Source organism: Brevundimonas sp. RM1 (genome assembly GCF_052907225.1).
The window spans coordinates 110722-336151 of the sequence record NZ_JBRERY010000001.1 but is presented as its reverse complement, the minus strand read 5'-3'; the positions used below and the strand labels follow the sequence as shown (position 1 = coordinate 336151).

The following is a 225430-nucleotide window of genomic DNA, read 5'->3' as shown; positions in this document are numbered from 1 at the left end:
GCTGTCGATGGCCACGCCCGCCATGCCGACATCGCCCTTCACCCGCGGGTGGTCGCTGTCATAGCCCCGGTGGGTGGCCAGGTCGAAGGCGACCGACAGGCCCTTCTGACCGGCGGCCAGGTTGCGGCGATAGAAGGCGTTGGACTCCTCGGCGGTCGAGAAGCCCGCATACTGGCGGATCGTCCACGGCGCGCCCGCATACATGGTCGGATAGGGCCCGCGCACGAAGGGAGCGAAGCCCGGCAGGCCGTGGATGAAGTCCAGCCCGTCCAGCGCATCCCGCCCATAGGCCGTCTCGACCGTCAGCCCCTCGGGCGTGGTCCATGCGGCGCGGTCCGGCCCGGCGCCGACGGTGCCCAGATCAAGGGCGACCTTGGAGAAGTCAGGGAAACTCATTGAGCGGCCTCCTCGAAGGCGGCGGCGAAGCGGACAGGCGCCAGGGCCTCGAACGTTCCGACAGCGGCAGGCGCGACGGGCGCAGGCGTCACCGGCGCGGGCCGCACGTCCGGGTCGACGAATTTGGTGACGCCGACGATCTGGGCGGCGCCGTCCTTGAAGGCTTTTTCGGCCATGTCGCGGGCGCGGGCGATGCGGGGCTGGATCACCCCGCCTTGCAGACAGGCGATCACGCCGCCTTCCGCCTCATAGACCTGGAACTCGGCCCAGGCGGCCTCGGCCAGTTCGCGGGTGCGGGCGTCCAGATACCAGGAGCCGCTGGCCGGGTCGTCGACGCGGCCCAGGTTGGATTCCTCCATCAAGATCAGCTGGGTGTTGCGCGCCTGACGTTTGGCGAAATCGTCCGGCAGGCCCGCCGCGCGGGTGAAGCCGTCCAGCACCACCGCATCGGCTCCGCCCACGGCCCCGGCGAACCCGGCGGCGGTCAGGCGCAGCATGTTCGGCCACGGATCGCGCGCCGACAGCATCCGCCGCGACGAGCGCGCCTCGATGATCGCTGGAACCTCGGCGCCGAACGCCTTGGAGACGCTGGCCCAAATCAAGCGCAGCGCACGGATCTTGGCCAGGGAGTCGAAATAGGTCTGGTCCACGGCGACGCCCAGCACGACGCCCTTCAGCGCCGCCTTAACCGACAGCCCTGCTTCAAAGGCCGCCTTCACATAGGCCACGGCCGACGACGCGGCGAAGGCCAGTTCCTGGGCGATGGAGCCGCCTGCCTCATGCGCCACGCGGCCCGAGGCCATGAACAGCGTCGCCTCGGGATAGGTCGCGGCGTAGGTCGCCGCCGCCTTGGCCGTCTCGCCCATGATCGCCGCGAAACCGCCCGGCGCCCCGCCTGCCTCGGCATAGGCCGAGATCGGATCGAGGTGGAAGGCCAGCTTGGCGCGGGGCGAACCCTTGGCGGCCGCCGACAGGGCCTCCGCCGCCTTCACGCCCTCGAGCCCGGCGTCCAGCGCCACCGGCGCCAGTTCCAGCGCCACCCCGTCCAGCGCGCGCGCCAGCTTCGCAGCGTCCGACGCCGCCGGCCCGGCGATCAGGACGGAGGCCGCCCCGTTCTCCAGATCGGTCAAGATGGCGCGGTTGAGGGCATCGGCGTCCTCGCCCTCGTTCAGCGCCCGCACGTCCCACGCCCGGCCTTCGGAATCCGAGGGCCGGGGCGCGAACACCGGCTCGCCGCCGTTCGCCGCCCCATACAGAGGCTTCGTCGCCAGATGGTCCGCATCCAGATGGATGAGGCTCTCCAGCGGACGCTCCTTCAGCGCCTTGATAGCGGCTTCACGCCACTCCAGTGGGGTCGGGACGGCGAACTCGGTCATTTACTCGAACTCCACCAGCACGTCGTCGGCGGCGACCGGGTCGCCGGCCTTGGCCTTGACCGCCTTCACCTTGCCGTCGCGCTCGGCCTTGAGGATGTTCTGCATCTTCATGGCCTCGATGATGGCCACGGTCTCGCCGGACTTGACCTCCTGGCCCGGGGTCACGGGGATGTCGACCACCAGCCCCGGCATCGGCGACAGCACAAGCTTGGACGTATCCGCCGCCTGCTTCTCGGGCAGCAGGGCGTAGAGATGCGCCACGTCGGGACGCAGCACGCGCACTCGCGCCCGCGCCGCGCGGTGGCGAATGTCGAAGCCGTCGGCGGCGCGCTTCACCTCGGCGGTGAAGGCGTCGTCGTCCAGCACCGCCTTGAACAGCGACAGGCCCGGACGCCATTCGATCTCGGACAGGGAGACCTCCTCGCCGTCGATGGCGACGATCAGGTCTTCGGCCTCGTCATAGCCGACCTCGACCTCATAGGCCGTCTTGTCGATCAGGACGGTCCAGTCGGTGCGCTCGCTGGGATCGCCGTCCTGTTCGGCGATGACCTCATTCATGGCCACGGCCGAGGCGATCAGGATCTTCACCTGCTCAGGCGTCGGCGCCAAGCCGTGGAAGCCGTCGGGGAATTCGTCCTTGATGTAGCTGGTGGCCAGCTCGCCGGACTGGAAGCGTTCCTGATCCATGACCGCCGCCAGGAAGGGCACATTGTGGCCCAGCCCCGCCAGATGGGTGTCCTCCAGCGCGCGGGCCATGCCGCGCACGGCGTCCTCGCGCGTCTCGCCCCAGGCGCACAGCTTGGCGATCATGGGGTCGTAGAACATGCTGATCTCGTCGCCCTCGCGGACGCCCGAGTCATTGCGGACCGTATAGTCGCCTTGATCGCCCTCTTCCGGCTGCTCATAGCGCACCAGACGGCCGATCGACGGCAGGAAGCCGCGATAGGGATCTTCGGCGTAGATGCGGCTCTCGATGGCCCAACCGTTGATCGACAGGTCGTCCTGCTTGATCGCCAGTTGCTCGCCCCAGGCCGAGCGGATCATCTGCTCGACCAGATCGACGCCGGTGATCAGCTCCGTCACCGGATGCTCGACCTGCAGGCGGGTGTTCATCTCCAGGAAGTAGAAGCTCTTGTCCTGACCGGCGACGAACTCGACCGTGCCGGCCGAGTCATAGTTCACCGCCTTGGCCAGGGCGACGGCCTGCGCCCCCATGGCGGCGCGGGTCGCCTCGTCCAGCAGGGGCGACGGCGCCTCTTCGATGACCTTCTGGTTGCGGCGCTGGATCGAGCATTCGCGCTCGAACAGGTGGATGACGTTGCCGTGCTTATCGCCCAGCACCTGAATCTCGATGTGGCGCGGGTCGACGATGAACTTCTCGAGGAAGACGCGGTCGTCGCCGAAGGCGTTCAGCGCCTCGGCCTTCACGGCGGCGAAACCCTCGGCCATGTCGTCGTCCGAATGGGCGACGCGGATGCCCTTGCCCCCGCCCCCGGCCGAGGCCTTGATCATGACCGGATAGCCGATTTCGCGCGCGATCTTCACCGCCTCGTCCGGCGTTTCGATCAAGCCCATGTGGCCCGGCACGGTCGAGACGCCCGCCTCGGCGGCGAACTTCTTCGACGTGATCTTGTCGCCCATGGCGTCGATCGCCTCGGGGTTCGGCCCGATGAAGGCGATGCCCTCGGCCTTCAGGCGCCGCGCAAACCCGGCGTTTTCAGACAGGAAGCCGAAGCCGGGGTGCACGGCCTGCGCCCCCGTCTGCTTCACGGCGTCCACGATCTTGTCCTGGATCAGATAGGACTGCGCAGCCGGCGACGGGCCGATATGCACCGTCTCATCCGCCATCTCGCAGGCCAGCGACCCGGCGTCAGCGTCGGAGTAGACGACCACCGTCTTGATGCCCATGCGACGGCAGGTCTTGATGACGCGAACAGCAATTTCGCCGCGGTTGGCGATCAGAATTTTATCGAACATTTCTGGGCCTTACAGCGGGATGTTGTCGTGCTTCTTCCAGGGATTTTCCTGGGTCTTGTTCTTCAGCGTCTTCAGCGCCTTGATCAGCCGACGGCGGGTGCCGTGGGGCATGATGACGTCGTCGATATAGCCGAGCCCGGCCGCCACGAAGGGGTTGGCGAAGCGCTCCTTGTATTCGGCCTCCCGCGCCGCCAGGGCCTCGGGGTCGCCGGCCTCCTTGCGGAAGATGATCTCGACCGCGCCCTTGGCGCCCATGACCGCGATCTCGGCGGTGGGCCAGGCGTAGTTGACGTCGCCGCGCAGGTGCTTGGAGCTCATGACATCATAGGCGCCGCCGTAGGCCTTGCGCGTGATGACCGTCAGCTTGGGCACGGTGGCCTCGGCATAGGCGAACAGCAGCTTGGCGCCGTGCTTGATCAGGGCGCCGTATTCCTGCTTGGTGCCCGGCATGAAGCCCGGCACGTCGACAAAGGTCACCAGCGGGATGTGGAAGGCGTCGCAGAAGCGCACGAAGCGCGCGGCCTTGCGGCTGGAGTCGATGTCCAGCACGCCCGCCAGGGTCTGGGGCTGGTTGCCGACGATGCCGACCGGCTGGCCGTCCAGACGGCCGAAACCGCAGATGATGTTCTTGGCGAAGTCGGCGCCGATCTCGAAGAAGTCGGCCTCGTCGACCGTCTTCAGGATCAGCTCCTTCATGTCATAGGGCTGGTTCGGATTGGCCGGGACCAGGGTGTCCAGCGAGGCCTCGTCGCGATCCGGCTCGTCATAGGTGTCGCGGACCGGCGGCGTCTCGCGGTTCGACAGCGGCAGGAAGCCGATCAGGCGGCGCACCTCCGACAGGGCCTCCAGATCGTTCTCGAAGGCGCCGTCGGCGACCCCCGACTTGCCCGCATGGACGCGGGCGCCGCCCAGGTCTTCGTGGCTGACCACCTCGTTGGTGACGGTCTTCACCACGTCGGGGCCGGTCACATACATGTAGGAGGTGTCCTTCACCATGAAGATGAAGTCGGTGATTGCGGGCGAATAGACGTCGCCGCCCGCGCACGGGCCCATGATGACCGAGATCTGCGGGATGACGCCCGAGGCCAGGGTGTTCTGCAGGAAGATGTCGGCGTAACCGGCCAGCGATTCCACCCCTTCCTGAATGCGCGCGCCGCCTGCGTCGAACAGGCCGATGATCGGCGCGCCGGCCGTCAGGGCCATCTTCTGAATCTTGACGATCTTGGCCGCGTGGGCGCCCGACAGCGAACCGCCGAACACGGTGAAGTCCTTGGAGAAGACATAGACCAGACGGCCGTTGATCGTGCCCCGCCCGGTGACGACGCCGTCGCCGGGGATGCGCTGCTCGGCCATGCCGAAGTCGTGGCTGCGATGCTCCACGAACATGTCGGTCTCTTCGAAGGAGCCTTCGTCCAGCAGGACACCGATGCGTTCGCGGGCGGTCAGCTTGCCCTTGGCGTGCTGGCTGGCGATGCGCTTCTCGCCCCCGCCCAGCTTGGCGGCGGCTCGACGGCGCTCGAGTTCCTCGAGGATGGCCTGGCTCATGGTTGGAGCGACTCCCTGACTTCGTTCAGGGTCCAACAAGCCGCTTCATCGCAAAAAGGCAATCGCAACTTTGCAAAAGGCCTTCAAGTGCGTAAGCCTGCCAAGGCAGACAGGCGTTTTTGCAAAGTTGCAATGCCCGACCATCATGGCTGAAAAACTCTACCTCGGGACCAAGGTCCGCAAGCTGCGCGAGGCGCGCGGCTGGACGCTGGAACAGTGCGCCGGGCGGCTGGCGCTATCGCCCTCCTACCTGTCGCAGATCGAGACCAACCAGCGCCCGGCCACGGCGCGGGTGCTGATCGCCCTGACGCGCGCCTTCGACGTGGACGCCAGCCTGTTCGATCTGGACGGCGACGCCCGCCTGATCGCCGACCTGCGCGAGGCGACCACCGACGTCGCGGGCCACGCCGAGGCGCCCACGGCGGGCGAGCTCAAACAGGCGGCCATGAACGCGCCCCGGCTGGCGCGGCAGTTCCTGGCCCTGCATCAGGACTATCGCCGTCTGGACGAGCGGCTGAAGACGCTGAACGAGACGCTGGGCCGCGACGAACACGCCGCCGACGCCGCCCCCGCCCTGCCCTATGAGGCGGTGCGCGACTTCTTCCACTATCGCGACAACTACATCGACGCCCTGGACCGGGCGGCGGAGGATCTGGCCGCGCGGCTGAACCTGGGCGACGGCGCCCATCCGGAGCGCGAGCTGGAGGCCGCCCTCAACGACCTGTGCGGCGTGCGCGTCGCCACCGGTCAGGGACGCGGCGCCATGCGGCGCTTCGATCCAGGCGCGCGCATCCTCTATGTCGACGCCAGCCTGCCGGGCGCCACCCGCGCCTTCCAGATGGCGCATCAGTTGGTTCGCTTACGGTTCGAAGACCTGATCGAGCACGAACTGGACCGCGCCGCCTTCGACATTCCCGCCGCGCGCGACGTGTGCCGGGTCGGTCTGGCCAACTATGCAGCGGGTGCGCTGCTGCTGCCCTATCGCGCGTTTCTGGAGGCGGCGCGGGAGCTGCGGCACGACGTGGACCGCCTGCGCAACCGCTTCCACGTCAGCTTCGAACAGGCCTGCCACCGGTTGAGCACGCTACAGAGGCCCGGCTGGCGCGGCGTGGCCTTCTATTTCGCGCGGGTGGACATGGCCGGGAACATCACCAAGCGGCACAGCGCCACGCGCTTCCAGTTCGCCCGCTTCGGCGGCGCCTGCCCGTTATGGAACGTCCATGAGGCGTTCAGCGCACCGGACCGCATTCTGGTCAATCTGTCGGAGATGCCCGACGGCGCCCGCTACGTCTGTATCGCCAAGAGCGTGTCCAAGCCGGGCGGCTCGTTCCTGGAGCCGGATCGCCGCTATGCGCTGGGACTGGGGTGCGAGATCGAGCACGCGGCCCAGTTGGTCTATGCGGACGGGCTGGACCTGAACGGCCCGCCGACGCGCATGGGGGTGAACTGCCGCATCTGCGAACGGACGGACTGCACGCAAAGGGCGTTTCCGCCGATCGACCGGACCCTGGCCGTGCCGAAGAATGAGCGGGGGGTGATCCCCTATACGCTCTCATAATTATTCCTTCTCCCGATGGGAGAAGGTGCCCCGAAGGGGCGGATGAGGGTTCCCGGCCTCAGTCGACGTAAGCCGCCGCAAAACGGCTGACTTCGGAACCCTCACCCTTTGGCTGCTTCGCGCCGCCCTTGGGGTCGCCTATTCCAATCGCCTTCGGCTCTTGGAGGCTCAAGCCCTCTCCCATCGGGAGAGGGGCAGAGTTACCCCATCGTCGGGATGACGAAGCTCGAGTCCGCATGCTCCAGATCGCTGTCCGGCCAGCGGGCCGTCACGGTCTTGGTCTTGGTCCAGAAGCGGACGCCTTCCATGCCGTGCTGGTTGATGTCGCCGAAGGCCGAACGCTTCCAGCCGCCGAACGAGTGATAGGCCACCGGCACCGGGATCGGCACGTTGATGCCGACCATGCCGACGTTGACGCGGGCGGCGAAGTCGCGGGCCGCGCGGCCGTTCTGGGTGAAGATGGCGACGCCGTTGCCGTACTGGTGCTTGCTCGGCAGGCTCAGCGCCTCCTCAAAGCTGGCGGCGCGCATGATCTGCAGCACCGGGCCGAAGATCTCTTCCTTGTAGGATTCCATCTCGGGCTTCACGTGGTCGAACAGAGACGGGCCGATGAAGAAGCCCTTCTCGTGGCCCTGCAGGCTGAACTCGCGGCCGTCGACGACCAGTTCAGCGCCTTCTTCCACGCCCTTGTTGATCCAGCCCAGAACCTTGTCCTTGTGGGTCTGGGTGACGACCGGGCCATAGTGGGCCTCGGCGTCGGTAGAGACGCCGACGCGCAGGTTCGGGATTTCCGAGACCAGACGCTCGCGCAGTTCATCGGCGGTGCGCTGACCGACCGGCACCACGACCGGCAGGGCCATGCAGCGCTCGCCGGCCGAGCCGTAGGCCGCGCCGGTCAGATCCTTGATGACCTGATCCATGTCGGCGTCGGGCAGGACGATGCCGTGGTTCTTGGCGCCGCCCATGGCCTGAACGCGCTTGCCGTGGGCCGCGCCCTTCTGGAAGACATAGTGGGCGATGTCCGACGAGCCGACGAAGCTGACGGCGTGGATCAGCGGGTGTTCGAGGATGGAGTCGACCGCCACCTTGTCGCCGTGGACGACGTTCAGCACGCCCTTGGGCGCGCCCGCCTCCATCATCAGTTCGCCCAGACGCACCGGCAGGGACGGGTCACGCTCGGACGGCTTCAGGATGAAGGTGTTGCCCGCGGCGATGGCCACGCCGAACATCCACATCGGGATCATGCCGGGGAAGTTGAACGGAGTGATGCCCGCCACCACGCCCAGCGGCTGGCGCATGGAATAGACGTCGATGCCCGGACCGGCGCCATAGGTGTATTCGCCCTTCGAGGCGTGCGGGATGCCGCAGGCGAACTCGATCACTTCCAGACCGCGCTGGATGTCACCCTTGGAGTCGGCGATGACCTTGCCGTGCTCGCTGGACAGCAGTTCGGCCAGTTCGTTCATGTTCGCCTCGACCAGGCGCTTGAACTCGAACATGACGCGGGCGCGACGCTGCGGGTTGGTCGAGGACCAGCCTTCAAAGGCGGCCTGCGCCGACTGGACCGCGCGATCCAGTTCCGACGGCGTCGCCAGTTGGACGCGGGCCTGAACCTCGCCGGTGTTGGGGTTGAAGACGTCGCCGAAGCGACCCGACGCTCCCTCGAAAGCCGCACCGTCGATGAAGTGGCGAATATCGCGCATTGAACGTCTCTCCCGATGATTATGGTTCTTCGTGAGCCTGCCCTAGCAGAGCGGGTCGATCAGGCCCATTGCAATCTTGCAGGTGATGATGTGCATCTCTGCATATGTTCGACTGGGATGATCTGAGGGTGTTTCTGGCCGCCGCGCGCGCCGGGTCGCTGGCCACGGCGGCGCAGCGGCTGGGCGTGGACGCGGCCACCGTCGGGCGGCGCGTCGCACGGCTGGAGACGGCGCTGAAGTCGACCCTTCTGGTGCGCTCGGCCGCCGGGCTGCACCTGACGGCCACCGGCGCCCAGCTGCTGGAGCGAGCGCTGGACGCCGAAAGCGCGATGGAGGCCGCGGGGCGCGTCACCCAGCCCGACCTGATCGCGGGAGCCGTGCGGATCAGCGCCTCGGAAGGCTTCGGCGGCGCGGTGCTGGCCCCCGCCCTGCCCGGCCTGCTGGCGGCGCACCCGGGGCTGAACGTCGAACTGGCGGCCAGTTCCGGCTTTCTGTCGCCCAGCCGCCGCGAGGTGGACATGGCCATCACCCTCAGCCCCGCCGACAGCCCGCGTCTGATCGTCGAGCCGCTGACCACCTATCAACTGGCGCTCTACGCCGCGCCGGAATACCTGGAACGCCTCGGCGCGCCCGACACCATCGACGACCTGAACCGCGTCGACATGATCGGCTATGTCGACGACCTGATCTATGCGCCCGAGTTGCATTATCTGGACGAGATCCGCCCGCACCTGCGTCCCCGCCTGGCTTCATCCTCCATCCGCGCCCAACGGGACATGGTGGCGGCGGGCGGCGGCATCGGCGTTCTGCCCTGCTTTTTGGCGGAGGGGCTGACGCGCGTTCTGGCGGACGCTGTGCTGATCGAGCGGCGCTTCTGGCTCAGCACCCACCGCGAGGTCCACGGCACGGCGCGGCTGAAAACGGTCCGGCGCTGGATCAAGGCCCTGTGTCAGGATCAGGTCAGCCGCCTCGCCCCCTTGCCCGCGACCACGCCGAGACGCGCCGAAGGGTGACTATATTTTACATTTTACATTGCTCTAAAGGCCAGCATCCGGGGCTATGACTCCAGCGTTCTCCTCGGAGCTGCGTAACAAGTATGAAGATCGCGATATTAGATGACGATCCCGTCCAATTGGAGTTCGTCTCCGAGGTCGTCCAGGACGCCGGGTATCGCGCCACTCTGTTTTCGCGCGGCCAGGCGCTGATCTCTGCCCTGCGCAAGGACACCTTCGACATGCTGATCGTCGACTGGAACCTGCCGGACCGTTCGGGCCTGGAGGTGCTGGCCTGGGCGCGCACCAATCTGAAGCCCGCCCCGCCCATGCTGCTGGTCACCAGCCGCGCCGAGGATGAAGACGTGGTCGCAGGCCTGGACGCCGGGGCCGACGACTACCTGCCCAAGCCCCTGTCCAAACCGGTGCTGGCGGCGCGGATCAACGCCCTGATTCGTCGCGCCTACGCCCAGCCGACGACGCCGGGCGTCGAGGTCTATGACGGCTTGTCCTTCCACGAGTCCGCCGGGTCCGTGACCCGCGACGGCCAGCCAGTCGCCCTGACGGCCAAGGAATACGCCCTGGCCCTGCTGCTGTTCCGCAACCTGCACCGGGCGCTGTCGCGGACCTATATCCTGGAGACGGTCTGGGGCAATGAGCCGGACCTGAACAGCCGTTCGCTGGACATGCACATCTCGCGCATCCGCAACAAGCTGGAGTTGCGACCCGAGCGAGGCTTCCGCCTGACCCCCATTTACAGCTACGGATACCGTCTTGAGCGCGTCGCGGGGGCCGAGCCCGGCCCTGACGCCTGAATAAGGACGCAGGTGGCGGAATGAAGACGGATTGGTCTGCGGCTCTGGCGGTTGCGGCGATGCTGGCCGCAGGAAGCGCCGCCGCACAGACTTCGGCCGCCCCGCCCGCTGCCCGGACGGCCGCCTCCGTCGAGACCCTCGACTATGTCGTCCAACGCGGCGACACCCTGATCGACCTGGCGACCGCCTACATGCACCGGCCGCTCGACTATCGCCGAGTTCAGCGCGAGAACCGGGTCGCCAATCCGCGTCGCCTCGCCATCGGTCGCACCCTGGCCCTGCCCGTCGATCTGCTGCGCGCCGATCCGGACGAGGCGCGCATCGCCGGCTTTCGCGGCGCCGCGACCCTGAACCAGGACGGCCGCTCCGCCGCCCCCGCACCCGGCCAGACCGTGCGCGAAGGCGCCGTTCTCAGCACCGGGGCCAACGCCTTCGTCCGCCTGGCGCTGTCCGACGGCAGCCATGTGGTCGTGCCCTCCAACAGCCGCGTGCGGGTCAGCCGCCTGCGCCGCTACGCCATCAACGGCGCCGTCGATCACGCCCTGACGGTCGAGGCGGGCCGCGCCGAGTCGAGCGTCACGCCCCGGCGCCGCCCGGGCGGCTTCGCCATCCGCACCCCGGTCTCGGTCTCGGCCGTGCGCGGCACCGACTTCCGCGTCTCCTTCGACGATGACGCCGACCGCTCGAGCACCGAAGTGCTGGAAGGCGCCGTCGCCATCGCCTCGGGCCGGGCCGAAACCCTGGCCGCCGCAGATCAGGGCGTCAGCGCCGCCGCCGGCGCTGTTCGCCTGCTGCCCCTGCTGCCCGCGCCCGCCCTGGTTCGCCCCGACGCGCCGCAGACCCAGGCCCAGGTCGCCTTCGACATCCAGCCCCTGCCCGGCGCCGAACGCTATCGCGGCCGCGTCGCCCAGGACGCCGGCATGATCGAGGCCTTCGCCGAGGCCGACAGCGCGCCCGGCGGCCCCCTGGTCTTCGGCGAGATGGAGGAAGGCGCCTTCTTCCTGCGCCTGACCGCCCTGTCGCCCGAGGGGCTGGAGGGCAAGCCCACCACCTACAGCTTCATCCGCGCCCGCAACGGCGTCGGCGGTCTGGCCTCGGCCCTGGACCAGCGCGACCGCCGCCGCTTCTACCGCTTTCGCTGGGAGGCCGAGGGCGTCGGCGCGGCGACTTTCCGCTTCCAGCTGTGGCGCGAGGCCGAGGACGGAACCGTCGATGGCCCCCTGCTGGTCGACCAGCCCGGCCTGACCGACGAGGCCTTCACCCTCAGCGACCTGCCGCCGGGCGTCTACAGCTGGCGGGTGCAGGGCGCGCGCCATCGCTTCGGCCGTCTGCTGGAAGCCTGGTCCGAACCGCAACAGCTCCGCATCGGACGATAGCGCCGTGCCCGCGCCCTCAGGGCCGAAAGGCGGCTGGAGAGGCTGGCTCGGCGCCCGCTTGACCGGCCGTCGCGCCCTGGTCGAATGGGGGCTGGTGGCGACGCTGTCCGCCCTGCTGGTCGGCTGGATGGCGCTGACGCCCGCCGCCGACGGCGCCGACCACCTGATCTATGACGCCCTGATGCGGGCCGAGGCGGGACCGGCCGACGAAGACATCGTCATCATCGCCATCGACGACCGCAGCCTGGAAGCCCTGGGCCAATGGCCCTGGCCGCGCGACCTGCACGCCCGGCTGATCGACCGCCTGACCCAGGCGGGCGCGGGGCCTGTCGCCTACGACGTCCTGTTCACCGAAGCCTCTCCGCAGGACGACGCCCTTGCCGCCGCCCTGGCCCGCAACGGCAAGGTCCGCCTGCCCGTGGTGCTGGACGCCCCCGGCCTGAACGGCGCCGCCTTTCGCGAAGACGCTCCCGCGCCCGGCCTGACCGAGGCGTCGGCGGGCCTGGGCCACGTCAACCTGACGGTCGACGACGACGGCGCCGTGCGTCGCCTGCCCCTCTATCTTCAGGCGGGCGAGCGGACCTGGCCGCACCTGATCTTGCCCCTGGCCGCCGCCAAGGGCGCCGTTCCTGCGCCGCCCGCGCCGCATGACGGCGGCGACCTGTTCGCCGCCTCGCCGGAAGCCCTGATCTATCGCGGCCCGCCCGGCGCCTTCCGCACCCTGTCCTTCGCCGACGTGCTCAGCGGCGAGACGCCCGCCGCCTTCCTGAAGGACAGGCTGGTGCTGGTCGGGGCGACGGCGCCGGGCCTAGGCGACCGTTACGCCACCCCGGCCACGCCTCACGGCGAACTGCGTCCCGGCGTCGAGGTGCAGGCCGCCCTGCTCCAGACCCTGATCGAGGGCGGCGGCCCGCGCAGCCTGTCGCCCGCCTGGGTGCTGATCCTGTCCCTGCTGCCGCTCGGCCTGCTGGTCGCCGGCTTCCTGGTGCTGCGCCCGGCCGCCAACATGGCCCTGGGCGCCGGGCTGATCGTCGTGACGTTGATCGCCGCCGCGACCGCCTTCCTCGCGGGCGGCCTGTGGCTCCCGCCCTCGGCCGCCGTGGCTGGCTTGGCCCTGGCCTATCCCCTGTGGAGTTGGCGCCGCCTGGCCGCAGCCTCGGCCTATATGCAGAGCGAGGTCGAGGCCTTCGAGCGCGACGGCGTGCGTCTGACCGGCCGCGCCCAGGGCGGCGATGTCGTGGCCCGTCAGGTGGACGCCCTGCGCGCCGCCGTGCGTCAGGTGCGCGACCTGGAGCGCTTCATCTCCGACGCCCTGCGAAGCCTGCCCGACGCCACCGTCGTCGCCGACCCTCACGCCCGCATCATCCTGTCCAACGACCGGGCCGAAGCCCTGTTCGGCGCGCGTCTGAAGGACGACGCCGACCTGCCCCTGCTGTTCCAGTCCCTGGGCGAACCGGCCTGGCGCCGCTTCCTCGATACCGAGGGCGATCCCGGCGACATCACCACGCCCGACGGCCGCATCCTGAAGGCCGCCGCCTCTGTCTTGACCGACGCCGAGGGCCATCCGGTCGGCCATATCGTGCGCTTCGCCGACATGACCCGTTTCCGCGCCGCCGAGCGTCAGCGCGCCGAGGCCCTGCAACTGCTCAGCCACGACATGCGCGCGCCTCAGGTGTCGATCCTGACCCTGCTGGACGGCCCCGCCCCGCGCCTGGACCCCATGGTCGAGCGCCGCATCGCCGACTACGCCCGCCAGACCCTCGACCTCGCCGAAGGCTATGTTCAACTGGCCCGCGCCGAGAGCCAACCCTATCGCTCCGAGCTGCTGGACCTGGGCCAGATCGCCATGGATGCGGCCGACATCCTGTGGCCCCAGGCGTCGAAGAAGGGCGTCCGCATCCTCACGCCCGACGGCGAGGAAGAGTTCCTGGTCCAGGGCGACCCCGCCCTGTTGCGCCGCCTGACCACCAACCTTCTCGACAACGCCCTGAAATACGGCCCGGCGGGCGGCGCCATCCAGGTCAGGCTGACCGGGGCCGAGGAAGACGGCCGCCCGGTCTGCGTCCTCAGCGTCAGCGATCAGGGCCCTGGTCTGTCGGAAGAGGCCGGGCGTCGTTTGTTCCAGCCCTTCGGCCACGGCGGTGCCGATCATCGCGGCGCGGGTCTGGGCCTCGCCTTCGTCCGCACCGTCGCCGAACGCCACGGCGGAACCATCCGCCACCAGCCCGGATCGCCGGGCGCGACCTTCATCCTGACCCTGCCCAGGATCACGGAAGAGGAATGAAGCTGCGGGCGGTCGGCCCTAGTCCGCCGCGTCCAACTGCGCTGCGGCCGCCTTGGCCAGCAGGCCCGGCGCGGTTTCGGCCTGACGCCGTCCCAGGATCGCCACCGCCGAGGCGCGGTAGGCACCCGCCTCATTCCCCGGCCCGGTCAGGATCACCGTCAGGCTGTGCGTCTGGCGGCCCTGGCTCCACCATTGCGGCAGGCGCGGCGCATCGGTCCACTCGCCCTGGCGCGCATCGACGTCCGTGAAGACGCCGGTCTTCTGAGGCCGCACCGCATAGGCCGTCTCGATCCGCCAGGCGGCCTTGTCGTCCACCTCGCGCCAGCCGCGCGCGCTCAGCGCCTGACGCACGGCCTCGGCCGCCGCGCGGTCGGCCTCGCTCGGCGCCTCGGCCTCCAACAGGCGGTAGGCGGTCACGTTCGCAGGCACGGCGGCCGACAACTGCGTCTCGACGCGCGGCGCAGAAACGCAGCCCGCCAGGACGGCCGCGCTAACCAGGGGAAGAGCCAGACGAGAGATCATGGCTGCGATACCTGCCCCGCCGCGCCCTCCAAGTCCACAACGGACGATTCCAACGGGCCGAAAAGCGCGCCCGCCTAGCCGCCGGACGCCAGCGCGCCCGTCACGCCCAGCGTCCCGTCCGCGTTCTCGACCACACCCAGTTCCTCGATGCGCGCCCCGCCCTGCTCCAGCACGGCCAGCCAGCCGAAGGCCTGGGCCGTCGTCACGCGGTCCAACCGAAAGCCCAGCCGCCCGCCCTCGGACATGCCCAGCGTCGGCTGCACTCCCGCCGCCGGGGCGGTGGAGGCGACCAGAGCCTGCAGATCGACCGCCTCAGCCGGTCGCGCGCCGCGCTGGATCACGGCCGTCTCGACCTGCGTCAGTCGCCGCTCGGCGGCGACGCGGGCGCGCGCCTGATCGGCCTGCCAGCCGTCCAGCGGCCGCACCACGCCCAGCCAGCCGACGACGCCCAGCACCAGCGCCCCCATGACCGCCAGCATCCGCCGCTCGCGCAGCGACCGGCCGTCCCACCAGGCGGCGACGGAAGAGAGGGCCTTCATCGGGCGCCTCCGATCGTAAGGGTGCTGACCATGCGCCCGCCTTCCTCGGCCGAGGTTTCGTCGACCACCGCCAGACCGGCCTCGGCCAGATCGGCGCGCACGGCGTCCAGATCATTGAACGTCGGATGGGCCAGGGTGACCCGCAGCCCCTCGCCGCCCAGGGTCGCGTCGTCCAGTTCCGCGCCCGGCACGCGCTCGACGGCGGCGAAGACGGCGGCCATCGCCCGCGCGGTCCCGCCCGGCGGCGGCCCGGCGTCGAGGCGGCGCAGAGCCTCCGGCGCCGGATCGTCCGCCGTCACCAGCTCAGGATAGAGCTTCACCGCCCCCGCCCGAGCGCCCGCCTCGGCGCGATCGGCCGCCGTGCGATCGCGCAACCCTTCGGCCGCCATCAGGATCAGGGGCGAGGCCAACAGCGCCGCCGCCAGACCCGCCGCCAGCCGCCAACCCTTGGCCGTCTGTCCCCGCTCGCGCCGGTCGTGGACCTGCAACAGATCGACCGGCGCCGCCATCGCCCCCGCCGCCAGGGCCGCGTCCAAAGTCTCGCCTTCCAGCCAGGTCAAAGAACGCCCGGCCGCAACCGCCTCCGCCAAATCCGGCTGAACCGTCACGGCGAAGACCGGGCCGCGCAGCACCACGTCGGCCCCCGCCTGTGCGGCGGTCAGCGTCTCCGCCTCCAGCGGCGCGGGCAGGCACAGATTGTCCGGCACGACCGCCTCGGGCCGGATGTCGAAGGCCTCCATCCAGCGCAGCCAGGCCTGCAACAGCTTGGCCGAAACCGCCGCCGTCAGGCGCGGGCCGCCATCGACCGGCGCAACGCCCAGAGCCACGTCCAGCCCCTCGACCTCGCCCGCCGCCTGATCGCGCAAGGCCCAGCGCGCGGCGGCTCTGGCCTGCGCCATATTGCCCGGCGGCAGGTCCAGCCAGCGCGTCATGACGTCCGCGCCGGGGGCCACGGCGATGGTGCGCATCGACGGCGGCGCTTCGGCCTGATGCGGGTCCAACTCGCCGCGTCCGACGACACGGCCCTCGCGATCGACCAGCAGGAAACGCGCCGCCAGGGTCGCGTGGGTCGGGATGAACAGGATGCGGGCGTGGCTCATTCTTCCATGCTCATTCTTCAGGCGTCCAGCGACGGATGACGGTGCGCGCCGCGCCGTCGGGCGCGACGTGGATCAGGGCGGTGCGGACGGCGCGGGCGTCGCCATGCTCGATCTCGACCCTCAGGTCGAAGTAACGGGTGGCCAGGGTGATCTGGCCCTTGGCCTCTTCGTCGACGACCACGCCCGACAGGGCGGGTTGGGCCCAGAAGGCGTCCGGGCTGCTCCAACCCGTCGCAGGACGCGCGGCGATGGCCGCCTTGGCCGCGTTCAACCCCACCACGCCCCGGCTGATCGCGACCAGCAGAACGGCGTCCTGCGGCTCCAGCGTATTCACATTCAGGGGCGACAGCCGCGCTTCCGGCAGGGCGCATAGATACGGCCTCAACCGGCGATAGAGGGCGTCGTCCACCCCCGCCACAGCACGCAGCTCGCTGACCTCGGCCAGCATGACCCCGCCGGTGCGATACGGCGTCGGGCGGCTGGCGTAGGCGGCGTCCTCCGCCCCCTGCGCCGAAACCTCGTCGTCGCCGTCCATCCAGTCGGTCAGGGCCGCCGCGACCGCCGCCATCCGCCCGCGCGGCAGGCCCAACGCTTCGCCCAAGGCGATGAACTGCGCCGCTCCTTCGGGCCGCGCCATCAGATCCTCGCCCTGCCCCAGCACCAAGCTGTTCAGGTTGAAACAGGACTGTCCGTCGCGGATCACCGCCCGCCCCTCGCCGTCTTCCAGCGGTAAGCCGAAGACGCGACCGTTCCACTGCGGCTGAAGCGGCGTGCGCGCGGGATCAACGCGAACCAGGTCGGACAGGCGCCGCCGCGCCAGAGCCTCCGCCCCCGCCGCAAAGGCTTGCGCCTGCGCCTGGCTCTCGGCGTTGGTCGTGCGACGCACGGAAAAGCGCACATCATCCAGCAGCACCACGCACAGCGCCGCCATCACCGCCACCAGCAACAGGACGGTCAACAGGGCCATGCCCCGGCGATCGCGCGCGCGGGGCCTCATGCGGCGGCGACCAGAAACAGCTGCTCGACCGGGCCGAAACCGTCGAGCGTCAGCGTCACCCGCACGGCGTCCGGCAGGGGCCGGTCGCTGCTGGCGGAAAAGGCGGGCGCCTCGGACCCGTTCTGGATGAAGGCGACGCGCGCCTCCATCACGCCGCGATACAGCACCTGCGGCGGCCCGGCCCGCGCGCCGTCCAGATGGGGGGCCACCCGGCGCTCCAGCCGATCCTCGACCAACCGGTATTCTACGCGTTGCAGCGAGGCGCGCGGCGCGCCGTCCGGATTGCTCCAGCCGCTGCGGGCCAGCACCAGCAGCGGATCGCCCGGCGACTGCGGCCCCATGATCGCCTGCGGCGCCGGACGCCCCGTCGGCCCGCGCACCCGCCGCCCCGTCGCCTGCGCCAGATCGGCGCGCAGCAGGGCGCGGGTGCGTTGCAGAGCGGCTATTCGGTCCGCGTTCGCCTTCACCGCGAACCGCGTCTCGATCGATTGCCCCAGCACCAGCGCGCCCGCCCCCGCCAGCAAGGCGAAGATCAGCAGGGCGATCATCACCTCGACAAGGGTGAACCCGGCTCTCTTTCTTCCGCTATCGCTCGCCGCGCGGCGGCTCGCTGCTTGAGCGGGTTTTCGCCACGCCTTCATGCGCCTCCCGCCCGGAACAGCACGCGCTCCGCGGCCTGTTCCTCATCGGCGAAGACGCGCACGTCGATGCGGCCGACGCCCGGCATGTCGGTCGCGCTGACCACCCGCACCCAACGCCATTCGCGCCCGCCCAACATCGCCTGCCCCGACGTGCTGCCGCTAGGCAGATCGCGCGCGGTCATCGCCTCGGCGGCCACATTGTCGGCGACGACGCCGCCCAGCGTCCGCGTCTCGACCCGCGCCGCCGAGCGGGTGCTTTCGCCCGACAGGTTCAGCAACGCCATCGCCGCCAGACCGAACACGGCCAGCGCCACCAGACACTCGATCAGGGTGAAGCCCGCGCGGGACGAACCCTCACTCATGGATCGTCACCTCGCCCGCGCCATCGATGGCGACGGTGACGGCCTGGCCCTCGCGCTCCAGCCGCACGCTGGCGGCGTCGGCGCCGCCGGTGGGGTCGAACACGGCGCGGGCGGGCGCGGCGACGGCGACGCCCTCCCCCCATGCCTTGGGCGCCAGAACGCCCGTCAGGGGCGTCCAGACGGCGCCGTCGAAACTCTCGAAACCATAGCCCGCCGCATCGGCGCGCAGGGCCACCGGACGGTTGGTCATCACCACCTCTTCGCGCGCCAGCGTCAGACGCGCGGCGAACCGCTCGGCCTCGACCGCCAGCGTCGGGCGCGGGTCCGGCATGGACAGCACCACCGCCCCCGCCGCCACGCCGATGATGGCGATGACGACCATTAACTCGACAAGGGTGAAGCCCATTTTTTGTCCGCTACAGCGCGCGCCTCGGGCGCGCGCTGCTTGAGCGAGTTGTCGTGCGCTACCGCTCGCTGCTTGAGCGCATTGGAGCGCGCGCATCGACCGGGCGCGATCAGCCCTGCCAGTTGCCGATGTCGGCGTCATTCCCCTCGCCCCCTTCCTGGCCGTCGGCGCCGAAGGACCAGATGTCGAACTGGCCGCCATGGGCGCTCCGACGGCGGTACTGATAGGGATTGCCCCACGGGTCTTCCGGCAGGCGGCGGACATAGCCGCCTTGGCGATAGCGTTCCGGCCGCGCCAGATCGGCGGGCGGCGCAGTCAGGGCCTTCAGCCCCTGCTGGTCCGTCGGGAAGGTCAGGTTGTCGAGGCGATAGGTCTCCACCGCCTGCTCCAGCACCGAGATGTCGGCCCGCGCCTTGCCGACCATGGCCTTGTCCTGACTGGGCAGGACGTTGATCGCCACAACCGTCGCCAGAAGCCCAATGATGACGATCACGACCATCAGTTCGACAAGGGTGAAACCCTGACGTTTTTGACGTTTATCCTGAGTATCTTCGCTGCGCATGGAGGGCCTCTCTCACCCCAGAGCCAGGGTATTGATCTGAAGGATGGGAAGCAGAATCGACAGCACGATCACGGCGACGATCCCGCCCATGACCACGATGATCGCCGGCTCCAGCAGGCTGAGCATCACGGCGGTGAAGTTGGAGAATTCGCGCTCCAGATAGTCGGCCGCGCGCTCCAGCATGGGCTCCAGCCGACCGCTGCTTTCGCCGGACGCGGTCATGTAGACGAGGATCGGCGGGAACACCTCGGCGCGGCGCATGGCGGCCGACAGCCCCCCGCCCTCGCGCACCGCCTCGGCCATCTGTTCGGTGGCGCGGCGCAGGGCGCGGTTGGAGACGGTGCGGGCGGTGATGGTCAGCCCCTCCAGCACCGGCAGGCCCGCCGCGATCATGGTCGACAGGGTGCGGGCCATGCGCGCCCCGTGCAGGTCGCGCGTCAGCCGCCCGACCAGCGGCAGCCTGAGCACCCAGGCGTCCAGCTTCAGCCGCACCGCCTCGCGCCGCCGCGCGATGAGCCCTGCGGCGACCACGGCGGCGATGACCAGCGCCATCAGCCAGCCCCAGTCGCGCATCAGGTCCGACAGGCCTATGACCAGCCGCGTCAGCAGCGGCAGGGTCTGGCCCATGCTGTCGAACTGATCGACCACCTTGGGCACGATGTAAGTCATCATGGCGACGACGACGCCCAGCGCCACCACCGCCAGCACGCACGGATAGACCAGCGCCGTCAGCACCTTGCCGCGCACCACCTCGTCCCGCTCCAGCCCGTCGGCCAGCCGTTCGAGGATGGGCTGAAGCGCGCCCGACTGCTCGCCCGCCGCCGTCATGGCGCGGTACAGCGGCGGAAAGGCCGCGCCCTGCTGGCCCATGGCGTCGGACAGGCGCCGCCCCTCGATCACCCCGGCGTGGACGCCTTCCAGCACGCGGCGGACATTGGGCCGGTCCGCCTGAAGCATTAGGTTGCGCAGCGCCTCCTCCAGCGGAGAGACGGAAATCAGCGTCGCCAGCTGCCGCGTCGTCAGCGCAAGCGCCTTGGGCGACAACCGTCCGACCCTGCCGGATGTCGATGCCGCGACCGCGCCCGCACGACCGGGCGACAGCTGCAAGGGCGCCAGTTGGCGCTTCGCCAGCGCCTTGCGCGCAGCGGCCTCGTCGACGGCGCTCAGCGAGCCCCTGACCGTCCGCCCGGCCGCATCGGCGGCGATGTAGTCGAAGGCCGCCATCAGGCCGCGACCTCTTCGGCGGCGGTTTCCTGACGCGCCACGCGCAGGGCCTCCTCGACCGAAGTGACGCCTTCCAGCACCAGCGTCCGCGCCCGGTCGGCCAGAGTCCCGCCGCGCGCGAAGGCGGCGTCGAACACCACGTCCTCGTCGGCGCCCGAGGCGATCAGGCGACGCACCTTCTCGTCCACCGTCAGCGTCTCATAAAGCCCGATGCGGCCGACATAGCCGGTCGAGCCGCAATCGGCGCAGCCGTGCGGCCGCCAGACGCGCACGCCTTCCTCAGCCCCGATCAGCCGCGCCGTCGCCTTGTCCGCCGTCTCCTCGATCCGGCAGTGCGGGCACAGGCGGCGCACCAGGCGTTGCGCCACCACCAGCCGCAGGGTCGAGGCCAGCAGGAAGGGCTCCACCCCCATGTCGCGCAGGCGCGTCACGGCGCCGGCCGCGTCGTTGGTGTGAACCGTCGACAGCACCAGATGGCCGGTCAGGGAGGCCTGGACGGCGATGGCCGCCGTCTCCGTGTCGCGGATTTCGCCGACCATGACCACGTCTGGGTCTTGCCGCAGGATGGCGCGCAGACCGGCGGCGAAGGTCATGCCGACCTTGGGGTTCACCTGCGTCTGGCCCACGCCCTCCATGGCGTATTCGACTGGATCTTCCACCGTCAGGATGTTGCGCGATCCGTCATTCAGCAGCGCCAGCCCGGCATAGAGGCTGGTCGTCTTGCCCGAGCCGGTCGGCCCGGTGACCAGGATGACGCCGTTCGGCTCGGCCAGCGCATGGCGGAAGGCCTCCAGCGCGGCCGAGTCCATGCCCAGCCGGTCCAGCGTCAGCCCGGCCTGATCCTTGTCCAGAATCCGCAGCACCACCCGCTCGCCCGCCCGCGACGGCAGGGTCGAGACGCGCACGTCCAGCGACTTGCCGCCCAGCGTCAGGGGAATGCGTCCGTCCTGGGGCTTGCGCTTCTCGGCGATGTCGAGCCGCGCCATGACCTTGATGCGCGACACCAGCAGCGGCGCCACGCGCGGGTTCAGGCTCAGCGCCTCGCGCAGCACCCCGTCCACCCGCATCCGCACCAGCAGCCGCGTCTCATAGCTTTCCAGATGCACGTCCGACGCGCCGATGCGGGCGGCCTCGGCGATGACACCGTTGATCAGGCGGATGACCGGCGCGTCGTCCGTGGCGTCCAGCAAATCCGCCGCCGCCGGAATGTCGTCCACCAGACTGTCCAGCCCCACCGGCAGGGACAGGTCGTCGCCGTCGGCGGCCGTCAGTTGCTCGCCCGCATAGACTTCCGACAGCTTGCGGTCGAAGGCGGCGGCGCTCAGCGGCGTCGCCTCCAGCGGACGGCCCAGCGCGCGGCGCGCCTCGACCAGGGCCAGAGGGTCGGCGCCCTCGCGCACCCCGACCGCCATCACCTCGCCCGCCGCCAGCAGCAGGACGCCATGGGTCTTGGCGAAGCCGTAGGGGAGGCGCGGATCGACGACGGTAATCACCGGGCGCCCCCCGTCACCGGCGGTAACGGCTGGGCCGAAACGGGCGCCACGGGGGCGATGACCAGCGGCTCGCCTGCTGCCGGCGCCGCGGGCGGCTGCGCCTGCATATAGTCGCGCAACAGGGCGTCCAGGCTCGGCTCGCGGTCGGGGTGAACGCGCTGCTGCTCGCCGCGCATATAACCCCAGCGGTCCGCCGCCAGCCCCTGCGCATCCGCCGTGGTGCGCAATATGGTCGGGCGCAGGAAGACCATCAGATTGGTCCGCCCCCGCTCGCGGCTGGTCGAGCGGAACAGGACGCCGACGCCCGGAATGTCGCCCAACCCCGGCACCTTGCTGGTTTCCAGTCGGTCGTTCTGATCCAGCAGGCCCCCCGCCACGGCGATGTCGCCGTCGTCGACCACCAGCGTCGTCTCCAGCTCGCGCTTGTCCAGGATCAGGTCATTGGCGCCGCTGGTCAGCAGGCCGTTGATGCTCGACACCTCCTGCCTCAGCGTCAGGGTGATCGAGCCGCCGGCGTTGATCTGGGGCCGCACAGTCAGGCGCACCCCGATGTCCTTGCGCTCGGTCGTGGTGAAGGGGTTGGAGTTGCCGTCCAGAATGGTCTGGCCAGTGGTGATCGGCACCTCCTGCCCGACCAGGAAAGTGGCCTCTTCGTTATCCAGCGTCATGATCGACGGGGTCTGCAACAGGTTCGAGCCCGCGTCCGTCTTGGCGGCGTTGATGATGAAGCCGAACAGGCCGTCGCCCCATTTGCCGCCCGCCCCACCGACGAAGCCGTTGGCGCCCAGCAGGCTGTTCAGGGCCAGGTTCTGCAGCCGTTCGCGCAAGGGATCGTCCTTGTCGAGCTGTCCCGCCGCCGCCCCGCCCGCGAGGGGAACCAGCGGCGCCGCGCGGTCGGAATAGTTGGTCAGGCCAACGCCCTGCTCGCCCGCCATCAGCCACTGGACGCCCAGATCGCGCACGGCCTTGTCGCTCAGCTCGACGACGATGGCCTCGATCAGCACCTGCTGACGGCGCACGTCCAGTTGGCGGATCACCTCGGTCAGGGTGCGCTGCAGGTCCGCCGGGCCGGAGATGACCAGGGCGTTGGCGCCGGGGAAGCGGGCGATGGCGGCGCGCTGGCCGGTGGCGGTCACGGTGGTCGAGCCGATCGGCCCGCTGTCGGCCTCGCCCGTCGTGGTCAGCCCGCCCTGCCCCATGCCGCTGGTCGTCTGGTTCGCCCCGGCGCGGGCGGTGCGCAGGCGCGGCGAAGACGTCGCCGCAGCATCCGCAGGCTGCCCCACGATCTGTTGCAGGACCGGCAGCAGCTGCTCGGCGTCGGCGTGCTCCAGGAAGACGACGTTGACGTCCTGACTGGCCCGCGCCCGGCCGTCCAGATCGGCGATCAGGCCGCGCACCCGCGCCAGCGCCTGCCCGTCCCCGCGCAGCACCAGGGCGTTGGAGCTTTCGACCGGGGTGATCGTCACCAGACCCGGACCGCCGGGACCGCCCGTCACCTGTTGCAGCACGCCCGCGATCTCGCGCGCCGAGGCGTTCTCCAGCGCCACCACCTCATAGGCCGAACGGTCCACGTCGATGCGGCCGACCAGCGCCCGGATACGCGCCAGATTGTCGGCGAAGTCGGCCACCACCACGCTGTTGGCGCCGGGATTAGCCAGCACCTGCCCCTGCGCCCCGACCAGAGGCCGGATCGTCTCGGCGGCCGAGGCGGCGTCGATGTGGCGAAGGGTGAAGACCTCGGTCGAGAACCGCTCGGCGCCGACCGTGGCCGGGCCCTGCGCCGCGCCCTGCGCCGGGCTGATGCGATAGGCGCCCGACGACGTCGGCGTCACCACCAGACCATTGGCCCGCAACGTCGACAGGAAGACCTCGAACAGCTGAGCCCGGGTCAGGGCGCGCGGGCTGGACACCGTCACCGTGCCCGTCACCGCCGGATCGACGATGAAGGTACGCCCCGTCGTGCGCGCCACATCCTGCACGAAGGCGCGGATGTCGGCGTTCTGGACATTCAGCGTCTGGCGCGATTCCTGCGCCATCACCGGAGCGGCGGCCAGCGGCTGCACCGCCAGAACAGCGGCCAGAACGCCGGTCAACAGGGAGCGGCTGCGGGCCTTCATGGGCGCGTCCTTACGGTGGTGGAGCGGACCTGACCGTCGCGCTCGAACTGGATCTGGGCCGAGGGGGCGTCGGCCAACTGGCCGCGCAGGGCGGCGAGCGCCTGCGGGCTGTTCAGGGCCGTGCCGTTAACCGACAGGATGACGTCGCCCGAACGCAGGCCTGCATTGCGCAACTCGCCCCCGTCGCCCGAGGCGGACACGGTCAGCCCCTTGATCCCAAGGCCCTGGATGCGCGGCCGCAGCCCCGCCTGGGCGATCAGACGTTGAGGATCGACCACCACGCCTTCGGCCGGGGCCGGTTCAGGCGCAGAGACGGCGGGTTGCGCCGTCGTCGCGAGCGCAACAGAGGCTGCGCCGGACGTCATGTCGGGAAAATCGAGACGGAACGGCGCGCCGCCGCGCGACAGCATGACGTGGTCGGGGGCGACGGCGCTCAGGGTCAGCCCCGGCTCCACATCCTCGCCCGCACCGACCGAGACCTGGCGTCCGTCCGACAGGCCGATGATGGCCGAGCCGCCGCCCGCGCCGTCCGCGCGTACGCCGAACAGGCTCAGGCCGCCGCCGTCCGACGGCGCCGCCTCGGCCCCGCCTCCGCCGTTGCGGAAGAAGGCGTCGAAGCGTGACAGCACGCCCAGGTCGACCTCCGGCAGAGGCCGCGCCTCCACGGCCTGCGGTGTCGGCGCCGCGAACAGCCAGACCAACCGCCCGGCCTGCACCAGAAGAAGCAGGATCAGCACCGCCTCGACCACGCGCCGCAACGGCGGACGACGAAGGGATAGGCGGCGAAGGGACAGGCCGCCCTTGCCCCACGAAACGGCGCTCAGTTTGAGAAGGCCAGCGAGCAAGGAAGACATCCCCCACGGCCACTCGCGGCCGCAACGCCTCCCTAGGCGGATGCTCCGTACCCGGCTCGCTCCGAACCATGACAGCGCCGAGAAGTTGTCACGACAGATGCGGCGGGTTCAGACGATATGACGCGAAACATTCACCCTCCCCCGATGGAAGAGGGACAAAAAAAGCCGGGAGGCCGCTAGACCTCCCGGCTCAAATGTCAGGCTCAGTCTGCGCTTAGAAACGCGCCGTCAGGCTGACCGAGGCGCTCTGGCCCAGATCGTACTGGTTGATGCGGATCTTGTTGCCCTTCTCCTGGTACTCCTCGAAGTCCGTCCCGAGCAGGTTGCGCAGCTCCAGGGCGAAGCCCAGGTCGCGGCCTTTCACGGTGAAGTCCTTGCGATAGACGAAGTCGAGGAAGGCGCCCGGCTCCTGCACATAGTCCGGCTCGCGCGCCGTGCCGACGCCCGCGCCGCGCGCGGTGGTCCGCTCCGAGACGTAGTTCAGGATGAAGGTCGCCTGCGAGCGGGCCGTGTCGTCTTCCCAACCCAGTTGCAGGTTGGCGACGTGCTCGGACTGCCCCTGCATGCGGCTGCCGTCCTGGATGAAGAAGGACGCCTGTTCGGGACGGCCGCCGCCGCCCAGGGTGATGACGGTGTCGCCCTCGCCGACCGAAACCTCGGAGTCCGACCAGGTGTAGTTGGCCTGCACAAGCCAGCGCTTGTTCGAAATGAAGGCCGCCTGATCGGCGAACTCGAAGTATTTCTTCACCTCGGCCTCGACGCCCATGACGGTCGCTTCCGGCGCGTTCAGGAAGGTCTGCTGGCGCTGGTTGCCGACATCGACGATCACGGCTTCGACCGGCTTGTCCAGCTTCTTGTAGAAGACGCCCGCCGTGACGAACTGCTGGCGGCCGAAATACCATTCCCAGCGCGCGTCCAGGTTCAGGATCTCGGTGTCCGTCAGATACGGGTTGCCGATGAAGACGCGGTCGCTTTCCGGGTCGGTGTAGGCCTGGGGCGCCAGTTCGCGGAACTGCGGACGACCGATGGTCTTGGACGCGCCGAAACGCAGTTGCTGATCCTCGGTGAAGTTCCACGTCGCGGTGAACGACGGCAACCAGTACTGCTCTTCGATCTCCGTCGCCTCATAGGCGGGTGTTCCGCCGAACAGGTCGCGCGGGGTCACGCTCTGCTGGCCGTCCTCGAAGCGGACGCCGAAGGTGGTGCGTACGGTCGGCACGAACTCGGCGTCGACCATGGCGTAGACGGCGTTGACCTTCATCTCGGCGTCATAGGCGTTGGCGCCGTTCGAACCGGCGATCTCGCGCAGCTGCAGGGTCCACGGATTGATGTTGTAGTCCGAGAACAGATAGTCGATCCGCGCCCGACGCTGGCTGTCGGTCAGGCCGTTGACGGCCTCGAACTGCAGGTCGTGACGCTCGGCCGAGCGGGTGTTGTCCAGGGTCGAGGCGCCGACGCTGATGGTCGCCTCGCGGCCCGCCGCCATCGGCAGCTTATAGGCCAGGTCCACGCCGCCGGACCAGATTTCGTCGTCCAGCTCGCTGAACGAGATCTGGTTGCCCTGAACGTTGTGGATCAAGCGGTCCTGGGCGTCGACGCCGTACTGAAAGCGCGATTCATAGGGGGCGTCGCGCGAGGTCTTGGCGTAGGCCGCGCGCCAGTCCAGCTTCCACTCGCCGTCCGCGCCGAAGTAGTGCTCGCCCACCAGTTGGCTGGTGAACAGCTGACGCACGAACCACTCGGTGTAGTCGTTGCGGATCACGCTGCCGCCGGCGTCGAAGTCCGGCCCGGCCGAGGTGCGGGCGCGCTTGGTCGTGGTGCGGACGTAGAGGTTGGTCCACTTCACCTCATGATCGTCGTTCGTCAGCGACAGGCCGCCGAGGAAGTTCAGGCGCACGTCGTTCTGGTTGGACTCGACGTCGAAGGTCGAGACCGGCACCAGGTCATCGCCCTGGAACTGGCCCTCTTCCTGGATCGCCTGACGGGTGCGCCAAGAGTTGTCGTAACCGGCCACGGCGATGACGCCCAGGTCGCCGACTTCGGTCGGGGTGCGGAAGCCGCCCGCCAGCTCCAGGCTGCCGTCGACCGGCGTCTGCTGACGCTGCATCAGACGCAGCGGTGCATTGACCATCGAGCGGCCCATACGCTGCAGCTCGGCGGCCGAGAAGTTGGCCATGTTGATCTGCTTGCCGGTGCGGAAGGCCAGGTCGATCGGCCCCGGAATCTTGCGGGTCTCGTCGTCGAAGCCGGTCCAGTCGGTGTCCGAGCCGTAATAGACCAGGTTGTCGCGGCCCGTCGTCTCGGTGTTTCCGCCGACGCCCGCCTTGAACGTCAGGAAGGGCTTGGCCGGGGCGTCCACGGTGCGCAGGTCGATGACCCCGCCGCCGAACTCGCCCGGATAGTTGGGGGAATAGGACTTCTGAACCGTCACGCCCGCCAGCACGCTGGAAGGGAAAAGGTCCAGCGGCACCACGCGCTGCAACGGCTCGGGGCTGGGCAGCGGCGAACCGTTCAGCAGGGCCGAGGAATAGCGCTCGCCCAGGCCGCGCACATAGACGAAGCGGCCTTCGACGATCGACAGGCCGGTCACGCGGGTCAGGGCGGCGGCGGCGGTGGAGTCGCCGGTGCGTTGCAGGTCTTCCGACGTCAGGAAAGCGGCCACCTCGGCGCTCTGACGGTTCGGCTGCGGGATGTTGCGGCCCAGGACGACGATGTCGCCCAGTTGGGTGGCCGGGGTCTGCGACACCTGATCCGGGCTTTCCGGATCAGCGGGCAGTTCATTGCTCAGAGCCACGGCGGCGACGGGAGCGGACGCCTGGGCGAGCGCGAGGCTGGGCGCGCCGAAAGCGGCGACCAGGGCGCTGCTGGCCAGCAGCAGCCTGTTACGGGTCAGGGTCTTGTTCTTCATGTTCGGCTGCCTTGCGTAGGTCGAGAGAGGCTGGACGCTCAAAGGGTCGGCGACGGCCCTTTCGGACCGCCGCCTCGCCAGAGGGTTCATCAGCACTTCGCGTTGGCGGTCAGGCCGCAGGTCCAGCCCTGCCACCAGGTGTCCGAGGCGTTCTTCACGGCGCCGATGTAGTCGGTGTCGACGAAGGCGGCGTGGACGCTGGAAGCCTTGAACGGGGTCACGGCGGCTTCGTTGGCGCCGTTGATGAAGGTCAGCGACTGGTTGGCGATGGTCACGCCTGCGGTCGGCGCCGTCAGGGTCGACGTCCCATTGGCCGTGTTGTTCGTACCGGCCTTGAAGACCGTTTCCGAACGCGTCGCATTGTTCGGGCGGTAGGAAATCCCGCACGACATGAAGACCGAGTTGAACACCGGGTTCACGCTGGCGGTGTCGGCGTCGGCGATATCCAGGCAACCGGCCTTGGAGCCGGCCACGCTGGTGAAGACCGAGTTGACCACGGTCGCCTTGGTGCCCGTGTCGAAGTGGGCGACGGTGTGGGCGTCGGTCGGCGAGTTGCGGCCCACCATCGTCCAGTTGGCGATCTTGGGTTGCGAGTTGTAGCGCTGGGCCAGCGGCGTCGAGGCCGGGGCGGCCGAGAACTCGAAACCGGCCGAGCGGCTGGTCGCGTTCGGGGCGCGCTGGGTCACGATGCCGAACTGGGCGCCGCCGCGCCAGCCGGTGTCGGTGTCGAAGGCGTCGTCGTCGGCGCCGTTGATGACGATGCGCTTCAGGTTGACGTTGCCGCCGAAGATTTCGATGCCGTCGTCCGACGAGTTGTAGGACTGGACGTATTCGATGGTCGTGCCCGCGCCGACGCCGGCCAGGGTCAGGGCCTGCAGCTCGTTGCCGGTCGAAATCTCAAAGCCCGAGTAGCGGATCTGGACGTAGCGCAGACGGCCCGAGTTGTCGTTGACGTTGCCGCCGCCGTAGAAGGCGTTGGTGCCTTCCACCTGGCCGGTGCAGGTGACAGGCGCAGTCAGCTGGCAGTTGGCCTGCGGCGCGCGGCCGGCGATGACGATGCCGCCCCACTGGCCGTGCGAGTTCTCGGTCGTCGCGCCTTCGACGTTCTGGCGGCTGGTGAAGACGATCGGCTGCGAGGCCGTGCCTTCGGCGTAGATCTGCGAGCCGCGGTTGACTAGCAGGTAGTCGCCGCCGCCCGAGGCGAAGATGGTCACGCCCGCTTCGACCGTCAGGATGCCCTGCGTGCCCGTGCTGGCCGAGGCGTCGACGCCGCCGTCGGTGCCGACGGCCGTGCGGCCCGAGATGGAGTAGATGGTGCCGGCGCGCAGCGGCACGGTCAGCGCGCCGTTGATCTGTTGCGGCAGCTGGCAGTTGCGCAGCGTGCCGTTGGCCATAGTGCCGACGTTGGCGAATCCGGCCGGGCAGTCAGCTGCGGCCTGGCCGTTGCCGCCATTGCCGTTCCCATTGCCGTTGCCGTTGCCGTTCCCATTGCCGAAGTCGCCTTCGCCGGGCGAGGCCACCTCGGCGGAGCCGCCGCAGGCCGCCAGGGCGAGCGCGCTGGCCGCCACGGCGAGCATGGTCTTGAAGCTGCTGTTCATCGTCATCCACCGGTCTGGTCAAAAGATGCGACAGTGGGCGGCCTGTCCGTCACGGACGGCCCTGCTTCCCTCCTGCCTCAGCGGCATGGATAGCGGCTGCGGTTTCCGAAGCTTGCGCGCTTCAGTGACGGATCGGCTTAGGTTTCTTGCCGTTTTGTCGCCGCTTGAGTGACAAAATGTCCGGCGACGGAGGTAGCGCCTCGCCCTCCCGCGTCTCAAAGCCGCGGCCGAGGTCCGTGTGACGCTTGTATCCAGGACGCGTCTGGCGCAACACAGCGCGCCGGTCTTCCCGCCGGTCCCGACACACAAGAAGACGAGACACCGAATGGGCGGCTGGAACGTGCGTAAGCGCATCACTGTCAACGCGCAGGAACGCAGCCTGACCCGCAGTCTCAGCTGGCCGCACCTGATGGCCATGGGCGTGGGCGCCATCGTCGGCACCGGCATCCTGACCCTGATCGGCATCGGCGCGGACAAGGCCGGCCCGGCCGTCCTGCTGTCCTTCCTGATCGCAGGTTTCGTCTGCGCCTGCGCCGCCCTGGCCTATGCCGAAATGGCCTCGACCATCCCCGCCTCGGGCAGCGCCTACACTTACAACTACGTCGTCCTGGGCGAGGTCGTCGCCTGGATCATCGGCTGGAGCCTGATCCTGGAATACAGCCTGGTGGTCAGCGCCGTGGCCGTCAGCTGGTCCGGCTATGCCGCGCCCCTGCTGCACGGCTGGCTGGGCCTGCCCATGGCCTTGATGCAGGGACCGCACGCGGGCGGCGTCGCCAACGTCCCGGCCCTGTTCATCATCCTGATCATCGCCGGAATGCTGGTCATCGGCACCCGCAAGAGCGCCACGCTGAACCTGGCCCTGGTGGTCGTGAAGCTGTCGGCCCTGGTGCTGTTCGTCTGGTTCGCCCTGCCCCACTTCAACGCCGCCAATCTGGAGCCGTTCAATCCCTACGGCTTCGGCCGCACCATGGGCGAGGACGGGGTCGAGCGCGGCATCATGGCCGCCGCGGCCATCATCTTCTCGGCCTTCTACGGCTTCGACGCCATCGCCACGGCGGCCGAGGAAACCCGCAATCCCAAGCGCGACCTGGCCATCGGCATCATCGGCTCCATGCTGGTCTGCGCGGCCATCTACACCGTCATCGCCACGGCGGCCCTGGGCGCCGCGCCCTTCACCCTGTTCGCCAACAGCCCCGAGCCGCTGGCCCTGATCCTGCGCGAGATCGGCCAGCCGGGCGCCGCTCACTTCCTGGCGGTGACGGCCGTGCTCACCCTGCCCACCGTCATCCTGGCCTTCTTCTACGGCCAGAGCCGCATCTTCTTCGTCATGGCGCGCGACGGCCTGCTGCCGCGCGGCCTGTCGCAACTGTCGGCCAAGGGCGCGCCCCTGCGCATCACCGCCTTCACCACCGCCGTCGTCGGGACCATCGCCCTGTTCTTCCCCCTGGGCGAGATCGTCGCGCTGGCCAACGCCGGGACGCTGGTGGCCTTCAGCTCCGTGGCCCTGTGCATGCTGATCCTGCGTCGTCGCTCGCCCGAGCTGCCGCGCGGCTTCCGCACGCCCCTGGCCTGGGTCATCGGCCCCGTGGCCATCGCCGGCTGCCTGTATCTGCTGGCCAGCCTGCCGCAGAAAACGCAGCTGTGGTTCCTGATCTGGAACGTGATCGGCGTCGGCGCCTATCTGCTCTACGGCCGTCGTTTCAGCGTCGCCCGCCGCGAGGCCAGGGAAGCCGAACAGGCCGCCGCCGACTGATCCCTATAGAGGGGGCGCTGCAACCGGCGCCCCCGCTAATCCGCAACCGGCCCAGGCGGCCCCCGGCGCCGCCTGCTATCCAGACGCCTCGCCCCGATGGCCGGATGGCGGAGCGGTTACGCGGCGGAGTGCATATCCGTCCAGCCTGGTTCGATTCCAGGTCCGGCCTCCATCGGGGCGCCCTGCCTTTCAGGAGCCGTCTCCATGCACCGTCTCGCCCCCCCGATCGACGCCGTGGAATGGCTGAACACCCCTGAGCCGGTGCGTCTGGAAGATCTGCGCGGCAAGGTCGTCTGCATCGCCTTCCTGCAACGCCTCTGCCCCGGCTGCTCCCACTACGCCCTGCCCCAAGCCCGGCGCGTGGCCGAGACCTTCACCTCCGGCGAGGTCGCCGTCCTGGGCGTCCACAGCGTGTTCGAGCATCACGACCAGCAGTCGGACCGCGCAGGCCTGACAAAATGGCTGGCCGAGCACGGCTGCCGTTTCCCGGTCGCCGTCGACGCGCCGTCGGCCGATACGACGGCGCCGCGCACCATGACCGCCTTCAATCTTCAGGGCACGCCCAGTCTGGTGCTGGTCGACCGGCTGGGCCGGATGCGGATGCGCCGTTTCGGCCCCGTCTCGGACATGATGCTGGGCGCCGAGATCATGGCCCTGCTGCTGGAGCCCGCAACCCCCGCGTGAAAAGCCGCCCGCGCCTGCTTGCCCCAGCGTCAAACGCTCATTTTATTGAGCACTCAGAACACAAAATCAGTGACTTAGGCCAAAACCATAAAGGGCTTGGCGCCTGATCCGTTATCGTGCCCACTATCCTGGACGGCGAACCAGAGGGGGATCGCCCTCACAGTGAGCCTAACGACATGGTCGCGCCCTTCCCCACGGATAAGGTCTTCATCGGCGGCGTCTGGCGCCCCGCAGACGGCGACGCGACCCTGCCGATCGAGAACCCGTCGACGGGCGAGGTCATGGGCCGGCTGGCCGCCGGAACCGCCGCCGACGTGGACGACGCCGTCCGCGCCGCCAGCACGGCTTTCCACGGAGGCTGGGGCCGCACCACCGCCGTCGAGCGCGGCCGCATCCTGGCCCGCATGGGTCGCGAGGTCGAAGCCCGCATCGACCTGCTAAGCGAACTGGAAGCGCTGGATGTCGGCAAGCCGCTGAAGCAGGCCCGCAACGACGTGATCGCCCTAGCCCGCTATCTCGAATTCTACGCGGGCGCGGCGGACAAGCTGCACGGCGAGACCATTCCCTTCCAGGACGGCTACACCGTCTACACCCTGCGCGAGCCGCATGGGGTGACGGGCCACATCATCCCGTGGAACTATCCGATGCAGATCATCGGCCGCTCTATCGTGGCGGCCCTGTGCGTCGGCAACGCCGTGGTGTTGAAGCCCGCCGAGCAAGCCTCGCTGACCGCTCTCGCCTTCGCCCATATCGCCGCCGATTGCGGCCTGCCCGCAGGCGTCTTGAACGTCGTGACCGGCACGGGCGCCGAAGCGGGCGCGGCGCTGGCGGCGCATCCGGGGATCAACCACCTGTCCTTCACCGGCTCGACCGGGGTGGGCGTGGCCATCCAGCAGGCGGCGGCGCTCAACGCCGTTCCGGTGACGCTGGAGCTGGGCGGCAAGTCGCCCCAGTTGGTCTTCGACGACGCTGATCTGGACAAGGCCCTGCCCTTCCTCGTCAACGCGGGCGTCCAGAACGCAGGCCAGACCTGCTCAGCCGGATCGCGCGTCCTGGTCCAGCGCGGCGTCTATGACGAGGTCGTGCGCCGCATGGCCGAACGCTTCGCCGCCCTGACCGTCGGCCCCGCAATGGACGACCGCGATGTCGGCCCGCTGGTGTCGAAGAAGCAGCAGGCCATGGTCGACAGCTTCATCGAAAAGGGCCGCGCCGACGGCCTGATCGTGGCGCAGGCGACCCTGGCCGACCTGCCGTCCGGCGGCGCCTATGTCGCACCCACCCTGTTCGCCAATGTCGCGCCCGACCACCCGCTGGCGCAGCAGGAAATCTTCGGCCCCGCCGTCGTCGTCATCCCCTTCGACACCGAGGAGGACGCCGTCGCCATCGCCAACGGCACCGATTACGGCCTCGTCGCAGGCGTCTGGACCGCCGATGGCGGACGGCAGATGCGCCTGGCGAAACGGCTGCGCGCCGGACAGGTCTTCATCAACAACTACGGCGCGGCGGGCGGGGTCGAGCTGCCCTTCGGCGGCGTCGGCAAGTCGGGCCACGGTCGCGAGAAGGGGTTCGAGGCGCTCTACGCCTTCACCACCCTGAAGACCGTCGCGGCCCATCACGGATAGCGCAAGGGAGTAGCGTCTTGGAGTGGAACAGATCGAAGCAGCTGGAGGGCAAGCGAGCGATCGTCACGGGCGGAGCCTCCGGCTTCGGCGCCGGAATCGCGCGCCGCTTCGCCGAGGAAGGCGCCCGCGTCATCGTCGCCGACCTGAACGGCGAGAACGCCCGCACGCTGGCCGCTGAACTGGGCGACGCCGATCTGGGCGTAAAGGTCGACGTGTCCAGCGCCGCTGACGTCGTCGCTCTGGCCGAGACCGCCAACCGCCTGCTGGGCGGCGTCGACATCGTGGTCAACAACGCGGGCGTCGGCCACACGCCCCAACCGCTGGACGAACTGTCGGACGAAGCCTTCGACCGCATCGCCGCCGTCAACATGCGCTCCATCTATCTGATGTCGAAGGCCTTCGTCCCCGCGATGAAGGCGCAAGGGTCCGGCGCCATTCTGAACATCGCCTCGACCGGCGGGGTCAGCCCCCGGCCGAACCTGACCTGGTACAACGCCTCCAAGGGCTGGGTCATCACGGCCACGCGGGCCATGGCGGTCGAGCTGGCGCCCTTCCAGGTGCGGGTGAACGCCCTGAACCCGGTGGCGGGCGACACCCCCCTGCTGAAGACCTTTATGGGCGACGACACGCCCGAGGTGCGGGCGAAGTTCCTGGCCTCTATCCCCATCGGCCGCTTCTCGACGCCCGAGGATATGGGCGCCGCCGCCGCCTTCCTCTGTTCGGACGACGCCTCGATGATCACGGGCGTGGCGCTGGAGGTCGACGGTGGCCGCTGCATCTGACCGTGTGTTCAAACTGCTGGTCCTGCCGGGCGACGGCATCGGGCCGGAGATCATCCGCGAGACCCTGCGCGTCGTCGACTGGGCCCGGACCGCCGGGCTGCGGATTGAACTGAGCGAGGGATTGGCGGGCGGCGCCAGCATCGACATCGTCGGCGCGCCCATCGCCGAGGATGTGGTGGATCAGGCGCTGGCGTCCGACGCCGTGCTTTTCGGCGCCGTCGGCGGGCCGAAGTGGGACCACCTGCCCCGTGCCCAGCGGCCAGAGATGGGCATACTGCGCCTGCGTCAGGCGCTGGATCTCTACGCCAACCTGCGCCCCGCCGTCTGTTTCGACGAACTATTGGACGCCTCGGCGCTGAAGCCCGAGCTGATCCGGGGCCTCGACATCCTGATCGTGCGCGAGGCGACGGCGGGCGTCTATTTCAGCCTGCCCCGCGCCAATGAGGTCGCCCCCGACGGCCAGCGCCGCGCCTATGACACCCAGGCCTATACCGAAGCGGAAATCGCCCGCGTCTGCCGCACGGCCTTTGAACTGGCCCGCACGCGCCAGCGCCGCGTCTGCTCCGTCGACAAGGCCAACGTCATGGAGACGGGCGCCCTGTGGCGCGCCGTCGCGACCGAGGTCGCCGCCGACTATCCCGACGTGGAGCTGTCGCACATGTACGCCGACAACTGCGCCATGCAGTTGGTCCGGCGGCCGGACCAGTTCGACGTCATCGTCACCGACAACCTGTTCGGCGACATCCTGTCCGACGCGGCGGCGGCCCTGACCGGGTCGCTGGGCCTGCTGCCCTCGGCCTCCCTATCCGGCCTTGGACAAGGCGGGCGCAGCCGGGGCCTGTATGAGCCGATCCACGGCTCGGCGCCCGACATCGCGGGACAGGGCGTCGCCAATCCCATCGCGACCATCCTGTCCTTCGCCCTGTGCCTGCGCTGGTCGTTCGACCGCGCCGATCTGGCCGACCGGCTTGAGCGCGCCGTTCGGCACGTCGTGTCCAGCGGCGTCCGCACCCCGGATATCGCCCACCCCGGCGTGGCCGCTGTTTCCATCATTGAGATGACCGACGCGGTTCTGGCCGCCTTGGCCGCCGAGTGAGGTTCCACCGATGAGCGCCCCGACCCTGCAGACCGTCATGGACCTGATCGACGGCCGCACCGACGAACTGGTCGCCCTGACCCAGGATCTGATCCGCTTCCCCACCATCAACCCGCCGGGCGAGGCCTATCGCCCCTGCGCCGAGTACATCGGCGAGCGGCTGAAGAAGCGCGGCTTCACCGTCGAATATGTGCGCGGCGAAGGCTCGCCGGGCGACAGCGACCAATACCCGCGCACCAACGTCATCGCCCGCTGGACCGGCTCTGAACCGGGGCCTTGCGTCCACTTCAACAGCCACATCGACGTGGTCGAGGTCGGCGCCGGCTGGACCGTCGATCCCTTCGGCGGCGAGGTGAAGGACGGCCGCGTCTACGGCCGCGGCGCCTGCGACATGAAGGGCGGGCTGGCCGCCTCCATCATCGCGGTCGAGGCCCTGATCGATTCCGGCCTGCCCCTGCCCGGCGCGCTGGAGATCTCCGGCACGGTGGACGAGGAGTCCGGCGGCTACGGCGGCGTCGCCTATCTGGCCGAGCGTGGCTGGTTCTCGGAGCCGCGCGTCAACCACGTCATCATCCCCGAACCCCTGAACGTGGACCGGGTCTGCATCGGCCATCGCGGCGTCTGGTGGGCCGAGATCGAGACCAAGGGCCGCATCGCCCACGGCTCCATGCCCTTCCTGGGCGATTCCGCCATCCGCCACATGGGCGCGGTGATGGAAGAGTTCGAGAGCAAGCTCTACCCCGCCATGGCCGCCCGCCATTCCGACATGCCGGTCGTGCCCGAAGGCGCCCGTCAGTCGACGATGAACATCAACTCCATCCACGGCGGCCAGGCCGAGGGCTTCGACGGCCTGCCCGCGCCCTGCGTCGCCGATTCCAGCCGCATGGTCATCGACCGCCGCTTCCTGATCGAGGAGACGCTGGAGGATGTGAAGGGCGAGGTGAAGGCCATCCTCGAAGGGCTGGCGGCCCAGCGCCACGGCTTCCGCTACGAGATGCGCGACCTGTTCCAGGTGGCGCCCAGCATGGCCGACCGCGACGGCCCCGTCGCCAGCACGACCGCCGCCGCCATCGAGACGGTGCTGGGCAAGAAGGCCCAGTTCGTCTGCTCGCCCGGCACCTATGACCAGAAGCACATCGACCGTATCGGCAAGCTGAAGGACTGCATCGCCTACGGCCCCGGCGTGCTGGATTTGGCGCACCAACCGGACGAATGGGTGGGCATCGACGACATGACCAACTCAGCCAAGGTCATGGCTAGGGCGGCCTATGATCTGCTGACCCGCAAGCGGAGCTGACAGGATGGCGCGTGGCGACATGGAAGAAGAGAACATCATCGGCCCGCGCCTGCGCGCCCTTCGGGATCGCCTGGGCCTGTCGCAGCGCGCCCTGGCGCGCAAGGCCGGCGTGCCGTCCAGCACCGTCAGCCTGGTCGAGAGCGGCCGCACCAGCCCCTCGGTCGGCTCGCTGAAACGCCTTCTGGACGCGGCGGGCATATCGCTGGGCGACTTCTTCAGCTCGGAGTTCGAGACCCCGACCAAATACTTCTATCGCCACGACGAACTGACCGACATTTCACGCGGCGAAGTCTCCTACCGCCAGCTGGGCTCCAGCCAGGATTCCAGCCTGCAGATCCTGTACGAGACCTATCAGCCCGGCTCGGACAGCGGCCGGGTCATGCTGTCCCACGAGGGAGAGGAAGGCGGCATGATCATCTCCGGCCGCTTGGAAGTCACCGTCGACGGCCAGTCGCGGGTGCTGAAGGCGGGCGAAGGCTATCTGTTTCCCAGCGTCCTGCCGCACCGCTTCCGCAACATCGGCGACGCGCCTTGCGTGGTCATCAGCGCCTGCACGCCGCCGACCTTCTAACGGCGCCGTTGCGAACGATCAGTATTCCGATCATTAGATTATTTTATCCTTACGCGACAGGAAGATAGGCACCCAAAGAAACAGTCTTGCTCCAAATCGACCCAAGGCAGCTACTGATTGCCGAGGAAAGAAAGATTTCCGTCGCCGACAGAGCAGCCGCACAAATGTGCTGCATTGCACAAGACGTCGACTACGGAGATAGTTCGGCGACCGGGCAGTCCCGGCCGCGACGGCTGAACGCGACCATAGACCGCGACGGCCTCATGGGGAGGAAGACGATGAATCGTCTGATGGTCAGCGTTTCCGCCGGGGCCTTGTTCGTCCTGTCCGCCACCTCCGTCGCCGCGCAGCGCGCGCCCGACGAGCCGGCCGCCACCACGGTCGACGAGGTCATCGTCACCGCCCAGCGCCGTGAACAGGCGGCCCAGGACGTGGGCATCGCCCTCAGCGTCCTCAGCGGTGAAAGCCTGACGCAGCAGGGCGTCACCAACGTCAACCAGCTTCAGAACGCCACGCCCAACCTGGAGGTCGAACCGGCCTTCGGCGGCGGCGCGGCCCAGTTCCGCATGCGCGGCGTCGGCTTTCAGGACTACGCCTCCAACAACTCGCCCACGGTCGGCGTCTATGTGAACGAGGTCGCCTATCCGGTCCCCGTCATGACGCAGGGACTGATCTTCGACATCGACCGGGTCGAGGTGCTGCGCGGGCCGCAAGGCACCCTCTACGGCCGCAACACCACCGGCGGCGCCATCAGCTTCGTCACCAAACGCCCGACCGAGGAGCTGTCCGCAGGCCTGATGACCGAATGGGGCAGCCATAACCTGTTCCGGGGCGAGGGCTATGTCTCAGGCCCGCTGGCCGACACCCTGCGCGGCCGTCTGGCCGTCTCGACCGAACAGGGCGGCGCCTGGCAGCGCAACCGCGACACGGGCGAAAGCCTGGGCGACGCCGACCGCACCGGCGCCCGCGCCCTGCTGGAATGGACGCCCAATGAGACCTTCACGGCCCTGCTCGACGTCCACGGCGGCGTCGACAAATCGGAAAATCAGGGCTTGTATTTGATCAGCGACCTGCACACCCGGCTAGGAACCGGCCCGGTCATCCCCGCCGACAAGGACCGCTCCAAGACCGGCTGGGGCCTGTCGCAGCGCTTCGCCGACGCCATCGGCCGCGACGTGAACGCCAAGCCCGGTCGGGACAACTCATCCTGGGGCGCCTCGCTGAACGCCAATCTGGCGCTGAAGGGCATGAGCCTGTCCAGCATCACCAGCTATGAAACCCTGGACCGCAGCGAATACGGCGACTGGGACTCCAGCGCCTCGGTCGAGGCCGACACCTTCTTCGGCAGCGACGTGAAGGTTCTATCGCAGGAACTGCGCCTGGCCTCGGACAACGACAGCCCCCTGACCTGGGTGGCCGGGTTCTACTATTCCAAACAGGATCTCAACGAGCGCTACTTCTCGGACTTCATCGACATCTACAACACCTACGCCCAGGTCACCTATGACCAGAAGGTCGAGTCGTGGAGCCTGTTCGGTCAGGCCGAATACGCCTTCTCCGAGCGGTGGAAAGCCATCCTGGGCCTGCGCTACGAAGAAGAAACGCGCGAGCTTGAAGGCTTCGGCTCGGCCTTCGGCGGCGCCACCGCCCTGCCCCCGACCAGCGTCGACACCAAGATGACGCCTTTGACCGGCAAGGCGGCGCTGGAGTTCAAGCCCGCCGACCACGTCCTGATCTACGGTTCGGCCAGCCGGGGCGCCAAGTCGGGCGGCTTCACCACCTACAACACCGGCGACAGCAGCGGCATCGAGCCCTTCGATCCGGAAATCCTCTGGGCCTATGAGCTGGGCTTCAAGGCTGACCCGTCGCGTGCGGTGCAGATCAACGGCGCGGCCTACTACTACGACTACAACGGCCAGCAGGTGCTGTCGGCCGTCTGCGGCGCCAACGGCCCGGTCGGCCGCTTCACCAACGCCGATTCCGAGATCTACGGCGCGGAGCTGGAGGGCGTCTTCCGCCCCGCCGCCGGTCTGCGGATCAGCCAGAACCTCAGCTACAAGAAGGGCGAGTACACCGACTTCGTCGACCTGGACATCGGCGCCTGCCAGCAGATTCCCCGCGCCACCGTCTACATCGACAAGTCAGGCCAAAAGATCCCCTTCCCCGCTTGGTCGTACGGCGGCTCGGTCAGCTACGACTGGACGGTCGGCGGCTTCGCGGTCACGGCCGAGGCCAACTACAGCTATCGTGACGAGTACCCGTCCTGGCTGGGCGCCAAATACGATGTCGAGGCCTATTGGCTGGCCAACGCCAGCGTCACCATCGGCCCCGAGGACGCCGCCTGGTCCGTGGCCTTCTGGGCACGAAACCTGTTCGATCAGGACTACGACCTGACCCGCAACTTCTTCACCAGCGCCGACATCGCCCAACCCGGAACGCCGCGCACCATCGGCGCGCGGCTGACCCTGCGCTACTGATCGATCACGCCGCTCAGTAAATCGAGCATGCAGGTAAAATGTCTTTTTTTTATCTGCATGTTGTGCCCGACAAGTAACAGTCTTCCCTTTCGTCGCGGTTCGTCCGCTACTGGCGAAAGACAGAGGATGACCGCATGACCGCTGCAAGCGCCGGCAAGGCCGCCAACGACCTTGATCCATTCTGGATGCCGTTCACGGCGAACCGCGCCTTCAAGGCGCAGCCTCGCCTGTTCGCCTCGGCCAGGGACATGCACTACTTCACGCCGGACGGCCGGGCGGTGCTGGACGGCACCGCCGGCCTGTGGTGCGTCAACGCCGGTCACGCCCGCCGGCCGATCGTAGAGGCCATCCAGCGTCAGGCCGAGATTCTGGACTACGCCCCGACCTTCCAACTGGGCCATCCGCTGGCGTTCGAGTTGGCCTCGCGTCTGGGCATGCTGCTGCCCGGCGACCTGAACCACGTCTTCTTCGCCGGTTCGGGGTCAGAGGCGGTCGACACCGCCCTGAAGATCGCCCTCGCCTATCAATCGGCCAGGGGGTTCGAGAACCGCACCCGCCTGATCGGCCGCCAGAAGGGCTATCACGGCGTCGGCTTCGGCGGCATTTCCGTCGGCGGGCTGGAGAACAACAAGCGCGGCTTCCCCACCCTGCCCGGCGTCGACCACCTGTCGCACACGCTGAACCTAGACGAGGCCGCCTTCACGCGCGGCCAGCCCGCCTGGGGCCTGCATCTGGCCGATGAGCTGGAGGCCCTGATCGAGACCCACGGCGCCGAGACCATCGCCGCCGTCATCGTCGAGCCCATGTCCGGCTCGGCCGGGGTGATCGTGCCGCCGCTCGGCTATCTGGAGCGCCTGCGCGAGATCACCGCGCAGCACGGCATCCTGCTGATCTTCGACGAGGTCATCACCGGCTTCGGCCGCCTGGGCGCCCTGACGGCGGCCGAGGCGCTGGGCGTCACGCCCGACCTGATGACCTGCGCCAAGGGGCTGACCAACGGCGCCGTGCCGATGGGCGCCGTGGGCGTCAGCAGCGCCGTCTATCAGGCGGTGGTCGAGCGCGCGGCCGGGCCGGGCATCGAATTCTTCCACGGCTACACCTATTCCGGCCACCCGCTGGCGGCGGCGGCCGGTCTGGCGACGCTCGACGTCTATGAGAGCGAAGGCTTGTTCCAGCGCGCGATTGAACTGACGCCCTACTGGCAGGACGCCGTGCACAGTCTGAGGGGGCTGCGCCACGTCATCGACATCCGCGATCTGGGTCTGGTTGCCGGAATCGAACTGGAGCCGCGCCCCGGCGCGCCCGGCGCCCGCGCGACCGAGGTCTTCCACCAGGCGTTCGACGAAGGGCTGCTGATCCGGGTGACGGCGGATGTCATCGCCCTGTCGCCCCCGCTGATTATCAGCCGGGAACAGATCGACGAACTGATCGGCCGCCTGTCAGGGATCATAGAAAAAACACCCTGATCAGGGGTGTCGAGGAGGGGGAATAGAATGAGAAAACACCTACTGGCGTCGTCGGTCAGCCTGCTGACCCTGGCCGCCTTCTCCAACGCGAACGCTCAGAGCGACGCCCGATCGGGGGATCAGGCCACGCGCGTCGACGAGATCATCGTCACCGCCCAGCGCCGCGAGCAGGCCAGCCAGGACGTGGGCGTCTCGCTCAGCGTCATCGGCGGCGAACAACTGGACGAGAAGGGCATATCGGTCGTCAACGACCTGGAGAACGCCGTCCCCAACATGGAGGTCGACAGCCAGTTCGGCGGCGGCCAGCCCCAGTTCCGCATCCGCGGCATCGGCGCGCGCGAATACTCCTCGAACAACGCCTCGACGGTCGGCATCTATGTCGATGAAGTGGCCCATCCCTATACGGTGACGACCCAGGGCGCCCTGTTCGACGTGGCGCGCATGGAAGTCCTGCGCGGCCCGCAAGGCACCCTCTACGGCCGCAACACCACCGGCGGCGCCGTCAACATCATCACCAATGCGCCCACGGCCGACTTCCGCGCCGGCTTCAACGCCGAATACGGCACGTTCGATCGCTTCAAGGTCGAGGGCTATGTCTCGGGTCAGATCGCGCCCAACCTGCTAGGCCGCCTGGCCGCCGTCACCGAACAGGGCGGCGCCTGGCAATACCACCGCGACACCGGCGAAAAGCTGGGCGACCTCGACAAGAGCGCCATCCGCGGCCGCCTGACCTGGGACGCCAGCGAGGCCGTCACCGTCGACCTGGCCGCCACCTATTCGATCGACAAGTCGGACGGCCGCGGCTTCCGCCTGCTGGGGCCGTACACGGTTTCGGGCGGCGCCGTGACCTATCCCAAGGACACGGCCTGGAGGATCACGGGCTGGGGCATATCGCCGGAAATGGCGGCCGTGGCCGGGGTCGGCCTGAACGCCAAGCCGTTCCGCGACAACGACGGCTTCGACGTCAGCGCCCGCATCAAGGCTGACCTGGGCTGGGCCGACCTGACCTCGATCACCGCCTACCAGACCTTTTCGCGCAGCGAGTTCAACGACTGGGACAGCACCCGCTTCAACGAGTCGAACGTCTTCTTCTACAACGACATCGACGTCTTCGCTCAGGAGCTGCGCCTGAGCTCCAACGGCGACGGGCCCCTCAGCTGGATGATCGGCGCCCACTATGCTGACGAAAGCATCGACGGCGGCTTCTACACCAACTTCCGGGGGCAGCCGAACCTGATCAACACCGCCTATGGCCAGTCAGTGTCAGCCTTCGGCGTCTTCACCCACAACTCCTATCAGGTGAACGAGCGCCTGAACTTGATCGCCGGCCTGCGTTGGGAGACGGAAGAGCGGACCCTCGACAGCGGCGGCACCTCGGTCGCGCCGAATCCGCCGCCGCCGACCACCAGCTACGACACCGATCTGAACGAGGTCTCCGGCCGCCTGGGTCTGGAATACAAGCTGACGGACGACGCCCTCTTCTACGCCAGCGTGGCGCGCGGGGTGAAATCGGGCGGCTTCACCACCTACAACGCCACCTCGGCGACCCCGTTCAAGCCGGAAATCGTCATCGCCTATGAGACCGGGATCAAGTCGGACCTGTTCGACCGCCGCCTGCGTCTGAACGGCGCCCTGTTCTACTATGATTACAAGGACCAGCAGGTTCAGGGGCTGGAATACGACCGGATCACCGGCCGCCTGGGCAAGATCACCAATGTGCCCAAGTCGCACATCTGGGGCGGCGAGATCGAGCTGACCTGGGTGCCGGTCGACGGCCTGACCATCAGCCAGAACATCGGCTACAAGACCGGCGAGTATGACGAGTACTTCGCCATCGACGGCGCCAAGACCGACGCCGCCAATCCCAAGGACGGTCCCTGGGACGTCATCATCACCAACGACCGCTCCGGCGAACGCCTGTCCTTCCCCAAGATGAACTACGGCGGCTCGGTCGCCTATGACTGGGAAGCGGCCGGGTGGGAGCTGCGCGTCGAGACCAACTACAACTATCGGGACGAGCTGTATTCCGTCAGCTCCTCATCGATCATCGACGCCTACTGGCTGTGGAACGCCAACTTCAGCGTCAGCCCGGCCGGCGCCAACTGGCGCGCGGGCCTGTGGGTGCGGAACATGTTCAACACCTACTACGAAGAGACCCGCAACGGCTTCAACGGCTCGGCGCGCCCGACCACCTCGCCCAGCCAGGGCCGCACCTACGGCGTGCGCCTGTCGATGGACTTCTAAGGCTTCCTCCCGAGTGAGGCGGGCCGGTTCCGGCCGGTCCGCCTTGCGCCTTTTCCTGATGGTATGATGGCTTACTCCGCTTCCCGCCTTGATCGCCGCACCCTGCTGACGGGTCTGGTCGTCGCGCCCGCCGTGCTGAGTTTCGGTCGCGCCCAGGCGGGCGGCGCCTATCTGTTTCCGCTGGGCGTCGCCAGCGGCGATCCCGCGCCGGACGGCTTCGTCATCTGGACCCGACTGGCGGCCGATCCTCTGACCGCCGACGGTCTGGGCGGCCTCGACGCCGCCATTCCCGTGCGCTGGGAAGTGGCCGCCGACGACCAGTTCCGCCGCATCGTCGCCGCCGGCAACGCGACCGCCGCCCGCGACGCCGCCCACAGCCTGCACGTCGAGGTCGCGGGCCTCGCCCCCCACCGCCCCTACTGGTATCGCTTCACCGCCCAGGGCCAGCAGAGCCCGACCGGCCGCGCCCTGACCACGCCCGCCCCGAACGCCAGCGCCGACCGGCTGCGCCTCGCCGTCGCCTCCTGCTCGCACTGGGAGCGCGGCTATTTCAGCGCCTACGGCCACATGGCCGACGAACAGCCGGACCTGACCCTGTTCCTGGGCGACTACATCTATGAATACAGCCTGGGGCCGGACCGCGCCGACCATGTGGTGCGCCCCTACAACCTCGAAGAAGCGACATCGCTGGCGGGCTATCGCAACCGCTACGCCCTGCACCGCACCGACGCCAACCTGCAGCGCCTGCACGCCGTCGCCCCCTGCATCGCCGTCTGGGACGACCATGAGGTTCAGGACGACTATTCCGGCGTCTGGTCCAAGATTTCGGGCGTTGCGCCCAATGACTTCCTGCAACGCCGCGCCGCCGCCTATCAGGCCTTCTATGAGGCCATGCCGATCCGTCGCACGCGCTTGAGCGCCAGCCTCCAGATGCCGATCTATCGCCGCGTCCGCTATGGCCAGCTGGCCGAGTTCTTCATGCTGGACGGCCGCCAGTACCGCTCGAAACAGCCGTGCAGCGACGGCGCCAACGGCGGCAAGGGCCAGATCGTCACCGATGCGACCTGCACCGACCGGCTGGACCCGTCGCGCACCTTCCTCGGCTTCGAGCAGGAGCGCTGGCTCTACGACGGCCTGGCCCGCGCCGAGGCGCGCTGGAACATCCTGGGCCAGAATCTGGTCATGGCGGGCCTGCGCCTGGCGCGCAGCCCGGCCGATGAAAACCGCTACTGGACCGACACCTGGGACGGCTTCCCCGCCGCCCGCGACCGTCTGACCTCGGCCCTGTCGGAACTGAAGCCGTCCAACCCCGTGGTCCTCAGCGGCGACTACCACTCCTTCTGGACCAACGACGTGAAGCTGGACAGCCGCGACCCGTCGTCGGTCACCGTGGCGACCGAGTTCGTCGGCACCTCCATCACCTCGACCGGCCCCAGCTACGACGGGCTGATGGCCGTCATGCCCAATAATCCGCAGGTGAAATTCTTCGACAGTCGCCCGCGCGGCTATATGTCGATCGACGTGCGCCCCGACCGCATGGATACGCGCTATCAGGTCATCAGCGACGTGCGCGATCCGAAGGCCAGCCTGTCGACCCTGAAATCCTGGACCGTTGAAACGGGCCGCCCCGGCGCCGTCGCCGCATGATCCCTTCTACCCGGAGTTTTCCCATGACCACCTCGCGCCGCTCTTCTTCCCTCATCGCGATGAGCCTGGCTCTCGCGCTCGGCGGAGCGTTGAGCGGCTGCGCCGGGGCGGTGTCGACGCAGACGGCGGCGACTGCGCCCGTGACCTTCTGGGAAGGCTTCCGCGATCATCCGCACGGCTATCTGACCGCCGAGAACACGCCCAACGCCGCCAACTTCCTGCCGCCTCCGCCCGAAGAAGGCTCGCTGCGCGAACAGGCCGACATCGCCGCCTATCGCGCCATGCGGTCGCTGGAAGGCTCCGAACGCTGGGCCATCGCCCGCGCCGACAATGAGATCGAGACGCCCGGCGCCCCGCGCGCCTTCGACTGCGCCCTCGGCTTCAAGTTCGAGCCGGAACAGATGCCGACCCTGACGCTGTTGATGGGCAAGATGCTGGGCGATCTGGAGATGATCCAGACCCCGGCCAAGAAGGGCTATTTCCGCAAACGCCCCTTCGTGGTCGAGCCCCTGCCGACCTGCATCGCGCCCGAGACCTGGCTGGCGGCCAGCGGCTCCTATCCGTCGGGCCACTCGGCGCTGGGTTGGGCCTGGTCGCTGGTGCTGGCCGAACTGGCGCCCGACCGCGCCGACGCCATCCTGCGACGCGGACTGGCCTATGGCGAAAGCCGCGCAGTGTGCGGCGTCCACTATCCCAGCGACGTCGAGGCGGGCCGCATCGTCGGCGCGACCATCGTCACCCGGCTGAAGGCCGATCCGGCGTTCCAGGCCGATTTCACCAAGGCCAAGGAAGAGTTCGACGCCGCCCGCGCCGCCGCGACCGAGGCTACGGCCGCCTGCCCCGCCTCGCTGGCGCGCCAGCCGTGGTGAGGCGCGCTTAATCCATGGCGTGAAAGCAAATCCATGACGTAGGCTGACGAAGATCGGCCACGTCGCAAGGGGGAGACCGAGGGACGGTGACGAAGACAGGGGCGACACGCGTCGCGACAGCATCCCGACGGCGCGGCCGGAACGGCGGGCTTCGGCCCGGCCTGATCACGCTTATGCTGTCGCTGGCCCTGTGCCTCGTCTGGGGCCTGACCGCGCCGCAGGTTCAGGCGCAGGCGCCGCGTGACCGGCTGATCCTCGGCCTGCCGCTGGAGCCGCCGAACCTCGACCCGACCTCGGGCGCGGCGGCGGCGGTGGATGAAGTCGTCTACGCCAACGTCTTCGAAGGCCTGACTCGGCTGACCCAGAACGGCGCCGTCGCCCCGTCGCTGGCCGAGTCGTGGGAGGCCGCCCCCGACGGCCTGACCTGGACCTTCCACCTGAGACGCGGCGTCACCTTCTCGGACGGCTCGCCGTTCGACGCCTCGGTCGCCAAATTCTCCCTGGACCGCATCAAGGCAGAAGGCTCGACCAACGCCCAGAAGGCCCTGTTCGCGCCGATCCAGAGCGTCGAGGTCGTCGACCCGGCGACCATCCGCATCCGCCTGTCGCGGCCGATGGCCACCCTGCCCTATGTCCTGGCCTGGGGCGACGCGGTCATGGTCTCGCCCAAGAGCGCCGCGACCAACGCCGTCACGCCGGTCGGCACCGGCCCGTTCAAGCTGCAGAGCTGGCAGCGCGGCAGCCAGCTGACCCTGATCCGCCGCGACGGTTACTGGGGCCCGACGCCGCGCCTGAACACCGTCGTCTTCCGCTTCATCAGCGACCCGACCGCCGCCTTCGCCGCCGTCAGCGCTGGCGACGTGGACGCCTTCCCCAACTATCCCGCGCCCGAGAATGTCGCCCAGTTCCAACGCGACCCGCGCTTCCGCGTCGTCGTCGGCGCGTCCGAAGGCAAGGTCATCCTGGGCATCAACAACACCAAGGCGCCGTTCAACGACGTGCGGGTGCGCCGCGCCCTTTCCTACGCCATCGACCGCGACGCCCTGATTCAAGGGGCCATGTTCGGCTTCGGCCAGCCCATCGGCAGCCATTATTCGCGTCAGGCGCCGGGCTATGTCGACCTGACCGGCCTCTATCCCCACGATCCCGCCAAGGCGCGCGCCCTGTTGGCCGAGGCGGGCTATCCCAACGGCATCGACGTGACGCTTCGCCTGCCGCCGCGACCCTACGCCCGACGCAGCGGCGAGGTGCTGATCTCGCAACTGGCCCAGGCGGGCATCCGCGCCAAGATCGAGAACCTCGAATGGGCCCAGTGGCTGGACCAGGTGTTCAAACGCCGCCAGTTCGACCTGACCATCGTCGAGCACGTCGAGCCGATGGACTATGACATCTACGGCCGCAAGGACTACTACTTCGGCTACGACAGCCCGGCCTTCGACGCCCTGCTGGCGCAGGTCAACGCCGCCCCGGACGAGCCGACGCGCAACCGCCTGCTGGGCGACCTGCAACGCCGCATCGCAGACGACGCGGTCAACGGCTTCCTGTTCCAGTCCTCGCGCATCGGCGTGTGGAAGGCGGACGTGAACGGCCTGTGGATCAACGGCCCCATCGCCGCCAACGACGTCACCGGCGCCTACTGGACCGGCGCGGGCGCGGCTACGACCTCCAACGCCGAGCGTACCGGCGGCGCCCTGCCCTGGGGCTGGATCAGCGTGATCGCGGGCGCGGCCCTGCTGGCCTTCGTCGCCTGGCGCTTCGGCGCGGCCTGGCTGCTGAAGAAACTGGGCGGCCACGCCCTGACCCTGCTGGCGGCCACCGTCGTCATCTTCCTGCTGCTGCAGGTCGTGCCCGGCGATCCGGCCAGCTATATGATGGGGCTGAACGCCAGCCCGGAATCCATCGCCGCCCTGCGTCAGCAGATGGGCCTCGAAGGCTCCGGCCTTGAGCGTTATTTCGCCTGGCTCGGCGACCTGCTGACCGGCAAGTTCGGCACCAGCTACACCTATCAGGTGCCGGTCGGCGGGCTGATCGCGGAACGTCTGGCCGTGTCCGCGCCACTGGCCCTGATGGCCACCGTCCTGTCGCTGCTGGTCGCCCTGCCCATCGGCGTCACCGCCGCCAGCCGCCGAGGCACCGCCGTCGACACCGGCCTGATCGGCGTCACGCAGGTCGGCGTCGCCCTGCCCAATTTCTGGATCGCCATGCTGCTGATCCTGCTGTTCTCGGTGAACCTGGGCTGGTTCTCGGCGGGCGGCTTCCCCGGCTGGAGCGCCGGTTTTTGGCCCGCCTTCAAGGCCCTGATCCTGCCCGCCGTGGCGCTGGCCGCACCTCAGGCCGCCATCCTCGCCCGCGTGCTGAGGACCGCCCTGCTCGACACCATGAACGAGGACTATGTCCGCACCGCCCGCGCCAAGGGTCTGTCGGTCAACCAAGCCCTGTGGCGGCACGCCCTGCGCAACGCCTGGATCCCCGTCCTGACTATTCTGGGACTGCAGTTCCCCTTCCTGCTGGCGGGCGGCATCATCATCGAAAACGTCTTCTCCCTGCCCGGCCTCGGCCGGCTGGTCTTCCAGGCCATCACCCAGCGCGACCTGATCGTGGTGCAGAGCGTGGTCGTGGTGCTCGTCTTCGCCGTGGTTCTGGTCAGCTTCCTGATCGACCTCGCCTACCTGTTCGCTGATCCGCGCCTGAGGGGTCGCCGCGCATGACCGACGCCCCCGCCATTATCGCCCCCGCCAAGCCCCGCATGCGCTGGCCGCTGTCGCTGATCGTCGGCGCCACGCTGACCGCCGTCGTGCTCGCGACCGCCCTCCTCGCCCTCGTCTGGACGCCCTATGACGTCGAGGCGGTCAACATCGCCGCCAAGCTGACCGCCCCCTCGACCGCCCACTGGATGGGCACCGACCACTTCGGCCGCGACGTGCTGTCGATGATCATGGCGGGCGCGCAGAACTCCCTCATCGTCGCCTTCGTCGCCGTCGGCATCGGCGTCGCAATCGGCACGCCGCTGGGCCTGACGGCGGCGGCGCGCGGCGGGTGGATCGACGAACTGGTCATGCGCGGCAACGACTTGGTCTTCGCCTTCCCCGCCCTGCTGCTGGCCGTGATGATCACCGCCGTCATGGGACCGGGCGCGATCAACGCCGTCATCGCCATCGGCGTCTTCAACATCCCCGTCTTCACCCGCGTCGCGCGCGGCGCGGCGCAGGGGCTGTGGACCCGCGAATACGTTCTGGCCGCCCGCACGGCGGGCAAGTCCAAGGCCCTGATCTCGATCCAGCACATCCTGCCCAATCTGATGAGCCTGCTGGTCGTCCAGGCCGCGATCCAGTTCGCCGTCGGCATCGTCGCCGAGGCGGGCCTGTCCTATGTCGGTCTGGGCGCCCAGCCGCCCGCGCCCAGCTGGGGCCGGATGCTGGCCGAGGCCCAGACCATGATCGGCTTCGCGCCGTGGCTGGCGATCATGCCGGGGCTGGCCATCTTCGTGACCGTGCTGGGCCTCAGCCTGACCGGCGACGGCCTGCGCGACCTGTTCGACCCGCGTGTGCGGCGGGAGCGTTGACCATGACCGTCCTCGACATCCGCGACCTCAGCCTGTCGATCGGCCAGACGCCGATCCTGAAGAACGTCAGCCTGTCCGTCGCCCCCGGCGAAATCCTCGGCCTTGTCGGCGAGAGCGGCTCGGGCAAGTCCATGACCTCGCTGGCCGTGCTGGGTCTGACGCCGCCGCGCGCGACGATGACGGGCGAGATCCGTCTGAACGGTCAGGTCGTCTCGAACGCCCCCGACGCCGTGATGCAGCAGGTGCGCGGCCGAGACGTGGGCATCATCTTTCAGGAGCCGATGACGGCCCTGAACCCCGTCATGACCATCGGCGATCAGGTCGCCGAGACGGTGCGCCTGCACAAGAAATCCTCGCGCAAGGAAGCCCTCGCCGTCGCCCGCGCCGTGCTCGACCGCGTCGGCCTGCCCGCAGAGCGCTTCCCCCTGACCCGCTATCCGCACGAGCTATCGGGCGGCCAGAGACAGCGCGTCGCCATCGCCATCGCCATCGCATTGACGCCGAAACTGCTGATCGCGGATGAGGCGACGACGGCGCTGGACGTGACGACGCAGGCCCAGGTGCTGGACCTGCTGAAACGGCTGGTGCGCGAGGACGGCATGGGCCTGATCCTCATCACCCACGACCTCGCCGTCGTGGCCGAGACCGCCGACCGCGTGGCGGTGATGAAGGACGGCGAACTGGTCGAGGAAGCCCCCGTCTCGTGCATCCGCACCGGCATGGCGCATACCTATTCCCGTCGCCTTCTGGCCAACGCCACCCACGCCCCGACGCGCCGCAGCCGCCCGCAGGCCGACGCCGCCCCTGTGCTTCAGGTCGAGGGTCTGGTGCGCGAATACGGCGGCGCCCCCGCGCTGTTCGGCAAATCGAAGACCTTCCGCGCCGTCGATCAGGTCAGCTTGTCGATCCAGCCCGGCGAGAGCGTCGGCCTCGTAGGCGAAAGCGGCTGCGGCAAGTCCACCCTGCTGCGCGCCATCCTCGCGCTGGAGACGCCGCAGGCGGGCCGTGTCCGGGTCAAGGGCCGCGACATCACCGCCGCGCGCGGCTCCGCGCTGAAGTCCATCCGCTGCGACATTCAGGTCGTGTTCCAGGATCCCTACGGCAGCTTCGATTCGCGCTGGAAGGTCAGCGATCTGGTCGCCGAAAACTTCCATCTGCTGGACGCCAAACCCACCCCCGCCGAGGCCCGCCGCCGCGTCGATGAAATGCTGGAGCGCGTCGGCCTGGCAAGCAACGCCGCCGACCGCTATCCGCACGAGTTCTCGGGCGGCCAGCGCCAGCGCATCGCCATCGCCCGCGCCCTGATCACCGAGCCCTCGGTCATCTGTCTGGACGAGGCGGTGTCGGCCCTGGACGTGTCCGTGCGGGCGCAGGTGCTGGACCTGCTGGCCGACCTGTCGGACCGGCTCGGCCTGTCCTACCTCTTCGTCACTCATGACCTCAGCGTCGTGCGCACGGTGACGGATCGCCTGCTGGTCATGCAGGCCGGAAAGATCGTCGAACAGGGCGAGACGACCGCCGTCTTCGCTGCGCCTTCGCACCCCTATACGCAGAAACTTCTGGCGGCGACGCCGGATCTGGTCCGCAATCAAGCTCTGGAAAAGGAAACCGCCGGATGAACCGCAGAACCGTCCTCGGCTCAGCCCTGATCGGCGCCGCAGCCTCCGCAGCAGGCGCCGCCAGCGCCAAGCCCGCCGCCCAGAGCGCCGCCCGCGCCTCGGGCCGCACCGGCCCGCTGAACCTGATCACCGACGTCGAGGGCCTCAAGGTCGGTCAGGCCCATGACGCGAGCGTCCGCACCGGCGTCACCGTCATCCTGGCCGAAAAGCCCGCTGTGGCCGCCGTGGACGTGCGTGGCGGCGGCCCCGCCGGGCGCGAGACCGACGTGCTGCGCCCCGAAAACCTGGTGCAGGAGGTGGACGCCATCATCCTGTCGGGCGGGTCGGTCTATGGTCTCGGCTCGGCCGACAGCGTCGCCGCCTGGATGGGCATGCGCGGGCGCGGCTACGGCATGGGCGGGGCGCCGGGCGTGCCGCCCTCGCCCATCATCCCGACCGCCTGTCTCTACGACCTGGCCAATGGCGGGAACAAGGCGTGGGAGATGGAGCCCCCCTATCGCCGCCTGTCGGTTCAGGCGCTGGAGGCCGCGAGCGACCGCTTCGACCTCGGCACCGCAGGCGCGGGCTATGGCGCCGAGGCGGGCGCGCTGAAGGGCGGCATCGGCTCGGCCTCGGCGGTCATGGCGGCGGGCTGGACGGTCGGCGCCATCGTGGCGGTCAACAGCGTCGGCTCGGTCGTCGCGCCGGGCGGCAAGAGCTTCTGGGCCGCCCCCTATGAGATCGGCGACGAGTTCGGCGGTCTGGGATCATCGGGCCTGCACGCCTCGGCCGAGGACTGGGGGCCGTCCAAGTTCCGGCCCCAGCCGCGCGAGAACACCACCATCGCCTGCATCGCCACCGACGTGGCCCTGACGCGGGTCGAGCTTCAGCGCGTGGCCATCATGGCCCAGGACGGCATGGCGCGCGCCATCCGCCCCGCCCACGCGCCGTTCGACGGCGACACCCTGTTCAGCCTGTCCACGGGCAAGAAGGTCATCGCTGACCCGGCCCTGCGTCAGGTCGTGGTCGCCCAGCTCGGCAACGTCGCCGCCGACGTCCTGGCCCGCGCCGTGGCGCGCGGCGTCTATCACGCGACCAACTATGAGGGCATGACCGGCAAGACCTGGCGGGAGCTGTAACCCCACGTCCTTCTCCCCACCGGGGGAGAAGGTGGGCGTCGGAGGCGCTCGGATGAGGGGGACGCCTCAACGCTCTCGACGCCCGCGTTTGCGGACACAGCCCCTCATCCGTCATGCTTCGCCTGACACCTTCTCCCCCGGTGGGGAGAAGGGCCTTTAGATCGGCGCGCCCGGCGGCACCGCCTGCGCGACCGGCAGCGTCTCGCTCAGCGCCTTCAGCCCCTCGACCGGGCCGGTCAGAGCCTCCGCCAGATAGGCGCACTGGGCCGTCTCCAGCCGGTCGCCGCGGCAGCGTTTCAACTGCTCCCCGAACCGCCGCGCGCTGTCGCGCACCGCACCCTGCGCCGTCGAGGACAGATCCTTGCTCTGAATCAGCGCGGCCAGATGGGCCGCATAGCGGGCGCGGGCAACGCGGCGCAGCTCGGCCTGACGCGGGCTCAACGCCGCGCCCGGCCCGACGGCGACCGCCACCCGATCCAGCGTCTCGACCAGGCCCAACTGCCCCGGATCGCGGCGCTCCTGCTCGACCAGGCGGTTCAGCCGCTCCGACGCCAGCAGGGTTTCAAACACCACCTCGGTCGCCGCCGCCGCCGCCGAGGACGGATCGAACACGGCGTCGGTCTTGCCCTCGAACAGCTCGATCTGGGTCTGGCGATCCGAATTGCCCGACTGGGCCGAGGACAGCAGGTCGATCAGATCGTCGCGCAGGTCCAGTTCGGCCGGAGACAGGGCCAGCATCAGGGCCTCCAGCGCCGCGCGCTGTTTGTCCGCAGGCACGACCTCGGCCCGCTCACGCCCTTCGCCGCTGACGGCGTAGCTGTAGTCCAGGCCCCCGATCTGACGCCCCACCGCCGTCGTCTGATAGCGGTGATAGAGATAGATCGGCACGATGACCCGGCGCAGGTCCGCCGCCGGCGCGCCCGCGGGCAGATTGGCCAGGCCGAAGCGCGACAGGGCGATGCGCCGCACCGCCAGGGTGTTGGCGAACTCGGCGGTCGGGTCGGTTCCGTTGTCCCACATGGCGCCGTAAGGCTGCAGGCTGCCCAGCGGACGGGTGTCGGTGTCGTTGACGAAGCGGTAGCCCTTTGCTTGCGCCTCGGCGGCCAAGGCCGCTCGCCGCGCGATCGGATCACGTCCCGGCGCGTCGCCATAGAGCCAGTCGACGACATAGCGGTCCCAGGCGCCGACGCCGGTCGTATAGGCCTGGCTGAAGTCCAGCCGGTCCCCATCCGCGATCACCCACGGCGCCGGATAGTCCATGACTGAGGCCCGCCCCTCGAAGGTGGAGGCGGCGAAGTTGTGAGCAATGCCCAGAGCGTGGCCGATCTCGTGCGCCGACAGGTGGCGCAGGCGGTGATAGGCCAGACGGTCCGGGTCGTCCTCGGCGCCCGTGCCGCTGCGGGCGGCGCCGATCAGCCCTTCGATGATCATCTTGTCCTGACGGTCGCGCAGGGAGCCCAGTTGCACCACGCCGCGCACGATCTCGCCGGTGCGGGGGTCGTTGACGCTGGTCCCGGTCGACCAGCCGCGCGTCTCGCGGTGAACCCATGAGATGATGTTGTAGCGAGCGTCCATCGGATGCGCCCCCTCGGGCAGGAGCTCGACACGGAAGGCGTTAAGATAGCCCGCCTGTTCAAAGGCCTGCGCCCACCAGTTGCCGCCCTCGATCAGGGCTTCGCGGATAGCGGGCGGGGCGGCGCGATCGACGTAGAAGACGATGGGCTTCTTCACCGTCGAGCGCGCGGCGGTCGGATCCGTCTTCTCCAGCCGGAACCGGCGGGCCAGCCGACTGACCACCGGCTGATCCAGGTCGGCGGCGAAATCCGTCACCGTCACCTGAGCCGAGGTGCCCGACCGAGGATCATGCAGCACAGGCAGGAAGCCCTCGTCCGGCAATCGGATGAACGAATGGCGCACCGCCAGGGTGACGGAACGGGTTTCCGGCGAAACGCGCGACAGCTCACCGCCCGGCTCGTCGCTGGTGAAGGTCTGGACCGTCTGGAACTCCACATTGTCGGGGAAGACCAGGGTCTGGGCCGTATCGACGTAGCCGAGGCTGGCGGCCGGCTTGAACGTCCCCAGCCGCGCACGCTTCAGACGGGAAACCACATTGACCGCGTCGCGCTCGAGAAAGCCCGAAAGGTCCACCGTGACCGAACCGTCGGCCCCGGCGTCCGTCGCCTCAGCCGACCAGACGATCGGCGAGACGAAGGAGGCGGCGACGGCGTTGACCTGATCCGGGTCGGCGTCCACGGCGCGGAAGCGATGGTTCTCGAAGGCGGCGAAGACCCGGTTCCCGACCTTGCGGAAGACCACGATCTGCGTCTGCCCCAGGCCCGAACGATCCAGCCCCGCTCCGTCCATGCCCAGGCCCGCCGACAGACCCGGCTGATACAGATAACGGCCCAGAACCCCGTCCGCGTCCGGCGCGGGCAGGCGCACCGAGACCTTGCCCTTGTCGCTGTCCTGTCGCACGCCGAACAGGCCGTCCCGCCAGGCGGCCGACGCCGCCGCCGAGGCGGGCGCGGACTGCGCCGCTACGGGAGCCGCCGCTCCAGCCAGAACCAGACCCGCGGCGCCCGCCAACAGAACCTTGCGCAACATCGGCTTCCCCCTCCGATTGATTCAACAACGGTCGTTCAGACCATCGAACGGCCGAAACAGCAAGCGGCGGCTCAGCGTACGCCCAGGGCCAGAGCATCCGGACGCCGAGTGTCGGCCGCGCCCAGGAAACGGTCGCCATCGACCATGATGGACTGGGTGCTCCCCATGGTCATCGACGGACGCACGGCGTGCCCCCGCTCGCGCAGCAGGCGCTCGACGTCGGGCGAAAAACCGCCTTCCAGCTCCAGCGGGCTGTCGCCTCCCGCCTGGTTCAGACGCGGACGCATGGCCGCCTCGGCCACGTTCAGATCGTGGTCGATCACGTTGGAGATCAGCTGGACCATGGTGGCGATGATGTAGCCGCCGCCGGGCGTGCCTGTGACCAGCCAGGGCTTGTCGTCCTTGAACACCACCATCGGCGTGATGGTCGAACCCAGGCGCTTGCCCGGCGCGGGCGAGTTCGGCTCCCCGCGCGTGCCCCACGAGAAGTTGTCCAGGTGGTTGTTCAGCAGGATGCCCGTCCCCACCGGGGCGACGTGCGCGCCGTAGGAGTTGGACAGGGTGTAGGTGTTCGACACCGCATTGCCGAAAGCGTCCGCGACCGAATAGTGGGTCGTGTCCTGGCTCTCATAGGGATAGGGGTTGCCCTCGGGGATATCGGCCGCTTTCAGGGTGCGGTCCAAGGCGATCAGTCGAACGCGTTCGGCGGCGAATTCCTTGCTCGCCAGCCCATGCGCCGGGGTGGTCCACTGCGGCGCCCCGCCGATCAGGCGACGGTCCGACGAGGTGATCTTCATCGCCTCGGAGATCAGGTGCAGGCTGTCGACGCTGCCCCACCTCATCGCGCGCAGGTCGAAATGCTCCAACAGGTTCAGCGCCTGGGCGACGCTGACGCCCGAGGCCGTCGGCGGCATATAGGCGATGCGATGGTCGCGATAGCTGCCCCAGATCGGCTCTGACACGTCGGCGCGGTAGGCGGACATGTCGGCCATGGTGATCACCCCGCCCTGGGCCTGGACGCCCGCGACGATCTGGCGGGCCAACTCGCCCTTGTAGAACTCATCGGCGCCGCCGCGCGCCACCTTGCGCAGGCTTTCGGCCAACAGAGGCTGGCGGAAGATCTCGCCCGCGCGATAGGGGGTTCCGTCCGTCTTCAGATAGGCTTCGCGCGCGCCCGGATCGGTCGCCAGCACCCGCGCCCGCCCGGCCGTGGCGTCGGCCTCGCCGTCCGACAGGACATAGCCTTCCTCGGCCAGCTTGATCGCCGGCGCGATCAGATCGGCCCAGGGCATGGAGCCGAAGCGCGCGTGCGCCTCCCACATGCCCATGACCGTGCCCGGCACCGAGACGTTGATGAAGCCCGACGGCTTGCTGCGGTCAAAGCGGCCGCTGTCGTCCAGCAGCAGGTCCGGCGTCGTCGCCGCCGGCGCCGTGCCGTAGTAGTTGACGGCGATGGTCTGGGCCGGCCGCTCGGCCGTGGCCGCCATATGGACGATCATGTAGCCGCTGCCGCCGATGTTGCCCGCACGCGGCAGGGTCACGGCTTCCGCGAAAGCCACGGCGACGGCCGAATCCACCGCATTGCCGCCCTGACGCAGGATTTCGACGCCCACGCGGGTGGCCGGGTCGCTCTGGCTGACCACCATGCCGCCGCGCCCCACCACGGGGCTGTGGATCTGGCCGTAGTTGACGATGTCTCCGCCGCTGCCTGCGGCGGGCCGGACCGGCGCGGCCTGTTTGGCCAGGACCGGCCCGCCCATCAGCATCAGGGCCGTCGTCAAGGCGACCAGGGTTCTGGGTTTGGTGATGTGCATGCAGCCCCCGTCACAATCCATCGCCGCCCCGCCTCGAACAGCGACGAGCGGACCGCGACGACTGACCTCAAATCCGATGAGCGAGCGATAGCATTGCTAAAAAGTCGACTTCAAGGGCATTTCTTAGTGATTATTGCGCTCATTATTTTGAATATCGGCAATATTTAACCCAAAAAGGTTGACGTCGCTAACTATGGCGTCTTTTAGTCTGAAATGCGGCGCATCGTCCGCCATCGATAAAAACTCAGGCGACGGCGCGCTGCGCGACGGTCGCCGGCCATCAAACGACGCTCAATCGGAGGGGATGCCGAGGCGATGATCAAACACGGGGATGCCAAGCTCATGCGTTCAGTCCATGCACGTCGAAACATAAAGGCCGCCATGCTGGCCTCCACCGCCCTGCTCGCCGCCGGAACGGCGCACGCCCAGCAGACGCCGGCCAACGAACAGGCCACCCAGGTCGAAGACATCGTCGTCGTCGGCTCCCAGATTCGGGGCGCGAAGGTCACCGCCGCCCTGCCCGTCACGGTCGTGGGCGAGGAATTGATCCAGGCGACCGCCGCCACCTCGGGCGACGAACTGCTGCGCTCCATCCCCCAGATGGGCGATGTGACGTTCAACTCGGGGTATCTGCCGGCCTCGTCCAACTCGGCGCGCGGCGACACCGGCTCGGTGAACCTGCGCAACCTCGGCATCGGCAACACCCTGGTCCTGCTGAACGGCCGCAGGGTCGTGGGGCACCCGACGTCCCAGGCGAACGAGCACCTGGTCCCCGTCCTGACCTACAACACCAACGCCATTCCGGTGTCGGGCCTGAAGCGGCTTGAAGTCCTGCGCGACGGCGCGGCGGCCATCTACGGCGCCGATGCGGTGGCGGGCGTGGTCAACACGGTCCTGCGCGACGACATGAACGACTGGACCGTCTCCGCCCAGTACGGCGCCGCCGAGGGCACCGACATGTGGGAGAGCAATTTCTCCTTCTACGGCGGCAAGGACATCGCCGACGGACGCGGCAACCTGTCCCTGTTCTTCAACTACGACCACCGCGACGAGCTTTCGACGCTGGATCAGGACTACACCGCCTCCGTGGACATCCGTTCTCTGTTCGCCGGAACGGGCTTCGAGAACGACACCACGCTGAACGGCGTCTCGTCGCTGACGCCCTGGGGCTATTTCCGCGTCGCGGACGGCGCCACCTCGATCGGCGGCGCGAACCGCTCGGCCTTCACCATCCAGCCCAACACCCTGTCCGGCTGCATCCGGCAGTTGGGCGACGGCTTGTGCATCAAGAACGGCACCACGGTTGACGCTGCCTTGCGCGCCGATACGGCCCAGGAAGACCTGACGGTCATTCCCCAGGTCGATCGTTTCAACCTGTTCCTGACCGGCCGCTACGAGATCAACGACAACGTCGAATTCTTCGGCGAGCTGGGCGGCTACTACGCCAAGTCCAAGGCGCGGCAGGCGCCGATCAACACCCTGTCGTCCGTGGTCATGACCATTCCGGGCACGAATTTCTACAATCCGACCGGCGAGGATCTGCTGCTCAGCGGCTATCGCTTCAACGACTTCGGTCCGATCGGCGTCGAGGTCACGAACAAGCAGTTCCGCGCCCTGGGCGGACTGCGCGGCGAATGGCGCGGCTGGAACTGGGAAACCGCCCTGGTTTGGTCCGAAGCGACGGCCGAGGACGTGTCGGACAACATCTCGACCACGCGCCTGTTCGAGTGGGCGTCCAAGTCCACGCCCGACGCCTACAACTTCTTCAACGGCGGCGACCCGACGCACCCCCGCTACGGCGACTCCACCCCGTCGAGCCAGGCGGCGCTGGACGCCATCGGCGTCGACATGGTCCGCAAGACCAAGACCGAACTGGGCATGTGGGACTTCAAGATCTCGCGGCCTGACCTCTTCACTCTGCCCGCCGGCCCGGTCGGCATGGCCGCCGGCGTCGAGGCCCGTACGGAGACCCAGCTGGACGACCGCGACAGCCGCATCGACGGCACGATCACCTATACCGACCGATCGGGCGCGACCTACAGCGACCTGATCAACTCATCGATGAACCCCGACACCTACGGCGAACGGGACGTGCTGTCGGCCTATATCGAGTTCGCCGCCCCGCTGGTCTCGCCGGAGATGGGCGTGCCCCTGGTCCATAACCTGGAGGTCCAGATCGCCGGCCGCTTCGAGAATTATTCCGACTTCGGCGACGTGGCCAAGCCCAAGTTCGCGGCGGCCTGGGACATCGTCGACGGGTTCCGCGTTCGCGGTTCGTGGGCCCAGGGTTTCCGCGCCCCGAACCTGGAACAGATCAACGCCACGATCATCACCCGCTCCAACACCAGCACCGACTGGGCCTATTGCGAGGCCCTGCTGCGTCGCGGCGCGCTGAGCAACATGAACCTGTGCGGCGGCAGCTTCACCCCGCCCTCCACCTTCCCCGACGCCGACGCCGTCAGCACCGCCCGGATCGCGCGCCTGACCGCCGAGCAACGCTCGGGCAATCCGGACCTGCAGCCCGAGGAGTCCGAGACCCTGTCCTTCGGCCTGGTGGTGCAGCCGCGCTTCATCCCAGCGGACTATGGCGACTTTACCTTCACCGCCGACTGGTGGCGGGTCGAGCAGACCGGCATGGTCGGCATCTTCCGCGGCCAGAACGCCATCACCCTGGACTATCTGCTGCGCAAGAGCGGCGGCTCGAACCCCAACGTGGTGCGCGCCGCACCGACGCCCGAGGACATCCGCCTGTTCGCGGGCACCGGCCTCGCCCCCGCGGGCGAGATTCTCTACATCAAGGACGCCTACACCAATCAGCAGCCCCAGACCGTCGAGGGACTGGACCTGGGCGCCATGTGGAGCCTGCGCGGCACCCGCTACGGCGACTTCAACCTGAACCTGAACGTCTCGCACTTCCTGAAATACTATCTGGAGCCGTCACCGGGCGTTCAGGAGCTGATGGACGCGATGGACTCCGGGGACATCGATCCCGCAATCAACTTCTCGGGCAGCGCAGGCGATCTGCTTCGCGACTTCGGCCGCCCGGAATGGAAGTGGTCGCTGTCGGGAACCTGGCGCTATCAGAACATCACCGTCGGCGCCTTCACCCAGTACATCTCGTCGCTCTACGACGACTCCGTCACCAATGCGGCGAACGAGCCCTGGACCGTCGACGCCACCCTGACGGGTAATCTGTACGGCGAATATCAGTTCGAGGACGGCGGCCTTCTATCCGGCACGGCGGTCCGCGTCGGCGTGCGCAACATCACCGACGAACAACCGCCCCTGTCCAGCGGCGGCTATGTCGGCACCGTCTATCAGCCCTACGGTCGCTACTGGTACGCTAGCATCCGCAAGACCTTCTGACCGATCTCTGATCGTCCGGGGACGGCAGGCGGCGACGCCTTCCGTCCTCCCTTCTTTTTGTTCCCGGAGTACTCCATGAAGCCCGTTTCGATGCGCGCCCTCGCCCTCGCCGCCGCCCTGGCCGGCGTCGGCGTCCCCGCCCTGGCCGGCGAGCTGTCGCCCCAGGCCCAGCAGCAGATCGTCTCGACCGTCGACCGCAATCAGGCCGCCCTCGACCACGCCGCGCTCGAAATCTGGAAGTTCGCCGAGTTGGGCTATCAGGAGACCCAGAGCTCGGCCCTGCTGCAGGGCCAGTTGCGCGACGCCGGCTTCACCGTCACGCCCGGCATCGCCAATGAGCCGACCGCCTTCCTGGCCAGCTTCAAGAACGGTTCCGGTCCGGTCATCGCGGTCCTGGCCGAATACGACGCCCTGCCCGGCCTGTCGCAGACCCTCAGCCCGATCCAGGAATCCGCGGGCGGCCATGCGGGCCACGGCTGCGGCCACAACCTGTTCGGCGCCGCCTCCATTCACGCCGCCATCGCGGTGAAGGACTGGATGGTCGCCAACAACATCAAGGGCGAGCTGCGCGTCTACGGCACCCCGGCCGAAGAAGGCGGTTCGGGCAAGGTCTACATGGTCCGCGACGGCCTGTTCGACGACGTGGACGTGTCGCTGCACTGGCACCCCGGCAATGTGAACTCGGCCCGCCAGGGCGACACCATGGCCAACGTCTCGGGCAAGTTCCGCTTCTACGGCACGGCGTCCCACGCCGCCGCCGCGCCGGACAAGGGCCGCTCGGCCCTGGACGGCGTCGAGGCCATGAACGCCATGGTCAACCTGATGCGCGAACACGTGCCCGACCGCACGCGCATCCACTACGCCATCACCGACGGCGGCAAGGCGCCGAACGTCGTCCCGGCCTACGCCGAGGCCTATTACTACGTGCGTCACAACAACCCGGAAATCGTCCGCGACGTGCTGGAGCGGGTGAAGCTGGCGGCCGACGGCGCGGCCTTGGGCACCGGCACCCGCGTCGAGTTCGAGGCCATCGGCGGCGTCTACTCCATGCTGCCGAACGAGGCCCTGATGCACGTCATGGACCGCAACCTGCGCCATGTCGGCGGCATCACCTGGACGACCGAGGAAACCGCCCTGGCGTCGGAAATCCAGAAGACCCTGACCACCAAGCCCGACCTGGCGTCCGTCGGCCAGATCGAGGACGCCGTGATCGGCGGCGACTTCGGCGGCTCGACCGACGTCTCAGACGTGTCCTGGGTCACGCCGACGGTCGGCCTGTCGACGGCGACCTTCGTGCCGGGTTCGGCCGGTCACTCGTGGCAGAACGTGGTGGCGGCAGGCTCGACCATCGGCCTGAAGGGCGCCCATCTGGCGGCCAAGACCCTGGCCCTGACCACCGCCGAACTGTTCCAGAGCCCTGAGACGATCCAGGCCGCCAAGGCCGAATTCGAGCGCCGCCGCGGCCCTGACTTCCAATACCGCGCCCTGCTGGGCGACCGCGCCCCGGCGCTGAACTACCGCGATTAAGGCCGCTCCCTGCGCGATCCCTCCACGTCTTGCTGCGGAGGGGTCGCGCAGCCCGCCTATCGCGTCGCTCTAATCCCGGCAAAACACGGCGATTGCGCGTGGCTTACTGCGATCAGCCCGCCGCCTCCCGTCCGTCCGCCATCATGAGCGCTCCACCGACGTCGCGGAGCGATTTCAGACGATTCAGACGAATTGGACTCTGTTTTTTCGGCGGGGCCGATCAGGCCTCCGCGCGTGACACCGGACGGCTCCTGACCGCCCGCGCGGGCTGCCCGGCGTGGATGTCGCGCCCGCGCCGCTCGACCTCCCGCAGGATCGCCGCCAGCTCCTTGTCGGTCAGATGCTCGATGCCGATGAAGGCCGCGTCGGCCTTCTTCACAGCATAGATCAGCTCATCCATCTTGGCGTGCATGGCGGCGGCGTCGCGGTTCTGGGTGTTCTGGATCAGGAAGACCATCAGGAAGGTGACGATGGTCGTGCCGGTGTTGATCACCAGTTGCCAGGTCTCGCTGTACCTGAACACCGGTCCCGTCACGGCCCAGATCAGCACCACCGCCAGGCAGACGATGAAGGTCCACGGCCGCCCCGCAAGCTTGGCCGTCGCGTTCGCCAGATGATTGAACAGCTTTTCCATTCCGGCGGAACGACGGCCGCAGGGCCAGGTTCCGCCGGATCAGAGTTCGCCTCAGTCCGCCTTCTGCGGCGCCCGCGTTCCGATGGTGCGGTCCAGGAAGTCCAGATAGGTCCGCCACTGATGCAACTGACGATCATTGCCCCGGATGCCGTGGCGCTGGCCCGGATAGAGCATGGTCTCGAAGGGGATGCTCTTTTCCTGAAGGGCGTTCAGAACCCGCGTGGTGTTCTCGAAGATGACGTTGTCGTCGGCCATGCCGTGCATCAGCAGCAGACGCCCGGTCAGATTGTCGAGCCGGTTCACCACGTCCGAGGCGGCGTAGCCGTCCACGTTCGCCTGCGGCGTCGACATATAACGCTCGGTATAGGCGGTGTCGTACAGGCTCCACTCCGTCGGCGGAGCGCCCGCCAGGGCGGCGGCCAGCCCCATCTTCGGCTCGGTCAGCGCCATCAGGCTCATGAACCCGCCGTAGGACCAGCCCATCATGGCGATCCGGCTGTCGTCGACATAGGGCAGCGAGCGCAGATAGTCCGCGCCGATGACCTGATCCGCGATCTCGGGCTGGCCCATCTTCAGATAGAGGGCCTGTTTGAAGGCCGCCGAACGGTCGCCTTCGCCCCGGTTGTCCAGGCGGAAGACGATATAGCCGGCCTCGGTCAGCAACTGGGTCTTGGCCGGCTGCCAGGCGTTCTTCACCCCGCCGCCCGACGGCCCGCCATAGACTTCCATCACCACCGGATAGGTCTTCGACGGATCAAAGCCCGGCGGCGTCGTCATCTGCCACATCAGCGTCTCGCCGTGGCTCTGAAGGGTTCCGAAGGTCGGCTTCTGCTGACGCTCGGCATAGGGCCAGAAGGGGTGGCCGGGCTGAAGCCGGTTCTCCTCGATCCAGCGCACGCGCTGCCCATCGATCGAGTACAGCGCCGACTGCGCCGGGGTGTTCACGTCGCTGTAGTTGCCGACATAGGCCGTGCCGGTGTTGTTGACCGAGGCGCTCCACCAGCCGCCGCGCGGGGTGACTTCCGTGGGGCTAAACGTCCGCTTGTAGCTGGCGCGGAACAGCTGCTGCTCGATCGGATATTCCTTGCCGTCGCGCATGGAGGCGGTGAAGAAGACCTCGCCCGTCTCCTGATTGACGCCGTCCAGCGCCTTGACCGGATAGTCGCCGCGCGTGATCGCCCGCAGGCGGCGGCCGTCCTTGTTGTAGAGATACAGGTGACGCCACCCGCTCTCCTCGCTGGACCAGATGAAGTTACCGTCCTTCAGCGCTTTGAAGTCATGGGTGACGTTGACCCAGGCGTTCGAGGTCTGGCTGGCGATCACCCGGCTGACGCCCGTGGCCGGATCGACGCTCAGCAGGTCCAGCCGCTTCTGGTCGCGCGACAGGCGTTGGACATAGGCGACCGAGCCGTCCGCCGCCCAGTTCACCCGGCCCAGATAGATGTCGGTGTCGGCGCCCAGGTCGACCTTGACCCGCTGACCGCCCTGCACGTCCTGCACATAAAGCTCGACCACGGCGTTGGGCCGTCCGGCGCGCGGATAGCGTTGCGAGATGACCGAGGCCCCGCCGCCCGTGATGTCCAGGCGTGGAATGACGTCGACCGTGCTCTCGTCCGTGCGTTGCAGGGCGATGTAGCGTTCGTTCGGGCTCCACCAATAGCCGGTGTCGCGGTCCAGCTCTTCCTGAGCGATGAACTCGGCCGTGGCCCAGGTGATCAGATCCTTGCCGTCCGTGGTGATCGCCTGTTCGGCGCCCGTCTCCAGGTTGACCAGGACCAGGTTTTGATCGCGTACGAAGCTGACGAAGGCCCCCTTGGGCGACACCTTGGCGTCGATTTCGTCGGCCGCCGTCTCGGTCAGACGCCGCACCGAGCCGTCGGCGCGATTGGCCAGGAAGACGTCGCCTTCCAGCGGGGCCAGGATGTAGCGGCCCTGCTCGTCCCACGAATATTCGACCACGCCACGCTGGGAAATCCGCATCCGCTCGCGCCGCGCCTTCTCGGCCTCCGAAAGTTCGCCCGCATCGGGGACCAGGGCGCGGGCGTCGATCAGCTTGAACGGCTCGCCCCCCTTCACCGGCGCGGCCCACAGGTCCAGCACGTCCACGTCATCCTCGCGCGAGCGCAGGAAGGCGACCAGTTCGCCGTCGGGCGACAGGCTGACGCCCTTGGCCACCGGCCCGGCCAGGGACGGATTGGCGAACACCCGCTCGACCGTCAGGATCGAGGACGCGGGCGCCGTGGCGGCGGGCGGAGCCGCGGGCTGCGGCGAGGATTGGGCGAAGGCCGAGGTCGCAGCCATCAGGATCGTCGAAGCAAGAAGAAAAGTGCGCATGGCGGTGAAGCTAGAGACGGAATCTTCCGTCGTCATCCGCAATTCGTCCTTCTCCCCTTGCGGGAGAAGGATCGCCGCACCACCCTTTCGCAACCGCCCGCGACGGCCTAGGTAGTCGCCATGTCTGACGCCTCCCTCTCCGCGCCGCCCGTCAAGGCCAGTCCGTTTCATGAGTTGGAAGTCCTGTGGGTCCGCCACTGGAACGACCAGTTGTTCAGCTTCGGCGTGAAGCGGCCCGAGGATTTCCGCTTCCGCTCGGGCGAATTCGTCATGATCGGCCTGCCGGGCGAAGACGGCGGCAAGCCCATCCTGCGCGCCTATTCCATCGCCTCGCCCTTCTGGGCCGAGGAGCTGGAGTTCTTCTCCATCAAGGTCGAGGACGGCCCCCTGACCTCGCGCCTACAGAAGATCGTCGCGGGCGACAGCGTCCTGATGGGCAAGAAGCCGACCGGCACCCTGGTGCTGGACGCCCTGACCGGGGGCGAGCGTCTGTGGCTGATCGGCACCGGCACGGGCCTAGCGCCCTGGCTGTCGGTCGCGCGCGACCCGGAGACCTACTCGCGCTTCAAGCAGGTCATCGTCTGCCACACGGTGCGCAACGTCGCCGACCTGGCCTATCGCGACTTCTTCAGCCACGAGATTCACGACGACCCGCTGATCGGCGACGAAGCCAAGGCCCAGCTGACCTATTACCCCACCGTGACCCGCGAGCGGTTCGAGACGCCGGGCCGCATCACCGACCGCATCAAGTCGGGCGACGTCTTCGCCGACCTGCAACTGCCCATCGGCTTTTCGCCCAACAGCGACCGCGTCATGCTGTGCGGCTCGATGGCTATGATCAAGGAGACCGGAGAACTGCTGGAATCCTACGGCCTGAAAGAAGGCTCGAACGCCGAACCCGGCGACTATGTTCTGGAGCGCGCCTTTGTCGGCTGACCTGATGACCTCTCCCGCCGCCGTCGCCATCGACGAGCGCAAGGCCCCCGAAAACTGCGCCTCGATGGCGGATGTGCGTCAGGGCGTGGATGCGCTGGACCGGGCGCTTGTGACCCTGCTGGCCGAGCGCCAGCGCTATATGGACGCCGCCGCCCGCATCAAGCCGAACCGCGACGCCGTCTTCGACCAGGCCCGCATCGACGACGTGGTGGCCAAGGTGCTGAAGGCGGCCGAACCCGCCGGCCTGTCGCCCGACATCGCCGAGCCGGTCTGGCGCCTGCTGATCGACCGCTGCATCGCCCACGAGTTCGGAACCTGGGACAAGACGCGGGTCTGAACTTCCTTCTCCCGCAAGGGGAGAAGGACAGTCGCCCTCAGCCCTTAAGGCTCTTCAACGCCAGTTCATGGCGATAGGCCGCCACATCGGCCAGGGCCGCGTCCAGCGCCGTCTTCACCCGCTCCAGCCCGGCGGGCGCGGCCGCCTGTTCGCCGAACTCCACCTCTTCGCAGACCTGGGCCAAGGCCTTGGCCCCGATGCCCGCCCCGGCGCCGCGGATGGTGTGAACCGCGTCGCGCCAGCCCTCGCTGGACGCGTCCAGCATAGCCGACCACATGCGGGCCTGTTCGGCGAACAGGCCCAGCACCTCCTCCGTCACATCATCCATGCCCGCCGTCATGGCTTCGAGGACGGTGAAATCCACCGCCCCCGACAGGTCGCGTCTCGCCATCAGGCCTCGGACTCCTCGCCCTTGGCCAGGCGCGAGTTGCGCGACGACCACAGCAGGTACAGAGCCAGACCAAACAGGTTCCACAGCAGGAAGTAGAGCTGCGTCGAGCTCTTCAGGCTGAAGAAGAAGACGATGCAGCCGACGATGGCGATGCCGCCGACCAGCCACCACAGCGGCGCCTTGAACTTGCGCTCGCGGTTCGGTTCACGCACGCGCAGCACGATCAGGCTGACGCCCACGGCCATAAAGGCCATCAGGGTGCCGGCGTTGGCCAGCGACGCCAGTTCGTCCAGACGCATGATGCCGGCCAGGAAGGCCACGACGATGGCGGTGAACACCGTCACCACGGCCGGAACGCCGCGCTTGGAGATTTTGGCCAAACGGTTGGGCAGCAGGCCGTCGCGCGCCATGCCCAGGAAGATGCGGCTCTGACCGAACAGGAAGGCCAGCAGCACGGTCGGCAGGGCGATCACGGCGGCGGCGGCGATCCACTGGGCGGCGACGCCCTGGCCCAGGCCGCGCATGATGTGGGCCAGCGGCTCCGGGCTGTCGGCGAAGCTGGCGACCGGGGCGGCGCCGATCGCAGCGGCGGCGACGGCGATATAGAGGACGGTGCAGACCACCATCGAGCCGACGATGCCGATGGCTAGGTCACGCTCGGGCTTCTTGGTTTCTTCCGCCGCCGTAGCGATGGCGTCGAAGCCGTAGAAGGCGAAGAAGATGATGGCCGCCGCCGCCATCACCCCCGTCTGCACGAAGGGCGCCCCGAAGCCGTGCGGCATGAAGGGGGTGAAGTTGGCCGTATCGAAGTGCGGCATGGCGATGGCCACGAACACCACCAGGGCGGCGATCTTCACGAACACCAGAATGGCGTTCAGCGTGGCGCTTTCCTTCGTGCCCAGCAGCAGCAGGCCGGTCACGATGGCGATGATGAAGATGGCCGGCAGGTTGATCAGCCCGCCCTCGACGTGCGGCCCCACGGTCAGGGCGAACGGCAGGTCGACGCCCAGCCCCGCCAGGAAGGGCACGGCGTAGCCGGACCAGCCGACGGCCACCGTCGACACCACCAGCGAATATTCCAGGATCAGGCTCCACCCCACGACCCAGGCGAAGATCTCGCCCAGCGCGGCGTAGGAATAGGTATAGGCGCTGCCCGAGGCGGGCATGATGGTCGACAGCTCGGCGTAGGCCAGGGCGGCGCAGGCGCACACCAGACCGGCCAGGGCGAAGCTGATCAGCACCGCCGGCCCCGCCAGTCCCGCCCCGACCCCGATCAGGGTCAGGATGCCGGTGCCGACGATGGCGCCGACGCCCAGCGCCATAAGGTGCGGCCAACCCAGGGTTTTCTTGAGCCCCGGCCCCGAATGCGGGGCCAGCATCGCGTCGATCGAGCGACGACGGTTCCAGAACGCCATAATCTCTACTCCCCCTCGCCGCGTCTTTCCGGCGGCTGATTCAAGGCGCGACCTTAGCGCGCGATGCAATCGCGATAAAAGATGCATTTGACGCTTGCACCCGACACCGGTCCTGAGTAATAGGAGCGCCCTTCGCCGAGGCCATCAACGCCGCCGCGAAGGACCGGCGCCATACCAAGGGCGCAGACGACGGTACGGGTGATTAGCTCAGTTGGTAGAGCAGCTGACTCTTAATCAGCGGGTCCACAGTTCGAACCTGTGATCACCCACCATCGTCTCTTTTCTCAGCATCGTTGGATGGGTGTCGCTTCGGCGCGAAACCATCCTGCCGCGTGCGGTTTCTGCTAGAAGACGCGCATGTCTGACGCCGTCTCGATTCCCGCCGCCTCACCTTTCTCCCACGGTCCGCTTGCGGGCGTGCGCGTGCTGGACCTGTCGCGGGTGCTGGCCGGGCCCTGGGCGACGCAGACCCTGGCCGATCTGGGCGCTGAGGTGATCAAGATCGAGCGGCCGGGCGCGGGCGACGACACCCGCCACTGGGGGCCGCCCTTCACCACCACGGCTGAGGGACAGCCCGGCGACGCCGCCTATTTCCTGTGCGCCAACCGGGGCAAGAAGTCGGTGGAACTGGACATCGCCAGCCCTGAAGGCGCCGAGGCCGTGCGTCGTCTGGCTGCGACCTGCGACGTGGTGGTCGAGAACTTCAAGACCGGCGGGCTGAAGAAGTACGGCCTCGACTACGCCTCGCTGGCGGCGGTCAATCCGAAGCTGGTCTATTGCTCCATCACCGGCTTCGGCCAGGACGGGCCGGACGCGCACCGGGCGGGCTACGACTATATGATCCAGGCCATGGGCGGGCTGATGTCCATCACGGGCCAGCCGGACGGCGCGCCGGGGGCCGAGCCGATGAAGGTCGGGGTGGCGGTCGTCGATCTGTTCACCGGCCTGTACGCCTCCAACGCCATCCTGGCGGCCTTGTGGCACGCGCGGGCGACGGACGAGGGCCAGCACGTCGACATCGCCCTGTTCGACGTCCAGGCGGCCATGCTGGCCAATCAGGCGACCAACTACTTCGTGTCGGGCAAGGCGCCGAGCCGGATGGGCAACGCCCACCCCAATCTGGCCCCCTATCAGCCCTTCCCCTGCTCGGACGGCATGGTGATCATCGCCGTGGGCAACGACGGCCAGTTCCGCGCCCTGTGCGGCGCCCTGAAGCTGCAGGTCGAGGATCGCTTCGCCACCAACGCCCTACGCGTCGCCAACCGCGAGGCGTTGGGACCGCTGATCGCCACGAAGACGCAAGGCTTCACCATGCAGGGGCTGATGCAGGCGCTTGAGGCGGCGGGCGTGCCCTGCGGCCCGGTCAACACCATCGACCAGGTGTTCGAAGAGCCCCAGGCCATCCATCGCGGCCTGACCGTCGAGCAGACGCGGCCCGACCTGGCCGATCCCGTCCGCACCGTCGCTTCGCCCATCCGCCTGTCGAAGACGCCGGTGCGCTATGACGCCCCGCCGCCGAAACTGGGGCAGGATACGGAAGCCGTGTTGGGAGTGTTGAAGACAGAGATGTGACGCCTCCCCCCTCTCTCAAGCCGTCATTCTCGGGCTTGACCCGAGGATCCAGCAAGCACGACGGCGACCGCATCGACCCATGCCTGTTCAAACGTTGAGGGGCTGGATTCTCGGGTCAAGCCCGAGAATGACGGCGAGGCAGGGATGAGCGCGGCGTTTGGCTCAGCTGACCTGCCGCTTCTCCAGCTTCCGCGCCAGGGTGCGGCGGTGCATTCCCAGGCGACGCGCGGTTTCGGAGATGTTGAAGTCGGTCTCGGCCAGGACTTCGTGGATGCGCTCCCACTCCAGCGTCTTGATCGAGGTCGAGCGCGCCGTCAGGGGCGCATCGGGATCACCCGCCTCGCGGCCGAAGGCGGCTTCGATGGCGTCGGTGCCGGCGGGCTTGGCGAGGTAGTGCCGCGCGCCCAGCTTGATCGCCTCGACCGCCGTGGCGATGCTGGCGAAGCCCGTCAGCACCACGATCACCAGGTCGGGATCAAAGGCGTGCAGCGTCTGCACGCAGGTCAGGCCTGACGCCGTTCCCAGCTTCAGGTCCACCACGGCGTAATCGGGATGGTGCGTCTTCAGCAGTTCGACCATCTGGTCGTGGCTGTGAGCGGAGACGACCTGATAGCCGCGCCGCTCGAACGACCGGCGCAGGGTGCGCGAAAAGGACTCGTCGTCCTCGACGATCAGAAGCTGGCGGGGTTCGTCGGTCATCTCATTCCCTCTTTCCAGGCCCCTCATTTCGGCGCCAGGGCGTCGATCGGCAAGGTCAGGCGCACCATGGCGCCGGCAGCGCCGCCCTGCCCTTTCGGCCGATTCACAGCCACGACCGTCCCGCCCAGCTTGCGCATCACATTCACCAGCAGGAACAGCCCCAGGCCCGACCCCGCCCGCGCCTTGGTCGACTGATACGGCTGGCCTAGCTTTTCCAGAATAGCTGAAGAAAAGCCCGGCCCATCGTCCTCGAAGGCGATGAACAACCCGCCCGCGTCGGCGGCGGCCCGCACCTCCAGGTTCCGCGCTCCGGCTTCATGAGCGTTGTCCAGAAGGGCGCTGAACACCTGCTTCAAGGCGGGGTCTACGATGATGGACGGATTGCCGGGCGCCGGGCCGTCCAGGGTCACGCGCATGGCCTCCCCCGACTTGTCGGACCATTCGGCGATGATCTCCTGCAGGAAGGCCTTCAAGGTGGTGACGGTCGGCGCCTCGCCCCGCGCCTCGCCCGCCGACATCAGGATGTTGGTGACGATGGATTTGCAGCGCTCGACCTCGGCCTGCATCTGTTCGATGTCCTGCACCATATCCTCGTCGCGGTTCAGCGCAGGCATCCGCCGCCAGTCGCTGAGAATGACGGAGAGCGAGGCCAGGGGCGTGCCCAGTTCATGCGCCGCGCCTGACGCCAGCAGCCCCATGCGCACGATGTGGTCCTGTTCCGCCGCCTGCTGCCGGGCCTCGGCCAGATAGGCGTCGCGGGCGCGCACGTTCTGGCTGGTGCGGGTGACGAAGGCGACCAGCAGCACAGCGATCAGGATGAAGTTGATCAGGGCGCCCTGCTGGATCAGGCCCAGCCGCGCGTCGGCCCCGGCGGGCAGGTCCAGAGGCTGCCGCCAGATCGCCAGAAAGGCCAGGCAGGCCCCGGTCGCCAGCACGAAGCCCCAGGCGTAGGCCGGGCGCAGCAGCACCGCCGCCAGCACAACCTGCATCAAGTACAGGGCCGCAAACGGATTGGTCGCCCCGCCGCTGAAGTAGAGCAGCCAGCTCAACGCCGCCACGTCGACGCATAGGGCCAGCAGGATCTCGGGGTCGGTGACGACCTTGCGCCGCAGGGTGACGGGCGCGCTGACCAGGTTCATCACCGCCAGGGCCGTCGGCGCCAGCAGCAGCGGCCCTAGCGGCAGATGGATGCCTAGCCCCCAATGGACGATGACGATGGTCGCCACCTGTCCGATCACAGCCAGCCAGCGCAACTGGATCAGCAGCAGCATGTTGCGCCGCCCCGCCGCGCCCGGCGACACGGGCGTCTCGGCGTTGGCGTCCATGCCCATCAGGGTGCGGGCGAAGCGGCTCAGGGTCTGGGTCTGCATCATCGCCCTCCCAGCCTACGGCGTCGCTCCTCGCGCAGCCACAGCACCGCACCGCCCGCCGACATCAGCGCCAGGCCGAACCAGGTCAGGGCGTAGACCAGATGGCTGTTGGCGAACCGCACTACGGTCAGCCCGCCGCGCGGCCAGCCGCCCGGATTGGGCGTCGCATCCGCGTCGATGAAATAGGGGGCGACCGGGCCGCTCAACTGCTTGGCCTCGGCGATCGCCGCCACGTCGCGCGAGAACCAGCGGTCGCCCGCCGGATCGTTGTCGCGCAGAAAGCCGCCCTCGGGTTCGCTGATCCGCAACAGGCCGGTGACGGAGACAGGCCCCTCGACCTGACCTTCGGCGCGGGTTTCGGGCGCGGCGCGCTCGGCCGGAACGAAGCCCCGGTTGATCAGAACGGTGAAGCCCCGCGCGTCCGTCAGCGGCGTCACGACCCAGAAGCCCGGCCCCAGGTCCGTCACCGCCTTCACCCGCACCTCGCGGTCATACGTAAAGCGGCCGCTAGCGATGACGCGGCGGTACTGGTCCGCCTCACGCGTCACGGCGTCGAAGTCGGCAGGCCCCGGCGCCGGGACAGGATCGGCGTGGATGCGGCTGTCGACCTGACGGATCAGCTCCTGCTTCCACGCCAGCCGCTGGACCTGCCAGACGCCCAGCGCCGAAAAGCCCGCGATCAGCACGGCGAACGCCGCCAGCCCCGCGACCAGTCGACGACGTGAAACCGGACCGGAAACCGGATCAGGGGCCGACGATGGCGTCAAACGGCGGTCTCCGCGGGCGAGAGGGCTCAGCCCATCCCCTGCATGTCGTGGACGGGCATCATGTTGGTGTTCAGGTGATACATGACCCAGACCGAACCGGCGACGGCGATGACCACGATCACCAGGGTGAAGATCAGCGCCAGCATGTTCCACCCGCCCTCGGACTTATGGTTCATGTGCAGGAAGAAGATCATGTGGACCACAATCTGCACCACGGCGAAGGCGGTGATGATCAGGCCCGTCAGCTGCGGCGCCAGCACCCCGGCCATGACCAGCCAGAACGGAATGGCGGTCAGCACGACCGACAGGCCGAACCCGATCAGATAGCCCTTGTAGGTGCCGTGATCGTGGTCGTCGCCGTGGTGATCGTCATGATGATCCACGGCGTGCTCATTGTGGGCTTCAGCGCTCATCGCAGCATCCCGAACAGATAGACGAAGGTGAAGACGCCGATCCAGATGACGTCCAGGAAGTGCCAGAACAGGCTCAGGCACATGAGGCGGCGCTTGTTGGCCTGGATCAGGCCCTTTTGACCCACCTGGATCATCAGGGTGACCAGCCAGATGACGCCGAAGGTGACGTGCAGGCCGTGCGTACCCACCAGGATGAAGAAGGCCGACAGGAAGCCGCTGCGCTGGGGCGTGGCGCCCAGGTGGATCATGTGGGCGAACTCATAGAGCTCGATCCCCAGGAAGCACAGGCCGAACAGGCCCGTGACCGCCAGCCAGACCTGCGTCTGCGCCACCTTGTTCCGGTACATCGCCAGCATGGCGAAGCCGTAGGTGATCGACGAGAACAGCAGCATCGACGTGTTCACCGCCACCAGCGGCAGATCGAACAGATCCTTGGGCGCCGGGCCCGCCGCATAGTTGCCGCCCAGCACGGCGTAGACGGCGAACAGGATCGCAAAGATGAGGCAGTCGCTCATCAGATACATCCAGAAGCCCAGCATGGTGCTGTGGCCTTCCGGGTGATGCGGCTCCTCTACCGGGTGGAAGATCGGCCGCCCGGCGTCGTCGACATAGTCGGGGTTGAGGGAAGGTGCGTGGCTCATCGGATCACCCTTGCGTCGCTGCTGCGGCCGCCAGGGCCTTGGTGCGCGCGTCCTCGGTCGCCTGAACCGTCTCGGCCGGGATGTAGTAGTCGCGCTTGTAGTTGAAGGTGTGGAAGATGGCGTAGGCGATCAGCGCCGCGAAGCTCGCGGCCGCCAGCCACCAGATGTACCAGATCAGGGCGAAGCCCACGATCAGCGACAGCGCCGACAGGATGAACCCCGCTCCGGTGTTGGACGGCATGTGGATCGGCTTGAAGCCGCCCGTCGGGCGCTCATAGCCGCGCGCCTTCATGTCCCACCAGGCGTCGCCGTCGTGGATGATCGGCGTCTTGGCGAAGTTGTAGTCCGGCGGCGGAGAGGATGTCGCCCACTCCAGGGTGCGGCCGTGCCAGGGGTCGCCCGTCTCGTCGCGCAGCTTGTCGCGGTTGATGATGCTGACAGCGAACTGGATCAGCATGGCCAGGATGCCGACGGCGATGATCGCCACGCCCACGGCGGCGATGATGAACCAGATCTGATAGGCCGGGTCGTCAAAGACCCGCATCCGCCGCGTCACGCCCATGAAGCCCAGGACGTACAGCGGCATGAAGGCCATCCAGAAGCCGACCACCCAGCACCAGAAGCTGACCAGGCCCCACTTCTTCTCCAGCTTGAAGCCGAAGGCCTTGGGCCACCAGTAGTTGATGGCGGCGAACAGGCCGAACAGCACCCCGCCGATGATGACGTTGTGGAAGTGGGCGATCAGGAACAGGGAGTTGTGCAGCACGAAGTCCGCCGGCGGCACCGCCAGCATGACGCCCGTCATCCCGCCGATCACGAAGGTCAGCATGAAGGCGACCGTCCACATCATCGGCAGCTCGAAGCGGATGCGGCCGCGGTACATGGTGAACAGCCAGTTGAACAGCTTGGCCCCTGTCGGGATCGAAATGATCATCGTCGTGATCCCGAAGAAGGAGTTCACGGACGCACCCGAGCCCATGGTGAAGAAGTGGTGCAGCCACACCAGGTAGGACAGGATGGTGATCACCACCGTCGCATAGACCATCGAGGTGTAACCGAAGAGCTTCTTGCCCGAGAAGGTCGAGGTGACTTCGGAGAAGACGCCGAACAGCGGCAGGATCAGGATGTAGACCTCGGGGTGGCCCCAGATCCAGATCAGGTTCACGTACATCATCGGGTTGCCGCCGAAGTCGTTCGTGAAGAAGTTGGTGCCGATGTAACGGTCCGCCGACAGCAGGACCAGCGTCGCCGTCAGGATCGGGAAGGACGCCACGATCAGGACGTTGGCGCACAGCGACGTCCAGGTGAAGACGGGCATCTTCATCAGGCCCATGCCCGGCGCGCGCATCTTCACGATGGTGGCGATCAGGTTGATGCCGGACAGGGTGGTCCCTACCCCCGCCACCTGCAGCGCCCAGATGTAATAGTCGACCCCGACGCCGGGGCTGTAGCCGATGCCCGACAGCGGCGGATAGGCCAGCCAGCCGGTGCGTGCGAACTCGCCGATGAACAGCGAGGCCATGACCAGCACGGCCCCCATCGTCGTCATCCAGAAGCTGAAGTTGTTCAGGAAGGGGAAGGAGACGTCCCGCGCCCCGATCTGCAACGGCACCAGATAGTTCATCAGGCCGGTGATCATGGGCATGGCCACGAAGAAGATCATGATCACGCCGTGGGCGGTGAAGATCTGGTCATAGTGGTGGGCGTTCAGATAGCCCTCGGACCCGCCGAAGGCCATGGCCTGCTGGATTCGCATCATGATGGCGTCAGCGAAGCCGCGCAGGAACATGACCAGACCCAGGATCATGTACATGATCCCGATCTTCTTGTGGTCCACGGTGGTGAACCACTCCTTCCAGAGATAGCCCCACAGCCTGTAGCGGGTGATCAGGGCCAGCATCCCCAGACCGCCGATGACGACGACGGCGAAGGTGGCGACCAGGATGGGCTCGTGGAACGGAAGCGAGTCCCAGTTCAACCGGCCCAGAAGCGGCGATGTGGTGTGTTCGACAGTCATGATCGTTCAGGCGCTCAGGATTGCGACGCGGCGGGCGCGGACGCCGTGGAAGGCGCGGAGAAGAGGGAGGCGAAACGCTCGTTCGGTTCGGACCGGCCGGGGCGTTCAAGCCCCTGCCCCATGACCCGGTTCAGCGGGGTGTCGCGGGCGACGTCCTCGCCGAAGGCCTGACGGCGGCGGGCGGCCTCGACGGCGGCGGCCTCGGCCTCCAGCGGGGTGCACAGCGTCATCACATAGGACTCGCCGGCGCCGAACACGGCGTCCCCGCGACGGGCGTATTTGTCATAGACCAGCGGCAGGGTGTTCTTGACCGCCGCCAGGCCCAGACCGCCCTTGCGGTCGATGTCCATCATCTCGCCCATGCACATCTTGCCCGGCTCGACGCACATGTTGACCACGGCGTCGAACAGGCGGTCGTCGACGGAGGCGTAGTGGATGACCGGCACCTTCTCGCTAGGCTTCTCAAGCTCCAGATAGGTGTCGCGATCCAGCCCCTGACCGGCGGCGCGCACGCCCGCGACCCACTGGTCGAAGCCGGCCTGATCCAGACCGTGGAAGGCGAAGCGCATGTTCGAGAAGCCGTCGCCGGAATAGTTGGCCGAGAAGCCGACGTATTCGCCCGGGCGGTTGATGACGGCGTGCAGCTTCGTCTCCATGCCCGGCATGGCGTAGATCTGACCGGCCAGGGCGGGGATGTAGAAGGAGTTCATCACCCCGGTCGAGGTGATGTGGAAGCGGATCGGCCGATCAACCGGCGCGGCCAGTTCGTTCACCGTGGCGATGCCGTATTCGGGGTAGATGAACAGCCACTTCCAGTCCATGGCCACCACCTCGACCTGCAGCGGGCGGTGATCCTCGGCCACGGCCTGCCCCTCAGCGATGCGGTCCAGCGGCCGATAGGGGTCCAGAAGGTGCGTCCCGGCCCAGGTGATGGCGCCCAGGCAGATGATGATCAGCAGCGGCGCGGCCCAGATCACCAACTCCAGATGGGTCGAGTGGTCCCAATCCGGCTCATACCGGGCTTCCTTGTTCGATTCCCGATACTTCCAGGCGAAGAAGACGGTCAGGATCATCACCGGAATGATGATGATCAGCATCAGCACCACGGACATGACCAGCAGGTCGCGCTGTTGGGCGGCGATGTCGCCGGCGGGCGCAAGGACCACGGCCTCGCAGCCGGGCAGCAGGGCCAGAAGAGGCAACAGCAACAGGGGGCGCAGTCGGCGCACGGCGGCTCCAGTCGAGGTTCGAGGCAAGGGCACGGTCATCTTGCAGGCCCCGTAACCCCGCCCCCGAACAGGCGACATTGGACAATCTGCCCTATCCCCTGTTCCGACCATCGGGAGCAAAGGGGCTGTTTCAACATTCTATTGTCGCGGGCGCGCGTGCGCCCCGGTTCCTGGAGCCTCATCGGTCATGAACGCAGCCAGCGGCGCGCCTTCTTCAGAGCCCCTCGAGCGGGACGCCAGCCGGATCAACGCGCGAGACGGCAAAATCGACGCGGGCGAAATCGCCATCGGCGTCATCATCGGCCGAACGTCGGAATTCTTCGACTTCTTCGTCTACGCCATCGCCTCGGTCGTGGTGTTTCCGCAGTTGGTCTTCCCCTATGCGGGGCCGCTGGGCGGGACGCTGTTGTCCTTCGCCGTCTTCGCCGTGGCCTTCATCGCCCGGCCGTTCGGCACCGCCCTGTTCATCGCCGTCGACCGACGCTTCGGCCGCGGGACCAAGCTGACCATCGCCCTGTTCCTGCTAGGCCTGTCGACGGTCTGCCTGGGCTTCCTGCCCGGACACGCGCAGGTCGGCCATTGGTCGGCCGCCATGCTGATCGCGCTGCGGATCGGTCAGGGCGTAGCCCTGGGCGGCGCCTGGGACGGCATGGCCTCGCTTCTGGCCGTCGCCGCGCCCGAGAAGCGCCGCGGCTGGTACGCCATGGTGCCGCAACTGGGCGCGCCCTTCGGCCTGATCGTGGCCAGCGCCCTGTTCGCCTATTTCCTCAGCAAGCTGTCGGCCGCCGACTTCATGGACTGGGGCTGGCGCTATCCCTTCTTCGTGGCCTTCGCCATCAACGTGGTGGCCCTGTTCGCGCGCCTGCGCATCGTGGTGACGCCCACCTTCCAGGCCGCCTTCAAGACGCTGGAGCTGCATCCCACACCCGTGACCAAGGCCGTGCGCGAAGAAGGCGGCAGCATCGTCATCGGCGCCTTCGCCCCCCTGGCCAGCTTCGCCATGTTCCACATGGTGACGGTGTTCCCGCTGTCGTGGGTCTTCCTCTACACGGACGAGGCGCCCAGCCGCTTCCTGATGATCGAACTGATCGGCGCCGTCTTCGGCCTGATCGCCATCATGGCCTCGGGTTGGCTGGCCGACCGCTACGGCCGACGCGCCCTGCTGGCCGTCACGGCGGCGGGCATCGCCGCCTTCTCGGGCTTCGCGCCCCAGCTTCTGGACGGCGGCCCGGCGGGCGAGCTGACCTATATGATCCTGGGCTTCATCCTGCTGGGCCTGTCGTTCGGCCAGGCCTCGGGTTCGATCGCCTCCAGCTTCAGCCTGACCAACCGCTACACGGCCTCGGCCCTGACCTCGGATCTGGCCTGGTTGTTCGGCGCGGGCTTCGCCCCGCTGGCGGCCCTGGCGCTGTCGGGCAAGTTCGGCCTGCTGGCGGGCGGCGCCTATCTGCTGTCGGGCGCCATCTGCACCCTGCTGGCCCTATGGCTGAACCGCGAACTGGCCAAGGGTCGCGCGGGCGCCAAGGCGTAGGGCTTTCTCTTCGTCCAATAGAGAAGGGGCGCGGCCAGCCGGTCGCGCCCCTTTTTGGTTGCGCTAGCGCTCGCCGCGCGGCGCCTCGCTGCTTGAGCGCATATTGATGTGTGTGTTCAGCCCTGCGCCTTGGCCTTGCGGCGCCAGTGGGTCAGCAGGTGTTCAGTATAGCCGTTCGGCTGCTCCCTGCCCTTGAACACCAGATCGCAGGCCGCCCGCCACGCCGGGCCGTCATATCCAGGCGCTAGAGGACGATAGGCCGGATCGCCCGCGTTCTGACGATCCACCACCACGGCCATGCGCTTCAGCGCCTCCATGACCTCATCCTCGGTCGTGACGCCGTGCCGCAGCCAGTTGGCCAGATGCTGGCTGGAGATCCGCAGCGTCGCCCGGTCCTCCATCAGGCCCACGTCGTGGATGTCCGGCACCTTGGAGCAGCCGACGCCCTGATCCACCCAGCGCACGACATAGCCGAGGATGCCCTGGGCGTTGTTGTCCAGCTCCTGCCGGATCTCGTCGGCGCCCGGCGTCCCGACCGCAAACGGCGGGGTCAGAAGGGGCGTCAGGCCCGTCGGCGCACGCTTGGCGATCTCGGCCTGACGCGCCCAGACGTCGACCTCGTGATAATGCAGGGCGTGCAGGGTCGCCGCCGTCGGCGACGGAACCCAGGCCGTCGAGGCGCCCGCACGCGGATGGCCCGCCTTGGCCGCCAGCATGTCGCCCATGCGGTCCGGCGCCGCCCACATCCCCTTGCCGATCTGCGACCGGCCCGACAGGCCCGCCTTCAGGCCGATGTCGACATTGCGGTCCTCATAGGCCTTGATCCAGCCGGTCTCGCGCACCGCCTCCTTGCGCACGACGGGACCGCCTTCCATCACCGTGTGGATCTCGTCGCCGGTGCGATCCAGGAAGCCGGTGTTGATGAAGACCACCCGGCCCTTCGCCGCCGCGATGCAGTTCATCAGGTTGACGCTGGTGCGGCGCTCCTCATCCATGATGCCCATCTTCAGCGTCAGGGCGGGCAGGCCCAGCATGGTCTCGACCGCGCCGAACAGTTCGTCGGCGAAGGCTGTCTCGTCCGACCCGTGCATCTTGGGCCGCACCACATAGACCGAGCCCGCCGGACTGTTGCGCGCCTCGGCCGGACGGCGCAGGTCGTGCAGGCCGATCAGGCCGGTCATGGCGATGTCCAGCAGATGCTCGGGCGTCTCGCGCCCGTGGGCGTCCAGCACGGCGTCAGTCGTCAGGTGCAGGCCGACGTTGCGCACCAGCATCAGGCTGCGCCCCTTCAGCGCCAGCCGCGATCCATCGGGCGCCGTATAGACGCGGTCCGGGTTCAGCCGCCGCTCGACCGTGCGGCCGTCTTTCTGGAAATCGGCCTGAAGATCGCCGCGCATCAGGCCCAGCCAGTTGGCGTAGACCAGCCGCTTGTCCGCCGCGTCGACGGCGGCGACGCTGTCCTCGGCGTCGGCGATGGCCGACAGGGCCGCCTCGACCAGCACATCGGCGACGCCCGCCGGATCGTCCTTACCGATGCGGTGTGCGCGGTCGATGACGATCTCCAGATGCAGGCCGTTGTGGCGCAGCAGAACGCCCGACGGCGCATCGGCCTGGCCCGAATAGCCTGCGAACACGTCCGCGCCCGCCAGCCCGGTCTCAAGCCCGCTGTCCAGCGTCACGATCAGGCGGCCATGCTCGACCCGATAGGCCGCGGCCTGAGCGTGCGATCCGGTCGCCAGCGGCGCCGCCTGATCCAGAAGGGCGCGGGCGCGGGCGATGACGCGGGCGCCGCGTTCGACGTCATAGCCGCCCGCCTTCGGCGCCTCGCCCAGCGCGTCCGTGCCGTAGAGGGCGTCATACAGGCTGCCCCAGCGCGCATTGGCGGCGTTCAGCAGGTAGCGGGCGTTGGTCAGGGGCACGACCAGTTGCGGCCCAGCCAGGGTCGCGATCTCGGGGTCGACGTTCGCCGTCTCGGCCCGAACGCCGTCGCGTTCAGATTCGATGTAGCCGATCTCGCGCAGATAGGCCTGATAGGCCGCCTGATCCGGCTGGCCCGGATAGGCGCGGTGCCAATCGTCCAGCTTGCCCTGCAGTTCATCGCGGCGTTCCAGAAGATCGCGGTTGCGACGGCCGAAGCGGGCCAGCAGCCCCTCGACGCCGGCCCAGAAGCCTGCGGCGCTCACGCCCGTATCCGGCGTCGCCCGATCGCGCACGAAGGCGTCCAGTTCGGCGGCGACCTTCAGGCTGCCGTGACGGACATAGGCGTCGGCGGGGGTCTTGGGGGCGTCGAACATGGCGGTCTCCTTCATCGCCCAGACTAGTCGCGTCCTGCCTCGCTATCCACGGCGAAGAAAGACGCCTATCTTTGCATAATCCGCAATGATGAGAGCCCGCCATGCTGGCCGAGTATGAAATCTTCGTCCGTGCGCTGGAGGAAGGCAGCCTGTCCGCCGCCGCGCGGCGGCTGGACCTGTCGCCCGCCGTGGCCTCGCGCAGGTTGGCGCGGCTGGAGGACCGGCTGGGCGTGCGGCTGATCGAGCGCACCTCGCGCCGTCTGGCCCCGACCGAGGCCGGACGGCTGGTCTATGACCGCGCGGCGCAGTTGCTGGAAGGGGTCGAGGATCTGGAGGCCGTGGTGTCGCGCCGCACGACGCAGGCGCGCGGCCTGCTGCGCGTCTCGGCGCCGACCTCGTTCGGACGGCGGCGGCTGGCGCCCCTGCTCCAGCCGTTTCTGGCAGCCCAGCCCCGCCTGACGCTGGAGCTGAACCTGAGCGACGCCTTCGTCGACCTGATGGCCGAGGACGTAGATGTGGCGGTGCGGATCGGCGGCTATGAGGCGGAAAATCCGCTGATGCACCGGCTGGCGCCGAACCGGCGGGTGCTGTGCGCCTCGCCCGCCTATCTGGCCGAGCACGGCGCGCCGGACAGTCTGGACGACCTGCGCCGTCACGCCCAGCTGGCGGCCGAGAACCAGTCGACCTGGCGGCTGGAAGGCCCCGAAGGCGCCGTCGTCTTTCGCGCCCGCAGCCGGGTGCGGACCAACTCAAGCGAAGTGGCGCGCGAACTGGCGCTGGCGGGCGGCGGGGTGGCCCTGCGCTCGACCTGGGACGTCGGCGACGAACTGCGCGACGGGCGGCTGAAGGTGGTGCTGCCGCAGTATGCCGGATCGTCGGACGTGGCGATCTTCGCCCTGACGGCAGGCCGGGCGCGGGCCGAAACCCGCGTCCGCGCCTTCATCGACTTCCTGTCCGGCCTCTATGGCGAGACGCCGGAGTGGGATCGGTGACTACTCCTGAGAAGCCGCCGTCGTCGGCTTCATCCAGCGATCCAGCCAGGACGCCATTTCATACAGGGTGTGGCCGACCGATTCCCGCGCGCGATAGCCGTGGTCCTCCTTGGGCAGGACGACATAGCGCGCCGTCGCCCCATTGCCCTTCAGCGCGGCGTAGAAGCGTTCCGTCTGAATCGGGAAGGTGCCGGAGTTGGCGTCCGCCTCGCCGTGGATCAGCAGGATCGGCTCATTCACCTTGTTGGCGTAGGTGAAGGGGGACATGGCGTTATAGGTCTCGGTCGCCTCCCAGTATGACCGCTGCTCGGCCTGGAAGCCGAACGGCGTCAGGGTGCGGTTATAGGCGCCCGAGCGCGCGATGCCCGTCTTGAACAGGTCGGTGTGCGCCAAGAGGTTCGCCGTCATGAAGGCGCCGTAGCTGTGGCCGCCGACGGCGATCCGCTCCCGTTCCGCCACGCCCAGAGCCACCACGGCGTCGACCGCCGCCTTGGCGCTGGCCGACAGCTGCTCGATGTAGGTGTCGTTCGGCTCGGCCCCGTCGCGGCCGATGATCGGCATCGTCGGGTTGTCGAGAATGGCGTAGCCCTGGGTCAGCAGGAACAGGTGGCTCGATCCCGACGGGCGCACGAAGCGGTTGTCGGTGTCCACGACCTGACCCGCCACGGCGGCGTCGGTGAACTCGGCCGGATAGGCCCACATCAGCAGCGGCAGCGGGCCGTCGCGATCCTTGTCGTAACCGGCGGGCAGATACAGCGTCCCCGACAGCTCCACCCCGTCGTCGCGGGTGTAGGTGATCAGCTGGCGCGTGGCCCCGGCCAGTTGCGGCGCCGGATCGGGGAAGTTCGTCAGTTGGGTGACGCCGCCGTCCAGATCACGCACGCGCAGGTTGGCCGGATCGGTGCGGCTTTCGCGATAGGTGACCAGCTTGCGGCCCGCCTCGTCCAGCACGCCCACGACGCTTTCATACTCGCCCTGGGCCGAGCGCCAGACGCGTTCCGTCTCGCCCGTATTCAGGTCCATCAGGTCGAGGAAGGGATAGGCGCCCTCGCGCGTCGCCCCGTCGCCCTCGACGAAGACCTTTGAGCCGTCGGCGTTGAAGCGCATGACCGAACGGCCGCGCGCGTTCGGCTCGGTCACGACCGAGCCCGGATCGTTGTAGCGATCCTGATAGTTGCGATCGACCAGGACGCGGCCCGCGCCGGGGTTCGACGGATCGACCAGGGTGCGCGTCTCGTGCCGGGTGTTGAACCAGCGGCTGTTGACGATGGCGGCGTCGTTCCGGCCCCAGGTCGTTCCGGCGTAGCGTTCCTTCAGGTCGGCCAGGGTCTGCACCCGGTCGTTGAAGGGCGCGCGCAGCATGAAGACGCGGTCGCGCACCTCGGCGGCGTTGCGCGGGTCGCCGCCGTCCTGAGCCTCGGCCCAGACCAGGGTGGCGTCGGCGTCGGCCCGCCACTGGACCGCGCGCGGACCCGGCGCCACGGCGTCGAACGGCGTCGGCACGTTATCGCGCAGCGGCAGGTCGGCCACGCGGTGCACCTGGCGTCCGTTCATGTCGGTGACGATGACGTCCGAGGGGAACAGGCTGGCGGGCACGACGTAGGAATAGGGCTTCTTCACCCGCGTCTGCAGGATGTAGCGCCCGTCCGGCGAGGTCGAGACGCCCAGAATGACGCCCGGCTGGCCCACCGAGCGCGCGCGGCCGTTCAGCGACACCACGGTCGGCTGACTGGTGAAGTAGTAGTCGAACAGGGCCTCGTCGCCCACGTTGGACAGCAGATCCTGATAGGTCCGCACCGGGGCGGCGCGGCCGCCGGTCTCGGTGATGATCGGGCCTTCCGGCGGATGGTCGACGTTGGGCGCCAGGCCGCGCCCGGCCGGAACCGCCAGGACCAACAGGCCCGAGGAGTCCGACAGCCAGGAGAAGCCCGAACCCGCCGCCGCATTGACCATCGGCCCGTTCAGCTTGCGCGCCTTGGCCTGGGCGACATCGGCGGTCCAAAGCTCCAGCCCGTTGGGCGCATTGACCAGGAAGGCCACAGCCTGGCCGTTCGGCGCCCAGCTGACATTGGTCAGGCGCGCATTGGCGGGCAAGCCCGTCACCGGGCGCGCAGGCCCGCCGTCGACCGCCTGGAAGCTGAGCCCCGTCAGCCAGGAGACGCGGCTGTTGGCCGGGCCGTTGTTCTTGGGATTGATGCGATAGCCCGCCAGCCGCAGCATCGGCTCGGCCAGTTCGGCGATGGCCGGCAGGTTGGAGCGGTCGGTCAGCAGCAGGGTCTTGCGGTCGGGGCTGACGCTGACGCCCGGATTGGGCTTGGCGTCCAGAATCTGGGCGATGGGCGACGGCGGTTGGTGATAGGTCGGCGCGGCGTCCTGGGCGACCGCTGCGACCGGCAGGGCCAGGGCTGGAACGGCGGCGGCGAGCACGAGGGCGGGCAAGGCGGCCCGCAGCAGACGATGGCGCATGGATTTTCCCCACTGAGACGAGTCTTATGTGGCGCTAGGTGTGAGACCCCTGCGGTCCAGGGTCAACCGTCAGGCTTGTCACGCCATGCCTCCCCCTGCGTCGCGCTTGCCGCTTGCTCCACTTCCCGGCCCGCTTTAAGGACGGAGGAGACCACGATATTCATCAGTTGGTGAAAAAGGGAGTCCGATGGGCAAGATTTACGCTGACGTGAAGTCCGCGCTGGAGGGGCTGACATTCGACGGCATGACCGTCATGTCCGGCGGCTTCGGCCTGTGCGGCATTCCCGAAAACCTGATCGCAGGCTTGCGCGACACGGGCGTGAAGGGTCTGACCGTCATCTCCAACAATGCGGGCGTGGACGGCTTCGGCCTGGGCCAGCTGCTGGAGACGCGCCAGATCGCCAAGATGATCTCGTCCTACGTCGGCGAGAACAAGGAGTTCGAGCGCCAGTACCTGGCCGGCGAGCTGCAGCTGGAGTTCAACCCGCAGGGCACCCTGGCCGAGCGCATCCGCGCGGGCGGCGCGGGCATCCCGGCCTTCTTCACCGCCACCGGCGTCGGCACCCTGGTCGCCGAGGGCAAGGAAGTGCGCGACTTCGACGGCCGCAAATACGTCATGGAGACGGGGCTGGTCGCGGACCTGGCCATCGTCAAGGCGTGGAAGGCTGACGAGCGCGGCAATCTGGTGTTCCGCAAGACGGCCCGCAACTTCAACCCGATGATGGCCACCGCCGGAAAGGTGACGGTCGTCGAGGTGGAGGAGATCGTCCCCGTCGGCTCGATCGACCCCGATCACATTCACACGCCGGGCGTCTATGTCGACCGCCTGATCCAGACCGTGTCCGAAAAGCGCATCGAACAGCGCACCGTCCGCAAGCGGGAGGCTTGATCCAAATGGCACGTACTCGCGAACAACTGGCTGAACGCGCCGCCAAGGAGCTGCAGGACGGCTTCTATGTGAACCTGGGGATCGGTATCCCGACCCTGGTGGCCAACTACATCCCCGACGGCATGGTCGTGACCCTGCAGTCGGAGAACGGCATGCTGGGCATGGGCCCCTTCCCCTATGAGGGCGAGGAAGATCCCGACCTGATCAACGCCGGCAAGCAGACGATCACCGAAATTCCCGAGAGCAGCTATTTCAGCTCGGCTGACAGCTTCGCCATGATCCGCGGCGGCCACATCAATCTGTCGATCCTGGGCGCCATGGAAGTGGCCCAGAACGGCGACATCGCCAACTGGATGATCCCCGGCAAGCTGGTGAAGGGCATGGGCGGGGCCATGGACCTGGTCGCGGGCGTCAAACGCGTGGTCGTGGTCATGGAGCACGCCAACAAACACGGCCAGTCCAAGGTGCTGAAGACCTGCACCCTGCCGCTGACCGGCACGGGCGTGGTCAGCCGCATCATCACCGATCTGGCGACCTTCGACGTCAAGGCGGACGGTTCGGGGCTGGAGCTGATCGAACTGGCCGACGGCGTCACGCTGGACGAGGTCGCCGCCAAGACCGAGGCCGAATACACGGTGGCGGCGGGCGTGGGCTGAACCGCCCTCCTCTCGCTCTGAAACAGAAACCCCGGCGACCGCGAGGCCGCCGGGGTTTTCCATGTCTTCCTTCTCCCCTTGTGGGAGAAGGAATTAGTCCCGCATCGCCTGAAAGCCCTGCTGGTCCGTCCAGAGGACGATCTGACGGCTGGTCTCGGCCGTGGCGCGGTCAAAGGCGGCGACGATGGCCGACTGGCGGTTCACGCCTGCGCTCTCGCTGACCGTGATGCGGTCCTCGGCCACGATCGAACGATCGCCCGGCCGGACCAGACGCAGCAGCACGACGATGGTCGCATCCGGCACGGCGTCCGGCGCGACGTAGGACGCCTCGAACCGGCGCACGTCCACGCTCAGCAACAGGCCGTCGCGCGTCAACGGACCGCTGCTCAGCACGGTGCACGTCCCGCCGTCCAGGAAGGCGTTGCGCAGGGCTTCCTCGAACAGGGTCTCGGCCGGAGACACCCAGCGCGCGCCCTTGATATAGGCCGCCTCGGTCCCCGTCACGGCCAGGATGCGGTCGCCGCGCGCCGCTTCGGGAAAGTCCACCCGGCGCATGGAGACATGGACATCCGGGCAGGCCGAGGTCGCGCCCGTTCCGGCATAGGCCGAGGCGCCCCCGAAACGATACAGCTGAACCGGGTCCGGCGACGACAGCAAAGCGCAGCCAGACAGGGCGACCGACGCCCCCGCAATCATCAGTGTGGAACGGATCACGGCTGCACCTCGATTTCCTTGGACGGCGCCTTGGCGATGAACTCACGCGGACTGTCGCGCACGTTGTCAATGAGCGACTGCAGCGAGCGGGTCGCCCGATCCAGTTGGCGAATAGTGTCGTTCAACTGCGGCACGGTCTGCGTGCCGAATTCGCCCAATGGCCCTTCCAGTCCGGTCGCAGAACGGTTGATCGAGGCGATGGCGGCCTGCGCCTCGCGCGTCGCCTGGTTGATGTTGGCGATGGCCTGCTTGCCGTCGGTGTCGACCATCTGGCGCGCACTGGCGCCCAGGGCCTGATATTCGCCGACAGCGGCGTTGGCCTTGGTGATGGTCTCTTCCAACTGCTGGAACATGCCCTTGCGGGCCTCCAGTTCGGCGGTCAGGGCCTCGACGTTCTTCACGCTGGTCGAGAAGCTGCGGATGTTGTCGTCCGACATCACGCGGTTGATGCGGTTCAAGGCGTCCACCGTCTGGGCCAGCACCGTGCCCGATCCGCTCAGCAGTTCGGCGATGGGGCTGGGCTGGCTCTGGATCACCGGCACGACGTTGTCCGGATACTGGTCCTTCAGCAGCGGGCTGTCCGGGGCGCCGGCGGTGATCTGGATGTAGTTCAGGCCGGTGATGCCCTGCGGCTCCAACTGGGCGCGCGAGGTCACGCGCACCGGCGTCGTACCGTTCAGCCGCACGCGGGCGATGACCTGATCGCCCTTCTTCGGATCCAGATTCAGGTTGGTCACCTCGCCGACGCGGATGCCGTTGAAGTGGACCTCTCCCCCCTCCGACAGGCCGCGCACCGGGCCGTAGAAGACGATGTCGTAGACGTCGAAATCCTTGTTGAACTGCAGCCGCGCCAACCAGATGGTGAACACCGCCAGCGCCAGCAGAAGGGCGACTGTGGCGATGCCGACGGCGGCGTAATGAGCGTCTCTTTCCATCGTTTCGCGTCCTCCTCAGGCCGCGCTCTTATGGGCGGCGCGTCCGCGCGGCCCCAGGAAGTATTCCTTGATCCAGGGGTGGTCCGAGCGTTCCAGCTCGGCGACCGGCGCCTTGGCCACCACATGCTTGTCCGCCAGCACGGCCACCTGGTCGCAGATGGCGTAAAGGCTGTCGAGGTCGTGGGTGATCATGAAGACCGTCAGCCCCAGATCCTCCGACAACTGGCGGATCAGATCGTCGAACGCCGCCGCCCCGATCGGGTCCAGCCCGGCCGTCGGCTCGTCCAGAAAGACCAGTTCGGGGTCCAGCGCCAGGGCGCGGGCCAAGCCGACGCGCTTGCGCATCCCGCCCGACAGCTCGGCCGGCTTCAGATAGAGGGCTTCGGGCTTGAGGCCCACCATGGCCACCTTCATCTCGGCCAACTCCCGGATGGTCGTCCTCGACAGATCGGTGTGCTCGACCAGGGGCGAGGCCACATTGTCCAGCACCGTCAGCGACGAGAACAGCGCCCCCTGCTGAAACAGCACGCCGGTGCGACGCTCGACGGCGGCCGCTTCCTGCTTGGTCATGGCGCTGCGGTCCTGCCCGAACAGGCTGACCTCGCCGCCTTCCGGCTCCTTCAGGCCGATGATGGAGTTCAGCAGCACGGTCTTGCCGGTGCCCGACCCGCCGACGACGCCCAGCACCTCGCCGCGCATCACGTCCAGATCCAAATCCTGATGGATCACCCGCTCGCCAAACTGGCTGAGCAGGCCCCGCACCTGAATGACGGCCTCGCGGTCGTCCGGTTTGCGCGTCTCGGCCGTCATATTTTCAGCTCGATGAAGATCAGGGCGAAGACGGCGTCCAGCAGGATGATGGCGAAGATGGCCTGCACCACCGCCGCCGTCACCCGGCGCCCCAGGCTCTCGACGTCGCCCGCCACCGACATGCCCTGGCGACAGCCGATGGCCGCGACCACCAGGGCGAAGACCGGCGCCTTGATCAGACCGACCATCATGTGGGTCGGCATATAGCCGTCCTCGACCAACCGCTGGAAGAAGAAGGCCGGTCCCAGGTTCAACTGGCTCCATGCCACCAGGACGCCGCCCAGCAGCCCCCCCACCATGGCCAGGAAGGTCAGCAGCGGCAGCATGACCAGCAGCGCCGCCAGACGCGGAATCACCAGGGCCTGAAAGGGATCGACGCCCATCACCTTCATGGCGTCCACCTCCTGCGTCATGCGCATCGAGCCGATCTCGGCGGCGAAGGACGAGGCCGAACGGCCCGCCAGCAGCACGGCGGTGATGACCACGGCGAACTCACGGAAGACGGCGACGCCGATCAGCTGCACCGTGAAGACCCCCGCCCCGAACTGGGTCAGCAGGTCCACGCCGATGAAGGCCACCACGGCGCCGATGAAGAAGTTGGTCACCACCACGATCGGGATGGCGTCCAGGCCGGTGCGTTCCGCCTGGCTGAACCAGGCGGCCCAACGAATGCGGCCGGGGTGCTTCAGCGTGGTCAGCACCGCCGCCATCAAACGGCCCAGGAAGGCCAGGGACAGCATGGCCTCGGCGCCGAAATCATAGACTCCGCGCCCGACCTTGGCGAAGCCGCGCGTCATGGGAGCCGAGCGGCGCGGCGGCTCGGCCGTCATGCAGTCCAGCTTGGCCACCATGCGATACAGGCGCCCGGCTTCGGGGCGTACGGACCAGGCGGATTCCGGGATAGGCCGGCTCATGGCCTGGGCCACGGCCAGGGCGCCGGCGGTATCGAAACGGCCCAGGTCGTCCAGATCCAGCGCAGTCACGGATCGACCGTCCAGCTCGGCCTTCAGCCGATCACCCATCCGACCGACGGCGACGGTCGACCAGTCGCCGGCCAACCGCAAGCGCGTCTGGCCGTCCTGGCTTTCATCAATCTGGAAGTCCGCCCGATTCATGAATCCGACACTGACACAGGCCCGCCCGTACGCATACGCCGCTTAAAGCTCTGCTTTTCGCGCTGTGTCAACGACTGATGACTCCCGATCTCTTCCGGCGTTGCTCGACACACGCCAAGGCCCGCCCGTCACGGCGCAGCTTTCAGAACGTCGACCAGCTATTTTCGTTCAGCGGGCTGCGCCGAACGCAACCTCGGGAACGACCTAGCGCAGATAGTCGAGCAGGGAGACCTGGCGCAGCTGGCTGACCACCTGGGCCGAGGCCTGCAGGGAGATCTGCGCCAGCTCCAGTTCGGTGACGGCTTCGGCCATGTTGGCGTCGGTCTTGCCGGACAGGATGGTGTCGATCGAAATCTTGCGCGCCTCCTGGGATTCCAGCAGGCGGTCGACGCGGTTCTGCATCCCGCCGTTGGCGGCCTGCAGCTCCACCATCCCCTTCGCCGCCGCCTCGAAGCGGCCCATCTGAGTGGTCAGGAAGGCCTTCTGAGCGTCCGTCATCTTGCCGTCCAGCGGCGTCGTCTGATGCTCCAGCTGGATGTCGCGGAAGATGGCGAACAGCTCCGATCCCATGGCGTCGGCCAGAAAGCCCGTGTCCATCGAGACGTTCTCGTCCAGCCAGGACGACTGCTTCAGCTGGTCGTTGTGGAAGGCGGCGCTCTCATCGGGCAAGGCCGCCAGCTTGGCCATCATGCTGGCTCCAGGCTGACCGGGAATGTCGGGCAGATCCACCGGCGCGCGATCAGTGACCCCGCCGCCGAACAGATACTTGCCCTGATGCTTCATGTTCAGCCCGTCCTGAGCCTCCATGAACAGACTGTTCAGCGTCCCCATCAGCGTGTCCATCCGCCCGGCGGCGATGGCGTCGGCGATGGCCTGACGCGCCGCCGTCGAGGCGTCTGCGACCCGATCCATCGCCAGATCCTGGGTCTCCAGCCGAGCCGTGACGGTCTTGTTGGTGTCGATGAAGGTCTGGATGCGGGTCTGGCTGGTCATCAGCGCGCTGACCGTCTCGGAGCCTCGACCGAAACCGACCAGGTCCGTGGCGTTCTTCTTGGTGTTCACCTTCTGCTGGGCGTCAGCCATGCGCGACTGGGCCGACATCAGGTCAAGCAGGGCCGACTGATAGTTTCCGTAGGTCGAAACGCGGGTCATCGCACCATTCCCAGCAGGATGTCGTACATGTCCTTGGCCGCCTGAACCATGCGGGCCGAGGCGTTAAAGGCTTGCTGATAGGTGGTCATCAGCACCAGTTCCTCGTCCAGGTTGACCCCTTCGACCGAGACGCGGCGCGCCGTCGCCTCCTTGGCCAGGGCCGTGGCGCTGACGGCGTTGTTCTTGGCCATGGCGGCCCGACTGCCGATCTCGCCCGACAGTTCGGATGCATAGCGCGCCAGCGACATGGAGCCGCCCGCCGCCCCGCCCGCCGCCGAGAAGGCAGCGGCGTTCTCGCCCGCGCTGGCCAGCAGGCGCGCGCCGCGCGCGTCGTTCTTGCTGACCACGGCCGCGCCGACCCCGCCCGTCGCGTCGGCCTTGGCGAAGGCCATCAGGGATGGGTCGCGGGCGACGTCGGCCCGGACCGAGAAGGCGTCGGCTCGCGAAGCGCGCGCGCCGCCCAGACCGAACAGCTCGCTCATCGACACGTTCGAGGGAACCTGGGTGGTGCGGTCCTGAAGCACCGACAGGTTCGCGCCCGAGCCGGGTCGCGGCGTGAACGTCATTTCGCCCGTCGAGCTGAGGCTGAACGTCCCCATCCGCCCGGCGCCCGTCATCGGATCGTTCAGCGCGGCCAGCAGGCTGGCCATGTCGCCGCCCGCAGGCACCGCCACCTCGATGTCGCGCAGTTTGGCGCCCGCCGCGTCGCTGAAGCGGAAGGTGATGGTCTCGCCGGGCGTGAAGCCGTGCTGCGACGCGCCCGTCATGCCCGTTTCATAGATCGCCGGCTGCGCGCTGCTGATCAGGTCGTTCAGGCCGAAGAAGTGCGAGAAGCCTCGCCCGCCCTTGTTCGAGGGCGCGGCCGGATCGTCGACCACCACCACCCCCGTACCGGGCGCGCCTTCTATCTTCAGACGCCCGTCGACGAAGCTGGCGCTGCCGTTGGCCCCCAGCTGGGCGTTCAGGTCGGCCAGGAAGGTCGCCGGATTCAGCGTCGCCAGGTCCAGGTCGATCTTCTGCAGGGCCACGCCCTGGTCATTGGTGATGACGATGGACGTGCGGCCGGTGAAGCCCTGCAGGGCGGTCTCCAGCGACTGCCCAATGTTGCGGCCCGTCAGACTGTTGGGCGGCGGCGCGGCGGATGAGGCGTTGTGCGCCCGGTTCAGTTCGTCGGCCAGACGCGACATCAGTTCGGCCAGGCGCTCGGCCGTGGCCGGCGCCTCGCCGTCGCGCAGCTCCAGCAGCCCCTTGATCTCGCCCGAGCCCAAGCCTTCAGCCAGGGAGCGCGCCTTTCCGGCGGGGGGCTCGATGACCATGACCTCGTTGAACACCGTCTCGGCCGAGACGGCGCCGGCGCGCACATAGTCCAGCTTGGCCGCCCCCTGCCCCGCCAGCAGGATGCCGGCGCCGGTGCGGATCTCGACCCCGCCGACCGCACGGCCGGTGATGCGAACGTCCATTAGGCCCGACAACTGATCGATCAAGGCCGCCTGAGCCGTCTGCGCGCCCGAGGAGTCCGCATTGATCACCGTGGCCTTGGCGATCTCGACGTTCAGCTTCTCGATCTGCTCCAGCAGGCTGTTGGCCGTCTCGACCGCACTCTTGATGCGAGCGTCGGCGTCCTCGCGCACCGACTGAATCTGGCTGTTGATGCGGGCGGCTTCATCGAACAGGGCCTGCGTCTTCCAGATGGCGTCCTGGCGAGCGGGGCCGGAGGTGGCGTTCTCGGCCGAAGCGGCGAAGGCGGCGAAGACGCTGTCGATCTGCGAAAAGAAGCCGCTGTTGGAGCCCGGATCGCCGAACATCGACTGGATGCGGTCGTAAAGCTCATAGCGCACCGTCTGACGGCCGGCGTCGGCGCTGGCGTTCAGGCTGGCGGCCTGCAGGAAGCGGTCGGTGGCCAGACGGATGCGGGCGATCTCTACCCCCGCGCCGACGCCCTGACTGGCCCAGGACTGCTGGTCGGCGATCTTGCGGACATAGCCGGGCGTGTTGACGTTGGAGACATTGTCCGAGACCACCCGCAGCTGCGTCTGGGCCGCGTTCATGCCCGAGGTGGCGATGTTCATGATCGAGTTGAGGGACATCAGACGTCTCCCACGCCGGAGCGCACGGGACGGCCGCTCGGCAAGCCTTGCAGGCAAGCGAGCAAATCTTGCCCGGCGAATTGAGCAGGTCTTCTGACCATCTCTTTGATTTTCCTCGACATCGGCGTTCAGCCCCTGTGCATTCGTCAGCAAGAGAGGCAAGCGACGGGCCAAGTCGAACGGCGCCGCCCGCGCCCGGCAAAAAGCGACAAGCGCGGCAAGAAGCGCCCGGCGTTACGTCGCTGCAACGGCGACCCAAAACACATCAATACCATTACATTTCAACGTATTAAGCTCGACACCTACACTTGGCCCAAGGCTTGCGAAGGCCCTGCCGAATGACCCAGGCGCAGCAGGCGCCGCCCCTCACCGACCGAAAGCGCCTGCCGCCCGCATGTCCGCCGTCAGCCTCATGTCCGTCCTGACGCCCGCCGCCCCCGGCGGCGCCAGCGTCGACGCCTCCGTCGAGGCGGCGACGGACAGCGCCGTCTTCGCGGACCTGATGCTGAAGGAAGAGACGCAGGCCGCGCCGCCCGTCGTCTCGGTCGTCCCGGTCGCCCAAGCGTCCGAAACCACCGCCCCGATCGAGGCCGCTCCGGTCGAGCCCGCAAAGGACGACATCGCCGTCGCCCCGGCTCCGCCCGCCTGGTTCGCGCCGCCCCCGCCGGTGCAACAGACTGCAGCTCCGACAGCCCCTGCCGATCCGACGGCGCCGACGACCGAAGCGACTCCTGTGGTCGCCGCCGCGCCGTCTCCCGCTCCGTCGGCCGTTTCTGAGGCTGTAGAGGCGGCTCCCATCGCCCCGACCACCGAACCTGCGGTCGCCGCCACCACCACCGCCGCCACGGCTGCGCCCGTCTCAGCCGCGACGCCCCCCCCTGCAACCATATCCGCCTCCCTCAAGGCGGCGCTCCCCGCCGTCTTTGCAGAGCCGGATGCGGCGCCGGAACCTCCGTCAACCGAGAGCGACGAGCCGTCGGACGCGCCGCCGCCGTCGCGCCCTGGAGCGGCCCTTCCTGCACAGGACGCCGCCCTGCTGGGCGTGACCGGCTTCCGATCGGGCGCGGGCGAACGCCTGGCCTCGGCGCGAGAAGCGATACAGGCCGCAGCCACAGCGACAGGCAACGCCGAAGCGACAGCCAACCGACCCGCCCAGGCCGATGCTCCCATCGATGCTGCCGCGTCAGCGCCCGCCGCCCGCCCGGCCGTTGCGCCCACCTTGGCCGAAACGCCTGCGGCTACGGCCGTCGCCGCGCCCCCGGTTGACGGCGAAGCCCCGGCCGCGCCGCAACAAGGCGCCGTCGAAGCCCCCTCTCAGGCGCCGGGCGCTCAACGCGATCTGGGCCTGTCCCAGCTGTCGCGCGCCACGGTCGAGACCACGGCCCAGATCGCCGCCCAGATCATCAAGAAGCTGGACGGCCGCTCGACCCGCTTCGACATGGCCCTGACGCCTGAAGGCCTGGGCCGCGTCGATGTCAGCCTCGAGATCGAGTCCGACGGCCAGGTCACGGCCCGCCTGGCCTTCGACAATCCAGCGGCGGCGGCCGACCTGCGCGCCCGCGCCGACGAACTGCGCCGTCAGCTTCTGGACGCGGGGCTGCAGCTGTCGCGTGACGACCTGGAGTTCGCCGAGCGCGATCCTTCGTCCGGCTTCGGCGGCGGCGCGTTCGAGCGGCAGCCTGACCGCCGCGCCTTCTCCGGCGCCGCCCGCCTGGCCGCCGAGGCCGATTCCGTCGTTCCGCCGCCCAGCGCCTGGACGTCCCTTTCCCTGACGCCTGACCGCGTCGATCTGAAGGTCTGATCGATGGTTGACGCCGTCTCTTCCAACAACGCCGCGGGCCGGGTGAACGCTGGGGGTCAGATGCTGGCCTCCAACTTCCAGACCTTCCTGTCGCTGTTGACCACGCAGTTGAAGAACCAGGATCCGCTGTCGCCGGTGGATTCCAACGAGTTCACCGCCCAGCTGACCCAGATGGCGGGCGTCGAGCAGCAGTTGCTGACCAACGACCTGCTGACCGGCCTGCTGAAGGCCCAGCAGGGCGACGGCCTGACCGGCGCGGCGCAGTATATCGGCAAGGACGCCACCGCCGTCTGGGCCGCGACCCGCTTCGAGGACGGCGAGGCCAACTGGAGCTATGAGCTCGCCGCCGACGCGACCGACGCCACGCTTCAGGTGCTGGACGCCTCGGGCAAGGTGGTCTGGAGCGGCCCGGCCCCCGAAAAGACCAACGGCATGCATGACTTCAAGTGGGACGGAAAGACCACCGGAGGCGGCCAGGTCGACGACGGCGGCGTCTATACGCTGAAGGTCGTCGCCAAGGACGGCGCGGGCAAGGCCGTCGACAGCCAGGTGCTGATCCGCGGCCGCGTCACCGGCGTCGAGATGTACGACAACACGCCCTTCGTCATCATCGGCAACTCGATCATGCCGGTGTCCAGCCTGATCGCGCTGGAAGAACAGAAGGCCGCCGCCAAGCCCGAGGACGACGCCGGCGCGGCCAGCGCCCTCGCCTCAAAACTCAACCCCTTCAATCTTCTCTCGTAAGGAACCCCAGACATGAGCATCAACGGCGCCATGATGGCCGGCGTGTCCGGTCTGACCGCCAACGCCGCGGCCCTTTCGACGATCTCGCAGAACATCGCCAACGTGAACACGGTCGGCTACAAGCGCGCGTCGACCGAGTTCGCGACCGTGGTCAACGCCCAGACGGCGGGCGTGAACTACTCCGCCGGCGGCGTTCAGGCGGCCGCCCGCCACTTTATCAGCCAGGCGGGCCAGCTTCAGCGCACGACCTCCGGCACCGACCTGGCCATCGCCGGGCAGGGCTTCTTCGTCGTCACCGAAAAGTCAGAGAACCTGACCCTGTCGGACGCGCGCCTGTTCACGCGCGCCGGAGCGTTCAAGATCGACGACCTGGGCTATCTGCAAAACACCTCGGGCCTGTATCTGCAGGGCTGGCCGGTCGACGCCGACGGCGTGGTCAACAGCGATCCGTCCGACATGAGCCGCCTGCGCACCATCAACGTCGGCTCCGTCGGCGGCGCGGCCGAGCCGACCACCCGCGTCGGCCTGAACGCCAACCTGAAATCCAGCCAGCCGGTCAATGAGGCCGCCCAGACCCCGCCCCCCACCGGCGTCACGGCCTATGACCCGACCACCCACTCCATGTCGATGTACGCCAACGACCCGGCGACGGGCGTGAAGCCCGACTTCGAGATCACCATTCCGGTGTCGGACTCCAAGGGCGGCCAACGCAACATCACCGTCTCCTTCCTGAAGAGCAGCGTCGCCAACGAATGGCACGCCGAAATCCGCGCTCCCGAAGGCACGGTGACCAACACGGACGGCTTGCTGAAGTCCGGCCGCATCGCCTTCACCCAGGACGGGCGTCTGGACGTGGCCAAGATGCAGGGCTGGACCGCGGGCACCGGCCTGTTCGACGACCCCACCAACGCCAGCCTGTCGCTGGGTTCGTCCGACGGGGCGACGCCGGGCGCCGACGGCGCCTGGGATCCGTCGCTGGGCATCGCGGCCCAGACGATCGCCTTCGACCTGAACGCCTCGGCGGGCGGCCTGACGCAGTACGACAGCACCTCCATCGTCCAGGCCACCTATACGAACGGCACGGCCTTCGGGAACCTGACCGAGGTGAAGATCGACGAGACCGGCTTCGTCACCGCCATCTTCGACAACGGCGTGATGCGCAAGATCGCCCAGGTCGCCCTGGCCACCTTCCCCAGCGCCGACAGCCTGACCGAAGTGTCGGGCAACGCCTTCCGCGTCAGCCAGAACTCCGGCACCTTCAACCTGAAGGCCCCCGGCACCGGCGGCGCGGGCCTGCTGGGCGCGCAGCAGCTGGAAGCCTCGACTGTCGACCTGTCGACCGAGTTCACCGGCCTGATCACCACCCAGCGCGCCTATTCAGCCTCGTCCAAGATCATCACCACCGCCGACGAGATGCTGGCGGAGCTGATCAACATCAAGCGCTGATCGGCCAACGGGAATCCATGAGCAAGGTCTCGTTAGACTCGATGAATCCTTCCTTTAGCCGGCGCAGAACACGCCGGACCGGCCGGATGCGTCTTAGCCATTCCTTCACCACGACGCTTAAACGCCCCTTAGCGGGCGGGGGCCTAGCCTGCGCGTCTATGGTGGTGGTGAGAGAGGCTTAAGCCCATGCTGCAAGAGCGACGCCTTAACAGTAACGGCGAACAGTACGTGGTCGGCCCGACGGGCACGCCCCTGACCCTGCGCGACCTTCCGCCGTCGGATACGAACCGCTGGGTCATCCGCCGCAAGGCCGAGGTCGTGGCCGCCGTCCGCGGCGGGCTGATCAGCCTTGAAGACGCCCTGGCCAAGTACCGTCTGACGGCCGAGGAGTTCATGGCCTGGCAGAAGGCCATCGACAAATGGGGCATGCAGGGGCTGCGCACGACGCGCATCCAGAGCTACCGCGACTAGGCCTTCGCCTGGACGCATGATCATGGGCCGCTCCCTGATGGGGGGCGGTCTTTTTCATTGGCGCGCGCCTTCGTTTCGGGCCAGGCCTCGAAATCGCGCGCCTTAAGGCCTAAATGGCGGCGATGACCATGGACGCCCTGACCGACGACATCCTCTGCCCCGTTCCCGACATCGCCCCCATGTCGCAAGCCGACATGGACGCTGCGATCGAGAGCGTGCGACAGGCCGTCGGCCTGCCGCAAGGCGCGCGCGTGGTCGCCGCCATGTCGGGCGGGGTGGATTCCACCGTCGTCGCCGCCCTGCTGCACAAGGCGGGCTATGACGTCGTGGGCGTGACCCTTCAGCTTTACGATCACGGCGAGGCGCTGAAGAAGAAGGGCGCCTGCTGCGCGGGTCAGGACATTCACGACGCCCGCCTGGCCGCCGATCTGATCGGCATTCCGCACTACGTCCTCGACTATGAGAACCGCTTCAAGGACGCGGTGATCGACCAGTTCGCCGATTCCTATCTGAAGGGCCAGACGCCGGTCCCCTGCATCCGCTGCAATCAGACGGTGAAGTTCCGCGACCTGCTGGATGTCGCCCGCGACCTGGGAGCCGAGGCCATGGCCACCGGCCACTACGTCCGCCGCGCGACCCACGGCAACCGCTCGCAGATGCGCAAGGCGGTCGACCACTCGCGCGACCAATCCTACTTCCTGTTCGCCACGACGCAGGATCAGCTGGACTATCTGCGCTTCCCCCTGGCCGATCTGGAAAAGCCGCAGGTGCGCGGCGTCGCCGCCTCCCTGGGCCTGCGCATCGCCGCCAAGCCGGACAGCCAGGACATCTGCTTCGTGCCGACCGGCGACTATCGCACCCTGATCGACCGCCTGCGGCCCCAGGGGCGCGAGGCCGGCGATATCGTTCACATGGACGGCCGGGTGCTGGGCCGCCATTCGGGCATCACCGACTACACCATCGGCCAGCGCCGGGGACTGAACGTCGCCGTGGGCGAGCCTCTGTTCGTGGTCAAGCTGGACCCTGACCATCGCCGCGTCATCGTCGGCCCGCGCGAAGCCCTGCTGACCGCGCGCCTGACGCTGGAGGAAACCAACTGGCTGGGCGACCAGGCCACGATCGAGGAAGCCGCCCGCGACGGCGCCCCCGTCCTGGCCCGCGTCCGCTCGACCCGCCAGCCCTCGCCCGCCCGCCTCGCTCTTGTGGACGGCGCCGTGCAGGTGGTCTTCGATCAGGGCGAGGAAGGCGTCGCCCCCGGCCAGGCCTGCGTCCTCTACGACCCGGCCGACGACGAGCGCGTGATGGGCGGCGGCTTCATCCATTCGACCGAGGCTGTGGCGGTCTGAAACGACTCACGCCGCCGCATAGACCCGCAGACAGTTGCCGTCGGGATCACGCGCCACGAAGCCGTGGCCGCAGTCCATGTCGGTGGGCGGCAGGACGATGCGCGCGCCCCGGTCCCACCAGTCGATGTGCAGTTCGTCCACCACGGCGGGGGCGGCCATGCGGACATCCACCTGCGCCCCGCCTCGCCCGCGCCACAGGCTGAGCGTCCGCCCCGGCGCCAGCAGGAAGACCGCATGGTCCGGCCCCGCCTCCAGCGGCCGTCGCCCCAGCAGCCCGGCGTAAAATCGCGTGCTGGCGCCCGGATCGGCCACGTTCAGCAGAATGTCGTCGCTCGTCATCGTGGCCCCTCCGCCTGTCTGAACAGAAGGAGAACCTAGCCGTAGCTGCCGCCAGTTTCTGTCAGCATCAACGCGGCGACCCGTGCCGCTCGCACGCCTCATGCCATCGCTTCAGCAACACGGCCTTGCGCGTGGGATAGCGGGCCTCAAGCACCTCCGCCTCGACGATGCGGTCGGTGCGGAAACTGCGGAAGTCGCCGCGCAGCTCGCACCAGACGATCAGCAGCCGCACCCGGTCGAAGAAGGCCAGGGCGAAGGGCCAGACCACCCGATCCGACGCCGCCCCCGCCTCGTCGCGATAGTTCAGCCTCAGCTTGCGCTCGATGCGGATCGCCTTGCGCAACTGGGCCGGATCGACCGCATCGGCGGGGATCGGCGCGCCCGGCCCGATGAACAGGGCCGAGGCCTCCATCTCGTCGCGCAGATCCGGCGGCAGCACCGCCGCGATCCGCGCCTGTGCGCTCAACGCCGCATCCCGCAATCGCGTATCCGCCCGCTCGGCCACCCAGCGCGAACCCAGAGCCAGGGCCTCGATCTCCTCCGGCGTGAACATCAGCGGCGGCAGCAGATAGCCGGGCTTCAACACATAGCCCACGCCCGGCTCGCCCTCGATCGTCGCGCCCTGCGCCTGCAGGCTGGCGATATCGCGATAAAGGGTGCGCAGGGAGACGCCGGTCTCCTCCGCCAGCGCGCGGCCGCTGACCGGCCGACGATGCCGCCGCAGGGTGTTCAGCAGATCGAGAAGGCGTTCGGACCGGGACACGTCAGGAGCGTAGCAGAATTGCTGCCAGAAAACGGCAGCATCAAAGACGCCTTTGCATTAGAGCCGCCGCGCACGACGTAACGACGCTCACTTAATTTTCGACAGACCGCATCCGTACGCGCATGGTGCAGCCTCTATCGACCATCACGCTCCTCATGAGGCTCCGAATGCGCTCCTTCGCCTGCATGGTTTCCGTCCTGGCGCTTGCCGCCGCCGTCCCTGCCCTCGCCGTCGCTGAACCGGCCGCGCCTGCGCCGACGGCGTCGGCCCCGGTCACGCCCTACACCGCCGCGCAATTCTTCGAGACGACCAGCTTCTCCATGGCCAACCCTGACGGCCTGGCTTTCTCAGAGGGACGCACCCACGTCCTGATCTCGTCGGACAAGACGGGGGTGTTCAACGCCTACGCCCTGCCGGTCGCGGGCGGCGATCCCGTGCCGCTGACGGCTTCGACGACCAACGCCACCTTCGCGCAGAGCTATTTTCCCGACGGCCGTCGGGTTCTGGTGGCGGCGGACCAGGGCGGCAACGAACTGACCCACATCTATGTGCGCGAAATCGACGGGACGCTGCGCGACCTGACGCCGGGCGACAAGCTGAAGGCCGGCTTCGTCGGCTTCAGCGACGACGGCCAGACCTTCTGGCTGACCAGCAACGAACGCGACGCCCAGGTCTTCGACCTCTACGCCTATGACGCCGCCACCTACGAGCGCAAGCTGATGTTCCAGAACCCCGGGGGCATGGATGTCGCCGCCGTCTCTGGCGACGGACGGCTGGTCGCCCTGACCAAATCCCATACCAGCGCCAATTCGGATATCTACCTGGCCGACCTGCAGGCAGGGGGCGAGCCTTATCTGATCACCCCGCATACCGGCGACGTCGCCTATGACGTCAGCGGCTTCGGCCCCTTCAACGCCACCCTGATCTACACCAGCAATGAGGACGGCGAGTTCGCTCAGGCCTACGCCTATGACATCGCCGACAAGGCCCACAACCGCACGACCCAGGCCGACTGGGACGTCATGTATGTCTCCTATTCGCCCAACGGCCGCTATCGGATGACGGCGGTCAACGCCGACGCTTCGACCGAGCTGACTATCGAGGATGCGCAAAACCGCGCGCCCGTGCGCCTGACCGGCCTGCCCCAGGGCGACATCACCGGCGTCCGCTTCGACCCCGGCGCAGGCCTGGCCGCATTCACCGTGGTGTCCGACACCTCGCCCGCCGACGTCTTCGTCGCCGACCTGTCGACCGGCCAGGCGCGCCGGCTGACCCACGCCCTGAACCCGGCCATCAAGGAAAGCGACCTGGTCGAGGCGACCATCGTCCGTTATCCGGGCGAAGGCGGGGTGATGGTTCCGGCGGTCCTCTATCGGCCCAAGGGCGCCACGGCGGCCAGTCCGGCCCCGGCGGTCGTCCTCGTCCACGGCGGACCGGGCGGTCAGACGCGGCGAGGCTATTCGGCCATGGTCCAGCACCTGGTCAACCACGGCTATGCCGTTCTGGGGGCCAACAACAGAGGCTCGTCCGGCTACGGCAAGACCTTCTTCCACATGGACGACAAGAAGCACGGCGAAGCCGACCTGCGCGACATCGTCGCTGGCGGCGACTGGCTGCGGGTGCAGGACTGGGTGGCCGACGATCAGGTCGCGGTCATGGGCGGCTCCTACGGCGGCTACATCACCGCCGCGGCCCTGGCCTTCCACCCCGAGAAGTTCGACGCCGGCATCGACATCTTCGGCGTGACCAACTGGGTCCGCACCCTGCAGTCCATTCCCGCCTGGTGGGGCGCGCAACGCGTGGCTCTGTACGACGAGATGGGCGATCCGGCGGTCGACGCCGAACGCCATCGCGCCATCTCGCCCCTGTTCCACGCCGACAAGATCCGTCGCCCCCTGCTGGTGGTCCAGGGCGCCAACGACCCGCGCGTGCTGCAGGTCGAGAGCGACGAACTGGTCGAGAAGGTCCGCGCCAACAATGTGCCGGTCGAGTACGTCGTCTTCCCCGACGAAGGCCACGGCTTCCAGCGTCGCGAAAACCGGATCACCGCACAGGAGGCCTATCTAGCCTTCCTGAACCGCTACGTACGCAAGGCGAACTGAGACCGCTCAGTCAGGCTGTTTCCTCGACGTGCAGGACGACCCGGTTGCGGCCTTCCTTCTTGGCGCGATACAGCGCCGCGTCCGCCGCCTGCACCAGGGCGTCGCCGTCACGGTCCATGCCCTTGGACCATTCGGCGACGCCGAAGGACATGGTGCTGCTGCCCAGCGGCTGCTTGCCCAGGCGCAAGGCGATGGCGGCGATGGCCTGGCGCACGGTCTCGACCCGCGGCGCCAGGGTCTCGGCCGTGGTGCCGGGCGCGATCACAATGAACTCTTCGCCGCCGTAGCGGCAGACGATGTCGCCGTCGCGGAAACGGTGGCCCAGTTCGGCGGCGACGGCCTGCAGCACCACATCGCCCGCTTCATGGCCGAACTCGTCGTTGAAGCGTTTGAAGTGGTCGACGTCGCACATGACCACGCATAACGGCGCGCCCGAACGCGCGGCGCGCGCCACCTCCAGCGCCAGCGCCTCCTCCATGTAGCGACGGTTGAACAGGCCGGTCAGCGGGTCGCGGATCGTCTGTTCCTTCAGGTCGCGCTGCAGCTTCTGATTGACCATGGCCGAGGCGATGTTCTCGGCCAGGACGTTGAGGCGGAACTGCGTCTCAGCCTCGACCAGTCCGTCCAGATGCAGGACGCCGATCACCTCGCCAGAGGCCAGCAGCGGCTCGCAATGATAGGGCGCCGCCAGAGGGCTCACATGGCCGCAGACGACATCCGCGCCCGGCTCGGACACGAAATGGCTCTGCCCTCGACGCAAGGCCCAGCACTGATCCGGCGCAAAGCCTTCCGTCTCCGCCTCATGCCCGCCCCAGCCAGACAGCGGGACCAGCAGATTGCGTGAGTTGTTGTAGGCGTAGAGCGCCCCCGGCAGCCCCGGCAGGACGCGCGGCACGAAGGCGTGGATGACCTGGGCCAGTTCATCGTCCGTGCGGGCCGCCTGCATCCGATGGGCCATCCCGCCCAGAAGCTCGATGACCTCGCCCCGCTCCCGCAGGGTCTGGGCGCTGGCCAGCAGTTCCTCATGCACGCGCTTCAGTTCGCGCTCGCTGCGGCTCTGATCTTTCGCCGCCGTCGCCAGACGGTCCGCCATGTCGTTATAGCCGCGCGCCAGCCGGTCGAACTCCCGCGACCCCATACGGCTGTCGATCCTCTGGTTCAGGTCGCCCGCGCCCAGTCCGGTCATGGCGCGTGTGATGACGCGCACCGGCTGGCGGATGCCGCGAATGACCATCAAGGACACCGACAGGGAGAAGAAGGCGATCAACGGCCCGCCGATCAGGGCCAGCCCTCGCACTCGCGCCAGCCGCCGCTCGGCCGCCTCGACGCGGCGCGACTGCACCACCCGCTCTTCGTCCAGAAGTTCTCGCGCCGCCAGCACGAAGGCGCTCATGGAATCGAAACCACGCCCTTCGGCGATGAGCGCCTCGGCCCTGGCGAAGTCCCCGCTTCGCGCCAAGGTCAAAGGCTGGCGCATCAGTTCGATCCGGCCAGACAGCTGCGCGCCCAGAGCCTGCACCCGCAGTTGCTGCGACGGGTTGTCCCGCGTCAGTTCCACCAACTCGCTGAACGCCCGCAGGGAGTCTGAAATCCGTGCGTCAAAGGACTGGGCGTAGGCCGCGTTCTGCGTCAGCACATAGGCGCGCTGTCCCGACTCCGCGTCGCGCAGCCCGGCCACGGTCTCTTCCATCGCCTGGATGACCTGGGCGGAGTGCGTCACCCAACGAAAACTCTCGCGGGTCTGCCGCGAGGCGTCGGCCAGGGCGGCCACGAGAACCAGTAAAGCGACCACCACCAGGGCGCTGACGGCGGCGATCCTGGACGTAAGGGACTGAAACATGCCCCACCGTTAACCTTCGACAGTTGACGGAGGTTGAATCGATCAGAGGGTTTTACGCGGCCTCGTCCTTGGCCGGCATGACCTCGCCGACGGTCGGGCGGTTTTCGGTGAAGACGACCTCCACCTCTCGCGGGCGGACCATTTCATTGCAGCAGCCGCAGGCGATGCGGGGCTTCAGGTCGTGCCCGCAGGTCTTGTGACGCAGCACGATGCCCGACGGCTCGTCGCCATAGACGTGCTTCTCGCCCCAGGCATGCAAGGTGACGAGGACGCCGTACAGATCCTTGCCCTTGGCCGTCAGCACATATTCGTTGCGCGGCGGACGCTCGGAATAGGGCCGCGGCTCCAGCACGCCGTGATGCACCAGCGACTTCAGCCGCGCAGCCAGGACGTTGCGCGCCACGCCCAGCCGCTCCTGCCATTGCTCGAAGCGACTGACGCCGTTGAAGGCGTCGCGGATGACCAGCATGGTCCACGGGTCGCCGATCACCTCGAGGGTGGCGGCGACCGAGCAGCTCTGGCGCGAATAGTCGGCGGTGCGTCCCATGAGCGGAAAGTGACCTCGCGTCAGGCTTTTGACAAGGGTTGCCAATCGCGACGGAGTCAGTAAGTTTCCATTTGCAACGGACATGGCCGCTCCCCGGCCGTGTCCATCCCTCGACTCGGAGGCGGCGCCGTCGCAGGTTCCGCCTCCGCTTTTCGATGAGAGCCATGACCGAACCCGACCTGATCCACGCCGCCTTCCGCCTGACGCCCGAAGATGACGGCGTTCTGGCCGCCCACCTTTCCGGCGAGTTCTCGAACGGCCCGATCAGCGCCCCGCCCGAGGCGGGCCTCCCCTTCGGCGGCCTGTTGGCGGCCCTGTGCGCCAGGGCCATGCGCCAGGGCCTGGGGATCGAGGCGCCGCTGCGCAGTCTGACGGTTCAGTATCTGGCCGCCGCCCGTTACGGCCAATCCTTGCACTTCCGGCCCCGGATGCTGCGCGGCGGCCGCAACGTCGCCTACGCCGTGGTCGAGGGCGGCCAAGGCTCGAAGCTGACTCACCACGCCAGCGCCACCTACGGCGCCGACGGCGCGACGCCTGTCCCGTTGACGCCTCTGCTAGCGCCTCCGCCCTCGCTGGACAGCCTGAAGGACGCGCCAGGCATCAGCGGCCCGATGGCGCCGCGCTTCTCGCAGCACGTCGACTATCGCTTCGAGAACGGCCCCAACATTCTGGGCGGCAACGAGGGCAAGCCGGTCGTCGAGCGGGTTTGGATGCGGGTGAAGGACGGCGCGCCGCTGGACGAACTGCGGATGTGTTACCTGCTGGACGCCCTCTATCCGCCCGCCTGGACGGCTTTCAAAGCGCCGCCGATGATGACGACGGTGGACCTGCGCTGCGACTTCCTGGCCGATCCGACGCCGGACGCCGCGCCCGACGGCTGGGTCTTCTTCGAATACCGCCTGCTGGACCACGGCCTGGGCTGGTCGGTGGACGAGGCGACCGCCTGGGGCGCAGACGGCCGCCCCCTCGCCCTGGCGCGCCAGCGCCGCAAGCTGCTGTGAGGCGCCGCTTGCCAGCGGGCCTTCGCCTCCCCTAATCCCCCACGAAACGATTCACTTACGGACACGCTCGCCATGACCGCCGCTTCTGATCCTGTCGTCATCTGCTCCTTCGCCCGCACCCCGATGGGCGGCTTCCAGGGCGCGCTGTCGCCGGTCAAGGCCACCGACCTGGGCGCCGCTGCGGTGAAAGCCGCCGTCGAACGCGCGGGCGTCGCGCCGGAGAAGATCGAGCAGATCTTCATGGGCTGCGTCCTGCCCGCCGGCCTGGGTCAGGCTCCGGCCCGTCAGGCCGCCATCGGCGCGGGCCTCGGCAAGCACGTCGAGGCGACGACGGTGAACAAGATGTGCGGCTCGGGCCTGCAGTCGGCCATGATGGCGCACGACGCCCTGCTGGCGGGCACGGCCGAGGTCATCGTCGCGGGCGGCATGGAGTCGATGACCGGCGCCCCCTATCTGATGAACAAGCACCGCGGCGGCGCCCGCATCGGCCACGACGTCATCGTCGACAGCATGATGATGGACGGTCTTGAGGACGCCTATTCTCCCGGCAAGGCCATGGGCGTCTTCGCCGAGGACGCGGCGGCCCAGTATCAGTTCACCCGCGAGGCGATGGACGAATACGCCATCGAAAGCCTGACCCGCGCCAAGAACGCCATCGCTTCGGGCGCCTTCAAGGCCGAGATCGTCCCGGTCGAGGTCGCCACCCGCAAGGGCCCGGTGACGGTCAGCGAAGACGAACAGCCCGGCAAGGCAGACGCCGCCAAGATCCCGACGCTGAAGCCCGCCTTCGTCAAGGACGGCGCCGTCACCGCCGCCAACTCCAGCTCCATCTCCGACGGCGCGGCCGCCATGGTCATGACGCGCGAAAGCACGGCCAAGGCCCTGGGCCTGCCCATCGTCGCCCGCGTGGTCAGCCACGCCGCCCACGCCCATGAGCCGGCCCTGTTCACCACCGCCCCCGTACCGGCCATGCAGAAGGCGCTGAAGAAGGCCGGCTGGTCGGTCGAGGACGTGGACCTGTGGGAGGTCAACGAGGCCTTCGCCGTCGTCGCCATGATCGCCCAACAGGAACTGGGCATCGACCGCGCCAAGCTGAACGTCAACGGCGGCGCCACGGCGCTGGGCCACCCCATCGGCGCCTCGGGCGCGCGCATCCTGTCCACCCTGCTGGCCGCGCTTCAGGCGCGCGGCGGCAAGAAGGGCGTGGCCTCGCTGTGCATCGGCGGCGGCGAAGCCGTGGCCATGGCGGTGGAACTGGTCTGAGCCTGGCGTTGTCGGCGGTCAAGCTTACTGACTGTGGAGACCTCCCCCTTGAAACTCCCCGCCCTGCTCGCCGCCGGCGTCGCCGCCCTCAGCCTGACCGCCTGCGCCACCGCCCAGGCTGAAGGCGCCATGACCCAGAACAACTCCGCGACCGGCCAGGCCGGGTCCGCCGACCTCAAGGCCTTCCCGGCCGCGACGGCAGGTCAGACCCGCCATGTCATCAACCTGCCCGCCCAGTCGGACGAGGACGCGCTGAAGGTCGAACTGATCCTCGGCAAGACCAAGACCGTCGACTGCAATCGCCAGTTCTTCGGCGGCAGCCTGGAGACCCGCACGGCTCAGGGCTGGGGCTACGACTACTATGTCCTGCCCGCGCTGGGGAATGCGGCCAGCACCCTGATGGGCTGCCCGCCCGGCTCGGAGCGCGAGGCCTTCGTGACGACGCAGGAGCAGCCGCTGATCCGCTATAACTCGCGCCTGCCGGTGGTGGTCTACACCCCGTCGGACGTCGAAGTGCGCTATCGCGTGTGGCGTGCGGGCGAGACCCAGACCGCGCGCTGATCCGCGCCGTTCTTTGAGATCAGACGCGGGCGTCGATCGGATTCGATCGGCGCCCGTTTCGTTTGGGCCCGCGCCTTCCATCCGCCTCCCGCTGCATCAGCGAGGCCAGTGAGGCGCATCCGGCGCTCAGGACGATCATGGGCCGACTCCTGCGTTTGCGAACCATTTGCAGGTTTGCGCAGAGTCGGCCTTCGTGCAAGCGTCCGCCCCCATTTCTCTCGGAGACTCGCCATGCGCGAAGACGGCAAGCTGGATTATCTCGAACTGCCCGCGGCAGACCTGACGGCGCACAAGGCCTTCTACGCCCAGGCGTTCGGCTGGAGCTTCCAGGACTACGGTCCGGCCTATGCGGCGTTCAGCGAAGGGCTGGACGGCGGCTTCACGCCTGACGCCATGACGCCCAAGCCGCTGCCCATCCTGTACGCCAACGATCTGGAAGCCATGCAGGCCAAGGTCGAGGCGGCGGGCGGCGCGATCACCCACGTCATCTTCGCCTTCCCCGGCGGGCGGCGCTTCCACTTCCGCGACCCATCCGGCAACGAACTGGCCGTATGGTCCGAGAAATAGGACTCTACTTCGGGTCGACGGTCTGGGCGATGCGCTCGGCCTCGTCGCGGTCGGCGCCGTCCTGGGCCATCACCCAGACGTGGATTTCGGCGGGTTCAGTCGCGCGCTGGAACAGGTGCTCCATGGCGATGCGGCGCTGGCCTTCAGTCGTCACCACCGAAACGCGGCTGCCGACCGTCACATGGTCCCCGTCGTAGATGGGAAACTGCGACGTCGGCCCGGCGTAGATCATCAGATAGGTCTTGCCCGCCTTGCGCGCCGAATAGACCTGGGCGCCCGGCGCCGCACGGCCCTCGACCAGCTGGAAGCCCGCCGGCAGATCAATGATGAACGGCAGGGCGGCGCGCTCGGCGACGCTCAAGCCTTGCGGCGTCGGCGCCGGAACGGGCTCAGTTCTGCGGATCGGCGCTGCCGGAGCCGGAGCTGGCGTCGGCGTTGCAACAGGCGCCGGCGCGCGCTGCGGCGCGGACGAAGCCGGTTGGGGCGCCGGTTGCGGTCTGGGCGCCGCGACGGGCGCCTGCTGGGCCTGTGTCGGCTGGGTCAAAGGAATCTGGGTCAGAGGTGTCTGGGCCGGCGGAGTCTGGACCGAAGGACGCTGAGCCTGCGGCGGCCGAGACGGCGCGGCGGATGAGGGCGCAGTCGAACCGGCCGAAGGCGGCGCGCCGTTCAGACGACGCGTCAACTCCTCGATGCGGGCCCGTTCTGCAGGATCCTGACGGGCGGCGGCGGGCGGCGGGGCCGGTCGCTCCCGCCCCTGCGGCGCAACCGCGCGCTGCGTCGGCTGAGGCGTCGGCTGGGGCGCAGCCTGGCGCGCAGGTTGGGGCGTCGGCTGCGCAGCGGGCGTCGTCGCTCTTTGCGGCGCGGGCGGCGCGCCGTTCAGGCGGCGCGTCAACTCTTCGATGCGGGCGCGCTCGGCCGAATCCTGCTGCGCGGCGGCGGGCGTCGCGGACAGGGCCAGAGGAGCGGCGAGCGACAGGGCGGCGACAAATACGGCTTTCATGGCCGCGACATTGGCGGCGGGGGCCGCACCGGGTCAAGCGGCCATCGCGCCCGCCGGATCAGGCGCCCGGCAGCTCCACCCAGAAGGTCGCGCCATGCCCCGGCGCCGAAATCACGCCGATCTCGCCGCCCTGCAGTTCGACCAGCCGCTTGGCCAGGGTCAGGCCGACGCCATGCCCCTCAATGGCCGAACGCTCCAGACCCAGACGGTTGAAGGGCTCGAACAGTTGCGCCTGCTTCTCGTCCGAGAGACCTGGCCCTCGGTCCGTGACCTCGATACGGACGCGGTCCCCGCTCCAGGCCGCGCGCAGGACGACCAGCCCGCCCGAGGCGCCGTATTTGACGGCGTTGTTGGCCAGATTGCCGACCACCTGCGTCAGACGCTGGGAATCGGCCCGCGCCACCAGGTGATCGCCGGCGGCCACGACGTCGATCTTCACCGCCGCCGCTTCAGGATTCAGCAACAGACTGCGGCGGACGTCCTCCAGCACGCCGGCGACATCGGTCGGGCGAATATCCACCTTGACCGCGCCCGCCTCGGCCCGCGCCACGTCGAGCAGGTCGTGGGTCAGGGCCTCGACCTGGCGGGCCGTCTTGACCAGCATCTGCGCCATCTCGACCTGGTTGGGCGTGGCGGCGCCCAGGTGCCCTCCGGCCCACAGTTCGCCGATGCCGATGACGCCGCCGATCGGGCTCTTGATCTCATGGGCCACATTGGCCAGCAGCCGCGATTTGGCCGCCGAGGCGCGCTCGGCCCGCAGCCGTCCTTCCCTGGCGCGCTGCATCAGCCCGTCACGCTCTTCCAACAGGGCGGCGACCATCAGGATCGGCATATAGCCCAGCAGGATCAGCAACTGCGCCAGCAGGGCGCGATCCTCGGGATCGAACTGATGATAGGGACCGTGCCCGGCCATGGTGCCGCCGATGGCCACCACCGACACCACCAGCAAGGCCCAGGCCGCGCCGATCACGCGAAAGCGCACCGCCGCGAGCACGATCAACGGCAACAGCAGAAAGCCGTAAGGCAGGCTCATATGCGAAAAGATGGCGTAGCAGGCGCTGGCGAGCAGCACGCCCAACCCGATAGCCTCGGCCAGGCGCGCGGGCTGCTTCAGCATCCTTAGATGCGTCTTGCGCAGGCTCAGTCCGAACACGCCGATCACGGCGAAGCCCAGGGCATGGCCGCTCCACCAGATACGCAAGGCGTCCAGGAAGTTCTGGTCCGCCATATTGAACAAGGCCACGGCGGCGATCAGGGCCGACGGCAAGGGCGCGATCGCGCATACGGCCAGGAAACGCGCCAGGCCTTGCACGCTGTCGACATGCAACCCCGTGACCACACGGCGCGTCAGCACGACCGCCAGCACGATCTCCAGCAGATTGGTCAGGGTGAAGAGGATCGACAGCGACGGACCGTTGCCCGCCAGTATCTCGCCGGCAAAGACGCCCGCCAGTAGCAGGACGCCGAAACCTAGGTCGTATTGCAGGCCGCGGCCGCCGCGCAGCCATACAGCCATAGCTAGGCCGCCGGCGCCCCACAGGGCGGCGACCAGACCGTTGGCGCGAGCGAAGCTGATCGCGAGAACCACCAGCACGGCCACGCCCAGCGCGGTCAGCATCGGAGCCAGCGGTCGGCGGAAGAAGTCGGCGTTCGGCGGCGCCAGGGTTTCAACCGGAGCGGTCCCCTTGCCCGTCGCGTCCAATGCGACTTCTCCTCTTTGGAGCGCGCGGCTCATGCTCATCAATCCGGCCTAGAACTAGAGTCTTAGGCCCTGATCTTCGCGCGCGTTCCTAAACATCCCCTGAAGCGTGACCCTAGGATCAATACGCGGTTCGCAGCGCCTCATCGAAAGCGCGCACGGCCGCCGCCGGGCCGTCAGGATGGCGCCAGACCCCGGCGCTGACCGCCACGAAGTCGGCGCCGGCCGCTGCGATGGCCCCGGCGTTTTCGACCGTAACGCCGCCGATGGCGACACAGGGAACCTCCATCGTCTCCTGCCAGATGGTCAGGATCTCCGGTTCAGCGTGATGGGCGACATCCTTGGTCTGCGTCGGGAAGAAGGCGCCGAAGGCCACATAGTCGGCGCCGCCCTCGGCCGCCTCCATCGCCAGGTGGCGGCTGTCGTGGCAGGTGACGCCGATCATGGCGGCCTCGCCCATGATGCGCCGCGCCTCGGCCAGGGAGGCGTCCTCCTGCCCCACGTGCACGCCGTCGCAGCCCGTGGCGCGCGCCAAGTCCGGCCGATCGTTCAGGATCAGGGCCACGTCATGCGCCTGGCAGATCGGCTTCAGCCTGGCGACGGCCGCACGAATCTCCTCGTCCGAGGCCGCCTTCAGGCGGATCTGCAGGGCGGCGCAGTCGCCTGCCGCCAGAGCGGCCTCCAGCTCTGCGGCGAACGCCTCCAGGTCCGGGATGGCGGCCGGCGTGATCAGGTACAGCCGGCAGGCCGGGCGGGCGGGAATTTGCGGTTGACGAGCCATGGCCGAGCCCTGCCCGTCGCCGACGTCGTCGTCAATGTCGCATGTGCATGCGAATGATTTGCACCCGCCTTAATAAGTGCTATAGCGAGCCATTCTCAGTGTTCCGGGTGCCTCGCCTTGTACGTCTGCAACTGTAACGGTCTTCGCCAGCGTGACGTCGCCCTCGCCATCGAGGCGGGCGCCAACCGTCCCAAGGACATCTTCGCCAGCCACCAGTGCGCGCCTCAGTGCGCCAAATGCGTCTGCGAAATGCGCCAGATGATCCAGGAAACACAGGCCGCCTTCGCCATCGCCGCCGAATAGAGGCGGATTTTGAAAGCGGATTTCACTCGCATTATCAATGCAGTGATAAGAACTCGCAAATAATCCACGGCGTTTCCGCCGTGTTATGAAGTCCTTACGGGCGGCCGAAAGGCCCTGTCGTCGCGCCGACGTCGCTTTCGCCGCCGCTGAAACAAGGACGACGACCATGAAGGGCGATCCCGCGATCATCCGCACCCTCAACGCGGTGCTGACCAATGAACTGACGGCGGTGAACCAGTATTTCCTGCACGCCCGCATGTTCGAAAGCTGGGGCCTCGCCCACCTGGGCAACGTCATCTACGAAGAATCGATCGGCGAGATGAAGCACGCCGACATGCTGATCAAACGCATCCTGTTCCTAGACGGCCTGCCCAACCTGCAGGATCTGCACAAGCTGAAGGTCGGCGAAGACCCCATCGAATGCCTGGGCGCCGACCTGCAGCTGGAAATCGACAGCCGCGCCGCCACCCGCGACGCCCTGACCCAGTGCGAAGAAGCCCGCGACTACGTCAGCCGCGACCTGCTGCTGAAAATCCTGGCCGACACCGAGGAGCACATCGACTTCCTCGAGAACCAACACAGCCTGATCAAGCTGATGGGCGCGCAGAACTATCTGCAGTCGGCCATGAAGGAAATCACCACCGACGGCGCCGCCACCGGGAACTGATCCGAAGGCCGGGCGCGGCGTCGGAGGGCGGGAACGTCCGCCGCGCCCGGTTGTTCTTGGCTGCATGAGCAGCATGGACGACGCCCTCGACGCCGCCCGCGACCACGCAGCGGATTTTCTCAACGCCGAAGGCCGCGACTGGCGGCACGTCGCCCTGGGCGCCGCGCTGACCGTCGGCTTCGCCCTGGCGGCGACGGCTGTGGCGACCCGCGCCGTTCCCCCGCAGACACGCGGCCTGACCGGCGCCCGAAAACGCGAGGGTCCGATCACCGAGCGGCCGCGCGGACCGTTCAGCCTGATCCTGCCCGCCGTCTTCTCGGCCACCACCCTGTCGGCCCTGCGCGTGTGGAACGCCCCCGCCCGTCCCGGCCGCAACACTGCAATGGGTCTGTGGGCTGTCGCCCAGGCGGTCAACGCCGTCTGGCTGGCGGCGCGGCCTACTGGCCGCTGGACCCAGATTCTGGCCGCCATGTCCTCAGCCGGTCTGGCCGCCGCCTTCGCTCATGAGGCGCGCAAGCTGGATCCCGGCGCAGGCAAGCTGGCAGCCCCCACAGGCATGGGGGTGCGCCTGGCCAATCAGGCGGAACGCGGCCTGGACGACGCCGCCTGAATCCGCGGGTCGCCGAGCAGCGCCATTGCCCTTTTTCGCTTGATCCTCTAGGGCTCGCCGCGATTTGGCGCGCCACGCCCTGGCGGTCGGCGCCTGCCGCCCCCCAGCAACGAGCCCTACGGTTCTCATGAAAATCAACGCCAACACCATCAAGCCCGGCATGGTCCTGCAACACAACGGCGGCCTGTGGGTCGTCACCAAGGCCAGCCACGTCAAGCCCGGCAAGGGCGGCGCCTTCGCCAACGTCGAGGCCAAAAACCTCGAAACCGGCAACAAGCTGAACGAACGCTTCCGCTCGGAAGACAAGGTCGAGCGCGTCACGCTGGAACAGCGCGACTACTCCTACCTGTTCGACAACGGCGAAACTCTCGTCTTCATGGACGACGAGTCCTATGAGCAGATCGAACTGCAAAAGGGCTGGGTTGGCGAAGACCGCATCCCCTACCTGCAGGAAGGCATGAAGGTCGTCATCGAGTCGCACGAAGAGCGTCCGATCGGCCTGGAACTGCCGGAACAGGTCGTGCTGGAAGTCGTCGAGACCGAGCCGACCGTGAAGGGCCAGACCGCCTCGTCGTCCTACAAGCCCGCCAAGGCCTCGAACGGCATCCGCGTCATGATCCCGCCCTTCATGTCGACGGGCGAGAAGATCATCGTCGACACCTCGACCGGCGAATACGTCCGCCGCGCGGACTAACAAACGCCGTCATTCCCGGCCAAGGCCGGGCGCTGTAAAGACTACAGGGGCGCGGATGGTCCGCGCCCCTTTTGCTTCTCCGTCCATCCGGGCCGCAGGCTTTTGAGGATCGACGGATCAGGAGAACCGCCTATGGCCCTCGCTTCCGCCCTGCTCCAGGTCATGATGGACGCCGTCCGCAAGACCGCCCGCCCGATGCTCCGGGATTTCGGCGAGGTGTCCCAGTTGCAGGTGTCCCGCAAGGGCCCCGGCGACTTCGTCACCGCCGCCGACGTCAAGGCCGAACAGACCCTGTTCGAACTGCTGCTGAAGGCCCGTCCCGGCTACGGCTTCCTGGGCGAAGAGCGCGGCATGGTCGAGGGCACCGACAAGACCCACACCTGGATCGTCGACCCGATCGACGGCACCACCAACTTCATGCACGCCATGCCCCACTTCGCCATCACGGTGGGCCTGGAGCGCAAGCATCCCGACGGCACGTCCGAGATCGTGGCCTGCGTCACCTACAACCCGGTCATGAACGAGATGTTCTGGGCCGAAAAGGGCAAGGGCTGCTATCTGAACGACACGCGCATCCGCATCGCCGGGCGCGCCGACATGGCCGAGTGCCTGATCGCCACGGGCCTGCCCTTCATCGGCAAGACGGGCCACGGCCAGGCTATCAAGGACATCCACGCCGTCGGCCAGCGCGTCGCGGGCATCCGCCGCCTGGGCGCCGCCTCGCTGGACTTCGCCTGGGTCGCTGCGGGCCGTTACGACGCCTATTTCGAGCGCAACCTTCAGCCGTGGGACGTGGCGGCGGGCATCCTGCTGGTCACTGAGGCCGGCGGCGTCGTCACCGCCATCGACCAGGACGGCGACCCGATGAACGGCAAGCAGATCGTCGCGGGCAACCCGGAGATACAAGCCAAGCTGCGCAAGATCCTGCGCGAGGCCTGACGTCACCCACTCCCGATGGGAGAGGGCTTGAGCCTCCAAGAGCGAAGCGATTGGCAAGGCGAAAGGGTGAGGGTTCACGGGTGAAGTCGGCGTTAGCCGTCACTCAGCGCTCGAACGGATACCTTAGCCCCTCTCCCTTTCGCGCAAGGGCGACGGCTGCGCCGCCGCGCGCTCAAGCCCTCTCCCGCCGGGAGTGGGTCACGCGATCACGCGCCTGTCACGTCCGGCCCCTACCCTTCGGCCATGATCGCCGCCATCCTGACCGCCGTCCTCCTGTCGTCGAGCCAACCGGCCATGTCCGCTCCTCCCGCCAAGCCCATCGTCATCGCCCACCGGGGCGCCTCTGGCGAACGGCCCGAACACACCCGCGCCGCCTATGAGCTGGCGATTGAACAGGGCGCCGACTTCATCGAGCCCGATCTGGTCATGACCCGCGACGGTCATCTGGTCGTCCGTCACGAGAACGAGATCGACGAGACCACCGACATCGCCGACCGTCCCGAGTTCGCCGACCGCCGCACCACCCGCGCCGTGGACGGCGTGCCCATCACCGGCTGGTTCACCGAAGACTTCACCCTGGCCGAGCTGAAGACCCTGCGCGCCCGCGAGCGCCGGCCCGCCCTGCGCCCCGCCTCGGCCGCCTTCGACGGGCAAGAACCGATCCTGACCTTCGACGAAGTGGTCGAGATCGCGCGTGAGGCCGGCGCCCGCGCCGGCCGCGTCATCGGCGTCGCGCCCGAACTGAAGCACCCATCCCACTTCGCCGCTCTGGACCTGCCGATGGAGGACGCCTTCGTCGCCGCGCTGGAGCGCCATGCCCTGACCAGCGCCGACGCCCCCATCCTGATCCAGTGCTTCGAGGTCGGGACGCTGGAACGGTTGAAGGCGCGCATCGACGCCCCCCTCCTGCAACTGATGCAGGCGGGCGGCGGTCCTGCCGACCGACCAGGCGCGACCTATGCCGAGATGGCCACGCCGCAGGGGCTGGCGGAGATCGCCCGCTATGCCGAGGCGGTCGGCGTGCAGGATTTGATGGTCGTGCCGCGCGACGACGCAGGCCGCGCGCTGGCCGCCTCGCCCCTGACGGTCGACGCCCATGCGGCAGGCCTGAAGATCGTGGTCTGGACCTTCCGGGCGGAGAATCTGTTCCTGCCCGCGCAATATCGCGTGGGCGACGCGCCCGCCGATCACGGCGACCTGACGGGCTGGCTGAAGGCGATCTACGCGCTGGGCGTCGACGCCGTGTTCAGCGATTTTCCCGCCGCCGCCGTCAACGCGCGCTAGCTCCTCTCCCGCCGGGAGAGGGTTTTACTCACGTTCCCTGAAACTGCAGCTTGGCCAGACGCGCATATAGGCCGCCCTTGGCTGACAGCTCCGCGTGCGTGCCTTCCTCGACCACCTGGCCGCCGTCCATCACCACGATGCGGTCGGCGCGCAGCACGGTCGCCAGGCGGTGGGCGATGACCAGGGTGGTGCGCGCCTCCATCGCCTGATCCAGCGCGGCTTGCACCAGGCGCTCGTTCTCGGCGTCGAGCGCGCTGGTCGCCTCGTCCAGCAGCAGGATCGGCGCCTCGCGCACCAGAGCCCGCGCGATGGCCAGACGCTGACGCTGGCCGCCCGACAGGCTCTTGCCGCGCTCGCCCAGCGGCGTGTCGAAGCCTTCCGGCAAGGCGTCGATGAAGCCCAGCGCCTGCGCCTCGGCGGCGACGGCGCGGGCTTCGTCCAGCGTGGCGGCCTCACGGCCGAAGCGGATGTTCTCCAGCGCCGAGCCCGAGAACAACGGCGCCTCCTGCGACACCCAGGCGAAGCGGTTGCGCACATCGACCGGATCGGCCGCGCGCACGTCCACCCCGTCCACCGACACCAGACCGGACTGCGGATCATAAAAGCGCAGCAGCAGGCGGAAGACCGTCGACTTGCCCGCCCCCGACGGCCCGACCAGGGCCACCGTCTCGCCCGGCCGCACGGTCAGGCTGAAGCCCTTCAGGGCGGGCAGGTCCGGACGGCCCGGATAGGCGAAATCCACCGCCGACATCGACACCTCGCCGCGCGGCGGCTGAGGCAGGGCGACCGGATTGGGGGGCGGAGCGATGGCGGGGGTCGCCCGCATCAGTTCGTCGATCCGTTCCATGGCGCCCGCCGCCTTCTGTACGTCGCCCCAGCTTTCGCCCAGCGCCCCGACCGCGCCCGCCGCGAACACCGACAACAAGACGAATTGCAGCAGGGCGCCCGGCGTCATGGTCCCGGCGATCACGTCCTGCGCGCCCAGCCACAGCACCAGGGTCACGCCGCCGAACATCACCATGATGATCATGGCGGTCATCACGCCGCGCGCCCGCATCCGCTTCAGGGAGACGCCGAACGCCTCCTCCACCGCCGCGCCGAAACGGCCGATGGCGCTCTTTTCGCGGCCGAAAGCCTGAACCGTCTCGATGGCGTCGACGCTTTCGCCCGCAAAGCCCACGGCCCCGGCGAAGGTGTCCTGCGACTGCACCGTCAGGCGGCGCACCACCCGGCCGAACAGGAACAGCGGCACGATCAGCACCGGCACGATCAGCAGGACAAAGCCCGTCAGCTTCGGACTGACGAAGAACAGCAGGGCGACCCCGCCGATCAGGGTCAGGAAGTTGCGCAGCGCATAGCTGACCGAGGTGGTCAGCAGCGTGTCCACCAGTTGGATGTCCGTGGTCAGGCGCGACAGCACCTCGCCCGTGCGCATATGGGCGAAGAAGACCGGGTCCAGCGTCAGGATGCGCTGGAACAGCGCCGTGCGCAGGTCGGCGATCATCCGCTCGCCCGTCTTGGTGACGTAGAAATAACGCAGCGCCGTCGCCAGCCCCAGCACCACGGCGTTGAGACCCAGGATCAGGAACCACTTGTCGATATTGGCGCCGCCGTTCTCGAACCCCTGGTCGATGGCGCCGCGCGCCGTCGCCGTCAGCGCCAGCGACGCGACCGTCGATCCGATCAGCCAGACCGTGGCGATCGCCGCGTCCATCTTGTGCCGCCCCAGGAAGGGCAGCAGCCGTCCCAGAGGTCGGATGTTGCGGCTCTTGGCGCGCTTGCCGCCCGCCTCGTCCATCTGTTCGGCCAGAACGGCGCCGGCGCCGGGGCGGCCGGTCGGTTGGGCGTGACGTTGAGGTTCAGCTTGGGTCATGGTCGCGCTCTTGCCCCGGAACGCACCCCGGTGTAAACGCCGCCCTTCGCTCCCGTCGCGCTCTGCGGCGGGATTCTCTATTTACGCGCAGTGACGGTCGGCATCGTCGTCGCGCAGAGACGGACAAGATCGATGAAAGCGGACACGCACCCCGACTACCACTTCATCACTGTTGTGATGACCGACGGCACCACCTACCAGACCCGTTCGACCTACGGGAAGGAAGGCGCCACGCTGAACCTGGACATCGACCCGACGTCTCACCCGGCCTGGACCGGCGGCAACCAGCACCTGATGGACCGCGGCGGTCGCGTCTCGCGCTTCAACAACAAGTTCGGCGGCTTCATCAAGAAGTAAGCCACGCTTGGTGCGACAAGTTCGCCACAAAAGCGCCGGTCCCAGGGCCGGCGCTTTTTTGTTGCCCGGAACACCGTTAACATGGGCGCGTTCGATTACTCGGGGCGTGGACGTTGGGTCCGGGCCGATATCGGACCACAAGAGTTGCAGACGATGAACCGACGGGAATTGGGCCTTGGCGTCGCCACGACGAGCCTGACGCTGGCAGCCGCGAACGGGGCGCTGGCCCAAACGCGCACCACGGACCCGCAAATCTTCATCGCCGGCTTCGACGCCCAGGCCGGCCGCCTGCCCGCGGCCCAGCAGGCTGACGTCCGCGCCGTCTATCAACTGACCGGCGGCAAGCCGATCTGGACCGCCGACCGCCTGCGCATCCTGCAGGAAGTCGCCCAGGGCGCTGAACGTCATGGCCTGCCCGCCGGGGACTTCTTCGACTTCGTCGGCCTGGCCGCCGACCGCGAGACGGCCGAGATCCGCACCACCGCCGCCGCCCTGGCCTACGCCAAGGTTCTGTCCGAGGGCCGCGTCCGGCCCGAGACGGTCGAAGAGCTGTGGGAGATGCAGAAGAACAGCGTGGACCTGCCGCGCGGCCTGGTCGACGCCGTGGCCGTCAACAAGCTGAGCCAGTGGTTCGACGCCCTGCCCCCGACGGACCTGGGCTACACCAATCTGTCGGCCGGTTACGCCCGCTATCGCCGCATCGCCCGCCAGGGCGGCTGGCCCGCCTTCCGTATCGGCGGCACCATCGAGCCGGGAACCAGCGACCCGCGCATCCCGGCCCTGACCGCCCGCCTGGCCGCCGAGGGCGACCTGAGCGCCGCCGCCGCCGAACGCCTGAAGGGCAACCTGGCCTACGGCCCCGAACTGGAGCAGGCGGTCCGCAGCTTCCAGACCCGGCACGGCCTGGGGTCCGACGGCCGCATCGGCGGCGCCACCCAGCGCTCGCTGACCGCCACCGCCGAGGATCGCGCCCGCCAGATCGCCCTGAACCTGGAGCGTCGCCGCTGGCTGAAGCGCGACCTGAATCCGGAGCGGATCGAGGTCAACACCGCCGCCGCCATCATGGTCTACTGGAAGGACGGCAAGCCGGTTCACTCCAACCGCGTGGTCGTCGGCACCGCCGCCAACCAGACCCCCAGCCTTGAAAAGCCCTTCGCCTCGGTCGTGGCCAATCCGCCGTGGACCGTGCCCATGGGCATCGCCCGCCGTGAAATCCTGCCCAAGGGCCCCGGCTACCTGGCCGCGAACGACATGTACGTCAACGCCGACGGCTGGGTGGTGCAACGCGCCGGTCCGAAGTCGTCGCTGGGCAATGTGAAGTTCGAACTGCAGGACAGCTACGCCATCTTCCTGCACGACACCCCGGCGCGGGGCGCCTTCAACTTGTCGGTGCGCCAGCGCAGCCACGGCTGCGTGCGGGTGCAGGACGCCATCGGCTTCGCCCGCCTGCTGCTGTCGCCCGATCCCGAGCGTCTGGCCCTGTTCGACGCGGCCCAGGCCAGCGGCGAGACCAAGCGCGTGACCACCGGCCGCAACATCGGCGTGCGCCTGCTGTACTGGACCGCCTTCGTCGACGGTCAGGGCCGCGTCGCCTTCCGCGAGGACGTCTACAAGCGCGACGCCAAGCTGGCCGACGCCCTGGGCATCGCCGTCAACCTGCCTCAGGTCATAGCCGACGCCCCGATCGATCCGGATGAAGTGACGCCGTAAGGCATCCACCTCTCTCCTCTCGTTGCATGGGGAGGAGAAGCCTTATCCGAAGGCGGCGCGCAGCAGGTCCATCTGGTTCAGGACGGGATTGGCGGGCGCCTCGGCGGGCTCCACATACATCTGGCGGTCCAGATGCAGGACGCGGTCGTAGAGCTTCTCGGCTCGCACCGCGTATTCGATCAGGGCGATGGGCAGGTCGCCGCGACGCGGCTCCGTCTCGATGCGGCGATCGGCGAGGCGATAGCGGGGGTCGCCCGCCGCCTCGGCGCTCATGTCCTGTTCCCGCACGGCGCGCTGCACCAGCAGCCAAGACGCGATCTGCATCAGCCGCGTCGTCAGCTTCATGCTCTCGCCCGCATAGGACAGGGCGGCCGCGCGCGACAGCAGGCGCGAATCCTGGCGTCCGTCGCCGTCCAGATAGGCGGCGGTCTCCTCGACCAGCTCCATGCCTTCGCGGAAGGTGCGCTCGAAGAGCTCCGAGCGTGCGAAGTCCAGCACTTCGGCGCCGGCGAGGCGCGTCGGGGTCAGATCGGCTTCGATGGCTGTCACGGGCGTCTATCCATGCATCTCATGCATCCGCTGGGTGCAATCGTCATGCCACGGAAGCTGATTCTGCGGGAGAGGGCCGTCGAAACCGTCCCCAACCGCCCGCGCCTCAGCGGAAGTTGAACAGCGCGTAGGCGGCGCTGCGCTGCGAGGACTTGCCGTCGATCGCCGCGCGGGATCGGGCGATCTCGGCCTCCAGGGCGGCGATCCGCTCCTGCAATTCGTCCACAGCGTAGAGGTCCAGGTCTTCGCGTCCCAGGGCGGCGATGGCCTCGCCGCGCTGCGGCCGGGGCTCCAGATCTTCGAAACTCATCCTCGCCTCCTTGGCCATTTCGAGCATGAACCCCTATGTGAACGCCGCATTGATCCGGAATGCAAGCCAAGGGAGCCGCCGTGCCCGCAACCATGAAGGCCATCGAGATCGAGAACGGACGCGGCCCCGCCGACGCCCTGCGCCTGACCACGCGCGCCCTGCCCGTTCCGGGCCCCGGTGAAATCCGCATCCGCGTACGTGCGGCGGGCGTGAACCGTCCCGACATCGTCCAACGCGAAGGTCGCTATCCGCCCCCGCCGGGCGCTTCGGACATTCTTGGACTAGAGGTCGCGGGCGAGGTCGACGCCGTAGGCGATGGCGTGGCGCGCTGGGCCGTCGGCGACCGGGTCTGCGCCCTGCTGGGCGGCGGAGGATACGCTGAATACGCCTTGGTCGACGCCCGCCACGCCCTGCCGATCCCCGACGGCCTCGATTTCACCCAGGCCGCCGCCCTGCCCGAGACCGCCTTCACCGTCTTCGCCAACGTCTTCGAAGGCGGCGGGCTGAAGGCGGGCGAGACCCTGCTGATCCACGGCGCCACCAGCGGCATCGGCGTCATGGCCATACAGATGGCCAAGGCGGCGGGCGCCCGAGTCATCGCCACCTCTCGCGGCGCCGCCAAAGCCGAGGCCGCCCGCGCCCTGGGCGCCGACGTCAGCCTGGACGCGACTGAGCACGATCTGGCCGCCGCCATCCAGGAGGCGGGCGGCGCCGACGTGGTGCTGGACATGGTCGGCGCGGCCTACGCAGAGCTGAACCTCAACGCCCTGAAGCCCGGCGGGCGCTGGGTGGTGATCGCCACCCTGACCGGGGCCAAGGCCGAGATCGACCTGATGCGGATCATGCTGAAGCGGATCGTCCTGACGGGCTCGACCCTGCGCAGCCGCCCGGCCGACGAAAAGGCCCGCCTGGCGGCCGCCGTCGAGGCGACCGTTTGGCCCTGGGTCGCGTCCGGCGCCGTTCGCGCCCAGGTCGAGGCGACCTTCCCCCTGGCCGAAGCGGACGCAGCCCACGCCCATCTGGAGGCGGGCGCCCACGTCGGCAAGGTCGTGCTTCTGCCCTAAAAGAAAAGGACGGGAGGCCGCAGCCTCCCGCCCTCGTTTTCAGACAGGCCGGTGTTTACCAGCGACCGCCGCCGCGCGCCGGACGTAGCGACGAAATCCGGTCGTTCATGCCCGTATTGGCCAGGTTGCGCATATCGCCGCTGACGATCTCGCAACGGCCGCGATAATAGGCGTCTTCACAGACCTCCCAGGCGCCGCGCGACAGGCGGATCGAGCTGATCGCGTCGTTCATGCCCATGTTGCGCAGGTTCGGGACTTCCTCACGGAAGCTCATCGACTGGCCGCGATAATCAGAGTCGCGATAGACGGTGATCGAGGATCGGCCCCAGCCGCCGTTGCCGGGGCGACCGTCGTCCCAACCGCCGCCGGGGCGGCCTGGACGCCCGTCATCCCATCCGCCGCCCGGACGGCCGGGGCGGCCGCCGTTCTCGAAATCGCCCTGAAAGCGGCCGCAGACCAGGCGTCCGTCGCGGTTGACGATCTCCTCGCTGGAGCAGCGCGCCAACTCGATCGAGGTCTCGCGCATATTGCCCCGCATGTCACGGCAATCGGCGTAGAGGCGCCCCTGATTCACATACGACCCAGTGCAGCTCTGCGCATACGACCCGCGCGGCGCGCCGCGCTGCATCACCTGCGCCTCCGCCGTGCTCACATTGACGACGGAAAAGCCGCCCGCCGTCATGACCAGTCCTGCCGCTGCAATCACGAACTTCTTCATGACACGGTCTCCTTCGAGGTTTCTCTTGGCGCACAACGCGCTCTAGCCCCCAATGTTCATCACGACAGATGAACCTTCGCTGTATGAAGACGACAGACGACGTTTTCATTTCGGCCAAGATCACCTATAAAGGCCTTCTCGCGCCCGGCCGAAAAGGTCGGGCGCCGTCGATTCAAACGCCCGTTTTTCGGGCCGCAACCGCCGGGATCCATGCCCATGACCGACATCCTGATGCCCAAGGCCACCGCGGTCTGGCTGGTGGACAACACCTCGCTCTCGTTCGAGCAGATCGCCGACTTCTGCGGCCTGCACCCGCTTGAGGTGCGCGGCATCGCCGACGGCGACGTGGCGCGCGACATTCGCGGCGCCGACCCCATCGTCAACGGCCAGCTGACCCGCGAAGAGCTGGACAAGGCCCAGAACGATGAAAACTACCGCATGAAGGCCGTGGTCAGCCGCCACGCCGAACTACTGAAGCCCGCCAAGTCGGGTCCGAAATACACGCCGGTTTCGCGTCGTCAGGATCGCCCGGACGCCATCATGTGGTTCGTCCGCAACCACCCCGAAGTGACCGACGCCCAGATCGCCAAACTGCTGGGCACCACCAAGGCCACGATCGAGAGCGTGCGCAACCGCACCCACTGGAACTCGGCCAATATCAAGCCGGTCGATCCGGTGACGCTGGGCCTGACCGGCCAGCTGCAGCTGGACGAAGTGGTGCGCAAGGCCGCCGACAAGAAGGCCAAGGACGACGCCAAGAACGGCGTCCTGCAACCCATCGAGACCGAGGCCGAACCGGAAGTCGTCCTGGAAGAGGCCGAAGAAGAATACGGCCTCGGCGCCGAGCCCACGGCCGAATCGGTGTTCGGCTCGCGCGACTGATCCAACCGATCGACAAATACAAAACGGCCCCGGAAGATCGCTCTTCCGGGGCCGTCGTCGTTTCGGATGCTAGGCCCGCTAGTGGGTTCGGGCTTCCAGACTACTGATCTCTTCCTTAAGTCGCAGCTTTCGCTGCTTCAGCTCCCTGAGGTGTGTCGGGTCCGCGGTGGGGCGGCGCATCTCCTGCTGGATCGTTTCATCCAGCGACCGATGCCGATTACCCAGTTCGCGAATACGAGCCTCGATGGTCATGGCTTGCGCCTCCATGTCTAAGGGACCACTACACTGAGCGCCCGGTTCGGCGAGGTGTGGAATCACATTGCAGTGACCCCCGCCGCTCCGGACACGGACAGGTTGGAGGCGAATTTGGCCGATGTTGTGAACACGACCGTTCGGGCGCCGGCGCCCCCTCGGCTAGTCGTTGGAATCTCAGGTGCTTCGGGCGTCATCTATGGCGCGCGCGTGCTGGACGCCCTGCGCGAACTGGGGGTCGAGAGCCACCTGGTCGTCACCCGCGCCGCCCTGCTCACCTTGTCGCAGGAGACGGATCTCACCCCCGACGACCTGACGGCCAAGGCGGATGTGGTCCATCGGCTGAACGATGTCGGGGCCACCATCTCATCCGGCTCCTTCCGCACGCTCGGCATGATCGTCGCCCCTTGTTCGGTGCGGACCATGAGCGAGATCGCCACCGGCGTGACCTCGACCCTGCTGACCCGCGCCGCCGACGTGACTCTGAAGGAGCGCCGCCCCCTGGTGCTGATGGTGCGCGAGACGCCGCTGCACCTGGGCCACCTGCGCACCATGACCGCCCTGGCCGAAATGGGCGCAGTCATCGCCCCGCCCCTGCCCGCCTTCTACGCCAAACCCGACAGTCTGGGGCAGATGATCGACCAGTCGGTCGGCCGGGCGCTGGACGTCTTCGGCCTGGACTGGTCGGCCGTGCGCCGCTGGGAAGGACTAAAGGGCGGAGCCGAAGCATGAGCGACGATCTGTGGACCTGGGCCTGCGCCGCCTACGCCGCGCCGGGCGTCGCCGAAGCCTGCCTGTCGCTGCAGGACTATCACGAACAGAACGTCCCCCTGCTGCTGTGGGCCGCCTGGACCGCCGCCACAGGCCGCCGCCCGGACGAAGAGACGATCGAGGCCGCCTGCGACACCGCCCGCGCCTGGCAGACCACCACCATCGCCCCTCTGCGCGCCGTACGCCGCACGCTGAAGACGCCCGTGCCGGACCTTGAGACGGACGCCCGCCTGGCCGTGCGCGAGCAGGTGAAGGCCGCCGAACTAGCCGCCGAGCGCCATCTGCTGAACGGGCTCGAAGGCCTGGCTCCCGCCCCGACCGAAACGCCTCGCCCGCCCGTCGACGCCATGGCCGAAACGGCGCGCCTGTGGGATCGCGTCGTGCCGCGTCCGGCGCTCAGAACCCTGTCCGACCTGCTTCCGACCTGACGCCAGCTCAGCTATAATCCCCCGGTCCGGGGCCTGATCATGAACGACGACGAACCTTACCTGTCCGAAGAAGACAAGGAGCTGCGCGCGCAGCTCTCCCTGCTGTTGCAGGAGCACGCAGACCTGGACGCCTCCATCGAAGCCCTGGCCCTGCTGCCCGCACCCGATCAACTCATGATCGCCCGCCTGAAGCGCAAGAAACTGGCCCTGCGCGACGATATCGTGAAGCTGCAAGACCAGATCCTGCCCGACATCATCGCATAATCGAATAACATCGATCATTGACTCTGATGTCGCTAGCGGGGGACGATGAAATCGTCACTCACTGGCAGGAGAGAGCTCATGCGTATGCGTAAGATTCGTAACGCCGTGCTTCTGGCGTCCGTTGTCGCTGCGACGTCGCTGACATCGTTAGGAGCCGGGGCGCAATCTCCCAATATTATGTACCATCGTACCTTTTATAGCGACGCTACGCTGACGGTACAGGTCGGCTGGTACCGTGACAAATGTTGGAACGGGCGAGTCGTCGCTTCGCCCGTCCAAGGCGTTACTTCGCCCTACTACACCCTTGAAGCCATCGGATCTTGCGGCGGTTACTGGTAACCTAGTCGCGGAGGCCGTCCAGAATGGCCTCCGCAATCCGCCCCCCCCCCCTCTTACAGCGGCAGGACCGAGGTGTCCTTGACCTCTTCCATCACGGCGTAGGTGCGGGTCTCGCGCACGCCCGGCATGACGATCAGGGTGTCGGCCAGGAAGATGCGGTAGGCCGCCATATCCTTCATCCGCACCTTGACCAGATAGTCGAAGCCGCCCGCCACCATGTGGCACTCCAGCACCTCGGGCGAGCGGCGGATGCGCTCGGCGAACTGGTCGAAGATGTCCGAGGTCGTGCGGTCCAGCAGCACCTCGATGAAGATCAGCAGCTCACGCTCGGCGAACTTCGGATCAATGAGGGCGGTGTAGCCGGTGATGACCCCCCGCTCGCGCAGTCGCCGCACCCGCTCGAAACAGGATGACGCCGACATGTTGCAGGCGGCCGCCAGATCCTGATTGGTGATCCGCCCGTCCTGCTGCAGCACCCTCAGGATGCGGCGGTCGGCGTCGTCCAGCTTGTATTCCCCAGCGCTCATGCGCTCTCCCCCCTTACGCTTTACAGATTCCCGACACTGACAAAGCCGCAGGCGATCTGCAACGCGTCTGTCAGCGACGGATGGCCGACGCCCTCCGACGTCGACCCGGTGTCGACTACTGCCCCGATCGCTTCGCCGCGGCGGCTTGCTTGCTCTGGGCGATGAAGGCTTCCATCTCGGCGGTCATGGCCGGGATGGTGGCCACGCCGATGGCCAGCAGGTGATCGTGGAAGGCCTTGATGTCGAAATCGGCCCCCAGCTCCGCCTCGGCCAGCCGGCGCAGGCGCACGATCTCGATCTCGCCCAGCTTGTAGGACAGAGCCTGCCCCGGCCAGGTGATGTAGCGGTCGATCTCGGTGCCGACCTCATGGTCGGACAGGGCGGTGTTCTCGCTCAGGAAGGCCACCGCCTGTTCGCGCGTCCAGCCCTGCGAGTGCACGCCGGTGTCGATCACCAGGCGCGCCGCGCGCCACATCTCATAGGTCAGGCGGCCGAAGTCCTCATAGGCGTCTTCATAGATGCCCATCTCGACGGCCAGCTTCTCAGTGTAGAGGGCCCAGCCCTCGCCGAAGGCCGAGATATAGATCTGGGCGCGATAATCGGGCATGGGCGGATGTTCGCGTCGCAGATTGCCCTGCCAGGCGTGGCCGGGGTTGCACTCGTGCACCGTCAGCGCCGGGATGTTGTAGCGCGGCCGCGACGGCAGGTCGTAGGTGTTCAGCAGGCAGACGCCATTGCCGCCTCGACCGGCCGTGTAATAGGGCGCGATGGCGTCCGGCACGGGGATCAGGCTGAAGGTGTCGCGCGGCTTCAGATTGAAATACTGACCGATCTTGCCGTCGACCTTCTTGATGACCCAGGCGCCGTGCCACAGCAGGTGCTCGGGCTTGTCATAGTGGAACTGCGGGTCGGTCTTCAGGAAGTGGAGGAACTCGGCGAAGGTGCCGGTCCAGCCGGTGCTGCGCATCACCGTCTCCATCTCGGCGCGAATGCGCGTGACCTCGCTGCGGCCGATGGCGTGGATCTGGTCAGGGGTCAGGTTGACGCTGGTGTATTGGCGAATCTGCGTCTGATAGAAGTCGTCGCCGTCCGGCAGGCGGTTGGCCCCCAGGGTGTCGCGCGCGCCCGGCATGTATTCGTCGCGGATGAAGCTCAGCAGAGTGCGATGCGCCGGCACGACCTGCTGCTGGATCGCCTGAACGGCGGCGGCGCGCAGACGCGCCTTGTCCGCCTCGGAAATGTTCGCCGGCATGGTCAGGAAGGGTTTGTAAAAGGGGTTCTGGGCGACGTCCGTCGGCTCCGTCACCGCCAGGATCGACACGTCCCGCCCGACCAGCGAGGCCTTGGGTTGGGTGAAGCCGCGCGCCAGGCCGGCGCGCATATTGGTGATCTGCTGATCGAAGTAGCGCGGCACGTCCCGTATCTGGGACAGATAGCGCTCATAGTCCTCGACCGAGGTGAAGGTCGCATTGCCCATGCCCGTCAGCGACGACCAGAAGGCGCTGTCCGAGTTGAAAGGCATCTCATACAGGCGGTGACGGCCGTCATCGACGAAGTTGTCGATCTGGTGCCTGTAGACGGCGTAGTTGGTGCGCTGGTTCGGCGACAGCTGATCCGGAGAAATGGCGTCCAGACGACGCTGAACATCGGTCCAGTAGGCCAGCCGGCGTTGCTGGGTGGCGGCGCTGACGTCCGGCAGGGTGCTGGGCTTGGCGTTACGGCCCGGCAGCTCCTTCTGGCGCCAGGCCCACTCCTCGGCGGCGATGTCTTCGAACTGGGCGTCCAGAGCCGAAGGCGCAGCGGCGGCGGGCGCCGCGTCGGGCGCACGAGCCAGGGTCGGCGTCGGGGCGGCGGCGAAGGCCAGCAGGCCGACGGCGACTGCAATGGCGCTATAGGCGGTCAGGGTCTTCATCGTCTTTCCCCCAAAAAACAGAAACAGACGCCTTGTCAGCGTCTCCAAGGTGAGAAGCCGCCCGAGACCGGACGGCTTCCCATTCTGGATTAGAACTGGGCGTTCACGCCAATGTACACGTAACGGCCAAGGTTATTGTAGATGCTGGCGTTGAAGCCGTTATATAACGACGTTCCAGTCCAGGTGAACGGCGTCTGCGGCGGCGCTTCATCGGTGAAGTTGTTCACCCCGCCGAAGACAGAGAAGCGATCGAACCGATACTCGGCGCGCAGGTCGTGGGTCAGCCACGACGGAGCCTTCCACACTTCGTACGAGCCGACAGAGTCCTGATTGCTGCGCACGACGCTGCTCAGGTAGCGGTTGGCGTAGGACAGCGACAGCTTGTCATAGTCCCACGACACGCGGAAGTTGACCCGGCGCTTGGGATTGGGCGCCTCGCCGGCCTGTTCGTCGCGCACGCTGGCGTCGCCCGGCACCGGATCATAGGTCAGCTCGTCCAGGAAGCCCGCCGCCACGTTGAACGACAGCGAGCCGTAGGGCGGCAGGCCCAAGGCCTCCAGGTCCGTGCGGTAGGACGCCGTCACGTCCCAACCCGAGTTGGTGTACTCGGCGACGTTCATCACCTGGTTGATCACCCGGCTGATGTTGCCGTCGGCGCCGCGCATGACGTTGCCGCAGAACGGATTGTCCAGGGTCGGGCTGTCGACGCAGTTGTTGATGATCGTGCGCGCGCCAAACGAGGCGATGACGTCGCTGATCTTGATGTCGTAGTGGTCGATGGTGACCGCCAGGCCCGGCAGGAAGGTCGGCGTCAGGACGACGCCCAGCGTCAGGGTTTCGCCCTCTTCCGGGTTCAGGTCCGGGTTGCCCTTGCTGACGGACGGCTTGGTCGCGATCGACTGGGTGAAGTCGGGCGCCAGGCCCAGGGCCGCGCAGTTCGCCTTGCGGTTGGCGGGATAGTTGCCCAGGTTCAACCGCGTCGCGTCGCAGGGGTCGTCGAACAGGGCGAAGCCTTCACTGCCGCCGTCGAACAGTTCGCTGATGTTCGGCGCGCGCACGGCCTTGGCGTAGTTGGCGCGGAAACGGATGTTGCGGTCGACTGTCCACTCCATGCCCAGGCCATAGCTGCTGTCGCCGCCCGTGGTGGTGTAGTCCTGGAAGCGATAGGCCGCCGTCAGGTCCAGGTACTGGATGAAGGGCACGTCGGCCAGCAGGGGAAGATTCACCTCGCCGAAGATTTCCTTGGACTCATAGGCGCCCTCGGTTCTGGCCTGAGTGTTCTGGAAGATCAGCGCCTTCTGCGAACGCATGTCCGGCACGGCGCGGCTGGCTTCCTTGCGCCATTCCACGCCCGCCGCGAAGGCGACCGGCAGGCTGGTTCCGCTGAACAGCGACGGATACGAGAACAGCTCGCCGTTGACGCTGGCCACCGCGTTCCACTGACGGATGCGATCATTGCGAACCGTGTAGATGTAGGAATAGTCGATCGCCTCCTGAGAGCCGACATAGGCGCCGAACAGGTTCAGCGGCTGGCAACCCCGTGCCCGCGCATCCGCGCTGCGGCAGACGATCTGGTTCGTCGACGGATCGCGCCAAGCGTCGATCGATTCATAAAACTCCTTCTGCAAACGGTCGAAGTTGGTGAACTCCGACTCGGTCTGGCCGTAGTTGACGTAGGCCTCGAACCGCCAGCCGTTGCTGAAGGCGCCGTCCACCCCGGTCACGAAGCGCGTGGTGTCGTAGACGCTTTGCGTGGTGCGGATGCCGAAGTCGGTGTCGATCCGGCTGATGTCGAAGAACGTCATATTGGCCTGCGCCAGCATGGTCTTCAGTTCATCAGGCAGGAAGGCGTTATCCGCCTTGATACGATAGGCGTTGCCCGTCGACATGCCCGGCGAACTGTCGGCGAAGGTGCCGTTCCGCGCCTGGCTGCTGGCCTCCATATGGAAATACTTGGCTTCGGCGAACAGATTCAGTTCGCTGATGAAGTCGCCCGAGGGCTGGAACTGGTGGCGCAGCTGCAGCTCGCCGCCGAAACGCTCGACCGGGGTGCGCAGCATGTCGTCGCGCAGCTTGAAGCCGTCGCCGCCGATCGACAGCTTCTGCTCGCGCCCGGCGCCGTCGTACAGGATCTGGCCGCGGTCGAACGGGACCAGCTTGCCGTCCGGCGTGAAGGTCAGGGCGAAGGCCTTGTTGGCGCCGATCGGCGTGACGATGACCGGGGTGAAGAAGTCGTTCTGGGTGTTGGTGTAGACGTCCCGCGCCATGATGAAGGACGGCAGGCCGTCGTTGGCGCTCTTCTTGTTCGGGTTCGGAATCTCGGCCAGGGAGCTCATGGCGTAGTCGCGCTCGTGGCGGAACAGCCCCTCGGACTTGTCATAGGTCAGAGCGCCCATGATGTTGGTCCGGTCGTCATTGAAGTTCCGACCCACAGCGACCGAGCCGTAATAGGTGTTCGGACCGTCGGCCGAGCCATACTGCGTCTGGACGGCGATGCCGTCGAAGTCCTGCTTGGTGATGAAGTTGACCACCCCGGCCACGGCGTCCGCGCCATAGACCGCCGACGAACCGCCCGTCACCGTGTCGATGCGTGCGATCGTCGTCTTCGAGATGGAGTTCACGTCCACCGCGCTGGTGCCCGCCGTGCCGGCGACATGGCGGCGGCCGTTGACCAGCACCAGGGTGCGGCTGGAGCCCAGATTACGCAGGTTCAGCGTCGCCAGCCCCTGCCCTGACACCGAGTTTGTGGTGCTCGAGGCCGAGGCGCCCAGGCCGACCTGCGGCTGACGCGACATGGCGTCGATCAGGTTGGTGACGCCGGTGTTCTCGATCTCCTGGGCGTCGACGACGTTGACGGGCGTCGCCGCCTCGACGTTCGGACGGCGGATACGCGAGCCCGTCACGACGATGTCGGCGACAGCGCTGGCTTCCGGCTCGGCGGCAGGCGTTTCGGATTGGGCCCAGGCAGGCTGGGCGGCGGCGGCCGTGACGGCCAGACCGGCGATTATCGTGCCGGTCTTCAGGTACGCAGACAGTCTCATTCGATCACCCCTCGTTTTTGATCTGAAACCCAGGCGGGCCGTCCCCATTCGGCGTCGCCTGCGTCGTTGTTTTGGATCAGCGCCCTCCTTGCGCCTCCCCTCGTTCGGCTTTTTGCCGATCGACCATCGCCCGCACGTCGGCCAACAAGGCCGGCGCGTCGTAGGCGACCCCGCGCGCCACCGTCCAACGCACCCCGCCGACCGTCTCGATGCGGTTCTCGGGGCTCAGGCGCTCATGTCCGGTGCCGTACAAGGTCTTGAAATTCGCCAGCGGATTCTCGGTCGTGATGACCAGATCCGCGCTCATGCCCGGCCGCACGACGCCGAAGGTCGGCGCCTTGCCGGTCGGTTCGGCCAGGGTCGTCGCCCCGTCCATCGTCGCGGCGCGCACGATCTCCAGCGGGTGGAAGCCCGCTTCCTGCAGCAGTTCCAGCTCCTCGATGTAGCCGAAACCGTACAGCTTCCAGATGAAGCCGGAGTCCGATCCCACCGTCACCCGGCCGCCGACCTTCTTGTAGTCGTTCACCAGCCGCATGAACCGCTCGTAGAAGCGGCGCCAAGCCACCTCGTTCGAAGTCGTCCAGTCGAAGAAGTAGCTGCCGTGATTGTCGCGCGTGGACTGGAAATAGTCCGCCAGCGCCGGAAGCGTATAGGTCTGGTGCCAGGGCGCGTTGCGCGCCCGCATCAGATCGCGCGACGCCGCATAGATGGTCATCGTCGGATCGAAGACGACGCCCGCCTTCTTCTGCGCCTCCAGATAGGCGTACCACTGCGCCGAACCCGGCTCGACCTCGTCCCAGATCTCGGCCGCTTCGCCGAAGCGCTTCTGCTCGTCGTAGAAGTTGTAGTCGGTCGGATAGTCCTGAATCGTCCGCCCGCCCAGCAGCGACTCGAAGTGGCCGTAGAAGTGGGTGATGGTCCCCAGGCCCGCCGCCGCCAGCTGTTCGGCGTTCAACTGGGCCACGCCCGGCTGGGCGATGTGGGCCACTGTGCCCATGTGGTTCTTCTTGGCCTCGTCGATGGCGGCCAGGACCACCTCGGGCGTCTCGTCGCCGCGCAGGAAGAATTTGATGCCGTCCACGCCGTTGGCCGCGCCCCAGCGCACCCATTCGCGCGCCATCTCGGGATTGCGGATGCGGCCGCGCGACCAGCCTGAGCCGATGGTCTGATAGTTGAAGATGCGCGGGGCGACGATCTCGCCGCGCGCCGAACGGGCCTTCTCCGACACGGCGATGTCATGCGGCGCCAGGCTGACGCCGCGCACAGTGGTCACGCCGTGGGCCAGCCACAGCTTGTAGACATACTCCAGGTCCGGCGCCTTCTGCGGGCTGCCGCCGTGGGCGTGGGCGTCGACGAAGCCGGGCATGACGTACATGCCGCGCGCATCGATCTCATGCGCCGCGTTCAGCGGCGGGCGGCCCTCACGCTCGGGCAGTCCGGGCCAGCCGGCCTGAATGATGTCCGTGATCTTGTCGTTCTCGATGACGATATCGACCGGCCCCATGGGCGGCGCGCCCGTGCCGTCGATCAGCATGGCGCCGCGCACCACCATCAACGGATAGGGACCGAAACCCTCATCGGCGCGGCGCGGCGGCGCCGGATTGAGCGTGGCGCGCGCCTGAGCCGCCTGAGCCTGGCTCTGGGCCTGGTTCTGGGCCTGCGTCTGGGCCACAGCCGTGCTCGGCGCCCCCGTCGCCAACAACAGCGCTGCCGCGCAGACAGCCCCTGCCCCCATAAGGACAGCCTTCACCCCTAGCGTCGTCCGCAAGCTGCAATCCCTCCCAAGATTGGGGGCCGAAGCCCCTGCAAGCGCTTGTCCGGCGTTTGACCGGTCCTTGAATCGCTAGCACCCCGGAGGAAGCATGAGCTTCGGATATTGCCGGTACGACGAAATAAAATTCACACGATCGTCGAAAAACTGAGCCATCTTCGAAATGCGCTTTTTCAGGCCAAATGCGGGATCGAAACGTTGTTTCTGCGGCAAATCTGAATTTATGATCCAATGATCAGGATATGAAGCGGCCTTTCAGGGTCGTTTTTTCTGTTGCGGCATAGCTTGGCCACCCCAAGCCTTTGCCGAGAATACTACGGAAAAACACCGTTATTCCGAATATTTTCACATCCGCCGCCAAGAACCGTCTGGGGGAAGACGCATGAGTTTCATGACACGCCGCAAGGCTCTGCCTGCGCTGGGAGGGCCGCCCAAGGCTCATGGCCTGAAACCCACCCTGTCCTGGCCGCATCTGGTCGCCCTGGGCGTCGGCGCCATTGTCGGCACCGGCATCTACACTCTGATCGGCGTGGGGGCCGAACGGGCCGGACCTGCGGTCATGCTGGCCTTCGTCATTGCGGGAATCGTCTGCGTCTGCGCCGCCCTGGCCTACGCCGAGCTGGCGACCATGATCCCGGAGTCGGGCTCGGCCTACACCTATTCCTACACCACCCTGGGCGAGGGCGCGGCCTGGATGGTCGGCTGGAGCCTGATCCTAGAGTACACCGTCGTCTGTTCGGCCGTGGCCGTGGGCTGGGCGGGTTATTTCTCGGGCATGATGGAGGGCATCGGCATGGGCCTGCCCGCCATGCTGACCTCGGCCCCGTCGCAGGGCGGGATCGTCAACCTGCCCGCCGTCATCATCGTCGCCGCCGTGGCGGGCCTGCTGGTCGCCGGCACCAAGGAAAGCGCCTCGATCAACGCCGTGCTGGTGGTGGTCAAGATCGCCGCCCTGATCGCCTTCGTGGCGATCGCCCTGCCCCACTTCAACCCGGCCAACCTCAAGCCCTTCATGCCCTACGGCTTCTCGCACGGCATCGGCGCCGAGATGGGCGTCATGGCGGCGGCGGCCATCATCTTCTTCGCCTTTTACGGCTTCGACGCCGTGGCCACGGCGGCCGAAGAGACCCGCAACCCCGCCCGCGACCTGACCATCGGCATCATCGGCTCGATGGTGGCCTGCGTCGTCATCTACATGGCCGTGGCCATCGCCGCCCTGGGCGCCATGCCCTTCACCGACTTCATGAAGTCGCCCGAGCCCCTGTCCCACATCATCCGCACCGTCGGGTCGGACCTGTGGGCGACCCTGATCGCGGGCGCGGCGGTCGTCGCCCTGCCCACCGTCATCCTGGCCTTCATGTTCGGCCAGAGCCGCATCTTCTTCGTCATGGCGCGCGACGGCCTGCTGCCGCGCAGCCTGGCCCATGTGTCCGAGCGTTCGGGCGGGCCGGTGCGCGTGACGGCGGGCACGGCCGTCCTGATGGCGATCATCGCCGGCTTCATTCCGCTGGGCGACCTGGCCGCCCTGGCCAACGCCGGAACGCTGGTGGCCTTCGCCTCGGTCGGCCTGTGCCTGATCGTGCTGCGTCGTCGCGAGCCTGGCCGTCCGCGCGTCTTCCGTGCTCCGGTGTGGTGGCTGGTCGGCCCGGTGGCCATCGCGGGTTGCGTCTACCTGTTCTTCAGCCTGCCCGCCTCGACCCAGATCAACTTCGTCATCTGGAACGTGATCGGGGTGGCGGTCTATCTGCTGTACAGCCGCCGCAACAGCCTGCTGAACGGCTAAGAAAAGAAGGGCGCCGAGGCTGACCTCGGCGCCCTTTTCAATTCGTCAGCGCGTCGCCTCCGGCCGCGCCTTCTTGCGCAGCCACATGGCCGCATCCGCCTCGGACAGCCAGACCTCCGCGTCGGCCTGTTCAGCATAGGCCCGCACGCCGAACGAACCGCCCAGCGCCAACCGCGTCCCATCCCAGATGAAGCCTTCGCTCTGCAGCGCCTCGCTCAGCCGCCGCGCCTTCTCGCGCCCTTCCTCGGCGCCGGCGTTCATCAGCAACACGGTGAACTCGTCCCCGCCCATGCGGCCCACGGCGTCGGACTCGCGCACGTTCGCCAGCAACAGCTCGGCCACGGCGATCAGCGCCGCGTCGCCCGCCGCATGGCCTAGACCGTCGTTGATGCCCTTGAACCCGTCCAGGTCGAGATACAGCAGCGCCGCCTCGACCCCGTGGCGGCGGCAATAGGCCAGGTTGCGCGCCAGCACCGTCATGAAGCCGCGCCGGTTCAGCACGGGCGTCAGCACGTCATGATCCGCCAGGGCCTCGGCCCGTTCAGCTCGCTCAATCAGACCCGCCACCTCGGCGCGCAGGCGCGCGAGCTCGGCGTGCAGTTCGTCTTCCGAAACCGGAGCGATGGTCTGATCGGCCAGTGGATTCAAGGCGGGCTCCGGCGTCGCTTTTCCGGCCGACTCAAAGGCCCGCGACGCATCAGAGTCTAGCGTCCTCGGTTGCGGGCGCAACGCGGGTGCTGTAACGGGCCGCTTTCCGCTTGGGGAGCCTTTGCGCATGACCGCCTCCACGCCGCCGGCCACGACGCCTCCTGTCGCCATCATCATGGGCAGCCGCTCCGACTGGCCCACGATGAAGTCGGCCGCCGACCGTCTGGATCAGTTGGGCGTCGCCTGGGAGGCCAAAGTTGTCAGCGCACACCGCACGCCCCAGCGCCTCTACGACTTCGCCACGACGGCGAAGGACAAGGGCTTCAAGGTCATTATCGCGGGCGCCGGGGGTGCGGCCCACCTGCCGGGCATGGCCGCCTCCATGACCGACCTGCCGGTGCTGGGCGTGCCGGTCCAGTCCAAGGCGCTGAAGGGCCTCGATTCCCTGCTGTCGATCGTCCAGATGCCCGGCGGCGTGCCCGTCGCTACGCTGGCTATCGGCGAGGCGGGCGCCGCGAACGCCGGGATTTTTGCGGCGCAGATCCTGGCCCTGTCCGACGCGTCCGTCGCCGAGCGCCTGTCAGCCTTCCGCGCCGCCCAGACCGAATCCGTCGCCGAAACGGTCGAGGACTGATGCCCCAGTTGCCCCTGCCCCCCGGATCGACCCTCGGCATTCTCGGCGGGGGCCAGTTGGGCCGGATGCTGAGCCAGGCCGCCTCGCGCCTGGGCTTCGACGTGGTGATCCTCGATCCTCAGCCGGACTGCCCGGCCGCCCGCGTCTCGCGCGCCCAGATCACCGCGCCCTATGACGACCCCGACGCGCTCCAGGCGCTGGGCCGTCTGTGCGACGTCGTCACCTTCGAGTTCGAGAACGTCCCCGCCGCCTCGGTCGAGACCCTGGCCGAAGCGGGCGCCCTGGTCGCGCCGGGACCGACCGCCCTGGCCGTCGGCCAGGACCGGGTGGACGAGAAGACCTATCTGAACGCAGTCGACGCCCCGACCGTGGCCTTCGCCGCCGTGACGACGCTGGATGACCTCACCAACGCCATCGAACGCCTAGGCCTGCCCGCCCTGCTGAAGACCCGACGCGAGGGCTATGACGGCAAGGGCCAGGTCTGGATTCGCGACGCCGCCGAGGCCGAGGCCGCCTTCGACGCCATCGGCCGCCGTCCCGCCGTGCTGGAAGCCGCCGCCGTCTTCCAGCGCGAGTTGTCGATCATCGCCGCCCGCGGCCACGACGGCGCGGTCGCCGTCTATCCCCTGGGCGAGAACGTCCACAAGAACGGGGTGCTGAAGACCACCATCGCACCCGCCGCCGTCGATCCCGCCACGCAGGCGCGCGCCGAACAGATCGCCGCCGCGGTGCTGGACGGCCTCGACTACATCGGCGTCATGGGCATCGAACTGTTCGACATGGGCGACGGCGAACTGCTGGTGAACGAGGTCGCCCCCCGCGTCCACAACACCGGCCACTGGACCCAGGACGGCTGCGTCTGCGACCAGTTCGAGCAGCACGTCCGCGCCGTCGTCGGCTGGCCCCTGGGCCCCACGCAGGCCCACGCCCGCATCGAGATGACCAATCTGCTGGGCGCCGAGGTCGAGGACTGGCGCGCCCTGGCCGCCCAGCCCGACGCCCGCCTGCACCTCTACGGCAAGCACGACGCCCGGCCGGGACGCAAGATGGCGCACGTCAACCGCATCCTTTAACCCTCTCCCCGCCTTCCCTCTCCCAATGGGAGAGGGCTTGAGCCTCCAAGAGCAAAGCGATTGGTCAAGGCGAAAGGGTGAGGGTTGGCGATCAGCCGTTCATGCGCCGCGCGTACGCCTTCACCGCTTCAACCAAGAACTCCGGTGCCTCAAAGACCTGATCGTTCGTCACCCGGATCACGGTCCAGCCCAGCGCCTCAAGCGCCTGCTGCCGCTGAACATCACGCGCCGCCACGTCGTCCAACCGATGCACCCCGCCGTCGATCTCGATGATCAGACGCAGCCGGTCGCAGGCGAAGTCCGCAAAATACGGCCCGACAGGATGCTGGCGACGAAACTTGTGGCCCTCGATCCTTCCACCGCGGAGAGCCCCCCACGCACGCTCCTCCGCACGCCCGGCAGACTGGCGCAGCCCACGCGTACGGTCGGTTCGTGAGGATGCCATGCGTAGACTGTGCGAGCGGCGAGCGACAACGGCAAGCCGGGAACCCTCACCCTTTCGCCTTGCCAATCGCTTCGCTCTTGGAGGCTCAAGCCCTCTCCCATCGGGAGAGGGTCATCAGGCCTTGGCGCCGTATCTAAGCCGCCCCAGCACATCCGTGATCGTGCGCACGGGCGCGTCAAAGTCCTTGCCCGCCTTCCACTTCTCGAAGGCCATGACGTTGTCGATGCGGCGGGCGACGAAGCCTTCCGCCGCCTCGCGCCCGTCGAACCAGCGCATCGTCAGGGCGGGAATCAGGATGCCGCCCAGAATCGCTCGCTTGGAGTAGTGATTCTGGTCCGTCGCCGTATCCCCGGCCCAGCGCCACAGATGATCCGCCGTCTCCCACGCCAGCTTGAAGCCCAGGTCGACGTTGGTCGGCAGGCTGAGGAAGCCCGCGCAGCGCTTGGCCGCCTCGATGTCCTGCGCCCCCGCTTCCATCCGCGCCGAGACGGCGGCGGCGATTCGTTCGCGAATCTTCATCGTGGACGCGGGCGTGGCTTCCAGCACCTTCAGCGCGCGGGCGTCATGGCGACGCGACAACAGGACCGCCAGATCGCGCGGGCCGTTGGGCAGCAGCAATTCCTGGTCGCCCAGCGACAGGCCGCAGGCCTCGCACGCGGCGCGCGTCAGGCGCGCGTTCCAGCCCAGCGCGGGCGCGCGTTCTATGGCCGCGTCCAGAACGGCCTGTTCTGTGCGGTCGGCCCAATCGCCTTTCGGAGCGGTGTCGGCTGTCTCGGTCATGGGCGGCACGATACGCCCATCCGGCGGGCGTTTCGACCCATCACGATTAGGCGCGACGATCTGGACACGCCCCCCCCGATCATGTATCAGCGCGCCTTCACTTGAGAGGCCTTCCTCTCGAGCGTGGTTTTGTTTTGTCTGCCCGTCTCCCTTGGAAAGGACGCGGCGGGCGGCCAAAGGAGAGAGACCCCTGGTTCAGATTTTCGTTCGCGACAACAATGTCGATCAGGCGCTCAAGGCCCTGAAGAAGAAGATGCAGCGCGAAGGCAGCTTCCGCGAAATGAAGCGTCACGTGCACTTTGAAAAGCCGTCGGAAAAGCGCGCTCGCCAAAAGGCTGAAGCCGTCCGTCGCGCCCGCAAGCTGGCCCGCAAGCGCGCCCAGCGCGAAGGCCTGCTGCCGGCTCCGAAGGGTCGCGGTCGCTAAGACCCGCTGACGCCTGAAAGATCAAAGGCCGCCCCGGATCGCCGGGGCGGCCTTTTTCTTTGTCTGTTTCGGCTCACGGCCCCGGCTTCCGCCGGGATGAACGGGAGAGAGGCAAGGCCTCCCTCCCCTAGACCTCATCGCCCCGTCACGGCGCCCATGAAGCTCTTCCAGCTCAGCTTCACGTCCGACAGGGCGCCCGCGCGGAAGGCGCGGCCCGCCGCCCAGACCATCAGAGCCGCGAACAGGAACATCCCGATCAGGCCGCCGATGATCTCGATCAGGGGCGGCCCGCTGGGCGCGCGCGCGGCCATGACGAAGGGGGTGAAGGGCGGGATCAGGCTGATGACCTTCACCACCATGGCGTCCGGCGTGCGGATGGCCATCTGCATGACCAGGATCGGCACGATCAGCACCATCATGATCGGTCCCATCAGGGTCTGGGCGTCACGCGGCGTGTCGCAGAAGGCGCCGATGGCGGCGAACAGCACCGCATACATCAGATAGCCGCCGACCAGGAACAGCAGGAAGTAGACAAACAGGCCGTCGGTCAGCAGCACCGAGCCGATGTCCCGCGCCACATCAGGCATGGCGGCCATCAGGCCGACGGCGCCGATGCCGCCCCAGGTTCCCAGCACGGCCAGGGTCAGCAGGGCCACGCCCAGCACCTTGCCCGTCAGGATCTCGGTCGCCGAAGCCGAGGACAGCAGCACCTCGAGGATCTTGTTCGACTTCTCCTCCATCACGCTGTTCAGCAGGATGGAGGCGCCGGTCATGATCAGCGACCACAGGATGAAGCCGACCGCCAGACCGACAATCACCGGCAGTTTGTCGCGGAACGACACCTCGCCCCCCGACGCGGCGCGCGGCGAGAAGACCGAGACGTCCGGGCGGAACATCTCCGTATCCGACACCACCGCCGGGTCGATGCCGCTGGCGACGAAGACGCGGCTGCGGTTGGCGGACTTCAGGGCGTCGCGGACGGCGTCCTCGACCACGTCGTCGGTGGCGCGTCCGGTCCAGACGCGGGCGCCCGGCTTGCCGTCCTTCTCGGTCAGGAAGACGACGGCGTTCAGCTTTTCGTCCTCGGGCGCGTCCTTGTCGACATAGCGGCGGGCCAGGGCGTCGCGCGCCTCGCCCGGCGCAGCGGCGGTCAGGGCGGCGGGCGCCTCGACCAGTTCGAACGCGCGCTTGGGCGTCTTGAAGCTTGCCCCAGCGCGCGGCGCCTCCTTCTTCAACGCCTCCAGCCCGGCGTCGAAGCCGCCCTTCTCGGCGGCTTCGCGCACGCGGTCGCCGCCCGCCGTCCCGGCCTCGGGCACGGCGGCCATACGCAGGGCGGCGATGTCGGCCCGGCCGCGCTCCATCTCCAGCGCCTGACGCACGGCGACGGCCAGACCGGATCCGGCCGGGGTCTCGTCAATGATGACCGCCTCGCGCACCGGCTCGGCGTGGTTCATCAAGGCGGGGATCGCCCCGCCAAGCACGGCGAACAGCGGAAAGGCCAGCAGGGACAGCCAGAAGCCGACCGTCTTGGCGTAGGCCAGGAACTCGCGGCGCGCGATCAGAAGAATCCGGTTCATCAGGCGGCTCCCGCTTTATCGGTCTTGGAGACGGACTGATCTTCGTCCGGGTGGTCGCCGGTCAGGGCGATGAAGGCGTCGTGCAGGGTCGGCTCCTTCATCTGGAAGCGCCTTACGTCCAGCCCGCCCAGGAAGGCGGCGCGCAGGGCGCTTTGCGCCTCCGCTCCCGGCGTCAGGCCGACGCGCAGGGTGCTGACGAGGCCGTCCTCGGCCAGCACCTCGATGCCGCCGACGCCCGGCAGGACGGCGACCGCATTGCGATCCAGCGTCCCTTCCAGCTCCAGAAAGCGCGGCGAGGTCGCCCGCGCCTCATCCACCGTGCCCTCGAACGCCTTACGGCCGCGGGCCAGCAGCACCACCTTGTCGCACAGACGCTCGGCGTGCTGCATGACGTGGGTCGAGAACAGAACCGTCGCCCCATTGTCGGCCAGGGCGCGGATCATGGCCTCCAGCCCCTGCTGGTTCATCGGATCGAGACCCGAGAACGGCTCGTCCAGGATCACGAACTCCGGCTGATGCACCACCGAGGCGATCAGCTGAACCTTCTGGGCCATCCCCTTGGACAGCTCCTTCATCTTCTTCTTGCTGGCCTCGCCCAGACCCATCTGCTCCAGCATCTCGCGGCCGCGACGGCGGCCTTCGGGCAGGGGCAGGCCCTTCAGCCCGCCGAAGAAGGCGATGGCGTCCACCGGCGTCATCTTTTTATAGAGGCCCCGCTCCTCGGGCAGGAAGCCGATCCGATCGCGCACCTTGCGGCCGTCGTCCGCGCCCAAGATGTCGATGCGGCCGCTGGTGGCCGGCTGCAGCCCCAGGATCATCCGCAAGGTCGAGGTCTTGCCCGCCCCGTTCGGCCCCAGGAAGCCGCAGATCGAGCCCTTCTCGACCTGGAAGCTCAGGTCGGAGACCGCCTGGAAGCCTCCGTATCTCTTACTGATTCCATCCAGCGTCAGCGCCGCGACCATTCGGTCCCCCTGCAAAAAGCCCAAGGATCGAATCTAACGGCAGCGCGCAGGCAATGGAAAGGGTATTTTACATTACGGTTTGGTCATGATGCCGCGCCGTCTGATGGGGTCAAACCGGGGCCTTCACCCGGATGTCGAAGCTCTGGCCGACGATCTTGGCTGGGTCGACCTGACCGCCGTTGCGACGCACCTCGAAATGCAGGTGGGGGCCGGTCGAATAGCCGGTCGAGCCGACCAGGCCGATGCGCTCGCCCGCCGTCACCGTCTTGCCGGAGTGAACGTCGATGCGGCTGAGGTGAGCGTACAGGCTGGTCATGCCGTTGGGATGCTGCAGCTCGATGAAGTTGCCGTAGCCGCCCGCCTGATAACCCGCGCGCAGCACCTTGCCCTCGGTCGTGGCGAAGACGCCGGTGCCGGTCGGGGCGGCGACGTCCACGCCCTTGTGGGCCCGCGCCTTGGCCTCGATCGCCAACTTGCGCAGGCCGAAGGGCGAGTTGATGCGATAGCCCTTCAGCGGGGCTTCAAAGACGATCTTGCGGGTGACGGGACCGGCAGGCTCCGCCACCGCCTTCACCGGCGGAGCGATGGGCGCCGAAACCTCGACGACCTTCTCGGGCGAGGCGGCGATCATGCCGACAGGGGCGGCCGCCATCGCCAGGATCGCCAGACCGGCCAGAGCGCCTGTCTGACCGAAACGGATCACATGCGGCCGCACGGCCGGGGGAACTAAACGCATACTCTAACGACTCATTTTGAGCGCATCGTCAGCGCGGAGGAGCCGTCAGAAAGGCGCGAAACACGCGCACAGGCAGCGAAAACTCAAAGTCGCCGACGGCCGGAATTGACCGTCTTTTGCAATTTCACCGGGACATGAATGGGGCGCTCCGAGGGCGACACGGGGTCGCACCTCGGAAACCTTCGTTTTCCAGACCTACAGCGGCAAGCTCAGTTTCACCGCCGCCATATGGCTGTCGGCATGGTCGCCGAAGCGGCCCTTGTAGCCGATCGACACCTTCAGCCGCTCCATGACAGTGCCCTCGATCCCGGCGGCGGCCAGCACCTGCCCCCCGAACGGCAGATCCACGTCGCGGGCCAGAACCTGGGCGGGATTGCCCAGGATGCCGGTGCGCACGGCGTCGCTGTCGTCGCTCAGGCTGTCGCGATAGCCGCCCTCGGCGTAGAAGCGGATCCGCTCGGTCCCGCCCTCGGCGCGCAGGGCGATCTCGGCCGTCGTCGCCTGCACCGAACGGTCGGCATAGGCGTATTGCGCCGCCGGACCCTGTTCATAGAATCCGTCCACGTCGGCGTTGATCCAGGCCACCGCCGCGCGCGGCGACAGGGCGAAGCCGCCCAGATCGAACCACATGCCGCCCTGCAGACGCGCCCCGGTCGAGACCCCGCGCGTCGAACCGCTGTGGACGATCGGCGCCAGGCTGGTCAGGCGGTTGACGTCGTTGAAGTCGTCCTGGGCCACGCCCGCCGCCGCATTGAGGAAGACATCACCGGAGCGCCAGCCGCCGTAGACGTCCAGCCCGAAGCTGTCGATGTCGGCGCGCAGGGCGCCCGCATCCACGTCCGCGTTGCGATAGGAGCCGGCCAGGCCGAAGCGCAGGCTTTCCGTGCCGCTTTCCAACGCGATGCGCACGCCATAGCCGTCGGAAGTCGCCTTGCCGATGGCGCCGCGCGCATCCGTCTCGGTCTTGTCGGCCAGCCCCTCGACCGAGATCGAGGTTCCGCCCGTCCACGCCTCACGCCCCGACAGGACGGCGGTCGAGCCGTCCAGCGCGTCCTCGCGGTGCCGCCACGCTGTCTCGCCCAACACCGCCGTCTGGCTGCCCAGATCGCCGTAGTAAAGGTAGTCGTTCGCCAGACGCGCGATCACCGCATGGCCCTTGGCCGTCGGGTGAACCCCGTCGAAATAGAAGTAGTCGTCCGGGTTGGAGCACAGCGTCACGCCGTTGAAGCAGGCCTGGGTCACGTTGGACACGCCGAAAGCGCTGGGGTTGGCCGAAATCACGTCCCCGACCTTGAACAGGTCCATCAGGATGATGTTCGTCCCCGGCCGCGCCGCCGCCGTCGTGTTCAGCCCGGTCAGCAGGGCCCCGTTGAACGTCGTGACGGCGTAGTCGGCCAGCGGCGCGGCGGGCGTGCCTCTGAACTGCGGCGTCAGACTCAGCTTGGGCAGGTTGGTGACCAGCACGGTCCCCGCCCCGGCTTCGGCGATGCCGTTGACGATGAAGTTGATGTCCGCCGCCGCGCTCTGCGCCACAGGGGCGATGGAGCCGGTCGGGTTGGGCGAAGCCCCCGCCGCCGGGAGACCCTGGAAGATGTTGTTCGCTCCGCCCAGCACGCTGACCAGATCGTTCGCGCCGAACTTGCCGCCGCGCTGCAGATACTGACCCAGTTGCAGCCGCATCCCCAGCGGCTGGGCCTGGCTATCGGTGCGCGCTCCGCCGAAGGCGTAGTTGATGCTGCCCGTCACCGGCCCCATGAAGTTGGCGGCGGTGAAGCCCAGTCTCTCAGTGAACACAGGCCCGTTGGAGAATCGCCCCGCGCCATAGGGCGGCGAGGTCGGCGTGGTTCCGCCCGTCGCCAGATACAGGTTGCCGTTGTCCGACAGGCTGTCGCCGAACACCACCAGACGGTTGTAGCTCTGGGCCGAGGCGGCCCCGGCGGCGGATACGGCGGCCAGGCTCAGAGCAGCCAACGCCGCTCCGCGAAGAAGACGAGACATCGATTTCCCTCCCATCGACCGTCCGTATGCGGTCGTTATCCGCCACTCTGCGCCGCTTTTCGCAGGACGCAAGATGACGTGACGGAAGGTGATCGACGATCAGTGCAGTCGGCGGAAGCGGATCGTGCCGGGAAGCTGCTTCAGCGCCGTCAGCGCCTCGCGGTCATAGTCGCGATCCACGTCGGTGATGACATAGCCGGTCCGCTCGTCCGTCTTCAGGTGCTGGCCCAGGATGTTCAGCCCCGCATCCGACAGGGCGCGGTTCAGCTCGGCCAGCACGCCCGGCTGGTTGCGGTGGATGTGCAGCAGTCGGTGCGCGCGCGTCACCTCGGCCAGCTGCACGTTGGGCAGATTGACGCAGAAGGTGGTGTCGCCCCGGTTCAGATAGCCCAGCAGCCGCTCGGCCGCGAACTCGGCGATGGCTTCCTGCGCCTCTTCCGTCGAGCCGCCGATGTGCGGGGTCAGGATGGTCTTGTCCAAACCGACCAGAGGACTGTCGAACGGGTCGGCGTTGGTGCGCGGCTCCTCGGGGAAGACGTCGACCGCCGCCCCGCCCAGACGGCCGGACTTCAGCGCCGCCGCCATCGCGTCCACATCGACCACATGGCCGCGCGACAGGTTCAGGAACAGGGCGCCCGGCTTCATCCTGGCGAACTGGTCAGCGCCGATGATGGCGGTGTTTTCCTTGCGGCCGTCGACGTGCAGCGTCACCACGTCCGCCTCGGCCAGCAGGGCGTCCAACGAGCGCATCCGCCGCGCATTGCCCAGCGCCAGCCGTTCCGACAGATCGTAGAACAGCACCCTCATGCCCAGGTTCTCGGCCAGTACCGACAACTGGCTGCCGATGGCGCCGTAGCCGACGATGCCCAGCGTCTTGCCGCGCACTTCGCGCGACCCGGTCGCCGACTTGTTCCACACGCCCTTGTGCATTTCGCGCGACTTGTCCGCCACGTCGCGCATCAGGACGATCATCATGCCGATGGCCAGTTCGACCACCGAGCGGGTGTTGGAATAGGGGGCGTTGAACACCGCCACGCCCTTGTCCGCCGCCGCGTCCAGATCGACCTGATTGGTGCCGATGCAGAAGGCCGCCACGGCCATCAGCCGGTCCGCGGCGTCCAGCACCCTGCGCGTGACATTGGTCTTGGAGCGGATGCCCAGGACGTGCACGCCCTTGATCGCCTCGATCAGGTCGTCCTCGTCCAGCGCGCCCTTCATGGTCTCGACGGTATAGCCCGCCTCCTCCAGCCGTTCGACGGCGGCGGGGTGGACGTTCTCCAGCAGCAGCATGCGGATGCGGTTGCGCGGATAGGACCAGCGTCCGGCCACGCCCTCGGCGTATAGCACCTCGTCCAGAGAGGCGGCGACGGCGTCTGCGGCCTCGACCACCTTGGCGCGGCTGACGATCTCGGTGAAGGCGTAGAAGCGGTCGGCTGCCCCCTGGATCTTGACCTCGGCGTCGGTCCAGCCGTCGCCGACCATGACCACCGGCCCTTCCAGGTTCAGCGCCCGGATGACCTCAGGCTTGCCGTTCTCGCGCGACAGCGGGTTGGCCGTATCCACGCCCGTGACGCGGCCTTCATCGTCATAGATCAGGTCGTTGGCCAGCACATGATCGGCCGCCACGCCTAGCCGCTCGGCCAGGGGGGCGATCACTTCGCGGAAGCCGCCCGACAGGATGTAGATGCGCTCGGCGTTGCGCTGGAAGAAATCGACGTTGCGGCGAATGGAGACCGTCGCCTCGTCCAGGATGCGATCGGTCAGGGTCTCGACGTGTTCACGGCGCAGCGCCAGCAGGTCCAGCCGCTGCTTCAGCGCCTCGCCGAAGCCGATGCGGCCGTTCATGGCGTCGTCGGTCAGGGCCGCGATCCGGGCCTTGCGCTCGGCGGCGTCCGGCGCATCCTTCAACGCCAGATCGGCCAGCGCCTCCAGCGTTTCGATGCGAACCAGGGTGGAATCGAAGTCGAAGATGAAGACGGGCGAGATCATGCGCGGGCTCTAGACCTTCTTCGCACCCGCAGCAATAAAAAGGGGCGCCACAGCACCCCTTTCCGCATATTTTTTCCATTTACGGCGGAAAACCGGCTCAGCGGCCGCCGTTTCCGGCGCGACGACGGCTTTCCAGCGCCGCCGCGCCGATGGCGGCGGCGATGGTGGCCACAGCCAGAAGGGCGCCGCCCTCCTTGGCGTGATCGCGGGCGAAGTCGCCGGCGTCCTCGACATAGCGGCGCGCCTGCTTGGTGTAGCGGCGCATCGGACGGCGCGATTTCTTCCTGGTGCGGCGATACCAGTCGTCAGCTCGATCCCGCGCCTCGGCGCCGAAGCGGCCGGCGCGGTCCTGGGCGTAGCCGCCCAGATCCGCCGCGCGGTGGGTCAGGTCGTCCGCGCCGTCGCGCACGCCGCGCGCGATGTCGTCAAAGCGGTGGCGCAGAGCCTCGGCGTCGAACCAGCCGCGCGGGTCGATGCGGGTCTTGATCCGCTCATAACGCGTCGGGCCGGTGCGTTGGCTCAGCAGGATGGTCGCCAGACCCACGCCCGCCAGCACAGCCACCACCCCCGCCGTGATTCCGGGATGCTTGCGGACCTCGTCCACGACGTTGAACTCACGATCCATCATGTCAGACCTCTCGGGAAGGAAACGGTTTCATCTAAGGGAGCGAGCTTCAGCACAAAGGGTTCCCTTCGTCCGGTCAAGCTTGTCGCCGCCGCGCGCGGTCGTGACGCAGGCGACACGCCCTCCCCTTACCAAGCCGCCCGCGGCTCCCTATGTTGCGCCGCTTCCGACAGTTTTCAGGATTTCACGCCGTGACCGATCACGCGCCCGACGCCCCCATCGCCGCCCCGACGGACGACTTCGCCGCCGCCTTCCAGATCGAAGGCTGGCCGGTGCGCGGCCGCCTGGTCCGCCTGGGCGAAGCGGTCGACAAGATCCTGTCGGCCCACGCCTATCCCGAGCCGGTCGCCGCCCTGCTGGGCGAGGCCTGCGTCCTGGCCGCCATCGTCGGCTCGGCGCTGAAGTTCGACGGCCGCCTGATCGTTCAGGCCCAGGGCGACGGGCCGGTGCGCTATGTCGTGGCCGACTACGGCACGGACGGCCATCTGCGCGGCTTCTGCCGCTTCGACCCGGAAGAAGTGGCCAAGGCGTCGGAAGGCTTCGCCCGTCCGGGGGCCAAGACCCTGCTGGGCGGCGGCGTCTTCATCATGACGGTAGACCGCGGCGCCGACTTCGAACGCACTCAGGGCGTGACCCCCATCGAGGGCGAGAGCCTGTCGCTGTGCGCCGAACACTACTTCACCCAGTCCGAACAGGTGCCGACCAAGGTTCGCCTGGCTGTTGGCGAGGTCGAAACCGACGCGGGCCGCACCTGGCGCGCGGGCGGGGCGATGATCCAGGTCATCGCCGGCGACGAGTCGCGCGGCTCGACCGAAGAAGTGTGGGAGCGCACCCGCGCCCTGTTCGCCACCCTGGGCGACGACGAGCTGATCGACCCGACGATCAGCGCCGAGACCCTGCTGTACCGTCTGTTCCACGAGGACGGCGTGCGGCTGGAAGGCGCCAAGGCCCTGGCCGCCGTCTGCCGCTGCTCGAAGGACCGCATCGCCACCGTGTTGCAATCCTTCCCGGCGGAAGAACGCGCCGAAATGGTCGAGGACGACGGCAAGATCCGCGTGACGTGCGAGTATTGCTCGACCAACTATGAGATCGATCCGGCCGAGCTGGAAACGGCCGAGGCCTGATCCCTCAGACCAGCATGAAGACGGCGTTGCCGTAGTTGTGCAGCAGGACCGGCAGCAGTACGCTGCCGGTCTTCTCACGCAGCCAGACCAGCAACAGGCCCGCCAGCCCCGTCGTCGCCATCGGCGCCCAGTCGAAGGTGAAGCCGCCGTCCTGATAGCCCAGCGCGTGGGTCAGGCCGAACGCCAGCGCCGTCAGCGCCGCGCCCCAGCCAATTGGCGCGCCCAGCACGCGGACCGGCCGCCCGAACGCCTCGTTCAGCATCAGCAGCAGCACGCCGCGATAGAAGATCTCCTCGTCCAGCCCCGGCATGGTCAGTTGAAAGGCCAGACTGTCGGCGTCGAACCCCTCGCCCGGCATCGCGATCGCCAGCCCAAGAAACAGCAGGACCAGCAGGCCCGACAGGATCAGCGCCCCCTTCAGCCCCTGCCGATCCTGATGCAGGATCAGACCGCTGCGCCGCCATCCGACGACGGGCAGGCTGGCGACCGCCAGGGACAGCAGGACGGCCAGCGTCTTGCCCTCCCAGTTCCAGCGCGAGGGACCGAAATCCAGCGGGATATGGCCATAGCCGCGCGTCAACACGGCGTCATAGACCGCCATCAGCAGCAGAGCTACGGCCAGCCAGCCCCAGCGCACCTTGCCGCGCGACAGCACGGCCGCCGCCCCGCTCGCCAGTGCGACCGCGCCGACCCAGCCTGACATGGCGATAATGGCATCCGGCATGGCTTTCCTCCCCCGAAGCGACGTCGTCGTTCAGAGGCGGCGGCAGGGCCGGACAGATGCAGATGAAGAAAAGTTAAGCTTCTGCTCCTCGCCCCCACACGCCCGGGCTTCGCCCCATACGCACCGTTTCCCGCCTCTACACGCCGTCATCCTCGGGCTTGACCCGAGGATCCAGGGCGACGGCGCGCTCACCCGTTCAACGCCGTGCAGGCGGACGGCTGGATCCTCGGGTCAAGCCCAAGGATGACGGCAGGGGATGGGGCGCCGTGGCGCGTCGTAGAGCGGTGTGGAGCGTCGTGGCCCGCGCCGCTGGAGTCACCGCCTAGTTGTTCAAATCCAGCGAATAGCCCGCCGAGCGCACGGTGCGGATCGGGTTGACCGTGCCTTCGACGTTCAGCGCCTTGCGCAGGCGGCCGACGTGGACGTCCACCGTGCGGGCCTCGACATAGACGTCCGAGCCCCAGACCGCGTCCAGCAGCTGCTCGCGGCTGAACACCCGGCCCGGATGCTTGAGGAAGTGGTCCAGCAGGCGGAACTCCGTCGGCCCTAGATGAACTTCGCGGCCCGCGCGGCTGACGCGGTGGGCGACGCGGTCCATGATGATGTCGGCATGATTGACCCGGTCGTCGGCCAGGCCCGGACGGATGCGGCGCAGCACGGCGCGGATGCGCGCGGTCAGCTCCGTCATCGAGAAGGGCTTGGTCATATAGTCGTCGGCGCCGGTGTCCAGGCCGCGCACGCGGTCCGTCTCTTCGCCGCGCGCGGTCAGCATGATGATCGGCAGGTTGCGGGTCTCGGCCCGACCGCGCACGCGACGGCAGACCTCGATGCCCGACAGCTTGGGCAGCATCCAGTCCAGCAGGATCAGGTCGGGGGTGCGTTCGTCGATCTGCAGCATCCCCTCCTCGCCGTCGGCGGCGACGGCCACGTCATAGCCTTCCTTCTCCAGATTGTACTGGAGCAGGGTGGCCAGGGCGTCCTCGTCTTCCATCACCAGGATATAGGGTTGCACGTCAGCCTCTCCGGTTCGTCGAAGTCGTCAGCGATGTAGGGGGGATCAGTCGTCCGCCGCGTCGGGCGACGCAGACAGGTGCGGGGTCGGCGTCGGCTCTTCGCCGGGACCGGGCACGGCCTTCGGCCGCTCGCCCAGCATGTCCTCGCCCGTGATCTCATAGTGGACCGTCTCGGCGATATTGGTCGCGTGGTCGCCGATCCGCTCCAGGTTCTTGGCCATGAACAGCAGGTGGGTGCAGGCCGTGATCGTACGCGGATCGCCCATCATATAGGTGAGCAGTTCGCGGAACAGGGCGTTGTAGTGCTCGTCCACCTCGTCGTCAGTCTGCCAGACCGACAGGGCGCGCTCGATCTCAGACGCCGTATAGGCGTCCAGCACGTCGCGCAGGCGGTTCGACACCAGCCGTCCCATCCGCTCGATCGAGCGGGTCAGGGGCTGCATCGGCTCGGCCTCGGCCAGGATCAGCGCCCGCTTGGCGATGTTCTTGGCCAGGTCGCCGGTCCGCTCCAGGTCCGAGGCCAGCTTCATGGCTCCCAGCGTCCGGCGCAGGTCGCTGGCGACCGGCTGGCGCAGGGCGATCAGGCGGATCGCCTTCTTCTCGATGTCGCGATGCAGGGCGTCCAGGCGGTTGTCGCGCTCGACCACCGCCTTGGCCAGGGCCACATCGCGGCGCGCGACTGATTCGATGGCGTCCGCCACCTGGGCCTCGGCCAGACCGCCCATGCGGACCACCTCGGCCGTCAACTGGTTCAGCTCGTCGCCGTAAGCCTTGACCGTATGCTGGTTCATCGTCGCGTCCTCAGCCGAAGCGGCCGGTGATGTAATCGAGCGTGCGCTTTTCGCGCGGGTTGGTGAAGATCTCTTCGGTGTCGCCGGTCTCGACCAGCTTGCCCATGTGGAAGAAGGCCGTGCGCTGCGACACGCGGGCCGCCTGGGCCATCGAGTGGGTGACGATGACGATGCAGTAGCGCTCGCGCAGTTCGTCGATCAGCTCCTCGATCTTGGCCGTGGCGATCGGGTCCAGCGCCGAGCAGGGCTCGTCCATCAGGATGACTTCGGGTTCGACCGCGATGGCGCGGGCGATGACCAGGCGCTGCTGCTGGCCGCCCGACAGGCCGGTGCCCGGCGAGTGCAGGCGGTCGGCGACCTCGTCCCACAGACCGGCGCGCTTCAGCGACTTCTGGACGATCTCGTCCATATCGCCCTTGGTCGAGGCCAGGCCGTGAATCTTGGGCCCATAGGCCACGTTCTCATAGATCGACTTGGGGAAGGGGTTCGGCTTCTGGAACACCATGCCGACCTGGGCGCGCAGCAGCACCGGGTCGATCTTTTTGTCGTTGATGTCCGCGCCGTCCATGTCGATCCGGCCGGTCACGCGGGTGCCGGGGATGGTGTCGTTCATGCGGTTCATCGTCCGCAGGAAGGTCGACTTGCCGCAACCCGACGGGCCGATCAGCGCCGTCACCGTCTTGTCCGGAATCTCCAGCGAGACGTCGAACAGGGCCTGCTTCTCGCCATAGAAGACGCAGACGTCGCGCGCGGCGATCTTGATCGGACCCAGCGGGGCCGAGGCGTGGGCGCCGACGGCCGGGGCGGTCGACAGGGTGGCGGCTTCAGAGGGGGCGGCGCCGGTCGACGAGCCGTCGGGAGCGCGGAAGATGCGGGACTTCATAAGATTTACCACCGGCGTTCGAAGCGACGGCGCAGCAGGACTGCGGCGGCGTTCATGACGATCATGAAGGCGAGAAGGACAAGGATGGCGGCCGCCGTCCGTTCGTGGAAGGCGCGCTCGGACGCATTCTCCCAGATGTAGATCAGCGACGGCAGGGCGCCGACGGGCTCGTCGATGGCGTGCGGCACGCCCGGCACGAAGCTGATCATGCCGATCAGCAGCAGCGGCGCCGTCTCGCCCAGCGCATGGGCCATGGAGATGATGGCGCCGGTCATCACGCCGGGCATGGCCAGCGGCAGGACGTGGCCGAACACCGTCTGGGTGCGGCTGGCGCCCATGGCCAAAGCAGCCTCGCGGATCGAGGGCGGCACCGCCTTCAGCGACGAGCGGGTGGCGATGATGATGGTCGGCAGGGCCATCAGCGCCAACACCAGACCCCCGACCAGCGGACTGGCGCGCGGCAGGTGCATGAAGTTGATGAACAGCGCCAGACCCAGCAGGCCGTAGACGATCGACGGCACGGCGGCCAGGTTGTTGATGTTGACCTCGATGATCGCCGTAATGCGGTTGCGGGGGGAATACTCCTCCAGCCACACGGCGGCGCCGACGCCGACCGGAATGGCGATCAATGCCGTCACCATCAGCATCAGGGCCGAACCGACCACGGCGCCCAGCAGGCCCGCCAGCTCCGGCTGGGTCGAGTCGCCCTTGGTGAACAGGGCGGAGTTGAAGTGGGCGCGCACGGCGCCCGAGGCCTTCATCCGGTCCAGCCAGTCCATCTGCTCATTGGTGACGCGGCGCTGGTCCTCGGGCTGATCGCGGGTGATCTTGCCCTTCAGATACATCTCGGCGTCGTCCGACAGCGGCGCGGCGACCGGCACGGTCTGGCCCAGCAGGCTGGGCTGGCGCGCGATCATCTTGGCGGCCTGGAACTTCAGCTCCGAGGACAACAGGGCCTTCATCGTCGAGGCCTTGGTTCCCTGCGCGTCGTCCTGGATTCCCAGGCGGCGGATCTGCTGCTCGGCGACGATCTGCTCGAAATTGGCGCCTTGCGGATAGGAACGGTCGATCCGCGCCGGGTCCATGTAGACCGGCAGGGTCACGGTATGGGCGTAGAAGGCGGTGTAGCCCTGGGTGACGATGCTGCCCAGCAGGATCACCAGGAAGGCCAGGGCCACGCCGATGGCCGCACGGCCGTACCAGCGGAAGCGGGTCTCACGCGCATAGCGGGCGCGCAGGCGGCTTTTCAGACGCTGGGTGCGCGGGCTGACGCCGGTCGAGGGAGAGGCGGCGTCAGTCATACTGTTCCCGATAGGCTTGCACGATGCGCATGGCGACGATGTTCAGCATCAGCGTGACCACGAACAGGGTCAGCCCCAGGCCGAAGGCGGCCAGGGTCTTGGGGCTGTTGAACTCCTGGTCGCCGGTCAGCAGGGTGACGATCTGGACGGTGACGGTCGTGACCGTCTCCAGCGGGTTCAAGGTCAGCTTGGCGGCCAGACCGGCGGCCATGGTCACGATCATGGTCTCGCCGATGGCGCGCGACACGGCCAGCAGCAGGGCCCCGGCCACGCCCGGCAGGGCGGCGGGCAGCAGCACCTTCTTGATCGTCTCGGACTTGGTGGCGCCCATAGCGTAGGAGCCGTCGCGCAGCGACTGCGGCACCGCGTTCAGGATGTCGTCCGACAGGGAGCTGACGAAGGGGATCAGCATGATCCCCATGACCGCGCCCGCGACCAGGGCCATCTGGTTCTGCACCAGCGACAGGTAGAGGCCCAGATCGTTGAACGGCCCGCCGATCAGCATCTCGCCGATGCCGTTGAAGAAGACGCGCAGCGCCGGCCCAACGGTCAGGGCGGCGAAGAAGCCGTAGACCACGGTCGGCACCCCGGCCAGAACCTCCAGCGCGGGCTTGACCAGGGCGCGGGTCTTCTTGCCCGAATATTCCGACAGATAGACCGCCGAGAACAGGCCGATCGGGGCGGCCACCGCCATGGCGATGGCCATGATCAGGAAGGTGCCCGCGAACAGCGGCACGGCCCCGAAGGCGCCCGACGACCCGACCTGATCGGCGCGGATGGCGATCTGCGGGCTCCACTTGGTGCCGAACAGGAACTCGGTGATCGGCACCATGCTGAAGAAGCGCAAGGAATCGATCACCAGCGAGAAGATGATGCCGACCGTGGTCAGCACCGCCACCGCCGAACAGGCGAACAGGACGCCGGTGATCCAGCCCTCGACCTTGTTGCGCGCGCGCAGGTCCGGACGGATGCGGGTGAAGACGAACAGGCCGCCCAGCACGGCGGCGATCAGGGCGGCGACGCCCCCGCCCCAGTTCAGGGCCGCGGCGATGCGGTGGGCGCGACGCCCCTCGGCCGGCAGTTCCTCGGCATAGGGGGCGGGCCAGATCTGGCGCGCCTCCTGCCCGGCCCCGACCAGACGGGCGTCGGCAAAGAAGGCCTCGCGACGGAACGGCTCCAGCTGGGTGACGCTGTCAGGCGCGCCCGCCCGCATCATCTGCTGCTCGATGGGCGTGGAGAAGATCGAGGCGGCGATCAGCATCGCCAGGGCCGGAACACCGACCCAGATCAGGGCGTAAAGCCCGTGTTGGCCAGGACGCGAATGCGACTTCGCCCCCTGGCTCCGACGAACGGCCAAGGCCCGCCCGGCCACATAGGCCAGGACGGCGAAGGCGATCAGCAGCAGCAGGAAAATCCAGATCATCCGGTCCGATCAGCGCAGGAATCAGCAACGCGCCGGGTTCGGTGCGTTTCGGCCGGGAAACTGCCTGCGATACGTCAGCGGATTAAGACGGCTGGATGACAGTTCTGTTACGACGCCCAGTCGCAATGTCGCAGCTGCATGACGATCGTTCCGAATACGGACCTCACGCCTCGGATGCGGGAGCCAGCGGGAAACAGGCCGCGAAGATCGCTCCATGCCCCGGCGCGCTGTCCACTGACAGGCCGCCCCGGTGACGGATGATGATGTGGCGCACGATGGCCAGGCCCAGGCCCGTGCCCTGCCGATCGCCGCTCTTCTGACCCTCGACGCGATAGAATCGCTCCGTCAGGCGCGGCAGGTGCTCGCGCGCCATGCCCGGCCCGTGGTCGCGCACGGTGACGACGGCGTAGCGCTGACCCGTCTCGCGGTCCGGGGTCGCCAGAGACAGGCGGTTGCCCTCGGGCATTCGCGCCGCCATGGCCTCGTCCAGGGTGCGGTCGATCTCGATGCCGACCTCGATGGTCCCGCCCGCGCTGGAATATTTCAGGGCGTTGTCGATCAGGTTCTGCACCACCTGGGCGATCTCGTCCCGATCGCCGGTCACAGCCGCGCCGCCGTGCGGCAGCTCAGCATGGATCGTCACCTGACGCTCGCGCGAGAGGACGCTGACCGCATCGACCACATCGGCCGTCGCCCGCGCCAGATTGACCCGCCCCAGGGGCGCGATGTGTTCGTTCAGCTCGATCCGGCTCAGCGACAGCAGATCCGCCACCAGCCGCCGCATCCGGTCGGCCTGCACCGCCATGATGTCGAGGAATTTGTCGCGCGCCTTGGGGTCGTCCTTGGCGTGGCCCTTCAGCGTCTCGATGAACCCCGACAGCGACGCCAGCGGCGTGCGCAGCTCATGGCTGGCGTTGGCCAGGAAGTCGACGCGCATCTTCTCCATGCGGCGCACGTCCGTCTCGTCGCGCAGAGCCAGAAGCGCCAGCATCCCGCCGCCCCAGGCCGAATCCTCGCGTGCAGGCAGGGGTCGGATGAAGGCGCGCCAATGCCGTTCCTGAACGCCGCCGCCCACATAGTCGACCTCGGCTCCGACGCCGCCGAACAGGGCCTCGTCCACCGCCTCCAGCACGCGCGGCTCGCGCAGCACCGAAACCAGCAGCCCCCCGCCCGTCCCGTTCAGCTTGAACAGCTCGCGCGCCGCCGCATTGGCCAGGGCGATGCGGCGCCCGGCGATGTCGTCCGCCTCGCCTCCGCTGATGATAAGCAGCGGGTCGTCCAGCGCCTCGAACACATCGCCCAGCAGGGCCGCGTCCGGTCCCAGATCGACCCCGCCCGGCTCGAATTCCATCTCATCGGCGGCCGGCGGCGGATTGCGGTTCACCAACCAGGTCGCCAGCGCGACCGCGACGGCCCCCGCCGCCAGCCATCCGGCCAGTTCCGGCTTCATCACGGCCAGAACCGCCATCACCAGTATGGCCACGCCGCCGCTGGCGCCGGCCGTCCACAAACGGGACGACGCTGTAGGCGCAACGGGAGACGGAGAGTGATCGTAAGGCATTTCGACCGACGTTATCTCATTCTTCAGCAGCTCGACCTAGGTTGGTCCGTCGGCAGCCCGCTGAGTCGGCCGGTTCGACGCACGGGATGTGTAGCTTGGTTTCTTCACGGATTTACGGCGGAACGGTTTAGGGGCTGAGGGCGCATCATGTTGGACGGTGTTCTGAGCTGTCTGGTTGAACGCCACGACTGGCGAATCGCCGCTTTCGCCATCCTGGCCTGCGTTTTCAGCCTCGGCATCGCCTTGTTGCTGTCCGAGCGTGCGCGACGCCTGTCGCCCCGAGCACGCCGCGCCTACACCCTGTCCGCGCCCCTGGTCGGCGGATTGGGCGTATGGACCACCCATTTCATCGCCATGCTGTCCTACGACATAGGCGTCGAGGTCCGTTACGACGCCCTGCAGACCTTCCTGTCGCTGGTGATCGTGGCGGCCGCCTTCTGGATCGGAATGCAGTTGCACCTGATCGGCCCGGCGGATGCGAAGCTGCGGCGTCGATGGGGGCTGGTCGCCGCAGTCGCCGTCACAACCGGCGTCGCGGCCATGCACTTCGTCGGCATGGACGCCATGCGCCTGTCGGGCGCGGTGCTGACGTGGAATGCGCCGCGCGTCGGCCTGGCCGTCGCGGGCGGGCTGGTCCTGTTCAGCACGGTCGTCTTCCTGCCGCCCCTCGGCCGCTGGAAGCAGTTGGCCGCAGCGACCGCCCTGACCGCCAGCGGCGTCGCCTGGCTGCACTTCATCGCCATGACCGCCGTGAGCCTGACGCCTGCGCCCGGCGTGATCCTGCCCAGCGACGCGGCGAGCGCCCTCGTCGTCGCCCTGTGGATCGGCCTGGGCGTGACGTTGACCGTCGTCGTGGCGGCCTTCTTCACCGGCATGATCTGGTGGTCGCGGCGCAGCGTTCTGGGTCAGTTGCTGGAAGCCGTCCACGCCATGCCCGACGGCGTCAGCGTCTATGACGCCGATGACCGGCTGATCCTGTGGAACCAGCGCTACAGCGAGATCGCCCCTCATCTGCAAGGCGTGCTCAGGCCCGGCGTCACCTTCCGCGAAGTATTGGAGGCCGGGATCAGAAGCGGCGTCTATCCCGACATCGTGGGCCGAGAGGACGCCTGGATCGAAGAGCGGCTGGCCTGCCGCCGCATCGCCACCGCCCCGCGCGAGATCAAGGTCGCCGACCGTTGGCTGCGGGTTCAGGATCGCCCGACCGTCGGCGGCGGCGCGGTCACGGTCTGCTCGGACATTAGCGACCTGAAACGCGACGCGGCCGCCCTGGCGGAAGCGCGCGATGCAGCAAACGCCGCCAATCGCGCCAAGAGCCGCTTCCTGGCCAATATGAGCCATGAGATCCGCACGCCCCTGAACGGCGTCATCGGGGTGGCCCAGGCTTTGACCCGCACGAAACTGTCACAGCATCAGCAGGAAATGCTTGAGCTGATCCAGTCCTCCAGCCGCACCCTCCAGACCCTGCTCAGCGACATACTGGATCTGGCGCGCGTCGAATCCGGACGACTGGAGCTGAAGGAGGAACCGCTCGACCTCGCCCGGACGGTGGAGGAAGCCGCCCTCCTCTACGCCGCCGCCGCGCGCGACAAGGGGCTGCAGTTCATTGTCGAGGTCGCGCCTGAGGCGCAGCGTTGGATCTATGGCGACGCCGTCCGCCTGAAGCAGGTTCTGACCAACCTGGTCTCCAACGCCGTCAAGTTCACCGCCTCGGGCTTCGTCAGCCTGACCGTCGACGCCGTCCCGGCCGAGGCGCCCCAGACCTTGCGTTTCGTGGTCCAGGACACCGGGATCGGCTTTGACGCCCAGACGCAGGCCCGGCTGTTCAACCGCTTCGAACAGGCCGACGGCGACATCACCCGCCATTACGGCGGCTCTGGCCTGGGCCTGGCGATCTGCCGCGAACTGGCGGCCATGATGGGCGGCGACCTGGGCTGCGAAAGCGAGCCGGGCGCGGGCGCCGCCTTCATCCTCAGCCTGCCGCTCAAGCCGGCTCAGGCGCCGCCCGTCCCGCTTCGTCCCGACCGGCAGGACGCCGACACAGCCTTCGCGGCCGAGGTCGACCAGGCGCCGCGGCGCCTGCGCATCCTGGCCGCCGACGATCATCCGACCAATCGCCGCGTCGTCGAGCTGATCCTGGACGGCGCCGTCTTCGACCTCGTCTCGGTCGAGAACGGTGCCCAGGCCGTCGAAGCCTATCGCGCCCAGACCTTCGATCTGGTGCTGATGGACATGCAGATGCCGGTCATGGACGGTCTGACCGCCGTGCGCGAAATCCGGCTGCACGAGTCCGTCCTGGGCCTGCCGCACGTTCCCGTCGTCATGCTGACCGCCAACGCCCTGCCCCAACATCTGGACGAGGCCCTGGCCGCCGGCGCCGACCGCCATATGGCCAAGCCCTTCAGCGTCGAAGACCTGCTGGCCATGGTCGCCGACCTGACCGCACAGACGCCTCAGGCCGCGGAAGCCGCGGCCTGAGGTCTCTTTCTTCCAATATCGAGGCGGCTCACTCGTAGCCGTGCGCCGCCTCGTTGATGACCTGGCTGGGCATGGTCGAGAAGTCCACGCTCAGCGGACGGACCGCCTTGGCCTCGAAGGTCTTGAGGACGTGCTCCAGACGGCGGCGCACCTCGCGCTCGGCCTCGGTCGATCCATCCAGCGCCAGCGGCGCCAGACAGAAGTCGATGATGGCTTGCGGACGGGTCATGGGCTCCATGTCGTTTCCTTTCCTGTGAGGCGTGGAACTCAGGCGGCGTGGAACTGGGCCGTCTCGGTCGAGTCCTTCAAAGCCGTGGTCGAGGACTGGCCCGAGGAGATGACCGTGGCGACATCATCGAAGTAGCCGGTGCCGACCTCGCGCTGGTGGCGCGTGGCGGTGTAGCCGGCGGCCTCATTAGCGAACTCGCGCTGTTGCAGCTCGGAATAGGCCGCCATGCCGCGATCGCGATAGCCCGAGGCCAGCTCGAACATGCCGTTGTTCAGGCTGTGGAAGCCCGCCAGCGTCACGAACTGGAACTTGTAGCCCATGGCCCCCAACTCGCGCTGGAACTTGGCGATGGTGTCCTTGTCCAGCTTGGCTTCCCAGTTGAACGAGGGCGAGCAGTTGTAGGCCATCAGCTTGCCCGGATATTTCTTCTGGACCGCCTCGGCGAACTTCCTGGCGTCGTCCAGATCGGGGTGCGAGGTCTCCCACCACAGCAGGTCGGCGTATTTGGCGTAGGACAGGCCGCGCGCGATGCAGTGATCCAGACCCGTGCCCGGCTTCAGACGATAGAAGCCCTCGGGCGTGCGGTTCTCGCGGTCGATAAAGGGGTGGTCCCTCTCGTCGATGTCCGAGGTGATCAGCTGGGCCGACTCGGCGTCCGTGCGCGCCACCGTCAGGGTCGGCGTGCCGCAGACGTCGGCCGCAAGGCGCGCGGCGATCAGGTTGCGCTCATGCGCCTGGGTCGGGATCAGAACCTTGCCGCCCAGGTGGCCGCACTTCTTCTCGGACGCCAGCTGGTCCTCGAAGTGGACGCCCGCGGCGCCCGCCTCGATGAAGGCCTTCATGATCTCGAAGCTGTTCAGCGGGCCGCCAAAACCGGCCTCGGCGTCCGCCACGATGGGGGCGAACCAGTCGCGCTTGGCGCCGCCCTCGGCGTGCTCGATCTGGTCGGCGCGCTGCAGGGTGCGGTTGATGCGGCGGCACAGTTCCGGCGCGGCGTTGGCCGGATACAGGGACTGGTCCGGGTACATGGCGCCGGCCGTATTGGCGTCGGCCGCGACCTGCCAGCCCGACAGATAGATAGCCTTCAGGCCCGCGCGGACCATCTGCATCGCCTGGTTGCCGGTGACCGCGCCCAGGGCGTTGATGTAGGGCTCGCTGTGCAGCAGCTCCCACAGGCGGTTGGCGCCGCGCTCGGCCAGGGTGTGCGTGACCGGCACCGAGCCGCGCAGACGCAGAACGTCTTCCGGCGAGTAAGGGCGCTCGATGCCGTCGAAACGGCCGGCGGGCGAAGGAACCAGATCGGCGAAGGTCGTCATGTTCGTCTCGGTCTCGATAAGGCGCGGCCGCAGCCGCTGTCCCGAAGACCTGAACATGCATCCGTCACGAATGACACAGAGCTAGACGCGTCATTCAAGTCAAACAGTCACATCATGACACTTGCCTTGAAGTCATGATGTGACATGATCGCGCCATGAACGCCGCCGCCGATCGCAAGCTGTTTCTGGGCGGCCGCCTCAAGCGGCTGCGGCGCGACCTTGACCTGTCGCAGACGGCGATGGCGGCGGACCTGGGCGTCTCGCCCTCTTATCTGAACCATATCGAGCGCAACCAGCGCCCCGTCTCGGCTCAGCTTCTGCTGCGTCTGGCCGAAACCTATGACGTCGACCTGAGGAACCTCGGCCAGTCCGGCGGCCCGGCGTCGGAGGCCGAACTGTCCGAGGTCTTCGCCGACCCCTTGTTCCACGGCTTGGCCGTGCCCCGCCACGAGATCATGCAGCTGGCCGAGGATCAGCCCGCCGCCGCTGACGCCGTGCTGCGTCTCTACCGCGCCTTCTCCGACCGCCGCGTGCGCGACCGCGCCGAGACCGAGGCCGGCGGCGGCGCGGCCCCGACCGACAGCCCTTCGGAATGGGTGCGCGAATACGTTCAGGCCCGCCACAACCACTTCCCCGAACTGGACGCCCTGGGCGAAGCCCTGCACGACGCCCTGCGCGCGGAAGCCCCCGCCCCCGACGAAGGATTCGAGGCCCTGGCCCGCGCGCGCCTGTTCGCCCGCCACGGCCTGACCGTCCGCACCCTGCCCGCCGAGGTCATGGTCGAATGGACCCGCCGCTTCGATCCGCACCGGGGGCGCCTTCTGCTGTCCGACACGCTCGGGCCGTCCTCGCGCGCCTTCGCCGTCGCCAACCAACTGGCCCTGATGGAGCACGGGCCTGAGCTTCAGGCCCTGACCGAGGCGGCGAACGCCCCCGACGCCCCGACGCGCAACCTGCTGAAGGCCTCGCTGGCTAACACCCTGGCCGCCGCCGTGCTGATGCCCTACGCCGCCTTCCAGCGCACGGCCGAGGAAACCGGCTATGACCTGTCCCGGCTACAGGCCCGCTTCGGCGTCGGCTTCGAACAGGTCGCCCACCGCCTGACCACCCTGTCGCGGCCGACGGCGCGGGGCGTGCCCTTCTTCCTGATGCGAGTGGATCAGGCGGGTAATGTGTCCAAGCGCTATGCGTCGGGCGCCTTTCCCTTCTCGCGCTTCGGCGGGGCCTGCCCGCGCTGGCGGCTGCACTCGGCCTTCCGCACGCCGGGCCGCATCGTCACCCAGATCATCGAGACGCCCGACGGCGGCCGCTGGTTCACCCTGGCCCGCACCGTCGACCGTCAGGGCCAGGACGCCTTCACCGAGGGGCATGACCTCGCCATCGGCCTGGGCTGCGAGCTTCGCCACGCCCACCGCCTGATCTACGCCCGCGGTCTGGACCTGCAGAAGCCCGAGGTCACCCCCATCGGCCCGGCCTGCCGCCTGTGCGAACGCCACCCCTGCGCCGAACGCGCCGCCCCGCCGGTCGGCCGCGCCCTGACGGTGGACGACTGGTCGAAATCCGTCAGCCCCTATCCGTTCGCCTAATCTCCCCTTCTCCCCGTGCGGGAGAAGGTGGCCGAGCGAAGCGAGGTCGGATGAGGGGTCTCTCAACCGACAGTGCAACCCCTCATCCGGTCCTTACGGACCACCTTCTCCCGCAAGGGGAGAAGGAAAGTCAGTGCGCCAGCATCAGCGCCACGGGCGCTTCGTTCAGCAAGGTCTGCGTCACCCCGCCGAAGATCCACTGCCGCATCCGCGCATGCCCCCAGGCGCCGGAGACCATGAGCCCCGCCCCCATCTCCTCGGCGCAGTCGATCAGCCGCCGACCGCCCGAGCGGTCGTCATGGGCGCGGGCGTCTGGTTCAGCCGCAATCCCGTGCCCCGCCAGCCAGCGTACGACATCCTGCGTCCGCAACCGGGCGCCGTCCATGTCTTCGGGGTCGCACAGCTCGACCACCCGCACCCCGTCGGCGCGCTTCAGCAGGGGCAGGGCCGCCTGCGCCGCCAGTCGGCTCTCGCGCGTGTCGGTCCAGGCCAGCAGCGCCGGGGCATCCACCATCGAACGGATCGGATTGGGCGGCAGAACCACCACCGGCCGCCCCGAGCGCATGGCCAGATCCGCCGGATGCGGCGCGCGCCAGGCGCTGGCCCCGCCCGCGTCGCGCCCGACCAGGGCCGCGTCCGCCGCCCGCAGGCAGCGCAGGGTCAGGCCGGTCGGGTCGCCGACATCGCCGCGCCACTCGCCCTCGACGCCCGCCGCCTCGATCGCGCCCCGGAAGCGCTGCTCAGCGGACTTCAGCGTGGTTTCGTTGCGCGCCTGCTGGGCCGCCATCACCTCGCCCAGAAGAATGCCCGCTCCATAGGCGTCGGCCACCGGCGTCTCGGGCGCGCAGCCCGACACCCCGATCAGCCGCGCCCCGTGCGCGCCGGCCAGCGCGCAGGCTTCGGTCAGGCGGGCGGGGTTGTCGGCTTCATCGTCGACATAGACGATCAGACTGGTCCAGGGCATGGGGGCCTCCTGCTTCAGGATACGCCCCATCAACGCACAAACCGCCGTTCCGCGCCTTGAGCAGGATCAATTCGCCCGATCAGTTCATCAGAATGACGCGACCGCCCTCGACCCGGTGCGGCACGCCCGCGCGGCGGAACAGGCTGGCGATCTCGGCGGCGGGATCGGCCGCGCCCTGGTCCAGCATCCGCCCGATGTCGGCCGCCAGCGTCGGATCGCCCGACACGCGCGTCAGGGCGTTCAGCCATTCGGCGCGGCTCAACACCCCATCCCGGCGGTTGGCGTCCAGCAGAGGCCGCAGGAAGCCGAACCAGTCGCCGCCGTCGCGCCGCTTCTGCGCCCCCTCGGCCGTCATCGCGAAGACGGCGCCGCAGGCGTAATAGGCGCGGTGTTCGCCCCGCACGCCCGCCTCGGCCACGCCGCGCCCCTGGCTCAGGGTCACGCAGTCGTCGACCTCTTCCTGCAGAGCCTTGCGGTCGTCATAGGCCGGGTCCAGCGCCTTCAGCGCCCGCACCGCCATCAGGTCGGCGCCGCCCTCGGTGATCCAGGCGTCGCGCGCGAACTCGTACCGCACGGTCTGGCCCAGCCAAAAGTGAGCGCTCTCATGGCCGATGAACCAGCGGGACACCCGCTCCATCTCCGCCGTCGGCCGGGTCACGCCGGTCCCCTCGAACGACATGACGATCAAGCCGGGCAGGACGCTGCCGCCCATGCTGGTCATTCGCTCGGTCGGGCCGTTCCACGACACCATGACCACCGGATTGTCGCCGCCCGAGCCGGGGCGTCCCAGGCGCTGCAGGTAGAACTGGCCCACGCGCGGGGCGAAGTCGCGGATCTTCTCGCCGATCCAGGGCGGCAGATTGGGGTCCATGACCGTGGTCAGCCCCTCGCCCGGCGTCACCCGCGCCTGTCCCAGCAGGACATAGGAGCGCTCGCCCGTCGTCGTCAGTTCGGCGTGGCGCTCGCCGTTGAACAGCACCGGCCCGTCCAGGTCGCGCCAGGTCACGCGCGACGCCCCGCCGTCCAGATTGACGCCGTTGAGGTCCGCCGGCATCGCCTCCGCCGCCTCGGGCGAGCCCAGGGCGAAGACGTCCATCTGCCGCGTCGGCAGGGCCACCGCCCCGTCCGAGAAGACCAGGGTCTTGTATTCCGCCTCCAGCTCGACCGCCTTGGGCGTCACGCTGAAACGGACATGGCGCGGCACGGGGCCGCCGTCCGCGCTGCGGATGATGTCGTAATGGCCGCGTCGCTCCATCACCACGCCGGGCGTCTCAACCGTCCACTGCCGCGGCCGCCACGGCTCGCGCACCTCCGAGATCAGGGCCGAATCCATGAAGGCCCAGACCACGGCGTCGCGGTTGAAGACATAATCGACTGTCAACCGCCCGTCCTCGCGCGTCACCGTCACCTGCGGCGCCGCCTCGACGTTCCAGGGGCCGGGCGCAGGGCTGGCGGCGCAGGCGGTCAGCAGGGCGACGACAGAAAGGGCGGTTGCAGACAGGGCTTTCAGACGCACGAAGAGCAGTCTCCTACAAGGAACGGCGCAGCTTAGGGCTCCCAAACGTCGCCCGTCACCTTACGGTTTCCTCAGCTTTACGCCCGTTCGAGGGCGCGGCCCGCCGCCGCCAGTTCCTCGCCCATAACAGCCTTCAACCGATCCGGGCCGAGAATGGTCGCCTGTTCGCCCCAGGTGAACAGATGCCAAGCCAGTTCGCGCATGCCCGAGGCGCGGAACCGCACCACCACCGATCCGTCGGCCTGATCCTCGATCGTCTGGGTCGGGTGCCAGCGCCAGCCGCGCGCCTCGTCCGCCCCCTCGGGCGCGATACGGACGGCGACCTCTTCGATCTCGTCCTGATAGATGCCGAAGGACTGGCTGGCGAAGGCGCCCAGGTCGAAGTCTTCGGGCGGGCGCGCCGTGCCCTCGCCCGCCTCGACCGCGCTCATCCGGTCCAGACGGAAGGTCTGGATGCGCCCGCTCTCGCGGTCGGCGGCCACCAGATAGTTGGCCCGCCCGAACATCAGGCCGCACGGCGTCATGGTGCGGGTGCGCGCCTCCGCCCCCGGCCGGGCGTAGATGAAGTTCAGCGGCCGCTCGGCCAGCACCGCCCCGCGAATCTCGGCCAGCACCGTCTCGTCGGCGCTGGGGCGCGGTCCGGCCTGGACGGCGATGGTCTCCGCCCGGACCAGAGCCTCCAGATCCGGCGCCATGCGGTTCAGGGTGGTCGAGCGCATCGCCGCCTTCACCTTGCGCTCAAGGCTTTCCAACGCCGCCGCCCGCGCCGGTTCGCCCGCCGCGCGCAGGGCGGCCGCCGCCTTGGTCAGCTCCAGCATTTCGGTGGCCGTCGGGGCCTGTTCAAAGGCCGACAGCCCGCCCCGGATGCGCCAGCGTTTGGTCGGCGGGTCCGACACCTCCTCGACCTGCGGGAACAACATCAGCACGGCGTCGCGCATGCGCTCGGCCGTGCGGCGCCCGACGTTCAGCTGAGCCGCCATCTCGTTCAGCGTCAGCCCCTCGGCGCTGGCCGCCATGCCCCTCGCCAGATCGATGACCATGGCCGCCTTGTCGTGCCGCAAATGACTTCTCCACAGAGATACGTCCGAAACTGGCGCAATGCTGTCGCATCTTCATCCTGTCAGCAAGAGGCGACCGCCTCCGCACCAGGAGTTTTCCCCTATGGCCTTCGTCCGCACCCCCACCGTCCAGAAGCCCGCCCGCAAGACCTTTTCCGACCGCTACATGATCGTGCCGTGCGAGACCGAAAGCGACCTGGCCGTCATCTGGGACCGTCAGGAAGAACAGGTCGTGGACGTCATCAGCGCCTCGACCAGCCGCTACACCAACGAAGACGCCCTGTGGGAAGAGTTCCACACCCCGCCGTTCAACGCCCGGTCCGACTGGCGCGCGGCGGCCTGAGCCGAGAAGTTTGCGGAACCCCCGCCCCCGCTCCGACGTTGCGCCAGCGTGGCCATATGCCGCCACGCCCAAGGGGAGCTGAAACCATGTCCTCGTCCAACGCCGCGCCTTCGCTGGAAGGCTTCGTCAAATCCGCCCTGCATCGATCCTGGTGGCTGCTGCTGTTGCGCGGGATCGCCGCCGTGGCCTTCGGCGTGCTGACCTTCGTCTGGCCGCAGATCAGCCTGCTGACCCTGATCATGGTCTACGGCGTCTACGCCCTGATCGACGGGGTTCTAGCCCTGATCGCAGCGATCCGGGGCGGCGGGTTCGTCCCGCGCTGGTGGCTGGCGCTGGGCGGCGTGGTCAGCATCCTGGCTGCTGTCGTCGCCTTCGCCTGGCCGGGCCTGACGGCCCTGGTCCTGGTCTATCTGATCGGCTTCTGGTCGATCCTGCGCGGCGTGCTCGAGATCATCGGCGCCGTCCGTCTGCGCAACGAGATCGCCAATGAGTGGACGCTGGGCGTCGCCGGCGCCCTGTCGGTGATCTTCGGCCTGATCCTGGTCTTCATGCCGGGCGCGGGGGCCTTGGGTCTGCTGTGGCTGATCGCGGCCTGGGCCGTGCTGTTCGGCCTGCTGCTGATCTGGGTCGCCTTCAAGGTCAGGAAGCTGGCGAAGACTTAAAGACCGCATTGCGCGCCGCGACCCGAGCGCGGATTTCGGCGCGCATCCGCTCCAGTTCAACCGCGTCGATCAGGCGGCCGCGCAGCACCACGGCCTCGGCGTCGCGCGTGGCGCTGACGTCGGCCAGCGGGTTCGCCTCCAGCACCAGCAGATCGGCCGACTTGCCCGTCGCCACCGCGCCGTAACGCTCGCCCTGATTGAGGAAGCGCGGCCCGTCCACGACCGAGCCCATCAAGGCCTCGCGCGGCGTCAGGCCCAGAGACACATAGAGCTCCAGCTCGTCGTGCAGCGAAAAGCCCGGATAGTTGAACGAGTTGAGGAAGCCCGCGTCCGTCCCGGTCAGGATGGTCACGCCGGCATCGCGCAGCATGGGCAGGGTGCGTGCGGTGACGTCCTTGACGAAGTGACGATCCTCGACCTGCTGCGGCGTGGCCTGGGCCGCGCGCTGGACGCGCCAGTCATAGGTCGCCCGGATGCCCGGCCCGACATAGGCCAGGCCGTCGTCGTGCGTGTGGTCGTCCTTGTCCAGATTGGCCAGGGTGGTCGAGCCGTAGAGGGTCGGCGATACCGCCGTGCCCAGCTCCGCCAGCCGCGCATAGACCCGGCGCGCCGTCTCCACGTCGAAGGTGTCCGCGTAACGCCGCATGGTCTGGGCGTAGGTGTATTCGCCCGCCAGATAGTCGGCCGCGATGTCCGCCTCATCGCGCGAGCCGGCCTTCATGGCGTAGTCGAGGTGCTCGATCGACGACAGGCCCGCCTCGGCGGCCTCCAGCACCGTAATGCTGGCCGGAATGTGGGCCGAAGTCTTCATGCCTCGCTTCTTCGCCTCGCGCACGGCGTAGAGGAAAAGCTCGGGCGTCAGGGTGTTGTCGGTGATCTTGACGAAGTCGACGCGCAGGGCCTGAAGCCGGTCCAGGGCGGCGTCCATCTCCGCCTCGCTGCCCGTCTCGATCACGCCCTTCCAGACGGGGGCGATACCCTCGATCTTCGGCCCGGAGGTGAAGATGCGCGGCGCATCGGCGGTCGGCGGCGACGCGCGCCAGTCCAGCACCTGCTGCGCCAGATCGCCCGCCGCGTCGCGCACCGCCACCACGCCGTTGACCACGAACAGCGGCATCAGCTCGGCGTTCTCCTCGATCAGGGTCTCGCCGCCGCCGAAGTGAACGTGCATGTCCCACAGGCCCGGCATGACGTAGCGGTCGCCCAGATCCAACGTTCGCGCGGCCCGATAGCGGCCCGCCTCGCCCTCAGGCCCCACGGCCACGATGTCGCCGCCGCGCACGGCGACCAGTTGATCCGGCGTCGTCGTTCCCTTCTCGACATCGACCACCGTGGCCGAGGTCAGCAGCAGATCGACCGGCTGGACCGGCGTTTCGGCGGCGGCCAGCGGCGCCAGGGCGCAGGCGGACAACAGGGCGGAGGCGGCGATCAGAAAGGTGCGCATGAATCCGCTATAGTCCGTTGGCCGCCGTCGGCAAGCCAATCACGGATAGCGGCGTTTCATCTCGTCCCAACCGGCGACGCAGAGGTCGCGCAGCACGCCCATGTCCGCCTGATCCAGCCGCTGGATGTAGAGGCAGGCTGTGCTCGTCGCGGGCGGGCCCAGCCGCGCCAGCATGGCCTGCGTCTGCGGCGTCGGCGGGCTTGGTCTTCGGCTCGCTCATTCCGGCCTCCCGCTCAGGACAGGCCGTCACCTTGCGCCTGTCCGATCCGCCCCGCCAGACACCATCCGCCGACCGCCCGCGTCCTCAGCCAACCGCCCGCCGGAACCGTCACCCACTGACCCGATCCCGCCGCCAGAGTCTCGCGCCGCACGCCCGTCTCCGTGGCCAGCTCGACCTCAAGCGGCGCGCCCATATAGGCCGTCCACAGCTCCTCGGCCTCGACCACGCGCCAATCGGGCGGCGCCTCGGGCGTCAACAGGCGATAAGCGCCGACCGCCTCTCCGCGCGCGGCGGCGTCCGCCCCCGCCATGGGCCGCCCCCAGCCGCCCTCGACCAGCGGCCGCAGCCCCAGGTTCTCGACGACCTCTTCGAGCGTGAAATCCGCCTCGCCTTCCATCCAGCCGCTAGTGAGGTGCTTCGCCGCCTGCGTCCACGCGCGGACCGCGCTCCTGCGGCGTGACAGGACGCCAACGGCCGTTCTCGAACACCACCTCGTCCCCGCCGCGCCAGGGCACGCGGCTCAGCGGCCCGCCGGTCAGGCCGTAACCGACGATCGCGTATCGCACGCCGGGTTTCAGCGGCGCCGCCTCTACTGTCGTTTCAAACCCCTCGGGCGTCTCGCCATAGACCACCTGTCTCAGGCCCCGGCAGTCGCGGCCGCGCGCCTCGATCGACCAGACCGGGCGCATCATGGCGTTCGACCGCTCATGCACGGCGATGCCGCCCAGGCAGGCCTTCTCGGGCTTGGCGGGATCGGCGCCGAAGGTCGCGACTGGCCGTTCCAGCCCGCCGCTGATGCTGACCGAGATCATCGCCGAGCACGCGGCCAGGGCGACGGCCGTCGTCGCCAGCGCCGCTCCGACGCGCAGAACCGCGCCGCGTTTCATCGCCCTCGCCCTCAGCAGCGGCCGTAGGGGACGTAGCCGACCTCGATCTCGTCGATGCGGACGGTCTTCAGCTCGCGCACCGCCATCTGGTCGAAGTCCGTGCTGCAGTTGAAGCCGGCATCGATGACGTAGTCCTCGCCCTTGGCCGCCTTGATGGCGTCGCGGATGCGGAAGGAGGCGTCGATCGTGGCGTCGCTGACCATCACGGCCGAGGCGCGAATGCCCGGCGACACGCGCGGACCGGCGCTTTCCAGATAGAGCCACGGGTCGGCCGCATTGCCGCACAGCATCAGGCAGTCGGCCTTGAAGTCGGCGTTGCCGCGCGCGGCGGCGAACTCGCCCATGGTCAGGTCGATCTTCTGCGGCAGATCATAGTCCTTCAGCGCCGCCAGGGCCTGGGTCGAGCAGGCCGGCGTCATCGGCACGGCGTAGCCGACGACCTCGTCGCCCTCGGCGCGGACGCGGACCGTGCAGCCGCCGATCTCATAGGTGCGTTCCTTGTCCTGAACCGTGCGGGCCGGACCCAGCTTGGATTCCAGATAGGCCACCTGCACGCCCATCATCTGGTCGATGGTCGGCGCGCCGCCCGTTGCAGGCGCGGCTTCAGGCGCCGCCTGGGTCGCCTCGGCCGGAGCGTCAGTCTTGTCGGCCGTCTTCTCCGCCTGACCGCAAGCGGCCAGTCCCGCCAGCACGCCCAGCACGGCGACGGTTTTCAGTCCTTGGAATGCGGTCATGATCTCTCCACGGCTCAGGTTGAGCGTCGCAAGCCAACGCACCGCCGCGCGAAGGGTTCTCGCGCACGAACGTCAGAGGGCCTTCACGATGCCTTCGACCATCTTCTTGGCGTCGGCGAACAGCATCATGGTGTTGTCGCGGAAGAAGAGTTCGTTCTCGACCCCGGCGTAGCCGCTGCCCATCGACCGCTTGATGAACAGGACGGTGCCCGCCTTCTCCACGTCCAGCACCGGCATCCCATAGATGGGCGACTGCGGATCGGTCTTGGCCGCCGGATTGGTCACATCGTTGGCGCCGATGACGAAGGCCACGTCGGCCGAGGCGAACTCGCTGTTGATGTCCTCCAGCTCGAACACCTCGTCATAGGGGACGTTCGCCTCGGCCAGCAGGACGTTCATGTGCCCCGGCATCCGGCCCGCAACGGGGTGGATGGCGTATTTCACCTCGACGCCTTCTTCCTTCAGCGTGTCGGCCATTTCGCGCAGAGCGTGCTGGGCCTGGGCCACCGCCATGCCGTAACCGGGCACGATGATGACCTTGGAGGCGTTCTTCATGATGAAGGCGGCGTCCTCGGCCGAGCCCTGCTTGACCGGCCGCGTCTCGACAGCCCCGCCGCCCGCCGCCGCGCCCGCCTCAGCGCCGAAGCCGCCCAGGATGACGCTGATGAAGCTGCGGTTCATGCCCTTGCACATGATGTAGCTGAGGATCGCGCCCGACGACCCGACCAGGGCGCCGGTGATGATCAGGGCGATGTTCTCCAGCGTGAAGCCCAGCGCCGCCGCCGCCCAGCCGGAATAGGAGTTCAGCATGGACACCACGACGGGCATGTCCGCCCCGCCGATGGGGATGATCAGGGTCGCGCCCAGGATCAGGGCGATGGCGAACACGCCCCAGAAGGCCCAGATCGCCGTCCCGCCCGTCCCGATCAGGATGCCGATCAGGAAGACCAGGGCCAGCGCCAGGGCGGTGTTGATGAGGTGCCGCGCCGGCAGGATGATCGGCGCCCCGCTCATCCGCCCGTCCAGCTTGGCGAAGGCGATGACCGATCCGGTGAAGGTGATGGCCCCGATGGCCACGCCCAGGCTCAGTTCGACGATGGACAGGGTCTTGATCCCGCCGGTCGCCGTGACGATGCCGAAGGCGTCGGGCGCATAGACCGCCCCCACCGCCACCAGACACGCCGCCAGGCCGACCAGGGAGTGAAACGCCGCGACCAGTTGCGGCATGGCCGTCATCGGCACGCGGTTGGCGATGACCGCGCCCGCGCCGCCGCCGACCACGACCCCGCCCGCGATCAGGGCCAGGGTCAGGGGGTCCAGGGCGCCCGACGTCCCCAGCGTCAGCAGGGTGACGCCGACGGCCAGAGCCATGCCGACCATGCCGAGGGTATTGCCCCGTCGGCTGGTCACAGGGCTGGACAACCCCCTGAGCGAGAGGATGAACAGAACCCCCGCCGCCAGATAGGCCAGCGCCGCGATCGATGCGTTCATCCCCTCCCCCCTTGTTTCATGCCTAGATCAGAAAACGTTGACCACGGCGGGCGCCGCGCCGTTGGTGCCGGCGGCGGTCGCCTGGCCGTTCTTGACCACGGCCACGCCGACCGGACCCTGGCCGCCCGTCTTGGTCACGCGGCAGCTGCCGTTGTCGCCCGGCAGACGACCGGCCATCCGGCCAGAGCCGGTGTGGTTGATGCGGTTCATGTGCACGCCCCTGATGGTCACCGGGGCGAAGCCGCACTCCAGCGTCCAGCTGGCGCCCTGGGGCGCAGCCACCGACCAGTGCAGGCCGGTATAGGGGTCATTGCCCACTTCGCGCGCGGATTGCGCCGAGGCAGCGCCGGCGACAGCGGCGGCCGACAGGGCCAGGACGGAGATCAGGGAAGCTTTCATCACGCAATACTCTTCGAGGTTAACGTTTGACGGATTGGGTGCGCGACAGACGCCACAGCGCCGCCGCGATGAACAGAGGCCCCAGCAGGATCATCGCCCAGTCGAAGACCGTCATCTGACGATCCTGGATGATGATGCGCGTCAGGACGGCGGCGAAAACCAGCACGACCCCGCAGTCCTGGAACCGCAGGCGCCCGATGGGGTCTTTCACCCGCACCCAGCTCCAGATCCACAGGGCCACGCCCAAGCCGGTGACGGCCCAGGAGGCATAGAAGGCCAGCAGGATAGGCGACAGGGTCACGAGGCGGCGGAACCTTCAGCCAAACGCTTGCGCCGCGCCCAGATTATACGAACGCCGCTCCAGGCGATAAACAGGGTGAACACCACGGCGCCCAGCGCCGCAAACTTGTCTCCAGCCTCCATCAACCCCGCCGCGCGCCAGATCAACAGGGCGACGCCGATCGGAAAGAAGACCAGCGCCAGGCCCAGTTCGACGCGGCGACGCGCCTCAGCCGACAACCTGCCGCCTAACGTAGCGGCCGCCAGAACCACCAACACGGCGACGGCCAGAAGAACTAGGATCAGGCCGTTGATAAGATTGTACATCAGGCGCGCTCCTTCTTCTTGTACATGGCCAGCATCCGGCGCGTGACCATGAAGCCGCCGAAGATGTTGACGCTGGCCAGGGTCACGGCGGCCACGCCCGCGCCCTTGGCGATCCAGGCGTTCGGCCCGCCCGCCTGCGCGCTCATCGCCGCCGCCGCGATCAGGCCGCCGACGATGATGACGCTGGAAATGGCGTTGGTCACGGCCATCAGCGGCGTGTGCAGCGCGGGCGTCACGCTCCAGACGACATAGTAGCCGACGAAGATCGACAGGACGAAGATCGCCAGGCGAAAGACGGTGGGATCGACGTGTTCCATCAGCCTCTCACTCCTTCATGCACCACGGCGCCGCCGTGGGTGACGACGGCGGCCTTGAGGATTTCCTCCTCCAGGTCGACCGCCAGGGCGCCGTCCTTGATCATCAACCCCAGGAAGGCGACCAGGTTGCGCGCATAAAGGGCGCTGGCGTCCGCGGCGATGCGGCCGGGCATGTTGCTCCAGCCGACGATCTTCACCCCATTGGCCGTGGTCACGACCTCGTTCGGCTTCGAGCCTTCGACGTTGCCGCCCGCCTCGACCGCCAGGTCGATGATGACCGAGCCCGGCTTCATCGAGGCGACGTGCGCCGCCGTCACCAGCTTCGGCGCCGGACGACCGGGGATCAGGGCCGTGGTGATCACCACGTCCTGCTTGATGATGTGGGCGGCGGTCAGTTCGGCCTGCTTGGCCTGATACTCGGCCGACATGGCCTTGGCGTAGCCGCCCGCCGTTTCAGCGGCCTTGAACTCTTCATCCTCGACCGCGACGAATTTGGCGCCCAGGCTCTCGACCTGCTCCTTGGCGGCGGGACGCACGTCGGTGGCCGTGACGACCGCGCCCAGGCGCCGCGCCGTGGCGATGGCCTGAAGCCCCGCGACGCCCGCGCCCATGACGAAGGTCTTGGCGGCGGCCACCGTCCCGGCGGCCGTCATCATCATGGGGAAGCCCTTGCCATAGGCGTAGGCCGCCTCGATCACCGCCCGGTATCCGGCCAGATTGGCCTGGGACGACAGCACGTCCATCACCTGCGCCCGCGTGATGCGCGGCACGAACTCCATGGCGAAGGCGGTGGCGCCTGCGCCCCTCAACGCCTCGACTGTGGCCTTGTCGCGCCAGGCGTCCAGCAGGCTGACCACCACCGCGCCGGGTTTCAATGCGCTGATCTCCGACGCCGTCGGGCCGCGCACCTTCAGCAGGATGTCCGCCCCGGCCAGCGCCGCCGACAGGTCCGGCTTCACGCTGGCCCCGGCCTCGGCGTAATCGGCGTCAGGCAAGGATGAGCCGAGGCCCGTCCCGGCCTCGACGCTCACCGTCGCGCCCAAGGCGATCAGCTTCTTCACCGTTTCAGGCGTAACCGCGCAGCGCGTCTCGCCTTCACGACGTTCACGGGTCACGGCGATGGCGACGGCCAAGCGAATCCCTCCCACTCCCTAGGGTCAGATCGACGTTAGGCCTAAGGTCGAAGGGTCGTCAAACAAGCAAAAGGCCCGCCGGACACGCCGACGGGCCTTGCTGCATTCAATAGGGGGATCGCGCTTAGTGCGCCTTCTTGCTCTTCAGCATGAAGTAGCCCGCCACCGACAGAACCGCGCCGCTGATGAAGGCGGGAACGAAGCCGGCGCCGACGGCGAACCACACCGTCAGGAACAGGATCAACACGGCCGTGGCCAGCGACAGCCACTTGGTCAGGCCCATGAACAAGCTCCAGGTCCAGGCCTGTTCCGAGATGTTCATATCCCCGTGGACGTGGGGGGTGGTCGCTTCAGCGTGCTGGTCGGCCATGGGGCATCCAAAAAAAGAGTCGAGATTTCGACGGCTCTTATAGCGAGGCCTGCGCGCGGCTCAAGCCCGTCAGGATCAAGGGCGCCTCAGTCGAGGCTTTCCAGCACTGAACGCGCGAAGGCGGCGACGTCGAAGGGCTTGCCCGCCGGGTCTTCGCCGCGCCGCACGATCACCACCTGGCGGCTGGGCACGATCACCACATACTGCCCCCGGTTGCCGAAGGCGGCGAAGGCGTCAGCGGGCACGCCTTCGGAGCGGTTCATCAGCCAGAAGGTCGCCCCATAGCCGAAGTTGCCCGTCGGCGGCTGCGGCCCGGTCGGGGCGGCGACATAGTCGCGCCAGCCCTGCGGCAGGAGGCGCCGCCCCTCCCACACCCCGTCCTGCAGATACAGCTGGCCGAAGCGGGCCAGATCGCGCGCCGTGGTCCAGACCTGGCTCGACAGGATGTAGTTGCCGCGCCAGTCGGTCTCGGCCCAGGTGTGCGTCATGCCCAGCGCATCGAACAGTTCGGCGGGCGGATGGGCGGTGAAGGTCGGAGCGGCGGCCATGGTCGCCAGCAGGGTGTCGTTGTTGGCGTAGCGATAGACCGTCCCCACCGGCGCCAGCAGCGGCCAGCCGGGCGCCTGTTCATCGACGGCCACGCCGCCGAAATAGAGGCCGTCAGTGCGGTTGCCCGCCGTGTCGCTGGTCAGGCCGGACGACATCCGCATCAGGGCGTCGACGGTGATGGCCGCGCGCGGATCGCCGGGGCGGCTCCAATTGGCGATGGCGGCGGGCGCCTTCACATCCAGTTCGCCGCGCTGGACCGCCGCGCCGATGACCGTTCCGGCCAGGCTCTTGGCCACCGACCAGGTGCGCTGGGGCGTGTTCGGGCCGAAGTCAGGCGCGTAGCGTTCCGCCACCCGCTTGCCGCCCTGCATGACCACGACGCCTGTGGTGTTGGTCCCTGCGCCGAAGCCCTGATCGAAGGCGCGCGCGACGGCGGCCTCCAGCGCGCGAGCGTTCCCCTTGGGCCGCGCGGTCGGCAGGTCCGGCGCCGAGGCCCGGCGCGCCAGCGGCGTCCGCTCAGGCGCAGCGCCCGGCGCATAGCCCATCGGCTCGATGACGCAGCCGCGCCCGTCGGTCCAGGTCGCGACGCGCGGCGGGGCGGCCTGATCCCAGGCGACGGTGACGGCGTTCCCGGCCATCTCGGCCTTCATGCTTCCGACCAGCGGCTGAAGCTCGGGATAGACGCCGACCAGCTCGTTCGCCTCGACGCTGGCGACCGTGCGATCGGCCCCCGCCGCACGCGCCGAATGCAGGGCGCTGCACACCGTCAACGCCTTATAGCCCGCCGCCAAGGCGCGGTGATTGGCGGAAGGCTCAGCCGTCTGGGCGAAAACCGTCGTCGGCAGGGCGAGAACGGCGGCGAGAACAAGAACGCGGGACACAGATTTCATGCGGCCACGCTTCAACGCCGCGCCCCGCCTGTCAACGCATTCCGCTCAGCCCAGCGCCTCGAACCGGTCGATCAGGCCTTCCAGCCGCTTGGTGCCGATGGTCCAGAAGGCCGGGTCGCGCGGGTTCAGGCCGAACGGCTTCAGCGCCTCGACATAGGTCCGCGCCCCGCCGCCCGACAGCAGGTCGCGATACAGGGGCGTAAAGGCCGCCGGATCCTTGGCCCGCGTCTCCATCAGCGCCGCGACCAGCAGGTCGCCGAACGCATAGGCGTAGACATAGAAGGGTGCGTGGACGAAGTGGCTGACATAGGCCCACCAGTCCTCATAGCCGGTCAGGTCCACTGCGGGCCCGAGGCTAGCGCCCAGTTCCTCCATCCAGATCTCGCGGATGCGCTCGACCGGCACCTCGCCCGCCGCCCGCTCGTCATGGAAGCGCGTCTCGAAACGGTGGAAGGCGATCTGGCGCACCACCGTGTTCAGCCCGTCCTCGATCCGGCCCGCCAGCAGGGCGCGCTGTTCGTCCGGCGTCGCCTCGGCCAGCAGGCGGTCGAAGGTCAGGCCCTCAGCGAAGATCGACGCCGTCTCGGCCAGAGTCAGCGGCGTATCGGCCAGCAGGCTGCCCTGCCCCGCCGCCAGCGTCTGGTGCACCCCGTGGCCCAGTTCATGCGCCAGCGTCAGCACGTCGCGCCGCTCGCCCATCCAGTTCAAGAAGACATAGGGGTGCCGATCCGCCGTCACCGGGTGAGCATAGGCGCCGGACTGCTTGCCCGCCCGCGCCCGCGCATCGATCCACGGCCGGTCGAAGAACCAGCCCGCCCGCTCGGCGAAGTCTCCGCCCAGATCAGCAAAGCTGGACAGCACCACCGCGCGCCCGCCCGCCCAGTCATAGCCGCGCGACGCCGCCGCCTCGATCGGCGCATTGCGGTCCCAGTGGGCCAGCCGATCCTTGCCCATCGCCTTGGCCTTCAACGCATAATAGCGATGCGCCAGACGCGGATAGGCCTGCGCCACCGCCTCGGCCATGGCGTCCACGCTCTCGCCGTCGACTTCATTGCCCAGATGGCGGCTGTCGGCGGGGCGTTTGAAGCCGCGCTTGCGATCCTCCAGCGCCTTTTCGGCGGCGACGGTGTTCAGCACCATGGCCATGGTCCGGGCGATGCCGGAAAAGGCCGTCGACAGGCCCTCGCCCGCCGCCTGACGCTTGGCGCCGTCCGCGTCGCTGAGACGGTTCAGCCCCTCGGCCAGGGTCAGCTCCTCATCCCCCACGGGTGCGCGCAGCACGGCCAGGGTCTCGTCGAACAGGCGCGGCCACTGCGCCTGAATCGGGCCGCGCTCAGCGATGAAGGTCTCCAGCTCGGCCGACAGTTCATGCGGCTTCATCGCCCGCACCCGGCGCAGCCACGGCGCCCAGCGCGCGGCGGGCGCATGAGCCGTCAGCGCCGCCTCCACCGCCGCCTCGTCCAGCGCATTGATCTCCAGCGTCAGCCAGACGGTCGGCGTGGCGATGACCGTCAGCTTCTCGCGCACATCGGCCTCGAAGCCTTGCGCCGCCGCATCCTCGCGGTTGGTCGAGGCGGCCAGGAAGGCGTAGGCGCCCAAGGCCCCCATCACGTCCGCCGCCTGCTCATAAAGCCCGATCGCCTCGTCCAGCGCCCGGCCCAGTTCGGCGCCCGACAGCGCGGCCAGCCGCCCCTGCCAGGCGTTCATCCGGTCGACCAACGCCCTGGCCCGCTCCAGATCGGCGGCGATGCGCGCATCCTCGCGCGAGGCGTAGAGGTCGGACAGATCCCACAGCGGGGCGTCGGCGAATTCGGTCGTTTTGACGGGCGCGTTCATGCCCCTGGTTGTGGGGAGGCGAAGGGCGCGATGCAAGCCGCTCTTCTCTCGGCAGGTCGGTCTCAAACCAGGACGATGAAAAGCGTCTTCCCTTCGCCCGCAAAATCGAGCACTGTTCAAATATGACCCATACCGCCCTCGACCCCACCGGCCGCGCCTCGCTGGAAGGCGCGCGCGGGCTCGCCGCCATCCGCATCGGGATCGGTCTGATCCAGGGGCTGGTTCTCTATCTGCTGTATCGCTCGGCGTCGGACGCCACGGCCCTGGCCTGGCCCGCGACCCAGCCGTCGCTGTTCGCCGCCCTAACGCTGGCGGCGGCGTTCGCGCCGATCATGCTGCTGGCGGGCGTCGGGCGGATGGGATGGAAGACGCTGGCGCTGTGGGGCGCGGTCGCGGCGGCGGTTCTGGCGCTGCTGGGCTGGCACGACGCGGCCCAGCAGGCGAGCGAGTATTTCCGCCCGCCCTATCTGCGCTTCCCGGTCGTGGGCTTCGCCGCAGCCGCCCTGTTCATCGCCCATCACCTGATCGTTCCGGCCGTCCAAGGGCGACGCTGGATCGCCGACTACGACGACTATTTCGACACGGCGTGGAAGGCCGGGGTGCAGCTGGTCCTGTCGCTGGGCTTCACCGGCGCCTTCTGGCTGCTGCTGTTCCTGGGCGCGGCCCTGTTCCGCGTCATCGGCCTCAGCTTCCTGAGCGACCTGTTGGGCGAGGAGTGGTTCTCCATCCCCGTCACCTGCCTGGTCTTCGCCGTGGCGGTGCAGCTGACCGACGTGCGCGGCGGCCTGATCCGGGGCGTGCGGACGGTGGCGCTGATGCTGCTGTCGTGGCTGCTGCTGGTCATCACCGTCCTGGTGGCGGGCTTCCTGGCCGCCCTGCCCTTCACCGGACTGGACGGGCTGTGGAAGACGGGCAGCGCCACGGCCCTGGTGCTGTCGGCCGCCGCCGCCCTGATCGTGCTGATCAACACCGCCTATCAGGACGGACGCGAGGACAATCTGCCGCCCGCCGCCCTGCGCCTGGCGGTGCGGGTCGCCTCGGTGCTGCTGACGCCGCTGATCCTGATCGCCGTCTGGGGCCTGTCCTTGCGTATCGGCCAGCACGGCCTGACGCCCGACCGCATCATCGCCTTGGCCTGCGCCCTGGTCGGCGTCCTGTACGCCGCCGGATACGGCTGGGCCGCCCTGTCGCCCCTGTGGCGCAAGACCGCCTGGATGAAGCCGCTGGAGCGCACCAACGTCCTGGCCGCCGTTCTGACGGTGCTGGTCATCCTGGCCCTGTTCAGCCCCCTGGCCGATCCGGCCCGCCTGTCCGTCAACGACCAGACCGCCCGGCTCAAGCGCGGCGCCGTCAGCGCGGCCCAGTTCGACTACGCCTTCCTGCGCTTCGGCGCGGGCAAGACGGGACGCGCGGCCCTGGCCGAACTGGCGAAATCCTCCGACGCCGAGATCGCCCGTCGCGCCAAGGCGGCCCAGGCCGTGACCTCGCGCTATGACATAGAGGAAGCCGCCCTGCCCCCGCGCGCGCCGAACATCGCCCCCTGGCCGGCGGACAAGCCCCTGCCCCCCGCCTTCCTGGCCCCGGCGCCGTCCGGCGATCCGCGCTACGCCTGCAACAGCGACGACAATTGCCTCGCCGCACAGCGCGACCTGAACGGCGACGGCCGCGACGAAATCCTGTTGGCGACCACTTACAGGATCGCCCTGTTCGCTCAGGGCGCCGACGGCCGCTGGGTCCATCAGGGCGACTATCAGGTTCCGCATTGTCCCGGTCCCGGCGGCCGCGATCTGCGCGAGTCGCTCAAGCACCCCGACCTGAAGACCGCCGCATCGCCCTGGCCCGATCTGAACATGGGCGCCGTGACCGGGCGGCTGCAGCCGGAAGCCGTCTGCCCGAAGCCCGCCCCCGTTAACCCCTGACTCAGGTCTCCGAAACCCGATCTTCATTCCCTCCGTTCTAGGGTTGTGTCGAAACGAGCCAGTCCCGACCCAATGAGGACGGCCGTTCGATGGTGATGTTGAAGGGTGTGCTCCAATGGCCAAGACCGTTCTGGTCGTCGACGATGATCCCACGCAGCGCCGCCTGATTCAGGCGGTGCTCGATCGTGAAGGCTACGCGGTCGTCCACGCCGAAAGCGGGGGCGAGGCCATCGACCGTCTGACCAAGGGCGGCGGCGCCGACGTGGTGCTTCTGGATCTCGTCATGCCCGGCCTGTCGGGCATGGAGGCCCTGGCCGAGATGCGCACGGCGGGCGTGGCCACGCCGGTCATCGTGCTGACGGCCAACGGCGGCATAGAGACGGTGGTCAAGGCCATGCAGGCCGGAGCCCAGGACTTCTTCGTCAAGCCGGTCGGCCCCGACCGCCTGCTGGTCGGCGTCCGCAACGCCCTGCAGATGACCCAGCTGACCGCCGAGATCGGCCGCCTGAAGAAGCGCGCCACGGGCCGCTCCTCCTTCGACGACATGGTCGGCGACAGCGAACCCATGCGGATGGTCAAGGCCCTGGGCCAGCGCGCGGCCAAGTCCTCCATCCCCGTACTGATCACCGGCGAAAGCGGCGTCGGCAAGGAGGTCATCGCTCGCGCCCTGCACGGCGCCTCGGACCGGGCGGGCAAGCCCTTCGTGGCGGTCAACTGCGGCGCCCTGCCCGCCAATCTGGTCGAATCCATCCTGTTCGGCCACGAGAAGGGCGCCTTCACCGGCGCGCACGAAAAACACGCGGGCAAGTTCGTCGAGGCGAACGGCGGCACCCTGTTCCTGGACGAGATCGGCGAACTGCCGCTGGACATGCAGGTCAAGCTGCTGCGCGCGCTTCAGGAAGGCGAGGTCGATCCCGTCGGCGGCAAACGCCCGGTCAAGGTCGATGTCCGCATCGTCTCGGCCACCAACCGCGACCCGGCCCAGCAGGTGAAGGAAGGCGCCTTCCGCGAAGACCTCTTCTATCGCCTGAACGTCTTCCCGATCGAGGCCCCGGCCCTGCGCGAACGGCGCGAGGACATCCCGGCCCTGGTCGAGCATTTCATCGCCCGCTTCAACGTCGAGGAAGGCAAGCGGGTCGCGGGCTGCTCGCCCGAGACCCTGGCCCTGCTGCAGGGCCACGACTGGCCCGGCAACGTCCGCCAGCTGGAGAATGCGGTCTATCGCGCCCTGGTCCTGGCCGACTCGCCCCTGCTGCAGCCGCACGACTTCCCGGCCATCTCGGGCGTCGCCGTGCCGCTGGACGCCGTGGCCGCTCCCCGGAGCGGCGAGCACGCGCCCGCCTCGGCCTCCGAGTCCGCCTCGAGCGACGAGGACGCCCAGCACGACAGCCCGGTCCGCATCACCGATGACCGCGGCCACGTCCGCACACTGGAGCAGATCGAACGCGACCTGATCCAGCACGCCATCGAGGTCTACTCCGGCCACATGTCCGAAATCGCCCGCCGCCTGGGCATCGGCCGCTCCACCCTCTATCGCAAGGTCCGCGAACAGGGCCTTGAGGAACAGCTCAAGGAAGCCGGCTGAGAGGCCCGCAGACCACAGGCGCAGGAACCCTCGCGCGCGCCTGACGCTTCCCTAGTGGGATTTCACACAGGGGCTGCACCATGGACGCACATTTCCGATTGGACGGCCACGTCGCCCTGGTGACGGGCGCCGGGGCCGGAATCGGCCGCGCCATCGCCGAGACCTTCGCCGCGGCGGGCGCCGCCGTGGCCGTCACGGACCTGGATGCAGCCAAGGCCGTGGCCGTGGCGGACGGCGTGGTCCGGGCCGGCGGACGCGCGGTCGGCCTGGCCTGCGACGTCACCGACGAAGCCCAGCGCATCGCGACTGTCGAGGCCGTGGTCGCGGCCTTCGGCAAGCTGACCCTGCTGGTGAACAATGCGGGCGGCGGCGGCCCCAAGCCCTTCGACATGCCCATGAGCGATTTCGAGCGCGCCTATCAGCTCAACGTCTTCGCCCCCTTCCGCTTCATGCAACTGGCGGCGCCGCACATGCAGGACGCAGGCGGCGGGGCGATCCTGAACATCACCTCCATGGCCGGGGACAACAAGAACGCCCGCATGGCCTCCTACGGTTCGTCCAAGGCGGCGGTCAGCCATCTGACCCGCAACGTCGCCTTCGACCTGGGTCCGCGCGGCGTTCGCGTCAACGCCATCGCGCCAGGCGCGATCAAGACCGACGCCCTGGCCGGCGTCCTGACGCCCGAGATCGAACAGGCCATGCTCAAGCACACGCCGCTGGGCCGCCTGGGGCAGCCCGAGGACATCGCCCGCGCGGCCCTGTTCCTGTGCTCGCCCGCCGCGTCGTGGATCAGCGGCCAGATCCTGACCGTCTCCGGCGGCGGCGTTCAGGAACTGGACTGACCCACGATGCTTGAGGCTTCCAAACGGCGGCGGTTCCGGCCACAGGTCTCCCCGCCAGTTCAACCGGGGGGAGCCCGCCATCTTGTTTCGTCATACCGCCGCCGTTCTGACCGTGGCGTCCGTCGTCGCCCTGACCGCCTGCTCCAACGCCGAGGCCCCGCCCCCGGCTGAAGCCGGCGCTTCCGCCCTTTTGTCCAAGGCCGCCCTGCCGTCCGAGTGCGTGGATCACCCGCTTCTGGCGGCCATGCCGACGGTCCAGACCATCGCCAGCAAGCCGCTGACCGAGGTCGAGTGCCAGCCCTTCTCCATCTCCATGACCTATGGCGAGCCGGGGACCAGCGCCGAAATCCTGCTGATCGATTCCAAGGCCCCCGTTCCCGAGGAAAGCGGCCCCATGTCCGGCCTGCTCGCCGCGGCTCAGGAGACCGCCTTCAAGAGTGTCGGCGCGGGCGTTGAAATGACCAAGGGCCTGCGCGAAGCGGCCCTGTCCTCCCCGCCCGCCCTGGCTTCGATCGGCGGCGAGGACTATCTGCCCGTGGTCATGGACGCTCCGTCCGGCGAGCCCATCGTCATCGGCGTCGAACCCAAGGATTCAGGCGGCCGCGTCGGCTCGGCGATGAGCGCGCTCAAGGGCCGCTACGGCCTGACCATCCATATCGAACAGGACGACCTGTCCGGCGCGGCGGCCGCCCGCACGGCCTATCAACCCTATCTGTCGGCCATGCGCCTGAACGCCCTGCCCTGAAAGCGATTGGAAGGGCGGCTGAGTTCGCCTCCGCCGCCCTTCGCCATCGTTTCGCTGTCCCCGAGTCAGTTCCGGCTGACCGTCAGGGCGTAGGCGCCTTCCGATCCCCGGCGCGCCGTGGCGCGAGGCTGGAACGGGGTGATGACATAGGTCGTGTCCTTGGCGGCCTTCAGCTCGGCCGTTTCGCCCTCGACCTCGCCCCGGAACACGGCCGCGCCGCTCTGGTCCGCCGCGTCGCTGATGTTGAAATACAGGTTGGTGTTGGACGGTTTGAAGGCGACCTTCAGCGTCTGTCCCGCCGCGACGGGTACGGCGTAGACCGGCGCCGCATAGCCCTTCACCGTTCCTTCCTTCGTCACCGATCCGGCCCGCTCGAAGGTCAACACCTCCAGCGTGGAGCCTTCCTCACGAACGAAGGCGCGCGCGGCGGCCTCGTCGACGACAGGCAAGGCCAGGACGGCGTTCGGCGTCGGGCTGACCGCCTGGGGCGCCGCCGCCGGGCCGCCGCTGAGATCGACCGTCGCCTCAGACGCGGCCTCGGGCGCCGCCCCCGGACGATCGCCGCACGCCGCCAGCGCCAGGCTCAAACTCAGAAGGCCGCCGATCAGGGCGGCGGGGGCGAAGGGTTTCATCAGTCTTCCCTCTCAAGAGGCTTGGATATCCGCAGGCGCAACGCACGGCCAAGCTGAACGGTTGCGGGCTTCATTCAACCTCATCGGGCGTCGACGGGCTTTCTTTCCGGCGTCGCCCGAATCGACGCGGTTCGCCCTTGGCCTTGGCCGTGATCTCTTTCAGCTTGCGGCCCTGCATGGCCGACAGCGCCTGGCCCGGCGCGCCCTTTTCCGGGTCGGCGAAGGCGCGGCCATGGGTCTGGATTCGCTCGCCCACCGAATCGAGGAACTCCCCCTCCCATTCGGACAGGGAAACGCCCGCCTTCTCTGCCGAGCGGCGGGCGCGTTTCAGGGCATTGAGCGCGGATCGTTTCGCCGCCTCCTTCTGCTGCTCCCAGGGGCTCAGAGAAGGTTTGGTTTTAAGGGCGCCGCCGCCCTTCAGGCTGCTGGAGCGTGAAGGGCCGTCGCCGGAGGGCTTGAAGGGCGTGCGCTTCAGGCCCGCCTCCTTCAGATCTCGCCGAGAGCCGAGAGGTAGAGGTCCAGAATCGCTTCTTCTTCCTGACGCTTGGCCTTGTCCTGCTTGCGCAGGCGCAGAACCTTGCGCAGCACCTTGACGTCATAGCCTTCGCCCTTGGCCTCAGCGAAGACCTCCTTCATGTCGACCATGACGGCCTGCTTGTCCTCTTCGAGGCGCTCCAGGCGTTCGATGATCGAGCGAAGACGGCCCTGGGCCGTGGCGGTCAGGACGTCGGGGCTGGCGTCGAAGGAAGCGTCGTCCATGACTGAACTCCAGAACTCAAATCAAGCTGCGCCCTCAAGCAGGCCAAGGGCCGCCAGGGCAGGAAAGAACCGCGCCCTCAAGCAGGCCTAGGGCCATTGGGACGACTTGGAAAAGAATCACTAGTCAGACGCGAGCCTGCGCTCAACGCCGGACGCGAAAAAGCCGCGGACAACGCCCGCGGCCCTGTGGATAGTCATCCCATCCACCGACGGTCGGCGCGCGCCTCGCCCGCGAAAGGCGGGGCGCGCCGATCGCGCCTGATCAGCCTTGCTTGGCTTTGAAGCGCGGGTCGGTCTTGTTGATGACGTACAGAACGCCCTTGCGGCGAACGATCTTGCAGTCGCGGTGGCGACCCTTCAGCGACTTCAGCGAGCTACGGACCTTCATGGTCGGACGTCCCGGTTGGAGGCCCGTGAGGGCGAGTAAAACAAAAGAGCCGCGGGCGAACCTGCGGCGGAGGCGGTCGTATAGAGAGGCCTTCGCCTTTCGTCAACATTCCGCGCGGGGAATCCGCTGGAGGCCTGGCCCCCGAGTCGAACGGAGGATCTCCGGACTTGCACGTCCGGCGCGTCGCCCCTCCGCCACCAGGCCGTGCTCAGGGAACGCCGCAATGTAAATTCGGCTGATTAACCGCCTGCTTTCAAGAATGGTTAACGGCGCTTTCACCCTTATCACGGAAACTCATCGGACCTTCGCGCGCTTGTGATTGGTCGTGGAATTCGGGGGCGTTAGCCTGTGACTATGCGTATCGCTTATCGTCTTCTGTTGTTGGGTTCGGTCGCCGCCTGCACCCCCATGGTTCCCACGCCGCCGCAGCCCCAGCCTGCGCCGCCGCCCGTGGTCGAGCCTGCGCCCGCCACGCCGGCCCCCACGCCGCCGCCCGCCCAGACGGACCTCAGCGAGGCCTACGACCACGCCAGCTTCGACGCCTGGAAGCAGAGCTTCCTGGAGCGCCACGGCGGCGCCCGCAAATGGGAGTACGCCCGCGAGCTGGAGAGCGTGACGCCGAACCCCAGCATCATCCGCCTGGACCGCAACCAGCCCGAATTCTCGCGCCCCGCCGGGGTCTATATCCAGAACGCCACCACTCCGGCGCGAATCGCCATGGCGCGCCAGCGCGTCGACCGCGTGCCGTGGGACGTGACCCAGAAGTACGGCGTGCCGACCGAAATCCTGCTGGGCGTCTGGGCGCAGGAAAGCGCCTTCGGCCAGGTCCAGGGCGATTTCGACGTCATCCGCTCGCTGGCGACCCTGGCCTATGACGGCCGCCGCCGCGCCTGGGCCGAGGATCAGCTGAAACACGCCCTCGACATCGTGGTGACCGGCAAGCGCGACCGCGCGGGGCTGAAAGGCAGCTGGGCCGGAGCCATGGGCCAGACCCAGTTCATGCCGGACAACTATCTGCGTCTGGGCGTCGATCAGAACGGCGACGGCAAGGTCGACATCTGGGGCTCGGACGCCGACGCCCTGGCCTCGGCGGCGAATCTGCTGGCCCAGGCGGGCTGGAAGCGCGGCCAGGGCTGGGCCTATGAAGTCACCCTGCCCTCCAACTTCGACTACAGCCAGGCCGAGGGGCCGAAACATCCCTGGTCTTACTGGACCGCGCGCGGCGTGCGTCTGGCCGACGGCTCCTCGCCCAACAGCGCCGAGGCGGCCGAGGGCGCGGCCATCCTGCTGCCGCAGGGCGCCAAGGGCCCGGCCTTCCTGGCCCTGCCCAACCACTACGTCATCCGCCGCTACAACAACTCCGTCAGCTACGCCCTGGCCATCGGCATGATCGCTGACGGGGTGGCGGGCAAGCCTGCGCTGAAGGCCTCCTGGCCCAACGACGGCCCCCTGACGCGGGATCAGAGAATCGGCGCCCAGCAGGCCCTGACCCGCATGGGCTTCGACACCCAGGGCGTCGACGGCGTCATCGGCTCCAACACCCGCGCCGCCCTGCGCCGCTGGCAACAGGCCAATGGGCGGACGGCGGACGGCTATCTGACAGACGTGCTGGCGGATGAACTCATCCGCCGGGCGCGATAGCGTCCTTCTCCCCTTGTGGGAGAAGGTGGCCCGTCAGGGCCGGATGAGGGGTCTCTCCGAAATCAGATGCAAGGATTGCGAGGCTAACGTCCCGCAACCCCTCATCCGTCAGGCTTCGTCCGCCACCTTCTCCCACAAGGGAAGAAGGAAGCCTCAGCCCTTCATCCGCCAGGTCGCGCCCTGCGGGCCGTCCATGACAACGACGTTCAGTTCGTTCAGCCGGTCGCGGATGCGGTCGGCCTCAGCCCAGTTCTTGGCCGTGCGAGCGGCGGCGCGTTGTTCCAGCAGGCCCTCGACCTCGGCCTTCAGCCCTTCGTCGACGCCCGAGAACCACTCCGCCGGATCGGCCTGAAGCACGCCCAGGATCGAGGCCGCCGCGATCAACCGCCCCTTGGCCTCGGCCACCGCGCCTTCGTCGCCCGCCGTCATGCCCCGCTCGATATCGCTGGACAGGGCGAACAGGGCCGCCATGGCGCCCGGCGTGTTCAGGTCGTCCTCGATGGACTTCATGAACTCGACCGGCGGCTCGACCTCCGCCGCCTCGACCCCGGCCGCGCGGTGCAGGGCGCCGTAGAGGCGATCCAGGTTCTTGCGGCTCTGCTCCAGCAAGGTCTGGTTCCAGTCCAGCGGCTGACGATAGTGGGCGCTCAGCAGGGCCCAGCGCACCACCTCGCCCGGCATGGCCTGCACCAGATCGTGCAGCAGCAGGACGTTGCCGATCGACTTGGACATCTTCTCGGCGTCCACGGTCAGGAAGCCGTTGTGCATCCAGTAGCGGGCGTATTCGTCGTGCGCCTCCTCGCCGTGGGCGTGGCCGTGGGCGCAGACCCCTTGCGCGATCTCGTTCTCATGGTGCGGGAAGACCAGGTCGATGCCGCCGCCGTGGATGTCTATGGGCAGGCCCAGCGTCTCCTCGATCATAGCCGAGCATTCGATGTGCCAGCCGGGGCGCCCCTCGCCCCACGGCGACGGCCAGGACGGCTCGTCCGCCTTGGACGGCTTCCACAGCACGAAGTCGTGCGGGTTCTTCTTGTAGGGCGCGACCTCGACGCGGGCGCCGGCGATCATGTCGTCCAGATTGCGCCCCGACAGCGCGCCGTAGGACGGATAGGACGACACGTCGAACAGCACATGGCCCTCGGCGGCATAGGCGCAGCCGGCGTCGATGATGGCCTGGATCTGTTTGGTGATCGCCTCGATGTAGTCGGTGACGTGCGGGGCGATGTCGGGCGGCGAGACGTTCAGCAGGCCCATGTCGGCCAGATAGGCGGCCTCATAGCGCGCGGTGATCTCGCCGATGGCGACGCCTTCCTTGGCGGCCTTGGCGTTGATCTTGTCGTCCACGTCGGTGACGTTGCGGGCGTAAACCACCTTGTCCGCGCCGTAAGTGCGGCGCAGCAGGCGCACCAGCACGTCGAACACCACCGGCGGGCGGGCGTTGCCGATATGGGCGTAGTCATAGACCGTCGGGCCGCAGACATAGAGGCTCACCCGGTTCGGATCGCGCGGCGCGAACAGGCGCTTTTCACGGCGCAGGGTGTCGTGGATGTGCAGGGCCATGGGTCAGGTCTTTTGCGAGTTTTCTTGCGGGACTGAGGAGGTGTCCCATATAGCGGCCTGATAGACAGTCAGGGCCGCGCGCCCAAGTCCATATATATTTGTATTCTGAACAGGCGCTCTCGCCGCCGCCGGATCGTTTCATGAGCAGCACCCCCGCCAAGCCCGTCCTCGTCGCCAATGAGGCGCCCCAGCGTCCCAGCCGCGAACAGGCTCTGGAGGCCGTGCGCACCCTGATCGCCTGGGCCGGCGACAACCCCGACCGCCCCGGCCTGCTGGACACGCCCAAGCGCGTGGTCGACGCCTATGGCGAATGGTTCGACGGCTATGACGCCGATGCGGGCAAGGAGCTGTCGCGCACCTTCGAGGACGTGACCGGCTATGACGACATGGTCATCCTGCGCGACATCGAGGTCGAGAGCCACTGCGAGCACCACCTGGCCCCCTTCCTGGGCAAGGCCTACGTCGCCTATCTGCCGGGCGAGAAGGTGGTGGGCATCTCCAAGCTGGCGCGCGTGGTCGAGATCTTCGCCCGTCGTCTCCAGAACCAGGAGACCCTGACCAACGACATCATCGACGCCATCGAATCGCACCTGCAGCCCAGGGGCGTGGCCGTGCTGGTCGATGCGGCGCACCAGTGCATGACGACGCGCGGCGTGCATCACCGCCACGTCTCGACCATCACCACCCGCTTCACCGGCGCCTTCAAGAACGACCCGGCCCTGGCCGAGCGATTCCTCAAGCTGGCTCGAGGCTGAGAGTCAGCGACGGGATTCCGGGGCTGAATTGATCGCGGCCAGGGCGGCCCTGCGCCGAATTCGCAATCTTATTCTCCTGCGGCGTCATTTCCTCGCATTCGACGGCTTTACAAGCCTGCTTCAGGACGCCAAGAGACGAGCCAGACTTTCAGTGTGGTCCGCCGGAGGGTGCGGATCTTGATGGAGACGAGGGCGTAATGGGCGCGAAACTTTCCTCAGGCGGTGGCGGCGGCAAGCTGGCGCAACAGAACGCGGACATCAACGTCACGCCGTTCGTTGACATCATGCTCGTGCTGCTGATCATCTTCATGGTCGCGGCGCCGATGGCTACCGTGTCGATCAAGCTGGACCTGCCGCCCGCGACGCCGCCGGCGCCGGACGCCGAGAAGCCGAAAGAGCCGGTCTACATCACCATCCAGGAAAACGGCTCGCTCTACATCGCCGAGACGGAAACCACGATCGCCAAGCTGACGGCTGACGTGTGCGCCGCCCAGGCCGTGACGACGGACTGCCGTGAAGAACGCGTCTTCGTCCGCGCCCAGCCGGAAGTGAAGTACAACCAGTTCATGGAAGTCATGAACAAGCTTCAGGAAAACGGCTTCTACAAGGTCGGCCTCCTGAACGAAGACATCACCTGAGACGGTCGGTAATCGACAGTCTGGAAAAGGGTCGCCTCGGCGGCCCTTTTTCTTTGCCCGTCAGCCATCGACCGCTTGCGCCCTCCCCCTGTTCCAGCCTCAATGCGCGCCTCGAATGAGGGGGAGTCAATCATCATGCGTCGCCGCACCTTCCTGTCCGCCCTGCCCGCCGGAGCCCTGATGGCGGGGGCCGCCAGCGCCCAGCAGGCGCCGAACGCCGCCACGCCTTCCGCCAATCCGGCCTCCGTCCAGCCCGCCCCTGCGCCAGACCCCTACGCCGGCGTCGGCATCGGCGACCGCATCACCGGGCCGCGCTTCGTCGGCCGCTCGACCGTCTGGGGCGCGAACGGCGCCGCGGCCACGGCCCATCCGGCCGCCACCCTGATCGGCCTGGACACCCTGCGACGCGGCGGCTCGGCCATCGACGCCGCCATCGCCATCAACGCCGCCCTGGGCTTCCTGGAGCCGACCGCCAACGGCATCGGCGGCGACGCCTTCTGCCTGATGTGGGATCCGGCGCAGAAGAAGGTCGTCGGCTTCAACGGCTCAGGCGCCAGCCCGCGCGGCCTGTCGCTGGCGACCGCGCGATCCAAGGCCGGGCCGGACGGCTATCTGCCCCACTACGGCGCCGTCACGGTCAATGTCCCCGGCACGGTCGACGCCTGGTGGAGCGCGCACCAGCGCTACGGCAAGCTGCCGTGGAAGGACGTCCTGCTGCCCGTCGCCGAACTGTGCGAACAGGGCGTGCCGGTGCCGCAAGTCGTGGCCTACTATCTCGAACGCGGCATGGCCAACTTCGACAAGAGCGCCGCGACGATCGAAGAGAACGACAACCGCAAGAAGGTCTGGCTGACCGGCGGCCGCACGCCGAAGACGGGGGAAATCTTCGCCAACCCGGACCTCGGCCGCACCTACCGCATGATCGCCGAGGGCGGCCGCGACGCCTTCTATGACGGGGTGATCGCCGACCACATCGAACGCTATTTCAAGCGCATCGGCGGCTGGATGACCCGCGCCGACCTGGCCGCCCACCGCACCGAATGGGTCGAGCCGCTGATGACCACCTATCGCGGGGTCGAGGTCTATTCGCTGGGTCCGAACACCCAGGGCCTGTCGACCAATCAGATCCTGAACATCTGCGAGCAGTTCGACCTGAAGGCCATGGGCTTCCAGTCCGCCGCCTCCATCCACGTTCAGGCCGAGGCCAAGCGCCTGGCCTTCGAGGACCGCGCCCGCTACTTCGCCGACGAGCGCTTCGCCAAGGCCCCGACCGCCTGGCTGAACTCAAAGGCCTACGCCGCCGAACGGGCGAAACTGATCCGCCCCGACCGCGTCATGGACCGCGTCTTCCCCGGCGATGCGCCGACGCAGGGCGACACCACCTACTTCAGCGTCGCCGACAGCGACGGCATGATGGTCAGCTGGATCCAGTCCAACTATCGCGGCATGGGCGGCGGTCTGACGCCCGACGGCCCGGACGGCCGGACGCTGGGCTTCATGTTCCAGAACCGCGGCGAGCTGTTCGCCCTGAGCGACGGCCACCCGAACGTCTATGCGCCGGGCAAGCGCCCCTTCCACACCATCATCCCCGGCTTCGCCTGCAAGGACGGAGAGCCGTGGATGGCCTATGGCGTCATGGGCGGCGGCATGCAGCCGCAGGGACAGGCCCAGATCATCATCAACATGGTCGACTACGGCCTCGACCCGCAGGAAGCCGGCGACAGCCCGCGCTGGCAGCACTACGGCTCGTCCGAACCGACCGGCCAACCGGCCGAGGGCGTGGGCAAGCTGCATCTTGAATCCGGCGTGCCCGAAGCGACCAAGCGGCAGCTGGCGGCCATGGGCTGGGATCTGGGCCCGCCCGACGGCGGCTTCGGCGGCTATCAGAACGTGATGAAGCAGATCAACGAACAGGGCCGCTGGACCTACGGCGCGGCGACCGAGATGCGCAAGGACGGCAACGCCCTGGCCTATTGAGAACCGGACATGACTGACCTCTCCGGGCGTTGGGCCGGCGTTTACTTCTATCCGGTGGACGCTGAGTTCAATCCTTACGACGACCTGCCGCCGACGCCGTTCGAAGCGCAGATTCGTGATGCGGGCGGAGAGGTCACAGGCTCCACTCTGGAACCCGACACACTCGGCCCTCCCGGTGCTCCGCCGATCCCTGCGCGGCTGGAAGGCCATCATTTTGACGGCCAGCTGGTCTTCACCAAGTTTCCTGACGGCGGCGGCCAGACCCATTCCATCGACTATATCGGCTCGATATCGACGGACGGGAACAGCATCGCCGGGCGCTGGGTGATCCATGGCGACTGGTCGGGGACCTTCCGGATGCAGCGTAAGCCAACACCGGTTAACGCAGCGCTTGATGTCGCCGCGACGGCTTGACCTGACGCCGCGTCAATCGGCTAGAGTTCGTTTCTAAACAGGACGGACCTATGACCGATCTCGTCACGCGCGACTTCATCGCCCCGGCCGCCGACGGTTATCCGCTGTCGATGCGGCTGGTGTCGGCCGCAGAGCCGCGCCTCGCCGTGCTGGTGTCATCCGGCACGGGCTTTCCCAAGGGCTTTTACGAACGGTTCGCCCGCTATCTGGCCGAGCGGGGCGCGGCGGTGCTGACCTATGATTTCCGGGGCATCGCCGGGTCGCGGCCGGATGAGCTGAAGGGCTCGACCATCGACTATCCCGACTGGGGGCGGCTGGACATGCCCGCCGCCCTGGACGCCCTGATCGAGGCGGCGCCGGACCTGCGCGTCGTCCATGTCGGCCACAGCGTCGGCGGCCATTTCCTCGGCTTCATGCCCAATCACGACCGGATCGAGCGGCACGCCTTCGTCTCGGTCGGGACCGGCTGGTGGGGCGGGCACCATCGCAGCTACAATCCGATGGAGTTGTTCTTCTGGCTGGGCTTCGGCCCGTTCAGCCTGATGCGCCACGGCTACATCAAGGGCGGCGGCCTGTGGGCCGGGACCGATCTGCCGCGCGGCGTCTTCACCACCTGGCGGCGCTGGTGCCTGAAGCGCGCGTATTTCTCCAAGGAGTTGGAGACAAGCCTGCGGCCGCATCATTATGAGGCCGTGACCGCGCCGATCCGCTCATGGATCTTCACCGACGACCCCATCGCCACGCCCAGCACCGCGCGCGATCTGTTGAGCGTCTATCCCAACGCCCGCTCGAACATGAGCGTCCATGCGCCCGGCGACTTCGGCGCGCGGCGCATCGGCCACGAAGGCGCCTTCCGCAAGGGGATGGAGCCGTTGTGGGACCGGATTTTCCACTGGCTGGACAATGGCGACGCCTGAGCGGGCGCCTATATCCCAGGCTCATCTTCCCACCGGAGCCTCCCCCATGCCCTATTCCGATCAGCCGACCGTGACCGCCTCGGGCGTGGAGATTCCCCTGCTCGGTTTCGGCACCTGGCAGCTGGAGGCCGACGACGCCCGTCGCATGGTGCGCGAAGCCCTGCGCATCGGCTATCGCCACATCGACACCGCCTGGATCTACAAGAACGAGAAGGCGGTCGGCGACGGCATCGCCGACGCCGTGGCCGAAGGGATCGTCACGCGCGACGACATCTTCGTCACCACCAAGATCTGGGTCGAGCATTTCCAGCACGACGCCCTGCTGCGTCAGGCCGAAGAGTCCGCCCTCAGCCTGGGTCTGACGCCGGACCTGCTGCTGCTGCACTGGCCCAAGCCGACGCCCGCGCTGGCGGAAACCATCGACGCCCTGAACGAGGCGAAGGAAAAAGGCTTCACCAGGAACATCGGCCTGTCCAACTTCCCCTCGGCCCTGTTCCGCGAGGCCGCCGCCCTGTCGAGCGCGCCGCTGATTACCAATCAGGTCGAATACCACCCCTATCTGTCGCAGAAGACGCTGATCGAGACGGCGCGCGATCTAGGGTCGTCCATCACCGCCTGGTCGCCGCTGGCCCAGGGCAAGATCGCCGACGACGCCGTGATCGGCGAAATCGCCAGGGCGCACGGCAAGACCAACGGCCAGATCACCCTGCGCTGGATCATCCAGCAGGGCGTCATCGCCATTCCGCGCACGGCCAAGGAAAGCCGCGCGGCCGAGAATTTCGACCTCTTCGACTTTGAGCTGTCGGCCGACGAAATGGCGCGGATCAGCGCCCTGGCCCGCCCCGACGGCCGCATCGGCGACTGGCTGGACGAGGCCTTCCAATGGGATCAGGATGCCTGATCCGACACGGTTCTAGGGCGCATGCGCCGAGGAGGACGTCATGGGTTCGGTTCTGGGCTTTCCGGGGATTGATCCGATGGACGCCGTCGTCGGCGCGCGCATCCGCCGCTGGCGCGACCGGCGCGGCGTGGCCTTCGCCGACCTGGCCGCCGCCATCGACCTGACGCCCGAGGCCCTGCGCCGGGTCGAGGCGGGCCGCGAGCATCTGGATTCCGCGCAATTAGACGCCGCCACCCGCGCCCTGCGTCTGCCGGTGTGGGCGCTAGTGTCCGACGCCCCGGCCTATTGATCGCCGACGCGTGACAGACGGCGCATGTCCGCCTAAGCGTCAGCGCATGGCCTACAAGTCCCTGCGCGATTTTCTTGAGACCCTCGAAGCCGACGGCGAACTGGTCCGCGTGTCCGAACCCGTCTCCACCCATCTGGAGATGACCGAGATCCAGACCCGCCTTCTTCGCAACGGCGGCCCGGCGGTCCTGTTCGAAAAGCCGGTCATGCCCGACGGCACGATCAGCCCCATCCCCTGCCTGGCCAATCTGTTCGGCACGGTGAAGCGGGTCGCCATGGGCGTGACGCTTGAGGGCAAACAGCGCACCACGGCGGGCGAACTGCGCGAGGTCGGCGAACTGCTGGCCTTCCTGCGCAATCCGACGCCTCCGCGCGGGCTGGGCGACGCGATGGAGATGCTGCCCCTGGCCCAGACCGTCATGTCCATGCGGCCCAAGACAGTGAAGAAGGCCCCGGTTCAGGAAGTCGTGCTGAAGGGCGATCAGATCGACCTGACCGCCCTGCCGATCCAGGGCTGCTGGCCCGGCGAGCCCGCGCCGCTGATCACCTGGGGTCTGGTCGTGACCAAGGGGCCGTCGGACGAGCGCGAGGACGACTTCAACCTGGGCATCTATCGGATGCAGGTGCTGGGCAAGGACAAGGCCATCATGCGCTGGCTGGCCCACCGCGGCGGCGCCCAGCACTACGCCCGGCACAAGAAGGCGGGCAAGCGCGAGCCCCTGCCCTGCGCCGTCGTGCTCGGCGCCGATCCGGGAACCATCCTCGCCGCCGTGACCCCGGTGCCGGAAACCCTGTCGGAATATCAGTTCGCCGGCCTGATGCGCGGCTCCAAGGCCGAACTGGTCCCATGCAAGACCGTGCCGCTGATGGTCCCGGCCCAGGCCGAGATCGTGCTGGAAGGCCACGTCCTGCTGGACGAGTTCGAGGACGAAGGCCCCTACGGCGACCACACCGGCTACTACAACTCGGTCGAGAAGTTCCCGGTCTTCCAGGTGACGGCCATCACCATGCGGAAAGACCCCATCTATCTGACCACCTTCACCGGCCGTCCGCCTGATGAACCGTCGGTGCTGGGCGAGGCCCTGAACGAGGTCTTCATCCCCCTGATCCGCCAGCAGTTCCCCGAGATCACCGACTTCTGGCTGCCGCCCGAGGGGTGCAGCTACCGCATCGCCGTGGTGTCGATGAAGAAGGCCTATCCGGGCCACGCCAAGCGCGTGATGATGGGCTGCTGGAGCTATCTGCGCCAGTTCATGTACACCAAGTGGATCATCGTCGTGGACGACGACATCAACGCCCGCGACTGGAAGGACGTCATGTGGGCCGTCTCGACCAAGATGGACCCGGCGCGCGACATCACCGTCATCGAGAACACCCCGATCGACTATCTGGACTTCGCCAGCCCCGAGAGCGGCCTGGGCTCCAAGATCGGTCTGGACGCCACCGACAAGTGGGAGCCCGAGACCAAGCGCGAATGGGGCGAGGAGATCCGCATGGACGAGGCCGTGGTCGAGCGGGTCAATGACATCTGGGACAGCCTCGGCCTCCCCGGCGACGGTGCGCCGATCTGGAAGCGCAGAACCGGTCTTTAGGAACCGATTGCAAAAACTCGTCTCGCCAGAGAACCCAAATGGCTGATCGGCGTTCAGCTTCCCGACCGAAGGAACGGCGACGCTCGGGGCGCGCTGATCGGCTTAGGGGAATCCATATGATTTCACGCACCAGCGCCGGCGTCGCCACGCTCGCACTCGCCGCCGCGCTCAGCCTTTCGGCGTGCGGCGACAGCAAGGGCAACGCCGAGAATCCGGCGCCCAAATCGGTCGCCCAGGCGGCGGGCAACGAGGCCACGCAAGAGAAGATGAGCCTCTACATCGACGCCTTCAACGCGCTGATCGACGACCCCTGGGGCGTGACCAAATACTACGGCGAGTATCAGAAGCTGGATATTCCCAACGCCTCGGCTTCGGCGACCCTGCACTTCCCCGAGAACATCTCCCATTTGGAACGGGCGATCGAGAAGCTCAAGCAGGGCCGCGCCCTGAACGGCGCCAATCAGGGCAAGAAGGCGGATGAGACGGTCGACAAGCTGATCCCGCAACTGGAGGCGCTTCTCGCCCAGTGGCGCACGTTGGACCCCTACTTTGAGTCCCGCGCCTATCGCGAAGACAATCTGGCCAAGGCCAAGGGCGCGCACCCCGCACTAATGCAGGCCTATCAGGGCAGCGTCAGCGGGATCGAGGCGCTCGACGCCGCCCTTTCCGAATATCAACGCGCCAGCAACGCCGCGAAGATGGAAGCCATGCGCAAGGCCGGCCACGCCGCCGAGGCCAGCGTCCTGGACGCCATGCAGAAGGCCGACTTCTTCACCAATGCGGTGATGGAGAACAACAAGACCGAAGCCGACCGCCTCTTGCCCGATCTGGAGGCCTCCGTCGCCAAGCTGCGCGAGGAACAGGCCAAGATGCCCTCGGACAGCCGCAACCGGTCCACCCTGAACAGCATCGCCGACAACCTCAGCGGCATGATCGGCGAGTATCGCGACTTCAAGCAGACCGGGGCCGACGGCTACCGCGAGCAGGTCGTGGACAGCTACAACAGCGCGATCGGCAACATGAACCGCGTGGAACTGCCCGCGTAACGACCCTGCGTCCGGCCGTCACGCGCGGCCGGACGCGCTTCTCGCGAACTGCGCCGGGGTTGCCAGACGGCTGTGATCGGATCACGAAGGGCCTATGCGCCTAGACCGTTTCGTCACAGCGGCCGTCGCCGCCCTAGTTTGTCTCGCGAGCCCCGCCATGTCCCAGACCCCGTCCGCTTCCGTTCCCAACGAAGCCCCGTGGGACCAGGCCTTCCTGCCGCCCGCTCCCGCCTGGGACGGCCCCAGCCGCGCCCTGCTGCGAGGCGCCGCCGATCCCTGGGTCACGGCGTTCGAGGCCGATGCGGCGCATGACTTCTCGCCCAACTACGCCGACACCCGCGCCTGGTTCGACCGGCTGGACGCGGCCAGCGACCTGATCCGCATCGAACAGTTCGGAACCTCGCCGGAAGGCCGGCCGATCTACGCCGTCATCGCCTCCAAGGACGGCGCGGCCTTCGATCCTTCCAAGCCCGTCCTGCTGGCCCAGGCCGGCATCCATCCGGGCGAGATCGACGGCAAGGACGCGGGCATGATGCTGCTGCGCGACATCGCCTTTTACGGAAAAGACGGCCTGCTGGACCGGGCCAACCTGATCCTGATCCCGATCCTCAGCGTCGACGGGCATGAGCGCGCGGGCGCCTATTCGCGCCCCAACCAGCGCGGGCCGCGCATCCAGGGCTGGCGCCACACGGCGACCAACCAGAATCTGAACCGCGACTTCATGAAGCTGGATCAGGCCGAGATGCAGGCCGTCATGGGCCTGATCCACAAGTATCAGCCGGACCTCTACGTCGACATCCACGTCACCGACGGCATCGATTATCAATACGACGTCACCTTCGGCTACAACGGCGAGGACGGCGTCTGGAGCCGCAGCCCGGCCATCGCCTCATGGCTGGACGCCGCGTTCAAGCCCGCCATGTATGCGGCGCTGGAAGCCCAAGGCCACATCCCCGGCGAACTGGTCTTCGCCATCGACGACCGCGATCCGAAGAAGGGGCTGAACGACGGCGGTCTGGGCGAGCGCTTCTCGAACGGCTGGGGTTCGGCGGCGCACGTCCCGACCATTCTTATCGAGAACCACAGCCTGAAGCCGCACGAACAGCGGGTGCTGGGCACCTACGTCTTCCTCGAACAGGCGTTGAAGCTGCTGGCCGAAAAGTCCGTCGACCTGCGCGCCGCCATCGCCGCCGACCGCGCCCTGCGTCCCGCCGAACTGCCCGCCAATTTCGACAGCGACGACACGCCCTCGCACACCCGCCCCTTCAAGGGCATCCGCTATGAGACCTTCGACAGCATCGCCTCGGGCCGCCCCGAAATCCGCTGGCTGGGCCAGCCGGACGCCGAACTGTGGCCCATGCCCTTCTACGGCTCGCACCCGACGCTGACGCTGAAGCGGCCGAGCGCCTATTGGGTGCCGTCCTATCGTCAGGACGTGATCGAGCGCCTGCGCGTCCACGGCGTGCAGATGGAGACGCTGGACGCCCCGCGCACCGTCGCCGTCGACATGCTGCGCCTTGTCGATCCCAAGGTGTCGGCCCACACCAACGAAGGCCATGTGCCGATCTCGGTCAGCGAGGTCCGGCCCGAGGCCCACGACTGGACCTTCCCCATCGGATCGGTGCGCGTGCCCACCGATCAGCCGATGGGCGACGTCGCCATCCTGCTGCTGGAGCCGCAGTCGAACGAGAGCTTCTTCGCCTGGGGAATGTTCCCCGAGGTGCTGAACCGCGTCGAATACATCGAGGCCTACGCCATCGCCCCGCTGGCCGAGAAGATGCTGGCCGTCGATCCGGCGCTGAAGGCCGAATTCGAAGCCAAGCTGGCGGCCGACCCCGCCTTCGCCGCCGACGGCGACGCGCGTCTGGCCTGGTTCTATGAGCGCACGCCCTTCTACGACCAGCGCTATCGCCTCTATCCCGTGGGGCGTGAAAATTGAGCCTGATCCCGACCATTCAGGCCGCCGCCCTGTGGGGCGGCCTGCTGATCCTGCTGCTGTTCGTCCTGTCGGGCGTCGTGGTGCGGCGCCGTCGTCAGCATCTGGTCGAGTTCGGCGACGGCGGCGTGCGCGAGCTGGTCTGCGCCACCCGCGCCTTCTCCAATGCGGCCGAGTATATCCCGGCCGGAATGTGCGGCCTGATCCTGCTGGCCTTCCTCGGCGCCCCGGCCATGCTGATCCATGCGGTCGGCGGGATGCTGTTCGCCGGGCGGGTGATCCACGCCCTGGGCCTGCTGTTCCAGGAAGGGCCGTCGCTGGGCCGTTCGGTCGGCATGATCCTGACCTGGCTGGCGCTGCTGGTCGCGGCCGTCAGCCTGATCGCCTGGTCGATCCTGTAACTGTCTTCCCTCTCCCGATGGGAGAGGGTGACAACGGTTGCGCGCCCTGTTTCCCTCCGCCATATCGGGGCATGTCCGATAAGACGCCCCCCCCCGACATCCTGAACGATCTGATCTCCGCCGCGCTGAAGGCCGGCGCTGATGCGGCCGAGGCCGTGTCCGCCCATCGCGCCTCCCTGTCCGTCGGCGTGCGCAACGGCGCGCTGGAAGACGTCGAGCGTGAAGAAGCCCGCGACCTGGGCCTGCGCGTCTTCATCGGGCGGCGTCAGGCGACGGTGTCCGCCTCCGACCTGTCCGACGCGACCCGCGCCCGTCTGGTCGAGCGCGCCGTGGCGATGGCGAAGCTGGCGCCGGAAGACCCCTACGCCGCCCTCGCGCCGCAGGACCGTCTGGCCGCCGCCCCGCACGCGGACCTCGACCTCTATGACCCCGCCGAACGTTCGGCCGAGGCGCTGGAAGCCGCCGCCGCCGAAGCCGAGGCCGCCGCCCTCGCCGTATCGGGCGTGTCCAAATCCGAGGGCGGCCACGCCTCCTGGTCGGCCAGCGAGTGGCGCCTCGTCACCTCGCACGGCTTCGACGGCCGCCATCGCGGCAGCGCCTTTTCTCTGGGCGTTGGCGTCATCGCCGAGAAGGACGGCGCCATGGAGCGCGGCGGCGAAAGCCGCGCCGTGCGCCACCTGTCCGACCTGCCCGACGCCGCCTCCATCGGCCTGAAGGCAGGCGAGCGCGCCGTCGCCCGCGTCGGCCCACGCAAGATCGCCTCGACCACCGCCCCCGTCATCTTCGAGAACCGCGTGGCGACCCAGGTGCTGTCGCCGCTGCTGGGCGCCATTTCCGGCCCGTCGATCGCGCGCGGCAGCTCCTTCCTGAAGGACAAGCTGAACCAGAGCGTCCTGCCGACCGGCGTCGATCTAATCGACGACCCGTTCCGTCCGCGCGGCCTGGGCTCCACCCCCTTCGACGATGAAGGCGTGGCGGTCGAGCGGCGCGAAATCGTCAGGGACGGCGTCCTGACCACCTGGCTGCTGAACACGGCCTCGGCGGCGCAGCTGAGTCTTCAGACTACCGGCCACGCCTCGCGCGGGCTGGCGGGACCGTCGGGCGTCTCGACCCACAACCTGCACCTGACGCCGGGCGAAGGCGATCTGGACGCCCTGATGGCGCAAGCCGGGACGGGCCTGCTGATCACCTCCATGTTCGGCCCCTCGCTGAACGGCAACACCGGCGACTGGTCGGCGGGCGTGTCCGGCTTCTGGTTCGAAAACGGCCAGCGCGCCTATCCGGTCAGCGAAGTCACCGTGGCGGGCAATCTGATCGAGCTCTACGCCCGCCTGCAACGCGCGGGTGATCTGGAGTTCCGGGGCTCGTTCAACAGCCCCTCCCTGCTATTCGACAAGGTGGCGATCGCGGGCAAATGAGCGATTTCAGCGCCGACCTCGCCCTGATCCGCGACGCGGCCCTGGCCGCCGGTCGGCTGGCGCTCGAACACCGCGCAGCCGGGCTGAAGGTCTGGTCCAAGGACGGCGGCTCGCCCGTCACCAGCGCCGATCTGGCGGTGGACCAGCTGCTGCGCGATGCGCTTCTGACCGCCCGCCCCGACTACGGCTGGCTGTCCGAGGAGACGGCCGACAGCACGGAGCGCCTGTCGAAGAAACGCATCTTCGTCGTCGATCCGATCGACGGCACCGTCGCCTTCATGAAGAACAAGCCGTGGTGGTGCGTGCCCATCGCCGTGGTCGAGGACGGCCGTCCCGTCGCCGCCGTCATCCACGCCCCGATGATGGACGAGATGTTCGAGGCCACGCTGGGCGGCGGCGCCCGCCTGCAGGGACGGCCCATCAGCGCCTCCGACACCGACGACCTGGAAGACGCCGAGCTTCTGGCCGACGCCCGGCTGATGGAGGCGCGCGAATGGGACGAACCCTGGCCCTCGATGCGCTTCTCCAAGCGCAACGCCCTGGCCTATCGCATGGCGCTTGTAGCGGCGGGGGCCTTCGATGCGGCCATCGCCATCAGCCCCAAATGGGACTGGGACGTCTGCGCCGGCGCCCTGATCGCCGAAGAGGCCGGGGCCAAGGTCAGCGACCATATGGGCCGTCCGTGGCGCTTTAATCGCCCCGATCCGCGTCAAACCAGCCTGATATGCGCCGCACCGGCCCTTCACCCGTTGATCGTGAGGCGCACAGCGCCTATCCCGCTGGCCATCTGACATTCCTCCCGCAATGGACCCCCTCTCCATGGCCGACTCTCACGATCCCCAACTGCTTCACCTCGTCATCGGCGGCGAGATGCGCCACCCGGCCGAGCCCGTCTTCCGCGACCTGTCGCAGGTCGAGTTCGTCGGCGCCTTCGGCAACTACGAAGAAGCCAAGAAGGCCTGGAAGGCCCGCGCCCAGGCGACCGTCGACAACGCCCACATGCGCTACTTCATCCTGCACGCGCACAAGCTGATCGATCCGCGCACCGACGCCTGATCGAGCATTCACGGCGTCATCACGCCGCTGTTCAGGAACCGCAGAGGCGGCTGATGCGCTTTCTCATCAGTCGCCTTTGTCATGAACAGGATTCGCCATGCTGCCGACCCTCATCGTCCTGCTTCTGGTGGTCGTCGCCGTGGCGGCGATCGTGTGGGTCGTGCGCAAGGGGCCGCCGCACGTCGCCCGCCCCGGCGAGGATCAGGACACCGCCTGGAACGACCCCTTCCCCCCTTCTGATCGGGACCGCAGACCTTGACGCTATTCGGCCAGACGCTGGACGGCCAGCAGATCTTCGGCGTGGTCTCCCTGATCGCCGTCCTGGCGCTATGGCTGATCGTCCTGGCCCGCCAACGCGATCACGTCCGTCAGATCAAGCGCTGGAAGAAGGAACAGGCGGCGCGCAACGCCCCGCCGCCCGCCGCCGGACGCGGCCCCTGGGGCTGAGGCCTATTCGCGTTTCAACAGGCGGTCGACGACCAGCTTGCCCCACCAGCCGGCCTTGAACTCGGCGCGGATCGCTTTGGGATCATAGGCGTCACTCTCGACCCAGTCCTCGAAGCTGACGCCCCTGGGTTCGACCTCGGCGACGTATTTCTCCAGCGTATAGTCCAGCACGCCGGTCAGCCCCTCGCGGCTGTGCAGGGTGCGCTTGCCCAGTTCCTCCATCGCCGCCGAGATCGGCTCGCCCAGGTGGAAGTGGCGATAGAAGACCGCCATCATTCCCGCCCGGTCCGCGCCCGACTTGCAGTGGATCAGGGCCGGATACTCCATCGTCTGGAACAGGGCCTTGGCCCGGCGCACCCGGTCCTTGCCCGGCGGATCGCGCGAATCCAGCGGCGCGTCGATCAGCGTCAGGCCCAGCCGTTCGCAGGCGTCCTTCTCCAGCCAGTAATAGGCCTCGTCCCTTTGACCGCGCAGATTGACGACGGTGCGGATTCCCTGCCGGTTCCACCAGGCCAGCTGGCGCGGCGACGGCTGATTGGTCCGCACCAGATCCGGTCCCAGCCAGTGGGCGTTGGTGAACGCCGTGCGCAGGAAGGCGTGATCCTTCCAGAAATAGGACCAATGCGCCTTGAAACGGCCGAACGGCGTAGTCAGATCGTAGCGCCCCATGACGGCGAGATAGCGCCGTTTGCACCCGGCGTCACCCGTCCAAGGCCGTCTCTCTCGCGCGCGGCCGCTTGACTTGACGCCTCAGCCGTTCGACCGAAGGCCGATGATCGTTCCCGTCCCCCATGCCGACGCCCGCGAGCCGCTGCGGCCTCTGCTCGCCCGCATCTGGCGCGAGTATCTGTCGCGGCACAAGCCGGCCTTCTTCGCCTCCATGCTGCTGGCGGGCGTGTCGGGCGGGCTGACGGCCCTGCTGCTGAAGTTCCTGGAACCGGCCATCGACCTGCTGTTCGGCAAGCACGCAGGCCCCGTGACCATCTGGAACACCGTCACCATCCCGGCGGACAAGGTGCTGATCGCCATCCCCCTGTTCATCATCGCCGTGGCGGTGATCCGCTCGCTGGCCATGGCGGGTCAGGCGGCGCTGGTGAACCGGCTGGGCCACGGCATCGTCGGCGACATCCAGAAACAGCTGTTCTCGGGCATGATCCGGGCCGACCTGTCGCGCCTGCGCAGCCAGCATTCGGGGACGTTCGTCTCCTCCGTCCTGTTCGACGCCAATCTGGTGCGCGAGGCCTTCACCTCGGGCGTGGTCAACTACACCCAGAACGCCTTGATGCTGCTGGGCGTCATCGTCGCCATGGGCTTCATCGACCTGCCGCTGACGCTGATCGTCCTGCTGGGCGTGCCGCTGGTCAGCTGGATCATCGGCCGCTTCGGCAAGAAGTCGAGGAAGGCCGCCCACGGCGCCATGGTCGAGACCGAGGCCCTGTCCAGCGCCCTGATGGAGAACCTGGACGGCGTCCGCGTCATCAAGATCGAAAACCGCGAGGCGGCCGAGGAAACCCGCGTCTCCACCGTCATCGACCGCCGCCAGCGCCACGTCATCAAGGGCGCCGACAGCCGCGCCTTCGCGGGTCCGGCCAGCGACATCGTCGCCTACGGCGTCGTCGCCGCCGTCATGGCCTATGCCGGATGGAGCGCCAGCCGGGGTCATATGACGGTGGGCGCCTTCGCCTCCTTCATCGGCATGCTGCTGCTGGCCGGTCAGGCCCTGCGTCAGGTGACGAACCTGACGACGGTGCTGAGCGAAGGCTTCACCGCCGCCCGCCGCCTGTTCGCCGCCTTGGACATCGAGCCCGAGATCCGCGAGGCCAGCGACGCCGCCCAGGTCGCGCCCGGCCCCGTCACCGTCGCCCTGGAGCAGGTCTCCTTCGCCTATCGCGCCGACGAGGACGGGTCCGCCCCGACCCTGTCGGACGTCAGCCTGCACGTCGCGCCGGGCGAGACCATCGCCCTGGTCGGCCCCTCGGGCGGCGGCAAATCGACCATCCTCAGCCTGCTGCCGCGCTTCTATGACGTGACGGCCGGCCGAGTGACGCTGAACGGCCGCGACATCCGCGAGCTGAGCCTGTCGTCCTTACGCGACCACATCGCCCTGGTGACGCAGGAACCCTTCCTGTTCGACGATACCATCGCCGCCAACATCGCCTATGGCCGCCCCGGCGCCACGGCCGAAGACATCGTGGCCGCCGCCCGCGCCGCCGCCGCCCACGACTTCATCGCCGCCCTGCCCGACGGTTACGCCACCCGCGTGGGCGAGGCCGGCGCCCGCCTGTCCGGCGGCCAGCGCCAGCGCATCGCCATCGCCCGCGCCTTCCTGAAGGACGCGCCCATCCTGCTGCTGGACGAAGCCACCAGCGCCCTCGACACCGCGAGCGAGGCCCTGGTTCAGGCCGCGCTGGAGCGGCTGATGGACGGCCGCGCCACCCTGATGATCGCCCACCGCCTGTCGACGGTGAAGAACGCCGACCGCATCTACGTCATCGAGGGCGGCCGCGTGGTCGAGGAAGGAACCCACGACGCCCTGGTCGCGCGCGGCGGCCTCTACGCCCGTCTGGCCCGGCAGCAGTCGCTGGACAGCGATCCGATCGCCTTGCCCCCGCTGGCTGAACTGCCCGACGAGACCGGCGCATGAGGCCGCTTCGCAATCCGATCATCCAGAACGCCGCCGCCTGGCTTTTGTCCGAGTGGATGCGCTTCTGCTACGCCACCATCCGCTGGACGCACGAGAACGAACAGGTCGCCGAAGAGGTCTGGGCCGACGGCGGCGGCGTGCTGTGCGCCTTCTGGCACTCGCGCCTCGCCCTGGGCCCCGCCTCCTGGCCCATGAAACGGGCGCAGCCGGTCAAGGGCCTGGTCTCCCTCAGCCCTGACGGCGAGTTCTTCACCAAGGCCGTGGGCCGCCTGGGCATTCCCGCCGTGCGCGGCTCTTCCTCCAACAAGGACAAGGCCAAACAGTCCAAGGGCGGCGCCCAGGCCCTGCGCGACGGGCTGAAACAGTTGAAGGTCGGCGGTCTGGCCATCACGCCGGACGGTCCGCGCGGCCCGGCCCGCCAGATGGCCGAGGGCCTGCCGCTGATGGCGAAGATGTCCGGCGCGCCGGTTCTGTTCATCGGCCTGTCGTGCAGGCCGGCGATCCGATTGAACAGCTGGGACAAGGCGATCCTGCCCCTGCCGTTCGGCAAGGGCGCCGTCGTCTGGGACAAGGCCTGGTATCCGCAAGGCGCCGACCTGGCCGAGGTCACAGCCGACTGGACCGCCCGCCTGACCGCCGTCGAGGCCCGCGCCGACGCCCTCACCGGGCTGGAGCGCGTCTGAGCGTGTCCTTCAGCCCCGCCCTGATCGCCTATCAGCTGCTGACCCGCCAGCTGGAGCCGCTGGCCCCGCGCATGCTGGACGCCCGCGTCAAGAAGGGCAAGGAAGATCCCTCCCGCGTCGATGAACGACTGGGCCTGCCCGGCATGGCGCGCCCCGACGGGCCTCTGGTCTGGATCCACGGCGTCAGCGTCGGCGAGGCCCTGTCCATCCTTCCGCTGGCCGAGCGCATCCGCAAGGACCGCCCCGACGTGACGGTTCTTGTCACCACCGGCACCCTGACCTCGGCGCAGGTGCTGGCGACGCGCCTGCCGCGCGGCGTCATCCATCAGTTCGCCCCGGTCGACGCCCCGTCGGCGGTCGCCGCCTTCCTCGACCACTGGCGGCCCAACGTCGGCGTTTTCGTCGAGAGCGAGCTGTGGCCCAACCTCCTGACCACGGCCCGCAAGCGCGGCGTGCCCCTGGCCCTGGTCAGCGCCCGCATCACCGACAAGACGGCGCAGGGCTGGAAAAAGGCCCCCGGCATGGCGCGCGCCCTGATGAACGGGTTCCAGCACGTCTGGCCTCAGGATCAGGACAGCGCCGACCGCCTGAAAGCGCTGGGCGCCCGCGTCGACGGTCAGGTGAACCTGAAATTGTCCGGCGAGCCCCTGCCCTATGACAAGGGCGAGTTCGCCCGCCTGTCGGCTCTGATCGACGACCGCCCCGTCGTCGTCGCCGCCAGCACCCATGAGCATGAGGAAATGGCCATCGTCGGCGCGCTGGATCATCTGGCCGACCGCCTGTTCCTGATCGTCGTGCCGCGCCATCCCGAACGCGCCGACGCCATCGCCGAGGCCCTGGCCCACGACGGCTACGGCTTCGCCCGGCGCAGCCAGGGCCAGCCGATCTGCGACCAGACCGACATCTACCTGGCCGACACCCTGGGCGAACTGGGCCTGTTCCTGCGGCTGGCCGATGTGGTGGTCATGGGCGGCTCCTTCGCCCCGGCGCTGGGCGGCGGGTCGGTCGGCGGCCACAACCCGCTGGAGCCCGCCCGCCTCGCCAAGCCCATCGTCACCGGCCCCGACGCCAGCAACTGGCAGGCCGTGACCCGGATGCTGAAACAGGCAGGCGGCCTCGTCTCCGTCCTGTCGCCCGCCGAACTGCCCTCGGTCGTCGGCCCCATGCTGGCTGACCCCGAGGCCGCCCGCGACATGGGCGAGCGCGCCCGGCGCTCGGCAGAGGCCGCCGCCGCCGGACTGGACCGCCTGTGGCTGGCGCTCCAGACCCACCTGCCCGCCGCCCCTTCACGCAGACGCCCATGAAACTGAACACCCCCCGCTGGTGGTATAGCCGCGACCGCCGCCACGCCCCGGTGACGCGGATGCTGCTCAAGCCCGCCTCATGGCTGTGGGCGGGCGTCACGGCGCGCAAGATCGCCCGCGCCACGCCGGTCGATCCGGGCGCAGCGGTCATCTCCATCGGCAATCTGACCGTCGGCGGTTCGGGCAAGACGCCCGTCGCGCGCGAGACGCTGCGCCTGCTGCGCGCCCAAGGGGTCGAGGCCGCCGCCCTGTCGCGCGGCTATGGCGGCAGGCTGGAAGGCCCTGTTCGCGTCGACCTGACCCAACACTCAGCCGCGGACGTCGGCGACGAACCCCTGATGCTGGCGCAAGACGCCCCCGCCTGGATCGCGCGGGACCGCGTGGCGGGCGCCCGCGCCGCCGCGGCCGACGGCGCCTCCGCCCTCGTTCTGGACGACGGCCATCAGAACCCGGCGCTGAAGAAGACCCTCAGCCTGATCGTGGTCGACGGCGAGACGCGCGGCGACGAATGGCCCTTCGGCGACGGCTCGGTCTTCCCCTCCGGCCCGATGCGCGAGCCGCTGAAGGCCGGGCTGGCGCGCGCCGACGGCGTGGTCGTCATGCTGCCGACCGACATGGACGCCGCCGATCCCGAACTGCTGGAGGTCTTCGGCGACCTGCCCGTCTTCATCGCCCGGCTGGAAGCCGCCGCCCCGCCGCCGCCCGGCCCTCAGGTCGGCTTCGCCGGTATCGCCAAGCCGTGGAAGGTCGAGCGATCCCTGATCGCCGCAGGCTGCGACCTGAAGGATTTCGTCCCCTTCCCCGACCACGCCGCCCTGTCCGAGCGCGACTTCGCCTTCCTGAAGGACCGCGCCGCCGTCTACGACGCAGGCCTCGTCACCACCGAAAAGGACTGGGTGCGCCTGACGCCGGAGCAGCGCGCCGTCATCGCCGCCTGGCCCGTCGCCGCCCGGTTCGAGGACGAGGCGGGCTTCACGGCCTTCCTCATGCGCGCCCTCTGAATTTTTCCGACAATCGGCCAGCCTCCCCCGGCGCCTGTGCCAGACTGCCCTGTCAGCCACAGGGGATTTCAGACGATTCAGACGAATTGGACTCTCTTTTTTCCTTCTCCCCTTGAGGGAGAAGGTGGCAGGCGGAGCCTGACGGATGAGGGGTGTTTGCGTCACAGCTGAAATTTTCAGCCCCCTCAGCCCGCGCCTCTTTTTCGCAACGCCGCGTCGACACCCCTCATCCGAGCGCCTCCGGCGCCCACCTTCTCCCACAAGGGGAGAAGGGCTTTAACACCGACATCACCGCCCGCCGTCTTGACTCCCCGCCCCTCTGGACCGACACGACCCAACCATGATCACGCGCTATTCCCGCCCCGACGCCGTCGCCATCTGGTCGCAAGAGACCAAGTACAAGATCTGGTTCGAGATCGAGGCCCACGCCGCCACCAAGATGGCCGAGCTGGGCGTGATCCCGAAGGAATCGGCCGAGGCCATCTGGGCCAACGGCAAGGACGCCACCTTCGACGCCGACCGCATCGACGAGATCGAGCGCACCACCAAGCACGACGTCATCGCCTTCCTGACCCATGTGGCGGAAATCGTCGGCGAGGAAGCCCGCTTCCTGCACCAGGGCATGACCTCTTCGGACGTGCTGGACACCTGTTTCGCGGTGCAGCTGGCCCGCTCGACCGACCTGCTGCTGGGCGGCGTCGACCGGGTGCTGGCCGCGCTGGAGACCCGCGCCAAGGAGCACAAATACACCCCGACCGTGGGCCGCTCGCACGGCATCCACGCCGAGCCCGTGACCTTCGGCCTCAAGCTGGCCGGCTATCACGCCGAGTTCCAGCGCGCCAAGCGCCGCCTGATCACCGCCCGTGAAGAGATCGCCACCTGCGCCATCTCGGGCGCCGTCGGCACCTTCGCCAACGTCGATCCGGCCGTCGAGCAATACGTCGCCGACCAGATGGGTCTGGCCGTCGAGCCGGTCTCGACCCAGGTCATCCCGCGCGACCGTCACGCCGCCTATTTCGCCGCCCTCGGCGTCGTCGCCTCCTCGATTGAGCGTCTGGCCGTCGAAATCCGCCACCTGCAGCGCACCGAAGTCCTCGAAGCCGAGGAGTTCTTCGACAAGGGTCAGAAGGGCTCGTCGGCCATGCCCCACAAGCGCAACCCGATCCTGACCGAGAACCTGACCGGCCTCGCCCGTCTGGTCCGCTCGGCCGTGACCCCGGCGATGGAGAACGTCGCCCTGTGGCACGAACGCGACATCAGCCACTCCTCGGTCGAGCGCGGCATCGGCCCGGACGCCACCATCCACCTGGACTTCGCCCTGCACCGTCTGGCGGGCGTGATCGAGCGCCTGAACGTCTACCCTGAGAACATGCAGAAGAACCTCGACCGCCTGGGCGGCCTGGTCTTCTCGCAACGGGTCATGCTGGCCCTGACCCAGGCGGGCGTGTCGCGCGAAGACGCCTATGCGGCGGTTCAGGAGAACGCCATGAAGGTCTGGCGCGGCGAAGGCGCCTTCATCGACTTCCTGAAGGCCGACGCCCGCGTCACCCTCCCCCATGACGAGCTGGAGGCCCTGTTCGACCTCGGCTACCACACCAAGAACGTCGACGTGATCTTCGACCGGGTGTTCGGGGCATGATTCCGGCAGGCGGCCTGGCGCTCAACCCCGCGCTGGTCGCCGCCGACCACGCGGAAATCTACGCCCGCGACGGCATGGTGCAGATCGGCGACTTCCTGACCCCGGAAAGCGCCGAATGGCTAGCCTCCACGCTTGAACGGGCGACGCCCTGGCGACTGGCCCTGTCCCACCAGGGGCGCGGCCAGATGTTGAAGGCCGAGGCCGCCCGCGCCCTCGGCGTCGCCGAACTGCAACGTCGTGTCGCGGCGGCCAGCGCGGATGCGGCCAAGGGTTTCGCCTTCGTCTATCAGGCCTATCCCATCATCAGCGCCCTGCTGGACGGCGAAGATCCCGGCCACCCGACCCATGTCCTGGCCGAGTTCTTCAACAGCCCGACCTTCCTCGCCTTCGCCCGCGCCGTGACGGCGGAGCCCAATCTGACCAAGATCGACGCCCAGGCGACCTGTTTCCAACCGGGCAACTTCCTGACCCTGCACGACGACACCGGGGATGGAGAGCGCCGCGCCGCCTATACCCTGGGCCTGACGCGCGAATGGCGCGGGGACTGGGGCGGCCAGCTTCTGTTTCACGACGAGGGCGGGGACGTGCTGCGAGGCTTCAAGCCCCGCTTCAACGCCTGGACCGTTTTCCGAACCCCTCAGCTTCATTCCGTCTCCCAGGTCGCCAACTATGCCGCCAAGCCGCGCCTGACCGTAACCGGCTGGTTGCGAGACGACCCGCCTCACGATCCCCGTTGAAATGACATCCTCGGCCGATGCGCGCCGGCGAGCCTTCGCGCCGGTCGTCGATGAGCGCACTCGCGTCCTGATCCTCGGCAGCCTGCCGGGCGACGCCTCGCTGAAGGCGGCCCAGTACTACGCCCACCCGCAGAACGGCTTCTGGCGGCTGATCGGGGCCGTGATCGCCCAACCGGAGCTGGCCGCCCAGCCCTATGAGGCGAGGCTGGAGCGCGTGCGGGCGGCGCGGATCGGGCTGTGGGACGTGATCGCCTCGGCCGAGCGACAGGGCAGCCTGGACGCCGCCATCCGCAACCCGGAAGGCGCCGACCTGACCGCCCTGATGGCGCGCCTGCCCGATCTGCGCGCCGTGGCCTTCAACGGCGGGACGGCGGCGCGGCTGGGTCGACGCGCCCTGGCGGGAGCGTCCGGCGTCGCGCTCCTTGACCTGCCTTCGTCCAGCGCGGCCCACGCCCGGCCGTTCGCCGAGAAGCTGTCGCGCTGGACCGCCCTCGGGCCCTATCTGGGCTGAGCCGAGCTTGGCCGCACATCACGCGCCGCGCCCGAAAAATTGATCGCGAACGCATCCTTTTGCGCGGGCAGCCGTATTCCTTCCCGACGCGGCCTCCCCCCGTTTGCAAGCCGGCGTCGATGGAGGACTCTCATGACATTCACCCGCATCACCGCCCTCGCCGTATCGTCCGCCGCCCTGTTGGCCGTGGCCGCCTGCGGCCAGAACGAGACGAAGAAGGAGCCGGCGCCGGTCGAGACCGCCCCGCCCGCCATGGCCCCCGCCACCACCGAGCCCATGGTCGGCGGCGTAGCGATGAACCCATCCGACAATCTGGTCGCCAACGCCTCCAAGGCCCCGAACCTGACCACCCTGGTCAGCGCGCTTCAGACCGCCGGCCTGACTGAACGACTGCAGGGCGCCGGCCCCTTCACCGTCTTCGCGCCCGACAATGCGGCCTTCGACAAGATCCCCGCCGCCACGCGCGAGGGCTGGATGCAGCCGGCCCAGAAGGCGGCGCTGACCAAGCTGCTGACCTATCACGTCGTTCCCGGCCGTCTGACCGCCGCCGACATCGCCGCCCAGGCCCAGGCCAACGGCGGAACCGCCACCCTGACCACGGTTCAGGGCGAGAAGCTGACGGTCAAGGACGCCGGCGGCGGCAAGTGGCAGATCACCGACGCCAAGGGCGGAACCTCGACCATCACCCAGGCCGACGTGGCCCAGTCGAACGGCGTGGTTCACGTCGTCGACACGGTGTTGATGCCGAAATAGGCGTCGGATCGAACCGACCGGCCGCGGGCGCGTTGATCCGATGCGCCCCGGCGCCTCCGGTCGCTCCCGTTTCCCCGGCGGGAGGCAGATCGAAGAAGGGCCGCAACCGGCGACGGTTGCGGCCCTTCTGGGATCAGTTTGCGACGCGGATCACTCGCCGGCGCGGATCTGTTCGCGGGCGATCGAAGCCAGTTCGTCCATCTTGGAGCGCAGCTCGCCCTCAGACACCGTCATGCCCGACGCCTTGAAGTCGCCGGCCACCTTGCGGAAGACGTCTTCCTCGCCCGGCTGTTCGAAGTCGGCGCGGACCACGGCGGCGGCGTATTGCTCGGCGCTCTCGGTCGACAGGCCCATCTTCTCGGCAGCCCACAGGCCCAGCATCTTGTTGCGACGCGCGATGGCCTTGAATTCCTGTTCCTGATCGAGGGCGTATTTGGCCTCATAGGCCTGTTCCCGATCGTCGAAGGTCGTCATGCGCGTCGTAACTCCAGTCACGGACCAGTCTCGTCCGCAAACGGCTCTATGGCCTCCGGCGCGACCGAACGCAACCAGACTTCGGTCGCGTATGCTGACGCAGGGTCGCTTCAGGATATTTGTGTCACAGACGCCCTTCGGCTAAAGGGCGCGTGGTTCTATATAGCCGCCGTCGATTCAAGGACCGCGCCGCCCCGACCTTCGGGCCGCGCGTTTTTCGTTTTGAGGCCGTCCGTTTCCTTCCCGTCCGGGACCCGAAGATGAACACCAAGCGCAAGAAGCTCTACGAGGGCAAGGCCAAGATCCTGTACGAGGGGCCTGAGCCGGGCACGCTGATCCAGTATTTCAAGGACGATGCGACCGCCTTCAACGCGCAGAAGAAGGCGACCCTGGAAGGCAAGGGCGTCATCAACAACCGCATCAGCGAATTCATCATGTCGCGCCTGAACTCGATCGGCGTGACCAACCACTTCATCAAGCGCCTGAACCTGCGCGAACAGCTGATCCGCGAAGTCGAGATCATTCCGCTGGAAGTCGTCTGCCGCAACGTCGTCGCCGGCTCGCTGGCCCAGCGCCTGGGCCAGGAAGAGGGCACGCCTCTGCCCCGTTCGATCATCGAATTCTACTACAAGAAGGATGAGCTGAACGACCCGATGGTGACGGAAGAGCACATCACGGCGTTCAACTGGGCCACGACCCAGGAGCTGGACGACATCCTGGCCATGACGGTCCGCGTCAACGACTACCTGTGCGGCATGTTCGGCGCCGTCGGCATCACCCTGGTGGACTTCAAGATCGAGTTCGGCCGCGTGTGGGAGAACGACTTCGCCCGCGTCATCCTGGCCGACGAAATCAGCCCCGACTCGTGCCGCCTGTGGGATTCGACCACGGGCGAGAAGCTGGACAAGGACCGCTTCCGCCGCGACATGGGCGACGTCATCGAAAGCTACACCGAGGTGGCCCGCCGCCTCGGCATCATGAAGGACATGCCGACCGTGATTCAGGGAGGGCTGCATTAATGGCCAAGGTTAAAGTTCACGTCTTCCTCAAGCCCGGCGTGCTGGACGTCCAGGGCAAGGCCGTCGAAGGCGCCCTGCAGGGTCTGGGCTGGAACGGCGTCGCGAACGCCCGCGTCGGCAAGCTGATCGAGTTCGACCTCGACGACGCCGTCGCCGACAAGGAGGCCGAGGTGAAACGCATGTGCGAGACCCTGCTGGCCAACACGGTCATCGAAAGCTACCGGATCGAAATCGCCTAACGGCGATGACGGGTCAGACGATCAGGGCCGCTCGAAAGAGCGGCCTTTTTCTATGCCCTCCGGCCTAGCCGCACAGGTAATCCCGGCTCAGCGGCGCGGCCGTCTGCTTCTTCGTCAGCTGCAGCTGGAACACCATGTGGCCCAGCTCGCGGAAAGCGACCTCGCTGGCGGCGAGATAGAACTCCCACATCCGGCAGAAGCGCTCGTCATACATGGCCAGCGCCTCCCCGCGCCTCGCCAGAAACCGCTCGCGCCAATGCCGCAGCGTCTCGGCGTAGTGCAGGCGCAGCACCTCCATGTCCGTGACCCACAGGCCCGCGCGTTCGATGGCGGGCAACACCTCTGACAGGGCCGGGATATAGCCGCCGGGGAAGATGTATTTGCGCACCCACGGCTGGGTGCGGTTGGGCGGCGAGTTGCGCCCGATGGAATGGATCACGGCCACGCCGTCCTCATCCAGCAGGCGAGCGACGGTGTCGAAATACTCCTGATAGTTCGGCACGCCGACGTGCTCGAACATTCCCACCGAGATGATGCGGTCGAAGGTCTGGTTCAGGTCGCGATAGTCCTGAAGCCGAAAGTCGGCCCGGTCCGCGACGCCCAGCGCCGTCGCCCGCTCATTGGCCGTCCGGTGCTGTTCGGTCGACAGGGTGACGCCGGTCACCCGCGCCCCGCGCTCGACCATCGACAGGCCCAGCCCGCCCCAGCCGGCGCCGATGTCCAGGGCGCTGTGACCCGGCTCCAGCAGAAGCTTGTCGATCAGGCGGCGCTTCTTGGCGACCTGGGCCTCTTCCAGACTGGCGTCCGGCGTCTCGAAGAAGGCGCAGGAATATTGCAGGTCGTTGTCCAGGAACAGGCGGTAGAAGTCGACCGTCAGATCGTAATGGTGATGGACGTTGCTGCGCGCATGAAGCCGGTCGTTGGCCTGCTCGGCGCCGCGCCTGATCCGCTGCATCCAGGTCAGCTTGGGCGAGCGCGGCCGAAGCGCCAGCTGCGAAGTCGTCAGTTGCAGGAAGTCATAGATGCTTCCGCCCTCGATCCGGAACGTCCCGTCCATGAAGGCTTCGCCCAGGGCCAGATCAGGATTGGCGGCGATGGCGACGGCGGTCTTCATGTCCGACAGCACAGCCGTCAGTTCCGGTTCGCCCGGCCCCGCCGTCAGTTCTCGACCGTCCGGAAGCCGCACCCGGATCGACCGCGTCTGAAAGGTTCGGTCCAACAGGGCTTGCAGCATCCCGTTCCTCCGCTCATCAAGACAGCTTGACCTTAGCTAGGGACAGAATGTCGCGACGCAACGCCCGTGGCGAGTCTTCCGTTAGTTTGAGCATCCGAATCCGCCATCCAAGGAAGAGCGCGCCATGAGCTTCACCGTCACCTCGACCGACTTTTCCGACGGAGACGTCCTGCCCGACGCCCAGGTCAAGACGCTGGGCGACGCCTCGCCGCAACTGTCCTGGTCGGGCGCGCCCGAAGGAACCAGGAGCTTCGCCGTCACCTGCTATGATCCCGACGCCCCGACCGGCTCGGGTTTCTGGCACTGGACGGTCGCCAACATCCCGGCGGACGTGAACGCCCTGGCCGCCGGCGCGGGCGCCGTAGGCGGGGCGAACCTGCCCAAGGGCGCCGTCCAGGGACGCACCGACTATGGCGAGGCCGGTTTCGGCGGCGCCGCCCCGCCGCCCGGCCACGGCCCGCACCGCTACATCTTCACCGTCTTCGCCGTGGACGTGGATCGACTGGATGTGACGGAAGACAACTCGGGCGCGATCTTCGGTTTCAATCTGCACTTCCACACCCTGGCCAAGGCGTCGATCACGGCGACCTACGAGAACCGGGGCTGACCAGCCGACACAAAGCGTGATGACCGCTTCGACGCCGCCCCGGTTGATGCCGTGGGCGGCGTCCTTATTTTGCAGCGCAACCTCCCCTTGCTGCATCGCGACAATCCATGGCCCCTGCCGACGCTCCCTGCCTCGACGATCCGCGCTGCGCCGCGTCCAGCAGCGACGAGCGCGTGACCGAACCGGGCAAGGCGGCGCTGGTGCTGCTGGCGCTGGCCATGGGCGGTTTCGCCATCGGCGTGACCGAGTTCGCCGCCATGAGCGTCCTGCCCGACTTCGCGGCGGGCCTGGGCGTCAGCGAACCCAAGGCCGGTCATGTCATCAGCGCTTATGCCGCAGGCGTGGTCGTCGGGGCGCCGATCCTGGCCGTGCTGGGCGCGCGCCTGCCGCGCTGGCTGCTGCTGATCGGCTTCATGGCCCTGTTCGCCGTCGGCAATGCGCTGAGCGCCATCGCCCCCACCTATGAGTGGATGCTGGTCTTCCGCTTCCTCAGCGGCGTGCCGCACGGCGCCTATTTCGGCGTGGCGGCCCTGGTGGCGGCGTCGCTGGTGCCGCTGCGGCTCAGGACCCGCGCCGTCTCGACCATATTGCTGGGCCTGACCGTCGCCACCGTGATCGGCGTGCCGGTCGCCAACGCCGTCAGCCACAGCTTCGGCTGGCGCTGGACCTTCGCCATCGTCAGCGTGCTGGCGGTGCTGACCATGGCGCTGGTCGCCCTGTTCGCGCCGCGCGATCCGGCCCATCCCGACGCCAGCCCGTGGCGCGAACTGGGCGCCCTGAAGCGCGGCCAGGTGTGGCTGACGCTGGGCGTCGGCGCCGTCGGTTTCGGCGGCATGTTCGCCGTCTACGCCTATCTAGCCTCGACGCTGAAGGCGGTCACGGGCGTAGGGCCGGAAGTCCTGCCCTGGGTCTTCGCCCTGTTCGGCCTAGGCATGGTGGCGGGCAATCTGCTGGGCGCATGGGCCGCCGACCGCTTCGGCATGATCGCGGCGGGCGGCCTGTTGCTGTGGAGCGCGGCGGCCCTGGCCCTCTACCCCTTCGCCGCGCCGCACCTGTGGGCCGTGATGATCGTGGTGGTGCTGATCGGCGGCGGCGGCGGGCTGGGCTCGGTGCTGCAGACGCGGCTGATGGACGTGGCCGGCGACGCCCAGACCCTGGCGGCGGCCCTCAATCACTCGGCCTTCAACACGGCCAACGCCATAGGCCCCCTGCTGGCGGGCATGGCCGTGGCGGCGGGCTGGGGCTGGACCTCGACCGGCTGGGTCGGCGTCGCCCTGTCGCTGGGCGGTTTCACGATCTGGGTCGTCGCCTGGGCGACGGGGCGCAAGGCGCAACAAAGCGACGCCTGACATTCGTCCCGAAGGGTGCTAGGAGGCCCGGCCATGAGCGCAGCTGTCATTGTATTCCCCGGTTCCAACTGCGATCGCGACTGCAAGGTCGCCGTCGAACGTTCCACTGGCGAGCAGGTCCAGATGGTCTGGCACGCCGAGACCGAACTGCCCAAGGGCCTCGACCTGATCGTGCTGCCGGGCGGTTTCTCCTACGGCGACTATCTGCGCTGCGGCGCGATGGCGGCTCAGGCCCCGATCATGCAGGCCGTCAAGAAGGCCGCCGACGACGGCGTCACCGTGGTCGGCATCTGCAACGGCTTCCAGGTGCTGTGCGAAGCCGGAATGCTGCCGGGCGCCCTGATGCGCAACAGCAGCCTGAAATACATCTGCAAGCCGATCAGCATCACCGTCGCCAACGGCCAGACGCGCTTCACCTCGGGCTATCAGGGCCAGCGCGAGATCATCATGACCCAGGGCAACGCCGATGGTAACTACTTCGCCGACGAAGAGACCCTGAAGCGCATCGAGGGCGAGGGCCAGGTGGTCTTCCGCTACGTCGACAACCCCAACGGCTCGGTCGGCGACATCGCCGGCCTGCAAAATGAGCGCGGCAACGTCCTCGGCATGATGCCTCACCCGGACCGCGCGTTCGAAGCCGAACTAGGCAGCGCCGACGGCGCGATCCTGTTCCAGAGCATCTACGCGGCGGCCTAAACGCCCAGCTTGGGCGCAGCCGCGCCGCTGGCGTCGATCGTTGCGAACAGGGCGCGGATCAACGCCTGCTCCTCAGCGGTGATCTCAGGCTTCCAGACATCGAAGATCAGGATGGTGCGATCCTGATCGCTGTCGTTCGCGGCCTCGTGCTCGATCGTGTCGTCGAAGGCCCAGGCCTCGCCCGCCTTCCACTGACGCTCTTCGCCGCCGACGCGGAACCAGCAGTCCGGCGGCACGACCAACGGCAGGTGGCAGATCAGGCGCGTATTGATCAGGCCGTGGTGCGGCGGAATCTTCGCCCCCGCCTGAAGCCTGGAGAACAGAATCGAGGGCGAGCGGCCGGGGATGCGGCACAGGGGCGCCGCCGCCAGCGCCTGCATCGTCTGCGGGCAACGTTCGGCGATTTCGGGAACCTCGGCCCCGTCCTTCCACAGGAAGACCGCGCTCCAGGCGTCATTGCCCAGCAAGCCCGCCTGATCGTGCCGGGGGCGATTGGCCCGATCCTCGATATAGGGCGCGAACAGGGCCGGTTCGGCCAGGATGGCGTCCAGTTCGGCGTGGATGGCGGGCGTCGCCGCCTCGACCTCAGCCAGCCAGGCGACGGTCTCGCGCGGCTGAAACTCGATCTGCGGCAGGCCCGGAAACATGTAGAATTTCGGCTGCTGATAGTAGAGCCGCCGACGCCCCGTCATCAGGTCCAGAGAAGCCGCGAAGCGGGCGCTGGACGTCGCGGGGTCAAAGCCGCGTTGGCTCAGGCCCTCGCGCAGCCCCTGCTCGAAACGGCGCGCGCCCTCGGCCTGGGCCGCGGCGGCATGCTGCAGTTCCGCCCGCAAATCCGACGGCGGGGCGGCCATCGTGCGCGCCTGAGCCAATGCGGCGCCGTAGAAGCTCATGGCCGAGCGATGATCCCCCAGGGCGCTGAGGGCGTCGCCCTTGAACACCAGGGCGCGCGGCTCGCGCGGGTTGATCGCCAACAGGGCCTCGGCCGCCGCCGTCAGGGCTGCTGCATCTGACCGTTCGCGCGCCTGTCGAGCCTCACGGATGAGCGCGTCGGCCTGAAGCTGCGGATCCGTAGAGCGGACATCGGTCATGACCGAATGGAACCGCCCCCCGCGGCGACGGTCAAGCGTTCAGCCGTCCTTGCGGTCCAGGACGCTGGCGCTGCGGCCGGAATCGCCGACCTCGACGTCCTCCTCGACCGGTTCGCCGTCCTCATCCGTCGCGCGCTCCAGGGTGCCTTCGGCGCCGGATTCATGAATGGCGGCCAGTTCGCGAGCGCCAACGCCCAGGCCTTGCTCCAGGGCGCGATTGGTCTCGACCTCCTCCTCGAACGTCTGCTCGATGGGGTCCGGTTTGCCTGTGTCCGGTTTGTTCGGGTCGGTCATGACGGCCTCCTTCTCAATGGCTTGAAAGCAAGGCTGGAAGCCCGGTCGCGGTTCCATGCGCCGTCGATGAACCTTCTTCGGCCCAGCGCGTAGATACGGCGAAGCTGAGCCGGAGAGACGCATGACCGCCATCGAACGCCCCACCCCCGCCCAGCAGACGCGCCGTCTGGCCGTTCTGGCCGCGGCCGTCTTCGCCGTCGTCGTTCCCATCGTGCAGGCCTTGGGCGGCTTCGGCCTGAGCCAGGCGGAGTTCGCCGCCGACGGAAACCAGACCCTGCGGGTGGCGGGATACGCCTTTTCGATCTGGAGCCTGCTGTATCTGGGCATACTGATCTATGCCGGGCGCCAGGCCCTTCCCCAGACGGGCGAGAGCGTGCTGATCAACCGCATGGGCTGGCCGTCGGTCGTCGCCTTCTTCGGCATCGGCTTCTGGATCGTCATGGCGGCGCTGAACCTGAAGGCGGCCAGCGTCGTCGTCATCCTGGCCTCCCTCCTGGCCCTGCTGCTGCCGATGCTGGGCAGCGCGCGTACGATCCGCGCCACGGGGACGATGGAGCGGGACCGCTGGTTCCTGATCTGGCCGCTGGCGGCGCTGGCCGGGTGGCTGACCGTGGCGGCGCCGCTGAACCTGATCACCGTGGCGACGGCGTTCGAGGCCCTGCCCGCCGCCCTCTCGCCGACCGGCTGGGCCGTGCTGGCCGTAGTCGTCACCACCCTGGTCGGCGTTGGCGTGACCTGGGCCGTGCGGACCCTGGCCTATCCCCTGCCCATCGCCTGGGGTCTGGTGGGGGCCTTCGTGGCCGAGCAGGAGGTCAAGCCGGTGCTGGCCTTCACGGCTCTGGCGGCGGCCTTTGCGCTGGTGGTGGCGGGGGTCATCATCGTCTTCGGTTTGAGACGTGGCGTCGAACGCCGGTGACGGGCTGACAGACGCCCCAGAGACGGCTAGAAGGCCCGCCCATGAGCGCGCCCCAAAAGACCATCGCCCAGCTGGCCGAAGAGTACGGCCTCGCCCCCAATGAATATCAGGTCCTGCTGGACCGGCTGGGCCGCGAGCCCAACCAGGTCGAGCTGGGCGTCTTCTCGGTCATGTGGTCCGAGCACTGCTCCTACAAGTCGTCCAAGAAGCAGCTGATGAAGTTCCCGGTGACGGGCGAGCGCGTCATCTGCGGCCCCGGCGAGAACGCCGGCGTGATCGACATCGACGACGGCGACGCCTGCATCTTCAAGATGGAGAGCCACAACCACCCCTCCTACATCGAGCCCTATCAGGGCGCGGCGACGGGCGTGGGCGGCATCATGCGCGACGTCTTCACCATGGGCGCGCGCCCGGTGGCCCTGCTGAACGCCCTGCGTTTCGGCGATCCGTCGCACGAGAAGTCCAAGCGTCTGGTCAAGGGCGTGGTCAGCGGCATCGGCGGCTACGGCAACTGCGTCGGCGTGCCGACGGTCGCGGGCGAGACGAACTTCCACAAGGGCTACAACGGCAACATCCTGGTCAACGCCATGTGCGTCGGCCTGGCCCGCGCCGATGAGATCTATTATTCGGCCGCGCCGGAAGCGGGCCACGACGTGGTCTATTTCGGCTCCAAGACCGGCCGCGACGGCATCCACGGCGCCACCATGTCCTCGGCCGAGTTCGACGACGAGTCGGACGCCAAGCGCCCCACGGTGCAGGTCGGCGACCCCTTCGCCGAAAAGCTGCTGATCGAGGCCACGCTGGAGCTGATGGCCTCGGGCGCCGTGGCCGCCATTCAGGACATGGGCGCAGCGGGCCTGACCTCTTCGTCCGTCGAGATGGCCGGCAAGGGCGGCGTCGGCGTCGAGCTGGACCTCGACAAGGTGCCCCAGCGCGAAACCGGCATGACCGCCTATGAGATGATGCTGTCGGAAAGCCAGGAGCGGATGCTGGCCGTGCTGAAGCCCGGCTTTGAGGACGTCGGCTATCGCATCTTCCAGAAGTGGGGGCTGGACTTCGCCATCATCGGCAAGACCACCAACACCGGCCATCTGGTGCTGAAGCACCACGGCGAGGTGGTCTGCGACGTGCCGCTGGCCCCGCTGTTCGACGACGCCCCCCTGTATGACCGTCCGTGGGTCCAGCCGGAACTTCAACCGCGCCTCGACCCGGCGGAAGTCCCGGCTCCCGACAGTTGGAACGACGCCGTGCTGAAGGTCGTCGCCTGCCCCGACATGGCGTCCAAGCGCTGGATCTGGGAACAGTACGACCGCCACGTCATGGCCGACACGCTGCAGGACAGCTCGACCGGCGCCGACGCGGGCGTGATCCGTGTCCACGGCACGGAAAAGGGTCTGGCCGTCACCTCGGACTGCACCCCGCGCTATGTCCAGGCCGACCCCTATGAAGGCGGCAAGCAGGCCGTGGCCGAGGCGTGGCGCAACCTGACCGCCGTCGGTTCGCGTCCCATCGCCATCACCGACAACCTGAACTTCGGCAACCCGCAGCGCCCCGAGATCATGGGCCAGATCGTGCGCGCCACCGACGGCATGGCCGAGGCCTGCCGCGAGCTGGACTTCCCCGTCGTGAGCGGCAACGTCAGCCTGTATAACGAGACCAACGGCGTCGCCATTCCGCCGACGCCGACCGTCGGCGCCGTGGGCCTGCTGACCAACTACGACGTGACCACCGGCTTCGGCGGCGCGGCCGAGGGCGACCAACTGGTGCTGATCGGCCAGACGACCGGCGAACTTGGCGCCTCCATTTACCTGCGCGAGGTTCTGGGCCGCGAGGACGGCGCCCCGCCGCCGGTCGACCTGAAGCTGGAACGCAAGACCGGCGACTTCGTGCGCGGCCTGATCGAGGCGGGCGAGCTGACGGTCGTCCACGACCTGTCGGACGGCGGTCTGGTCGGGGCGGCGGCGGACATCGCCCTGGCCTCGGACGTCGGGATCGAACTGAACGCCTCCAGCGCCGCCCATGCCCACGCCTTCCTGTTCGGCGAGGACCAGGCCCGTTATCTGGTCGCCGTGGCGGACGCGGACGCCCTGATCGCCAAGGCCAAGGACGCGGGGCTGCACGCCTCGGTCGTCGGTCTGGTCAAGGGAACGGACTTCGCCTCCTCGGGTCCGAAGGGCGAGCTGTTCCGCATCCCCGTCGCCCATGTGCGCGAGTTCCACGAAGGCTGGATGCCGAACTGGATCGAAGGCTGATGCGCAGCGCCGCCCTCATCCTCGTCGTCGCGGGCGCCGCCCTGGTGTCGGCCTGCGAGTTCGAGGGCGGCGATCCCGTCCAGCACGCCCTGCGCGACGCGGCGGCCGCCCGACAGGCCGCCGCGCTGAAGACCACCGAGGAAGAAGAGGCGCAGGCGATCCGTCGTCCAACCGCCTCCGGCCCGGCCCTGCATGAGCCGGACGAACTGTCGCGACTGATCGCCGCCCGCCGTCAGGCGGTGGAGGAAACGCGCGCCCTGCTGGCCGCCACGACAGATCCGGCGCTGAAAGGGCAGCTGACCGGCGACTTGAAGGCCGAGGAAGGCCGTCTGCGCGCGCTGGAGGCCCGCGCCGCCGCGAGACCATGAAAAAAATGTCAGCCTAGGTTCATATTCGTGGTGTAGGAGGCCGAGCAGTGGCCTTGATACATCCTATACGGGAGCCGTCCGCTGAAAGTCGCTGTCGTCCTGCCTTTAGGTTGCTGCTTCTCCCTATCCCAACCCAACTCGATGGAGACCGTCGTCCGCACTCTGGCTCATGGCGACCAGAATGCGGAATTGCGCATCTTCTGCTGTGAAGGCGCCGAGGATCACGGAAATCTTCCGGCCTATCGCCTGCCCAGAAATAAGAAGCGGCTTTCGGCGCTTGAGAAGGCCCTGGACGACTTCGATCCGGACGTCATTGAATTCCACCAACAGCTGCGTCAGGCGCTTCAAATCTCCCGACGCTTTCCTCGCGCCACGCGCGTGCTCTATCGGCACAATGCGCTGAAGTCGCCGCGAGGCCTGTTTGACCGTTGGCGCTATGAACGACGGTTCCGCCAGATCGACGGCCTGATCTTCGTCAGCGACGCGGGACGTCGAGAATTCCTTCAGGATTATCCAAGGCAGGAGCCGAAGGCTTTCGCCGTTCCCAACCCCATCAACGTCGATCTGTGGCGCGCGCCGGTCGACGGTCGCGAACCGCTGATCGCCTTCGCCGGCCGCGCCATGCCGGAAAAGGGCGTGGACCTGATCTGCGCCGCCCTGCCCGCCGTGCTGGAGCGTCATCCCGACTGGCGCGCCGTGCTGATGCTGAACGACTGGGACAAGCACGCCGCCTGGGCCGAACCCCATGTCGCCCCTCTGGAACGGTTCGGCGACCGGGTGACGGTGTTGAAGTCGGCGCCGCTGAGCGAGGTTCGCGCGGTCATGCAGCGTGCGGCCATCGCCCTGACTCCTTCGGTCTGGGCCGAACCCTTGGGCCTGACCGCGCTGGAGGCCCATGCGGCGGGCGCGGCTCTGATCTCGTCCGGGCGCGGCGGCCTGCGCGAAGCTAGCGGCCCGCACGCCGTCTATGTCGATGATCTGACCGCCGATGGACTGGGCGCCGCGATGGACGACCTGATCCGCGACCCCGCGCGACGCCTGGAGTTGGCCCGTGCGGCTCAGGCCTATGTGGCGCACACGCACACCCCAGGGCACCGCGCGGCGCAGTTGCACGATCTACGCGAACGTCTGGTCCACGCCAAAAGTCTTGGACGATAACGCGGCGGCTGAGCCCGTTGCGGCCTCGGATCGCCGAGAGCCGCAGGCCTGCGTCAGATCTGCGGGACCGCCTGGCTGAGACGGCCGCCGACGCGGATCGGCTCGACACGCTTGGCCAGGCCCGTGCGGTCGTCGGTCTCGACGAAGACGCCGCAAATGGTCGCCGGGCCGCTGGCGGGGACATAGCGTCCGCCCGACAGACGGGTGGTGAAACGGCGCAGCGGCTCTTCCTTGTCGTTGCCGATGACGGAGTCGTAGTCGCAGCAGCCGCCCGCATCGGTCTGATAGGCCGTACCGTGGGGCAGAATCTGCGCGTCGGCGGTCGGGACGTGGGTGTGGGTGCCGACCACCAGGCTGGCGCGGCCGTCGCAGAAGTGGCCCATGCCCATCTTCTCGCTGGTGGCCTCGGCGTGCATATCGACGATGACGGCGTCGGCGACGACGCCCAGAGGCGCGGCCTCCAACTCGCGCTCCACGGCGCTGAAGGGGTCATCCATCGGGTCCATGTGGACGCGGCCCAGCACATTGATGACCAGCACCCGGCGGCCGTCCGGCGTGACGAAGACGTCCGCGCCGCGCCCTGGCGCATCCATCAGGCGCGGATAGTTGGCCGGGCGGATCAGGCGCGGCTCTCGCACGATATAGGTCAGGGCCTCGCGCTGGTCCCAGCTGTGGTTGCCCAGGGTCAGGACGTCGGCCCCGGCGTTGAAGATGTCGTTGGCGGTGTTCTCGGTGATGCCGAAACCGCCCGCCGCGTTCTCGGCGTTGACCACCACGAAATCGAGCCTGAGGTCGCGCCTCAGCCCCGGAAGATGGTCCGAAAGTCCATCGCGCCCGGACTTGCCGACCACGTCACCGAAAAACGCCAATCTCATGGGAAGGCTCTATAGCCGGTCTCGGTCAAAACGCCATGCAGGCGGATGTCGTGCGGCTCCAGATCGAGGCGATCGACCGCCTGCCCGGCATAGGCGAAGCCGACCCGGCGCGCGTCGGGCAGCATCGCGAAGGTCCGGTCGTAATAGCCGCCCCCCTGGCCCAACCGTCCGCCGTGAGCATCGAAGGCCAACAGGGGCGTCAGGATCAGGTCCGGCCGCACCACCTCGCTCAGCGGCAGAGGCGCGGGACATCCGGCGGCGTCCAGCTCCAGCGGCTCGCCCGGCGCCCAGGCGCGGAAGATCATGGCCGCGTCGCGCTCCAGCACCACCGGCAGGCACAGGCGACGGCCCGCCTGGTGCAGGACATTGGCCAGGGCGCCCGTATCCAGTTCCGACCCCATGGCGCGATAGAGGGCGACGGTCTCGGCGAGCGGCAGGGCGTCGGCATGGCCCGCCGCGCGTTCAGCGGCTTCGGGCTCGGTCTCGGTCAGACGCTTTCGCAAGGCGCGCATGGCGGCCCGGAGTTCGTGCTTGGGGGTCATCGCCGCTCGGCCCTTCGCCAAATTCCACCGTCATCCTCGGGCTTGACCCGAGGATCCAGCCTAACGGCGCACTGAACGCCGACAGGCCGAGCGCGTCGCCCAACTCGATCCTCGGGTCAAGCCCGAGGATAACGGCGGGAGAGGGAACGATTGGAGAAGTGCTCGCCAACTGCGCAAGGGACCAGCAGCCGCGTCTCCAGCGTAGCGCACCAAAACGCGCTCAAGCAGCAAGCGACCGCGTCGCGAGCGATAGCGCACTAAATAAAGATGGGTTGGCGGCGCCGCGTGAGCCGTGAAGAACGTTTAAATCCTCTCGACCTGGGTAGCCAGGTGGGCTCCGTATGCCCAGGCCCTCGAGCCCGGACAGGGACAGATCCCTATGAGTGAATTAAGGTCAGAAGGATATGTTGTCTTCGACGTGAGCCGCAGCATGACCCGCCGTCGCGTAAGATAGGCGTTCCGACGAGTTTCAACAATGGCGAAGCGCGCGTTTCTCCCTCCCCATAGAAGGGAGGGAGAAGGCCGACGCCCTACATCGTCTGGACGATCTTCTCGATACGGGCGGCCACGGCGTTCAGGGCCTCGGCCACGCCGTCGCTGGCCGGGGCGGGCGTCGCGACGGCCGCCGTCGCCGCCTTGGCGCGACCCGAGTTCTGGACCGCCGCCTGGCGTTTCGCTTCTCCAAGCTCGTCAGCCAGCATCAGGGCGGCCATCAGGAACAGGCGCACGTCGCCGACCTGGCCGACCTGATCGGCCACGCCCTGCACCCGTTCGTTGAACTGGGCCGCCAGGTCGCGCACCCGCGCCTCCTGACCGTCAGCGCAGCCCACTGCATAGGGGCGGCCGTGGACCTCTACCGTCACCGTCGCCATCAGTTCGCCTCCTCTTGCCCAGCGGCTTGCTGTGAAGCCGCCTGCTGCTGCGCCAGCACCTCGCGCACGGCGTCGGCCGCGCGGGCCAGCGCCTGGGCTGTTTCCTGACCGGCCGTCTCCAGCTCGGCGATGCGGGCCAGGTCGGCCGCGTTCGAGGCGCGCGGCGCGAACAGGTCGTCGTCCGCGATGGGCGGCGCCGAGGCGGGCCTGGCTTTCAGCTCAAGCACCTTGCGCTCCAGATCAGCCAGCGCTCGATCAATCCGCGCCTTTGCAGCCGTAACGGCGTCCATGATGGTCCTTTCTTCCAGATTCCGTGTAGAACCTGCCGGCGCGCCGGGGTAAAGCGGCGCCGCCCCCGCTTTATCCTGTTCCTGAGGAAAGGTCTCGCCGTGACCGACGCCCAAGCTGCATTCGCCAAGCCTTCGCCCAAACAGATGGCCGACGCCATCCGGGTGCTGTCCATGGATGCGGTCGAAAAGGCCAAGAGCGGCCACCCCGGCATGCCGATGGGCATGGCCGACGTCGCCACCGTCCTTTATTCGAAATTCCTGAAGTTCGACGCCAGCCGCCCCGACTGGGCCGACCGCGACCGCTTCATCCTGTCAGCCGGTCACGGCTCGATGCTGATCTACAGCCTGCTGCACCTGACGGGCTACAAGGACGCCACCCGGGAACAACTGGAAAACTTCCGCCAGTGGGGCTTCAAGACCGCTGGCCACCCCGAGTACGGCCACATGGCCGGGATCGAGACGACCACCGGCCCGCTGGGTCAGGGCCTGGCCACCTCGGTCGGCTTCGCCCTGGCGGAGCGCCATCTGGCGGCGCGCTTCGGCAAGGATCTGGTCGATCACCGCACCTGGGTCGTCGCCGGCGACGGCTGCCTGATGGAAGGCGTGTCGCAGGAAGCCATCGCCCTGGCCGGCCGCCTGAAGCTGAACAAGCTGTGCGTCCTGTGGGACGACAACGAGATCACCATCGACGGCAAGGTCTCGCTGTCGGACGCCACCGACCAACTGGCCCGCTTCAAGGCCTCGGGCTGGGCGGTCAAGGCCATCGACGGCCACGACTATAGGCAGATCCAGAAGGCCCTGGCCTGGGCGACCAAGCAGGACAAGCCGACGCTGATCGCCTGCAAGACCAAGATCGGCAAGGGCGCCGCCACCATGGAAGGCAGCCACAAGACCCACGGCGCCGCCCTGGGCGCCACCGAGATCGCGGCGACCCGTCAGGCGCTGAACTGGCCCTTCGCGCCGTTCGAGCTGCCGGAAGGCGTGCAGAAGGCCTGGGCCAAGGTCGGCAAGCAGGGCGGCAAGACCCGCAAGGCCTGGGAAGGCCGTCTGCTGAACCACGCTCAGCGCGACGACTTCGCCCGCGCCATGGCCGGCGACCTGCCCACCGGCGCCTTCGAGGCGCTGGACGCCAAGCTGAAGCAACTGGTCGTTGACAAGCCCGCCCTGGCCACGCGCCAGTCGTCGGGCGAGGCGCTGGAGACGGTGTTCAACGCCATCCCCGAAATGGTCGGCGGCTCGGCCGACCTGACGGGCTCGAACAACACCTTCGTCAAGAACACCCAGATCATGGACGCGCCGGATTACGCCGGCCGTTACCTGAACTACGGCATCCGCGAGTTCGGCATGGCCGCGGCGATGAACGGTCTGGCGCTGCACGGCGGGGTCATCCCCTACGGCGGCACCTTCATGGCGTTTGCGGACTACAGCCGTCCGGCGATCCGTCTGGGCGCCCTGATGGGCGTACGCGCGATCCACGTCCTGACGCACGACAGCATCGGCCTGGGCGAAGACGGCCCGACGCACCAGCCGGTCGAGCATCTGGCGGCCCTGCGCGCCATCCCCAACCTGCTGACCATGCGCCCGGCGGACACGGTCGAGGCGCTGGAGTGCTGGCAGGTCGCCCTGCAGCACAAGACCACGCCGACCGCCATGTGCCTGTCGCGTCAGAAAACCCCGGCCGTGCGCGTGACCGACGCGGGCGAGAACCTGTCGCGCAAGGGCGCCTATGAGCTGAAGGCCGCCAACGGCGAGGCGAAGGTCACCCTGTTCGGCACCGGCACCGAGGTCGCCCTGGCCCTGAAGGCCGCCGAGACGCTGGAGGCCGAAGGCGTGCCCACCCGCGTGGTGTCGGTCCCCTGCTTCGCCCTGTTCGAGCAGCAGCCCAAGGCCTATCAGGACGCCGTCATCGGCCGCGGCACGGTGCGCGTCGCCGTCGAGGCCGCCATCAAGCAGGGCTGGGAACGCTTCATCGGCGAAGACGGAGGCTTCGTCGGCATGGCCGGCTTCGGCGCCTCGGCCCCGGCCGAAGTCCTCTACCGCGAGTTCGGCATCACCGCCGAAGCCGTGGTCGAAGCCGCCAAGGCCCGGCTGTAAGCTCCATGCGCCGCCTCGCCCTCGTCCTGAGCTTCGGCTTATCGATGGCGGGCGGCGCGCCTGCCTTCGCCGAGACAACCGCCCCCATGGCGGTCGAGACGCCCGTTGTCATCGGCCAGTCCTACGCCCTGCCCTCCGCCGTCATGAACCAGACGCGCGAGATCAACGTCTGGCTGCCGCCCGGCTATGCCAAGGGCAGCCAGACCTATCCCGTCCTCTACGTCCTCGACGGCGGACAGGATCAGGACTTTCACCACATCTCGGGCATCGCCCAGTTGGGGACCATCGTCGGCACGACGCGCGACGTCATCGTCGTGGGCGTCGCCTCGATGGACCGCCGCAACGAGCTTGCCCTGCCGACCGACGACGCCGAACTGATCTCCCGCTATCCGACGCAAGGGCAATCCGACCGCTTCCGCCGTTTCGTCGGCGAAGAGGTCATGCCCTTCATCGAAGTCCGCTATCGCACCAGCGGCGAGACGGCCCTGATGGGCGAGTCCCTGGCGGGCCTATTCGTGGTCGAGACCTTCCTGAAAGAGCCGCAGATGTTCGACGCCTATGTCGCCGTCAGCCCCAGCCTGTGGTGGGACGGCGGCCAGCTGGCGCGGCAGTCAGGAGCGCATCTGCGCGACCACTCCAACGATCCGCGCACCCTGATCCTGACGCTGGGCGACGAGGGCGAGATGATGCAGGCGCCGATGGACGTGCTGACCGCCAACCTGCGCGATCACGCCCTGCCCGGCGTCACCTGGGACTTCACCCCGCGCCCGAACGAGAGCCACGCCACCATCTATCACGGCGCCGCGCTGGACGCCTTCCGCCGCCTCTATGCGGTTCCGGCCGAGCCGGGAACCTGAACGACTTTTCGGAGCCTGACGCCATGAAGATCGGCACGCCGCTTACTGACCACGCCACGCGCGTCATGCTGCTGGGCTCGGGCGAGCTGGGCAAGGAGGTGGCCATCGAGCTGCAACGCCTCGGCGCCGAGGTGATCGCGGTCGACCGCTACGCCAA

208 protein-coding genes, 3 tRNA genes and 1 other RNA gene (2 of these 212 running past the window's edge) are annotated in these 225430 nt (G+C 68.2%); 105 read left to right on the top strand and 107 right to left on the bottom strand.

Going from position 1 to position 225430, the window contains the following annotated elements; all coding sequences use genetic code 11:
• The 4 genes in view from scpA to ACU5AP_RS01610 are tightly spaced (at most 9 nt apart) and all read right to left on the bottom strand, a layout consistent with a single transcriptional unit that may run on beyond the window.
• Positions 1–396, bottom strand: partial view of a methylmalonyl-CoA mutase gene (scpA, locus tag ACU5AP_RS01625; RefSeq protein ID WP_446680715.1) — the 5' end (the start) only. Its footprint begins 1764 nt before the window's first position; only the first 396 of its 2160 coding nucleotides appear in the window; its start codon is at positions 394–396; its stop codon lies beyond the left edge, outside the window.
• The gene (locus ACU5AP_RS01620) at positions 393–1772 is read right to left on the bottom strand and encodes a methylmalonyl-CoA mutase family protein (RefSeq protein ID WP_446680714.1); all 1380 of its coding nucleotides are present in this window, start codon (positions 1770–1772) and stop codon (positions 393–395) included. The genes scpA and ACU5AP_RS01620 overlap by 4 nt, the downstream gene beginning before the upstream one ends.
• Positions 1773–3749 carry an acetyl-CoA carboxylase biotin carboxylase subunit gene (locus tag ACU5AP_RS01615; protein ID WP_446680713.1) on the bottom strand — a complete coding sequence of 659 codons (1977 nt, stop codon included), beginning with the start codon at positions 3747–3749 and terminating at the stop codon, positions 1773–1775.
• A gap of 9 nt (positions 3750–3758) precedes the next feature.
• The gene (locus ACU5AP_RS01610) at positions 3759–5294 is read right to left on the bottom strand and encodes an acyl-CoA carboxylase subunit beta (RefSeq protein ID WP_003169972.1); all 1536 of its coding nucleotides are present in this window, start codon (positions 5292–5294) and stop codon (positions 3759–3761) included.
• Positions 5295–5439: 145 nt separating this feature from the next.
• Between ACU5AP_RS01610 and ACU5AP_RS01605 the strand changes: the two genes are divergently transcribed.
• On the top strand, positions 5440–6852 hold the full coding sequence (locus ACU5AP_RS01605; protein ID WP_446680712.1) for a short-chain fatty acyl-CoA regulator family protein: 1413 nt from the start codon (positions 5440–5442) through the stop codon (positions 6850–6852).
• 200 nt (positions 6853–7052) lie between these two features.
• On the opposite strand, the gene ACU5AP_RS01600 is transcribed toward ACU5AP_RS01605, so the two are convergent.
• Positions 7053–8555, bottom strand: coding sequence for a CoA-acylating methylmalonate-semialdehyde dehydrogenase (locus tag ACU5AP_RS01600; protein WP_128720349.1), 1503 nt, complete (start codon positions 8553–8555; stop codon positions 7053–7055).
• 104 nt (positions 8556–8659) lie between these two features.
• Here ACU5AP_RS01600 and ACU5AP_RS01595 point away from each other — a divergent pair, with 104 nt between their 5' ends.
• The 4 genes from ACU5AP_RS01595 (at position 8660) to ACU5AP_RS01580 (ending at position 14022) form a co-directional block, all read left to right on the top strand.
• On the top strand, positions 8660–9568 hold the full coding sequence (locus ACU5AP_RS01595; protein WP_128720350.1) for a LysR family transcriptional regulator: 909 nt from the start codon (positions 8660–8662) through the stop codon (positions 9566–9568).
• An 83-nt stretch (positions 9569–9651) separates the two neighbouring features.
• A complete protein-coding gene (locus ACU5AP_RS01590; protein ID WP_003165587.1) occupies positions 9652–10362 on the top strand; it encodes a response regulator transcription factor in 711 nt (236 codons plus the stop codon).
• Positions 10363–10382: 20 nt separating this feature from the next.
• A complete protein-coding gene (locus tag ACU5AP_RS01585; RefSeq protein WP_446680711.1) occupies positions 10383–11738 on the top strand; it encodes a FecR domain-containing protein in 1356 nt (451 codons plus the stop codon).
• A gap of 58 nt (positions 11739–11796) precedes the next feature.
• Positions 11797–14022, top strand: a complete 2226-nt coding sequence (locus ACU5AP_RS01580; RefSeq protein WP_446680710.1) for a CHASE2 domain-containing protein — start codon at positions 11797–11799, stop codon at positions 14020–14022.
• A gap of 18 nt (positions 14023–14040) precedes the next feature.
• On the opposite strand, the gene ACU5AP_RS01575 is transcribed toward ACU5AP_RS01580, so the two are convergent.
• The 14 genes from ACU5AP_RS01575 to ACU5AP_RS01510 all read right to left on the bottom strand — a co-directional run bounded on the left by ACU5AP_RS01575 (position 14041) and on the right by ACU5AP_RS01510 (position 29351).
• On the bottom strand, positions 14041–14544 hold the full coding sequence (locus ACU5AP_RS01575) for a hypothetical protein (protein ID WP_128720354.1): 504 nt from the start codon (positions 14542–14544) through the stop codon (positions 14041–14043).
• Positions 14545–14618: 74 nt separating this feature from the next.
• Positions 14619–15083 (bottom strand): type II secretion system protein GspM, encoded by a 465-nt coding sequence (gene gspM, locus ACU5AP_RS01570; RefSeq protein ID WP_128720355.1) that lies wholly within the window; start codon positions 15081–15083, stop codon positions 14619–14621.
• On the bottom strand, positions 15080–16183 hold the full coding sequence (gspL, locus tag ACU5AP_RS01565; protein WP_128720356.1) for a type II secretion system protein GspL: 1104 nt from the start codon (positions 16181–16183) through the stop codon (positions 15080–15082). The genes gspM and gspL overlap by 4 nt, the downstream gene beginning before the upstream one ends.
• A 10-nt stretch (positions 16184–16193) precedes the next feature.
• On the bottom strand, positions 16194–17150 hold the full coding sequence (gene gspK / locus ACU5AP_RS01560; RefSeq protein WP_223850842.1) for a type II secretion system minor pseudopilin GspK: 957 nt from the start codon (positions 17148–17150) through the stop codon (positions 16194–16196).
• A gap of 26 nt (positions 17151–17176) precedes the next feature.
• Positions 17177–17821, bottom strand: a complete 645-nt coding sequence (gspJ, locus tag ACU5AP_RS01555) for a type II secretion system minor pseudopilin GspJ (RefSeq protein WP_128720358.1) — start codon at positions 17819–17821, stop codon at positions 17177–17179.
• Entirely contained in the window at positions 17818–18183 is a 366-nt protein-coding gene (gspI, locus tag ACU5AP_RS01550) for a type II secretion system minor pseudopilin GspI (RefSeq protein WP_128720359.1), read from the bottom strand. The genes gspJ and gspI overlap by 4 nt, the downstream gene beginning before the upstream one ends.
• On the bottom strand, positions 18176–18589 hold the full coding sequence (locus ACU5AP_RS01545) for a GspH/FimT family pseudopilin (RefSeq protein ID WP_128720360.1): 414 nt from the start codon (positions 18587–18589) through the stop codon (positions 18176–18178). Before ACU5AP_RS01545 ends, gspI begins: the two co-directional genes overlap by 8 nt.
• A gap of 109 nt (positions 18590–18698) precedes the next feature.
• Positions 18699–19151 (bottom strand): type II secretion system major pseudopilin GspG, encoded by a 453-nt coding sequence (gspG, locus tag ACU5AP_RS01540; protein ID WP_003169990.1) that lies wholly within the window; start codon positions 19149–19151, stop codon positions 18699–18701.
• A 12-nt stretch (positions 19152–19163) separates the two neighbouring features.
• Entirely contained in the window at positions 19164–20375 is a 1212-nt protein-coding gene (gene gspF, locus ACU5AP_RS01535; RefSeq protein ID WP_128720361.1) for a type II secretion system inner membrane protein GspF, read from the bottom strand.
• A complete protein-coding gene (gspE, locus tag ACU5AP_RS01530; protein ID WP_446680709.1) occupies positions 20375–21868 on the bottom strand; it encodes a type II secretion system ATPase GspE in 1494 nt (497 codons plus the stop codon). The genes gspF and gspE overlap by 1 nt, the downstream gene beginning before the upstream one ends.
• Positions 21865–23985, bottom strand: a complete 2121-nt coding sequence (gene gspD, locus ACU5AP_RS01525; RefSeq protein WP_446680708.1) for a type II secretion system secretin GspD — start codon at positions 23983–23985, stop codon at positions 21865–21867. The genes gspE and gspD overlap by 4 nt, the downstream gene beginning before the upstream one ends.
• The gene (locus ACU5AP_RS01520) at positions 23982–24839 is read right to left on the bottom strand and encodes a type II secretion system protein N (protein WP_446680707.1); all 858 of its coding nucleotides are present in this window, start codon (positions 24837–24839) and stop codon (positions 23982–23984) included. The genes gspD and ACU5AP_RS01520 overlap by 4 nt, the downstream gene beginning before the upstream one ends.
• A 214-nt stretch (positions 24840–25053) precedes the next feature.
• A complete protein-coding gene (locus ACU5AP_RS01515) occupies positions 25054–27747 on the bottom strand; it encodes a TonB-dependent receptor domain-containing protein (RefSeq protein WP_446680706.1) in 2694 nt (897 codons plus the stop codon).
• Positions 27748–27836: 89 nt separating this feature from the next.
• Complete coding sequence (locus ACU5AP_RS01510; protein ID WP_128720368.1) at positions 27837–29351, bottom strand: hypothetical protein; 1515 nt, start codon at positions 29349–29351, stop codon at positions 27837–27839.
• 319 nt (positions 29352–29670) lie between these two features.
• Between ACU5AP_RS01510 and ACU5AP_RS01505 the strand changes: the two genes are divergently transcribed.
• From ACU5AP_RS01505 to ACU5AP_RS01425, 17 genes are all read left to right on the top strand, one after another.
• Positions 29671–31098, top strand: coding sequence for an amino acid permease (locus ACU5AP_RS01505; protein WP_312990554.1), 1428 nt, complete (start codon positions 29671–29673; stop codon positions 31096–31098).
• Between the two features lie 98 nt (positions 31099–31196).
• A tRNA-Cys gene (locus ACU5AP_RS01500) sits at positions 31197–31270 on the top strand.
• A gap of 32 nt (positions 31271–31302) precedes the next feature.
• Complete coding sequence (locus ACU5AP_RS01495; protein WP_128720371.1) at positions 31303–31782, top strand: redoxin family protein; 480 nt, start codon at positions 31303–31305, stop codon at positions 31780–31782.
• A gap of 176 nt (positions 31783–31958) precedes the next feature.
• Positions 31959–33404: an aldehyde dehydrogenase family protein gene (locus ACU5AP_RS01490; RefSeq protein WP_128720373.1), complete on the top strand. Its 1446-nt coding sequence runs from the start codon at positions 31959–31961 to the stop codon at positions 33402–33404.
• Between the two features lie 17 nt (positions 33405–33421).
• Positions 33422–34186 (top strand): glucose 1-dehydrogenase, encoded by a 765-nt coding sequence (locus ACU5AP_RS01485; protein WP_446680705.1) that lies wholly within the window; start codon positions 33422–33424, stop codon positions 34184–34186.
• Positions 34187–34190: 4 nt separating this feature from the next.
• Positions 34191–35282 (top strand): 3-isopropylmalate dehydrogenase, encoded by a 1092-nt coding sequence (gene leuB / locus ACU5AP_RS01480; RefSeq protein ID WP_446680727.1) that lies wholly within the window; start codon positions 34191–34193, stop codon positions 35280–35282.
• Positions 35283–35292: 10 nt separating this feature from the next.
• The gene (locus ACU5AP_RS01475; protein WP_046652014.1) at positions 35293–36579 is read left to right on the top strand and encodes an acetylornithine deacetylase/succinyl-diaminopimelate desuccinylase family protein; all 1287 of its coding nucleotides are present in this window, start codon (positions 35293–35295) and stop codon (positions 36577–36579) included.
• Between the two features lie 4 nt (positions 36580–36583).
• Positions 36584–37150, top strand: coding sequence for a cupin domain-containing protein (locus ACU5AP_RS01470; RefSeq protein ID WP_125900103.1), 567 nt, complete (start codon positions 36584–36586; stop codon positions 37148–37150).
• Positions 37151–37428: 278 nt separating this feature from the next.
• Positions 37429–39627, top strand: a complete 2199-nt coding sequence (locus ACU5AP_RS01465) for a TonB-dependent receptor (RefSeq protein ID WP_446680704.1) — start codon at positions 37429–37431, stop codon at positions 39625–39627.
• Positions 39628–39761: 134 nt separating this feature from the next.
• A complete protein-coding gene (locus ACU5AP_RS01460) occupies positions 39762–41093 on the top strand; it encodes an aminotransferase class III-fold pyridoxal phosphate-dependent enzyme (protein WP_446680703.1) in 1332 nt (443 codons plus the stop codon).
• A gap of 27 nt (positions 41094–41120) precedes the next feature.
• Positions 41121–43337 (top strand): TonB-dependent receptor, encoded by a 2217-nt coding sequence (locus ACU5AP_RS01455; protein WP_446680702.1) that lies wholly within the window; start codon positions 41121–41123, stop codon positions 43335–43337.
• A gap of 66 nt (positions 43338–43403) precedes the next feature.
• Positions 43404–44984: an alkaline phosphatase D family protein gene (locus ACU5AP_RS01450; RefSeq protein ID WP_223850839.1), complete on the top strand. Its 1581-nt coding sequence runs from the start codon at positions 43404–43406 to the stop codon at positions 44982–44984.
• A 23-nt stretch (positions 44985–45007) separates the two neighbouring features.
• Complete coding sequence (locus tag ACU5AP_RS01445; protein WP_223850838.1) at positions 45008–45853, top strand: acid phosphatase; 846 nt, start codon at positions 45008–45010, stop codon at positions 45851–45853.
• Between the two features lie 173 nt (positions 45854–46026).
• Positions 46027–48561 carry an ABC transporter substrate-binding protein gene (locus ACU5AP_RS01440; RefSeq protein ID WP_128720387.1) on the top strand — a complete coding sequence of 845 codons (2535 nt, stop codon included), beginning with the start codon at positions 46027–46029 and terminating at the stop codon, positions 48559–48561.
• On the top strand, positions 48558–49415 hold the full coding sequence (locus ACU5AP_RS01435) for an ABC transporter permease (protein ID WP_128720389.1): 858 nt from the start codon (positions 48558–48560) through the stop codon (positions 49413–49415). Before ACU5AP_RS01440 ends, ACU5AP_RS01435 begins: the two co-directional genes overlap by 4 nt.
• A 2-nt stretch (positions 49416–49417) precedes the next feature.
• Positions 49418–51034, top strand: a complete 1617-nt coding sequence (locus ACU5AP_RS01430; RefSeq protein ID WP_128720391.1) for an ABC transporter ATP-binding protein — start codon at positions 49418–49420, stop codon at positions 51032–51034.
• Positions 51031–52152 (top strand): P1 family peptidase, encoded by a 1122-nt coding sequence (locus ACU5AP_RS01425; protein ID WP_128720392.1) that lies wholly within the window; start codon positions 51031–51033, stop codon positions 52150–52152. The genes ACU5AP_RS01430 and ACU5AP_RS01425 overlap by 4 nt, the downstream gene beginning before the upstream one ends.
• 156 nt (positions 52153–52308) lie before the next feature.
• Here the strand turns inward: ACU5AP_RS01425 and ACU5AP_RS01420 are convergent, their stop codons facing one another.
• Both ACU5AP_RS01420 and ggt read right to left on the bottom strand, forming a co-directional pair.
• Entirely contained in the window at positions 52309–54756 is a 2448-nt protein-coding gene (locus ACU5AP_RS01420) for a zinc-dependent metalloprotease (RefSeq protein WP_128720393.1), read from the bottom strand.
• Between the two features lie 71 nt (positions 54757–54827).
• Complete coding sequence (gene ggt, locus ACU5AP_RS01415) at positions 54828–56570, bottom strand: gamma-glutamyltransferase (RefSeq protein WP_446680701.1); 1743 nt, start codon at positions 56568–56570, stop codon at positions 54828–54830.
• A 342-nt stretch (positions 56571–56912) separates the two neighbouring features.
• Between ggt and ACU5AP_RS01410 the strand changes: the two genes are divergently transcribed.
• Both ACU5AP_RS01410 and ACU5AP_RS01405 read left to right on the top strand, forming a co-directional pair.
• On the top strand, positions 56913–59936 hold the full coding sequence (locus ACU5AP_RS01410; protein WP_128720396.1) for a TonB-dependent receptor plug domain-containing protein: 3024 nt from the start codon (positions 56913–56915) through the stop codon (positions 59934–59936).
• Between the two features lie 75 nt (positions 59937–60011).
• A complete protein-coding gene (locus tag ACU5AP_RS01405; protein WP_181409288.1) occupies positions 60012–61463 on the top strand; it encodes an amidohydrolase in 1452 nt (483 codons plus the stop codon).
• Between the two features lie 220 nt (positions 61464–61683).
• Here ACU5AP_RS01405 and ACU5AP_RS01400 read toward each other — a convergent pair whose 3' ends face one another.
• Positions 61684–62097: a low affinity iron permease family protein gene (locus ACU5AP_RS01400; RefSeq protein ID WP_446680700.1), complete on the bottom strand. Its 414-nt coding sequence runs from the start codon at positions 62095–62097 to the stop codon at positions 61684–61686.
• A gap of 51 nt (positions 62098–62148) precedes the next feature.
• Positions 62149–64431 (bottom strand): S9 family peptidase, encoded by a 2283-nt coding sequence (locus ACU5AP_RS01395; protein WP_446680726.1) that lies wholly within the window; start codon positions 64429–64431, stop codon positions 62149–62151.
• A 120-nt stretch (positions 64432–64551) separates the two neighbouring features.
• Between ACU5AP_RS01395 and ACU5AP_RS01390 the strand changes: the two genes are divergently transcribed.
• Positions 64552–65367, top strand: coding sequence for a ferredoxin--NADP reductase (locus ACU5AP_RS01390; protein ID WP_003165629.1), 816 nt, complete (start codon positions 64552–64554; stop codon positions 65365–65367).
• A gap of 4 nt (positions 65368–65371) precedes the next feature.
• Positions 65372–65704, top strand: coding sequence for a chorismate mutase (locus ACU5AP_RS01385; RefSeq protein ID WP_446680699.1), 333 nt, complete (start codon positions 65372–65374; stop codon positions 65702–65704).
• A 37-nt stretch (positions 65705–65741) separates the two neighbouring features.
• On the opposite strand, the gene ACU5AP_RS01380 is transcribed toward ACU5AP_RS01385, so the two are convergent.
• Both ACU5AP_RS01380 and ACU5AP_RS01375 read right to left on the bottom strand, forming a co-directional pair.
• Complete coding sequence (locus ACU5AP_RS01380; protein ID WP_003165631.1) at positions 65742–66095, bottom strand: Hpt domain-containing protein; 354 nt, start codon at positions 66093–66095, stop codon at positions 65742–65744.
• Complete coding sequence (locus ACU5AP_RS01375; protein ID WP_088410037.1) at positions 66095–67510, bottom strand: amino acid permease; 1416 nt, start codon at positions 67508–67510, stop codon at positions 66095–66097. Before ACU5AP_RS01375 ends, ACU5AP_RS01380 begins: the two co-directional genes overlap by 1 nt.
• A gap of 196 nt (positions 67511–67706) precedes the next feature.
• On the opposite strand from ACU5AP_RS01375, the gene ACU5AP_RS01370 reads away from it, so the two are divergent.
• Positions 67707–67782, top strand: a tRNA-Lys gene (locus ACU5AP_RS01370).
• A gap of 85 nt (positions 67783–67867) precedes the next feature.
• Entirely contained in the window at positions 67868–69082 is a 1215-nt protein-coding gene (locus ACU5AP_RS01365) for a CaiB/BaiF CoA transferase family protein (protein ID WP_446680698.1), read from the top strand.
• A gap of 162 nt (positions 69083–69244) precedes the next feature.
• Here the strand turns inward: ACU5AP_RS01365 and ACU5AP_RS01360 are convergent, their stop codons facing one another.
• Genes ACU5AP_RS01360 through cyoA form a run of 7 tightly spaced genes read right to left on the bottom strand, consistent with a single transcriptional unit; the run spans position 69245 to position 76218 of the window.
• A complete protein-coding gene (locus ACU5AP_RS01360; protein ID WP_087141195.1) occupies positions 69245–69781 on the bottom strand; it encodes a response regulator transcription factor in 537 nt (178 codons plus the stop codon).
• A 23-nt stretch (positions 69782–69804) separates the two neighbouring features.
• Positions 69805–71151 (bottom strand): ATP-binding protein, encoded by a 1347-nt coding sequence (locus tag ACU5AP_RS01355; RefSeq protein ID WP_003165635.1) that lies wholly within the window; start codon positions 71149–71151, stop codon positions 69805–69807.
• Positions 71151–71918, bottom strand: coding sequence for an SURF1 family protein (locus ACU5AP_RS01350; protein WP_446680697.1), 768 nt, complete (start codon positions 71916–71918; stop codon positions 71151–71153). Before ACU5AP_RS01350 ends, ACU5AP_RS01355 begins: the two co-directional genes overlap by 1 nt.
• Before the next feature lie 26 nt (positions 71919–71944).
• Complete coding sequence (cyoD, locus tag ACU5AP_RS01345) at positions 71945–72331, bottom strand: cytochrome o ubiquinol oxidase subunit IV (RefSeq protein ID WP_003165637.1); 387 nt, start codon at positions 72329–72331, stop codon at positions 71945–71947.
• Positions 72328–72972, bottom strand: coding sequence for a cytochrome o ubiquinol oxidase subunit III (gene cyoC / locus ACU5AP_RS01340; protein WP_040345780.1), 645 nt, complete (start codon positions 72970–72972; stop codon positions 72328–72330). The genes cyoD and cyoC overlap by 4 nt, the downstream gene beginning before the upstream one ends.
• A gap of 4 nt (positions 72973–72976) precedes the next feature.
• Positions 72977–74989 carry a cytochrome o ubiquinol oxidase subunit I gene (gene cyoB, locus ACU5AP_RS01335; protein ID WP_003165640.1) on the bottom strand — a complete coding sequence of 671 codons (2013 nt, stop codon included), beginning with the start codon at positions 74987–74989 and terminating at the stop codon, positions 72977–72979.
• Between the two features lie 14 nt (positions 74990–75003).
• Positions 75004–76218 (bottom strand): ubiquinol oxidase subunit II, encoded by a 1215-nt coding sequence (gene cyoA / locus ACU5AP_RS01330; protein WP_046653379.1) that lies wholly within the window; start codon positions 76216–76218, stop codon positions 75004–75006.
• Positions 76219–76405: 187 nt separating this feature from the next.
• On the opposite strand from cyoA, the gene ACU5AP_RS01325 reads away from it, so the two are divergent.
• On the top strand, positions 76406–77749 hold the full coding sequence (locus ACU5AP_RS01325) for an MFS transporter (RefSeq protein WP_446680696.1): 1344 nt from the start codon (positions 76406–76408) through the stop codon (positions 77747–77749).
• Between the two features lie 116 nt (positions 77750–77865).
• On the opposite strand, the gene ACU5AP_RS01320 is transcribed toward ACU5AP_RS01325, so the two are convergent.
• Entirely contained in the window at positions 77866–80043 is a 2178-nt protein-coding gene (locus ACU5AP_RS01320) for a malate synthase G (RefSeq protein WP_446680695.1), read from the bottom strand.
• A 101-nt stretch (positions 80044–80144) separates the two neighbouring features.
• Here ACU5AP_RS01320 and ACU5AP_RS01315 point away from each other — a divergent pair, with 101 nt between their 5' ends.
• The gene (locus ACU5AP_RS01315) at positions 80145–81035 is read left to right on the top strand and encodes a LysR family transcriptional regulator (RefSeq protein ID WP_446680694.1); all 891 of its coding nucleotides are present in this window, start codon (positions 80145–80147) and stop codon (positions 81033–81035) included.
• Here the strand turns inward: ACU5AP_RS01315 and ACU5AP_RS01310 are convergent, their stop codons facing one another.
• Complete coding sequence (locus ACU5AP_RS01310) at positions 81036–83501, bottom strand: prolyl oligopeptidase family serine peptidase (protein ID WP_446680693.1); 2466 nt, start codon at positions 83499–83501, stop codon at positions 81036–81038.
• Positions 83502–83688: 187 nt separating this feature from the next.
• Between ACU5AP_RS01310 and ACU5AP_RS01305 the strand changes: the two genes are divergently transcribed.
• Together ACU5AP_RS01305 and ACU5AP_RS01300 are read left to right on the top strand one after the other, a co-directional pair.
• Positions 83689–84390, top strand: a complete 702-nt coding sequence (locus ACU5AP_RS01305) for a CoA transferase subunit A (RefSeq protein WP_076223858.1) — start codon at positions 83689–83691, stop codon at positions 84388–84390.
• Positions 84391–84395: 5 nt separating this feature from the next.
• Positions 84396–85046 carry a 3-oxoacid CoA-transferase subunit B gene (locus ACU5AP_RS01300; RefSeq protein ID WP_446680692.1) on the top strand — a complete coding sequence of 217 codons (651 nt, stop codon included), beginning with the start codon at positions 84396–84398 and terminating at the stop codon, positions 85044–85046.
• Positions 85047–85139: 93 nt separating this feature from the next.
• On the opposite strand, the gene ACU5AP_RS01295 is transcribed toward ACU5AP_RS01300, so the two are convergent.
• The 6 genes from ACU5AP_RS01295 to flgK all read right to left on the bottom strand — a co-directional run bounded on the left by ACU5AP_RS01295 (position 85140) and on the right by flgK (position 91859).
• On the bottom strand, positions 85140–85760 hold the full coding sequence (locus ACU5AP_RS01295; RefSeq protein WP_232624006.1) for an ABC-type transport auxiliary lipoprotein family protein: 621 nt from the start codon (positions 85758–85760) through the stop codon (positions 85140–85142).
• Positions 85757–86695 carry an MlaD family protein gene (locus ACU5AP_RS01290; RefSeq protein WP_003165649.1) on the bottom strand — a complete coding sequence of 313 codons (939 nt, stop codon included), beginning with the start codon at positions 86693–86695 and terminating at the stop codon, positions 85757–85759. The genes ACU5AP_RS01295 and ACU5AP_RS01290 overlap by 4 nt, the downstream gene beginning before the upstream one ends.
• A 15-nt stretch (positions 86696–86710) precedes the next feature.
• Positions 86711–87505 (bottom strand): ABC transporter ATP-binding protein, encoded by a 795-nt coding sequence (locus tag ACU5AP_RS01285; RefSeq protein WP_003165650.1) that lies wholly within the window; start codon positions 87503–87505, stop codon positions 86711–86713.
• Positions 87502–88620: an ABC transporter permease gene (locus ACU5AP_RS01280; protein ID WP_003165651.1), complete on the bottom strand. Its 1119-nt coding sequence runs from the start codon at positions 88618–88620 to the stop codon at positions 87502–87504. Before ACU5AP_RS01280 ends, ACU5AP_RS01285 begins: the two co-directional genes overlap by 4 nt.
• Before the next feature lie 204 nt (positions 88621–88824).
• Complete coding sequence (locus tag ACU5AP_RS01275) at positions 88825–89772, bottom strand: flagellin (protein ID WP_076223854.1); 948 nt, start codon at positions 89770–89772, stop codon at positions 88825–88827.
• The gene (gene flgK, locus ACU5AP_RS01270; RefSeq protein WP_446680691.1) at positions 89769–91859 is read right to left on the bottom strand and encodes a flagellar hook-associated protein FlgK; all 2091 of its coding nucleotides are present in this window, start codon (positions 91857–91859) and stop codon (positions 89769–89771) included. Before flgK ends, ACU5AP_RS01275 begins: the two co-directional genes overlap by 4 nt.
• A 394-nt stretch (positions 91860–92253) precedes the next feature.
• Between flgK and ACU5AP_RS01265 the strand changes: the two genes are divergently transcribed.
• The 5 genes from ACU5AP_RS01265 (at position 92254) to mnmA (ending at position 97667) form a co-directional block, all read left to right on the top strand.
• Positions 92254–93660 carry a flagellar hook-length control protein FliK gene (locus ACU5AP_RS01265; RefSeq protein ID WP_198478754.1) on the top strand — a complete coding sequence of 469 codons (1407 nt, stop codon included), beginning with the start codon at positions 92254–92256 and terminating at the stop codon, positions 93658–93660.
• A gap of 3 nt (positions 93661–93663) precedes the next feature.
• Positions 93664–94404, top strand: a complete 741-nt coding sequence (locus ACU5AP_RS01260; protein ID WP_003165656.1) for a flagellar hook assembly protein FlgD — start codon at positions 93664–93666, stop codon at positions 94402–94404.
• A 12-nt stretch (positions 94405–94416) separates the two neighbouring features.
• Entirely contained in the window at positions 94417–95850 is a 1434-nt protein-coding gene (gene flgE / locus ACU5AP_RS01255; protein WP_128720414.1) for a flagellar hook protein FlgE, read from the top strand.
• Between the two features lie 186 nt (positions 95851–96036).
• Positions 96037–96321: a CtrA inhibitor SciP gene (gene sciP, locus ACU5AP_RS01250; protein WP_003165657.1), complete on the top strand. Its 285-nt coding sequence runs from the start codon at positions 96037–96039 to the stop codon at positions 96319–96321.
• 113 nt (positions 96322–96434) lie between these two features.
• The gene (gene mnmA, locus ACU5AP_RS01245; RefSeq protein ID WP_003165658.1) at positions 96435–97667 is read left to right on the top strand and encodes a tRNA 2-thiouridine(34) synthase MnmA; all 1233 of its coding nucleotides are present in this window, start codon (positions 96435–96437) and stop codon (positions 97665–97667) included.
• Positions 97668–97673: 6 nt separating this feature from the next.
• Here the strand turns inward: mnmA and ACU5AP_RS01240 are convergent, their stop codons facing one another.
• Together ACU5AP_RS01240 and ACU5AP_RS01235 are read right to left on the bottom strand one after the other, a co-directional pair.
• On the bottom strand, positions 97674–98006 hold the full coding sequence (locus ACU5AP_RS01240) for a VOC family protein (protein ID WP_003165659.1): 333 nt from the start codon (positions 98004–98006) through the stop codon (positions 97674–97676).
• 67 nt (positions 98007–98073) lie between these two features.
• Positions 98074–98769 carry a helix-turn-helix transcriptional regulator gene (locus ACU5AP_RS01235; protein WP_128720415.1) on the bottom strand — a complete coding sequence of 232 codons (696 nt, stop codon included), beginning with the start codon at positions 98767–98769 and terminating at the stop codon, positions 98074–98076.
• A gap of 167 nt (positions 98770–98936) precedes the next feature.
• Between ACU5AP_RS01235 and ACU5AP_RS01230 the strand changes: the two genes are divergently transcribed.
• On the top strand, positions 98937–100871 hold the full coding sequence (locus tag ACU5AP_RS01230; protein WP_446680690.1) for a S9 family peptidase: 1935 nt from the start codon (positions 98937–98939) through the stop codon (positions 100869–100871).
• A gap of 10 nt (positions 100872–100881) precedes the next feature.
• On the opposite strand, the gene ACU5AP_RS01225 is transcribed toward ACU5AP_RS01230, so the two are convergent.
• Together ACU5AP_RS01225 and ACU5AP_RS01220 are read right to left on the bottom strand one after the other, a co-directional pair.
• The gene (locus tag ACU5AP_RS01225; protein ID WP_446680689.1) at positions 100882–102711 is read right to left on the bottom strand and encodes a diguanylate cyclase; all 1830 of its coding nucleotides are present in this window, start codon (positions 102709–102711) and stop codon (positions 100882–100884) included.
• A gap of 52 nt (positions 102712–102763) precedes the next feature.
• Positions 102764–103258, bottom strand: a complete 495-nt coding sequence (locus tag ACU5AP_RS01220) for a winged helix-turn-helix transcriptional regulator (RefSeq protein WP_003165664.1) — start codon at positions 103256–103258, stop codon at positions 102764–102766.
• A 164-nt stretch (positions 103259–103422) separates the two neighbouring features.
• On the opposite strand from ACU5AP_RS01220, the gene ACU5AP_RS01215 reads away from it, so the two are divergent.
• The 4 genes from ACU5AP_RS01215 (at position 103423) to ACU5AP_RS01200 (ending at position 106650) form a co-directional block, all read left to right on the top strand.
• Entirely contained in the window at positions 103423–104259 is an 837-nt protein-coding gene (locus tag ACU5AP_RS01215; RefSeq protein WP_446680688.1) for an acyl-CoA thioesterase, read from the top strand.
• 72 nt (positions 104260–104331) lie between these two features.
• On the top strand, positions 104332–105522 hold the full coding sequence (locus tag ACU5AP_RS01210; RefSeq protein WP_046653361.1) for a thiolase family protein: 1191 nt from the start codon (positions 104332–104334) through the stop codon (positions 105520–105522).
• A gap of 48 nt (positions 105523–105570) precedes the next feature.
• Positions 105571–106083 carry a serine protease inhibitor ecotin gene (eco, locus tag ACU5AP_RS01205; RefSeq protein WP_003165667.1) on the top strand — a complete coding sequence of 171 codons (513 nt, stop codon included), beginning with the start codon at positions 105571–105573 and terminating at the stop codon, positions 106081–106083.
• Between the two features lie 231 nt (positions 106084–106314).
• The gene (locus ACU5AP_RS01200; protein WP_088410054.1) at positions 106315–106650 is read left to right on the top strand and encodes a VOC family protein; all 336 of its coding nucleotides are present in this window, start codon (positions 106315–106317) and stop codon (positions 106648–106650) included.
• A 4-nt stretch (positions 106651–106654) separates the two neighbouring features.
• On the opposite strand, the gene ACU5AP_RS01195 is transcribed toward ACU5AP_RS01200, so the two are convergent.
• The 3 genes from ACU5AP_RS01195 to thiE all read right to left on the bottom strand — a co-directional run bounded on the left by ACU5AP_RS01195 (position 106655) and on the right by thiE (position 110130).
• Positions 106655–107650 (bottom strand): hypothetical protein, encoded by a 996-nt coding sequence (locus tag ACU5AP_RS01195; protein WP_128720425.1) that lies wholly within the window; start codon positions 107648–107650, stop codon positions 106655–106657.
• A 58-nt stretch (positions 107651–107708) separates the two neighbouring features.
• Positions 107709–109385, bottom strand: coding sequence for a sensor histidine kinase (locus tag ACU5AP_RS01190; RefSeq protein ID WP_223850833.1), 1677 nt, complete (start codon positions 109383–109385; stop codon positions 107709–107711).
• A gap of 85 nt (positions 109386–109470) precedes the next feature.
• Positions 109471–110130 carry a thiamine phosphate synthase gene (gene thiE / locus ACU5AP_RS01185; RefSeq protein WP_396487513.1) on the bottom strand — a complete coding sequence of 220 codons (660 nt, stop codon included), beginning with the start codon at positions 110128–110130 and terminating at the stop codon, positions 109471–109473.
• A gap of 117 nt (positions 110131–110247) precedes the next feature.
• On the opposite strand from thiE, the gene ACU5AP_RS01180 reads away from it, so the two are divergent.
• The 6 genes from ACU5AP_RS01180 to ACU5AP_RS01155 all read left to right on the top strand — a co-directional run bounded on the left by ACU5AP_RS01180 (position 110248) and on the right by ACU5AP_RS01155 (position 114627).
• Positions 110248–110433, top strand: a complete 186-nt coding sequence (locus tag ACU5AP_RS01180) for a (2Fe-2S)-binding protein (protein WP_003165676.1) — start codon at positions 110248–110250, stop codon at positions 110431–110433.
• A 166-nt stretch (positions 110434–110599) separates the two neighbouring features.
• Positions 110600–111100, top strand: a complete 501-nt coding sequence (bfr, locus tag ACU5AP_RS01175; RefSeq protein ID WP_040345814.1) for a bacterioferritin — start codon at positions 110600–110602, stop codon at positions 111098–111100.
• 73 nt (positions 111101–111173) lie between these two features.
• On the top strand, positions 111174–111710 hold the full coding sequence (locus ACU5AP_RS01170; RefSeq protein ID WP_223850832.1) for a TspO protein: 537 nt from the start codon (positions 111174–111176) through the stop codon (positions 111708–111710).
• A gap of 127 nt (positions 111711–111837) precedes the next feature.
• On the top strand, positions 111838–112404 hold the full coding sequence (gene efp / locus ACU5AP_RS01165) for an elongation factor P (protein ID WP_125900057.1): 567 nt from the start codon (positions 111838–111840) through the stop codon (positions 112402–112404).
• A gap of 132 nt (positions 112405–112536) precedes the next feature.
• Positions 112537–113343, top strand: a complete 807-nt coding sequence (locus tag ACU5AP_RS01160; protein WP_040345821.1) for an inositol monophosphatase family protein — start codon at positions 112537–112539, stop codon at positions 113341–113343.
• A gap of 243 nt (positions 113344–113586) precedes the next feature.
• Entirely contained in the window at positions 113587–114627 is a 1041-nt protein-coding gene (locus ACU5AP_RS01155; RefSeq protein ID WP_128720428.1) for a glycerophosphodiester phosphodiesterase, read from the top strand.
• Positions 114628–114655: 28 nt separating this feature from the next.
• Here the strand turns inward: ACU5AP_RS01155 and ACU5AP_RS01150 are convergent, their stop codons facing one another.
• The gene (locus ACU5AP_RS01150) at positions 114656–116500 is read right to left on the bottom strand and encodes an ABC transporter transmembrane domain-containing protein (RefSeq protein WP_128720430.1); all 1845 of its coding nucleotides are present in this window, start codon (positions 116498–116500) and stop codon (positions 114656–114658) included.
• Between the two features lie 132 nt (positions 116501–116632).
• Here ACU5AP_RS01150 and rpmE point away from each other — a divergent pair, with 132 nt between their 5' ends.
• Together rpmE and ACU5AP_RS01140 are read left to right on the top strand one after the other, a co-directional pair.
• On the top strand, positions 116633–116857 hold the full coding sequence (gene rpmE, locus ACU5AP_RS01145) for a 50S ribosomal protein L31 (RefSeq protein WP_003168899.1): 225 nt from the start codon (positions 116633–116635) through the stop codon (positions 116855–116857).
• 153 nt (positions 116858–117010) lie between these two features.
• Positions 117011–118567, top strand: a complete 1557-nt coding sequence (locus tag ACU5AP_RS01140) for a L,D-transpeptidase family protein (protein ID WP_128720431.1) — start codon at positions 117011–117013, stop codon at positions 118565–118567.
• 42 nt (positions 118568–118609) lie between these two features.
• Here the strand turns inward: ACU5AP_RS01140 and rcdA are convergent, their stop codons facing one another.
• Both rcdA and ACU5AP_RS01130 read right to left on the bottom strand, forming a co-directional pair.
• Complete coding sequence (gene rcdA / locus ACU5AP_RS01135) at positions 118610–119116, bottom strand: protease adaptor protein RcdA (protein WP_040345826.1); 507 nt, start codon at positions 119114–119116, stop codon at positions 118610–118612.
• A 106-nt stretch (positions 119117–119222) separates the two neighbouring features.
• Complete coding sequence (locus ACU5AP_RS01130; protein ID WP_446680687.1) at positions 119223–119426, bottom strand: DUF1192 domain-containing protein; 204 nt, start codon at positions 119424–119426, stop codon at positions 119223–119225.
• A 92-nt stretch (positions 119427–119518) separates the two neighbouring features.
• On the opposite strand from ACU5AP_RS01130, the gene ACU5AP_RS01125 reads away from it, so the two are divergent.
• Positions 119519–120490, top strand: coding sequence for an NAD(P)H-quinone oxidoreductase (locus ACU5AP_RS01125; RefSeq protein WP_446680725.1), 972 nt, complete (start codon positions 119519–119521; stop codon positions 120488–120490).
• 55 nt (positions 120491–120545) lie between these two features.
• Here the strand turns inward: ACU5AP_RS01125 and ACU5AP_RS01120 are convergent, their stop codons facing one another.
• Positions 120546–121208 carry a beta/gamma crystallin-related protein gene (locus ACU5AP_RS01120; RefSeq protein ID WP_040345832.1) on the bottom strand — a complete coding sequence of 221 codons (663 nt, stop codon included), beginning with the start codon at positions 121206–121208 and terminating at the stop codon, positions 120546–120548.
• A 216-nt stretch (positions 121209–121424) separates the two neighbouring features.
• On the opposite strand from ACU5AP_RS01120, the gene ACU5AP_RS01115 reads away from it, so the two are divergent.
• Positions 121425–122090, top strand: coding sequence for a DUF1013 domain-containing protein (locus ACU5AP_RS01115; protein WP_003165688.1), 666 nt, complete (start codon positions 121425–121427; stop codon positions 122088–122090).
• Between the two features lie 78 nt (positions 122091–122168).
• On the opposite strand, the gene ACU5AP_RS01110 is transcribed toward ACU5AP_RS01115, so the two are convergent.
• The gene (locus ACU5AP_RS01110; protein ID WP_081461894.1) at positions 122169–122342 is read right to left on the bottom strand and encodes a YdcH family protein; all 174 of its coding nucleotides are present in this window, start codon (positions 122340–122342) and stop codon (positions 122169–122171) included.
• A gap of 114 nt (positions 122343–122456) precedes the next feature.
• On the opposite strand from ACU5AP_RS01110, the gene ACU5AP_RS01105 reads away from it, so the two are divergent.
• From ACU5AP_RS01105 to ACU5AP_RS01095, 3 genes are read left to right on the top strand one after another with little or no spacing between them, the layout of a single operon-like run.
• Entirely contained in the window at positions 122457–123074 is a 618-nt protein-coding gene (locus tag ACU5AP_RS01105; protein ID WP_446680686.1) for a UbiX family flavin prenyltransferase, read from the top strand.
• A complete protein-coding gene (locus ACU5AP_RS01100) occupies positions 123071–123541 on the top strand; it encodes a TIGR02444 family protein (RefSeq protein ID WP_128720436.1) in 471 nt (156 codons plus the stop codon). The genes ACU5AP_RS01105 and ACU5AP_RS01100 overlap by 4 nt, the downstream gene beginning before the upstream one ends.
• 39 nt (positions 123542–123580) lie before the next feature.
• On the top strand, positions 123581–123805 hold the full coding sequence (locus ACU5AP_RS01095; RefSeq protein WP_046653338.1) for a YdcH family protein: 225 nt from the start codon (positions 123581–123583) through the stop codon (positions 123803–123805).
• 392 nt (positions 123806–124197) lie between these two features.
• Here the strand turns inward: ACU5AP_RS01095 and ACU5AP_RS01090 are convergent, their stop codons facing one another.
• The 4 genes from ACU5AP_RS01090 to ACU5AP_RS01075 all read right to left on the bottom strand — a co-directional run bounded on the left by ACU5AP_RS01090 (position 124198) and on the right by ACU5AP_RS01075 (position 131296).
• Positions 124198–124671: an Lrp/AsnC ligand binding domain-containing protein gene (locus ACU5AP_RS01090; RefSeq protein WP_003165692.1), complete on the bottom strand. Its 474-nt coding sequence runs from the start codon at positions 124669–124671 to the stop codon at positions 124198–124200.
• A 115-nt stretch (positions 124672–124786) separates the two neighbouring features.
• Positions 124787–126583: a DUF885 domain-containing protein gene (locus tag ACU5AP_RS01085; protein WP_128720440.1), complete on the bottom strand. Its 1797-nt coding sequence runs from the start codon at positions 126581–126583 to the stop codon at positions 124787–124789.
• An 89-nt stretch (positions 126584–126672) separates the two neighbouring features.
• A complete protein-coding gene (locus tag ACU5AP_RS01080; protein WP_446680685.1) occupies positions 126673–129624 on the bottom strand; it encodes a TonB-dependent receptor domain-containing protein in 2952 nt (983 codons plus the stop codon).
• Between the two features lie 76 nt (positions 129625–129700).
• The gene (locus ACU5AP_RS01075) at positions 129701–131296 is read right to left on the bottom strand and encodes an amidohydrolase family protein (RefSeq protein WP_446680684.1); all 1596 of its coding nucleotides are present in this window, start codon (positions 131294–131296) and stop codon (positions 129701–129703) included.
• Positions 131297–131777: 481 nt separating this feature from the next.
• Here ACU5AP_RS01075 and ACU5AP_RS01070 point away from each other — a divergent pair, with 481 nt between their 5' ends.
• Positions 131778–133178 carry an amino acid permease gene (locus ACU5AP_RS01070; RefSeq protein WP_088410064.1) on the top strand — a complete coding sequence of 467 codons (1401 nt, stop codon included), beginning with the start codon at positions 131778–131780 and terminating at the stop codon, positions 133176–133178.
• A gap of 45 nt (positions 133179–133223) precedes the next feature.
• Here the strand turns inward: ACU5AP_RS01070 and ACU5AP_RS01065 are convergent, their stop codons facing one another.
• Positions 133224–133826, bottom strand: a complete 603-nt coding sequence (locus tag ACU5AP_RS01065) for a GGDEF domain-containing protein (protein ID WP_128720443.1) — start codon at positions 133824–133826, stop codon at positions 133224–133226.
• A 127-nt stretch (positions 133827–133953) separates the two neighbouring features.
• On the opposite strand from ACU5AP_RS01065, the gene purE reads away from it, so the two are divergent.
• Both purE and ACU5AP_RS01055 read left to right on the top strand, forming a co-directional pair.
• Positions 133954–134460, top strand: coding sequence for a 5-(carboxyamino)imidazole ribonucleotide mutase (gene purE, locus ACU5AP_RS01060; RefSeq protein WP_128720448.1), 507 nt, complete (start codon positions 133954–133956; stop codon positions 134458–134460).
• On the top strand, positions 134460–135533 hold the full coding sequence (locus ACU5AP_RS01055) for a 5-(carboxyamino)imidazole ribonucleotide synthase (protein ID WP_046653329.1): 1074 nt from the start codon (positions 134460–134462) through the stop codon (positions 135531–135533). The genes purE and ACU5AP_RS01055 overlap by 1 nt, the downstream gene beginning before the upstream one ends.
• A gap of 91 nt (positions 135534–135624) precedes the next feature.
• Here the strand turns inward: ACU5AP_RS01055 and ACU5AP_RS01050 are convergent, their stop codons facing one another.
• Both ACU5AP_RS01050 and ACU5AP_RS01045 read right to left on the bottom strand, forming a co-directional pair.
• Positions 135625–135978: an endonuclease domain-containing protein gene (locus ACU5AP_RS01050; protein ID WP_128720450.1), complete on the bottom strand. Its 354-nt coding sequence runs from the start codon at positions 135976–135978 to the stop codon at positions 135625–135627.
• Between the two features lie 114 nt (positions 135979–136092).
• The gene (locus tag ACU5AP_RS01045) at positions 136093–136758 is read right to left on the bottom strand and encodes a COQ9 family protein (protein WP_128720452.1); all 666 of its coding nucleotides are present in this window, start codon (positions 136756–136758) and stop codon (positions 136093–136095) included.
• Between the two features lie 190 nt (positions 136759–136948).
• Here ACU5AP_RS01045 and rpsU point away from each other — a divergent pair, with 190 nt between their 5' ends.
• The gene (gene rpsU, locus ACU5AP_RS01040) at positions 136949–137182 is read left to right on the top strand and encodes a 30S ribosomal protein S21 (RefSeq protein ID WP_087139870.1); all 234 of its coding nucleotides are present in this window, start codon (positions 136949–136951) and stop codon (positions 137180–137182) included.
• 134 nt (positions 137183–137316) lie between these two features.
• On the opposite strand, the gene ACU5AP_RS01035 is transcribed toward rpsU, so the two are convergent.
• From ACU5AP_RS01035 to ACU5AP_RS01010, 6 genes are all read right to left on the bottom strand, one after another.
• Complete coding sequence (locus tag ACU5AP_RS01035; RefSeq protein ID WP_088491539.1) at positions 137317–138759, bottom strand: ABC transporter permease; 1443 nt, start codon at positions 138757–138759, stop codon at positions 137317–137319.
• Positions 138759–139721 carry an ABC transporter ATP-binding protein gene (locus ACU5AP_RS01030; protein WP_278448829.1) on the bottom strand — a complete coding sequence of 321 codons (963 nt, stop codon included), beginning with the start codon at positions 139719–139721 and terminating at the stop codon, positions 138759–138761. The genes ACU5AP_RS01035 and ACU5AP_RS01030 overlap by 1 nt, the downstream gene beginning before the upstream one ends.
• 109 nt (positions 139722–139830) lie before the next feature.
• The gene (locus ACU5AP_RS01025; RefSeq protein ID WP_040345849.1) at positions 139831–140457 is read right to left on the bottom strand and encodes a M23 family metallopeptidase; all 627 of its coding nucleotides are present in this window, start codon (positions 140455–140457) and stop codon (positions 139831–139833) included.
• 195 nt (positions 140458–140652) lie between these two features.
• The gene (locus ACU5AP_RS01020) at positions 140653–142455 is read right to left on the bottom strand and encodes an autotransporter domain-containing protein (RefSeq protein ID WP_128720456.1); all 1803 of its coding nucleotides are present in this window, start codon (positions 142453–142455) and stop codon (positions 140653–140655) included.
• A gap of 99 nt (positions 142456–142554) precedes the next feature.
• Positions 142555–144444, bottom strand: coding sequence for a phosphoglycerate dehydrogenase (gene serA, locus ACU5AP_RS01015; RefSeq protein ID WP_128720458.1), 1890 nt, complete (start codon positions 144442–144444; stop codon positions 142555–142557).
• Positions 144445–144541: 97 nt separating this feature from the next.
• Positions 144542–145072 carry a hypothetical protein gene (locus tag ACU5AP_RS01010; protein WP_052748047.1) on the bottom strand — a complete coding sequence of 177 codons (531 nt, stop codon included), beginning with the start codon at positions 145070–145072 and terminating at the stop codon, positions 144542–144544.
• Positions 145073–145260: 188 nt separating this feature from the next.
• Here ACU5AP_RS01010 and ACU5AP_RS01005 point away from each other — a divergent pair, with 188 nt between their 5' ends.
• Positions 145261–146193 carry an Hsp33 family molecular chaperone gene (locus ACU5AP_RS01005; RefSeq protein WP_040346899.1) on the top strand — a complete coding sequence of 311 codons (933 nt, stop codon included), beginning with the start codon at positions 145261–145263 and terminating at the stop codon, positions 146191–146193.
• A gap of 4 nt (positions 146194–146197) precedes the next feature.
• On the opposite strand, the gene ACU5AP_RS01000 is transcribed toward ACU5AP_RS01005, so the two are convergent.
• From ACU5AP_RS01000 to ACU5AP_RS00970, 7 genes are all read right to left on the bottom strand, one after another.
• Positions 146198–146917: a CPBP family intramembrane glutamic endopeptidase, BDIM_20840 family gene (locus tag ACU5AP_RS01000; protein ID WP_128720460.1), complete on the bottom strand. Its 720-nt coding sequence runs from the start codon at positions 146915–146917 to the stop codon at positions 146198–146200.
• A 322-nt stretch (positions 146918–147239) separates the two neighbouring features.
• The gene (gene phoB / locus ACU5AP_RS00995; RefSeq protein WP_003165711.1) at positions 147240–147929 is read right to left on the bottom strand and encodes a phosphate regulon transcriptional regulator PhoB; all 690 of its coding nucleotides are present in this window, start codon (positions 147927–147929) and stop codon (positions 147240–147242) included.
• Between the two features lie 45 nt (positions 147930–147974).
• Positions 147975–148721, bottom strand: a complete 747-nt coding sequence (gene phoU / locus ACU5AP_RS00990; RefSeq protein ID WP_003165712.1) for a phosphate signaling complex protein PhoU — start codon at positions 148719–148721, stop codon at positions 147975–147977.
• Between the two features lie 10 nt (positions 148722–148731).
• On the bottom strand, positions 148732–149604 hold the full coding sequence (pstB, locus tag ACU5AP_RS00985) for a phosphate ABC transporter ATP-binding protein PstB (RefSeq protein ID WP_128720462.1): 873 nt from the start codon (positions 149602–149604) through the stop codon (positions 148732–148734).
• A 5-nt stretch (positions 149605–149609) separates the two neighbouring features.
• Complete coding sequence (gene pstA, locus ACU5AP_RS00980; RefSeq protein ID WP_003165714.1) at positions 149610–150905, bottom strand: phosphate ABC transporter permease PstA; 1296 nt, start codon at positions 150903–150905, stop codon at positions 149610–149612.
• Entirely contained in the window at positions 150898–152328 is a 1431-nt protein-coding gene (gene pstC / locus ACU5AP_RS00975) for a phosphate ABC transporter permease subunit PstC (protein WP_046653296.1), read from the bottom strand. Before pstC ends, pstA begins: the two co-directional genes overlap by 8 nt.
• Before the next feature lie 163 nt (positions 152329–152491).
• On the bottom strand, positions 152492–153889 hold the full coding sequence (locus ACU5AP_RS00970) for a sensor histidine kinase (RefSeq protein ID WP_076223815.1): 1398 nt from the start codon (positions 153887–153889) through the stop codon (positions 152492–152494).
• A gap of 147 nt (positions 153890–154036) precedes the next feature.
• Here ACU5AP_RS00970 and ACU5AP_RS00965 point away from each other — a divergent pair, with 147 nt between their 5' ends.
• Positions 154037–156367 (top strand): ATP-binding protein, encoded by a 2331-nt coding sequence (locus ACU5AP_RS00965; RefSeq protein ID WP_128720466.1) that lies wholly within the window; start codon positions 154037–154039, stop codon positions 156365–156367.
• 28 nt (positions 156368–156395) lie between these two features.
• On the opposite strand, the gene ACU5AP_RS00960 is transcribed toward ACU5AP_RS00965, so the two are convergent.
• Both ACU5AP_RS00960 and aceA read right to left on the bottom strand, forming a co-directional pair.
• On the bottom strand, positions 156396–156605 hold the full coding sequence (locus tag ACU5AP_RS00960) for a hypothetical protein (protein ID WP_003165718.1): 210 nt from the start codon (positions 156603–156605) through the stop codon (positions 156396–156398).
• Between the two features lie 29 nt (positions 156606–156634).
• Positions 156635–157912, bottom strand: coding sequence for an isocitrate lyase (aceA, locus tag ACU5AP_RS00955; protein WP_128720468.1), 1278 nt, complete (start codon positions 157910–157912; stop codon positions 156635–156637).
• Between the two features lie 155 nt (positions 157913–158067).
• On the opposite strand from aceA, the gene ACU5AP_RS00950 reads away from it, so the two are divergent.
• Entirely contained in the window at positions 158068–159498 is a 1431-nt protein-coding gene (locus ACU5AP_RS00950) for a helix-turn-helix domain-containing protein (RefSeq protein ID WP_191001965.1), read from the top strand.
• 130 nt (positions 159499–159628) lie between these two features.
• On the opposite strand, the gene ACU5AP_RS00945 is transcribed toward ACU5AP_RS00950, so the two are convergent.
• The 3 genes from ACU5AP_RS00945 to ACU5AP_RS00935 form a co-directional block, all read right to left on the bottom strand.
• Positions 159629–160462: a hypothetical protein gene (locus tag ACU5AP_RS00945; RefSeq protein WP_446680683.1), complete on the bottom strand. Its 834-nt coding sequence runs from the start codon at positions 160460–160462 to the stop codon at positions 159629–159631.
• A 79-nt stretch (positions 160463–160541) separates the two neighbouring features.
• The gene (locus tag ACU5AP_RS00940; protein WP_446680682.1) at positions 160542–161978 is read right to left on the bottom strand and encodes a hypothetical protein; all 1437 of its coding nucleotides are present in this window, start codon (positions 161976–161978) and stop codon (positions 160542–160544) included.
• A 77-nt stretch (positions 161979–162055) separates the two neighbouring features.
• A complete protein-coding gene (locus ACU5AP_RS00935; RefSeq protein WP_446680681.1) occupies positions 162056–163039 on the bottom strand; it encodes a helix-turn-helix transcriptional regulator in 984 nt (327 codons plus the stop codon).
• Positions 163040–163139: 100 nt separating this feature from the next.
• Between ACU5AP_RS00935 and ACU5AP_RS00930 the strand changes: the two genes are divergently transcribed.
• Together ACU5AP_RS00930 and ACU5AP_RS00925 are read left to right on the top strand one after the other, a co-directional pair.
• Positions 163140–163379, top strand: a complete 240-nt coding sequence (locus ACU5AP_RS00930; RefSeq protein ID WP_446680680.1) for a hypothetical protein — start codon at positions 163140–163142, stop codon at positions 163377–163379.
• Positions 163380–163465: 86 nt separating this feature from the next.
• Positions 163466–164041, top strand: a complete 576-nt coding sequence (locus ACU5AP_RS00925) for an HdeD family acid-resistance protein (RefSeq protein ID WP_446680679.1) — start codon at positions 163466–163468, stop codon at positions 164039–164041.
• On the opposite strand, the gene ACU5AP_RS00920 is transcribed toward ACU5AP_RS00925, so the two are convergent.
• The 14 genes from ACU5AP_RS00920 to ACU5AP_RS00855 form a co-directional block, all read right to left on the bottom strand.
• Entirely contained in the window at positions 164019–165485 is a 1467-nt protein-coding gene (locus tag ACU5AP_RS00920; RefSeq protein ID WP_446680678.1) for an amidohydrolase family protein, read from the bottom strand. The genes ACU5AP_RS00925 and ACU5AP_RS00920 overlap by 23 nt on opposite strands.
• Before the next feature lie 39 nt (positions 165486–165524).
• A complete protein-coding gene (locus tag ACU5AP_RS00915) occupies positions 165525–165659 on the bottom strand; it encodes a hypothetical protein (protein WP_258317074.1) in 135 nt (44 codons plus the stop codon).
• 59 nt (positions 165660–165718) lie between these two features.
• The gene (locus ACU5AP_RS00910; RefSeq protein ID WP_128720480.1) at positions 165719–166102 is read right to left on the bottom strand and encodes a cupin domain-containing protein; all 384 of its coding nucleotides are present in this window, start codon (positions 166100–166102) and stop codon (positions 165719–165721) included.
• A gap of 7 nt (positions 166103–166109) precedes the next feature.
• Positions 166110–166592, bottom strand: coding sequence for a hypothetical protein (locus ACU5AP_RS00905; RefSeq protein ID WP_446680677.1), 483 nt, complete (start codon positions 166590–166592; stop codon positions 166110–166112).
• Positions 166593–166603: 11 nt separating this feature from the next.
• Positions 166604–167326 carry a hypothetical protein gene (locus tag ACU5AP_RS00900; protein WP_446680676.1) on the bottom strand — a complete coding sequence of 241 codons (723 nt, stop codon included), beginning with the start codon at positions 167324–167326 and terminating at the stop codon, positions 166604–166606.
• Positions 167327–167398: 72 nt separating this feature from the next.
• On the bottom strand, positions 167399–168817 hold the full coding sequence (locus ACU5AP_RS00895; RefSeq protein ID WP_446680675.1) for an NAD(P)(+) transhydrogenase (Re/Si-specific) subunit beta: 1419 nt from the start codon (positions 168815–168817) through the stop codon (positions 167399–167401).
• 27 nt (positions 168818–168844) lie between these two features.
• Positions 168845–169216, bottom strand: coding sequence for a hypothetical protein (locus tag ACU5AP_RS00890; protein WP_046653285.1), 372 nt, complete (start codon positions 169214–169216; stop codon positions 168845–168847).
• A gap of 19 nt (positions 169217–169235) precedes the next feature.
• On the bottom strand, positions 169236–169517 hold the full coding sequence (locus tag ACU5AP_RS00885) for a hypothetical protein (protein ID WP_046653284.1): 282 nt from the start codon (positions 169515–169517) through the stop codon (positions 169236–169238).
• Positions 169514–169822, bottom strand: coding sequence for a hypothetical protein (locus ACU5AP_RS00880; RefSeq protein ID WP_046653283.1), 309 nt, complete (start codon positions 169820–169822; stop codon positions 169514–169516). The genes ACU5AP_RS00885 and ACU5AP_RS00880 overlap by 4 nt, the downstream gene beginning before the upstream one ends.
• Complete coding sequence (locus tag ACU5AP_RS00875) at positions 169822–170139, bottom strand: NAD(P) transhydrogenase subunit alpha (RefSeq protein ID WP_003165738.1); 318 nt, start codon at positions 170137–170139, stop codon at positions 169822–169824. Before ACU5AP_RS00875 ends, ACU5AP_RS00880 begins: the two co-directional genes overlap by 1 nt.
• Positions 170139–171272 (bottom strand): Re/Si-specific NAD(P)(+) transhydrogenase subunit alpha, encoded by a 1134-nt coding sequence (locus tag ACU5AP_RS00870; protein ID WP_128720490.1) that lies wholly within the window; start codon positions 171270–171272, stop codon positions 170139–170141. Before ACU5AP_RS00870 ends, ACU5AP_RS00875 begins: the two co-directional genes overlap by 1 nt.
• A gap of 124 nt (positions 171273–171396) precedes the next feature.
• On the bottom strand, positions 171397–171642 hold the full coding sequence (locus ACU5AP_RS00865) for an aa3-type cytochrome c oxidase subunit IV (protein WP_223850828.1): 246 nt from the start codon (positions 171640–171642) through the stop codon (positions 171397–171399).
• 86 nt (positions 171643–171728) lie between these two features.
• Complete coding sequence (locus ACU5AP_RS00860) at positions 171729–173081, bottom strand: serine hydrolase domain-containing protein (protein WP_446680674.1); 1353 nt, start codon at positions 173079–173081, stop codon at positions 171729–171731.
• Between the two features lie 45 nt (positions 173082–173126).
• Entirely contained in the window at positions 173127–174917 is a 1791-nt protein-coding gene (locus ACU5AP_RS00855; protein WP_446680673.1) for a M3 family oligoendopeptidase, read from the bottom strand.
• A 122-nt stretch (positions 174918–175039) separates the two neighbouring features.
• On the opposite strand from ACU5AP_RS00855, the gene ACU5AP_RS00850 reads away from it, so the two are divergent.
• The 4 genes from ACU5AP_RS00850 to ACU5AP_RS00835 all read left to right on the top strand — a co-directional run bounded on the left by ACU5AP_RS00850 (position 175040) and on the right by ACU5AP_RS00835 (position 180008).
• A complete protein-coding gene (locus ACU5AP_RS00850) occupies positions 175040–176836 on the top strand; it encodes a DUF4153 domain-containing protein (RefSeq protein WP_446680672.1) in 1797 nt (598 codons plus the stop codon).
• 115 nt (positions 176837–176951) lie between these two features.
• Positions 176952–178421: a sigma-54-dependent transcriptional regulator gene (locus tag ACU5AP_RS00845; RefSeq protein WP_088410088.1), complete on the top strand. Its 1470-nt coding sequence runs from the start codon at positions 176952–176954 to the stop codon at positions 178419–178421.
• Between the two features lie 80 nt (positions 178422–178501).
• Positions 178502–179263: a 7-alpha-hydroxysteroid dehydrogenase gene (gene hdhA, locus ACU5AP_RS00840; RefSeq protein WP_128720500.1), complete on the top strand. Its 762-nt coding sequence runs from the start codon at positions 178502–178504 to the stop codon at positions 179261–179263.
• An 82-nt stretch (positions 179264–179345) separates the two neighbouring features.
• A complete protein-coding gene (locus ACU5AP_RS00835) occupies positions 179346–180008 on the top strand; it encodes a hypothetical protein (RefSeq protein WP_128720501.1) in 663 nt (220 codons plus the stop codon).
• Between the two features lie 65 nt (positions 180009–180073).
• Here ACU5AP_RS00835 and ACU5AP_RS00830 read toward each other — a convergent pair whose 3' ends face one another.
• From ACU5AP_RS00830 to ACU5AP_RS00810, 5 genes are all read right to left on the bottom strand, one after another.
• Positions 180074–180640 carry a hypothetical protein gene (locus ACU5AP_RS00830; protein WP_128720503.1) on the bottom strand — a complete coding sequence of 189 codons (567 nt, stop codon included), beginning with the start codon at positions 180638–180640 and terminating at the stop codon, positions 180074–180076.
• Positions 180641–180710: 70 nt separating this feature from the next.
• Positions 180711–181025: a hypothetical protein gene (locus tag ACU5AP_RS00825; protein WP_046653270.1), complete on the bottom strand. Its 315-nt coding sequence runs from the start codon at positions 181023–181025 to the stop codon at positions 180711–180713.
• Between the two features lie 101 nt (positions 181026–181126).
• The gene (locus ACU5AP_RS00820) at positions 181127–181399 is read right to left on the bottom strand and encodes a DUF2312 domain-containing protein (RefSeq protein ID WP_003165749.1); all 273 of its coding nucleotides are present in this window, start codon (positions 181397–181399) and stop codon (positions 181127–181129) included.
• A 262-nt stretch (positions 181400–181661) separates the two neighbouring features.
• Positions 181662–181787 carry a type B 50S ribosomal protein L36 gene (ykgO, locus tag ACU5AP_RS00815; RefSeq protein WP_003165750.1) on the bottom strand — a complete coding sequence of 42 codons (126 nt, stop codon included), beginning with the start codon at positions 181785–181787 and terminating at the stop codon, positions 181662–181664.
• A 127-nt stretch (positions 181788–181914) separates the two neighbouring features.
• Positions 181915–181991: transfer RNA gene (locus ACU5AP_RS00810), tRNA-Ala, on the bottom strand.
• Positions 181992–182141: 150 nt separating this feature from the next.
• Here ACU5AP_RS00810 and ACU5AP_RS00805 point away from each other — a divergent pair.
• Positions 182142–183428 (top strand): lytic murein transglycosylase, encoded by a 1287-nt coding sequence (locus ACU5AP_RS00805; protein WP_003165751.1) that lies wholly within the window; start codon positions 182142–182144, stop codon positions 183426–183428.
• 153 nt (positions 183429–183581) lie between these two features.
• Here ACU5AP_RS00805 and cysS read toward each other — a convergent pair whose 3' ends face one another.
• Complete coding sequence (cysS, locus tag ACU5AP_RS00800) at positions 183582–184988, bottom strand: cysteine--tRNA ligase (protein ID WP_128720505.1); 1407 nt, start codon at positions 184986–184988, stop codon at positions 183582–183584.
• Positions 184989–185128: 140 nt separating this feature from the next.
• Between cysS and folE the strand changes: the two genes are divergently transcribed.
• The 16 genes from folE (at position 185129) to ACU5AP_RS00720 (ending at position 198774) form a co-directional block, all read left to right on the top strand.
• Positions 185129–185743 (top strand): GTP cyclohydrolase I FolE, encoded by a 615-nt coding sequence (folE, locus tag ACU5AP_RS00795; RefSeq protein WP_003165753.1) that lies wholly within the window; start codon positions 185129–185131, stop codon positions 185741–185743.
• Positions 185744–185940: 197 nt separating this feature from the next.
• Entirely contained in the window at positions 185941–186381 is a 441-nt protein-coding gene (locus ACU5AP_RS00790; protein WP_128720507.1) for a biopolymer transporter ExbD, read from the top strand.
• Between the two features lie 135 nt (positions 186382–186516).
• Positions 186517–188358, top strand: coding sequence for a gamma-glutamyltransferase family protein (locus ACU5AP_RS00785; protein WP_446680671.1), 1842 nt, complete (start codon positions 186517–186519; stop codon positions 188356–188358).
• Between the two features lie 9 nt (positions 188359–188367).
• Positions 188368–188772, top strand: coding sequence for a hypothetical protein (locus ACU5AP_RS00780; protein ID WP_128720510.1), 405 nt, complete (start codon positions 188368–188370; stop codon positions 188770–188772).
• A gap of 50 nt (positions 188773–188822) precedes the next feature.
• Complete coding sequence (locus ACU5AP_RS00775) at positions 188823–189689, top strand: alpha/beta hydrolase family protein (RefSeq protein ID WP_128720511.1); 867 nt, start codon at positions 188823–188825, stop codon at positions 189687–189689.
• Positions 189690–189735: 46 nt separating this feature from the next.
• Complete coding sequence (locus tag ACU5AP_RS00770) at positions 189736–190590, top strand: aldo/keto reductase (protein WP_128720512.1); 855 nt, start codon at positions 189736–189738, stop codon at positions 190588–190590.
• A gap of 40 nt (positions 190591–190630) precedes the next feature.
• On the top strand, positions 190631–190879 hold the full coding sequence (locus tag ACU5AP_RS00765) for a helix-turn-helix domain-containing protein (RefSeq protein ID WP_088410098.1): 249 nt from the start codon (positions 190631–190633) through the stop codon (positions 190877–190879).
• A gap of 46 nt (positions 190880–190925) precedes the next feature.
• Positions 190926–192470, top strand: a complete 1545-nt coding sequence (locus ACU5AP_RS00760; RefSeq protein ID WP_128720514.1) for a UbiD family decarboxylase — start codon at positions 190926–190928, stop codon at positions 192468–192470.
• 116 nt (positions 192471–192586) lie between these two features.
• The gene (locus ACU5AP_RS00755; protein WP_128720768.1) at positions 192587–193516 is read left to right on the top strand and encodes a DUF3829 domain-containing protein; all 930 of its coding nucleotides are present in this window, start codon (positions 192587–192589) and stop codon (positions 193514–193516) included.
• A gap of 157 nt (positions 193517–193673) precedes the next feature.
• The gene (locus ACU5AP_RS00750) at positions 193674–195455 is read left to right on the top strand and encodes a M14 family metallopeptidase (protein WP_446680670.1); all 1782 of its coding nucleotides are present in this window, start codon (positions 193674–193676) and stop codon (positions 195453–195455) included.
• Positions 195452–195853: an MAPEG family protein gene (locus ACU5AP_RS00745; RefSeq protein ID WP_040345894.1), complete on the top strand. Its 402-nt coding sequence runs from the start codon at positions 195452–195454 to the stop codon at positions 195851–195853. The genes ACU5AP_RS00750 and ACU5AP_RS00745 overlap by 4 nt, the downstream gene beginning before the upstream one ends.
• A gap of 71 nt (positions 195854–195924) precedes the next feature.
• Positions 195925–197271 (top strand): TldD/PmbA family protein, encoded by a 1347-nt coding sequence (locus tag ACU5AP_RS00740; RefSeq protein ID WP_446680669.1) that lies wholly within the window; start codon positions 195925–195927, stop codon positions 197269–197271.
• The gene (locus tag ACU5AP_RS00735) at positions 197268–198062 is read left to right on the top strand and encodes a 3'(2'),5'-bisphosphate nucleotidase CysQ (protein ID WP_138141003.1); all 795 of its coding nucleotides are present in this window, start codon (positions 197268–197270) and stop codon (positions 198060–198062) included. The genes ACU5AP_RS00740 and ACU5AP_RS00735 overlap by 4 nt, the downstream gene beginning before the upstream one ends.
• A 13-nt stretch (positions 198063–198075) precedes the next feature.
• The gene (locus ACU5AP_RS00730) at positions 198076–198327 is read left to right on the top strand and encodes a DUF4170 domain-containing protein (protein WP_003165766.1); all 252 of its coding nucleotides are present in this window, start codon (positions 198076–198078) and stop codon (positions 198325–198327) included.
• Positions 198328–198424: 97 nt separating this feature from the next.
• The gene (locus tag ACU5AP_RS00725; RefSeq protein ID WP_446680668.1) at positions 198425–198586 is read left to right on the top strand and encodes a hypothetical protein; all 162 of its coding nucleotides are present in this window, start codon (positions 198425–198427) and stop codon (positions 198584–198586) included.
• Positions 198583–198774: a hypothetical protein gene (locus ACU5AP_RS00720; RefSeq protein WP_003165768.1), complete on the top strand. Its 192-nt coding sequence runs from the start codon at positions 198583–198585 to the stop codon at positions 198772–198774. Before ACU5AP_RS00725 ends, ACU5AP_RS00720 begins: the two co-directional genes overlap by 4 nt.
• A 3-nt stretch (positions 198775–198777) precedes the next feature.
• Here ACU5AP_RS00720 and ACU5AP_RS00715 read toward each other — a convergent pair whose 3' ends face one another.
• Complete coding sequence (locus ACU5AP_RS00715) at positions 198778–199443, bottom strand: fused DSP-PTPase phosphatase/NAD kinase-like protein (protein ID WP_446680667.1); 666 nt, start codon at positions 199441–199443, stop codon at positions 198778–198780.
• A gap of 103 nt (positions 199444–199546) precedes the next feature.
• Between ACU5AP_RS00715 and ACU5AP_RS00710 the strand changes: the two genes are divergently transcribed.
• The 8 genes from ACU5AP_RS00710 (at position 199547) to ACU5AP_RS00675 (ending at position 208046) form a co-directional block, all read left to right on the top strand.
• Complete coding sequence (locus ACU5AP_RS00710) at positions 199547–201418, top strand: ABC transporter ATP-binding protein (RefSeq protein ID WP_128720519.1); 1872 nt, start codon at positions 199547–199549, stop codon at positions 201416–201418.
• On the top strand, positions 201415–202101 hold the full coding sequence (locus ACU5AP_RS00705; RefSeq protein ID WP_003165771.1) for a lysophospholipid acyltransferase family protein: 687 nt from the start codon (positions 201415–201417) through the stop codon (positions 202099–202101). The genes ACU5AP_RS00710 and ACU5AP_RS00705 overlap by 4 nt, the downstream gene beginning before the upstream one ends.
• A gap of 2 nt (positions 202102–202103) precedes the next feature.
• Positions 202104–203405, top strand: coding sequence for a 3-deoxy-D-manno-octulosonic acid transferase (locus tag ACU5AP_RS00700; protein WP_446680666.1), 1302 nt, complete (start codon positions 202104–202106; stop codon positions 203403–203405).
• Entirely contained in the window at positions 203402–204406 is a 1005-nt protein-coding gene (gene lpxK, locus ACU5AP_RS00695; RefSeq protein WP_128720521.1) for a tetraacyldisaccharide 4'-kinase, read from the top strand. The genes ACU5AP_RS00700 and lpxK overlap by 4 nt, the downstream gene beginning before the upstream one ends.
• A gap of 340 nt (positions 204407–204746) precedes the next feature.
• Complete coding sequence (gene purB, locus ACU5AP_RS00690) at positions 204747–206045, top strand: adenylosuccinate lyase (RefSeq protein WP_128720522.1); 1299 nt, start codon at positions 204747–204749, stop codon at positions 206043–206045.
• Complete coding sequence (locus ACU5AP_RS00685) at positions 206042–206782, top strand: 2OG-Fe(II) oxygenase (protein ID WP_128720523.1); 741 nt, start codon at positions 206042–206044, stop codon at positions 206780–206782. The genes purB and ACU5AP_RS00685 overlap by 4 nt, the downstream gene beginning before the upstream one ends.
• 1 nt (position 206783) lies before the next feature.
• A complete protein-coding gene (locus tag ACU5AP_RS00680; RefSeq protein WP_128720524.1) occupies positions 206784–207293 on the top strand; it encodes a DNA-deoxyinosine glycosylase in 510 nt (169 codons plus the stop codon).
• A 132-nt stretch (positions 207294–207425) separates the two neighbouring features.
• Complete coding sequence (locus ACU5AP_RS00675; protein WP_088410111.1) at positions 207426–208046, top strand: fasciclin domain-containing protein; 621 nt, start codon at positions 207426–207428, stop codon at positions 208044–208046.
• Between the two features lie 150 nt (positions 208047–208196).
• Here the strand turns inward: ACU5AP_RS00675 and ACU5AP_RS00670 are convergent, their stop codons facing one another.
• Positions 208197–208520, bottom strand: a complete 324-nt coding sequence (locus ACU5AP_RS00670) for a DUF1476 domain-containing protein (protein ID WP_003165778.1) — start codon at positions 208518–208520, stop codon at positions 208197–208199.
• A gap of 260 nt (positions 208521–208780) precedes the next feature.
• On the opposite strand from ACU5AP_RS00670, the gene purC reads away from it, so the two are divergent.
• The gene (gene purC, locus ACU5AP_RS00665) at positions 208781–209539 is read left to right on the top strand and encodes a phosphoribosylaminoimidazolesuccinocarboxamide synthase (RefSeq protein WP_003165779.1); all 759 of its coding nucleotides are present in this window, start codon (positions 208781–208783) and stop codon (positions 209537–209539) included.
• On the top strand, positions 209539–209778 hold the full coding sequence (purS, locus tag ACU5AP_RS00660) for a phosphoribosylformylglycinamidine synthase subunit PurS (protein WP_088410112.1): 240 nt from the start codon (positions 209539–209541) through the stop codon (positions 209776–209778). The genes purC and purS overlap by 1 nt, the downstream gene beginning before the upstream one ends.
• Positions 209779–209842: 64 nt before the next feature.
• Here purS and ACU5AP_RS00655 read toward each other — a convergent pair whose 3' ends face one another.
• Positions 209843–211012 (bottom strand): SAM-dependent methyltransferase, encoded by a 1170-nt coding sequence (locus ACU5AP_RS00655; RefSeq protein WP_128720525.1) that lies wholly within the window; start codon positions 211010–211012, stop codon positions 209843–209845.
• 124 nt (positions 211013–211136) lie between these two features.
• On the opposite strand from ACU5AP_RS00655, the gene ACU5AP_RS00650 reads away from it, so the two are divergent.
• The 3 genes from ACU5AP_RS00650 to purQ all read left to right on the top strand — a co-directional run bounded on the left by ACU5AP_RS00650 (position 211137) and on the right by purQ (position 213664).
• Positions 211137–211619 carry a YbhB/YbcL family Raf kinase inhibitor-like protein gene (locus ACU5AP_RS00650; RefSeq protein WP_128720526.1) on the top strand — a complete coding sequence of 161 codons (483 nt, stop codon included), beginning with the start codon at positions 211137–211139 and terminating at the stop codon, positions 211617–211619.
• 107 nt (positions 211620–211726) lie between these two features.
• Positions 211727–212968 carry an MFS transporter gene (locus ACU5AP_RS00645; protein ID WP_446680665.1) on the top strand — a complete coding sequence of 414 codons (1242 nt, stop codon included), beginning with the start codon at positions 211727–211729 and terminating at the stop codon, positions 212966–212968.
• A gap of 33 nt (positions 212969–213001) precedes the next feature.
• Entirely contained in the window at positions 213002–213664 is a 663-nt protein-coding gene (purQ, locus tag ACU5AP_RS00640; RefSeq protein ID WP_003165784.1) for a phosphoribosylformylglycinamidine synthase subunit PurQ, read from the top strand.
• On the opposite strand, the gene ACU5AP_RS00635 is transcribed toward purQ, so the two are convergent.
• Together ACU5AP_RS00635 and ACU5AP_RS00630 are read right to left on the bottom strand one after the other, a co-directional pair.
• On the bottom strand, positions 213661–214755 hold the full coding sequence (locus tag ACU5AP_RS00635) for an aspartyl/asparaginyl beta-hydroxylase domain-containing protein (RefSeq protein WP_128720527.1): 1095 nt from the start codon (positions 214753–214755) through the stop codon (positions 213661–213663). The genes purQ and ACU5AP_RS00635 overlap by 4 nt on opposite strands.
• A gap of 39 nt (positions 214756–214794) precedes the next feature.
• Positions 214795–215049 (bottom strand): hypothetical protein, encoded by a 255-nt coding sequence (locus ACU5AP_RS00630; RefSeq protein WP_223851005.1) that lies wholly within the window; start codon positions 215047–215049, stop codon positions 214795–214797.
• A 121-nt stretch (positions 215050–215170) separates the two neighbouring features.
• Here ACU5AP_RS00630 and ACU5AP_RS00625 point away from each other — a divergent pair, with 121 nt between their 5' ends.
• The 4 genes from ACU5AP_RS00625 to ACU5AP_RS00610 all read left to right on the top strand — a co-directional run bounded on the left by ACU5AP_RS00625 (position 215171) and on the right by ACU5AP_RS00610 (position 219743).
• A complete protein-coding gene (locus tag ACU5AP_RS00625) occupies positions 215171–215965 on the top strand; it encodes a hypothetical protein (RefSeq protein ID WP_128720529.1) in 795 nt (264 codons plus the stop codon).
• A gap of 41 nt (positions 215966–216006) precedes the next feature.
• A complete protein-coding gene (purL, locus tag ACU5AP_RS00620) occupies positions 216007–218217 on the top strand; it encodes a phosphoribosylformylglycinamidine synthase subunit PurL (RefSeq protein ID WP_128720530.1) in 2211 nt (736 codons plus the stop codon).
• Positions 218217–218585, top strand: coding sequence for a hypothetical protein (locus tag ACU5AP_RS00615; protein WP_003165789.1), 369 nt, complete (start codon positions 218217–218219; stop codon positions 218583–218585). Before purL ends, ACU5AP_RS00615 begins: the two co-directional genes overlap by 1 nt.
• Before the next feature lie 141 nt (positions 218586–218726).
• On the top strand, positions 218727–219743 hold the full coding sequence (locus ACU5AP_RS00610) for a glycosyltransferase family 4 protein (protein ID WP_128720531.1): 1017 nt from the start codon (positions 218727–218729) through the stop codon (positions 219741–219743).
• A gap of 53 nt (positions 219744–219796) precedes the next feature.
• Here ACU5AP_RS00610 and ACU5AP_RS00605 read toward each other — a convergent pair whose 3' ends face one another.
• The 5 genes from ACU5AP_RS00605 to ACU5AP_RS00585 form a co-directional block, all read right to left on the bottom strand.
• Entirely contained in the window at positions 219797–220618 is an 822-nt protein-coding gene (locus tag ACU5AP_RS00605) for a TIGR00282 family metallophosphoesterase (RefSeq protein ID WP_088410121.1), read from the bottom strand.
• Positions 220615–221160 carry a 5-formyltetrahydrofolate cyclo-ligase gene (locus ACU5AP_RS00600; protein WP_128720532.1) on the bottom strand — a complete coding sequence of 182 codons (546 nt, stop codon included), beginning with the start codon at positions 221158–221160 and terminating at the stop codon, positions 220615–220617. The genes ACU5AP_RS00605 and ACU5AP_RS00600 overlap by 4 nt, the downstream gene beginning before the upstream one ends.
• Positions 221161–221434: 274 nt before the next feature.
• Positions 221435–221595, bottom strand: a non-coding RNA gene (ssrS, locus tag ACU5AP_RS00595) — 6S RNA.
• A 95-nt stretch (positions 221596–221690) separates the two neighbouring features.
• The gene (locus ACU5AP_RS00590; RefSeq protein ID WP_003165793.1) at positions 221691–222032 is read right to left on the bottom strand and encodes a cell division protein ZapA; all 342 of its coding nucleotides are present in this window, start codon (positions 222030–222032) and stop codon (positions 221691–221693) included.
• Positions 222032–222322, bottom strand: coding sequence for a hypothetical protein (locus ACU5AP_RS00585; RefSeq protein ID WP_003165794.1), 291 nt, complete (start codon positions 222320–222322; stop codon positions 222032–222034). Before ACU5AP_RS00585 ends, ACU5AP_RS00590 begins: the two co-directional genes overlap by 1 nt.
• A 144-nt stretch (positions 222323–222466) precedes the next feature.
• Between ACU5AP_RS00585 and tkt the strand changes: the two genes are divergently transcribed.
• The 3 genes in view from tkt to purT are tightly spaced (at most 23 nt apart) and all read left to right on the top strand, a layout consistent with a single transcriptional unit that may run on beyond the window.
• On the top strand, positions 222467–224416 hold the full coding sequence (tkt, locus tag ACU5AP_RS00580) for a transketolase (protein WP_219995957.1): 1950 nt from the start codon (positions 222467–222469) through the stop codon (positions 224414–224416).
• A gap of 5 nt (positions 224417–224421) precedes the next feature.
• A complete protein-coding gene (locus tag ACU5AP_RS00575) occupies positions 224422–225273 on the top strand; it encodes an alpha/beta hydrolase (protein WP_003165796.1) in 852 nt (283 codons plus the stop codon).
• 23 nt (positions 225274–225296) lie between these two features.
• Positions 225297–225430, top strand: the start of a protein-coding gene (gene purT / locus ACU5AP_RS00570; protein ID WP_446680664.1) for a formate-dependent phosphoribosylglycinamide formyltransferase. It continues 1060 nt past the right edge of the window; the window shows 134 of its 1194 coding nt (coding positions 1–134); its start codon is at positions 225297–225299; its stop codon lies off the right edge, out of view.

Excerpts from the sequence above, each read along its gene's own strand:
- ACU5AP_RS00770 (WP_128720512.1), top strand. The coding sequence starts at position 189,736 with ATGCCCTATTCCGATCAGCCGACCGTGACCGCCTCGGGCGTGGAGATT.
- ACU5AP_RS01020 (WP_128720456.1), bottom strand. The coding sequence starts at position 142,455 with ATGTCTCGTCTTCTTCGCGGAGCGGCGTTGGCTGCTCTGAGCCTGGCC.
- ACU5AP_RS00755 (WP_128720768.1), top strand. The coding sequence starts at position 192,587 with ATGATTTCACGCACCAGCGCCGGCGTCGCCACGCTCGCACTCGCCGCC.
- ACU5AP_RS00635 (WP_128720527.1), bottom strand. The coding sequence starts at position 214,755 with ATGACCGATGTCCGCTCTACGGATCCGCAGCTTCAGGCCGACGCGCTC.
- cyoC (WP_040345780.1), bottom strand. The coding sequence starts at position 72,972 with ATGAGCCACGCACCTTCCCTCAACCCCGACTATGTCGACGACGCCGGG.
- ACU5AP_RS01220 (WP_003165664.1), bottom strand. The coding sequence starts at position 103,258 with ATGGGACGCACCGCCGACTATTCGCGCCAGAGCTGCTCGGTCGCCGCC.
- ACU5AP_RS01190 (WP_223850833.1), bottom strand. The coding sequence starts at position 109,385 with ATGAGCCGCGCGCTCCAAAGAGGAGAAGTCGCATTGGACGCGACGGGC.
- purB (WP_128720522.1), top strand. The coding sequence starts at position 204,747 with ATGATCACGCGCTATTCCCGCCCCGACGCCGTCGCCATCTGGTCGCAA.
- cyoD (WP_003165637.1), bottom strand. The coding sequence starts at position 72,331 with ATGAGCGCTGAAGCCCACAATGAGCACGCCGTGGATCATCATGACGAT.
- pstB (WP_128720462.1), bottom strand. The coding sequence starts at position 149,604 with ATGAAGTCCCGCATCTTCCGCGCTCCCGACGGCTCGTCGACCGGCGCC.
- ACU5AP_RS01310 (WP_446680693.1), bottom strand. The coding sequence starts at position 83,501 with ATGCGCCATCGTCTGCTGCGGGCCGCCTTGCCCGCCCTCGTGCTCGCC.
- ACU5AP_RS00645 (WP_446680665.1), top strand. The coding sequence starts at position 211,727 with ATGGCCCCTGCCGACGCTCCCTGCCTCGACGATCCGCGCTGCGCCGCG.
- ACU5AP_RS01290 (WP_003165649.1), bottom strand. The coding sequence starts at position 86,695 with ATGGAAAGAGACGCTCATTACGCCGCCGTCGGCATCGCCACAGTCGCC.
- ACU5AP_RS01170 (WP_223850832.1), top strand. The coding sequence starts at position 111,174 with ATGGACGACGCCCTCGACGCCGCCCGCGACCACGCAGCGGATTTTCTC.
- ACU5AP_RS00625 (WP_128720529.1), top strand. The coding sequence starts at position 215,171 with ATGACCGCCATCGAACGCCCCACCCCCGCCCAGCAGACGCGCCGTCTG.
- gspF (WP_128720361.1), bottom strand. The coding sequence starts at position 20,375 with ATGGCGGCCTTCGACTACATCGCCGCCGATGCGGCCGGGCGGACGGTC.
- ACU5AP_RS01515 (WP_446680706.1), bottom strand. The coding sequence starts at position 27,747 with ATGAAGAACAAGACCCTGACCCGTAACAGGCTGCTGCTGGCCAGCAGC.
- cysS (WP_128720505.1), bottom strand. The coding sequence starts at position 184,988 with ATGGCCCTGCACATCCACGACACCCTGCGCCGTGAAAAGCGCCTGTTC.
- gspG (WP_003169990.1), bottom strand. The coding sequence starts at position 19,151 with ATGCGCAGCGAAGATACTCAGGATAAACGTCAAAAACGTCAGGGTTTC.
- ACU5AP_RS01195 (WP_128720425.1), bottom strand. The coding sequence starts at position 107,650 with ATGAAAGCCGTATTTGTCGCCGCCCTGTCGCTCGCCGCTCCTCTGGCC.
- ACU5AP_RS01355 (WP_003165635.1), bottom strand. The coding sequence starts at position 71,151 with ATGCAGACCCAGACCCTGAGCCGCTTCGCCCGCACCCTGATGGGCATG.
- ACU5AP_RS00765 (WP_088410098.1), top strand. The coding sequence starts at position 190,631 with ATGGGTTCGGTTCTGGGCTTTCCGGGGATTGATCCGATGGACGCCGTC.
- ACU5AP_RS01325 (WP_446680696.1), top strand. The coding sequence starts at position 76,406 with ATGAACGCAGCCAGCGGCGCGCCTTCTTCAGAGCCCCTCGAGCGGGAC.
- ACU5AP_RS01400 (WP_446680700.1), bottom strand. The coding sequence starts at position 62,097 with ATGGAAAAGCTGTTCAATCATCTGGCGAACGCGACGGCCAAGCTTGCG.
- ACU5AP_RS01390 (WP_003165629.1), top strand. The coding sequence starts at position 64,552 with ATGTCTGACGCCTCCCTCTCCGCGCCGCCCGTCAAGGCCAGTCCGTTT.
- ACU5AP_RS00930 (WP_446680680.1), top strand. The coding sequence starts at position 163,140 with ATGGCCTTCGTCCGCACCCCCACCGTCCAGAAGCCCGCCCGCAAGACC.
- ACU5AP_RS00780 (WP_128720510.1), top strand. The coding sequence starts at position 188,368 with ATGACTGACCTCTCCGGGCGTTGGGCCGGCGTTTACTTCTATCCGGTG.
- pstA (WP_003165714.1), bottom strand. The coding sequence starts at position 150,905 with ATGACTGACGCCGCCTCTCCCTCGACCGGCGTCAGCCCGCGCACCCAG.
- ACU5AP_RS01470 (WP_125900103.1), top strand. The coding sequence starts at position 36,584 with ATGGCGCGTGGCGACATGGAAGAAGAGAACATCATCGGCCCGCGCCTG.
- ACU5AP_RS00650 (WP_128720526.1), top strand. The coding sequence starts at position 211,137 with ATGAGCTTCACCGTCACCTCGACCGACTTTTCCGACGGAGACGTCCTG.
- ACU5AP_RS00725 (WP_446680668.1), top strand. The coding sequence starts at position 198,425 with ATGCTGCCGACCCTCATCGTCCTGCTTCTGGTGGTCGTCGCCGTGGCG.
- ACU5AP_RS01100 (WP_128720436.1), top strand. The coding sequence starts at position 123,071 with ATGAGCGACGATCTGTGGACCTGGGCCTGCGCCGCCTACGCCGCGCCG.
- ACU5AP_RS01620 (WP_446680714.1), bottom strand. The coding sequence starts at position 1,772 with ATGACCGAGTTCGCCGTCCCGACCCCACTGGAGTGGCGTGAAGCCGCT.
- ACU5AP_RS01545 (WP_128720360.1), bottom strand. The coding sequence starts at position 18,589 with ATGGGCTTCACCCTTGTCGAGTTAATGGTCGTCATCGCCATCATCGGC.
- ACU5AP_RS01605 (WP_446680712.1), top strand. The coding sequence starts at position 5,440 with ATGGCTGAAAAACTCTACCTCGGGACCAAGGTCCGCAAGCTGCGCGAG.
- pstC (WP_046653296.1), bottom strand. The coding sequence starts at position 152,328 with ATGATCTGGATTTTCCTGCTGCTGCTGATCGCCTTCGCCGTCCTGGCC.
- gspI (WP_128720359.1), bottom strand. The coding sequence starts at position 18,183 with ATGAGTGAGGGTTCGTCCCGCGCGGGCTTCACCCTGATCGAGTGTCTG.
- ACU5AP_RS00575 (WP_003165796.1), top strand. The coding sequence starts at position 224,422 with ATGCGCCGCCTCGCCCTCGTCCTGAGCTTCGGCTTATCGATGGCGGGC.
- ACU5AP_RS01575 (WP_128720354.1), bottom strand. The coding sequence starts at position 14,544 with ATGATCTCTCGTCTGGCTCTTCCCCTGGTTAGCGCGGCCGTCCTGGCG.
- mnmA (WP_003165658.1), top strand. The coding sequence starts at position 96,435 with ATGGCGGCGATGACCATGGACGCCCTGACCGACGACATCCTCTGCCCC.
- ACU5AP_RS01445 (WP_223850838.1), top strand. The coding sequence starts at position 45,008 with ATGACCACCTCGCGCCGCTCTTCTTCCCTCATCGCGATGAGCCTGGCT.
- sciP (WP_003165657.1), top strand. The coding sequence starts at position 96,037 with ATGCTGCAAGAGCGACGCCTTAACAGTAACGGCGAACAGTACGTGGTC.
- ACU5AP_RS00960 (WP_003165718.1), bottom strand. The coding sequence starts at position 156,605 with ATGGAGCCCATGACCCGTCCGCAAGCCATCATCGACTTCTGTCTGGCG.
- ACU5AP_RS01365 (WP_446680698.1), top strand. The coding sequence starts at position 67,868 with ATGTCTGACGCCGTCTCGATTCCCGCCGCCTCACCTTTCTCCCACGGT.
- ACU5AP_RS01430 (WP_128720391.1), top strand. The coding sequence starts at position 49,418 with ATGACCGTCCTCGACATCCGCGACCTCAGCCTGTCGATCGGCCAGACG.
- ACU5AP_RS01420 (WP_128720393.1), bottom strand. The coding sequence starts at position 54,756 with ATGTTGCGCAAGGTTCTGTTGGCGGGCGCCGCGGGTCTGGTTCTGGCT.
- ACU5AP_RS01200 (WP_088410054.1), top strand. The coding sequence starts at position 106,315 with ATGCGCGAAGACGGCAAGCTGGATTATCTCGAACTGCCCGCGGCAGAC.
- gspM (WP_128720355.1), bottom strand. The coding sequence starts at position 15,083 with ATGAAGGCCCTCTCTTCCGTCGCCGCCTGGTGGGACGGCCGGTCGCTG.
- ACU5AP_RS00710 (WP_128720519.1), top strand. The coding sequence starts at position 199,547 with ATGATCGTTCCCGTCCCCCATGCCGACGCCCGCGAGCCGCTGCGGCCT.
- ACU5AP_RS01440 (WP_128720387.1), top strand. The coding sequence starts at position 46,027 with ATGCTGTCGCTGGCCCTGTGCCTCGTCTGGGGCCTGACCGCGCCGCAG.
- ACU5AP_RS01155 (WP_128720428.1), top strand. The coding sequence starts at position 113,587 with ATGATCGCCGCCATCCTGACCGCCGTCCTCCTGTCGTCGAGCCAACCG.
- ACU5AP_RS00900 (WP_446680676.1), bottom strand. The coding sequence starts at position 167,326 with ATGACCGCATTCCAAGGACTGAAAACCGTCGCCGTGCTGGGCGTGCTG.
- tkt (WP_219995957.1), top strand. The coding sequence starts at position 222,467 with ATGGCCGACGCCATCCGGGTGCTGTCCATGGATGCGGTCGAAAAGGCC.
- ACU5AP_RS00905 (WP_446680677.1), bottom strand. The coding sequence starts at position 166,592 with ATGAAACGCGGCGCGGTTCTGCGCGTCGGAGCGGCGCTGGCGACGACG.
- ACU5AP_RS00730 (WP_003165766.1), top strand. The coding sequence starts at position 198,076 with ATGGACCCCCTCTCCATGGCCGACTCTCACGATCCCCAACTGCTTCAC.
- ACU5AP_RS00610 (WP_128720531.1), top strand. The coding sequence starts at position 218,727 with ATGGAGACCGTCGTCCGCACTCTGGCTCATGGCGACCAGAATGCGGAA.
- ACU5AP_RS01240 (WP_003165659.1), bottom strand. The coding sequence starts at position 98,006 with ATGACGAGCGACGACATTCTGCTGAACGTGGCCGATCCGGGCGCCAGC.
- ACU5AP_RS00850 (WP_446680672.1), top strand. The coding sequence starts at position 175,040 with ATGACCCATACCGCCCTCGACCCCACCGGCCGCGCCTCGCTGGAAGGC.
- ACU5AP_RS00890 (WP_046653285.1), bottom strand. The coding sequence starts at position 169,216 with ATGAAAGCTTCCCTGATCTCCGTCCTGGCCCTGTCGGCCGCCGCTGTC.
- gspK (WP_223850842.1), bottom strand. The coding sequence starts at position 17,150 with ATGGCCCTGTTGACCGTCCTGTTGCTGGTGGCGGTGATGGCGGCGCTG.
- ACU5AP_RS01425 (WP_128720392.1), top strand. The coding sequence starts at position 51,031 with ATGAACCGCAGAACCGTCCTCGGCTCAGCCCTGATCGGCGCCGCAGCC.
- ACU5AP_RS00950 (WP_191001965.1), top strand. The coding sequence starts at position 158,068 with ATGAACGCCGCCGCCGATCGCAAGCTGTTTCTGGGCGGCCGCCTCAAG.
- ACU5AP_RS01320 (WP_446680695.1), bottom strand. The coding sequence starts at position 80,043 with ATGTTCGACGCCCCCAAGACCCCCGCCGACGCCTATGTCCGTCACGGC.
- ACU5AP_RS01610 (WP_003169972.1), bottom strand. The coding sequence starts at position 5,294 with ATGAGCCAGGCCATCCTCGAGGAACTCGAGCGCCGTCGAGCCGCCGCC.
- thiE (WP_396487513.1), bottom strand. The coding sequence starts at position 110,130 with ATGGCTCGTCAACCGCAAATTCCCGCCCGCCCGGCCTGCCGGCTGTAC.
- gspJ (WP_128720358.1), bottom strand. The coding sequence starts at position 17,821 with ATGAAGGCGTGGCGAAAACCCGCTCAAGCAGCGAGCCGCCGCGCGGCG.
- gspD (WP_446680708.1), bottom strand. The coding sequence starts at position 23,985 with ATGAAGGCCCGCAGCCGCTCCCTGTTGACCGGCGTTCTGGCCGCTGTT.
- ACU5AP_RS01055 (WP_046653329.1), top strand. The coding sequence starts at position 134,460 with ATGCCCCAGTTGCCCCTGCCCCCCGGATCGACCCTCGGCATTCTCGGC.
- ACU5AP_RS01520 (WP_446680707.1), bottom strand. The coding sequence starts at position 24,839 with ATGTCTTCCTTGCTCGCTGGCCTTCTCAAACTGAGCGCCGTTTCGTGG.
- cyoB (WP_003165640.1), bottom strand. The coding sequence starts at position 74,989 with ATGACTGTCGAACACACCACATCGCCGCTTCTGGGCCGGTTGAACTGG.
- ACU5AP_RS00945 (WP_446680683.1), bottom strand. The coding sequence starts at position 160,462 with ATGCCCTGGACCAGTCTGATCGTCTATGTCGACGATGAAGCCGACAAC.
- lpxK (WP_128720521.1), top strand. The coding sequence starts at position 203,402 with ATGAAACTGAACACCCCCCGCTGGTGGTATAGCCGCGACCGCCGCCAC.
- ACU5AP_RS01090 (WP_003165692.1), bottom strand. The coding sequence starts at position 124,671 with ATGAGCGCTGGGGAATACAAGCTGGACGACGCCGACCGCCGCATCCTG.
- ACU5AP_RS01595 (WP_128720350.1), top strand. The coding sequence starts at position 8,660 with ATGTTCGACTGGGATGATCTGAGGGTGTTTCTGGCCGCCGCGCGCGCC.
- ACU5AP_RS01600 (WP_128720349.1), bottom strand. The coding sequence starts at position 8,555 with ATGCGCGATATTCGCCACTTCATCGACGGTGCGGCTTTCGAGGGAGCG.
- rpmE (WP_003168899.1), top strand. The coding sequence starts at position 116,633 with ATGAAAGCGGACACGCACCCCGACTACCACTTCATCACTGTTGTGATG.
- ACU5AP_RS01375 (WP_088410037.1), bottom strand. The coding sequence starts at position 67,510 with ATGGCGTTCTGGAACCGTCGTCGCTCGATCGACGCGATGCTGGCCCCG.
- bfr (WP_040345814.1), top strand. The coding sequence starts at position 110,600 with ATGAAGGGCGATCCCGCGATCATCCGCACCCTCAACGCGGTGCTGACC.
- ACU5AP_RS01110 (WP_081461894.1), bottom strand. The coding sequence starts at position 122,342 with ATGACCATCGAGGCTCGTATTCGCGAACTGGGTAATCGGCATCGGTCG.
- purL (WP_128720530.1), top strand. The coding sequence starts at position 216,007 with ATGAGCGCGCCCCAAAAGACCATCGCCCAGCTGGCCGAAGAGTACGGC.
- ACU5AP_RS01215 (WP_446680688.1), top strand. The coding sequence starts at position 103,423 with ATGACCGAACCCGACCTGATCCACGCCGCCTTCCGCCTGACGCCCGAA.
- ACU5AP_RS00970 (WP_076223815.1), bottom strand. The coding sequence starts at position 153,889 with ATGCCTTACGATCACTCTCCGTCTCCCGTTGCGCCTACAGCGTCGTCC.
- ACU5AP_RS01460 (WP_446680703.1), top strand. The coding sequence starts at position 39,762 with ATGACCGCTGCAAGCGCCGGCAAGGCCGCCAACGACCTTGATCCATTC.
- ACU5AP_RS00630 (WP_223851005.1), bottom strand. The coding sequence starts at position 215,049 with ATGACCGACCCGAACAAACCGGACACAGGCAAACCGGACCCCATCGAG.
- ACU5AP_RS00735 (WP_138141003.1), top strand. The coding sequence starts at position 197,268 with ATGAGCGATTTCAGCGCCGACCTCGCCCTGATCCGCGACGCGGCCCTG.
- ACU5AP_RS01045 (WP_128720452.1), bottom strand. The coding sequence starts at position 136,758 with ATGACCGAGACAGCCGACACCGCTCCGAAAGGCGATTGGGCCGACCGC.
- ACU5AP_RS00830 (WP_128720503.1), bottom strand. The coding sequence starts at position 180,640 with ATGAAACCCTTCGCCCCCGCCGCCCTGATCGGCGGCCTTCTGAGTTTG.
- ACU5AP_RS01360 (WP_087141195.1), bottom strand. The coding sequence starts at position 69,781 with ATGACCGACGAACCCCGCCAGCTTCTGATCGTCGAGGACGACGAGTCC.
- ACU5AP_RS00705 (WP_003165771.1), top strand. The coding sequence starts at position 201,415 with ATGAGGCCGCTTCGCAATCCGATCATCCAGAACGCCGCCGCCTGGCTT.
- purE (WP_128720448.1), top strand. The coding sequence starts at position 133,954 with ATGACCGCCTCCACGCCGCCGGCCACGACGCCTCCTGTCGCCATCATC.
- ACU5AP_RS01120 (WP_040345832.1), bottom strand. The coding sequence starts at position 121,208 with ATGAAGAAGTTCGTGATTGCAGCGGCAGGACTGGTCATGACGGCGGGC.
- ACU5AP_RS01495 (WP_128720371.1), top strand. The coding sequence starts at position 31,303 with ATGCACCGTCTCGCCCCCCCGATCGACGCCGTGGAATGGCTGAACACC.
- ACU5AP_RS00875 (WP_003165738.1), bottom strand. The coding sequence starts at position 170,139 with ATGGAACACGTCGATCCCACCGTCTTTCGCCTGGCGATCTTCGTCCTG.
- ACU5AP_RS00910 (WP_128720480.1), bottom strand. The coding sequence starts at position 166,102 with ATGGAAGGCGAGGCGGATTTCACGCTCGAAGAGGTCGTCGAGAACCTG.
- ACU5AP_RS00920 (WP_446680678.1), bottom strand. The coding sequence starts at position 165,485 with ATGCGCACCTTTCTGATCGCCGCCTCCGCCCTGTTGTCCGCCTGCGCC.
- ACU5AP_RS00685 (WP_128720523.1), top strand. The coding sequence starts at position 206,042 with ATGATTCCGGCAGGCGGCCTGGCGCTCAACCCCGCGCTGGTCGCCGCC.
- aceA (WP_128720468.1), bottom strand. The coding sequence starts at position 157,912 with ATGACGACCTTCGCCGATCTGGTTCCTTCGCCCGCCGGCCGTTTCGAC.
- ACU5AP_RS01010 (WP_052748047.1), bottom strand. The coding sequence starts at position 145,072 with ATGATGGATCGTGAGTTCAACGTCGTGGACGAGGTCCGCAAGCATCCC.
- ACU5AP_RS01305 (WP_076223858.1), top strand. The coding sequence starts at position 83,689 with ATGGGCAAGATTTACGCTGACGTGAAGTCCGCGCTGGAGGGGCTGACA.
- ACU5AP_RS01435 (WP_128720389.1), top strand. The coding sequence starts at position 48,558 with ATGACCGACGCCCCCGCCATTATCGCCCCCGCCAAGCCCCGCATGCGC.
- ACU5AP_RS01035 (WP_088491539.1), bottom strand. The coding sequence starts at position 138,759 with ATGAACCGGATTCTTCTGATCGCGCGCCGCGAGTTCCTGGCCTACGCC.
- serA (WP_128720458.1), bottom strand. The coding sequence starts at position 144,444 with ATGATCTCGCCCGTCTTCATCTTCGACTTCGATTCCACCCTGGTTCGC.
- ACU5AP_RS00915 (WP_258317074.1), bottom strand. The coding sequence starts at position 165,659 with ATGCTGGCGCGGCTGGGCCCGCCCGCGACGAGCACAGCCTGCCTCTAC.
- ACU5AP_RS00860 (WP_446680674.1), bottom strand. The coding sequence starts at position 173,081 with ATGAAATCTGTGTCCCGCGTTCTTGTTCTCGCCGCCGTTCTCGCCCTG.
- ACU5AP_RS01095 (WP_046653338.1), top strand. The coding sequence starts at position 123,581 with ATGAACGACGACGAACCTTACCTGTCCGAAGAAGACAAGGAGCTGCGC.
- ACU5AP_RS01510 (WP_128720368.1), bottom strand. The coding sequence starts at position 29,351 with ATGACGATGAACAGCAGCTTCAAGACCATGCTCGCCGTGGCGGCCAGC.
- ACU5AP_RS01260 (WP_003165656.1), top strand. The coding sequence starts at position 93,664 with ATGGTTGACGCCGTCTCTTCCAACAACGCCGCGGGCCGGGTGAACGCT.
- ACU5AP_RS01410 (WP_128720396.1), top strand. The coding sequence starts at position 56,913 with ATGCGTTCAGTCCATGCACGTCGAAACATAAAGGCCGCCATGCTGGCC.
- phoU (WP_003165712.1), bottom strand. The coding sequence starts at position 148,721 with ATGAACCAGCATACGGTCAAGGCTTACGGCGACGAGCTGAACCAGTTG.
- ACU5AP_RS00600 (WP_128720532.1), bottom strand. The coding sequence starts at position 221,160 with ATGACCCCCAAGCACGAACTCCGGGCCGCCATGCGCGCCTTGCGAAAG.
- ACU5AP_RS01265 (WP_198478754.1), top strand. The coding sequence starts at position 92,254 with ATGTCCGCCGTCAGCCTCATGTCCGTCCTGACGCCCGCCGCCCCCGGC.
- ACU5AP_RS00585 (WP_003165794.1), bottom strand. The coding sequence starts at position 222,322 with ATGGACGCCGTTACGGCTGCAAAGGCGCGGATTGATCGAGCGCTGGCT.
- ACU5AP_RS01380 (WP_003165631.1), bottom strand. The coding sequence starts at position 66,095 with ATGGCGAGACGCGACCTGTCGGGGGCGGTGGATTTCACCGTCCTCGAA.
- flgK (WP_446680691.1), bottom strand. The coding sequence starts at position 91,859 with ATGTCCCTCAACTCGATCATGAACATCGCCACCTCGGGCATGAACGCG.
- ACU5AP_RS01230 (WP_446680690.1), top strand. The coding sequence starts at position 98,937 with ATGCGCTCCTTCGCCTGCATGGTTTCCGTCCTGGCGCTTGCCGCCGCC.
- hdhA (WP_128720500.1), top strand. The coding sequence starts at position 178,502 with ATGGACGCACATTTCCGATTGGACGGCCACGTCGCCCTGGTGACGGGC.
- ACU5AP_RS00670 (WP_003165778.1), bottom strand. The coding sequence starts at position 208,520 with ATGACGACCTTCGACGATCGGGAACAGGCCTATGAGGCCAAATACGCC.
- ACU5AP_RS01125 (WP_446680725.1), top strand. The coding sequence starts at position 119,519 with ATGAAGGCCATCGAGATCGAGAACGGACGCGGCCCCGCCGACGCCCTG.
- ACU5AP_RS01490 (WP_128720373.1), top strand. The coding sequence starts at position 31,959 with ATGGTCGCGCCCTTCCCCACGGATAAGGTCTTCATCGGCGGCGTCTGG.
- ACU5AP_RS01030 (WP_278448829.1), bottom strand. The coding sequence starts at position 139,721 with ATGGTCGCGGCGCTGACGCTGGATGGAATCAGTAAGAGATACGGAGGC.
- ACU5AP_RS01210 (WP_046653361.1), top strand. The coding sequence starts at position 104,332 with ATGACCGCCGCTTCTGATCCTGTCGTCATCTGCTCCTTCGCCCGCACC.
- ACU5AP_RS01130 (WP_446680687.1), bottom strand. The coding sequence starts at position 119,426 with ATGAGTTTCGAAGATCTGGAGCCCCGGCCGCAGCGCGGCGAGGCCATC.
- ACU5AP_RS01585 (WP_446680711.1), top strand. The coding sequence starts at position 10,383 with ATGAAGACGGATTGGTCTGCGGCTCTGGCGGTTGCGGCGATGCTGGCC.
- ACU5AP_RS01115 (WP_003165688.1), top strand. The coding sequence starts at position 121,425 with ATGACCGACATCCTGATGCCCAAGGCCACCGCGGTCTGGCTGGTGGAC.
- ACU5AP_RS00750 (WP_446680670.1), top strand. The coding sequence starts at position 193,674 with ATGTCCCAGACCCCGTCCGCTTCCGTTCCCAACGAAGCCCCGTGGGAC.
- ACU5AP_RS00740 (WP_446680669.1), top strand. The coding sequence starts at position 195,925 with ATGTCCGATAAGACGCCCCCCCCCGACATCCTGAACGATCTGATCTCC.
- ACU5AP_RS00615 (WP_003165789.1), top strand. The coding sequence starts at position 218,217 with ATGCGCAGCGCCGCCCTCATCCTCGTCGTCGCGGGCGCCGCCCTGGTG.
- ACU5AP_RS01050 (WP_128720450.1), bottom strand. The coding sequence starts at position 135,978 with ATGGCATCCTCACGAACCGACCGTACGCGTGGGCTGCGCCAGTCTGCC.
- ACU5AP_RS00925 (WP_446680679.1), top strand. The coding sequence starts at position 163,466 with ATGTCCTCGTCCAACGCCGCGCCTTCGCTGGAAGGCTTCGTCAAATCC.
- ACU5AP_RS01615 (WP_446680713.1), bottom strand. The coding sequence starts at position 3,749 with ATGTTCGATAAAATTCTGATCGCCAACCGCGGCGAAATTGCTGTTCGC.
- ACU5AP_RS01465 (WP_446680704.1), top strand. The coding sequence starts at position 37,429 with ATGAATCGTCTGATGGTCAGCGTTTCCGCCGGGGCCTTGTTCGTCCTG.
- flgE (WP_128720414.1), top strand. The coding sequence starts at position 94,417 with ATGAGCATCAACGGCGCCATGATGGCCGGCGTGTCCGGTCTGACCGCC.
- ACU5AP_RS01000 (WP_128720460.1), bottom strand. The coding sequence starts at position 146,917 with ATGCCGGATGCCATTATCGCCATGTCAGGCTGGGTCGGCGCGGTCGCA.
- ACU5AP_RS01160 (WP_040345821.1), top strand. The coding sequence starts at position 112,537 with ATGGCCCTCGCTTCCGCCCTGCTCCAGGTCATGATGGACGCCGTCCGC.
- ACU5AP_RS00785 (WP_446680671.1), top strand. The coding sequence starts at position 186,517 with ATGCGTCGCCGCACCTTCCTGTCCGCCCTGCCCGCCGGAGCCCTGATG.
- ACU5AP_RS01225 (WP_446680689.1), bottom strand. The coding sequence starts at position 102,711 with ATGTTTCAGTCCCTTACGTCCAGGATCGCCGCCGTCAGCGCCCTGGTG.
- ACU5AP_RS00715 (WP_446680667.1), bottom strand. The coding sequence starts at position 199,443 with ATGGGGCGCTACGATCTGACTACGCCGTTCGGCCGTTTCAAGGCGCAT.
- purC (WP_003165779.1), top strand. The coding sequence starts at position 208,781 with ATGAACACCAAGCGCAAGAAGCTCTACGAGGGCAAGGCCAAGATCCTG.
- ACU5AP_RS01315 (WP_446680694.1), top strand. The coding sequence starts at position 80,145 with ATGCTGGCCGAGTATGAAATCTTCGTCCGTGCGCTGGAGGAAGGCAGC.
- ACU5AP_RS01385 (WP_446680699.1), top strand. The coding sequence starts at position 65,372 with ATGACCTCTCCCGCCGCCGTCGCCATCGACGAGCGCAAGGCCCCCGAA.
- ACU5AP_RS01590 (WP_003165587.1), top strand. The coding sequence starts at position 9,652 with ATGAAGATCGCGATATTAGATGACGATCCCGTCCAATTGGAGTTCGTC.
- ACU5AP_RS01405 (WP_181409288.1), top strand. The coding sequence starts at position 60,012 with ATGAAGCCCGTTTCGATGCGCGCCCTCGCCCTCGCCGCCGCCCTGGCC.
- ACU5AP_RS01300 (WP_446680692.1), top strand. The coding sequence starts at position 84,396 with ATGGCACGTACTCGCGAACAACTGGCTGAACGCGCCGCCAAGGAGCTG.
- ACU5AP_RS01150 (WP_128720430.1), bottom strand. The coding sequence starts at position 116,500 with ATGACCCAAGCTGAACCTCAACGTCACGCCCAACCGACCGGCCGCCCC.
- ACU5AP_RS01455 (WP_446680702.1), top strand. The coding sequence starts at position 41,121 with ATGAGAAAACACCTACTGGCGTCGTCGGTCAGCCTGCTGACCCTGGCC.
- ACU5AP_RS00775 (WP_128720511.1), top strand. The coding sequence starts at position 188,823 with ATGACCGATCTCGTCACGCGCGACTTCATCGCCCCGGCCGCCGACGGT.
- ACU5AP_RS00965 (WP_128720466.1), top strand. The coding sequence starts at position 154,037 with ATGTTGGACGGTGTTCTGAGCTGTCTGGTTGAACGCCACGACTGGCGA.
- ACU5AP_RS00805 (WP_003165751.1), top strand. The coding sequence starts at position 182,142 with ATGCGTATCGCTTATCGTCTTCTGTTGTTGGGTTCGGTCGCCGCCTGC.
- ACU5AP_RS00605 (WP_088410121.1), bottom strand. The coding sequence starts at position 220,618 with ATGAGATTGGCGTTTTTCGGTGACGTGGTCGGCAAGTCCGGGCGCGAT.
- ggt (WP_446680701.1), bottom strand. The coding sequence starts at position 56,570 with ATGCACATCACCAAACCCAGAACCCTGGTCGCCTTGACGACGGCCCTG.
- ACU5AP_RS00865 (WP_223850828.1), bottom strand. The coding sequence starts at position 171,642 with ATGGCCGACCAGCACGCTGAAGCGACCACCCCCCACGTCCACGGGGAT.
- ykgO (WP_003165750.1), bottom strand. The coding sequence starts at position 181,787 with ATGAAGGTCCGTAGCTCGCTGAAGTCGCTGAAGGGTCGCCACCGCGAC.
- folE (WP_003165753.1), top strand. The coding sequence starts at position 185,129 with ATGAGCAGCACCCCCGCCAAGCCCGTCCTCGTCGCCAATGAGGCGCCC.
- ACU5AP_RS00895 (WP_446680675.1), bottom strand. The coding sequence starts at position 168,817 with ATGAACGCATCGATCGCGGCGCTGGCCTATCTGGCGGCGGGGGTTCTG.
- purQ (WP_003165784.1), top strand. The coding sequence starts at position 213,002 with ATGAGCGCAGCTGTCATTGTATTCCCCGGTTCCAACTGCGATCGCGAC.
- ACU5AP_RS01475 (WP_046652014.1), top strand. The coding sequence starts at position 35,293 with ATGAGCGCCCCGACCCTGCAGACCGTCATGGACCTGATCGACGGCCGC.
- ACU5AP_RS01085 (WP_128720440.1), bottom strand. The coding sequence starts at position 126,583 with ATGAAGACCCTGACCGCCTATAGCGCCATTGCAGTCGCCGTCGGCCTG.
- ACU5AP_RS00845 (WP_088410088.1), top strand. The coding sequence starts at position 176,952 with ATGGCCAAGACCGTTCTGGTCGTCGACGATGATCCCACGCAGCGCCGC.
- efp (WP_125900057.1), top strand. The coding sequence starts at position 111,838 with ATGAAAATCAACGCCAACACCATCAAGCCCGGCATGGTCCTGCAACAC.
- gspL (WP_128720356.1), bottom strand. The coding sequence starts at position 16,183 with ATGAGCCACGCCCGCATCCTGTTCATCCCGACCCACGCGACCCTGGCG.
- ACU5AP_RS01070 (WP_088410064.1), top strand. The coding sequence starts at position 131,778 with ATGAGTTTCATGACACGCCGCAAGGCTCTGCCTGCGCTGGGAGGGCCG.
- ACU5AP_RS01505 (WP_312990554.1), top strand. The coding sequence starts at position 29,671 with ATGGGCGGCTGGAACGTGCGTAAGCGCATCACTGTCAACGCGCAGGAA.
- ACU5AP_RS01080 (WP_446680685.1), bottom strand. The coding sequence starts at position 129,624 with ATGAGACTGTCTGCGTACCTGAAGACCGGCACGATAATCGCCGGTCTG.
- ACU5AP_RS01275 (WP_076223854.1), bottom strand. The coding sequence starts at position 89,772 with ATGACCCGCGTTTCGACCTACGGAAACTATCAGTCGGCCCTGCTTGAC.
- ACU5AP_RS00655 (WP_128720525.1), bottom strand. The coding sequence starts at position 211,012 with ATGCTGCAAGCCCTGTTGGACCGAACCTTTCAGACGCGGTCGATCCGG.
- ACU5AP_RS01285 (WP_003165650.1), bottom strand. The coding sequence starts at position 87,505 with ATGACGGCCGAGACGCGCAAACCGGACGACCGCGAGGCCGTCATTCAG.
- ACU5AP_RS01025 (WP_040345849.1), bottom strand. The coding sequence starts at position 140,457 with ATGCGTTTAGTTCCCCCGGCCGTGCGGCCGCATGTGATCCGTTTCGGT.
- ACU5AP_RS00880 (WP_046653283.1), bottom strand. The coding sequence starts at position 169,822 with ATGTACAATCTTATCAACGGCCTGATCCTAGTTCTTCTGGCCGTCGCC.
- ACU5AP_RS01450 (WP_223850839.1), top strand. The coding sequence starts at position 43,404 with ATGGCTTACTCCGCTTCCCGCCTTGATCGCCGCACCCTGCTGACGGGT.
- ACU5AP_RS01280 (WP_003165651.1), bottom strand. The coding sequence starts at position 88,620 with ATGAATCGGGCGGACTTCCAGATTGATGAAAGCCAGGACGGCCAGACG.
- purS (WP_088410112.1), top strand. The coding sequence starts at position 209,539 with ATGGCCAAGGTTAAAGTTCACGTCTTCCTCAAGCCCGGCGTGCTGGAC.
- ACU5AP_RS00675 (WP_088410111.1), top strand. The coding sequence starts at position 207,426 with ATGACATTCACCCGCATCACCGCCCTCGCCGTATCGTCCGCCGCCCTG.
- ACU5AP_RS00760 (WP_128720514.1), top strand. The coding sequence starts at position 190,926 with ATGGCCTACAAGTCCCTGCGCGATTTTCTTGAGACCCTCGAAGCCGAC.
- ACU5AP_RS00790 (WP_128720507.1), top strand. The coding sequence starts at position 185,941 with ATGGGCGCGAAACTTTCCTCAGGCGGTGGCGGCGGCAAGCTGGCGCAA.
- ACU5AP_RS00680 (WP_128720524.1), top strand. The coding sequence starts at position 206,784 with ATGACATCCTCGGCCGATGCGCGCCGGCGAGCCTTCGCGCCGGTCGTC.
- ACU5AP_RS00590 (WP_003165793.1), bottom strand. The coding sequence starts at position 222,032 with ATGGCGACGGTGACGGTAGAGGTCCACGGCCGCCCCTATGCAGTGGGC.
- ACU5AP_RS01395 (WP_446680726.1), bottom strand. The coding sequence starts at position 64,431 with ATGCGCACTTTTCTTCTTGCTTCGACGATCCTGATGGCTGCGACCTCG.
- ACU5AP_RS01140 (WP_128720431.1), top strand. The coding sequence starts at position 117,011 with ATGAACCGACGGGAATTGGGCCTTGGCGTCGCCACGACGAGCCTGACG.
- ACU5AP_RS00855 (WP_446680673.1), bottom strand. The coding sequence starts at position 174,917 with ATGAACGCGCCCGTCAAAACGACCGAATTCGCCGACGCCCCGCTGTGG.
- ACU5AP_RS00820 (WP_003165749.1), bottom strand. The coding sequence starts at position 181,399 with ATGGACGACGCTTCCTTCGACGCCAGCCCCGACGTCCTGACCGCCACG.